General features: G+C 61.0%; 235 protein-coding genes, 2 tRNA genes, 1 pseudogene and 1 riboswitch (1 of these 239 running past the window's edge). Of the genes and pseudogenes, 102 read left to right on the top strand and 136 right to left on the bottom strand.

Features of this window, described 5'->3' with window-relative positions:
• Window positions 1–19: 19 nt before the first annotated feature.
• The 8 genes from FGF54_RS03215 to FGF54_RS03180 all read right to left on the bottom strand — a co-directional run bounded on the left by FGF54_RS03215 (window position 20) and on the right by FGF54_RS03180 (window position 6,281).
• Entirely contained in the window at window positions 20–379 is a 360-nt protein-coding gene (locus FGF54_RS03215; protein WP_125144642.1) for a type II toxin-antitoxin system PemK/MazF family toxin, read from the bottom strand.
• Window positions 379–645, bottom strand: coding sequence for an AbrB/MazE/SpoVT family DNA-binding domain-containing protein (locus tag FGF54_RS03210; RefSeq protein ID WP_059753836.1), 267 nt, complete (start codon window positions 643–645; stop codon window positions 379–381). Before FGF54_RS03210 ends, FGF54_RS03215 begins: the two co-directional genes overlap by 1 nt.
• A 68-nt stretch (window positions 646–713) precedes the next feature.
• Window positions 714–914, bottom strand: a complete 201-nt coding sequence (locus FGF54_RS03205) for a heavy-metal-associated domain-containing protein (RefSeq protein ID WP_080817386.1) — start codon at window positions 912–914, stop codon at window positions 714–716.
• A 53-nt stretch (window positions 915–967) separates the two neighbouring features.
• Window positions 968–1,390, bottom strand: a complete 423-nt coding sequence (gene cueR, locus FGF54_RS03200; RefSeq protein WP_142778905.1) for a Cu(I)-responsive transcriptional regulator — start codon at window positions 1,388–1,390, stop codon at window positions 968–970.
• Window positions 1,387–3,969 (bottom strand): heavy metal translocating P-type ATPase, encoded by a 2,583-nt coding sequence (locus FGF54_RS03195; RefSeq protein WP_168207991.1) that lies wholly within the window; start codon window positions 3,967–3,969, stop codon window positions 1,387–1,389. The genes cueR and FGF54_RS03195 overlap by 4 nt, the downstream gene beginning before the upstream one ends.
• Before the next feature lie 175 nt (window positions 3,970–4,144).
• Entirely contained in the window at window positions 4,145–4,753 is a 609-nt protein-coding gene (locus FGF54_RS03190; protein ID WP_142778904.1) for a class I SAM-dependent methyltransferase, read from the bottom strand.
• Window positions 4,754–4,794: 41 nt separating this feature from the next.
• A complete protein-coding gene (gene blaOXA / locus FGF54_RS03185; protein ID WP_020811374.1) occupies window positions 4,795–5,619 on the bottom strand; it encodes a class D beta-lactamase in 825 nt (274 codons plus the stop codon).
• Between the two features lie 170 nt (window positions 5,620–5,789).
• Complete coding sequence (locus FGF54_RS03180) at window positions 5,790–6,281, bottom strand: YcgN family cysteine cluster protein (protein WP_142778903.1); 492 nt, start codon at window positions 6,279–6,281, stop codon at window positions 5,790–5,792.
• 267 nt (window positions 6,282–6,548) lie between these two features.
• On the opposite strand from FGF54_RS03180, the gene FGF54_RS03175 reads away from it, so the two are divergent.
• Window positions 6,549–8,741 (top strand): transglycosylase domain-containing protein, encoded by a 2,193-nt coding sequence (locus FGF54_RS03175; protein ID WP_065654209.1) that lies wholly within the window; start codon window positions 6,549–6,551, stop codon window positions 8,739–8,741.
• A gap of 228 nt (window positions 8,742–8,969) precedes the next feature.
• On the opposite strand, the gene FGF54_RS03165 is transcribed toward FGF54_RS03175, so the two are convergent.
• On the bottom strand, window positions 8,970–9,869 hold the full coding sequence (locus FGF54_RS03165) for a LysR family transcriptional regulator ArgP (protein WP_142778901.1): 900 nt from the start codon (window positions 9,867–9,869) through the stop codon (window positions 8,970–8,972).
• 375 nt (window positions 9,870–10,244) lie between these two features.
• Between FGF54_RS03165 and FGF54_RS03160 the strand changes: the two genes are divergently transcribed.
• Window positions 10,245–10,853 carry a LysE/ArgO family amino acid transporter gene (locus tag FGF54_RS03160; RefSeq protein ID WP_127758196.1) on the top strand — a complete coding sequence of 203 codons (609 nt, stop codon included), beginning with the start codon at window positions 10,245–10,247 and terminating at the stop codon, window positions 10,851–10,853.
• Here the strand turns inward: FGF54_RS03160 and FGF54_RS03155 are convergent.
• Window positions 10,850–12,238 carry a M20 family metallopeptidase gene (locus tag FGF54_RS03155; RefSeq protein WP_142778900.1) on the bottom strand — a complete coding sequence of 463 codons (1,389 nt, stop codon included), beginning with the start codon at window positions 12,236–12,238 and terminating at the stop codon, window positions 10,850–10,852. The genes FGF54_RS03160 and FGF54_RS03155 overlap by 4 nt on opposite strands.
• 111 nt (window positions 12,239–12,349) lie before the next feature.
• Between FGF54_RS03155 and FGF54_RS03150 the strand changes: the two genes are divergently transcribed.
• Both FGF54_RS03150 and FGF54_RS03145 read left to right on the top strand, forming a co-directional pair.
• Window positions 12,350–12,937 carry a DUF1214 domain-containing protein gene (locus FGF54_RS03150; RefSeq protein ID WP_142778899.1) on the top strand — a complete coding sequence of 196 codons (588 nt, stop codon included), beginning with the start codon at window positions 12,350–12,352 and terminating at the stop codon, window positions 12,935–12,937.
• A complete protein-coding gene (locus FGF54_RS03145) occupies window positions 12,930–13,478 on the top strand; it encodes a DUF1254 domain-containing protein (protein WP_142778898.1) in 549 nt (182 codons plus the stop codon). Before FGF54_RS03150 ends, FGF54_RS03145 begins: the two co-directional genes overlap by 8 nt.
• Window positions 13,479–13,497: 19 nt before the next feature.
• Here the strand turns inward: FGF54_RS03145 and FGF54_RS03140 are convergent, their stop codons facing one another.
• Window positions 13,498–13,686, bottom strand: coding sequence for a hypothetical protein (locus tag FGF54_RS03140; protein WP_035261156.1), 189 nt, complete (start codon window positions 13,684–13,686; stop codon window positions 13,498–13,500).
• A 561-nt stretch (window positions 13,687–14,247) separates the two neighbouring features.
• Between FGF54_RS03140 and FGF54_RS03135 the strand changes: the two genes are divergently transcribed.
• A complete protein-coding gene (locus FGF54_RS03135) occupies window positions 14,248–15,183 on the top strand; it encodes a DUF2336 domain-containing protein (RefSeq protein ID WP_246666972.1) in 936 nt (311 codons plus the stop codon).
• Window positions 15,184–15,239: 56 nt separating this feature from the next.
• Here the strand turns inward: FGF54_RS03135 and FGF54_RS03130 are convergent, their stop codons facing one another.
• The 3 genes from FGF54_RS03130 to FGF54_RS03120 form a co-directional block, all read right to left on the bottom strand.
• Window positions 15,240–15,593, bottom strand: a complete 354-nt coding sequence (locus FGF54_RS03130) for a DUF1491 family protein (protein ID WP_080817396.1) — start codon at window positions 15,591–15,593, stop codon at window positions 15,240–15,242.
• A 264-nt stretch (window positions 15,594–15,857) separates the two neighbouring features.
• The gene (locus FGF54_RS03125) at window positions 15,858–16,757 is read right to left on the bottom strand and encodes a peptidoglycan-binding protein (protein ID WP_168207990.1); all 900 of its coding nucleotides are present in this window, start codon (window positions 16,755–16,757) and stop codon (window positions 15,858–15,860) included.
• On the bottom strand, window positions 16,729–18,261 hold the full coding sequence (locus FGF54_RS03120; RefSeq protein WP_142780113.1) for a HAMP domain-containing sensor histidine kinase: 1,533 nt from the start codon (window positions 18,259–18,261) through the stop codon (window positions 16,729–16,731). Before FGF54_RS03120 ends, FGF54_RS03125 begins: the two co-directional genes overlap by 29 nt.
• 488 nt (window positions 18,262–18,749) lie before the next feature.
• On the opposite strand from FGF54_RS03120, the gene FGF54_RS03115 reads away from it, so the two are divergent.
• On the top strand, window positions 18,750–19,175 hold the full coding sequence (locus FGF54_RS03115; protein WP_142778896.1) for a DUF5330 domain-containing protein: 426 nt from the start codon (window positions 18,750–18,752) through the stop codon (window positions 19,173–19,175).
• Between the two features lie 196 nt (window positions 19,176–19,371).
• Complete coding sequence (locus FGF54_RS03110) at window positions 19,372–19,788, top strand: SufE family protein (RefSeq protein ID WP_080817400.1); 417 nt, start codon at window positions 19,372–19,374, stop codon at window positions 19,786–19,788.
• Between the two features lie 3 nt (window positions 19,789–19,791).
• On the opposite strand, the gene FGF54_RS03105 is transcribed toward FGF54_RS03110, so the two are convergent.
• From FGF54_RS03105 to FGF54_RS03060, 10 genes are all read right to left on the bottom strand, one after another.
• On the bottom strand, window positions 19,792–20,619 hold the full coding sequence (locus tag FGF54_RS03105) for a DUF6456 domain-containing protein (RefSeq protein WP_080856103.1): 828 nt from the start codon (window positions 20,617–20,619) through the stop codon (window positions 19,792–19,794).
• Window positions 20,612–21,034 (bottom strand): helix-turn-helix domain-containing protein, encoded by a 423-nt coding sequence (locus FGF54_RS03100; RefSeq protein WP_142778895.1) that lies wholly within the window; start codon window positions 21,032–21,034, stop codon window positions 20,612–20,614. Before FGF54_RS03100 ends, FGF54_RS03105 begins: the two co-directional genes overlap by 8 nt.
• A 391-nt stretch (window positions 21,035–21,425) precedes the next feature.
• The gene (gene ros / locus FGF54_RS03095) at window positions 21,426–21,854 is read right to left on the bottom strand and encodes a MucR family transcriptional regulator Ros (RefSeq protein ID WP_003509257.1); all 429 of its coding nucleotides are present in this window, start codon (window positions 21,852–21,854) and stop codon (window positions 21,426–21,428) included.
• 433 nt (window positions 21,855–22,287) lie between these two features.
• A complete protein-coding gene (mnhG, locus tag FGF54_RS03090) occupies window positions 22,288–22,620 on the bottom strand; it encodes a monovalent cation/H(+) antiporter subunit G (RefSeq protein WP_003522295.1) in 333 nt (110 codons plus the stop codon).
• The gene (locus tag FGF54_RS03085) at window positions 22,617–23,003 is read right to left on the bottom strand and encodes a cation:proton antiporter (RefSeq protein ID WP_003522294.1); all 387 of its coding nucleotides are present in this window, start codon (window positions 23,001–23,003) and stop codon (window positions 22,617–22,619) included. The genes mnhG and FGF54_RS03085 overlap by 4 nt, the downstream gene beginning before the upstream one ends.
• Window positions 23,000–23,479, bottom strand: coding sequence for a Na+/H+ antiporter subunit E (locus tag FGF54_RS03080; RefSeq protein WP_142778894.1), 480 nt, complete (start codon window positions 23,477–23,479; stop codon window positions 23,000–23,002). Before FGF54_RS03080 ends, FGF54_RS03085 begins: the two co-directional genes overlap by 4 nt.
• Window positions 23,476–25,053: a Na+/H+ antiporter subunit D gene (locus FGF54_RS03075; RefSeq protein ID WP_065654221.1), complete on the bottom strand. Its 1,578-nt coding sequence runs from the start codon at window positions 25,051–25,053 to the stop codon at window positions 23,476–23,478. Before FGF54_RS03075 ends, FGF54_RS03080 begins: the two co-directional genes overlap by 4 nt.
• A gap of 18 nt (window positions 25,054–25,071) precedes the next feature.
• A complete protein-coding gene (locus tag FGF54_RS03070) occupies window positions 25,072–25,449 on the bottom strand; it encodes a Na+/H+ antiporter subunit C (RefSeq protein ID WP_003509263.1) in 378 nt (125 codons plus the stop codon).
• Window positions 25,449–25,868: a Na+/H+ antiporter subunit B gene (locus FGF54_RS03065; protein ID WP_137452206.1), complete on the bottom strand. Its 420-nt coding sequence runs from the start codon at window positions 25,866–25,868 to the stop codon at window positions 25,449–25,451. Before FGF54_RS03065 ends, FGF54_RS03070 begins: the two co-directional genes overlap by 1 nt.
• Window positions 25,865–28,249 (bottom strand): putative monovalent cation/H+ antiporter subunit A, encoded by a 2,385-nt coding sequence (locus tag FGF54_RS03060; RefSeq protein ID WP_142778893.1) that lies wholly within the window; start codon window positions 28,247–28,249, stop codon window positions 25,865–25,867. Before FGF54_RS03060 ends, FGF54_RS03065 begins: the two co-directional genes overlap by 4 nt.
• Window positions 28,250–28,503: 254 nt before the next feature.
• On the opposite strand from FGF54_RS03060, the gene msrB reads away from it, so the two are divergent.
• Window positions 28,504–28,911: a peptide-methionine (R)-S-oxide reductase MsrB gene (gene msrB, locus FGF54_RS03055; protein ID WP_003522288.1), complete on the top strand. Its 408-nt coding sequence runs from the start codon at window positions 28,504–28,506 to the stop codon at window positions 28,909–28,911.
• A gap of 212 nt (window positions 28,912–29,123) precedes the next feature.
• On the opposite strand, the gene FGF54_RS03050 is transcribed toward msrB, so the two are convergent.
• The 5 genes from FGF54_RS03050 to FGF54_RS03030 all read right to left on the bottom strand — a co-directional run bounded on the left by FGF54_RS03050 (window position 29,124) and on the right by FGF54_RS03030 (window position 31,865).
• Complete coding sequence (locus tag FGF54_RS03050) at window positions 29,124–29,621, bottom strand: GNAT family N-acetyltransferase (protein WP_137003085.1); 498 nt, start codon at window positions 29,619–29,621, stop codon at window positions 29,124–29,126.
• A gap of 116 nt (window positions 29,622–29,737) precedes the next feature.
• On the bottom strand, window positions 29,738–30,406 hold the full coding sequence (locus FGF54_RS03045) for a hemolysin III family protein (RefSeq protein WP_142778892.1): 669 nt from the start codon (window positions 30,404–30,406) through the stop codon (window positions 29,738–29,740).
• Between the two features lie 311 nt (window positions 30,407–30,717).
• Window positions 30,718–31,038: a TraR/DksA C4-type zinc finger protein gene (locus FGF54_RS03040; RefSeq protein WP_035260908.1), complete on the bottom strand. Its 321-nt coding sequence runs from the start codon at window positions 31,036–31,038 to the stop codon at window positions 30,718–30,720.
• 120 nt (window positions 31,039–31,158) lie between these two features.
• Window positions 31,159–31,569: a universal stress protein gene (locus FGF54_RS03035; RefSeq protein WP_003522284.1), complete on the bottom strand. Its 411-nt coding sequence runs from the start codon at window positions 31,567–31,569 to the stop codon at window positions 31,159–31,161.
• Window positions 31,570–31,616: 47 nt separating this feature from the next.
• Window positions 31,617–31,865, bottom strand: coding sequence for a hypothetical protein (locus FGF54_RS03030; RefSeq protein ID WP_003522283.1), 249 nt, complete (start codon window positions 31,863–31,865; stop codon window positions 31,617–31,619).
• On the opposite strand from FGF54_RS03030, the gene FGF54_RS03025 reads away from it, so the two are divergent.
• Window positions 31,848–32,708 (top strand): VOC family protein, encoded by an 861-nt coding sequence (locus FGF54_RS03025; RefSeq protein WP_142780112.1) that lies wholly within the window; start codon window positions 31,848–31,850, stop codon window positions 32,706–32,708. The genes FGF54_RS03030 and FGF54_RS03025 overlap by 18 nt on opposite strands.
• Window positions 32,709–32,851: 143 nt before the next feature.
• Entirely contained in the window at window positions 32,852–34,036 is a 1,185-nt protein-coding gene (locus tag FGF54_RS03020; RefSeq protein ID WP_142778891.1) for an AI-2E family transporter, read from the top strand.
• Between the two features lie 268 nt (window positions 34,037–34,304).
• On the opposite strand, the gene FGF54_RS03015 is transcribed toward FGF54_RS03020, so the two are convergent.
• The 4 genes from FGF54_RS03015 to FGF54_RS03000 form a co-directional block, all read right to left on the bottom strand.
• Window positions 34,305–35,384: a bifunctional transcriptional activator/DNA repair enzyme AdaA gene (locus FGF54_RS03015; protein ID WP_168207989.1), complete on the bottom strand. Its 1,080-nt coding sequence runs from the start codon at window positions 35,382–35,384 to the stop codon at window positions 34,305–34,307.
• A 196-nt stretch (window positions 35,385–35,580) separates the two neighbouring features.
• On the bottom strand, window positions 35,581–36,306 hold the full coding sequence (locus FGF54_RS03010; RefSeq protein ID WP_142778889.1) for a polysaccharide deacetylase family protein: 726 nt from the start codon (window positions 36,304–36,306) through the stop codon (window positions 35,581–35,583).
• A 61-nt stretch (window positions 36,307–36,367) separates the two neighbouring features.
• On the bottom strand, window positions 36,368–37,276 hold the full coding sequence (locus tag FGF54_RS03005) for a dihydrodipicolinate synthase family protein (RefSeq protein WP_142778888.1): 909 nt from the start codon (window positions 37,274–37,276) through the stop codon (window positions 36,368–36,370).
• A 105-nt stretch (window positions 37,277–37,381) separates the two neighbouring features.
• Window positions 37,382–37,783, bottom strand: coding sequence for a DUF930 domain-containing protein (locus tag FGF54_RS03000; RefSeq protein WP_142778887.1), 402 nt, complete (start codon window positions 37,781–37,783; stop codon window positions 37,382–37,384).
• Between the two features lie 224 nt (window positions 37,784–38,007).
• Here FGF54_RS03000 and FGF54_RS02995 point away from each other — a divergent pair, with 224 nt between their 5' ends.
• Window positions 38,008–40,107 (top strand): S9 family peptidase, encoded by a 2,100-nt coding sequence (locus FGF54_RS02995; protein WP_142778886.1) that lies wholly within the window; start codon window positions 38,008–38,010, stop codon window positions 40,105–40,107.
• A gap of 182 nt (window positions 40,108–40,289) precedes the next feature.
• Here FGF54_RS02995 and FGF54_RS27140 read toward each other — a convergent pair whose 3' ends face one another.
• Window positions 40,290–40,568 carry a hypothetical protein gene (locus FGF54_RS27140; RefSeq protein WP_168207988.1) on the bottom strand — a complete coding sequence of 93 codons (279 nt, stop codon included), beginning with the start codon at window positions 40,566–40,568 and terminating at the stop codon, window positions 40,290–40,292.
• 36 nt (window positions 40,569–40,604) lie between these two features.
• Here FGF54_RS27140 and FGF54_RS02985 point away from each other — a divergent pair, with 36 nt between their 5' ends.
• The 4 genes from FGF54_RS02985 to FGF54_RS02960 all read left to right on the top strand — a co-directional run bounded on the left by FGF54_RS02985 (window position 40,605) and on the right by FGF54_RS02960 (window position 44,530).
• Window positions 40,605–41,615, top strand: a complete 1,011-nt coding sequence (locus FGF54_RS02985; RefSeq protein ID WP_142778885.1) for an ABC transporter substrate-binding protein — start codon at window positions 40,605–40,607, stop codon at window positions 41,613–41,615.
• 244 nt (window positions 41,616–41,859) lie between these two features.
• Window positions 41,860–42,768 carry a proline/glycine betaine ABC transporter permease gene (locus FGF54_RS02975; protein WP_142778884.1) on the top strand — a complete coding sequence of 303 codons (909 nt, stop codon included), beginning with the start codon at window positions 41,860–41,862 and terminating at the stop codon, window positions 42,766–42,768.
• Entirely contained in the window at window positions 42,761–43,867 is a 1,107-nt protein-coding gene (locus FGF54_RS02970; protein WP_142778883.1) for a glycine betaine/L-proline ABC transporter ATP-binding protein, read from the top strand. Before FGF54_RS02975 ends, FGF54_RS02970 begins: the two co-directional genes overlap by 8 nt.
• Window positions 43,868–44,242: 375 nt before the next feature.
• On the top strand, window positions 44,243–44,530 hold the full coding sequence (locus tag FGF54_RS02960; RefSeq protein WP_003522271.1) for a hypothetical protein: 288 nt from the start codon (window positions 44,243–44,245) through the stop codon (window positions 44,528–44,530).
• Between the two features lie 10 nt (window positions 44,531–44,540).
• Here the strand turns inward: FGF54_RS02960 and dmeF are convergent, their stop codons facing one another.
• Window positions 44,541–45,560 (bottom strand): CDF family Co(II)/Ni(II) efflux transporter DmeF, encoded by a 1,020-nt coding sequence (dmeF, locus tag FGF54_RS02955; protein WP_142778882.1) that lies wholly within the window; start codon window positions 45,558–45,560, stop codon window positions 44,541–44,543.
• Between the two features lie 20 nt (window positions 45,561–45,580).
• The gene (dmeR, locus tag FGF54_RS02950) at window positions 45,581–45,853 is read right to left on the bottom strand and encodes a Ni(II)/Co(II)-sensing transcriptional repressor DmeR (RefSeq protein WP_003509296.1); all 273 of its coding nucleotides are present in this window, start codon (window positions 45,851–45,853) and stop codon (window positions 45,581–45,583) included.
• A 129-nt stretch (window positions 45,854–45,982) separates the two neighbouring features.
• Between dmeR and FGF54_RS27135 the strand changes: the two genes are divergently transcribed.
• The 4 genes from FGF54_RS27135 to FGF54_RS02930 all read left to right on the top strand — a co-directional run bounded on the left by FGF54_RS27135 (window position 45,983) and on the right by FGF54_RS02930 (window position 48,085).
• Window positions 45,983–46,330 carry a hypothetical protein gene (locus tag FGF54_RS27135; RefSeq protein ID WP_168207987.1) on the top strand — a complete coding sequence of 116 codons (348 nt, stop codon included), beginning with the start codon at window positions 45,983–45,985 and terminating at the stop codon, window positions 46,328–46,330.
• A 60-nt stretch (window positions 46,331–46,390) separates the two neighbouring features.
• Window positions 46,391–46,804, top strand: coding sequence for a helix-turn-helix domain-containing protein (locus FGF54_RS02940; protein WP_142778881.1), 414 nt, complete (start codon window positions 46,391–46,393; stop codon window positions 46,802–46,804).
• Between the two features lie 204 nt (window positions 46,805–47,008).
• Window positions 47,009–47,497 (top strand): GNAT family N-acetyltransferase, encoded by a 489-nt coding sequence (locus FGF54_RS02935; protein WP_003509304.1) that lies wholly within the window; start codon window positions 47,009–47,011, stop codon window positions 47,495–47,497.
• A 21-nt stretch (window positions 47,498–47,518) separates the two neighbouring features.
• Window positions 47,519–48,085: a type 1 glutamine amidotransferase family protein gene (locus tag FGF54_RS02930; protein ID WP_142778880.1), complete on the top strand. Its 567-nt coding sequence runs from the start codon at window positions 47,519–47,521 to the stop codon at window positions 48,083–48,085.
• 170 nt (window positions 48,086–48,255) lie between these two features.
• On the opposite strand, the gene FGF54_RS02925 is transcribed toward FGF54_RS02930, so the two are convergent.
• The 6 genes from FGF54_RS02925 to FGF54_RS02900 all read right to left on the bottom strand — a co-directional run bounded on the left by FGF54_RS02925 (window position 48,256) and on the right by FGF54_RS02900 (window position 52,254).
• A complete protein-coding gene (locus FGF54_RS02925; RefSeq protein WP_142778879.1) occupies window positions 48,256–48,570 on the bottom strand; it encodes a hypothetical protein in 315 nt (104 codons plus the stop codon).
• Between the two features lie 4 nt (window positions 48,571–48,574).
• A complete protein-coding gene (locus tag FGF54_RS02920) occupies window positions 48,575–49,285 on the bottom strand; it encodes a CbtA family protein (RefSeq protein WP_020810769.1) in 711 nt (236 codons plus the stop codon).
• Window positions 49,286–49,295: 10 nt separating this feature from the next.
• Window positions 49,296–49,478 carry a CbtB domain-containing protein gene (locus FGF54_RS02915; RefSeq protein WP_003522264.1) on the bottom strand — a complete coding sequence of 61 codons (183 nt, stop codon included), beginning with the start codon at window positions 49,476–49,478 and terminating at the stop codon, window positions 49,296–49,298.
• Window positions 49,479–49,638: 160 nt separating this feature from the next.
• A riboswitch (cobalamin riboswitch) is annotated at window positions 49,639–49,875 on the bottom strand.
• A 185-nt stretch (window positions 49,876–50,060) separates the two neighbouring features.
• Complete coding sequence (locus FGF54_RS02910; RefSeq protein WP_142778878.1) at window positions 50,061–50,981, bottom strand: cytochrome c; 921 nt, start codon at window positions 50,979–50,981, stop codon at window positions 50,061–50,063.
• A 90-nt stretch (window positions 50,982–51,071) separates the two neighbouring features.
• On the bottom strand, window positions 51,072–51,506 hold the full coding sequence (locus FGF54_RS02905; RefSeq protein WP_003522262.1) for a cytochrome c: 435 nt from the start codon (window positions 51,504–51,506) through the stop codon (window positions 51,072–51,074).
• A 118-nt stretch (window positions 51,507–51,624) separates the two neighbouring features.
• Window positions 51,625–52,254, bottom strand: coding sequence for a LysE family translocator (locus FGF54_RS02900; protein ID WP_142778877.1), 630 nt, complete (start codon window positions 52,252–52,254; stop codon window positions 51,625–51,627).
• A gap of 133 nt (window positions 52,255–52,387) precedes the next feature.
• Here FGF54_RS02900 and FGF54_RS02895 point away from each other — a divergent pair, with 133 nt between their 5' ends.
• Window positions 52,388–53,089, top strand: coding sequence for a YafY family protein (locus FGF54_RS02895; protein WP_020810772.1), 702 nt, complete (start codon window positions 52,388–52,390; stop codon window positions 53,087–53,089).
• Between the two features lie 201 nt (window positions 53,090–53,290).
• On the opposite strand, the gene FGF54_RS02890 is transcribed toward FGF54_RS02895, so the two are convergent.
• Entirely contained in the window at window positions 53,291–54,142 is an 852-nt protein-coding gene (locus FGF54_RS02890) for a metallophosphoesterase (protein ID WP_142778876.1), read from the bottom strand.
• A gap of 112 nt (window positions 54,143–54,254) precedes the next feature.
• A complete protein-coding gene (locus FGF54_RS02885) occupies window positions 54,255–54,857 on the bottom strand; it encodes a superoxide dismutase (RefSeq protein WP_080817427.1) in 603 nt (200 codons plus the stop codon).
• A gap of 220 nt (window positions 54,858–55,077) precedes the next feature.
• Between FGF54_RS02885 and FGF54_RS02880 the strand changes: the two genes are divergently transcribed.
• Window positions 55,078–55,440, top strand: coding sequence for a hypothetical protein (locus FGF54_RS02880; RefSeq protein WP_168207986.1), 363 nt, complete (start codon window positions 55,078–55,080; stop codon window positions 55,438–55,440).
• Between the two features lie 4 nt (window positions 55,441–55,444).
• Here the strand turns inward: FGF54_RS02880 and FGF54_RS02875 are convergent, their stop codons facing one another.
• Window positions 55,445–55,987, bottom strand: coding sequence for a GNAT family N-acetyltransferase (locus FGF54_RS02875; RefSeq protein WP_065654824.1), 543 nt, complete (start codon window positions 55,985–55,987; stop codon window positions 55,445–55,447).
• Between the two features lie 96 nt (window positions 55,988–56,083).
• Here FGF54_RS02875 and FGF54_RS02870 point away from each other — a divergent pair, with 96 nt between their 5' ends.
• Window positions 56,084–56,968 carry a LysR family transcriptional regulator gene (locus FGF54_RS02870; protein ID WP_142778874.1) on the top strand — a complete coding sequence of 295 codons (885 nt, stop codon included), beginning with the start codon at window positions 56,084–56,086 and terminating at the stop codon, window positions 56,966–56,968.
• A 244-nt stretch (window positions 56,969–57,212) separates the two neighbouring features.
• On the opposite strand, the gene FGF54_RS02865 is transcribed toward FGF54_RS02870, so the two are convergent.
• Window positions 57,213–59,570, bottom strand: coding sequence for a methyl-accepting chemotaxis protein (locus tag FGF54_RS02865; RefSeq protein WP_142778873.1), 2,358 nt, complete (start codon window positions 59,568–59,570; stop codon window positions 57,213–57,215).
• A gap of 171 nt (window positions 59,571–59,741) precedes the next feature.
• Window positions 59,742–60,623 carry a branched-chain amino acid aminotransferase gene (locus FGF54_RS02860; RefSeq protein ID WP_080856081.1) on the bottom strand — a complete coding sequence of 294 codons (882 nt, stop codon included), beginning with the start codon at window positions 60,621–60,623 and terminating at the stop codon, window positions 59,742–59,744.
• A 338-nt stretch (window positions 60,624–60,961) separates the two neighbouring features.
• Between FGF54_RS02860 and tam the strand changes: the two genes are divergently transcribed.
• On the top strand, window positions 60,962–61,732 hold the full coding sequence (gene tam, locus FGF54_RS02855; protein WP_142778872.1) for a trans-aconitate 2-methyltransferase: 771 nt from the start codon (window positions 60,962–60,964) through the stop codon (window positions 61,730–61,732).
• A gap of 238 nt (window positions 61,733–61,970) precedes the next feature.
• On the opposite strand, the gene FGF54_RS02845 is transcribed toward tam, so the two are convergent.
• Both FGF54_RS02845 and FGF54_RS02840 read right to left on the bottom strand, forming a co-directional pair.
• Entirely contained in the window at window positions 61,971–62,339 is a 369-nt protein-coding gene (locus tag FGF54_RS02845) for a VOC family protein (protein ID WP_142778870.1), read from the bottom strand.
• 48 nt (window positions 62,340–62,387) lie between these two features.
• Window positions 62,388–63,095: a YafY family protein gene (locus tag FGF54_RS02840; protein ID WP_080817433.1), complete on the bottom strand. Its 708-nt coding sequence runs from the start codon at window positions 63,093–63,095 to the stop codon at window positions 62,388–62,390.
• A gap of 187 nt (window positions 63,096–63,282) precedes the next feature.
• Here FGF54_RS02840 and FGF54_RS02835 point away from each other — a divergent pair, with 187 nt between their 5' ends.
• Window positions 63,283–64,209 carry a bestrophin family protein gene (locus FGF54_RS02835; RefSeq protein WP_003522250.1) on the top strand — a complete coding sequence of 309 codons (927 nt, stop codon included), beginning with the start codon at window positions 63,283–63,285 and terminating at the stop codon, window positions 64,207–64,209.
• A 111-nt stretch (window positions 64,210–64,320) separates the two neighbouring features.
• The gene (locus tag FGF54_RS02830; RefSeq protein ID WP_020813102.1) at window positions 64,321–65,148 is read left to right on the top strand and encodes an aldo/keto reductase; all 828 of its coding nucleotides are present in this window, start codon (window positions 64,321–64,323) and stop codon (window positions 65,146–65,148) included.
• A gap of 24 nt (window positions 65,149–65,172) precedes the next feature.
• Here FGF54_RS02830 and FGF54_RS02825 read toward each other — a convergent pair whose 3' ends face one another.
• The 3 genes from FGF54_RS02825 to FGF54_RS02815 form a co-directional block, all read right to left on the bottom strand.
• Window positions 65,173–65,784 carry a LysE family translocator gene (locus tag FGF54_RS02825; protein WP_142778869.1) on the bottom strand — a complete coding sequence of 204 codons (612 nt, stop codon included), beginning with the start codon at window positions 65,782–65,784 and terminating at the stop codon, window positions 65,173–65,175.
• 190 nt (window positions 65,785–65,974) lie between these two features.
• Window positions 65,975–66,814 carry an AraC family transcriptional regulator gene (locus tag FGF54_RS02820; protein WP_142778868.1) on the bottom strand — a complete coding sequence of 280 codons (840 nt, stop codon included), beginning with the start codon at window positions 66,812–66,814 and terminating at the stop codon, window positions 65,975–65,977.
• Window positions 66,815–66,883: 69 nt separating this feature from the next.
• Complete coding sequence (locus tag FGF54_RS02815; RefSeq protein ID WP_142778867.1) at window positions 66,884–67,642, bottom strand: SDR family oxidoreductase; 759 nt, start codon at window positions 67,640–67,642, stop codon at window positions 66,884–66,886.
• 103 nt (window positions 67,643–67,745) lie between these two features.
• Between FGF54_RS02815 and FGF54_RS02810 the strand changes: the two genes are divergently transcribed.
• Window positions 67,746–68,177 carry a helix-turn-helix domain-containing protein gene (locus FGF54_RS02810; protein ID WP_137003042.1) on the top strand — a complete coding sequence of 144 codons (432 nt, stop codon included), beginning with the start codon at window positions 67,746–67,748 and terminating at the stop codon, window positions 68,175–68,177.
• Window positions 68,178–68,184: 7 nt separating this feature from the next.
• Here FGF54_RS02810 and FGF54_RS02805 read toward each other — a convergent pair whose 3' ends face one another.
• Window positions 68,185–68,577 (bottom strand): hypothetical protein, encoded by a 393-nt coding sequence (locus tag FGF54_RS02805; RefSeq protein ID WP_065654256.1) that lies wholly within the window; start codon window positions 68,575–68,577, stop codon window positions 68,185–68,187.
• A gap of 314 nt (window positions 68,578–68,891) precedes the next feature.
• On the opposite strand from FGF54_RS02805, the gene FGF54_RS02795 reads away from it, so the two are divergent.
• The gene (locus FGF54_RS02795) at window positions 68,892–70,463 is read left to right on the top strand and encodes a helicase HerA-like C-terminal domain-containing protein (RefSeq protein WP_003522243.1); all 1,572 of its coding nucleotides are present in this window, start codon (window positions 68,892–68,894) and stop codon (window positions 70,461–70,463) included.
• Between the two features lie 53 nt (window positions 70,464–70,516).
• Here FGF54_RS02795 and FGF54_RS02790 read toward each other — a convergent pair whose 3' ends face one another.
• A complete protein-coding gene (locus tag FGF54_RS02790) occupies window positions 70,517–70,867 on the bottom strand; it encodes an Atu4866 domain-containing protein (RefSeq protein ID WP_078051105.1) in 351 nt (116 codons plus the stop codon).
• Window positions 70,868–70,879: 12 nt separating this feature from the next.
• The gene (locus FGF54_RS02785; protein WP_142778866.1) at window positions 70,880–71,602 is read right to left on the bottom strand and encodes an SDR family oxidoreductase; all 723 of its coding nucleotides are present in this window, start codon (window positions 71,600–71,602) and stop codon (window positions 70,880–70,882) included.
• Window positions 71,603–71,723: 121 nt separating this feature from the next.
• On the opposite strand from FGF54_RS02785, the gene FGF54_RS02780 reads away from it, so the two are divergent.
• The gene (locus tag FGF54_RS02780; protein WP_142778865.1) at window positions 71,724–72,620 is read left to right on the top strand and encodes a LysR family transcriptional regulator; all 897 of its coding nucleotides are present in this window, start codon (window positions 71,724–71,726) and stop codon (window positions 72,618–72,620) included.
• A gap of 40 nt (window positions 72,621–72,660) precedes the next feature.
• Here the strand turns inward: FGF54_RS02780 and FGF54_RS02775 are convergent, their stop codons facing one another.
• From FGF54_RS02775 to FGF54_RS02765, 3 genes are all read right to left on the bottom strand, one after another.
• Window positions 72,661–73,440 (bottom strand): VOC family protein, encoded by a 780-nt coding sequence (locus FGF54_RS02775; protein ID WP_142778864.1) that lies wholly within the window; start codon window positions 73,438–73,440, stop codon window positions 72,661–72,663.
• Between the two features lie 99 nt (window positions 73,441–73,539).
• The gene (locus FGF54_RS02770; protein WP_142778863.1) at window positions 73,540–74,034 is read right to left on the bottom strand and encodes a DUF1579 domain-containing protein; all 495 of its coding nucleotides are present in this window, start codon (window positions 74,032–74,034) and stop codon (window positions 73,540–73,542) included.
• 27 nt (window positions 74,035–74,061) lie between these two features.
• Window positions 74,062–74,790, bottom strand: a complete 729-nt coding sequence (locus FGF54_RS02765) for a thioredoxin family protein (protein WP_142778862.1) — start codon at window positions 74,788–74,790, stop codon at window positions 74,062–74,064.
• Window positions 74,791–74,940: 150 nt separating this feature from the next.
• On the opposite strand from FGF54_RS02765, the gene FGF54_RS02760 reads away from it, so the two are divergent.
• The 3 genes from FGF54_RS02760 (at window position 74,941) to FGF54_RS02750 (ending at window position 77,808) form a co-directional block, all read left to right on the top strand.
• Window positions 74,941–75,387 carry a MarR family winged helix-turn-helix transcriptional regulator gene (locus FGF54_RS02760; RefSeq protein ID WP_142778861.1) on the top strand — a complete coding sequence of 149 codons (447 nt, stop codon included), beginning with the start codon at window positions 74,941–74,943 and terminating at the stop codon, window positions 75,385–75,387.
• A 102-nt stretch (window positions 75,388–75,489) separates the two neighbouring features.
• A complete protein-coding gene (locus tag FGF54_RS02755) occupies window positions 75,490–75,912 on the top strand; it encodes a YciI family protein (protein WP_003522234.1) in 423 nt (140 codons plus the stop codon).
• Between the two features lie 384 nt (window positions 75,913–76,296).
• The gene (locus FGF54_RS02750) at window positions 76,297–77,808 is read left to right on the top strand and encodes an ABC-F family ATP-binding cassette domain-containing protein (RefSeq protein ID WP_142778860.1); all 1,512 of its coding nucleotides are present in this window, start codon (window positions 76,297–76,299) and stop codon (window positions 77,806–77,808) included.
• A gap of 23 nt (window positions 77,809–77,831) precedes the next feature.
• On the opposite strand, the gene FGF54_RS02745 is transcribed toward FGF54_RS02750, so the two are convergent.
• The 3 genes from FGF54_RS02745 to FGF54_RS02735 all read right to left on the bottom strand — a co-directional run bounded on the left by FGF54_RS02745 (window position 77,832) and on the right by FGF54_RS02735 (window position 79,467).
• The gene (locus FGF54_RS02745) at window positions 77,832–78,593 is read right to left on the bottom strand and encodes an RES family NAD+ phosphorylase (RefSeq protein WP_168207985.1); all 762 of its coding nucleotides are present in this window, start codon (window positions 78,591–78,593) and stop codon (window positions 77,832–77,834) included.
• Window positions 78,553–78,936 (bottom strand): MbcA/ParS/Xre antitoxin family protein, encoded by a 384-nt coding sequence (locus FGF54_RS02740; protein ID WP_142778859.1) that lies wholly within the window; start codon window positions 78,934–78,936, stop codon window positions 78,553–78,555. The genes FGF54_RS02745 and FGF54_RS02740 overlap by 41 nt, the downstream gene beginning before the upstream one ends.
• A 108-nt stretch (window positions 78,937–79,044) precedes the next feature.
• Complete coding sequence (locus tag FGF54_RS02735; RefSeq protein ID WP_003509379.1) at window positions 79,045–79,467, bottom strand: organic hydroperoxide resistance protein; 423 nt, start codon at window positions 79,465–79,467, stop codon at window positions 79,045–79,047.
• 192 nt (window positions 79,468–79,659) lie between these two features.
• Between FGF54_RS02735 and FGF54_RS02730 the strand changes: the two genes are divergently transcribed.
• Complete coding sequence (locus FGF54_RS02730; RefSeq protein WP_142778858.1) at window positions 79,660–80,118, top strand: MarR family winged helix-turn-helix transcriptional regulator; 459 nt, start codon at window positions 79,660–79,662, stop codon at window positions 80,116–80,118.
• Window positions 80,119–80,354: 236 nt separating this feature from the next.
• On the opposite strand, the gene FGF54_RS02725 is transcribed toward FGF54_RS02730, so the two are convergent.
• A complete protein-coding gene (locus tag FGF54_RS02725; protein WP_065654265.1) occupies window positions 80,355–81,080 on the bottom strand; it encodes a L,D-transpeptidase in 726 nt (241 codons plus the stop codon).
• A 155-nt stretch (window positions 81,081–81,235) separates the two neighbouring features.
• A complete protein-coding gene (locus FGF54_RS02720; protein WP_078051114.1) occupies window positions 81,236–82,144 on the bottom strand; it encodes a L,D-transpeptidase in 909 nt (302 codons plus the stop codon).
• 167 nt (window positions 82,145–82,311) lie between these two features.
• Here FGF54_RS02720 and FGF54_RS02715 point away from each other — a divergent pair, with 167 nt between their 5' ends.
• Together FGF54_RS02715 and FGF54_RS02710 are read left to right on the top strand one after the other, a co-directional pair.
• Entirely contained in the window at window positions 82,312–85,053 is a 2,742-nt protein-coding gene (locus FGF54_RS02715; protein ID WP_142778857.1) for a heavy metal translocating P-type ATPase, read from the top strand.
• A gap of 153 nt (window positions 85,054–85,206) precedes the next feature.
• On the top strand, window positions 85,207–85,989 hold the full coding sequence (locus tag FGF54_RS02710; protein ID WP_168207984.1) for a glycosyltransferase family 32 protein: 783 nt from the start codon (window positions 85,207–85,209) through the stop codon (window positions 85,987–85,989).
• Window positions 85,990–86,072: 83 nt separating this feature from the next.
• Here FGF54_RS02710 and FGF54_RS02705 read toward each other — a convergent pair whose 3' ends face one another.
• The 3 genes from FGF54_RS02705 to FGF54_RS02695 form a co-directional block, all read right to left on the bottom strand.
• On the bottom strand, window positions 86,073–87,038 hold the full coding sequence (locus tag FGF54_RS02705) for a S9 family peptidase (RefSeq protein ID WP_125144687.1): 966 nt from the start codon (window positions 87,036–87,038) through the stop codon (window positions 86,073–86,075).
• Between the two features lie 172 nt (window positions 87,039–87,210).
• On the bottom strand, window positions 87,211–88,836 hold the full coding sequence (locus tag FGF54_RS02700) for a cisplatin damage response ATP-dependent DNA ligase (protein WP_142778855.1): 1,626 nt from the start codon (window positions 88,834–88,836) through the stop codon (window positions 87,211–87,213).
• A 1-nt stretch (window position 88,837) separates the two neighbouring features.
• Window positions 88,838–89,848: a ligase-associated DNA damage response exonuclease gene (locus tag FGF54_RS02695; RefSeq protein WP_142780109.1), complete on the bottom strand. Its 1,011-nt coding sequence runs from the start codon at window positions 89,846–89,848 to the stop codon at window positions 88,838–88,840.
• Window positions 89,849–90,085: 237 nt separating this feature from the next.
• Here FGF54_RS02695 and FGF54_RS02690 point away from each other — a divergent pair, with 237 nt between their 5' ends.
• Entirely contained in the window at window positions 90,086–90,400 is a 315-nt protein-coding gene (locus tag FGF54_RS02690) for a type II toxin-antitoxin system RelE/ParE family toxin (protein WP_137003032.1), read from the top strand.
• Window positions 90,381–90,680, top strand: a complete 300-nt coding sequence (locus FGF54_RS02685) for an addiction module antidote protein (protein WP_080833761.1) — start codon at window positions 90,381–90,383, stop codon at window positions 90,678–90,680. Before FGF54_RS02690 ends, FGF54_RS02685 begins: the two co-directional genes overlap by 20 nt.
• Before the next feature lie 36 nt (window positions 90,681–90,716).
• On the opposite strand, the gene FGF54_RS02680 is transcribed toward FGF54_RS02685, so the two are convergent.
• Window positions 90,717–92,246: an MDR family MFS transporter gene (locus FGF54_RS02680; protein WP_168207983.1), complete on the bottom strand. Its 1,530-nt coding sequence runs from the start codon at window positions 92,244–92,246 to the stop codon at window positions 90,717–90,719.
• A gap of 141 nt (window positions 92,247–92,387) precedes the next feature.
• Between FGF54_RS02680 and FGF54_RS02675 the strand changes: the two genes are divergently transcribed.
• Both FGF54_RS02675 and FGF54_RS02670 read left to right on the top strand, forming a co-directional pair.
• On the top strand, window positions 92,388–92,903 hold the full coding sequence (locus FGF54_RS02675; RefSeq protein WP_142778854.1) for a MarR family winged helix-turn-helix transcriptional regulator: 516 nt from the start codon (window positions 92,388–92,390) through the stop codon (window positions 92,901–92,903).
• 82 nt (window positions 92,904–92,985) lie between these two features.
• Window positions 92,986–93,645, top strand: coding sequence for a glutathione S-transferase family protein (locus FGF54_RS02670; RefSeq protein WP_142778853.1), 660 nt, complete (start codon window positions 92,986–92,988; stop codon window positions 93,643–93,645).
• 151 nt (window positions 93,646–93,796) lie between these two features.
• Here the strand turns inward: FGF54_RS02670 and FGF54_RS02665 are convergent, their stop codons facing one another.
• Together FGF54_RS02665 and FGF54_RS02660 are read right to left on the bottom strand one after the other, a co-directional pair.
• Window positions 93,797–94,417 (bottom strand): glutathione S-transferase family protein, encoded by a 621-nt coding sequence (locus FGF54_RS02665; protein WP_078051121.1) that lies wholly within the window; start codon window positions 94,415–94,417, stop codon window positions 93,797–93,799.
• 134 nt (window positions 94,418–94,551) lie between these two features.
• Window positions 94,552–95,550, bottom strand: a complete 999-nt coding sequence (locus FGF54_RS02660) for an asparaginase (protein WP_142778852.1) — start codon at window positions 95,548–95,550, stop codon at window positions 94,552–94,554.
• Between the two features lie 73 nt (window positions 95,551–95,623).
• Between FGF54_RS02660 and FGF54_RS02655 the strand changes: the two genes are divergently transcribed.
• Entirely contained in the window at window positions 95,624–96,376 is a 753-nt protein-coding gene (locus tag FGF54_RS02655) for a DUF3750 domain-containing protein (RefSeq protein ID WP_168207982.1), read from the top strand.
• A gap of 4 nt (window positions 96,377–96,380) precedes the next feature.
• Here the strand turns inward: FGF54_RS02655 and FGF54_RS02650 are convergent, their stop codons facing one another.
• On the bottom strand, window positions 96,381–97,724 hold the full coding sequence (locus FGF54_RS02650; protein ID WP_168207981.1) for a chloride channel protein: 1,344 nt from the start codon (window positions 97,722–97,724) through the stop codon (window positions 96,381–96,383).
• 150 nt (window positions 97,725–97,874) lie between these two features.
• Here FGF54_RS02650 and FGF54_RS02645 point away from each other — a divergent pair, with 150 nt between their 5' ends.
• Window positions 97,875–98,147 carry a YlcI/YnfO family protein gene (locus tag FGF54_RS02645; RefSeq protein ID WP_142778850.1) on the top strand — a complete coding sequence of 91 codons (273 nt, stop codon included), beginning with the start codon at window positions 97,875–97,877 and terminating at the stop codon, window positions 98,145–98,147.
• Window positions 98,144–98,443 carry a type II toxin-antitoxin system RelE/ParE family toxin gene (locus FGF54_RS02640; RefSeq protein ID WP_035218462.1) on the top strand — a complete coding sequence of 100 codons (300 nt, stop codon included), beginning with the start codon at window positions 98,144–98,146 and terminating at the stop codon, window positions 98,441–98,443. Before FGF54_RS02645 ends, FGF54_RS02640 begins: the two co-directional genes overlap by 4 nt.
• Window positions 98,444–98,446: 3 nt before the next feature.
• Here FGF54_RS02640 and betA read toward each other — a convergent pair whose 3' ends face one another.
• The 3 genes from betA to betI all read right to left on the bottom strand — a co-directional run bounded on the left by betA (window position 98,447) and on the right by betI (window position 102,432).
• Window positions 98,447–100,096 (bottom strand): choline dehydrogenase, encoded by a 1,650-nt coding sequence (gene betA, locus FGF54_RS02635; RefSeq protein ID WP_142778849.1) that lies wholly within the window; start codon window positions 100,094–100,096, stop codon window positions 98,447–98,449.
• A 230-nt stretch (window positions 100,097–100,326) separates the two neighbouring features.
• Window positions 100,327–101,799: a betaine-aldehyde dehydrogenase gene (gene betB / locus FGF54_RS02625; protein WP_142778848.1), complete on the bottom strand. Its 1,473-nt coding sequence runs from the start codon at window positions 101,797–101,799 to the stop codon at window positions 100,327–100,329.
• Between the two features lie 12 nt (window positions 101,800–101,811).
• A complete protein-coding gene (gene betI / locus FGF54_RS02620; RefSeq protein WP_020812509.1) occupies window positions 101,812–102,432 on the bottom strand; it encodes a transcriptional regulator BetI in 621 nt (206 codons plus the stop codon).
• A gap of 220 nt (window positions 102,433–102,652) precedes the next feature.
• Here betI and FGF54_RS02615 point away from each other — a divergent pair, with 220 nt between their 5' ends.
• From FGF54_RS02615 to FGF54_RS02590, 6 genes are all read left to right on the top strand, one after another.
• Window positions 102,653–103,201: an HdeD family acid-resistance protein gene (locus FGF54_RS02615; RefSeq protein WP_168207980.1), complete on the top strand. Its 549-nt coding sequence runs from the start codon at window positions 102,653–102,655 to the stop codon at window positions 103,199–103,201.
• A gap of 242 nt (window positions 103,202–103,443) precedes the next feature.
• Window positions 103,444–103,680 (top strand): type II toxin-antitoxin system ParD family antitoxin, encoded by a 237-nt coding sequence (locus tag FGF54_RS02610; protein ID WP_080852536.1) that lies wholly within the window; start codon window positions 103,444–103,446, stop codon window positions 103,678–103,680.
• A gap of 182 nt (window positions 103,681–103,862) precedes the next feature.
• Window positions 103,863–105,665 (top strand): GGDEF domain-containing protein, encoded by a 1,803-nt coding sequence (locus FGF54_RS02605; RefSeq protein ID WP_020812512.1) that lies wholly within the window; start codon window positions 103,863–103,865, stop codon window positions 105,663–105,665.
• Between the two features lie 88 nt (window positions 105,666–105,753).
• On the top strand, window positions 105,754–106,767 hold the full coding sequence (locus FGF54_RS02600; RefSeq protein WP_168207979.1) for an NAD(P)H-quinone oxidoreductase: 1,014 nt from the start codon (window positions 105,754–105,756) through the stop codon (window positions 106,765–106,767).
• Window positions 106,768–106,829: 62 nt separating this feature from the next.
• Window positions 106,830–107,111, top strand: a complete 282-nt coding sequence (locus tag FGF54_RS02595) for a DUF6516 family protein (RefSeq protein ID WP_142778846.1) — start codon at window positions 106,830–106,832, stop codon at window positions 107,109–107,111.
• Window positions 107,108–107,473: a helix-turn-helix domain-containing protein gene (locus FGF54_RS02590; RefSeq protein WP_020812514.1), complete on the top strand. Its 366-nt coding sequence runs from the start codon at window positions 107,108–107,110 to the stop codon at window positions 107,471–107,473. Before FGF54_RS02595 ends, FGF54_RS02590 begins: the two co-directional genes overlap by 4 nt.
• Window positions 107,474–107,996: 523 nt before the next feature.
• Here FGF54_RS02590 and FGF54_RS02580 read toward each other — a convergent pair.
• From FGF54_RS02580 to FGF54_RS02550, 6 genes are all read right to left on the bottom strand, one after another.
• Entirely contained in the window at window positions 107,997–109,037 is a 1,041-nt protein-coding gene (locus tag FGF54_RS02580) for a sulfate/molybdate ABC transporter ATP-binding protein (protein ID WP_142778845.1), read from the bottom strand.
• An 11-nt stretch (window positions 109,038–109,048) separates the two neighbouring features.
• Entirely contained in the window at window positions 109,049–109,921 is an 873-nt protein-coding gene (gene cysW, locus FGF54_RS02575; RefSeq protein WP_142778844.1) for a sulfate ABC transporter permease subunit CysW, read from the bottom strand.
• Window positions 109,914–110,771 (bottom strand): sulfate ABC transporter permease subunit CysT, encoded by an 858-nt coding sequence (cysT, locus tag FGF54_RS02570; protein ID WP_003494311.1) that lies wholly within the window; start codon window positions 110,769–110,771, stop codon window positions 109,914–109,916. The genes cysW and cysT overlap by 8 nt, the downstream gene beginning before the upstream one ends.
• 198 nt (window positions 110,772–110,969) lie before the next feature.
• Complete coding sequence (locus FGF54_RS02565; protein WP_020009570.1) at window positions 110,970–111,995, bottom strand: sulfate ABC transporter substrate-binding protein; 1,026 nt, start codon at window positions 111,993–111,995, stop codon at window positions 110,970–110,972.
• A 459-nt stretch (window positions 111,996–112,454) separates the two neighbouring features.
• Complete coding sequence (locus FGF54_RS02555; protein ID WP_111781800.1) at window positions 112,455–112,895, bottom strand: Rrf2 family transcriptional regulator; 441 nt, start codon at window positions 112,893–112,895, stop codon at window positions 112,455–112,457.
• Between the two features lie 248 nt (window positions 112,896–113,143).
• The gene (locus tag FGF54_RS02550; RefSeq protein ID WP_142778842.1) at window positions 113,144–113,461 is read right to left on the bottom strand and encodes a hypothetical protein; all 318 of its coding nucleotides are present in this window, start codon (window positions 113,459–113,461) and stop codon (window positions 113,144–113,146) included.
• 417 nt (window positions 113,462–113,878) lie between these two features.
• Between FGF54_RS02550 and FGF54_RS02545 the strand changes: the two genes are divergently transcribed.
• Genes FGF54_RS02545 through cysN form a run of 3 tightly spaced genes read left to right on the top strand, consistent with a single transcriptional unit; the run spans window position 113,879 to window position 117,123 of the window.
• On the top strand, window positions 113,879–114,661 hold the full coding sequence (locus FGF54_RS02545) for a phosphoadenylyl-sulfate reductase (protein ID WP_168207978.1): 783 nt from the start codon (window positions 113,879–113,881) through the stop codon (window positions 114,659–114,661).
• A gap of 27 nt (window positions 114,662–114,688) precedes the next feature.
• Window positions 114,689–115,642: a sulfate adenylyltransferase subunit CysD gene (cysD, locus tag FGF54_RS02540; protein WP_003520470.1), complete on the top strand. Its 954-nt coding sequence runs from the start codon at window positions 114,689–114,691 to the stop codon at window positions 115,640–115,642.
• On the top strand, window positions 115,642–117,123 hold the full coding sequence (gene cysN, locus FGF54_RS02535) for a sulfate adenylyltransferase subunit CysN (RefSeq protein ID WP_104679335.1): 1,482 nt from the start codon (window positions 115,642–115,644) through the stop codon (window positions 117,121–117,123). Before cysD ends, cysN begins: the two co-directional genes overlap by 1 nt.
• An 849-nt stretch (window positions 117,124–117,972) precedes the next feature.
• Here cysN and FGF54_RS02525 read toward each other — a convergent pair.
• A tRNA-Pro gene (locus FGF54_RS02525) sits at window positions 117,973–118,049 on the bottom strand.
• Window positions 118,050–118,313: 264 nt separating this feature from the next.
• Here FGF54_RS02525 and FGF54_RS02520 point away from each other — a divergent pair.
• The 4 genes from FGF54_RS02520 (at window position 118,314) to FGF54_RS02505 (ending at window position 121,639) form a co-directional block, all read left to right on the top strand.
• A complete protein-coding gene (locus FGF54_RS02520; protein ID WP_080856053.1) occupies window positions 118,314–118,736 on the top strand; it encodes a hypothetical protein in 423 nt (140 codons plus the stop codon).
• Window positions 118,737–119,124: 388 nt separating this feature from the next.
• Window positions 119,125–120,873 (top strand): malate dehydrogenase (quinone), encoded by a 1,749-nt coding sequence (gene mqo / locus FGF54_RS02515; protein ID WP_168207977.1) that lies wholly within the window; start codon window positions 119,125–119,127, stop codon window positions 120,871–120,873.
• Window positions 120,874–121,056: 183 nt separating this feature from the next.
• A complete protein-coding gene (locus FGF54_RS02510) occupies window positions 121,057–121,338 on the top strand; it encodes a type II toxin-antitoxin system ParD family antitoxin (protein WP_035259884.1) in 282 nt (93 codons plus the stop codon).
• The gene (locus FGF54_RS02505) at window positions 121,328–121,639 is read left to right on the top strand and encodes a type II toxin-antitoxin system RelE/ParE family toxin (protein WP_142778839.1); all 312 of its coding nucleotides are present in this window, start codon (window positions 121,328–121,330) and stop codon (window positions 121,637–121,639) included. Before FGF54_RS02510 ends, FGF54_RS02505 begins: the two co-directional genes overlap by 11 nt.
• 12 nt (window positions 121,640–121,651) lie before the next feature.
• Here the strand turns inward: FGF54_RS02505 and FGF54_RS02500 are convergent.
• Window positions 121,652–121,726: transfer RNA gene (locus FGF54_RS02500), tRNA-Gln, on the bottom strand.
• Window positions 121,727–121,928: 202 nt separating this feature from the next.
• Between FGF54_RS02500 and FGF54_RS02495 the strand changes: the two genes are divergently transcribed.
• The gene (locus FGF54_RS02495; RefSeq protein WP_142778838.1) at window positions 121,929–122,837 is read left to right on the top strand and encodes an MBL fold metallo-hydrolase; all 909 of its coding nucleotides are present in this window, start codon (window positions 121,929–121,931) and stop codon (window positions 122,835–122,837) included.
• A gap of 259 nt (window positions 122,838–123,096) precedes the next feature.
• On the opposite strand, the gene FGF54_RS02490 is transcribed toward FGF54_RS02495, so the two are convergent.
• Window positions 123,097–124,017 (bottom strand): DUF1499 domain-containing protein, encoded by a 921-nt coding sequence (locus FGF54_RS02490; protein ID WP_142778837.1) that lies wholly within the window; start codon window positions 124,015–124,017, stop codon window positions 123,097–123,099.
• 517 nt (window positions 124,018–124,534) lie between these two features.
• Between FGF54_RS02490 and FGF54_RS02485 the strand changes: the two genes are divergently transcribed.
• From FGF54_RS02485 to FGF54_RS02475, 3 genes are all read left to right on the top strand, one after another.
• On the top strand, window positions 124,535–125,899 hold the full coding sequence (locus FGF54_RS02485) for a dicarboxylate/amino acid:cation symporter (protein ID WP_142778836.1): 1,365 nt from the start codon (window positions 124,535–124,537) through the stop codon (window positions 125,897–125,899).
• Between the two features lie 151 nt (window positions 125,900–126,050).
• Entirely contained in the window at window positions 126,051–126,449 is a 399-nt protein-coding gene (locus tag FGF54_RS02480; RefSeq protein WP_142778835.1) for a hypothetical protein, read from the top strand.
• A gap of 191 nt (window positions 126,450–126,640) precedes the next feature.
• Window positions 126,641–126,913, top strand: a complete 273-nt coding sequence (locus FGF54_RS02475; protein ID WP_142778834.1) for a hypothetical protein — start codon at window positions 126,641–126,643, stop codon at window positions 126,911–126,913.
• Here the strand turns inward: FGF54_RS02475 and ppdK are convergent.
• A complete protein-coding gene (gene ppdK, locus FGF54_RS02470; RefSeq protein WP_142778833.1) occupies window positions 126,891–129,617 on the bottom strand; it encodes a pyruvate, phosphate dikinase in 2,727 nt (908 codons plus the stop codon). The two genes, FGF54_RS02475 and ppdK, sit on opposite strands and share 23 nt — an antisense overlap.
• A gap of 228 nt (window positions 129,618–129,845) precedes the next feature.
• Between ppdK and FGF54_RS02465 the strand changes: the two genes are divergently transcribed.
• Entirely contained in the window at window positions 129,846–130,823 is a 978-nt protein-coding gene (locus FGF54_RS02465) for a VOC family protein (RefSeq protein ID WP_142778832.1), read from the top strand.
• Window positions 130,824–131,277: 454 nt separating this feature from the next.
• On the opposite strand, the gene FGF54_RS02460 is transcribed toward FGF54_RS02465, so the two are convergent.
• From FGF54_RS02460 to FGF54_RS02445, 4 genes are all read right to left on the bottom strand, one after another.
• A complete protein-coding gene (locus FGF54_RS02460) occupies window positions 131,278–134,745 on the bottom strand; it encodes a chromosome segregation SMC family protein (RefSeq protein WP_142778831.1) in 3,468 nt (1,155 codons plus the stop codon).
• Between the two features lie 84 nt (window positions 134,746–134,829).
• Window positions 134,830–135,510 (bottom strand): DsbA family protein, encoded by a 681-nt coding sequence (locus tag FGF54_RS02455; RefSeq protein WP_142778830.1) that lies wholly within the window; start codon window positions 135,508–135,510, stop codon window positions 134,830–134,832.
• Between the two features lie 129 nt (window positions 135,511–135,639).
• Window positions 135,640–136,161, bottom strand: a complete 522-nt coding sequence (locus tag FGF54_RS02450; protein WP_080817472.1) for a DUF721 domain-containing protein — start codon at window positions 136,159–136,161, stop codon at window positions 135,640–135,642.
• Between the two features lie 27 nt (window positions 136,162–136,188).
• Entirely contained in the window at window positions 136,189–136,653 is a 465-nt protein-coding gene (locus tag FGF54_RS02445; RefSeq protein ID WP_142778829.1) for a hypothetical protein, read from the bottom strand.
• Between the two features lie 126 nt (window positions 136,654–136,779).
• Between FGF54_RS02445 and mutY the strand changes: the two genes are divergently transcribed.
• Both mutY and FGF54_RS02435 read left to right on the top strand, forming a co-directional pair.
• The gene (gene mutY / locus FGF54_RS02440) at window positions 136,780–137,892 is read left to right on the top strand and encodes an A/G-specific adenine glycosylase (protein WP_142778828.1); all 1,113 of its coding nucleotides are present in this window, start codon (window positions 136,780–136,782) and stop codon (window positions 137,890–137,892) included.
• Window positions 137,889–138,500 carry an HAD family phosphatase gene (locus FGF54_RS02435; RefSeq protein ID WP_035262998.1) on the top strand — a complete coding sequence of 204 codons (612 nt, stop codon included), beginning with the start codon at window positions 137,889–137,891 and terminating at the stop codon, window positions 138,498–138,500. Before mutY ends, FGF54_RS02435 begins: the two co-directional genes overlap by 4 nt.
• Window positions 138,501–138,537: 37 nt before the next feature.
• On the opposite strand, the gene FGF54_RS02430 is transcribed toward FGF54_RS02435, so the two are convergent.
• The 3 genes from FGF54_RS02430 to FGF54_RS02415 form a co-directional block, all read right to left on the bottom strand.
• Entirely contained in the window at window positions 138,538–138,828 is a 291-nt protein-coding gene (locus tag FGF54_RS02430) for a type II toxin-antitoxin system RelE/ParE family toxin (protein ID WP_168207976.1), read from the bottom strand.
• Window positions 138,829–138,830: 2 nt separating this feature from the next.
• On the bottom strand, window positions 138,831–139,082 hold the full coding sequence (locus tag FGF54_RS02425; protein WP_142778826.1) for a type II toxin-antitoxin system ParD family antitoxin: 252 nt from the start codon (window positions 139,080–139,082) through the stop codon (window positions 138,831–138,833).
• Between the two features lie 375 nt (window positions 139,083–139,457).
• A complete protein-coding gene (locus FGF54_RS02415) occupies window positions 139,458–140,603 on the bottom strand; it encodes a site-specific DNA-methyltransferase (RefSeq protein ID WP_003520492.1) in 1,146 nt (381 codons plus the stop codon).
• A gap of 237 nt (window positions 140,604–140,840) precedes the next feature.
• Between FGF54_RS02415 and FGF54_RS02405 the strand changes: the two genes are divergently transcribed.
• Window positions 140,841–141,941: a hypothetical protein gene (locus FGF54_RS02405; RefSeq protein ID WP_142778825.1), complete on the top strand. Its 1,101-nt coding sequence runs from the start codon at window positions 140,841–140,843 to the stop codon at window positions 141,939–141,941.
• On the opposite strand, the gene FGF54_RS02400 is transcribed toward FGF54_RS02405, so the two are convergent.
• Window positions 141,901–142,362, bottom strand: a complete 462-nt coding sequence (locus FGF54_RS02400) for a DUF1284 domain-containing protein (protein ID WP_142780104.1) — start codon at window positions 142,360–142,362, stop codon at window positions 141,901–141,903. The two genes, FGF54_RS02405 and FGF54_RS02400, sit on opposite strands and share 41 nt — an antisense overlap.
• 45 nt (window positions 142,363–142,407) lie before the next feature.
• The gene (locus FGF54_RS02395) at window positions 142,408–143,088 is read right to left on the bottom strand and encodes a GntR family transcriptional regulator (protein WP_065654301.1); all 681 of its coding nucleotides are present in this window, start codon (window positions 143,086–143,088) and stop codon (window positions 142,408–142,410) included.
• Between the two features lie 222 nt (window positions 143,089–143,310).
• On the opposite strand from FGF54_RS02395, the gene FGF54_RS02390 reads away from it, so the two are divergent.
• Window positions 143,311–144,000, top strand: a complete 690-nt coding sequence (locus FGF54_RS02390; protein ID WP_003520496.1) for an HAD family hydrolase — start codon at window positions 143,311–143,313, stop codon at window positions 143,998–144,000.
• 13 nt (window positions 144,001–144,013) lie between these two features.
• A pseudogene (locus FGF54_RS27470) lies at window positions 144,014–144,205 on the top strand (hypothetical protein); the annotation flags it as partial.
• A 253-nt stretch (window positions 144,206–144,458) separates the two neighbouring features.
• Here FGF54_RS27470 and FGF54_RS02380 read toward each other — a convergent pair.
• A complete protein-coding gene (locus tag FGF54_RS02380) occupies window positions 144,459–144,998 on the bottom strand; it encodes a hypothetical protein (RefSeq protein ID WP_035236805.1) in 540 nt (179 codons plus the stop codon).
• Between the two features lie 265 nt (window positions 144,999–145,263).
• On the opposite strand from FGF54_RS02380, the gene thrC reads away from it, so the two are divergent.
• The 4 genes from thrC (at window position 145,264) to FGF54_RS02360 (ending at window position 151,586) form a co-directional block, all read left to right on the top strand.
• A complete protein-coding gene (gene thrC, locus FGF54_RS02375; RefSeq protein ID WP_142778824.1) occupies window positions 145,264–146,661 on the top strand; it encodes a threonine synthase in 1,398 nt (465 codons plus the stop codon).
• A 21-nt stretch (window positions 146,662–146,682) separates the two neighbouring features.
• The gene (locus FGF54_RS02370) at window positions 146,683–147,981 is read left to right on the top strand and encodes a pitrilysin family protein (RefSeq protein ID WP_065654303.1); all 1,299 of its coding nucleotides are present in this window, start codon (window positions 146,683–146,685) and stop codon (window positions 147,979–147,981) included.
• 93 nt (window positions 147,982–148,074) lie between these two features.
• A complete protein-coding gene (locus FGF54_RS02365) occupies window positions 148,075–148,674 on the top strand; it encodes a GNAT family N-acetyltransferase (protein ID WP_003509108.1) in 600 nt (199 codons plus the stop codon).
• The gene (locus FGF54_RS02360) at window positions 148,671–151,586 is read left to right on the top strand and encodes an EAL domain-containing protein (RefSeq protein ID WP_035262976.1); all 2,916 of its coding nucleotides are present in this window, start codon (window positions 148,671–148,673) and stop codon (window positions 151,584–151,586) included. The genes FGF54_RS02365 and FGF54_RS02360 overlap by 4 nt, the downstream gene beginning before the upstream one ends.
• 196 nt (window positions 151,587–151,782) lie before the next feature.
• Here the strand turns inward: FGF54_RS02360 and FGF54_RS02355 are convergent, their stop codons facing one another.
• The 3 genes from FGF54_RS02355 to FGF54_RS02340 form a co-directional block, all read right to left on the bottom strand.
• On the bottom strand, window positions 151,783–152,886 hold the full coding sequence (locus tag FGF54_RS02355) for a putative zinc-binding metallopeptidase (RefSeq protein WP_142778823.1): 1,104 nt from the start codon (window positions 152,884–152,886) through the stop codon (window positions 151,783–151,785).
• A gap of 393 nt (window positions 152,887–153,279) precedes the next feature.
• Window positions 153,280–153,471: a CsbD family protein gene (locus tag FGF54_RS02345; protein WP_003521119.1), complete on the bottom strand. Its 192-nt coding sequence runs from the start codon at window positions 153,469–153,471 to the stop codon at window positions 153,280–153,282.
• Window positions 153,472–153,576: 105 nt separating this feature from the next.
• The gene (locus FGF54_RS02340; protein ID WP_003521117.1) at window positions 153,577–154,182 is read right to left on the bottom strand and encodes a YqgE/AlgH family protein; all 606 of its coding nucleotides are present in this window, start codon (window positions 154,180–154,182) and stop codon (window positions 153,577–153,579) included.
• A 161-nt stretch (window positions 154,183–154,343) separates the two neighbouring features.
• Here FGF54_RS02340 and FGF54_RS02335 point away from each other — a divergent pair, with 161 nt between their 5' ends.
• Window positions 154,344–155,192 (top strand): protein-disulfide reductase DsbD domain-containing protein, encoded by an 849-nt coding sequence (locus FGF54_RS02335; protein WP_142778822.1) that lies wholly within the window; start codon window positions 154,344–154,346, stop codon window positions 155,190–155,192.
• A 122-nt stretch (window positions 155,193–155,314) separates the two neighbouring features.
• Window positions 155,315–155,800, top strand: coding sequence for a peroxiredoxin (locus FGF54_RS02330; protein WP_003521115.1), 486 nt, complete (start codon window positions 155,315–155,317; stop codon window positions 155,798–155,800).
• 229 nt (window positions 155,801–156,029) lie between these two features.
• On the opposite strand, the gene FGF54_RS02325 is transcribed toward FGF54_RS02330, so the two are convergent.
• The 12 genes from FGF54_RS02325 to coxB all read right to left on the bottom strand — a co-directional run bounded on the left by FGF54_RS02325 (window position 156,030) and on the right by coxB (window position 166,186).
• A complete protein-coding gene (locus FGF54_RS02325; RefSeq protein WP_003521114.1) occupies window positions 156,030–156,338 on the bottom strand; it encodes a Dabb family protein in 309 nt (102 codons plus the stop codon).
• Window positions 156,339–156,473: 135 nt separating this feature from the next.
• On the bottom strand, window positions 156,474–156,914 hold the full coding sequence (gene rnhA, locus FGF54_RS02320) for a ribonuclease HI (RefSeq protein WP_065115053.1): 441 nt from the start codon (window positions 156,912–156,914) through the stop codon (window positions 156,474–156,476).
• Window positions 156,911–157,879 (bottom strand): homoserine kinase, encoded by a 969-nt coding sequence (locus FGF54_RS02315; protein ID WP_142778821.1) that lies wholly within the window; start codon window positions 157,877–157,879, stop codon window positions 156,911–156,913. The genes rnhA and FGF54_RS02315 overlap by 4 nt, the downstream gene beginning before the upstream one ends.
• 92 nt (window positions 157,880–157,971) lie before the next feature.
• Window positions 157,972–159,018 carry a 4-hydroxy-3-methylbut-2-enyl diphosphate reductase gene (ispH, locus tag FGF54_RS02310; RefSeq protein WP_003521111.1) on the bottom strand — a complete coding sequence of 349 codons (1,047 nt, stop codon included), beginning with the start codon at window positions 159,016–159,018 and terminating at the stop codon, window positions 157,972–157,974.
• 77 nt (window positions 159,019–159,095) lie between these two features.
• Window positions 159,096–159,830, bottom strand: a complete 735-nt coding sequence (locus tag FGF54_RS02305) for an SURF1 family protein (RefSeq protein WP_142780102.1) — start codon at window positions 159,828–159,830, stop codon at window positions 159,096–159,098.
• A 10-nt stretch (window positions 159,831–159,840) separates the two neighbouring features.
• On the bottom strand, window positions 159,841–160,227 hold the full coding sequence (locus tag FGF54_RS02300) for a DUF983 domain-containing protein (RefSeq protein WP_142778820.1): 387 nt from the start codon (window positions 160,225–160,227) through the stop codon (window positions 159,841–159,843).
• A 317-nt stretch (window positions 160,228–160,544) separates the two neighbouring features.
• Window positions 160,545–161,420, bottom strand: coding sequence for a cytochrome c oxidase subunit 3 (locus FGF54_RS02295; protein WP_003521107.1), 876 nt, complete (start codon window positions 161,418–161,420; stop codon window positions 160,545–160,547).
• 61 nt (window positions 161,421–161,481) lie between these two features.
• Window positions 161,482–162,099 (bottom strand): cytochrome c oxidase assembly protein, encoded by a 618-nt coding sequence (locus FGF54_RS02290; protein WP_003521106.1) that lies wholly within the window; start codon window positions 162,097–162,099, stop codon window positions 161,482–161,484.
• Between the two features lie 29 nt (window positions 162,100–162,128).
• A complete protein-coding gene (locus FGF54_RS27700; RefSeq protein ID WP_003521105.1) occupies window positions 162,129–162,260 on the bottom strand; it encodes a hypothetical protein in 132 nt (43 codons plus the stop codon).
• A complete protein-coding gene (gene cyoE, locus FGF54_RS02280) occupies window positions 162,260–163,213 on the bottom strand; it encodes a heme o synthase (RefSeq protein WP_003521104.1) in 954 nt (317 codons plus the stop codon). The genes FGF54_RS27700 and cyoE overlap by 1 nt, the downstream gene beginning before the upstream one ends.
• A 386-nt stretch (window positions 163,214–163,599) precedes the next feature.
• Complete coding sequence (gene ctaD, locus FGF54_RS02275) at window positions 163,600–165,306, bottom strand: cytochrome c oxidase subunit I (protein WP_020809078.1); 1,707 nt, start codon at window positions 165,304–165,306, stop codon at window positions 163,600–163,602.
• Between the two features lie 16 nt (window positions 165,307–165,322).
• Window positions 165,323–166,186, bottom strand: a complete 864-nt coding sequence (gene coxB, locus FGF54_RS02270; protein WP_003521102.1) for a cytochrome c oxidase subunit II — start codon at window positions 166,184–166,186, stop codon at window positions 165,323–165,325.
• Window positions 166,187–166,629: 443 nt separating this feature from the next.
• Here coxB and FGF54_RS02265 point away from each other — a divergent pair, with 443 nt between their 5' ends.
• The 4 genes from FGF54_RS02265 (at window position 166,630) to FGF54_RS02250 (ending at window position 170,046) form a co-directional block, all read left to right on the top strand.
• Window positions 166,630–167,154, top strand: coding sequence for an invasion associated locus B family protein (locus FGF54_RS02265; protein WP_003521101.1), 525 nt, complete (start codon window positions 166,630–166,632; stop codon window positions 167,152–167,154).
• A gap of 82 nt (window positions 167,155–167,236) precedes the next feature.
• Window positions 167,237–168,652 (top strand): metalloprotease TldD, encoded by a 1,416-nt coding sequence (gene tldD, locus FGF54_RS02260; RefSeq protein WP_127756251.1) that lies wholly within the window; start codon window positions 167,237–167,239, stop codon window positions 168,650–168,652.
• A gap of 272 nt (window positions 168,653–168,924) precedes the next feature.
• Entirely contained in the window at window positions 168,925–169,362 is a 438-nt protein-coding gene (locus FGF54_RS02255; protein ID WP_142778819.1) for a VOC family protein, read from the top strand.
• Between the two features lie 3 nt (window positions 169,363–169,365).
• Window positions 169,366–170,046, top strand: coding sequence for an HAD family phosphatase (locus FGF54_RS02250; RefSeq protein ID WP_142778818.1), 681 nt, complete (start codon window positions 169,366–169,368; stop codon window positions 170,044–170,046).
• 96 nt (window positions 170,047–170,142) lie between these two features.
• Here FGF54_RS02250 and FGF54_RS02245 read toward each other — a convergent pair whose 3' ends face one another.
• Entirely contained in the window at window positions 170,143–170,424 is a 282-nt protein-coding gene (locus FGF54_RS02245) for a hypothetical protein (RefSeq protein WP_142778817.1), read from the bottom strand.
• Window positions 170,425–170,543: 119 nt separating this feature from the next.
• On the opposite strand from FGF54_RS02245, the gene FGF54_RS02240 reads away from it, so the two are divergent.
• Window positions 170,544–170,921 carry a hypothetical protein gene (locus FGF54_RS02240; protein WP_080852560.1) on the top strand — a complete coding sequence of 126 codons (378 nt, stop codon included), beginning with the start codon at window positions 170,544–170,546 and terminating at the stop codon, window positions 170,919–170,921.
• A 4-nt stretch (window positions 170,922–170,925) separates the two neighbouring features.
• On the opposite strand, the gene FGF54_RS02235 is transcribed toward FGF54_RS02240, so the two are convergent.
• The gene (locus FGF54_RS02235) at window positions 170,926–171,231 is read right to left on the bottom strand and encodes a MazG nucleotide pyrophosphohydrolase domain-containing protein (protein WP_142778816.1); all 306 of its coding nucleotides are present in this window, start codon (window positions 171,229–171,231) and stop codon (window positions 170,926–170,928) included.
• A gap of 154 nt (window positions 171,232–171,385) precedes the next feature.
• On the opposite strand from FGF54_RS02235, the gene FGF54_RS02230 reads away from it, so the two are divergent.
• Entirely contained in the window at window positions 171,386–172,165 is a 780-nt protein-coding gene (locus tag FGF54_RS02230; RefSeq protein WP_168207975.1) for a sulfite exporter TauE/SafE family protein, read from the top strand.
• A gap of 31 nt (window positions 172,166–172,196) precedes the next feature.
• Here the strand turns inward: FGF54_RS02230 and pdxH are convergent, their stop codons facing one another.
• Window positions 172,197–172,817: a pyridoxamine 5'-phosphate oxidase gene (pdxH, locus tag FGF54_RS02225; protein ID WP_078051160.1), complete on the bottom strand. Its 621-nt coding sequence runs from the start codon at window positions 172,815–172,817 to the stop codon at window positions 172,197–172,199.
• 56 nt (window positions 172,818–172,873) lie between these two features.
• Here pdxH and FGF54_RS02220 point away from each other — a divergent pair, with 56 nt between their 5' ends.
• The 4 genes from FGF54_RS02220 to FGF54_RS02205 all read left to right on the top strand — a co-directional run bounded on the left by FGF54_RS02220 (window position 172,874) and on the right by FGF54_RS02205 (window position 176,225).
• On the top strand, window positions 172,874–173,323 hold the full coding sequence (locus tag FGF54_RS02220; protein WP_059760835.1) for an RT0821/Lpp0805 family surface protein: 450 nt from the start codon (window positions 172,874–172,876) through the stop codon (window positions 173,321–173,323).
• 211 nt (window positions 173,324–173,534) lie between these two features.
• Window positions 173,535–174,650: a DnaJ C-terminal domain-containing protein gene (locus FGF54_RS02215; RefSeq protein ID WP_142778815.1), complete on the top strand. Its 1,116-nt coding sequence runs from the start codon at window positions 173,535–173,537 to the stop codon at window positions 174,648–174,650.
• A 131-nt stretch (window positions 174,651–174,781) separates the two neighbouring features.
• Window positions 174,782–175,600 (top strand): enoyl-ACP reductase FabI, encoded by an 819-nt coding sequence (gene fabI / locus FGF54_RS02210; RefSeq protein WP_003521090.1) that lies wholly within the window; start codon window positions 174,782–174,784, stop codon window positions 175,598–175,600.
• Between the two features lie 31 nt (window positions 175,601–175,631).
• Entirely contained in the window at window positions 175,632–176,225 is a 594-nt protein-coding gene (locus tag FGF54_RS02205; RefSeq protein ID WP_065654316.1) for a histidine phosphatase family protein, read from the top strand.
• 246 nt (window positions 176,226–176,471) lie between these two features.
• Here the strand turns inward: FGF54_RS02205 and FGF54_RS02200 are convergent, their stop codons facing one another.
• Window positions 176,472–176,732 carry a DUF1344 domain-containing protein gene (locus tag FGF54_RS02200; protein WP_003521088.1) on the bottom strand — a complete coding sequence of 87 codons (261 nt, stop codon included), beginning with the start codon at window positions 176,730–176,732 and terminating at the stop codon, window positions 176,472–176,474.
• A gap of 40 nt (window positions 176,733–176,772) precedes the next feature.
• Between FGF54_RS02200 and FGF54_RS27130 the strand changes: the two genes are divergently transcribed.
• From FGF54_RS27130 to ribB, 3 genes are all read left to right on the top strand, one after another.
• The gene (locus FGF54_RS27130) at window positions 176,773–177,021 is read left to right on the top strand and encodes a hypothetical protein (RefSeq protein WP_168207947.1); all 249 of its coding nucleotides are present in this window, start codon (window positions 176,773–176,775) and stop codon (window positions 177,019–177,021) included.
• Window positions 177,022–177,181: 160 nt separating this feature from the next.
• Window positions 177,182–178,279, top strand: a complete 1,098-nt coding sequence (gene aroC, locus FGF54_RS02190; RefSeq protein WP_142778813.1) for a chorismate synthase — start codon at window positions 177,182–177,184, stop codon at window positions 178,277–178,279.
• 12 nt (window positions 178,280–178,291) lie between these two features.
• Window positions 178,292–179,392: a 3,4-dihydroxy-2-butanone-4-phosphate synthase gene (gene ribB, locus FGF54_RS02185; RefSeq protein ID WP_003521085.1), complete on the top strand. Its 1,101-nt coding sequence runs from the start codon at window positions 178,292–178,294 to the stop codon at window positions 179,390–179,392.
• Window positions 179,393–179,554: 162 nt separating this feature from the next.
• Here ribB and FGF54_RS02180 read toward each other — a convergent pair whose 3' ends face one another.
• Entirely contained in the window at window positions 179,555–180,748 is a 1,194-nt protein-coding gene (locus tag FGF54_RS02180; protein ID WP_142778812.1) for a winged helix-turn-helix domain-containing protein, read from the bottom strand.
• A gap of 113 nt (window positions 180,749–180,861) precedes the next feature.
• Here FGF54_RS02180 and FGF54_RS02175 point away from each other — a divergent pair, with 113 nt between their 5' ends.
• From FGF54_RS02175 to dxs, 7 genes are all read left to right on the top strand, one after another.
• On the top strand, window positions 180,862–181,542 hold the full coding sequence (locus FGF54_RS02175) for an energy-coupling factor ABC transporter ATP-binding protein (protein ID WP_142778811.1): 681 nt from the start codon (window positions 180,862–180,864) through the stop codon (window positions 181,540–181,542).
• Window positions 181,539–182,144, top strand: coding sequence for an energy-coupling factor transporter transmembrane protein EcfT (locus FGF54_RS02170; RefSeq protein ID WP_142778810.1), 606 nt, complete (start codon window positions 181,539–181,541; stop codon window positions 182,142–182,144). The genes FGF54_RS02175 and FGF54_RS02170 overlap by 4 nt, the downstream gene beginning before the upstream one ends.
• Before the next feature lie 31 nt (window positions 182,145–182,175).
• A complete protein-coding gene (locus FGF54_RS02165) occupies window positions 182,176–182,739 on the top strand; it encodes a biotin transporter BioY (protein WP_020010590.1) in 564 nt (187 codons plus the stop codon).
• Window positions 182,740–182,764: 25 nt separating this feature from the next.
• Complete coding sequence (locus tag FGF54_RS02160; protein WP_142778809.1) at window positions 182,765–183,700, top strand: histone deacetylase family protein; 936 nt, start codon at window positions 182,765–182,767, stop codon at window positions 183,698–183,700.
• 2 nt (window positions 183,701–183,702) lie between these two features.
• A complete protein-coding gene (locus FGF54_RS02155; protein ID WP_003503059.1) occupies window positions 183,703–183,957 on the top strand; it encodes an exodeoxyribonuclease VII small subunit in 255 nt (84 codons plus the stop codon).
• Window positions 183,958–184,221: 264 nt separating this feature from the next.
• Entirely contained in the window at window positions 184,222–185,145 is a 924-nt protein-coding gene (locus FGF54_RS02145) for a pirin family protein (protein ID WP_142778808.1), read from the top strand.
• Between the two features lie 99 nt (window positions 185,146–185,244).
• Window positions 185,245–187,164 (top strand): 1-deoxy-D-xylulose-5-phosphate synthase, encoded by a 1,920-nt coding sequence (gene dxs, locus FGF54_RS02140; protein WP_142778807.1) that lies wholly within the window; start codon window positions 185,245–185,247, stop codon window positions 187,162–187,164.
• Between the two features lie 42 nt (window positions 187,165–187,206).
• Here dxs and FGF54_RS02135 read toward each other — a convergent pair whose 3' ends face one another.
• Window positions 187,207–187,569 (bottom strand): nuclear transport factor 2 family protein, encoded by a 363-nt coding sequence (locus FGF54_RS02135; protein WP_142778806.1) that lies wholly within the window; start codon window positions 187,567–187,569, stop codon window positions 187,207–187,209.
• A 107-nt stretch (window positions 187,570–187,676) separates the two neighbouring features.
• Here FGF54_RS02135 and FGF54_RS02130 point away from each other — a divergent pair, with 107 nt between their 5' ends.
• The gene (locus tag FGF54_RS02130) at window positions 187,677–188,471 is read left to right on the top strand and encodes a helix-turn-helix domain-containing protein (protein WP_142778805.1); all 795 of its coding nucleotides are present in this window, start codon (window positions 187,677–187,679) and stop codon (window positions 188,469–188,471) included.
• Window positions 188,472–188,477: 6 nt separating this feature from the next.
• Window positions 188,478–188,786, top strand: coding sequence for a putative quinol monooxygenase (locus FGF54_RS02125; protein ID WP_142778804.1), 309 nt, complete (start codon window positions 188,478–188,480; stop codon window positions 188,784–188,786).
• A gap of 44 nt (window positions 188,787–188,830) precedes the next feature.
• Here FGF54_RS02125 and FGF54_RS02120 read toward each other — a convergent pair whose 3' ends face one another.
• Window positions 188,831–189,202, bottom strand: coding sequence for a nuclear transport factor 2 family protein (locus tag FGF54_RS02120; RefSeq protein WP_142778803.1), 372 nt, complete (start codon window positions 189,200–189,202; stop codon window positions 188,831–188,833).
• Between the two features lie 75 nt (window positions 189,203–189,277).
• Entirely contained in the window at window positions 189,278–189,730 is a 453-nt protein-coding gene (locus FGF54_RS02115; RefSeq protein WP_142780100.1) for an Lrp/AsnC family transcriptional regulator, read from the bottom strand.
• Between the two features lie 119 nt (window positions 189,731–189,849).
• Here FGF54_RS02115 and FGF54_RS02110 point away from each other — a divergent pair, with 119 nt between their 5' ends.
• Window positions 189,850–190,812, top strand: coding sequence for a nucleoside recognition domain-containing protein (locus FGF54_RS02110; RefSeq protein WP_142778802.1), 963 nt, complete (start codon window positions 189,850–189,852; stop codon window positions 190,810–190,812).
• A 183-nt stretch (window positions 190,813–190,995) separates the two neighbouring features.
• Here FGF54_RS02110 and FGF54_RS02105 read toward each other — a convergent pair whose 3' ends face one another.
• Window positions 190,996–193,017: a methyl-accepting chemotaxis protein gene (locus FGF54_RS02105; RefSeq protein ID WP_142778801.1), complete on the bottom strand. Its 2,022-nt coding sequence runs from the start codon at window positions 193,015–193,017 to the stop codon at window positions 190,996–190,998.
• A gap of 268 nt (window positions 193,018–193,285) precedes the next feature.
• Here FGF54_RS02105 and FGF54_RS02100 point away from each other — a divergent pair, with 268 nt between their 5' ends.
• Window positions 193,286–194,038: a TlyA family RNA methyltransferase gene (locus FGF54_RS02100; RefSeq protein ID WP_142778800.1), complete on the top strand. Its 753-nt coding sequence runs from the start codon at window positions 193,286–193,288 to the stop codon at window positions 194,036–194,038.
• Window positions 194,035–195,285 carry a class I SAM-dependent RNA methyltransferase gene (locus FGF54_RS02095; RefSeq protein WP_142778799.1) on the top strand — a complete coding sequence of 417 codons (1,251 nt, stop codon included), beginning with the start codon at window positions 194,035–194,037 and terminating at the stop codon, window positions 195,283–195,285. The genes FGF54_RS02100 and FGF54_RS02095 overlap by 4 nt, the downstream gene beginning before the upstream one ends.
• Here the strand turns inward: FGF54_RS02095 and FGF54_RS02090 are convergent, their stop codons facing one another.
• From FGF54_RS02090 to FGF54_RS02080, 3 genes are all read right to left on the bottom strand, one after another.
• Window positions 195,286–195,609 carry a hypothetical protein gene (locus FGF54_RS02090; RefSeq protein WP_003521066.1) on the bottom strand — a complete coding sequence of 108 codons (324 nt, stop codon included), beginning with the start codon at window positions 195,607–195,609 and terminating at the stop codon, window positions 195,286–195,288. It abuts the gene before it with no gap.
• An 89-nt stretch (window positions 195,610–195,698) separates the two neighbouring features.
• Window positions 195,699–196,457, bottom strand: a complete 759-nt coding sequence (locus FGF54_RS02085) for a crotonase/enoyl-CoA hydratase family protein (protein ID WP_142778798.1) — start codon at window positions 196,455–196,457, stop codon at window positions 195,699–195,701.
• 10 nt (window positions 196,458–196,467) lie between these two features.
• The gene (locus FGF54_RS02080; RefSeq protein WP_142778797.1) at window positions 196,468–198,252 is read right to left on the bottom strand and encodes an acyl-CoA dehydrogenase; all 1,785 of its coding nucleotides are present in this window, start codon (window positions 198,250–198,252) and stop codon (window positions 196,468–196,470) included.
• Between the two features lie 220 nt (window positions 198,253–198,472).
• On the opposite strand from FGF54_RS02080, the gene FGF54_RS02075 reads away from it, so the two are divergent.
• Complete coding sequence (locus FGF54_RS02075) at window positions 198,473–199,468, top strand: transporter (RefSeq protein ID WP_142778796.1); 996 nt, start codon at window positions 198,473–198,475, stop codon at window positions 199,466–199,468.
• Window positions 199,469–199,525: 57 nt separating this feature from the next.
• Here the strand turns inward: FGF54_RS02075 and FGF54_RS02070 are convergent, their stop codons facing one another.
• From FGF54_RS02070 to FGF54_RS02055, 4 genes are all read right to left on the bottom strand, one after another.
• A complete protein-coding gene (locus FGF54_RS02070; RefSeq protein ID WP_065654338.1) occupies window positions 199,526–200,041 on the bottom strand; it encodes a BA14K family protein in 516 nt (171 codons plus the stop codon).
• Window positions 200,042–200,258: 217 nt separating this feature from the next.
• Entirely contained in the window at window positions 200,259–200,720 is a 462-nt protein-coding gene (locus FGF54_RS02065; protein WP_065654339.1) for a BA14K family protein, read from the bottom strand.
• Window positions 200,721–200,895: 175 nt separating this feature from the next.
• Complete coding sequence (locus FGF54_RS02060; protein WP_371733910.1) at window positions 200,896–201,972, bottom strand: 2Fe-2S iron-sulfur cluster-binding protein; 1,077 nt, start codon at window positions 201,970–201,972, stop codon at window positions 200,896–200,898.
• A 13-nt stretch (window positions 201,973–201,985) separates the two neighbouring features.
• On the bottom strand, window positions 201,986–203,230 hold the full coding sequence (locus FGF54_RS02055) for an aromatic ring-hydroxylating dioxygenase subunit alpha (protein WP_031233390.1): 1,245 nt from the start codon (window positions 203,228–203,230) through the stop codon (window positions 201,986–201,988).
• 332 nt (window positions 203,231–203,562) lie between these two features.
• Here FGF54_RS02055 and FGF54_RS02050 point away from each other — a divergent pair, with 332 nt between their 5' ends.
• From FGF54_RS02050 to FGF54_RS02040, 3 genes are read left to right on the top strand one after another with little or no spacing between them, the layout of a single operon-like run.
• Entirely contained in the window at window positions 203,563–204,171 is a 609-nt protein-coding gene (locus FGF54_RS02050; protein WP_035262032.1) for a DUF6656 family protein, read from the top strand.
• 53 nt (window positions 204,172–204,224) lie between these two features.
• On the top strand, window positions 204,225–205,202 hold the full coding sequence (locus FGF54_RS02045) for an L-threonylcarbamoyladenylate synthase (RefSeq protein WP_142778794.1): 978 nt from the start codon (window positions 204,225–204,227) through the stop codon (window positions 205,200–205,202).
• 50 nt (window positions 205,203–205,252) lie between these two features.
• A complete protein-coding gene (locus FGF54_RS02040) occupies window positions 205,253–206,686 on the top strand; it encodes an FAD-binding oxidoreductase (RefSeq protein ID WP_142778793.1) in 1,434 nt (477 codons plus the stop codon).
• Window positions 206,687–206,699: 13 nt separating this feature from the next.
• On the opposite strand, the gene FGF54_RS02035 is transcribed toward FGF54_RS02040, so the two are convergent.
• Window positions 206,700–207,218 carry a hypothetical protein gene (locus FGF54_RS02035; RefSeq protein WP_003521054.1) on the bottom strand — a complete coding sequence of 173 codons (519 nt, stop codon included), beginning with the start codon at window positions 207,216–207,218 and terminating at the stop codon, window positions 206,700–206,702.
• A gap of 288 nt (window positions 207,219–207,506) precedes the next feature.
• On the opposite strand from FGF54_RS02035, the gene FGF54_RS02030 reads away from it, so the two are divergent.
• From FGF54_RS02030 to FGF54_RS02020, 3 genes are all read left to right on the top strand, one after another.
• A complete protein-coding gene (locus FGF54_RS02030) occupies window positions 207,507–208,664 on the top strand; it encodes a PA0069 family radical SAM protein (protein WP_168207974.1) in 1,158 nt (385 codons plus the stop codon).
• A gap of 318 nt (window positions 208,665–208,982) precedes the next feature.
• Window positions 208,983–209,654 (top strand): ribonuclease HII, encoded by a 672-nt coding sequence (locus FGF54_RS02025; RefSeq protein ID WP_168207973.1) that lies wholly within the window; start codon window positions 208,983–208,985, stop codon window positions 209,652–209,654.
• Window positions 209,655–209,736: 82 nt separating this feature from the next.
• Complete coding sequence (locus FGF54_RS02020) at window positions 209,737–210,912, top strand: peptidase S41 (RefSeq protein WP_142778792.1); 1,176 nt, start codon at window positions 209,737–209,739, stop codon at window positions 210,910–210,912.
• 331 nt (window positions 210,913–211,243) lie between these two features.
• Here FGF54_RS02020 and FGF54_RS02015 read toward each other — a convergent pair whose 3' ends face one another.
• The 11 genes from FGF54_RS02015 to FGF54_RS01965 form a co-directional block, all read right to left on the bottom strand.
• Entirely contained in the window at window positions 211,244–211,729 is a 486-nt protein-coding gene (locus FGF54_RS02015; protein WP_020810758.1) for a F0F1 ATP synthase subunit B, read from the bottom strand.
• Between the two features lies 1 nt (window position 211,730).
• A complete protein-coding gene (locus FGF54_RS02010; protein ID WP_059760786.1) occupies window positions 211,731–212,372 on the bottom strand; it encodes a F0F1 ATP synthase subunit B in 642 nt (213 codons plus the stop codon).
• 79 nt (window positions 212,373–212,451) lie between these two features.
• The gene (locus FGF54_RS02005; protein ID WP_003494147.1) at window positions 212,452–212,679 is read right to left on the bottom strand and encodes a F0F1 ATP synthase subunit C; all 228 of its coding nucleotides are present in this window, start codon (window positions 212,677–212,679) and stop codon (window positions 212,452–212,454) included.
• Between the two features lie 72 nt (window positions 212,680–212,751).
• The gene (locus tag FGF54_RS02000; RefSeq protein ID WP_003521045.1) at window positions 212,752–213,501 is read right to left on the bottom strand and encodes a F0F1 ATP synthase subunit A; all 750 of its coding nucleotides are present in this window, start codon (window positions 213,499–213,501) and stop codon (window positions 212,752–212,754) included.
• A gap of 60 nt (window positions 213,502–213,561) precedes the next feature.
• Entirely contained in the window at window positions 213,562–213,927 is a 366-nt protein-coding gene (locus tag FGF54_RS01995; protein WP_142778791.1) for an AtpZ/AtpI family protein, read from the bottom strand.
• A gap of 270 nt (window positions 213,928–214,197) precedes the next feature.
• A complete protein-coding gene (locus tag FGF54_RS01990) occupies window positions 214,198–215,361 on the bottom strand; it encodes a cell wall hydrolase (protein ID WP_168207972.1) in 1,164 nt (387 codons plus the stop codon).
• 146 nt (window positions 215,362–215,507) lie between these two features.
• Window positions 215,508–217,427 (bottom strand): potassium transporter Kup, encoded by a 1,920-nt coding sequence (locus tag FGF54_RS01985; protein WP_003521042.1) that lies wholly within the window; start codon window positions 217,425–217,427, stop codon window positions 215,508–215,510.
• Between the two features lie 15 nt (window positions 217,428–217,442).
• Window positions 217,443–218,420 carry a magnesium transporter CorA family protein gene (locus FGF54_RS01980; protein WP_059760778.1) on the bottom strand — a complete coding sequence of 326 codons (978 nt, stop codon included), beginning with the start codon at window positions 218,418–218,420 and terminating at the stop codon, window positions 217,443–217,445.
• 340 nt (window positions 218,421–218,760) lie between these two features.
• A complete protein-coding gene (locus FGF54_RS01975; protein WP_142778788.1) occupies window positions 218,761–219,894 on the bottom strand; it encodes an Mrp/NBP35 family ATP-binding protein in 1,134 nt (377 codons plus the stop codon).
• A gap of 119 nt (window positions 219,895–220,013) precedes the next feature.
• Window positions 220,014–221,237 carry a CmpA/NrtA family ABC transporter substrate-binding protein gene (locus FGF54_RS01970; RefSeq protein ID WP_142778786.1) on the bottom strand — a complete coding sequence of 408 codons (1,224 nt, stop codon included), beginning with the start codon at window positions 221,235–221,237 and terminating at the stop codon, window positions 220,014–220,016.
• A 78-nt stretch (window positions 221,238–221,315) separates the two neighbouring features.
• Window positions 221,316–221,935 carry the 3' portion of an autoinducer binding domain-containing protein gene (locus FGF54_RS01965; RefSeq protein WP_020809269.1) on the bottom strand. 121 nt of this gene lie beyond the right edge of the window, so 620 of the gene's 741 nt are visible here — the last part of the coding sequence; the start codon falls outside the window, past its right edge — the gene reads right to left on this strand; it ends in the stop codon at window positions 221,316–221,318.

Genomic DNA, 221,935 nt, shown 5'->3' with positions numbered 1-221,935 from the left:
GATTTCGTCCTGAACCGACTCAGACGGGATCGATCATGCTGATGACACGACCGGCGATTTCGTCGATCGTCGCATCGTCAAGGGTTTCGATATATTTCGCTTTTTTCTGGGCGACACGGGCAACAATGTCCATGCTTCTCACCTGATTGCATAGCGCGACACCCGTTGTCCTGTGGCCCGATATGTTCACGGCAAGCCCTGCCCTGCGTGTGAATACTCCACCCGTCGTCACGGGAACGACAAGGCACAGTCCAACCGCGTTGATTTCTCTGGGCGTGATGACGATACAACGATGCTCGTCCCTGATTTCGCTGCCGATGACAGGATTGAGGTCGACCAGATAAACGTCGCCACGTTTTGGAACCTGGCTGCGGACCATCAAAGGGCTTCTTTACCAACTGGCGGCGCTTCGTCCCATTCCCGCGCGCTGGCATTGAGGGCGGCGACTTCATCCGCACCCTCCAGCAGTTCTGCAAGCGTGAAGCGCTTCTTTTCCTGCCGAACCGGGCTGGCGACCAGCGCGCCGTTGTCGACCTCAAGTGTCAGTTGTTCACCGATTTCCAGCCCCAGCATCTTCAAAAGAGCGGGCGGGATGGTCATCACCGCCGCACCGCCCTGACGTCTTATTCTCGTCGTTACGGTCATCCGTCTACGCTCCATTTTGTGCAACATATGTAGCACATTTTGGGACCTGTGCAAACGGAAGCCGTCTCTCAACCCGCCCGTTCCGGCGAATAACCGGCTTCGCGGATCGCCGCTTCCGCAGTTGCGGCGTCGCCCGTAACCGTCAGCCTGTGGGCATCGAGGTCAATGCTGACGGATGCGCCGGGAAGAGCCTCCGTGAGAGCGCCGCGCAGCGTCTTTTCGCAATGGCCGCAGGTCATGTCCGGAATGAGGAAGGTGGTTGCACTCATGGTTTTCTCCTTATCGCCGGTCGCGATGTTCTCGCACCGGCTGTCATTAAAGGTCAGTGGGTTCGCGCGGGTCTGGCGTCGGTCTTATCCGCGCCCGCGAGATCGTCGAGAATGGGACAATCGGGCCGGTGGTCGCCGCCGCAGCAATGGGCGAGATGGGAGAGCGTTTTCACCATGCTCTTCATCTCGGCGATCTTCTGTTCGAGATCGGCGATGTGGACGAGCGCGATTTCCTTGACCGCCGAACTCTCGCGGCTCTTGTCCTGCCAGAGTTTCAGCAGCGTCTCGGTTTCTTCCAGCGAGAAACCGAGCGTACGCGCCCGCTTGATGAAGCGCAGATTATGCACGTCCTGCTCGCCATAAACCCGGTAATTATTGCCGGTGCGGGCGGCCGGCGTGATGAGGCCGATCTGCTCGTAATAACGGATCATCTTGGCGGAAACGCCCGATGCTTCCGATGCCTGGCCGATATTCATGACGTCACCTCCCGATGGGCCACCTTCGCCCGTTTCAACCGCAGCGCATTGGCAAGAACGAAGACGCTGGACAGCGCCATGGCGCCCGCGCCGATCATCGGCGACAGCGTGATGCCGAAGGCGGGATAAAGCACGCCTGCCGCGACCGGTATCAGCGCCGCATTATAACCAAAGGCCCAGAACAGGTTTTCCTTAATGTTGCGAATGGTCGCCCGGCTCATCTCGATGGCGTTGACTGCGCCCAGAAGATCGCCGCCGACCAGCACCACATCGGCGCTTTCGATGGCGACATCCGTTCCCGTGCCGACGGCGATACCGATATCGGCCTCGGCCAGCGCCGGCGCATCGTTGATGCCGTCGCCCACGAAGGCCAGCACCTTGCCGCCTGCGCGCATCTCGTGGATCGCCTTCACCTTGCCTTCGGGCAGCACTTCGGCCACCACGCGGGAAATGCCGACCTGCCGGGCGATTGCATTGGCCGTGCGTTCATTGTCGCCCGTCACCATCGCCACTTCGATGCCCATCGCCTGCAGCGCCCTGATGGCGGTGACACTCGAGGGCTTCAGCGGATCGGCAACCGCAATCGCGGCCGCCAGCCTGCCGTCGATGGCGGCATAAAGCGGCGTCTTGCCCTCATCACCCAGCCTTGCGGCGGCCTCAGCGAAGATATCCACGGAATGGCCGAGTTTGGCCATGTAACGATCCGCGCCGACTTCGACCTTACGGCCATTGACGGTGGCGGCGATGCCGTAGCCCGTCACACTTTCGAAGTTTTCGACAGTCGCAGGTTCGAGTCCTGCAGGGGTCGCCACATTCTTTTCTTCCGCAGCCCGGACGATGGCTTCGGCAATCGGATGTTCCGAACGGCCCTCGACGGCGGCGACCAGCGCCAGCACCTCGTTGTCGGCAAACCCTTCCGCAACCACCAGATCGGTCAGTTCCGGACGACCCTTGGTCACGGTGCCCGTCTTGTCGACCACGACGATCTCAGCCGAGCGCAGCTCCTGCAGCGCCTGTCCCTTGCGGAACAGCACGCCCAGCTCCGCCGCCCGGCCTGTGCCGACCATGATGGATGTCGGCGTGGCGAGACCCATGGCGCAGGGGCACGCAATGATGAGCACCGCCACGGCATTGACCAGTGCGAAAGTATAGGCAGGCTCGGGACCGAAGATCGCCCAGACGATGAAGGTCAGCACCGCGATGGCGATGACAACGGGCACGAACAGCGCGGTGACGCGGTCCACCAGCAGCTGGATCGGCAGTTTGGAGCCTTGCGCCTCCTCCACCATGCGGATGATCTGCGACAGCATGGTATCCGCGCCCACCTTGGTCGCCTTGAACTTGAAGGCGCCTGTCTTGTTGATGGTGCCGCCGACGACCGTTGCGCCGACCGTCTTTTCCACCGGCACCGGTTCGCCCGATATCATCGATTCATCGACATAGGAGGAGCCTTCGACGACTTCGCCATCCACCGCCAGCCTTTCGCCGGGACGGATGACGACGATATCGCCAGCCACGAGGTCTTCGGGGGCAATATCGATTGTGGAACCGTCGCGCTCCACCCGGGCGGTCTTCGCCTGCAGGCTCATCAGCTTGCGGATGGCGTCTCCCGTGCGACCGCTGGCGCGGGCCTCGAGAAGCCGGCCGGTCAGGATCAGCGTGACGATGACGGTTGCCGCTTCATAATAGACGAACTGCGCCTCTTCCGGCAGCAGGTCGGGCGCGAAGGTCGCCACCACCGAATAGAGATAGGCCGCCGTGACGCCCAGCGCCACCAGCGAGTTCATTTCCGGCGCGCCGCGCAGCAGGGCCGGGAAACCGGCCTTGAGGAAACGCAGGCCCGGCCCGAAAATCACCGCCGTCGCCAGCGCGAAATAGATGTAATAGAGGTTCTGCGTGTCGATGATGCCCATCAGCCAGTGATGCATCGGCTCATAAAGATGGCCGCCCATTTCCAGCACGAAAAGCGGCGCGGTCAGGATCGCGGCGATCGTCAGGTCGCGTTTCAGCGCGCCCTCTTCGCCGGCGTGCTGCATATGGTCGTGGCCGCCAGCCTCGCCCGCCGCCATCTGGCCGTGGCCCTGATGATGTCCGTGGTGCTGGCCGTGACCTTGATGGGCGGAATGGTCGTGCGGTGTCGGCGTCTTCAGCGCAAAACCGGCGAGCTTTGCCGTTTCCACAAGCGCATCCCGTTCACGCCGGCCGCCAATCGTTTCCACGGAGGCCTTGCCGGAGGCCGCATCGACCTTGACCGCGATTGTGGTGGCGACCGCTTCCAGAACGGCCTTCAGCCGCTCGGCCTCAGCCTCGCCCCGCAAGCCTTCCACCGCAAATTCGTGACGCTCAGGCGCGATATCGTAACCGACCTTCTTGATGGCGGCGCCAAGCGTTTTGGCCGAAAAACCTTCGGCCGGCTCGACGGTGAGCTTCTTCGTGGCAAAGTTCACGGAACTCGACATGACACCCGGCACCTTGGCCGCGGCCGTTTCCACCCGCCGCACGCAGGAAGCGCAGGTCATGCCTTCCACGGGAATGGAAACCGGTTCATGTCGATGGGCGTGTTTGACTGTCTCGTTCATGGGAAATCCCCTTTCGAGACCCTATGTAGAGATTCCCATGATGGGAAGGTCAAGGGAAGCGGAAACTTTTTGTTGAACACACAATCGTGAGTGCAGCCCCCCGCTGCAAAATATGATGTTTGCCGCGATCATACGATCTGTGGACCCGATACCGGGCGGGGCCTGCCAGGCGCGTTCAGAGGGCTACGCGTCTCGCCAGATAAACCGTGGCGCCGCCGCATTCGGGATCGTTGACGACATGATCGAGAAGCCGGAAACCGTGCGCGGCGAGCAGGCTTTCATATTCATCGCGTGCGAGGCTCGCATGATAAAGCGGCCGGCCCTGAAAGGTGCCGATCGCTTCCCCGTGATCCGGTCCGGCCGTGAACATCAACGCCGCGCCGTCATTGGCATGCTGGTGGAAAATGCCGAACATGCGGCGCTGGTCCTCCACCGTCAGATGGAAAAAACTGTGCCACGCGATCAACCCGTCGAAGCGGCGGCCGAGGGCCAGCTTTCGCATATCCGCAACCGCCCAGAGGTTCCCGGGAAATCTCTTCCGGCAAAGCTCGATCAACGGCATGGACGCATCGATGCCCGTGACGTCATAACCGCTGGCGATGAAGTAGCCGGCGATCGGCTCACCGGAACCGCAGCCAATATCGAGAATGGACGCGCCCTTCGGCAAAAGCGAGATGAACCTGTCGAGCCAGGGTTTTTCGGCAAGGGAGCGTCCACGCTGCCTGTCGAAATCGGCCCCGTGTTCATTGTAGATCGTGATGACGTCACGAGAGGCGTCCGGCATATGCTTTTCCTTTTCGGGCAAAGGTCATGCCGGCTGCGCACTTACCGGTGCACGGCCAGCCGCGGAATATCGCGCAGGAAGGCATCGCGCACGGCGGGGCCGAGCGGCTCGTCGGACGGTTTGTCGGAAACGCGCAGTCTTGCGAAGACGATGTGCTGGCCTTCGCGCTCCGCCCAGCCGACGAACCAGCCGAAGGGGCGGTTGCGGTCGGGATTGCCCTTTTCATCGCGCATGTAGCCGGTGCCGGTCTTGCCATGCACGCTCCAGCTTTCCGGCGCATCGAAGACCGGCACGATTGCCCTGGTCTTGGCCTGCGCATCGCGCGAGACCGGCAGATTGCCGGCCAGAAGGCGGCGGAGAAAGCCGACCTGTTCCACCGGCGAAACCGTCAGCGACGATCCGAGCCAGGAATGGGTCAGGCCATTGTTCTTGCCCGGCTCGCCGGAGACATCGGCATTGCCGTAACCGAGGCGCTTCACATAGGCGGCGAATTTTTCCGGGCCGAGGCGGCGGGTGATTTCACGCGAATACCACAGCACCGAATCCTGCTCCCATATCGAGGGATCGACCGTCTTGCGGTCGGAAGCGCGCGCCTCCGTGCCGGGTTTCCAGTCCCAGGCGGGCGTCTTTTCATCCTGAAGAATACCGGCGTCGTAACCGATCAGCGCCAGCGGCACCTTGAAGGTGGAGGCCGGAGCCACGCGCTGGTCGCAGGCGCCCTGCTGGTTGATGATGGCGCCGGTCTCGATGGAGGTGACCAACGTGCATTCGAAGGCCTGGGGCTGTTGCTGGGCGTCAGCGGAAAACGGCAGGAGCCCCGGAAGGGCGAGGCATGAAAGAACGATGGCGGGCAGCCGGTAGCGCATGCGTTTTGATGTCCCTCGTCCGCTTTTGCGGATCATTTGCCGGAATGGCCGGAAGCTGTCTTTGATTTCAGACAAGTCGTACCCCGAAACCGTGACACGCTTTCGGGCGACACTGCCTTAAGGGAACGATGGGGCAGGAATAGGACCAAAACGAAAATCGACGTTTTCCGTCACATCCGTTCCTTTTCGCCCGCCTTCTCGCCGACCGTCTCACCCACTGTCAGCGGCCAGTCGACCACATAATCCTCGAAGTCGTCAACATCCACATCGGCCTCGCTGACGGTGCGGCCGCGGGCGGAAATGCCGGCCTGATGCACCGTTTCCGTATCGCCGGAAACGAGATAGTGCCACCAGTAGAGATCCTTGCCGTCACGCACCAGCGCATAGGCGCAGGTGGGCGGCAGCCAGCCGATCTCATGCACCTTCTTCAGGTCCAGCTGGATACAGTCCGGCACGGTGGCGCGGCGGTTTTCGTAGTCGGAGCATCGACAGCTCTCGCCGTCGAGCAGCACACAGCGAACCGAGGTGAACACCACTTCGCCGGTGTCCCAGTCCTCCAGCTTGTTCAGACAGCACAGGCCGCAGCCGTCGCACAGGCTTTCCCATTCCTCGCCGGTCATCTCGGTCAGCGATTTGGTTTTCCAGAACGGCGCGTCATTCATCGTTAACATTTCCGTTTCATTTTGATCTCTTGGACGGGAGTGTTTAACCGGTCCCTAATCCTTTATATCGTATCGCCAAGGGCTGGTTTGTACGATATTTTAGCATATTGGCAGGCGGCAGAGGGGTCATTGGCCCGCGAAAGGCCGCCGCGTCAAGCACTTCCGACATAACCATGCCACGGTTTTGCGTCGGGAATGGGTTGAAGCGTAGAATATCAGGCAGACATATCGATGGCAGCGTTGCGTTGAACAGGAAAACATCGCCAGGTGCAGGAAGAAAAAGACGATAAAAAAGGCCGTAAAAAACGGCACATCCTGCTCCGGATCGATAGCTTCATCGACTCCGGCCTGTGGACGGCTGCGGCAAGGCTGGTGGATTTCTGGGAAGACGTCACCATCGCCTCGCGCAAGCTGCATGTGCGTGGCTGGAAGAAGCTCCTCGTCAACCTGACCTGCGACGCGCTGACCTTCGGAACGGCGGGGTCCGTCGTGCTTCTGGCGCTCGCCATGCCCGCCTTCGAGGAAACCAAGAAGGACTGGCGCTATCGCGGCGATTTCGCCGTCACCTTCCTCGATCGTTACGGCAACACCATCGGCCATCGCGGCATCATTCATGAGGATTCCGTTCCGATCGACCAGATGCCGGATCATTTCATCAAGGCGGTTCTGGCGACCGAGGACCGGCGCTTCTTCGACCATTTCGGCATCGATTTCATCGGCCTTGCCCGCGCCATGAGCGAAAACGCCCGCGCCGGCGGCGTGGTGCAGGGCGGCTCGACGCTGACGCAGCAGCTCGCCAAGAACCTGTTCCTTACCAATGAGCGCTCGCTGGAGCGCAAGATCAAGGAAGCCTTCCTCGCGCTGTGGCTCGAGACCAACATGTCGAAGAAGGAAATCCTCAGCCTTTATCTCGACCGCGCCTATATGGGCGGCGGCACCTTCGGGGCGGCGGCGGCGGCGCAGTTTTATTTCGGCAAGAACCTGACCGATGTGACATTGGCGGAATCCGCCATTCTGGCCGGCCTGTTCAAGGCGCCGGCCAAATATGCGCCGCATGTCAACCTGCCGGCCGCCCGCGCCCGCGCCAACACCGTGCTCTCCAACCTGGTGCAGAGCGGGTTGATGACCGAGGGTCAGGTCATCGGCGCGCGGCGCAACCCGGCCACCGTCATCGACCGCGCCGATGTGAAGGCGCCGGATTATTTCCTCGACTGGGCTTTCGACGAAGTGCAGCGGCTGGCCGCCGAGGGCAAGTTCAAGGACCACACCGTGGTCGTGCGCACCACCATCGATACCGGCCTGCAGCAGGCGGCCGAACAGGCGATGGAAATGGGCCTGCGCGAATTTGGCGAAGGTTACCGCGTCAAGCAGGGCGCGATGGTGATGATCGAGAACGGCGGCGGCGTGCGCGCCATGGTCGGCGGACGCGACTATGGCGAAAGCCAGTTCAACCGCGCCACGGCGGCGCTGCGCCAGCCGGGCTCCTCCTTCAAGGTCTATACCTACTCGGCCGCCATGGAAAAGGGCATGAAGCCGGAGACGCTGATCTCCGACGCGCCGGTGACCTGGCGCGGCTGGTCGCCGCAGAATTACGGACGCTCCTATGCCGGCAAGGTGACGCTGCAGATGGCGCTCGCCAAATCCTACAACACCGTGCCCGTGCGTCTTGCCAAGGACGTGCTCGGCACGCAGGTCATCGTCGATACCGCCAAGGCCATGGGTGTCGCCACGCCGTTGCGCAGCGACAAGACCATTCCGCTCGGCACATCGGAAGTGACGGTGCTCGATCAGGCCACCGCCTATGCCGTTTTCCCGGCCGACGGCATGCAGTCGCGCCGCCACGGCATCGAGCAGGTGCTGGATTACGAGGGCAATGTTCTCTACGATTTCAGCCACAACGAAGCGCCCGCCAAACGGGTGCTTTCCGAAGACGCCAATTCGAAGATGAACCAGATGCTGGTGACCATCCCGGTCATGGGCACGGCCCGGCGTGGCGCGCTGGATAACGGCATCGTTTCAGGCGGCAAGACCGGCACCTCGCAGGCCTATCGCGATGCCTGGTATGTGGGTTTCACCGGCAATTACACCACGGCCGTCTGGTTCGGGAACGACGATTTCACGCCGATGAACAACATGACCGGCGGCGCGCTTCCGGCCATGGCCTTCAAGCGGCTGATGGACTACGCCCATCAGGGCATGGAACTGCGCCCCATTCCCGGCATACAGAACCCGCTGCCGACAGGCGCGCGTCCGCAACCTTCTGCGGAAGTGGCGGCCGCAGCCACCAGCACCCCCGCTTTGCCGGCGCTCACCCGCCCGCGTTCGCTCTCGGCCGAGGCAACGCGTGTGATCCGCTCCATCGCCAAGAAGATGAAGGACGCTTCGGCGCTCAGCGTGACGACGCAGAAGGTGGCGGATGCATCGTTGCGGGAAGGCGCGGAGGATGCGGCGCGGCGGTGAGGTTGCGGCGCGTAAAGGGTGCTTTCGGAGTTCGGGGCTTACCCCCCTCTGCCCTGCCGGGCATCTCCCCCTCAAGGGGGGAGATCGGCTGGTGGCCCTCCCGCCACTTCATTCTCTAACCTTGAGATGGGCTAAACTTCGCCGCAGATCGATCTCCCCCCTTGAGGGGGAGATGCCCGGCAGGGCAGAGGGGGGTAAGCCAAGCACTCCGTCGCCACCGTTTGCAACTTAGCGCAACAACACCCCCCTCGCCGTCTCCACCACATGCGACGTCAACACCCCAAGCCGCTCCGCCGCGAGCCGGTTGACCTGCCAGTAAAGCGGAATATCGAGCGGCGTGCCGGGAACGACCTCCACCAGCCTGCCCGTCTTGAGGTGATCCCCCACAAGCTGCACCGGATTGAGCCCCCAGCCCATGCCGGAAAGGCTCGCCTTCACGAAACCGTCGGTCGAGGGCAGCCAGTGGGTGGGATAGACGATATCCTCGCCCAGCACCTTCCTGACCCAGCTCGCCTGCAGCCTGTCCTTCTGGTTGAAGGTGAGCCCCGGCGCGCGGGCAAGGGCGGCGGGCGTGACGCCCCCGGCGAAATGGCGGGCCATGAAATCCGGGCTGGCGGTGGCATGATAGCGCAGCACACCGAGGGCCAGGACCCGGCAGCCCTGTACGGGCTTGGCATGGGCGGTGACGGCGGCAAGCACCCTGCCGCCGCGCAACCATTCAACCGTGTGGTCCTGATCGTCCACCGCGATATTGACGAGATAATCGCTGCCGCCGGTGAATTTCGAAACCGCATCCAGAAACCATGTGCCGAGGCTGTCGGCATTGGTGGCGATGTTGAGCGTCACGCGCTCCTGTGCTGCGCCCGCTTCCGCCAGCGCCGGAAGCTGGCGAAACAATTCGCTTTCCAGCATGCCGACATGATCCATGTGACGGCAGAGCCACTCGCCTTTTTCCGTCGCCACGCAGGGGTTGCCGCGCACGATCAGCACCACGCCCAGCCGCTCCTCCAGTTGCTTGATGCGCTGGGAGACGGCCGACGGCGTGACGCACAGCACCTGCGCCGCCTTTTCGAAACTGCCGGTCTGGGCCACGAGCGCCACGGCGCGCATGGAGGGATAGTCGAGCATTATGATACCCGCTTTGAAGGCTGGTTTTGACATAGCACATGCAAGGGCTCGGACCATTGGCGGCGGTCCTCCCTGCCCTCATTCCTGTGCTTGTCACAGGAATCCAGCAAGCCCAAGTCCTTGGGCTGAAAAGACTCTCCCGTCGCGCAGACGCGCGTCGGCTGGATTCCTGTGACAAGCACAGGAATGAGGGTGGAGGTGAGGAAAGCGCTCTTGATATCCATCCGTGGAATCGCGTCAGGGTGCATTAGCTCAGCTTATCCGGATTGAGTTTATTTAACTGGATTAAACTATCTGGCGGAAATATCCAAGCACTCGGTCCGGAAGCAACGCCTTCGGCCATTCCACAATGGACAGAGGCAGGGGCCGCAACGCATGGACATCCAGATCTTCTTCACCGGCCTGACGATGGGCCTCAGCCTCATCGTCGCCATCGGCGCGCAGAATGCCTTCGTTCTGAAGCAGGGGCTGGCGCGTTCGCATGTGTTTGCCGTCTGCGCCACCTGCGCCATTGCCGATGCGCTGTTGATTACCGTTGGGGTTTTCGGTTTTCAGCGGATCAGCGCCATCATGCCGGCGCTCGATCCCATCATGCGTTATGCGGGGGCCGCCTTCCTCATCTGGTATGGCGCCAAAAGCCTGCATTCGGCGCTGCGCTCCTCCGAGGCGCTTTCGGTGGCGGAGCGGCAGGAGGCGAGCCTGTGGCAGACGCTGGCCATCTGCCTTGCGCTGACCTTTCTCAATCCGCATGTCTATCTGGATACCGTCGTGCTGCTCGGCACCATTTCCACGCAGTTTCCCGGCTTCGAAAAAACCTTCGCGGCGGGCGCGGCCACCGGCTCGCTGGTGTTCTTCTTTTCGCTGGGTTACGGCGCGCGCTGGCTGCGGCCGATCTTCGAAAAACCCTCCGCCTGGCGCATCCTCGAAGGCGTCATCGCCGTCACCATGTGGGCCATCGCCTTCAAGCTCATCATGGGCGCCTAAAGCGGCGGCGTATCCCCCTCTCCGATATCCCAATAGAGCCCGGCCATAAGGGTAAGCGCCTCGCGGGCGATCTCCTTCGGCAAATGTTCGTTCGGCGCATGCTGCGAGCAGCCGGGATAGGAATGCGGCACCCAGATGGTGCGCAGTTTGAGGATATCGGCAAAGATATCGTTGGGCAGCGAACCGCCGAGATTGGGCAGAAGCGCCGGTTTTCTGCCCGTTGTGCGGGCAATGGAACGCAGCGTGAAATCCACCCATGGATCCTGCGGATCGAGCCGGGTGGCGCGGAAAATCTCGTCGCCGGCAGGCGCGATTTCCACCATGGCGAAACCCTGCCGGTCGAGGTGACGCCGCACCGCGGGCAGAACCGCTTGCGGATCGATACCGACGACGAAGCGCAGTTGCAGCCGCGCCCATGCCCGTGGCGGAATGGCGTTGACCGGCGCACGCGGATTGCCGGTCTCGAAAGCCAGCACTTCCAGCGCGCACCAGCCGAAAACCCGCTCGGCGGTGGAAAGGCCGGGCTCGCCCCAGTCCGGATCGATCTTCGGGCCGTCCGGCCCGCCATCGATTTCACAATCGGCAAGGGCCTCACGCACCGCTTTCGGCAATTCCTCCGGCACCAGTTCCGGCACGCGGATCTGGCCGGTCGGGCCGACGAGACTTGCGACGGCATGGGCCAGTTGCACGCCGGGATTGGAAAGCGCCCCGCCCCAATTGCCGGAATGATGGCCGCCCTCACGCGCCTCGATCACCAGATCGAAGGTAATGCCGCCGCGCGCGCCAAGAAAAACCGTCGGCCGTTCCGCATTCAGGCGCGGGCCGTCGGAGGCGATCAGAAGATCGGCTTTCAGCCGCTCGCCATGGTTCCGGCAAATCTCCCTCAGGCCGGGGGAGCCCCTCTCCTCACCCATCTCGATCAGATATTTGGCGTTGAAACCAAGCCTGCCGCGTGTCTCGAGCACGGCTTTCAGCGCCGCCATATTGACCGAATGCTGCCCCTTGTTGTCGGCGGTGCCGCGCCCATACCACCTGCCATTGCGCTCAGACATCACAAAGGGCGAAAGCCCCTCGGCCCAGCCCTCGTCCTGACCGCGCACCACATCCCCGTGGCCGTATCCCAGCACGGTCGGCAGCGTGTCGCCTTCGAAACGCTCGGCGATCAGAAACGGCAAATCCGCCGTCGGGTCACGCAGGATGGTGCAGGCAAAACCCATGGCGGCGAAAGCGGGCAACATTTCCTGTTCCAGATAAAGCGTCAGCTCCTCGCCCTGCTCCTCATTCTGGCTTTCGGTCCGTCGCAAAACGCGTCGCGTCAAATCCCGCTCGAAGCTGCCATCGTCGAAACAGGCGGCGGCACGGTCGATTGCGGATTGTCGCGACATGATGGAATATCCCCGGTTGTGATCATTTTCACGGAGAGTAAACAAGCCGCGCCATTTTCCAAACAGGGAATCAGTGATAGTCCTCGACCTGTTCATAAACGGGAAAACAGCGTGTTCCGAGTTCCATTCCTTGTCGGCATCGCCCTTCTGATCGCCTTTGGCGGCGGTATTGCCGCGACGCTGGCAGCCCTTGAGGCGACATCCGGCTTTGGATCGATCCGCATCGGCTCCTGGGATGCGTTTCCCGAAGCGCAGACGATCGAGGCCGATCCTTACGCCAAATCGCACCGCGCCGACGCCGGCAAGCTGCTTTACGGAACCGCGGAAGGGCTGGCTTTTACCGCCTCCGTCGACAGCGATGGGCAACGCCTGAGCGGCGAGTGCCGATACCGGCTGGCCGGCGCCGTGCCGCCTGCGCGTTTCTGGACGATTTATACCGCCGACCAGCAGGGCAATGTGCTGGCGGAGGATGCTGGGCGGCCCTTCGCGCTGAATTCCCGCACGCTCTTGCGCAGCGCCGATGGCGGCATCGACATCACCATCGCCGCTGACGCCCAGACCTATAATTGGCTCTCGGTGCCGCAGGGCCAGACTTTCAGGCTGGTCATGACCCTGTTCGACACGCCCGTCGCGGGCAGTTCCGGCCTGATCGATATTTCCATGCCGCAAATCCGCAAGCTGGGGTGTGGCAATGCTTAGGGTCCTGCTCGCCATCCTCACCGGTCTCGTCGGCGCAGCCGTGCTGCATGTCATCATTCTTCTGGCGATACCGCATTTCAGCAATCGCGACGCCTATACGCGCGCGGTGGCGGAAGGAAAGCCGCATCTGTTTCATCTCCTCGAAGAGACGACGGAGAAAAAGACGCTTGGCAGCGGCGATCCCTTCATGCGGGTCGCGGTCTGCACCTTCGATATCGAGGACAAGCCGGTCAGGCTCACCGCCATCGGGGCCGTGCCCTTCTGGTCGGTCGCGGTTTACGACAAGGCGTCGAATGAGGTGTTCAGCATGAATGACCGCACATCCGCCGGCGGGGTGATGGATATTCTGGTGGCGGATGCGGTGCAGATCGCCGCCATCCGCAAGGCGCAGCCACCCGCGCTTTCGCAGGCCATTCTGGCGGAATCGGATCAGACGGAAGGGTATGTGGTGTTGCGGACCATGGTGCCGCAGCCGAGTTTCGGCGAAGAGGCGGAACGGTTCCTGAACGAGGCGAAATGCCAGCCGACGGCGTGGAAATAACGTCGGTTATTCTCTGTAATCAGGATTTGAGGGCGGTTTCCGCTGCGGATTTGCCCTTGCGCGCGACTTTGCCGGTCGGCTCGGTATCGCGTTTTTCATAGCGCACGCCGGTAAACAGCACGACTTTCGCCGGGCCGATCACCGTTGCCACCGCGCCGGCGGGGCGCAGGCTTCGTCGGGCGTCGCCGATTGGAATAATCTCTGCCATGCTCATCTCCTCTTCGGGACATGATTGTCAATGTTGCCCATGGGAACCGCGCAAGCCTCGTCTTGCGTCGGGAATTTCATCACCATCACATTGCGCATAGGCCAGTCCACAGACTGGTTTTCGCACGATCCAAAAATCCAAAGCGATTCTTATAAGGGGATCGTGCGCAGATTCAGGCTTCGCATGCCATTTTTGCATTTATTCCGTCGATAAGAATAACATGGAATCCTAATACTGCCCATGAAATTACAAACAGACAGAGGTTAATGATCCGTTAACCTTAATTGCCGGACCGCAACTTATTCCGGCCGGAGCCGCACCCCTTGAAAACAAAGGCGATGCGGTAAAGTTCCACGGCTTTTCGTCCGTCATCAAGGTTTTAAAATTTCCTTGTTGATAGAGGCGGATTCTCTCTTGCCACCCCCCATAGTTAACAGGACGTCAACGCATTTGCTCTAATTTGAGCCGATATTGTGTTTGCGTTTGTTGGGTAGTGCGTTGACCGACCGGTTTCGAGAACTTGAGAGGCCAAGAGCCGTGAGGAAGAAAGATGTGGTGCTGATGGCCACCGTGACGAATTTCGAGAATGTCTCCCATCCGTCAAAAACGGACCTTCGGCAGTTCGCCGAACTTTTCATGCCGCTTTTCAACGCCTCCACCGACGAAGCCAAGCGGGAGGCCATTGCCGCGCTCTCCCAGCATCCGAGCGTGCCTTCGGCTGTCGCCTTCTTCATCGCCTGCCAGCCGATTTCGCTTGCAGCGCCCTTCCTCATCTCCTCCAAATGCCTCGATGACGACACGCTGATCACCATTGCCCGCACGCAAGGGGCGGCTCATGCGCGCGCCATCGTGCGCCGCGAGGACCTCTCCCCCACCGTCATCGATGCGCTTGTCGGGTTGCGTCACGCCGAAGATCTGAAGCGGCCGGATGGGGAGACGCCGGCTGCCGAACCGCAGGCGGCGGAAAGCCCTGAAGAGCCGAAAGCGGAAGAAAAGACGGACAAAATCGCCGCGGCTTCCGCACTCGAAGAGGAAATGCGCCAGCGGATCAAGCAGATGGCGCATCACCTCAACCGCCCGGAAAGCGACGTTCTCGGCCTTCGCCGGTTGAGCGAGGTGCAGGAAGCGCTGCTGGTGCGTTTCGCCCGCGAGCGCAATGCCCGGCAATTCGCCGTGGCGCTGGCGGATTCGCTGTCGTCGAGCTACTGGCTGTCGGAGCGTATCATGCTCGATATATCAGGCGCGCAGCTGGCAACGACGCTGACCGGCCTTGGCATGGAATTCTCCGAGGCGGCTTTCGTGCTGCAATGCTTTTATCCGCATCTTTCCGCCGCCGAAGGCGATATGAGCCGTGCCGAAGCCCTGCTCGACCGTCTCGACATCGTGGAATGCGAAGAGCGGCTGGAAAGCTGGCGGCGGGCCGACAGCTATACGCATGGCCGCGAACGGCCGGACCGCAGCGCACCGCCTGCACAGAGAACCGGGACGCAAGGGTAAGCGCGGCTAGCCTTGCACCTTCACGGGTTGAAGAAGCGGGCCATTGCCGGACAATTCTAGGCCTTGGGCTGATCCACCAGCGTCAGCAGAGTCCCGATCTCATCGGTTTCGATCTCCACCACCCACAGGTCGCTGTCGAAGCGTCGTTCCCTCTCAAGAAGAGCGGCGCTTTCCTCGCCATCCGCACCGGCAAGGCGCGTTTCGAAACGGCGCTCGGCGCGGACTTCCTCGTCATCGGCAAAGCTCTGCGGCGCGGGTCCATAGAGATTTTCTCGGCCATCGCGCAGGCGCTGACGGATGAAAATCGCCCCCGCCTCCTCCGCCCCCTTCTTTTCGACAGCGGCAAATCCGCCGGCGGCGAAAACGCGGCGGATGAGGGCTGAGACGAACATTTCGGATTTGAGGCGCATGGGGGTGCTTTCGAATGGAAACGGTGGGGTGGGCTTCTCAATGTTGATTTTAGGCGGACGAAGGTGCGCGGGGCTTTACCCCCCTCTGCCCTGCCGGGCATCTCCCCCTCAAGGGGGGAGATCGGCAAGAGGCTCTTCCACTGCTCCATTCTCAAACGTTGAGATGGGCGAGCGCTTGCCGCAGATCGATCTCCCCCCTTGAGGGGGAGATGCCCGGCAGGGCAGAGGGGGGTAAGCCCCACGCACCTCTGCCGCTGTCAAAATCTAAAGCGCCCCGATCGACTTCAGCTTCTTCAACACGGCCTCGCTCGGCTCACCGGTTTCCGGCAGGCGATAGTGTTTCTCAAAGGCGCGGATGGCGTTGCGGGTCTGTTGGCCGGCCACGCCGTCCACCTTCACGTCGGCATAGGCGATATTGATCAGCCCCTGCTGGATCTTGGCGATCAAATCGCGGCTTGCCGGTTTGGCAGCGCTGTTGAGGGAGGCCGGTTCGGCCTTAGGGCGCGGCGCTTCCGCCTTGCGGATGGCGGCAGCCACGGGGTCGATCTCGACGCCGCCGCTGGTGTTGGCAGGCCGGTCCCTGGGGATTGCGGCAACCGTCGCGCCGTCTATCCTGAGCGCCGCCAGCACGCGGGTCGTCGGCTCGCCGGTCTGTTCCATGCCGAGCGTTTCTTCGAAGAACATGATGGCGGCTGCGGTGCGCGGGCCCATGCGGCCATCCGCCTCGCCTTCATAAAGCCCGCGCTTCTTCAGTTCGGCCTGAATATCGGCGACGATCTGCTGCGGCTTCTGGCTTTCGGCAACGGGTTGCGCCGGCGTTTCGGCCGCCGGCTGCTGCGCGTTTTGCGTCTCCGCCGGTCGTTCTATGCGGAAGGTAGTGACGTTGCCCTGCGTGCCGAGCGGCTCGGCCGGGCGATAACCGGCGATGCCGTTCGGGTTTTCCGCATCGCGCGTGCGCAGGAAAGGCGACGGGTGCACGCCCGGCTGATACCAGAGCGCATTGGCGGCGACAAAACCGAAGACGACCGCGAAGGCGCCGCAGCTGCCGACCAGTTTCGGATGGCGCAGGATTTCGCGCCCGATGGCCGAAACCACCAAGGAAACAATCCCGGCGCCAATCTGGGCCGTTGTTTTCTTAGGCGATTTTCGCTTTCGCGGGGCCATCGTCACCATCCTTTTTCATCATTGCGGCCATATCGCCGAGCTGCCGGATGCGCGGCGGAAATTCCACCATGCTTTCGGCTTCGGCGCTTTCGCCGCCACCCGCCATGCCCGAACCGTCGGCAGGCAGGGTGATCGTTACGACCGTTCCCTCGCCGGGCTTGCTGGCGATGGCGAAAGTGCCGCCATGCAGTGCCACAAGCCCCTTGACCAGGGACAATCCCAGACCCGTGCCCTCATAGCGACGGGTATATTCATTCTGAACCTGCATGAAAGGCTGGCCCAGGAGCTCGATCTTGTCGGAAGCGATGCCGATGCCGGTATCGCTCACCGTCAGCTTCAACATCGCGCCCTCACGCGCGGCGTCGATCGACACCACACCACCGGCATCGGTGAATTTTATGGCGTTGCCGGCAAGATTTATCAGAACCTGCCGGATAGCGCGCTGATCGGCCGAGATTTCGCCGATACCGCGCTGGATGCGGCTGGTCAAAGTCAGGCCTTTTTCCTTCGCCTGCAGGCCGAGCATGGCCTCGCAGGACGAGATGGTTTCGGCAATCGGGAAGCTTTCCATCATCAGCTCGTAACGGCCGGCTTCCAGCTTGCTCATATCGAGCATGGTGTTGACGACAGAGAGAAGATGGGCGCCGGACTGGCGGATCAGGCCGACATATTCCCGCTGGCGGTCGTTCTCCAGCCGGCCGAAATATTCGCCGGCCAGAATATCGGAAAAACCGAGAACGGCATTGAGCGGCGTGCGCAATTCGTGGCTGACAGCAGCGAGAAAGCGCGATTTCGCATCATTGGCCGATTCCGCCTCGGCCGCCTTGCGGGCGACATCGCGGCGCAGGCGTTCCATCTCGGTGACATCGGAAAGCTGCGCGACGATGCGGCGCAGCCGGCCGCTGGCGCTGCGGATTGCCGTCATCTCGATACGCGCATGCATGAACTGCGCCTGACGCGACTTTGCACCGGTCTCGAAGCGGAGTTCAGCGGTTGCCCTGTCCTCGCCCTGCCGCAGCAGGTCGAAGGCCTGCATCAGCTCGATACGGTCGGAGACATAGACATATTCAACGAGGGCATGGTCCTTGCTGGCCTGCAGATCGGCCGGGAAGGTCGTAAGATCGCGGCCGGAGACGTATTCGACGAAGCCGGTATCACCGATCATGAGCACGAGGCCCGGCACCTGCGTAGCGGCTATCAGGTCGTTATCGCCAAACGCGGCGGAAAAGGAGGACGCACCGCGCGCGGGACGCGAAAAGGCAATCAGCAATGCTGCGGCGGCCAGAAACAGCGCCAGCACCAGGGCAGCGCCGATGGGCAGCGCGATGGCGGGGCTGAAAACGAGGCTGAAGAGGGCTGGTACCACCAGAAGTCCGACGACGCTGAAGGCGATAAGCCGGCGCAGGCGCGCAACGGTTCCGGCGCGCCTTTCGGCGTCCTCTTCCATGCGCGCAAGCCATCTGCCTGCGGCACGGTCGACCCATGCGACCGCTTTTTCTCTCATATTACGCAATACCAACACCGAATCCCTGAGGCGGTTCTAACGGCTCCGACAATAGAAGGCGGCGGCTTAAGGAATGGATAAAAAGAATGGCCTCAAAGGCCCGTCAAATGCCCCGCAGTCCCATTACGGGGCATTTCTTCGAAGCTTTGCCAATCATGGTTAATGACGGGTAAGCGACGGATTTCGCTTCATTTTTGCCATCGCGTTAACTTTTTTGGCAAAGCTTTCCATCGCGTTGCCCCGGAACGCGCGGCCTCTGTCGCAATTATGCTTAACATGGACTGTTAAAATGCGAATGAATTGATGGCAGGCGTCCCGATGCGAGGAGAATAGATACAATTTGAATTAAATTGCGTCGCTTTTTGCAATCGGCTGTTCGCCGGTCGCGTGTAGCTTCTTCACAAGCCCGAAAAACGGGACAAAGGCCGATGACCCGAAACCGGGCGGGGCTTTAGAAAACAAAGATCGTCTGGCAGGGTAGTCTGACAATGTGGTTTCTGATCAAGGGAACATTCTGGTTTTCGCTGGTGCTGGTGGCGCTGTCCTATTTCGGCAGCAGCAACGATCCGGCCAAGGAACCTTCGGCCTTCGATATTCCCAGCGCCGTTTCGGCCGCCGGTGAAGCCTATCGTTATGTCAGCGCCATCTGCATCGAAAAGCCCGATGTCTGCGTCAAGGGCGCCGAAACCTTCCACGCGCTCGGTGAGCGGGCAAAGGAAGGCGCAAAGGTGGCCTATGAGCTGCTGGACAAGCAGCTTGCTTCCGGTGACAAGCCCGCCCCCGCCGCTGAACTCGCGGCCGAGACCGAAAAAGTGGCCGAAGCCCCGGTCGTCAGCGTCGAATTTCCGAAGGATGCCGACATGCTGAAGACCGGCACCGTCATTCCCCTGCCGCAGAAGCGCCCTGCTCCCTGATACTGTTGCCCTGATCCATGCCGGCCACCGCGCCGCACTTTTTTGCGAGCGGAGATTTCCGCCCGCCGACTGCCTGCCAAACTTGCCCACGGAAACCTGTTTTCCGTGGGCTTTTTCATGGCCCGTGGTTCAAAACCGGCCGCACTTCGCCTATATCCTAACAAAGACCTGCAATAATGGATGATACGGCGCGCAAATGGCCTCTCTCGAAACGATCCTTGACGACTTTGCCTTCCTCGACGACTGGGAGGATCGTTATCGTTATGTCATCGAACTCGGCAAGGCGCTTCCCGATCTGCCGGAAGACAAGCGCACGGCCGAGAACAAGGTGCATGGCTGCGCAAGCCAGGTCTGGCTCGTCAGCCATAGCGATGGTGCGGAAGACCCTCTCCTGACCTTCGAAGGCGATTCGGATGCGCATATCGTGCGCGGCCTCGTCGCCATCGTGCTCGCCGTTTATTCCGGCAAGAGAGCCTCCGAAATCGCCGGTCTCGACGCCATCGAGGTGTTCGACAGGATCGGGCTGGTGGAGCATCTGTCTTCGCAGCGCGCCAACGGCCTGCGCTCCATGATCAAGCGCATCCGCGAGGAAGCCCGGCTGCTGGCCGCCTGACCTTCACCTCGTCATCGGCGGGCGATAATCTGCATCGCCCCAATGGTGTTCCTTCCTGCCGGCGTGGGCCGCAGGCGGCGCATAATGGCGGGCAAGCGCCAGCAGTGCGGCGCGCAACAGCAGTTTTGCTGACCGCGCCGGCCATTGCCTTTCGCGCTCCACCGTCTCCAGCCCCTTTTCGAAGCAGCAGATATCGATGGCGACGCCCGACAGTTCAGGCCCCATCGCATCGGCCGCGCGGGAAAACCGCGTTCTTGCGGCCATTGCCGCCTCGGTGAGATCGAGCGCGCCTCCCGCCTCCCCTTTTGTCCGGTTCGCTATTCTCGGCTCCCATGTCGCCGTTACCTTCGGGTTGAGATGGCCGCGATGAAAATCGGCGGCGAGGCGCTCGCCCGCCTCCAGAGCATCCGCCGGGAAAAACGCCGCACCGTCCCGTTCCTTCAGCCTTGCAAGGCTGGTCAGGGGAGAGGTGTTGAGATTGCGCCGGGCCTGCTGCTTCGCATCGCCAACATCCACAATAACCGTCTGCATATGCCGGTGCTGTTCCTGAAAGACCTCGTCCCGGTCTTTTGCCATTGCGCGTTTCAGGCAGGAGGCGAGCGGCGGTGCGGCGGAAAGGGTGTTTTCCCGCTGCTCGACCAGCCCGGAGGAAATGGCAAACCGCACCGTCGCGGCCGGAAACCGCAGCGCCGTGTGGCCTGCCCGCGCCCGGCGCAGGACGATATCGCCGCCCTCCTGCGACATCTCCGCCGCGCCCGCGGCGATGCAACGCAGCAGGCGCAGGAGATGAGGGTTAGGGGAGGCAACGGGGGTGCTTTTTTCCTCACTCATCCCGGGCGCCTTTCATCGCGTTGAAGATACTGCCGGTGAGCCGCTCCAGCGCGGCGACGAACTCATCGAATGCCGGTTCGTCACGCCGGTCCTCCACCACCTGGCAGGCATGGCCAACCGTCGTCCTGTCCCGGCCGAAACACGGCCCGATATCCGACATGGGAATGCCGAGCTGCACATGGCAAACATACATGGCGATCTGGCGGATGTGGCATTCCGTGCGCCGGCTGTCGCGGCGAACCAGCGTTCGGTCGCCCGTCAATTGCACCATCTCGCCGGTGAGCTGCCGTACCAGACGGCAAAGACGGGAAATCTCATCCCGCCCGGCCGCAGACGGCCAATGACGAAAGGGACGATCACCGACCCGCGCACAAGGCCGCGCGGCGGCAGGCAGAAACACAGTATCCGACGGCATATGCAACTCCTCTACGAATAGGAATTAATTCATACACCCGAGAGCAAGCATGGGGAAGCGCAAATTTGGCATGGGGGATTATGCGATTGATACGGCTTTATTTTTGCAGAATTGATGTGCGCAATAAAGGATTTTTTTCCTCAATCGAAATTTTGAGCGACATAAAAAGTCGGTCGAGAACCGGTTCCCGGGTCTGGTGCGATGCAGTTCTCGATCGCGAAAGACCCCTCTCACGGCGCAGGCGCGCCAAAGCTGGATGCGGGATATGGGCCGGCAGGACGGCGGTGAGGTCTTCGAACCCCAGAAACGAAATCGGCCGGTCAAAAGACCGGCCGTATTGCCTTGCGACTTCCGGCTATCTGTCAGGACAGCAGCCGGACCGTCTTTAAAATCAACGGCTGGCCTTGCGGCGCTGACCGAGACCCATTTCCTTGGCGAGCCGCGAGCGGGCTTCGGCATAGGCGGGCGCAACCATCGGATAGTCGACCGGCAGGTCCCATTTTTCGCGATATTCTTCCGGCGTCATGCTGTGATGCGTCGTGAGATGCCGCTTGAGCGACTTGAAAGAGCCCCCACATTCCAAACAGACGATGTGGTCATCCTGAACCGACTTGCGGACGGAGACGGCAGGCTTCTGCTTTTCGACATTGACCGCCACCGATGCCGGTGCCGATGTTCCGCTGAGTGCCGTGTGAACATCCGAAATAAGGCCGGGAAGCTCAGTTACCGGAACGACGTGGTTGCTAACATAGGCAGCCACAATATCCGCAGTCAGTTCGACCAGCAGATCCTGGGCGTTACCGTATGCAGTTTCCGTCATTTAAGTATCTCCTGTTTATTAATCCCCTGACGCGGGCGAACGCCGCATCGAGCGATGTGAAGTTACCCGGTGCCCCACCTTCGCCTTGTTGAAACCAACATGAAACCTACCCCTAGATTTCGAGCGAAAACCGGAAACGAATTGGTCCGAGATTCAACTTATGGCCCGCGACATGGGCAGCAATGGTCCGATGGGCCATAGATTAGACATTAATAAAATGCCTATGCCGACTATGAAGAGGCTAGATGCAAATCGCGATTAGCAACTTTACACTTAATTTGGATAACAGCAAAACAGCAAAAGTCAAATTCCTATTGTGAATTTTTCAGTTCAAAACAGTCTAATCGGAATACAAAAAATTACGGGTAATAAAATACTATGCCAAGTAGCAATTGAAAATGAATACCCCCAATTATTGGGGGGATTTTCAACTTCAAATTTTCTTGATGTCATCAACTACCGATTTAACGGCAAGCGGATAACCTGCCTTGTGAGCGGCCATGGCAAGAAGATGTGCCGAGACCGGCGCGGTAAGGACAAAGAAGAAAAAACCGGCGAGCGCCCGCGCCAGCGTCGATATTTCCATGGAATGAATGCCGACAGCCAGAAGCAGAAGGCCGGACCCCACCGTTCCCGCCTTGGAAGCCGCATGCATGCGGGTATAGACATCCGGCAGCCGATTGAGGCCGATTGCCGCGATCAGCGAGAAAATGGCGCCTGAGACCAACAGCGCCGCAACGAGAATAGCCACGATCCAAGCCATCATCGCCTACCCTTTCCTTTTCTGTTGGCGACACCTTTTTCCATATTTTTTTCAATGGCTTCGGATGCCCTTTCGCCATCGAGAACCGCCGCTGGCCGGCGCCGGCCGTCTGGGCCGCGCGACAGCACGAAGCGAGCGAAGGCAACCGTTGCCAGAAAACCGACAAGCCCGAGCGCAATCGCAATATCGACGTAAAGATTGAAGCCGGTGCGGATGGCGATGACCGCGATGAAGCCGATGGCGATGCCCACCAGCATGTCGAGCGCAACGATACGGTCCGGCAAGGTGGGGCCGACGACGACGCGATATACTGTCAGCAAAAAGGCGGCCGACAGAACAACCGATGCAAGTATAGTTGCAAATGAAACTATTTGTTCCGGCGTCATATCTGAAACGCCTCCATGATCTTTCTTTCAAAGCCGTTGCGGATGTCGGTTTTCGTGGCTTCGATATCGCTGCAATCGATCGCGTGCACGTAAAGCGTTTTCCTGTCCGCCGAAACATCGACCGACAGCGTGCCTGGCGTGAGCGTGATGAGATTGGCGAGCAGCGTGATCTCGAAATCGGTCGTCACCGTCAGCGGATAGGCAAAAATGCCGGGCTGCACGTCGAGCTTCGGCCGCGTCACCAGCACGGCGACCTTCCATGCGGAAAGCGCCAGCTCCTTGAAGAACAGCAGCACCAGCGACAGCACGCGGACAAGCCTGAGCCAGTGGTTACGCCCGCCCGGAAGCTGGTGGCGGATGATGCCGAGCGCCAGCGTCGAAACGACAAGGGCGAAAATGATGTTCGCGAGCGTGAAGCTGCCCGTCACGGCGAGCCATACGGCAACGAAAAGCAATTGTACGAGATAGAGGCTCATGGTTTGCCCCCTTCGGTAAAGACCGACTGGATATAGGTCTGCGGATTAGCGAGGCCTGCGGCCGCCTGCTGGCTGAGATTGAGCAGGCTTTCCGGAAACAGACCGAAAAATACCACCAGCAACGTCAGCCCCACCAGCGGCGCGAAAGACGGCGCTGCCGAGGGCGATGCCTGCGGCACGGAAGGCTGACCGGTGGATGCCGCAACGGGACGCCAGAAACACAAAAGGAATATCCGCCCGAAAGCGATGGTGGCGATGAAGCCGGAGGCGAGGATGGCGCCGGCCAGCCACCAGGCGCCGATATCGATCGCCGACTTGACCAGCACCGCCTTCGGCCAGAAGCCGGAAAAGGGCGGCAGACCGGAACCGGCGAAAAACAGCGCCAGCGCCAGTGCCGAAAACCACGGAGCCTGCTGGTAAAGGCCTCTAAGCGAGGTGAGGCTGAAACCGCCGCCCAGGCGGGCCGCATGGCCGGCGGCAAGATAAAGCGCCGTCATCAGCACCATCGAATGCAGCGCGTAAAAAATGGCGCCGGTGACACCCGACGGCGTGCCGATGGCGATGCCGGCCATCATGTAGCCGATACCCGATATGACGATATAGCCGAGCATGCGGCGGATATCGTTCTGGGCGAGCGCGCCCATGGCCCCGAGCACCATGGTCAACGCCGCCGAAATGGCGATGACGATGCTGAGTTCTTCCCGCTCGACCGGAAACAGCATGACCATGACGCGCAGCAGCGAATAGATGCCGACCTTGGTGAGCAAGCCGCCGAACAGGGCGGAAACGACAATGCGCGGCGTGTGATAGGAAGCGGGCAGCCAGAAATTTACCGGGAAGGCGGCGGCCTTCATGGCGAAGGCGAGCGCGAACAGGCTCGCAAGCGTCATCAGCGGTGCCGAGCCGCGCAGCCCGGTCGCCTTCTGGGCGATATCCGCCATGTTGAGCGTGCCGAAGATGGCGTAGAGATAACCGACCGTTATCAGGAACAGCGTCGTGCCGATGAGGTTCAGAATGGCGTATTTCAGCGCGCCGTCGATCTGCTCGCGCGTCGAGCCGAGCACGATCAGGCCGAAGGACGAGATCAGCAGCACCTCGAACCAGACATAGAGGTTGAAGATGTCGCCGGTCAGGAACGCGCCGGTGACACCGGCCATCAAGAGCATCAGGAAGGGATAAAAACCGTAGCGCCTGCCGCTGGCGTCGATATCCGCGCCGGCATGGATGGCGCCCGCAAGTGCGACGATGGCGGCGGCAAGCGACAGCAGCGCGCCCGTCAGGTCGGCGGTAAAGGCAATGCCGAAGGGCGGCAGCCAGCGGCCCATGACCATGGTGAAGGGGCCATGAGTGGCAACCTTCCACAAAAGCGCGGCATTGAGCAGCACCAGCAGGAACAGCGCCGCGATGGCGACGGTCGCGTGGTGGCGGATAGCGTGGCGCATCATCATCAGCACCGCGCCTGCGCCAATACAGAGCGCGATGGGAAGAATGATCAGCCAGTCGGTGAGCGGCACGGGCGTCGTGACGAGCGCTGCGGAAAGGTCGGTGACTGCGGATGTGGTGGAGGATGCCATGTGTCTCAGCCTCGCCCCTCAATAACCGAGCGGCGGCAAGGGCTCGCCTGCGGGTTCTGCGGTGCGCATTTCGTCCGTATCGTCGGTCTGTAGTTCCTGAAACGCACGCCAGGTCAGCACCAGAAGGAAACAGAAGAAGGAAAAGGAAATGACGATTGCCGTGAGGATGAGCGCCTGCGGCAGCGGATTGGCCGCACCCGCGGGCAGCGTATCCATGCCGGGCGGAATGATCGGCGGCACTTCGCGCGTCAGCCTGCCTGCCGTGAACAGCAAGAGGTTCACCGCATTGCCGAGAATGGCGATGCCGAGCAGCATGCGGATGCTGTGGCGCGACAGCATGAGATAAATCGCCACCGAAAAGAAGATGCCGACGAGAATGGAGAAGACCGCTTCCATCAGTCGCTTTCCCTTTCTTCCAGCGCCAGCGCAATGGAGGTGATGGCGCCGACCACGACCAGATAGACACCGATATCGAAGGACATGACGGTGGAGAGCGGTATTTCGACGCCGAACAGGTTCGGATAGACCCACAGCCCGGTCATGAAGGGCACGCCGGCGGCGATGGAAACGAGGCCGGAAAGCATGGACAGCAGCAGCCCCGCCCCCGCAATCGACAGCGGATGAAACATGATGGCGCGCCTGACTGCGGCAACGCCATAAGCGATACCATAGATCGCCAGCGCCGAGACCGCGATCAGACCGCCGATGAAACCGCCGCCCGGCTCATTATGGCCGCGCAGCAGCACGAAGATGGAAAACAGCACCATGAGGCTGGTGACGACAGGGGCGACGGTGCGCAGAATGAGCGTGTTCATGCGCGCGCTCCTTTCTTCTTCGCGGTTTTGGCCGATCCCTTGACAGCGACTCCCTTGATGGCAGCAGCCGGGCGGATGCGGATCAGCGCGAGAATGGCAAGACCCGTTATCATCACCACCGCGATTTCACCGAGCGTATCCGTGCCGCGGAAGTCGACAATGATGACGTTGACGACATTGGCGCCGTGGGCGATGACCTTGGAATAGGTGTTGTAGAAGTCCGTCAGGCGGTTGTCGAAGCTCGCCTCGGTCGCGCGCATCAGGAACAAAGCAAAGCCGGTTCCGCAGGCAATGGCGATGGTGCTGTCCAGCAGCTTCTGGCCAAGGCCGCGATGGTCTGACGGCGACAGGCGAAGCCGCGTCATCACCAGCGTCAGAATGACCACCGACAGCGTCTCGACCATGAATTGCGTGAAGGACAGATCGGGCGCGCCGAAGAGCAGGAAGATGACCGCCACGGCAAAGCCCTGAATGCCGAGCGCGATGATGGCGGTGAGCCGGCTCGACGCCGTCAGCACCGCGATGAGCCCCGCCACGGCAATGACGATGAAAGTCAGCTCATGGATGGGCATATCGCGCGGCCAGGACGGCATGGACGGCAATTCGCCATAAAGGAACAGCGGCACAAGCAGCACGGCGGCGATGACGGCGAAGGTGGCGGTGACGTAAAATTCCAGCCTGCCCGGCTGAATGAGCCGGGTGATGTGGAACGAGACTTTCACCAGCATGTCGATAAAGACGTCAAAGCCCCTGTCCGGCCCTGCCCCCAGCGCCTTGAAGGTGCGGTCGATCAGTCCACGGACGGCGGAAAGCTGCGTATAAAGGACGATGCCGAGCGCGACGGTGAACAGCGACAGACCGAGCGGCACGCCGATATGGGGAATGAGCGAGATTTCCACCGGTCGCGCCTCACCGGCAATGGCGCTCGCCATCGGGGTGGAGATGTAGAAATGCGCGATGCCGGAAAAGAGCGCAATCGTCAGCCCTTTCAGCGCCAGAAGCGCCGGGCCGAGCCAGAGCAGCAGCGGGCCTTCATGCGCGTGTTTCGGGGTCTTCACCGGCTTGCCGAGGAAGGGTTTCAGCGCCACCGCAAAGGCGACGGCAAACATCAGCCCGTTGCCGAGGATGGCGATTCCGGTGAACAGCACGGCACGCGGATTGCCATGCGCCAGCGCGTAATAAATCTCTTCCTTGGCGAGAAAACCGAAGAAGGGCGGCAGGCCGGCCATGGAAATCGCAGCCGCCAGCGCCGCCGCAAAAGTGATCGGCATGGCTTTTCGCAGGCCGCCGAGCTTCGTCACGTCGCGGGTGCCGGTCTCGTGGTCGATAATGCCGGCGACCATGAACAGCGCACCCTTGAACAGCGAATGCGCCACCAGATAAAGCACCGCCGCCTCGATGGCATGGTCGGAGCCGAAACCCGTCAGCATGACCAGCAGGCCGAGCGACGACACCGTCGTATAGGCGAGCATCAGCTTGAGATCGGTCTGGCGCACGGCCAGCAGCGCGCCGGTGAGCATGGTCAGCCCGCCGAAGAAGGGCAGCAGGATCTGCCAGGCGGCGGTATCGCCGAGAACCGGGTTGAGGCGCATCAGCAGATAGACGCCGGCCTTCACCATGGTTGCCGAATGCAGATAGGCGGATACCGGCGTTGGCGCTTCCATCGCGTTGGGCAGCCAGAAATGGAACGGAAACTGCGCCGATTTGGTGAAGGCGCCGCCGAGAACCAGAAGCAGCGCGGCCAGATAAAACGGGCTGTCGCGCAAGACATCGCCGCCGCGCACCAGCATCGACAATTGCGTCACGCCGCTGATATCCCAGATGAAAATCAGCCCGGCGAGCAGCAGCAGACCGCCGCCGCCCGTCACCACCAGCGCCTGCAACGCGGCGCGGCGCGAGGCGGCGCGCTCATGATCGAAGCCGATCAGCAGGAAGGAGGTGATGGAGGTGAGTTCCCAGAAGACGAACAGCATCAGCAGGCTGTCGGAAACCACGACGCCCAGCATCGCCCCCATGAAGAGCAGCAGGAAGGACAGGAACCGGCCCTGTTGCGGATGGCCCTTCATATAACCGCCCGCATAAAGCACGATCAGCAGGCCGATGCCGGTGATCAGCAGCGCAAAGGTCAGCGACAGGCCGTCGATGAACCAGGAGAAGCTGAGATTGAAGCTCGGCACCCAGGCATAACCGCCGGTCACCACCCCGCCTGCCGCGATTTCGGGCAGCATCAGCGCAAAATGCGCAAAAGCGAGAGCAGGCGCAATCGCCAGGACCCACGCCGCATTGTGACCGAACCTTTTAACCAGGACGGGTGCGGCAAGCGCTGCCAGAAACGGCAGAAACAGCGACAGGAATGTCAACGGCGTGACATCTGATGTCATTCACATCTCCCGGGATGTCCCCCATCCCTGCGCGCCAATAATGGCGTTCTTCTTCAAATCGTTTTTTTCAGTTAGAGCGCATTTCCGGGCGGAAAACCGGGCTCCACTTTTCCTGGAAATGCTCTAAGGCATAGACAAAGCCATCTCAACCCAAATCGGTACTCCCGGCCCATAACGAACGCGTTATGACGCCCATCCCCTTTCAATCCGCCTCCGCGATGACTATTTGAGGCGGGAACAGAAAGGATCATTCCATGAGCGATCTGACATCCCCAAAAATCAAAAAGAGCGATGCCGAATGGCGTGAGCAGCTGACGCCGGAGCAATATCGCATCCTGCGCGAACACGGCACCGAGCGCGCCTTCACCGGGCCCTATTGGGATACATTCCAGAAAGGCCTCTATCGCTGTGCGGCCTGCGATGAGCCGCTGTTCCTCTCCGATACGAAATTCGATGCCGGCTGCGGATGGCCGAGCTATTTCGAACCGGTAAAGCCGGGCGCCGTGACGGAACATCGCGACGCCAGCTACGGCATGGTGCGTACGGAAATCCGCTGCGCCAATTGCGGCGGCCATCTCGGCCACGTCTTCCCGGACGGCCCGAAGCCCACCGGCCTGCGTTATTGCATCAACGGCCATTCGATGGTGTTCGAGCCCGTTTGATTAGGCAATGAGTAACGCCTATACGGCATGCGACGTCGGTTTTCGGACGTCCACCCCAAGCACTCAGCGTCATCCTAGGGCTTGTCCCGAGGATCTGCAACCGATTGATTTAATTCGACGTGGTTAGATCCTTGGGACAAGCCCAAGGATGACGGAGGAGAGGTTGGACGTCCCGCGCCGGGGCCACTTTCTCTAGGCAACCCGCCCGGGAACTAGTTCAGCTTCAGCTCCATACACGTCAAATCCAGCCAGCGGCCGAACTTGGTGCCGACTTCCGAAAACCGGCCGACGACCCTGAAGCCGAGGCTTTCATGCAGGCGGATGGAGGCGGTGTTTTCCGCTTCGATGGCGGCGATCAGCACATGCACGTCGTTGCCGGAGGCATGATCGATCAACGCCTGCATCAGCTTCTTGCCGATGCCGTGGCCGCGCGCATCCTTATGCACATAGACCGAATGTTCGCGGGTGTGGCGATAACCGTCGAAAGCGCGCCAGTCGCCATAGGAAGCATAGCCTGCGACCTTGCCTTCAAGGATTGCGACGATGACCGGAAAGCCGCGTGACTTGCGGGCGGCGAACCATTCCTTGCGGTTTTCAAGATCGACCAGCACGTCGTTCCAGATCGCGGTCGTATTCAGCACCGCATCATTGTAAATCTCCATGATGCCGGAGAGATCGTCCACGGTCGCGTCGCGCAGTTGCACGCTCATTGTCGTTCACCCTTTTTCCTGCTTGCAGCGGCGGTATTTTCGGCCGCCATCTGCACGAGGATTAGGCGATGATGCGAATGGCTGTCCAGTACCCATGCGCCATCGGGGCGCATTCTTCAGGATGCCAGCGGCACGAGGCTGAAGGAGGTGACCACGGCGAAATAATGAACGGCGGCGGCGGCGACCACGAAAGCGTGCCAGATGGCATTCTGGAAGCGCAGTTTTTCCCAGACATGGAAGATGACGCCGAGCGAATAGATGACGCCGCCGGCGACGATCAGCCAGAGCGTGACGGGTGCCAGATGCGACGACAGCGGCCCGACCACCATGACGCCGCTCCAGCCCATGGCGAGATAAAGGCCGATGGCGACCCGGTCGTAACGGCCGGGAAACAGGCATTTGAGAAGGATGCCGCACAGCGCCGCAAGCCAGATCAGCCCCAGCATGACGGCGATCAGCGGATCGTGGATGCCGCGCATCAGAAAGGGGGTATAGGTGGCGGCGATGAGGATGAAGATCGCCGAATGATCCAGCCGGCGCAGAAACCATTTCACCCTGGAGTGCGGCCAGATATTGTAGGTGAAAGACACGGAGAGACAGGCGACGAGGCCGAGACCGTAAATCCACGCGGCGGCGATCGCGCTGAGCGTCCCCCAGACCATCGCGTAAAAGATCAGCGCCGTGGCGCCGATAAGGGCAAACACGATGCCGACACCGTGGACGATGCCATCGGCGACAATCTCGTGAAAATCATACTGGCGCCCGAACCGCCATAAATCGCTCATAGTCCAATCCCGTCTGCGTGCTGTCCTCAAAGCATGGAGACAATATTAGACAGGAACAAGACAGCGCCCGGTTAACGGCAATCAAATTGCGTTCGAGGCTGTTGCGAAAGGAGAGGTTGGGGGCAGGCGACGTTCCCTGGCGATAAGGATGAGTTTTTCAGGTTGTCGTACCTATACACCGTCATACCGGCCCTGAGCCGGTATCCAGCCAGCCCAAGTCCTTGGGCTGAAAGAACTCTCTCGCCGCGCAGACGCGCGTCGGCTGGATGCCGGATCAGGTCCGGCATGACGGAGGAAAGGTCGTTCACCCCTCACAACGCCGCAGCGCATTCCTGGCAAAACGGCGTATAGGGCACCGCCTTCAGCCGATCCTCCGAAATCCGCTTGCCGCATTTGACACAGGTGCCGAAGGTGCCGCTGGCGATACGGTCGAGGGCTGCGTCGATGGCGCGCAGCTCGTCCTGACCCACCTGCCCCAGCTCGTCCAGCACCTCGTCATTGCTGCGTTCGGTGGCGCGATCCTCATCATCGGGATTGCGAGGCTCTTCGAAATCGGCCTCGATTTTGTGCAGGCGGCGATAAAGCTCGCGCTGGCGGTCACGCAGGATTTTCTCGTAACTTTCGACATTCATGTTTTTTCCTCCAGCCCATCTTCTTGTATCGCCGCATTCCCAGACGGAAAACCGGATTCCACTTTTCCTGGGAATGCTTGGGGGCGGAAAACCCGCCCGCAACCCTAAAACGTCAGGCTTTTATCGGTCGACCAGCACCGAGCATTTGGCGTGGCGCACCACGCGGTCGGCGGTGGCGCCGATGAAATAATTGCTGAAATCCGGCGTGTGCGACGCGATGATGATGAGGTCGGCCTTGTGTTCCTCGGCGGCGGCGATGATTTCACGCGCGGGCGCGCCGCTTCTGATTTCCTGGCTGCCCTTGAAACCGGCTCTGGTCTTAATGTCCGAAAGCTTGGTCTTGGCGTCCTTGATGGCGTTTTCGATCAGGTCGACAGGCAGGTCGATCGCCATATAGCCCGGCAGTTCCTCGACAACATTGATGAGAACGATCTCGCCGTCCGGGTCCAGAAGCGCCTTGGCCTTTTCGAGAATCTTTTCCCCCTTGTCGGTGGCGCTGAGGTCTACCGGTACGATGATCTTCTTGTACATGGCTGTCTCCTTTGGCTTGATCCGCCGTTTAGCGTGTCGGGCTAGGCTTATATTTCCCCTTCGGCAGGGCCTTCACCTTGATCGAAGTCAAAGCCGGAGCCGGGCCGGAACGGGGCATTGTCAACGAATAGTGGACGGTCAATCGCCAGACGACGATCTTTGCTGAACGACGAAACCAGCCCATATTCGCCTTCGACAAACGCCGCAAAGCGGCGTCGGCCGATGGTTTCGGCGACCGATCCGCCCCAGGGCGCTTCGGATTCAATATGGAGATCATGATGAGTGAAATCAAACAATTCGCCCTGACGCGGCCGGCCTATGTCGGCCAGGCGCACCTCGTCGTTCACGATCTGCCGCGCGTTTCGGATTTCTACCAGAAGATCATCGGTCTTTCCGTTTTAGAAAAGAACCCGAGCGGTGAAGTGCTGGGTGTCGGCGGCCAGCCGCTGCTCACGCTTTCCACCTCCGGCACGGCGGAACGCGCGCCGCGCAACGCCGCAGGCCTGTTCCACACCGCCTTCCTGATGCCGAGCCGGAACGATCTGGCCCATTGGCTGGCGCATGCCGCCCATAACAATGTCCAGTTTCAGGGCGCGTCCGACCATCTGGTCAGCGAGGCGATCTATCTTGCCGACCCGGAAGGCAACGGCATCGAAGTCTATCGCGACCGTTCGCCGGACGAATGGACCTACCAGCAGGACGGCACGGTGGAGATGGCCACCCTCGGCCTCAACCTTCAGGCGCTTTACGACAGCGCGCCGAAGACGGCCTTTACCGGGGCGGCGGAAGGAACAGCCATCGGCCATATCCATCTGCAGGTGGGCAATATTCCGCAGGCGGATGAATTTTATCAGGATGTGCTGGGGCTGAAGATCATGGCGCGTTATCCCGGCGCGAGCTTCTTCGGTTCCGGGGCCTATCACCACCACGTCGCCGCCAATATCTGGAACAGCCGGGGTGCTGAGGCCCGCAAGGACAATATGACCGGCCTTTCCGGCTATTCGCTGACATTCAACGAGCCGGCCGCGCTTGAGACGGCGATTGCCGCGCTCGACCGGCTGGAAATCGCCACCGAAAGGGAAAATGACGGCATTGTCCTGAAGGATCCGTGGGGCATCGGGCTAAAGCTTTCCGCCTAAAGCTTCGTCGCATTTGCGGACGGGAAACCGGGCTCCATTTTTGCTCGACATGCTCCAATTGCAAAAAGGGTCGGCGGAAATTTGCACCGCCCCGGAACCGCCACATTTTTCGAACGTTTGTCACCTGATTGGGGGACCGTTCGATGAATGAAAATGCCAGACCGGACAAGACCGGCAATTCGGTCGCAGCCGGCGCTACAACCGGAACCGTTCCGATCACGAGGGCGGACCCGCTGGAGGCCCCGCCATCCACGTCGCGCCGCGACGATGCGCGCAGCCAGCAGCCGCTTGGCCGCGAAGCGCTGGATGTGGTCGTCGCCTGGTCGGTGATCGGCATCTTCCTCATCATGCTGATGGCGGTCATCCACGAATTGTCGCTCATCCTCATTCCGGTGGTGATGGCCATCGTGGTGGGCATGATCCTCGGCATCGCCGCCGAAAAACTCGGTTCCTACGGCATTCCCGGCTTCGGCGTCGCGCTCATTCTATCGAGCCTCGTGGCGGCGGTGATGTTCTTCGTGGTCAATTCGCTGACCGAGCCGCTCTCGCTTCTCGCTTCGGAAGGGCCGGCGCTGGTGGAGCGCAGCATCGACCGTTTCCTGCCCTATCTGCAAAGCCTCAGATGGCTGAATATTTCGGCGGCGAGCTTCAGTCTGGGCTCGATGTCGATGGAATCTTTGATTTCGCGCAGCGGCGAGATCATTTCCGTGCTCGGCTCCAACGTCACCCCGGCCGTCATTCAGGGCCTGATCTTCCTCGCCGCGCTGCTGATGTTTCTCTATAGCCGGCTGCGGCTGCGCAAGGCGATCATCATGGCCTTTCCGGCCCGCCACCAGCGGCTTCGCACCATCCGCATCATCGGTTCGGTGGAAGAGGTGCTCGGCACCTATTTCGCCACGGCGGCGTTGATCTATGCCGGGCTTGGCGTGACGATGGTGATCATCGCCTATTTCGGCGGACTGGCCATGCCGCTTCTGTGGGGGCTGTTCGCCTTCCTCTCCAGCTTCGTGCCGTTTCTCGGCATTACCGCCATGACGATTTCGCTGACGGTGGCGGGCATCATCACCCATGACAACATCATTCTGGCGCTTCTGCCGGCGGCTATCTTCTTCACCATTCACCTGTTGATGGAAAACCTCGCCTTTCCGGCGGTGGTGGGCCGCAACATGGAGATAAACCCCTTCCTCGTCTTCGTGATGATCATCTTCTGGACGTGGATGTGGGGGGCGGCGGGGGCCATGCTGGCGCTGCCGCTGTCGCTGATCGCCATGACGGTGACGCGGGAGTTGTTTCCCTCGCGCCGGGTGGTGCCGAAACTGCCGGATTGACCGGCGGCTTTCCCGCTGGAAATGCGAACCACTCCGGGTTTGAGCTGTCAGGAGGTTGTCGATTGACGGCCGGCGCGTGGGGTTTACCCCCCTCTGCCCTGCCGGGCATCTCCCCCTCAAGGGGGGAGATCGATCTGCGGCGAGGTTTCGCCCATCTCAACGTTGAGAATGAAATGGCGGTAGCGCCTCCTGCCGATCTCCCCCCTTGAGGGGGAGATGCCCGGCAGGGCAGAGGGGGGTAAACCCCACGCGCCAGCAGTCAGGCCGTTCAGGAAGCGAGCGGCATGCCCTGGCGGTTCGCCATGCGGCGCTCGTGCTCGATCAGCCATTTCTTGCGCCACAGCCCGCCGCCATAGCCGGTCAGGCTGCCATCCGCGCCCAGTACACGGTGGCACGGCACGACGATGGCGATCTGGTTCGCGCCATTGGCGCGGGCCACCGCACGCACGGCGGACGACCTGTCCATGGCGGTTGCGAGCGAGGAATAGCTGACGATCTCCCCCGCCGGTATTTCCCGCAGGTTGCGCCAGACATCGCGCTCGAAGGGTGTCCCATGGCCGGCAAGCCGGGTTTCGAAGGCGGCCGAATGCCCGGCGAAATAGGCCTTGAGTTCCGCTTCGATCTGGCCGGTCACGGCCGTCCGACCAAGCACCATATCCGCGCCGGTGCGCGTCTTCAGCCGCTTCAGCTCGGCCGGAAGCGCCGGCCGGTCGGCGAATTCGAGGAGATGCAGGGCATGATCGTCGGCCACGGCGAGCATCGGGCCGATCGGCGTATCGATCCAGTCGCCCTTCAAAAACCCCTTGCCCTTCATGGCGGCGGGCGAAGAGCCGAAGAACTGATTGATGGCGGAGCGGAAACCGCTGCCGGATTCGTAACCGGCATCGATCTGCGCGCCGATAACCGCTTCGCCGGAAGCGATGCTTTCCGCAGCGCCGCCCACCCGCCGCAACCGGGCGATTTCCAGAAAGCTCATGCCGAAACGACGCTTGAAGGTGCGGCGCACGGTGGAAGGATCATGGCCGAGCGCCACCACATCCTCCTCGCGCCAGCGCCGCGCCGGTTCGTTTTCAAGCGCTGTCAGAAGCGACGTTACGGTCTCATCGGCGGAGCCATAGGACAGCATCGGCTTGCAGCGCTTGCACGGGCGGAAACCGGCTTCCAGGCATTCGGCGATGGTCTCGCGGAACCGGCAGTTTTCGATCTTCGGCTTTCGCGCCGTGCAGGTGAAGCGGCAGAAAATCTTCGTCGACGTCACACATACATAGGCCACGCCCTCATAGGCGGGGTCCTTGTTCACAAGGGCGGAATAGAGCGTTTCGGTGTCGGGGCGTTTGAACAGCATCATGGGGAGGATGCTAGCGCAATTTTTTTGCCCGCGCCGCCGAAAAACGGGCATGGATGTGGCTCATCCCTCATTCCTGTGCTTGTCACAGGAATCCAGTCGGCGCGCGTCTGCGCGGCGGGGAGAGTCCTTTCAGCCCAGGGACTTGGGCTGGCTGGATTCCTGTGACAAGCACAGGAATGAGGAAAGAGCTTCCCCTTCAATTCCCCGGCGGTGTGAAGGACGGGTCATCCAGCCGCGTGAAAATCACGCCGCGCGCCTTCAGCGCCAGAAGGCCTTTCACCACGCCTTCGCCCGCTTCATGGGTGGGCTGGTTGATGTGGGAGATGATGACATCGCCATCCCGGGCGGAAGCGATGTGTTTCGCCGTCGCGGCCGCACCCAGCAGCGAGCCACCATCGCCATTGACGGAATAACCGGCGACCCGCATGCCGAGCCGGTTGATGGTGGCCATGGAGGAGCCTGTGTATTTGGCCGTCGCACCCCGGAACCATTGCGGCTGGAGACCCGTGGCGGCGACGATGGCCTGACGGCCGCCCTCTACCTCCTGCTCGACCGCCGCTTCCGAACCGGCCGCGGCGATGCCGTAGATGGAAACCGGCTTATCCACCGCCGGCACATGGTTTTCGCCATGGTTTTCGATCTCGAACAGGTCCGGATGCGCCATGAGCGTGGCCAGCGCCTCGCTATTGTGTTTCAGCCAGCGGGCAGTGACGAAGATCGTTGCGGGAATGCGCTCCTTCACCAGCGTATCGAGAATGCGGTGGTCGGTCTTGCCCATGCAGGCGTCAAGCGTCATCGCCACCCGCACCTTGCTGTCATGCTGCGGCGACATTTTCAGCGTCGGTTCGACAAGGCCGGTCCCCGCTAAGGCGGCGGACGCGGCTGAAGCGAACAGGGCAGCAAGGAGGAAGCGACGTATCATTTTCATTTTCCGCAGTGAATGCAGTATCATTCCGTGGCAATCCGCCCGCAAAGCGCCCGAATTAAGGCGCGGTTTCCAACCCGGACAGGGCGTCCAGCGCCTCTTCCACCCGCTGGCGTTCGGCGCTGGTGAGCGGCAGGATCGGCCGGGGCGGTTCGCTGACCGTCAGCGACAAGATGTTGGCGGCGGCATAAACCACGCGGATGCTGCCGAATTCCTTGAACAGCGCCCAGAACGGCTGGAAGGCAGCATCGATCGTCTTCGCTTCTTCCGCATTGCCGGCCTGAGCCGCCCGCATCAGCCGCAGGGCCGGAACCGGTAGCAGGCCGGCGACCACGCTGTACCAGGTGTCGCCGCCGGCAAGCGTGGCGTCGGCGCAGCCCCAGTCGCCGCTGTAACCGATGGCGAAATCTTGCCCCAGCTTCGGTCTCAGCCGCGCAAGCTCACCGGCGTAATCGGAATCGGCCGGCAGCGGCATCTTGATGGCGCGAATATTGGGGATATAGGCAAGCCGCACCAGAAGCTCGTCGCTGAAGGTAAAGCGGGTCGTGGTGGGATTGTTGTAGATGGCGAGCGGCAGGCCCGTTGCGCCGGCCACGGCGGCGAAATGGTGATAGGCCTCTTCCTGCGTCAGCGGCGTGTAGGACACGGGGGCGAGCAGCAACGCATCCGCACCTGCAGCTTCGGCGTCCTTTGCCAAGGCCACCGCGTCATCGGTGCGCAGGGCGCCGACGCCGGCCATGAGTGTGCGCTTGCCCTTGAGGACCGCGGCGGCCGCTTCGATGGCCCGGCGTCTCTCCGCGCGCGACAGATACATATAGATGCCGGTGCTGCCGAGAATGCCGACGGAATCCACCTCGGCCGCATCAAGCCGCTCGATGAGGGCGGAAAAGGCCTGTGTGTCGACCTGCCCGGCCTCGTCGGCCGGCGTGATCGGAAAAGCCGAAAGTCCCTTGAATCGTGTCGCCATGCCCGTCGCCCTCGCTTTGATCGGCAAGCAGGGTTACAGAGCCGGTGGCGGAGCGGCAAGAAAAGCGGAGGCTAAACGCCTGCCCGCAACCGAAAAAATCCTTGGTTAGTCATAAAGATACAACTTCTTCCACTGCTCCTCGGGAATTTTATCGCCGACGCGGTAGTCGAAGGACTGGATGCTGAGACTGTCGCTCTTGAGCTGGCACTTGTATTTGAGCTTGTACCATTCGCCAGCGCTCCTGAAGACTGCGCCCGGCGCCTTGATGGAGTTCTTGCCGACTTCCGGATCACCGAAGGTATAGGCGATGACCTTGTCCGGCCGCATGCCCTTCTGCTCGGTCGCTATCCTTTCCATCGCCTCGATATCGCAGCGCTGTTCCAGCCGCTCCTCGGGGGCAAGCGCGTTCAACTGCCGCATGACGCTGGCATCGATCGCGAAAGCAGGCGTGAAGGTCTGCAAGCCAAGGAAAAAGGCAGAAAGGGCAGCGGGAAAAAGCTTTCGCATGGGATCCTGTCAGTTTTTTCGTTTGTTCTTGTGGTGGGCGGCAGGCCGGGCGGCCTGCATCCATCATCGCTGATTTGCCGGATATTGCCAAAATGTGATCGAAAGCTGACGAAATTGTGCCCAAGCCGCATTCCGCCTGTGGAGATTTGAAACTTGATCGGCCGCAAGGCCCGCTCTACATCTTGGTGCCGCCCAAGAATTCTTCATACGAAAGCGAGTTTCCCTTGCCGATTTTCAAGAACCTGCCCGCCGCCCCGACCGCCGAAAAACGGCCCGTTCAGGATACGCACCACGGCATTACCCGCACCGACGATTACGCATGGTTCCGGGCCGATAACTGGCAGGCCATGTTCAAGGACCCTACCCTGCTCGACCCGTCGATCCGCGCCCATCTGGAAGCGGAGAACGCCTATATGGAAGCGGCCATGGGTGACACCAAGGCGCTTCAGGAAAAGCTGTTCGAGGAAATGAAGGGCCGCATCAAGCAGGATGATTCCTCCGTGCCGGTCAATGACGGTCCTTATGCTTACGGGACATTGTTCGTGACCGGCGGCGAGCAGCCGCATTATTTCCGCACCCCGCGCGGCGGCGGCGAAAAACACGTGCTGCTGAACGGCGACAAAGAGGCCGAGGGCAAGGATTATTTCCGTCTTGCCGGTCTCGACCAGTCCTCCGATCACAGTCACGGCATCTGGGGTTATGACGACAAGGGCTCGGAATATTTCACGCTGCGCATCCGCAACCTCGAGACCGGCGAAGACCTTGCCGATGTCGTGGAAAACACCGGCGGCGGCGGCGCATGGGCGCCCGATGGCAAGAGCTTCTTTTATACGCTGCAGGACGAGAACCACCGCCCCTCCAAGGTCTTCCACCATATCATCGGCGAGCCGCAGTCGGCCGACCGGCTGGTTTATGAGGAAAAGGATCCCGGTTTCTTCATGGGCGTCGGCGCATCCGTGCTCGACGATTTCATCTTCATCGACATTCATGACCATGAGACCAGCGAATATCGCATTCTCTCCACCAAAGACCTGACGGCCGAGCCTGCTATCGTGGCGGAGCGCGAAGAGGGCATCGAATATTCGATGTGCGAAGGCGGCGATGTCTTCTTCATCCTCACCAATGACGGCGACGCCAAGGATTTCCGCATCGTGGAAGCGCCGGTCACCGCACCCGGCAAGGAAAACTGGAAAGAAGTCGTCCCGCATGAGCCGGGCCGCCTCATTCTCTCCGTCGATGCCTATGCCCGCCACCTGATCTGGCTGGAACGCCGCGACGGCCTGCCGCGCATCGTCATCCGCGACCGCCGCACCGGCGAGGAACATTCCATCGCCTTTGCCGAAGAGGCCTATTCGCTTGGCCTGCATGGCGCGGCGGAATATGACACCGACGTCATCCGCTTTTCCTATTCATCGATGACGACGCCGAGCCAGCTGTTCGATTACGACATGGTGACGCGCGAGCGCACGCTGCTGAAGACGCAGGAAGTGCCCTCCGGCCACAATCCGGACGATTACATCACCCGTCGCATCATGGCCCCTGCCCATGATGGCGAGCTGGTGCCGGTCTCCCTGCTCTATCGCAAGGATGTGGCGCTTGACGGTTCCGCCCCCTGCCTGCTTTATGGTTATGGCGCTTACGGCATCACCATTCCCGCCTCCTTCTCCACCACAACGCTGTCGCTCGCCGACCGCGGTTTCATCTATGCCATCGCCCATATTCGCGGCGGCAAGGACAAGGGTTTCGAATGGTACGAAACCGGCAAGATGGAAGCCAAGCAGAACACCTTCAAGGATTTCATCGCCGCTGCCGATCATCTGGTTCAGGAAGGTTTCACCTCCTATAAGGGCATTATCGCCGAAGGCGGCTCGGCCGGCGGCATGTTGATGGGGGCTGTCGCCAATATGGCGCCGGAAAAATTCGCCGGCATTATCGCCGCCGTTCCCTTCGTGGATGTGCTGACCACCATGCTGGATGACACTTTGCCGCTCACCCCGCCGGAATGGCCGGAATGGGGCAATCCGCTGGAATCGGCAGAGGAATATGGCTGGATCGCTGCCTACAGCCCCTATGACAATGTGGGTGCGAAGCCTTACCCGCCTATCCTTGCGCTTTCCGGCCTCACCGATCCGCGCGTGACCTATTGGGAGCCGACCAAATGGGTGGCGAAGCTGCGTGAGAAGACCACCGGAGAAGCCCCCATCCTGCTGAAAACCAACATGGCGGCCGGCCATGGCGGCAAATCGGGCCGTTTCCAGCGGCTGGAGGAAATTGCCTTCGAATATGCGTTTGCGCTGAAGGTGGCCGGCAAGGACGCGGCGTGACCCGCTGATGGCGGAACGGGCGGCGGAGAGCCGTCGCCCGTTCCGAAAACAGTATAAAAATACCCTTCGAAAACCCGTTTCTGAATATTTTTTCCACAAAATCGCGCCGGTATTTTTTCTTTAAATACCACTTTACAGCATAACGGATTTTTATTTCAAACTACTGAAATTCAAAATACACCTCAGTAAATTACAAATATATTTTCAGTATTACGCCAGACGGAAAAATGTTCCGGGAATCGAACGCATGGCTGCGATGCGCCATTTCGCGTTGCAATATCACTTTTTGGCCGTATTATGCCGGTCGTTGACATATTCATGCGCCTTTTCGCCGCATCTCCTGCGGCAATGCCGCAGCGTGTTCTGCGGATATTCTTCTTGCCGTCATTTTTCGGCTTTTCCACGCGCCATGTCAGTTCGCCCTTGGCAATCCGGGCTTTGCAGTGCTCCCGCTTTGCCAATTGAAAACACTGCATCAGACTTGGGGGTCTTACACCATGAAGAAACTCCTGGCCTCGACCATTCTCGTAACGGGCTTTACCATCGCTGCCGGTGCAGCAAATTCCGCCAATGCCGCCGAAGAGTGCGGCAGCATTTCCATCGCCGAAATGAACTGGGCATCCGCCGGTGTCGCGGCTTACGTCGACAAGTTCATCATGGAAAACGGCTATGACTGCACGGTCAATGTCGTCAGCGGCGATACCATGCCGACCTTCGCCTCCATGAACGAAAAAGGCCAGCCGGACATGGCGCCCGAATTGTGGGTGAACGCCGTGCGCGAGCCGCTCGACGCCGCCGTCAAGGACGGCCGCATGATCGAGGCATCGAAAATTCTTTCCGAAGGCGGTATCGAAGGCTGGTGGATCCCGAAATTCATCGCCGACGCCCACCCCGACATCAAGACCGTCGAGGATGCGCTGAAACATCCCGAACTTTTCCCCGCCCCGGAGGACGCCAGCAAGGGCGCCGTGCACAATTGCCCCTCCGGCTGGAACTGCCAGGTGACCACCGCCAATCTCTACAAGGCGCGCGAGGGCGACAAGAAGGGCTTTACGCTGGTCGACACCGGCTCTGCGGCCGGCCTCGACGGCTCCATCGCCAATGCCTTTGAAAAGAAGCAGGGCTGGCTCGGCTATTACTGGTCGCCCACCGCCATTCTCGGCAAATACGAGATGGTGAAGCTGGATGACGGCGTTGAGCTCGACCGCGCCCATTTCGACGACTGCACGGCGAAGGTCGATTGCGCAGCGCCGAAGGTCAACGCCTATCCGGTGGCCGATGTCTATACCGTCATCACCAAGGACTTCGAAAGCAAGGCCGGCGTGACGCTGGACTACATCAAGGCCCGCCACTGGGACAACAAGACGGTCGCCGAAATCCTCGCCTGGATGGATGAGAACCAGGGCACCAACGAGGATGGCGCGGAGTATTTCCTCGAGAACCACGAGGAAATCTGGACGAAGTGGGTTCCGGCCGAGGTGGCGGAGAAGATCAAGGCTTCGATGTGATTGGTTAGTGGGGAGTCGGCGTAAGCCGCTTACCCCCCTCTGCCCTGCCAGGCATCTCCCCCACAAGGGGGGAGATCGGCTGGGCGCGCTTTCACAGCTTCATCCTCAACCACCGAGATGGGCGAGACCTTGCCGCAGATCGATCTCCCCCCTTGAGGGGGAGATGTCCGGCAGGACAGAGGGGGGTGCCCGCGCACTCCAACCTCTCGCCCATCCCCCCAAACCCAAAGGGAAAACAACAATAATGGCCCTCTGCACTTACCTGCCGGACATGCTCTGCAAGTTCCCGGCGATCGACAATTCCACGATGCGTGTGGCACGCAAGACCATCGATGATGGTTTTCGCGACATCGTGCGCAATTACGGCGATGCGATCGATGTGATCGTGCATCCGCTGCAGCTCTTCCTCAATTCCTCGGAGCGGCTGTTCATCCAGACGCCGTGGATCATCACGCTCCTCATCATTCTCGCCATCGTGCATCTGGCCGGTCGCAGCTTCAGGATTACCGGCGGCACGGCGCTCGCCCTGCTGATGATCGGCGCCGTCGGCCTCTGGCGCGATGCCATGACGACACTGTCCATCGTCGCCATCGCCACCCTGATCGCCATCGTCATCGGCCTGCCACTCGGCATACTGATGGGTCGTTCGGAACGCCTGCAACGCCTCATCAATCCCGTGCTCGACGTGATGCAGACCCTGCCGAGCTTCGTTTATCTCATCCCCGTGGTGGTGATTTTCGGCATCGGCAAGGTTCCGGGCCTGATCGCAGTGGTGATCTATGCCATTCCGCCCGTCATCCGCCTGACCAGCCTTGGCATTCGTCTGGTGGACCGGGAGGTGCTGGAAGCGGCAGACGCTTTCGGTTCTTCCAATCGCCAGAAGCTGTTCAACGTGCAGCTGCCGCTGGCGCTGCCCACCATCATGACCGGCATCAACCAGACCATCATGATGGCGCTCGCCATGGTCGTCGTCGCGTCCATGGTCGGTGTCGGCGGGCTCGGCAAGAACGTGCTGCAGGCCATCAACAACCAGTTCTTCACGGTGGGCTTCCTGAACGGTTTCGCTCTGGTCGCCATCGCCATCATGTTCGACCGGGCGAGCCAGGCTTTCGGCAAGCGCCTGCAGAAGTACCGCGAGGTCTCCCATGGCTAAAAGCATCGAAATCCGCAACCTTTACAAGATCTTCGGCAAGCATCCCGAGAAGTACCTCGAAGCGGTGCGATCCGGCATGGACAAGGTGGAGCTGAACGACAAACACAACCACGTTCTCGGTCTCAACAACATCAACATCACCATGCCGGGCGGTAAGATCACCGTCGTCATGGGTCTTTCCGGCTCCGGCAAGTCGACGCTGATCCGCCATATCAACCGGCTGATCGATCCGACCGCCGGCGAGGTTCTTTACGACGGCGAGGACATCTGCGGCATGAGCGCTTCGGCGCTCAGGCAATTCCGCCGCCACAAGACGGCGATGGTGTTCCAGAAATTCGGCCTTCTGCCGCATCGCACGGTGCTGGAAAACAGCGTCTACGGCCTCGACATCCAGGGCGTGCCACGTAGCAAGAGCGAGGAAAAGGGCCGCTACTGGCTGGAGCGTGTCGGCCTTGCCGGTTACGAGGATTATTATCCGAACCAGCTTTCCGGCGGCATGCAGCAGCGTGTCGGCCTTGCCCGGGCGCTTGCCAACGATGCCGATATTCTGCTGATGGACGAGGCCTATTCGGCGCTCGACCCGCTGATCCGCGTCGACATGCAGACCATGCTGCTCGATCTGCAGCAGGAGCTGAAGAAGACCGTGGTGTTCATCACCCACGATCTCGACGAGGCTTTGCGGCTGGGTGACCATATCGCCATTCTCAAAGACGGCGAAGTGGTGCAGCAGGGCGACGGCCAGAGCATCATCCTCTCCCCGGCCGATGGTTACGTCACCGAGTTCGTGCGCGACGTCAATCGCGGCCGCGTGCTGCAGGCGACCACGGTGATGGAGCCGCTGGAAAGCCGCCCCGAGGGCATGCCAGTGCCGGAAAACGCGACGCTGGAAACAATCGCCCGCGACATGTCGGAAGCCAACGAGACGACCGCGCATGTGGTGGACGAGGACGGCAAGCCGGTCGGCAGCATCGGCCTCGATACGCTGGTGGCTGCGATGGTGACGCCCGCGCCGCAGGAGGTTGAGGCGGAGGCGGAAGCGGCGGAGGAGCCGGAGAAGCTCCAGGAAACGGTTATGCCGGTGGAGAAGGAAACGGCGTAATCCGGCACCGGACGGATTGGCCGCATCCGCGAGATTTCCTCCTTCCGTCATACCGGCCTTGAGCCGGTATCCAGCCAGCCCAAGTCCTTGGGCTGAAAGGACTCTCTCGCCGCGCAGACGTGCGGCGGCTGGATGCCGGATCAAGTCCGGAATGACGGGAGTGAGGTGTTCACGGCGCCAGAAATTTAAACCGGACTACAATGCCGCGAGGGACAAAGCTGGCAATCGCCTCCTGCCCCGCCCCCTTTATGCAAAAACGAAGCACTACTTCGCCGGCTGTCAACCCTCGGCAGTCGCTGCAGCGCAGCAAGCGCAAGTTTCGGACAAGTCGCCACCGTTAACCATTCGTTAACTTTTGAACGCGGAATCACCGACATGCAGATCGAAAGCAATATTGGCGGATATAACTATCAGGGTCGCATCCGCGACATCGAAAAAGCTGGCAGCGCTCAAAGCGCGCCGGAGGAGCAGGCGGTAAAACGCGGCCCCGGCAATCCCACCGTTTCCAGCACCATTCTTTCCCAGTCGCTGGCCAATGTTCTGTGGGCCGTCGGCAATGGCAGCGCGCCCGCTTATCAGGATACGGCTGCGGCTTCCCCCGAGGATAAGGCGGAAGCCGAGGTGGAATGGGTGCGCAGCGCCTATTCGGAATATACCGAATAGGCGATTCCAATCAGGCCCTTGCCGGGCTCACTTCCACCGTCACATGCGAGAGTTCATGTATGGCGGCAAGTTTCTGCTTGTAGAAAGCCGGCGCTTTCGGCGCCTGCGAATGGATCGCCACGATGGCGGCGTGATGCCCCGGCCCTACCTGCCAGACATGCAGGTCGGTGATGCGATCCTCTTCCGTCTCCACGCTTTCACGGATCTCCTGCGGCAAATCCTCCGCCGGCGGCAGCGCATCGAGGAGCGTGGTCGCCGTGGAGCGGATCAGGCCCCATGACCAGCGGGCGATGACCAGACCGCCAACGATACCCATCAACGGATCGAGGAACGACCAGCCGTTCCACTTGCCGAGCAGCAGCGCGACGATGGCGAGAACCGAAGTCAGCGCATCCGCCAGCACATGCAGATAGGCCGCGCGCAGATTATTGTCCCGGCCGCCCTTTGCGCCGTGGTCCGCACGGTGACCGGCATGGGAGCCGTGATCGTGATGGGCGTGGCTGCCATGGCCATGATGGGCATGCGAGCCGTGGCCGTGACCATGCCCACGTCCATGATCGTGGTGATGGTCATCCTTCAAAAGCACGGCACTGAGAAGATTGACGGCGAGGCCGATGATGGCGACGAGGATCGCCTGGTTGAAATCGATTTCGACGGGATTGATAAGGCGCATCGCGCTTTCGACGGCAATCAGCAACGCCACCACCGCCAGCACGATGGCGCTGGCAAAACCCGCCAGATCGCCGAACTTGCCGGTGCCGAAAGTAAAGCGCGGATTGCGCGCCTCGCGGCGCGCATAAAGATAGGCGAGCGCCGAAATCAGCATCGCACCCGCATGGGTGGACATGTGCCAGCCATCCGCTGTCAGCGCCATGGAGCCATACCAGTGGCCGGCAACGATTTCCGCCACCATCATGGCCGCGGTCAGCGCAATGACCATCCAGACACGCCTTTCGTTGCGCTCATGGTTCTGGCCAAGGAAAACATGGTCGTGACCGGCTGCTGCACGGTGTTCGGATGTCGTCGTCATGTCGCTAATCCTGTTCGATTTTACCGGATGTAGGTCTTCAGCACCTGGGCCAGCTCTTCCGCCGCCCGCGCCCGCTCGTCTTCGTTTTCGGCATGCACCACATGCTCGTGCAGATGCTCCTGCATCACCTCCCCGGTCAGGCCGGAAAGCGCGCCGCGCACCGAAGCGAGCAATTGCAGCACCTCGCCGCAGGGCTTGGCATCATCCAGTGCGCGCTCCACCGCCTCCATCTGCCCTTTCAGGCGGCGGATGCGGGCGAGAAGCTTTTCCTTGTTGCGGATCGTATGGGACATGGGCACCTCATATACTATAGGGGGGTATAGTATATTGCCGCTATTTTTTGCGCAAGGCGTGCATGACGCAATCTTCGGGAATGTTTCGGACCTTAAAAATGCCCCATCAGAACTAGGGGACTCACAGTCATGACGACTATCGCAGCAACCAGCAGCATCAATTTCGCCTCTCCCGTCCGCGGCATCGCGCCTGCGCATAACCGGGAGAGCCAGTCTACCACCGAGGCTTTGCAGGAGCTGACGCGGGCGGCCCATCGCGCCATTTCGGTGGCAGGCAATGTCGCCACCACCGTCGCCCCGCTGGCCGGCGCCTCCGCGAGCCTGGCTGCTGCTCTCTGGAACATGGACAGCGGCGTTTCCGCCTCCACTGGCGCCAATGCTGAGGTGGCCGCTTCCGCCCAGCCGGATATGGCAAGCCTCGAATCGCAGGTTCTGAAGGCACTGGCCCAGGCGCTTGGCGTCAACGACGCCGCTTAAGGCCATTGAACCGGGGACGGAAAAGCCATATCTCTAGAGACTGGAGATATGGAGAAAAAGATGCTGTCCATCGGTGAACTGTCCAAACGCACCGGCGTCAAGGTGCCGACTATCCGTTATTACGAGCAGATGGGCCTCATCCGCGAGGCCGACCGTTCGGACGGCAACCAGCGCCGTTACGAAAAGACCGACCTCGAAAGGCTGGCCTTCATCCGCCATGCGCGCGATCTCGGGCTGAACATCGACGCCATCCGCGAACTGATCGCGCTTAGCCAGCACCGGCAGATGCCCTGCGAAGGCGCGGACCGCATCGCCGCCGAACACCTCGCCCATGTGCGCGAAAAGATCGCCAGCCTGAAGAAGCTGGAACACGAGCTGGAGCGCATCGTCTCCCATTGCCACGGCCATTCGATCGAGGATTGCTACGTCATTCGCGCGCTTTCCAATCACAGCATGTGCGAGGGTGAACATTGATCGGAAAACCGGGCTTGACAGATTACGGATTCGGGCGCATTGCATGTCCCATGATCAACGAACGCGCACCCATCTCCTGCTCGTACTTTTGGGCCTACCTCTAAGGGCGGCTCGACAGATCATATTGTCAACAAGCCGCCGTCAGGCGGCTTTGTTGTTTCTCAAGCGTCCTGACGGCACCGATAAGACCAAAGGACCGAAAAAATGACCGAAGATAGCTCCCTTACACTGGAAAGACCGCCCGTCGTCATTATTCGCGGCGCACGCAAGACGGATTTGCCCGAGCTCAACGAGATGATCACGCTGCTTGCCTCCTACCACGGCGATGCGGCGGCGATCACGCCGGCGAAACTGGAACGCGACCTCTTCGGCCCGCTGCCCTGGGTGCATGGCCTCGTGGCCGAGGCCGATGGCGCGCTGATCGGTTACGCCCTGCTTCTGCCGCTCTACAGGGCGCAGGAAGGCCGGCGCGGGCTTGAACTGCATCATCTCTTCGTGCGTGACGGGCATCGCGGCCATGGCACCGGCCAGCATCTGGTTTCGCGCGCCCGCGATATCGCCAAGCGTCTCGGCTGCGACTATCTTTCCGTCAGCGCCACGACCGGCAATGTCGCTGCGCATCGCTTCTACGAAAACATGGATTTCGCGCCCCGCCCGGTTACCGGCATGCGCTACATGCAGTCCATCGCCTGATTAAAAACCACGGAGACGGCCATGACACGGATCGCCATTGCGCTGGCGCAGGATTTTGCGGACTGGGAACCGGCGCTGCTTGCTGCCGCAGCCCGCAGCTATCTCGGCGTCGAGATCGTCTATGCCACGCCCGATGGCCGGCCGGTGACATCCATGGGCGGGCTGAATGTGACGCCTGACACATCCTATGACGCGCTTGATCCGGCTGGCATCGATGCGCTTGTCATTCCCGGCGGCTTGAGCTGGGAAAAGGGAACGGCCGTCGATCTTGGCGGGCTGGTGCACCGGTTTCGCGACAGCGACCGGCTGGTTGCCGGCATCTGCGCGGCGGCAAGCGCGCTCGGCGGCACGGGCGTTCTGAACGACGTCGCCCATACCGGCAATTCGCTGGCGTCCCACAAGGCCTATGCTGTCTATAGGGGCGAGTCGTTCTACCGCGACCAGCCGAAAGCGGTCAGCGATGGCGGCATCGTCACCGCCGCCGGCAGCGCGCCGGTCAGTTTCGCTGTGGAAATCCTGAAACACCTCGGCCTCTTTGGTCCGGAAGCCGAGGCGGAACTTCAGGTTTTTGCGGCGGAGCATCGGTGAGGCATAGCCGCCTCGGTTGTTTGCGCTCCCTCTACTCCCGTCATTCCGGCCTTGAGCCGGAATCCAGCCGACGCGCGTCCGCCCGGCGAAAAAAGTCCTTTCAGCCCAAGGACTTGGGCTGGCTGGATCCCGGCTCCAGGCCGGGATGACGGACGTGAAAACGGCAATGATTATCGCCGATCAAGTACGCGACAAACACGCGCCGCATGATCGCCGTTCTCCCCGGCAATCGCACGGCGAATATCGCGGCTGTTCAGATGCAGGCTGCGGCCGGCGGGTGAATTCGAGCGTTTTATCTTGCTGAGCGCCGCAGCGATAAAAGCGGCCTCGTGCTCATGAAAACAGGCGATAGCCGCCTCGCGATCCGGGGTCGCCCCAAGAACCGCCTTGAAAGCAAGGCGGTGCACGGCGCAGAAAGCGCCGTGACCGGGAACGGCAAAACGCAGCGCATCGAGTTCCTCACTCCATTCCGCTGCGTCCTGCATGGATTTACGCCGACTGGAAGCGCTTCAGGAAAAACGCGCTCAATGTTCCGAGCAGCGCCCAGAAAACGAAGCTGGTCACGGTGGCGGCGACGATGAACTGACGCTCCAGCGGCAGCGGCGCCAGCGCATGTTCGCCTTCCGGCGGCAAGGGTGCGCCGACCACATGCGGTGCGACGATCAGCACCAGCGCCAATACGATGGCCCAGGGTTCGCGGCGGAATGCGATCAGCGCAATGCCGCCCGCGGTTGCGGCAACCGTCGCAAGCCACCAGATCTGCCGTGCCTCGAGCGCGGCAGCCGGGCTGCCCGGCAGTTCCGGCGGCAGGCCGATCATCGGCGCCAGCATGACGGCGGCAAAACCGGCAACGCCCCAGAGAAGGCCTTCGCGCCAGCCGCCATTGGTACCACGCAGCGAAATGAGGCCGGTCAGCACCAGCGCATAACCGATAGCGGTCAGCACATTGGCAGCGACGGTATAGGCGGTGCGCTCGAAGCCATCGGCCGGAGCCCAGGCCTCGTCATTGTGCTCATGGGCGGGAACGGCAGCACCGGGCGCCGTCGCATCATGGCTGTGGGGTGCTTCGCCGGCGCTTTCATAGGTTTCCGCCTGAAGGATGAGCGGCGTCGTGCCAAAAGCCTGCATGGCCGAAACGGCGAAACCGCCGAGAATGCCGACGAGAACGGCGGTAAAGACGATATTGCGAAAAGACGACATGCCGTTCCCCTCAATGGCAGGGGAAGGCGTTGGCATGACGCGTGTCATGCGCGGCGTTATGAACGGCTTCCACATGGGAAAAGCCGACAAAACCGACCACGAACAGGCCAAGCACGATCGCCGTCAGCGATTGCGCGAAGCTGGTTGTTTTTGCGGAAACGGCGGCGTTGGCCGTATTCTGGTTGATGGACATGGTGACCCCTCTCCGGCGCGACCCCGCGCCTTTGGACGCGGCCGGACAGCAAAAGGCCGTCGAGCCGCTACGATACACTTCACCACGGGGATACGAGACTGACACAGGGAGGCGTCGATCCCGCCACCCTGAAATTCCGCTCTTCCGGACACCCCGCCGGCATGGATATTTCCGCGATGGCAGGTCTCCTGGCTTACGGGTCAAAACCTGAAACACCTTCCCGGCGTCACCCTCTCTGGAAACCCTGGGTTCCCGGCGAGATGGCTTGCCAGTGGCATTTCGTTTCAGGCTCTCCGCTCACAGTTGCGGGGGCAGCCACGAATGAGGATTTCTCCCTATCGTGTTCCCTTTTCACCTTCCGGAACGCCCGGAAGGAACCATCACAGGATTGTTATCCGATGGGAGGGGTCGGGAGTCAATGGTGGGCCTGATTTCGAACTGCACGCCGTCGCCCGCACCTCCGTCACCCCGGAGTAGATCCGGGGTCCAGCGCGATCAAGTCCTTGATCGCAAGAGACTCTTCTCACGGCGCAGACGCACCGTGGCTGGATGCCGGATCTAGTCCGGCATGACGGCTGAGGGTTACCGCGACGGTATGGCCTTCAGATAGGCGGCAATCGCATCGCGGTCTTCAGGCGTCAGATGCGCCATGTTCTGCTGCACCTTGACCATGGAGCCGCCGACGCTGTCGAATTCCGGGGTGAAGCCGTTTTCCAGATAGCTGGCAATATCCGCCTCGGCCCAGCTGCCGATGCTTTGCGAGCCGGGGGTAATGTCGGGAATGCGGCCCTCGCCTTCCGGGTTGGGCCCGCCGGCCAGCCACTTGTCTTTCACGAAACCGCCAAGCGAATTGCGCGGCGTGTGGCATTCGCCGCAATGGCCCGGCCCTTCCACCAGATATTGGCCGCGCAGCAATTCGGCATTGGCATTGGCAAGCTCGACTCGGGGCCGCGCCGAGGGGTCGAAATAAAGGAATTTCCAGCCGCCCAGCGCCATGCGCAGGTTGAAGGGGAACGGCAATTCGTGATCCGGCGCATCGTTCTGGCTGGCCGGCAGTGCTTTCAGATAACCGAAGAGATCGTTGATGTCCTTCTGCGTCATGCGGGCATAGGAGGCATAGGGAAAGGACGGGTAGAGATGTTCGCCGTTCCTGCCCACACCGCGCGTCATCGCATCGCCGAATTCCGCCAGCGTCCAGCCGCCGATGCCATGCTGCGGATCGGAGGAAATATTGGGGACATGGAAGGTGCCGAAGGGGCTTTTCAGCGCCTGCCCGCCCGAAAGCGTTAACAGCGCCTCGCCTTTCGCATCGGGTGCGGCATGGCAGCTTGCGCAGCCGCCCGCCCAGAACAGCGTTTCGCCATTGGCCAGATCCGGTTCGCCCAGGCTGACCCAGTGGCTGGGCGCCTGCCGCTCAGGCGCCGTAACCCAGGCGAATATGCCGTAGCCCGCAATGGCCGCGACGACGGCCCCGCCCGCGAGTTTCGTCCAGATGGAGGACATGCCCCTCTCCCCATTCTCACCTGACCCGGTCAGATGTCTTTCGTGCCTGAGAAAACGCCGCCGGGAAGCGGCGTTTCCAAAGTGCTGCGATTATTTCTTCAGACGATAGGTCTGGTGGCAGGTGCCGCAATCGGCGCCGAGCGTCTTCATGGCGGTGGCGACGCCCGCCTGATCGGTGGGGAGATTGGCGAGAACCATGTCCGCATCCGTGCCGAGCTTGGCGGCCTTGGCCTTGAAGTCGTCGAAATTTTCCCAGATGGCCGGGGCAGCGGCGCTGCCGGTCTCGGTGCCGGCGGGGAACTGGTCCGGGAAAGCTTTAGCGTTGGTGCCGATGGTCGTTACGGCAGTCTTGACGGTATCGGCGTCGAAGGGCTTTTCGCCCTTGGAGATGGCGGCGAGCGAACCCATGGCCCCACCGATCTGCTTCATCATGCCTTCACGTTTTTCGACTTCGCCGGCAGCGTAGACCGCTCCGGCGCAAAGACAGCCGAACAGCATGGCCGCGGTGATGGTTTTCAGTTTCATGCAACTCTCCTTGATTCCGGCCGGGACACCGGGCGCTAGATGGAACGGCGCGAGGATGCCCTTTCCGGATGGCGAAAAGAAGTCACATTGCGGTGAATTCCATCGTGAAAACAGAAGCCTAAGACAGGGCCTCCCACAGTGTGAGAAGCGCTGCGGCAATCAGCATGAAACCGGCGGCGCGGCCGATGAAGATCGTGGCGGCGGGAGAGGAAACCAGCCATGCCCGGCTTTTATCCGCCGTCAGGGCCAGCGCGCCATAGACCGTGAATTGCGTGACCGCCACCATCGTGCCCATCACCAGCCCCTGCATCCAGATCGGGCCATAGGCCGGTTTGAGGAATTGCGGATAGATTGCCATCATGAACAGATAGGCCTTCGGATTGGAAAGGCAGGTCAGCACCGCCCGCCAGAAGGCTTTTCTGACCGAAGCGCTCGCCTGCGCCTCATCGCCATTCACGACAATCGCGCTGCGCATCAGGCCGATGCCGATCCAGATCATATAGGCGGCGCCGAAAACCAGAAGCGGCAGGAACAGCGACGGCATCCAGGCGGCCAGCATGCCGACGCCCAGGGCGCCGTAAAGCGAATGCACGATGCCGCCGGCGCTCATGCCGCTTGCAGCGGAAAGGCCGGTTCTCTTGCCGCCCGTCAGTGCGCTTGCCAGTACGAACAGCATATCCATGCCCGGCAGGATGATGATGCCGAACAGGACCAGAAAGAATAGCCAGAGATTTTCGGCGTAACTCATGTCAGTATCTCCCAAAACGGTTCACGACACATTCGGGAAATCCCATGTTTCTCAATGTGTTTCTCCGTTTATAGGAAAAGCCAACTGACAGCGTTGTGTCAGTTGCGTGGGGAAATCCACCGGGAAAGCGGTAATGCGCAAGGCGTCGAGACTGTTCGAGATCATCCAGATCCTGCGGGTGGCGCGCAGGCCTGTCACCGCGCAGACGATTGCCGAGGCGCTGGAAGTGACGGTGCGCTCGGTCTATCGCGACATAGCAGCGCTTCAGACCATGCGCGTGCCCATCGAAGGGGAACGCGGCGTCGGTTATATACTGCGTCCCGGCTTCAACCTGCCGCCGCTGATGTTTTCCATCGAAGAGACGGAGGCGATCGTGCTGGCGCTCGCCATGGTCGCCCGCACCGGCGATAGCGAGTTGCGGCAGGCGGCAAGGCAGGTCAGCGACAAGATCGCCGCATCCCTGCCCGAACCCCTGTCGAAAACCCTCTCCGCCAATGCCCTGCACGCCTGGGGCAGCATCGCGCCCTCCCCCGCCGGCGTCGATCTTGCGACAGTCAGGCGGGCGGTGCGCGACGAGGAGAAGCTGGAGATCACCTATCGCGATGAAGCCGGCGCGCAAACGCAGCGGCGGGTTCGGCCGATTGCGGTGATCTATTATTCGGAGACGGTGAATATCGTCGCCTGGTGCGAATTGCGGCAGGCGATTCGCAATTTCCGCTCGGACCGGGTGCTAAGCTGCGAAACGACCGGCAGCTTCTTCAAGCTGGAAGGCGAAAAGCTGCGGCAATTGTGGATGAGCGGCTGGCAGAGCAACCAGTTGGGAAACAGAATTTAGTGCAGTTCGCAGCCCTTGTTATGTGTCGGAGCACCCCTCTCCGCCCTCATTCCTGTGCTTGTCACAGGAATCCAGTCGACGCGCGTCTGCGCGGCGAGAGGACTCTTTTCAGCCCAAGGACTTGGGCTGGCTGGATTCCTGTGACAAGCACAGGAATGAGGGCCTCGAGAGAGGTCCGGCATCGCAGCAAGGCATTATTTCCTACAGGAAATACTCCAGCAGGCGATCCTCCTCGCGCCCGAAACCGCGAATGACGATTCGGTCGGAAAAGACATCGGCGATGGCAAAGGTGTTCTGGTCAGGCGTATCGACCATGCCCTTGAAATTCACGAAGTGGGTATTGCCCAATAGGCCGTAATTGCCCTCGTGATTATGGCCATTGAACCACGCGACGACCGAGGGATGGGAGCCGAGAAGCTCAAGGATACGCGGCGCGTCCCACATATTGTGGGCGTTTTCCGGGTAAACAGGATAGTGGCAGAGAACGATCACTTTTTCGCCTGCCGCATCCGCCTTTTGCAGAACGGCCCGCAGCCATTCGAACTGCTCGTCGCTGAGCGAGGCGTTCCACTCCTGCGCATTGATTGCGCCGGCATCCGCCAGGCGCTTCAGCCGGTCTGCGGCAAGCGCCCGACGCGGATCGCCGGGCGGCGGGGCGAAAAGGCTGACCTCGTTACCGTCAAGCACGACGAAGCGGATGTCGCCGATGGAAAAATCATGCCAGGGGGCGGACATGCCGAGGCGGGCGTGGATAGCCGGCAAATGCTCGGCGGCGACGGCGAAATCGTGATTGCCCGGCAGCAGCACCGAGCGGTGGCGAAGCCCATCGTAAACGGCAAGGATCGCATCGAAGTTTTCGAAGCCGCGGTCGATGATATCGCCGAGCGTCACGACGAAGGCCAATTCCTCGCGGTTGAAGGCATCGATCGCGTCTGCGAGCTTTTTCGGGCTCTCGGCGTAATAACGGCCCATTTCCGGACGGGGAGCGGTATCGGCATATTGAGGATCGGCGACAATGCCGAAGGAGAAGAGAGGCGTGTTTTGTTCAGTCATGATGCGCCGCGATAAACCCGGCGGATGACAGGCTTGTGACAGCGCACGCCCATCCAAAAAGCAGAACACCCGGCGCGATGGCCGGGTGCTCAGGAATTCCGTTGTAAAAGCCTTACTTGGCAGCGGCTTCGTAACGCTCCAGGACGTAGTCCCAGTTGATGAGGTTATCAACGAAGGCTTCGAGATACTTCGGACGCAGGTTGCGATAGTCGATATAGTAGGAGTGTTCCCAGACGTCGACGCCGAGGATCGGCTCTGCGCCGTGAACCAGCGGGTTTTCGCCGTTCGGGGTCTTGGAGATTTCAAGCTTGCCGTTCTTGACGGAGAGCCATGCCCAGCCGGAGCCGAACTGCGTGGTGCCGGCAGCGATGAAATCGGCCTTGAACTTGTCGTAACCGCCGAGATCGGAGGCGAATGCCTGCTCCAGCTTGCCCGGCAGCTTGTTGCCGCCGCCGCCCTTCTTCATCCACTTCCAAAAATGGACGTGGTTGTAATGCTGCGCCGCATTGTTGAAGAGACCGGCATTGGTGCCAAAGGACTTCTTCACGACTTCTTCGAGCGACAGGTCGGAAAGACCTGCTTCGGCCGCCAGCTTGTTGCCGTTGTCGACATATGCCTTGTGGTGCTTGTCGTGATGGAACTCGAGCGTCTCGCGCGACATGTAGGGTGCAAGCGCGTCGTAGTCGTAGGGGAGTTCGGGAAGTTCGAAGGCCATGGTTTTTACTCCTTTTTGCAGCGGGTTACCGCTCCTAGAAACCGTGTGAGCGGACCATAGGAGCGAACCTCTGTTTGGGCAACCTGCGAAATATCAAAATGTTCCGACAAAAGAGAAAATTCCTCTCCGCGCGGCCGCCACCACATTTGTTTCACACCTTTGGCGTACCGTTTTCCACCCTATCGGTTCGCTTTTACCGAGATTGCAGGAAGGAAATTCCATGACCCGTCCGATCCCCCGCACCATCCTCCTCCTTGCGGCGCTTTCGTCGCTCACCTTCCCCGCCGCCGCATCGTCGGATGACGCCTGGAAGGAGTTCGTGGCGGATGTGCAGACGGCCTGCCTTGCCGGCGCCAAGGACATGATCGAGGACGCGAAGGCCGTGGTCGATCCCGTCGGCAGCGAGAATTACGGCCTCGCCATCCTCACGGGCAAGGCCAAACTCACCGGGAAGAGTGGGGGCGCGGATGCGACCGTCAGCCATATCTGCGTCTACGACAAGAAAACCAAGGCCGTGGAGCTGGGCAGCGAGCTTGCCGGCGATACGCTGAAGGTGGAAATCCCCGGCTCCACCAAGCCCTGATCGTTCAAAAGCGCGGTGTGGTGTCGCCTTCGCCCAGCGCGCGCTGCATCAGCACCGTATCCAGCCATTGGCCATGTTTCCAGCCGATGGATTTGAAGGTGCCGACATGTTCGAAACCGGCGGCGCGGTGCACGCCGATCGAGGCGGCATTGGCCGAATCGCCGATGACGGCGATCATCTGCCGGAAGCCGCCTGCCGTCGCCGCCTCGATCAACGCCTCGAGCAGCTTGCGGCCGATGCCCATGCCCTTCATGGCCGGATCGATATAAACGGAATTCTCCACCGCCGCGCCATAGGCCGGGCGGGGGCGATAGGCGCCGGCATAGGCATATCCGGCTATCTTTCCATCGCATTCGGCGACGAGATAGGGGTAATTGCCCTCCACCAGAAGGCGGCGGCGCTCGAGCATCGTCTCCGCGCTCGGCGGATCGATCTCGAAGCTCGCGCGGCCGTGCAGCACGGCGTCCCGGTAGATTTCGGCGATGGCTGGAATATCCGCCTCTTCGCAGGGGCGGATGGTAAGGCTGGAAACGGTGGAAAGGGTCATTCTCTTGTCCTGCGGATCATTCACACCGTCATTGTGCATTGCGGCGCAGCCAAAATAAAGATTATCTATCTTATACAAACGATAAGGTTTTCTTTGATGATGGACCTCGATCTGCGGCAGCTGCGCAGCTTCATGGATGTGGCCGATCTCGGCAGTTTTTCCGCCGCCGCCGACAAGGCGGGGCTGACGCAGCCAGCCATCAGCCTGCATATAAGGCTGCTCGAAAAACAGCTCGGTGTGCGGCTGATCGAAAGGGTCGGCAGGCGCGCGCAGCCGACGGCGGCGGGGCGCGACTTTCTCATCCATGCAAGGCGGATTGCCGAAGAAGTGGCGCATGCCATCGATACCGTTGCGCCGCATCGCAGCGGGGTGACGGGACGCCTGCGCATCGGCACCGGCGCCACCGCCTGCATCTATCTGCTGCCGCCGGTGCTGGGCAAAATCCGGCAGGCCATGCCCGGCATCGAGATCGTCGTGCAGACCGGCAATACCCACGATATCCTCCGACTTCTGGAGGCCAATACCATCGATGCGGCGGTGGTGGCCCTGCCCGCCAGCGGCCGCAGCCTCGATATCAGCGATATCCATCTCGACGAGCTGGTCGCGGTTTTCCCGCAAGGCTCCGTCTCTGACGCAACGGTGCTCAACGCCGAGACGCTTTCGGCGCGGCCGCTGCTGCTTTACGAGGGCGGCAATACGCGCCGGCTGGTAGATCAATGGTTTTCGGCAAGCGGCCGCACCGTGCAGCCCGCCATGGAACTGGGCAGCGTCGAAGCGATCAAGAAGCTCGCAGGTGCAGGCCTTGGCCTTGCCATCGTGCCGCGCATGGCGATGGAGCATGAAGGCGCGGCATCCGGGCTCGAATGGCGCTCGCTCGAGCCGCCGCTCGAACGGCGGATCGCGCTGGCGATGCGGCGCGACAAACATATGACCGCGCCGCTGCGGGCACTTGCCGCTGCGCTGCCGGATGTGCGGAAATGATAAGGCCCGCCCCGGTTGCGAGGGCAGGCCTCGACTTGTTGACGAAAAGGCCCCGTACTCTCTCCTCCGTCATGCCGGTCCCCGGAACAAGCCCGAGGATGATCCGGCATCCAGCCACGGCGCGTCTGCGCCGTGAGTAGAGTCTCTCGCGATCAAAGACTTGATCGCGCTGGACCCCGGATCTAGTCCGGGGTGACGAAGTGCGGATGCCAGTTCCTCGCCATATCCAACGCTGGATTTGTCTTCAAAACTCCGTCCAGTCGTCACCCTTCACGGCCAGCGCCGCATTGCCGCGTGCGGCGACGGGGCGGGTCTTCGGCGCCGGTGCGACCGGTGCGGCGGGCGCGTGGACCGGGCTTGCGGCGCGCTGCATATGCCGTGCCGTCTCCCGCAATGCGGAGCTTTGCTGGCCGAGCTGGAATTGCGCAAGCAGGGCGTGGAGGTTGGTGCATTCCTGTGCAAGACCCGCACCGGCCGCATTCATTTCCTCGACCATGGCGGCATTCTGCTGCGTGGCCTGATCCATGTGGTTGACGGCCGTATTGACCTCGGAAAGACCGGCCGACTGCTCCTGCGCCGCCGTGGCGATGGCATCCATATGGGTGTTGACGGAAAGCACCAGCTGCTCGATCTCGGAAAGCCCGACGCCGGTATCGGCCACCAGCTTCACGCCCTCACCCACCGCAACGGCTGACGCGGTGATGAGCTGCTTGATTTCCTTGGCGGCGTTGGCGGAGCGCTGCGCCAGTTCGCGCACTTCCTGTGCGACGACGGCGAAGCCCTTGCCCGCATCGCCCGCCCTTGCCGCCTCGACGCCGGCATTTAGCGCCAGAAGGTTGGTCTGGAAGGCGATTTCGTCGATGACGCCGATGATCTGACCGATCTGGCGCGAGGAATGTTCGATGCGTTCCATGGCGGCGACGGCATCGCGCACCACCTTGCCGGAAAGATCGGCCTTTGTCCTTGCCTCACGCACCGTGTCGCGCGCGTCGCTCGCCCGTTTGGAGGTGGCGGAAACATTGGCGGTGATCTCTTCCAGCGCTGCGGCGGTTTCCTCCAGGGAAGCGGCCTGCTGTTCGGTGCGGCGGGAAAGATCGTCGGATGCGGAGGATACCTCGTGGGCGCCGCCATTCACGGTCTGCACGGACTGGCCGACGCTGGTGAGCGCTTCGCGCAGCTGATGCACGGAGCTGTTGAAATCGTGCCGCAGCGTCTCGAATTGCGGCGAAAACGGCGTGGCGATCTCGCAGACCATATCACCGGAGGCAAGCCGGCGAAGACCGCCAGCCAGCGACCCCGTGGCCTGATTGAGACGCTCTTCGGCCTCGGCCTCGGCGCGCTGCTGCAGCTCGATACGGTCGCGCTCGGCCCGCTCGCGGTTGCCGACGGCTTCGTCCTCAAGCTGCCGGTTGCGGATGGCCGCTTCGCGGAAGATTTCCACGGCGCGGGCCATCTCGCCGATCTCGTCGCCGCGTTTTGCGCCGGGCACATCGATGGTCAGGTTGCCGGTGGACAATTCCATCATCGCCTTTGTCAGGCGGCTGATGGGACGGGTGACGCGGCCGACGATGACGGCAAGGCAGAGAATACAGACGCCAAGTGTGAGGATGAACGCGGCGAGATAGATCATCGCGCCGATAAAGGCGTCCTGTCTGGCCTTTTCGGCATTGGCGTTGAGAACATCCATCGCTTCGGAGGCGATTTTCGCGACCGTATCGAGGCTTTCGGTGACGGTATTGCGCCATGTATCGATGGTGAAGGCAGGCGTGCGGCCGTTGTTCAGATCGTCGATCAGCTTTGCGCGCTGCGCGACGAAATCACCCTTGAAATAGGTCCTGTCGGCAACGGCATAGATATCCTTCAGCGCCTGCGGCGTCGATTCATGCGCGACGAGGTCGCCGGTGGCTTTCCAGGCAAAGGCCGCGCCGGCATCGAAATTACCGAGCTGCTGGGTTTCCTGCGGGGTCAGCGGCCGCTGCTGGGCCACGACCGCATTGATGACAACGGTGGCGCTGCCGCCCAGCGCTCGCGCCGACCAGCCATAGGACCGCAACTGGATGAGGCCGGTCAGGCTCTGGTCCAGCGAACGAACCTCGCCTTCCACCGCCGTCGAGCCCGCTTCGAGCGCCGTCAGGAAATCCTGACCGAGCGCCAGCACGGTCTTCTCCAGCCCGCTTTCACGACGGTCGAGCGGCAGGGTGACGTTGGCGTCAACCTTTTTGCGCAGCTCCAGGAATTGCGTATAGATATCCTTCACGCGGGCAAGCGGGGCCTTGAGGCCAGCCTGATCGAGCGCGGCGGACTGTTCGAGAAAGGCGCCCATGGCGGCGTCCACCTTCTGGCGCGACGCCTGCACGCTGGCGATGGTGTTGGCCGTCTTCGCCGGATCGACCGTCAGCGCCGAGGCGCTGTTGCCGCGTTCACTGCGAAAGTTCAGCAAGGCGTTGAAGAGCAGCCTGTCCAGCGAAACGAGCTGCGCCACCTCCGAAAAGCTGCGGGCACGCTGCACGGACTGCAACATGCCGTTGCCGACGAAGCCTGCCAGCGCGATGCCGACGAGCAGAAAAAATCCCACAAGTATATTGCGTATGCTGAAAGACATTTGGCGGCCCCCACTAGCCCGGATCGGTAATGTCGCAAGCTAGCGTGTGGTCCTCTAAAATTGGATTAAATTCCCCCTGAATTTTTATGGGAAATAATACGGCTCAAAACAAAAGGCCGCGGCAGGGATGAGCCTGCCGCGGCCTTTTGAAACTATGGGTTTTACCCGGCCTTAAACATCCGCGCCGAGACGCGCCCAGTCCATATAGAGATCGAGCGCCTTGCGGGCGACGGGGCCTGCCTGCAATTCGCGATCGTCGAGCTTCACGACGGGCGAAACCTTGGAATAATTGCCGGAGCAGAAGATTTCATCGGCCTCGCGGAAATCCTCGACCGAAAGCGTCGCTTCGCGCACGTCGAAACCGGCCTGACGCAGAAGGCCGATCACGCGCGAACGGGTGATGCCGGCAAGGAAGGTGCGGTTCGGAACCGGGGTAAGGACAACGCCGTCCTTGACCATGAAGATGTTGGCGGAGGCGGATTCGGCGACATTGCCGTTCATGTCGCGCATCAGGGCATTGTCGAAACCGCGCGAGCGCGCTTCCAGAATGGCGCGGCCGCTATTGGGATAGAGGCTGCCGGCCTTGGCGTCGGTCATCGCGGTTTCCGGCGAAGGGCGGCGCAGCGGCGAGACGGTGAGCGTCAGCGGCTTGCCGGCATCCATCGGCGCTTCGAACAGGCAAAGCGCAAACCGGGTGGAGCCGGCATCGGGCGCCACGACGCTGCCGGGCATTCCGTGTTCGGCCCAATACATCGGCTTGATGTAGATCGCCATCTTGCCGTCGAATTTCTTGACGCCTTCGAGCGCCAGGGACTCGATCTCCTCGGCCGTCATGGTCGGCTTCATGCCCATATTGACGGCGGAGCGATTGATACGCTGGCAGTGCAGATCGAGATCGGGCGCCACGCCATCGAACCAGCGCGCACCGTCGAACACCGTGGAAGCCAGCCACATGGCATGCGAGGTCGGGCCGATGAGCGGCGGATTGCCGGGCAGCCATTGACCGTCAACATAGGTCCAGGTGGTTGATCGGGGTGCGGTATCGACGCTCATGGTGGTCTCCTGTCTCAAGCGTTTTCGTTCGGTAAAAACGCTCCGTCTTTTTTGTTCTGATGCATTGCCGGATGAAGAGCGCTGCGCGCGCTCAACGGGGCATGTTCTGGAAATCGGCCGGAGTGAATGCCTCTCCCCTGACGAGGTCAAGTTTTAATTGCAGCGATTTCTGATTTTGATGGAAAATAACAAAGCGACGGCCCCGCACGCACGTTTTATGAGGCGAAACAAAAGGTTGATGAATAGATTCATCACAATAATTCATGCATCGGACGATAGCGGCGCGATTTGCCGCATGCGATGCTGGCGATCTGACGGCATTTTGCAGGAGGAAAATCATGGCATGGTCCGCCCACCAATATCTGAAATTCGAAGACGAGCGGACGCGTCCCGCACGGGATCTTCTGGCGCAGGTGCCGCTGGAACGGGTGCTGAATGGCTATGACCTCGGCTGCGGCCCCGGCAATTCCACCGAGCTTCTGACCGACCGTTACGGCGTCAATGTCATTACCGGAATCGACAGCGATGACGACATGCTGGAAAAGGCGGCGGACCGGCTGCCGACCACGCGCTTCGGCAAGGCCGATCTTTCCCAGTGGAAGCCGGCGCAGAAGGCAGACCTGCTTTACGCCAATGCCGTGTTCCAATGGGTGCCGGATCATCTCACCGTTCTTTCGCAACTGATGGACCAGCTGGAAAGCGGCGGCGTTCTGGCCGTGCAGATGCCCGACAATCTGCAGGAGCCGACGCATCGCGCCATGGAGGAAACCGGAGCGAACGGTTCCTGGAAGGACACGTTCACAGATGGCAGGCTGCGCCGCAAACCCCTGCCCGCGCCTTCGGATTATTTCGATGCGCTGACGCCGAAATCCGCGCGGGTGGATGTGTGGCACACCATCTATAATCATCCGATGAAGGATGCGGAAAGCATCGTCGAATGGGTCAAGGGCACGGGGCTGCGCCCCTATCTCACCGCCGCCGGCGAGGAAAACCGCGAAGCCTTCCTCGCCGACTATACGCGGCGCATCAAGGCGGCCTATCCGCCGATGGCGGACGGCCGCCTGCTTCTGCGCTTTCCCCGGCTTTTTGTGGTGGCGGTGAAGAAGTAGCGCACGCTACACGATGCCGCGTTTTTCGCATGCTGGCGCATCCTCTCAACCCTCATTCCTGTGCTTGTCACAGGAATCCAGCCGGCGCGCGTCTGCGCGACGGGGAGAGTCCTTTCAGTCCAAGGACTTGGGCTGGCTGGATCCCTGTGACAAGCACAGGGATGAGGAGCGTAAGGGATGCAGAGTACGATGAAAGAGGTCAAGCTTCCTTAGCCAAACAGTCCTCAACGCATTCTCTCTAACCTGCAAAGGCATAGACCCGGAGACGGTGATTATCAGGGTCGGCGGCGGTGAAGGTGTAGCCGAATTCCATGCCCGCCGGCTGCTGCAGCATGTTGATGCCCTTCGCCTTCCAATCCGCAAAAATCTCGTCCACCCGCGCATCGTTTTCAACGCGGAAGGCAAGCTCGCCGCCGCCGCCCGTGACCGATGCTTTCGGCTCCACGGTATGCCGCGACCAGAGGCCGAGCTTCATCCCGTTCTGAAGCACGAAGAGCGAGAATGTCGGCGAGGCTTCGACCGGTTCCGCGCCCAGCAGGGCCTTGTAAAATTCGGTGCTGGCCGGCGGGTTGTCGACGTAAAGGATGGTGAAATCGGGGTGGGTCATGGCTGTTCTCCTGTGTTGCGGATGAACGGTTTCTAGACCCTGCTGCTGTCAGTTTTTGTCAGCATGATGCCGCCGCCGCTGTTTTTCCCTTTCGCGCCATTCTTTCAGCAGCGCCTGGCGTCGGCGCGGATAACGGCTGTCGAGGGGACGGAAATCTTCGATGCGGTCGGCCCGGAAACTGCGGTAGTCCTGCCGTGTCTCGCACCAGCCCAGCACCACCCGCACCAGATCGAAAAAAGCGAGCGCGAAGGGCCAGATCACCCGTTCCGTCACGTCTCCCTTTTCATCGCGATAGGTGATGACGACCCGGCTTTCCTTACGGATCGTATCGCGAATGGCGGCCAGATCGACATGGATGGCGGCAAGGCCCTGCCCCGGCCCGACAAGCAAGGTGGAATGATCGAGTTCCTCACGCAGGGCATCGGGAAGCACGGCGCCGATCTTGACGAGGGCGGCGCGGGCGGCCTCGGCCAGCCCGGCATCGGCACGGCCCGCCACCCAGCGCGAGCCGAGCACCAGCGCCTCGATTTCCTGCTGCGAAAACATCAGCGGCGGCAACAGGAAACCGGGGCGCAGCACATAACCCACGCCCGCTTCGCCCTCGATATCCGCGCCCTGCGCCTGAAGCGTCGCTATATCGCGGTAGAGCGTGCGCAGGCTGACGCCGGTTTGCGCGGCAAGGGCCGCGCCGCTGACCGGCATGCGGTGGGAGCGCAGTATCTGCAACAGATCGAGAAGCCGTTGTGAGCGTGACACGCGATATTTCCTTCCACCGCATAGCCAGACCGTGGCGTTGACGATCCCGGCGATAGACGCGTAGCGCCGCCAGCCGCCGGGTGCAACCATGCAAAAAAGGGTGGACAAGGCCGCGTCGCCCGCATGTAGATAGGGTCAGGCTCTTTCACACCCCTCCCATCCGCCACAGGCATTTCGAGTTTCCGCCATGATCGTTCGTCCAAAACCGAACCTGCTGCAGCTTTTCCTCATCGTGCGCGGCTCCATCATCGTTCGCATCTTTCCGCAGGTGCTTGCGGTTTTCCTGCTGTCGACGCTGGTTGTCTGGGCGCACAAGGACAGGCCGGATCTGGTGCAGGCGTTAAACGGCGCGCCCTTTTCGCTGCTCGGCATCGCGCTTTCGGTGTTTCTCGGTTTTCGCGCCAATGCCTGTTACGACCGCTGGTGGGAAGCCCGCAAGCAATGGGGTGCGCTGATTACCGTTGCCCGCGCGCTTTCACGCCAGAGCCTCATGCTCGATAGTCGGCAGGATGTCGCCGATCCCGTCACCCGCCGGCGGATCACCGATCTTGCCATTGCCTTCTGCCACGCGCTGGTTTCGCATCTGCGCCCCGGGGATGCGACCGCCACTGCGGCCAGCCTCGTTCCCGATGATCTCAGGGATATTTACGACCGCAGCCGCAACCGGCCGGACATGCTGCTGCGCGAAATATCCGGCGCCGTCGTCTCCGCCCATGGCAAGGGGCAGATCAGCGATATCCAGCTACAGATGCTGGATGCCACCGTGCAGCAGATGGGGGCGGCGCAGGCTTCGTGCGAGCGCATCCGCCAGACGCCGGTTCCCTTCGGTTATTCGCTGCTGCTTCACCGTACCGCGCATCTGTTCTGCCTGCTGCTGCCGTTCGGTTTCACCGATCTGCTCGGCTGGGCCACGCCGTTTACCGCCACGCTCATCGCCTATACGTTCTTCGGTCTCGATGCGCTGTCCGACGAGCTGGAGGACCCATTCGGCACCGGCCTCAATGCGCTGCCGATCAATTCACTCGCCACCACCATCGAGATCAATCTGCGCGAGGCGATGGGCGAGACCGATCTGCCGGCCGATCCGCGCCCGGTGGACTACGTGCTGATGTGATATCGTCCCGCCGGGTTGAAACCGATCGCGCGGACACCAGTTAATGAAAGACGGCTTCCCCGCCCGGCATCCCGTGCCGGCCATGTTTTCAGCAAACAGGAGAGACATCCCATGTATGACGTCAGCGCGAATGGCGCGAATATTCCCGCCCTCGGTTTCGGCACCTTCCGCATTCCGGAAGACGATGTCAGGCGCATTCTGCCGGAAGCACTGAAACTCGGCTTCCGCCATGTCGATACCGCGCAGATCTACAAGAACGAGGGGGCCGTCGGCGAGGTCATCGCGCAATCGGGCATTTCCCGGCACGATATATTTCTCACGACCAAGGTCTGGGTGGACCGCTTCCGCCACGACGATTTTCTCGCTTCCGTCGATGAAAGCCTTGCGAAGCTGAAGACCGATTATGTCGATCTGCTGCTGCTGCACTGGCCGAAGAGCGATGTGCCGCTTGCTGAGCGCATGGGCGCGCTGAACGCGGTGCGCAAGGCCGGCAAGGCGCGCAATATCGGCATTTCCAACTTCAATGTGGCGCTGACCGAAGAGGCGGTGAAACTGTCCGACACGCCGCTTGCCACCAACCAGATCGAATATCACCCCTATCTCGACCAGACGAAGGTGATTTCGGCCGCGCGCAAGCACGGGATGTCGGTGACAGCCTATTATCTGATGGCCGATGGCAAGGTGCCGAACGATCCCGTGCTGAAGGATATCGGCGCAAAACACGGCAAGACCGCCGCGCAGGTGGCCCTGCGCTGGGCGGTGCAGCAGCCGGATATCGTGGCGCTTTCCAAGACGGCGACCGAAAGCCGCCTCAAGGAGAATTTCGATGTTTTCGATTTTGCGCTGACCGAAGAGGAAATGCGGGCGATCCACGCGCTTGCAAAGCCGAATGGCCGCATCGTCAATCCCGGTCACCTCGCGCCCGATTGGGACGACTGAGGCGGCCTTCCCTCCGCTCTGGTCTCATCGCTCGGTCAGGGCCAGCTTCGCACCCAGCGCCACGAAAGCGGCCGCGAAGCTGCGCCGCAGCCAGGCGAGGACCGCCGGGCGCGACACCACCTGCCGCCGGACCGAGGCGGCGAAACAGCCATAAAGCGCAAACACCAGAAACGTCATGGCCATGAAGATCAGCCCGAGATCGATCATGCGCCATGTCGGCAAAGCCTCATCCGGCGCGATGAACTGCGGCAGGAAGGCGAAAAAGAAGATCGACAGTTTCGGGTTCAGCAAATTGATGAGGATCGCCTCGCCGATGATGCGGGCGGCCTTCCGGGGCTCCCTCGTATCGTCGATCTTCAGCCCACCGTCCTCCCGCAGCGTGTTCCACGCCATGTAGAGGAGGTAGGCGACTCCCAGATATTTGACGATGCCGAAGGCGAGCGCGCTGGTGTGCAGTATGGCGGCAAGGCCGGTGATGGCGGCGAGCAGATGCGGCACGATGCCAAGCGTGCAGCCGAAGGCCGCAACGACGCTCGCCCTCGCCCCCTGCGAAAGACCGGCGGCGAGCGTGTAGACCACGCCGGTTCCGGGAGAGGCTGCGACGATGAAGGATGTGATGAGGAATTCGGGTGTCATGGTGAGGGCGTGTCCTATGGGGTGGAGGACAGGAGCATGAGGGTGTGTTGGGTGGGTGTCTTGGATGAAATTGCAGCGCCACATCCGCACACCGTCACCCCGGCCCTCGAGCCGGGGTCCAGCGTGGTCAAGTCCTTGACCACGAAAGACTCCTTTCACGGCGCAGACGCGCCGTGGCTGGATGCCGGATCTAGTCCGGCATGACGGAAGAGGGCGACGATCCGCCGCCCGTCGCCGCCCGGTAAACTGCCGGCGTCACCCCGAATTGCCGCACGAAGAACCGGTTCAGATGGCTCTGGTCGGCAAAACCGGCGGCAAAGGCCGCCTCGGCAGGCGGCGTGCCTCTGGCCAGTGCATGGCGTGCCACATGGACACGCCGCTGGAGAAGATAGCTATGCGGCGTCAGCCCGGTGGCCCTGGCAAAAGCGCGCAGGAAGCGGAACTGGCTCATGCCGGCCTCTGCGGCGAGATCGGCAAGGCGGAACGACCGGGAGGGCTCGTCATCGATGCGGCTTTTCGCCCGCCTTATATTCTCGGGTGCGGCGATTTCGCCCGGCTTCGCCGCCGTCTCCATCGCCCCCGCCAGAAGCGTCAGCAGGTTCTCGTCGCCACGAAGGGTTTCGCCCGGCCGTTCTCTTGCCGTCATGGCTGCAAAGACAGCGTTGAACCGCTTCGCCAGCGGCCTGATATCGACGGGATAGGCAAATTCGAACGCGCCGCGATCCGTCTCGCCGATATCGGCAATGGCGTCGCGGACGATATCGATGTCGAGATAGAGCATCCGCCAGGCGCGGCCGCCCTCCCCGAGCGGAATACCGTCATGCACCTCGCCCGGATTGACGGTGATGAGATGGCCGGCGCCGGCTTCCACCATGCCGCGGCCGGAGAGCGATTTCTGTGCCCCGCGTTCGATGAGACCGATGCCGAACTGGTCGTGCATGTGGCGCGGAAAGGAACGGTCGCTATCCGCCGCCACGGCGACGACACCGGGCAGAATGGTTTTCGGCATCAGGAACCGGCCTTGGGCCATGACAGCGCGCGCTCCGCAGATTAGAGCGCGACGCTATCACAGGATGCCCAGTCGAGACAGATGCGGCGTTTACGGATGCATATGATTGATCATGGCGAAGACCTGATCGAAATTGCCGTTCTGCGCGGCGAAACGCAGCGGCTTGCAGCGTTCCACCACCACTTCCTTCTCATCCGGGCGATTTTCAAGAATATCCATCACCTCGGAAATGAAGGCGTCGAGCGGCATGGCTCTTTCGTCGCTCGCCTGCCCCTCGCCCATCAACGTCGTCTGCACATAGGGCGGCACGATTTCGATGACCTCCACCGGCGTTTTCTTCAGCTGCTCTCGCAGCGCGACCGAATAGGCATGGATGGCCGATTTGGTGGCGCTGTAGGTGGGGGTCAGCACCATCGGCACGAAGGCTAGGCCGGAGGAAACCGTCAGCACAGTGGCTGCGGGTTGCTTGAGGAAATGCGGCAAAAGCGCCGCCGTCAGGCGAATGGGTGCTAGAAGATTGGTGGCGATGGTTTCTTCGGCCGTGTCGAGATAATCCGGTGCTGCGGCGATGTCTTCCGGCCGCATGATGCCGGCATTGTTGATGACGGCGTTGAGGGTCGGATGGGCCTTTACCAGAGCTTCGGCAAACGCGCGGATGCCTGCGGCGTCCGTCGCGTCCATCACCATCGAGGCCATGCCGGGATTGGCGGCCGTCACCTCGTCGAGCACGGCCTTGCGGCGGCCGGAAATGATGACCCGGTTGCCGGCCTTGTGAAACGCCTCCGCCAGCGCCCGGCCGATGCCGGAACCGCCGCCGGTGATGAGAATGGTGTTATCAGCGATTTTCATTGCAACATCCTTTGCTTGTTGGCTGAAAGGAAGTTAGCTATGATACTCTCCAATCGAAAGTAGGCACCCAAAAGATTTATACTTACCCAAAGGAGAGTGCACGATGAAACGGCACGCCGCCGACCCGGCCATCGAAAGCCGGCGCAAGGTTCCGCCACCCACGGATACCGATCCGGCAATAGAGGCGCTGGTTCAGGACATCATCGCGAAAGTGGCCGACAAATGGACGATGCTCATTCTGGAAGTGCTGGAAGAGCATGGCACGCTGCGCTTCACGCAGATCGGCAGGCTGGTCGGCAATATAAGCCAGAAGATGCTGACGAAAACGCTGCGGCAGATGGAAAGCGACGGGCTGGTGCGCCGCACCGTGCATCCCGTTATTCCGCCGCATGTGGATTACGGCCTGACGAACCTCGGCCGCACGCTGGGCAGCGCCTTTTGCGGCGTTTGGATATGGGCGGAAACGCACCATGCCGAAATAGAAGAGGCGCGGCGCCTGTTCAACGAACAGCCGCCGCGCCCCGCTATGGAGTAGTTTCGCCTCAGGCGAACTGGCTGAGGCCCGGAACCGAGGCGATCACCTGATCGACAACCTCATCACCCGCATGCTGGCGGGCAACGGAGATGGTTTCCTTGGCGAGCGTGGAAATCTCGCTCATGCCGAGGCCCTGGCTCATCAGCTGCTGGCCCAGCCCCATGATGCCGCCGCCGCCGATCGCGCTCATCAGGCCGCCGAGCAGACCGCCGCCGCCGGCACCTTCGCCATTATACTGCGCCACCAGTTCGCTGGCGCCGGGTATGGCTTCGATCATGCGGGCGATCGGGCCGTCTGCAGCCTCGCGCTGGAGAAAACCGAGAATCATGCCAATGGCCTTTTCGGCCAGTTCGGGGCTTATTCCCGCCTTCTCGGCGATCTGGCTTACGACTTCGTTCATTCTTGCCTCCTGTTGAAAAACGACGCCAACATCGAATAACTGACGTTAACGTCAACGTAAAACAATATCATGCCGCATTCAAGCGGCCAGGGTCAGGTGCGGCAACTTTCATCAAGCGGTTTTTCTTCATCGCCATCAAGCAGTTGTTGCGCCTTGAAACTGTCCTTATAAGATCATCACAACCAAGCTATGAAAAGGCCGCTATCGTCAGAAGTGGCCGCAACATGGTAGTGACGCTTTAAATTCGGAGATGACTTTTGCAAAATCCAACGCGATTTTAAGGGTCATGCACCAGCCGCAGGAGAAAATGGTCGATGTTGCAGGACGGACAGCTCTATATCGGGACCAGCCGCAATCCGGACGACAGCCTGAACAAGGGCGAATATCTGGAGCTGAAATTCGGCAACCGCCACGGCCTCATCACCGGCGCGACAGGAACCGGCAAGACCGTGACGTTGCAGGTTCTGGCCGAAGGTTTTTCCAAGGCCGGCGTGCCGGTTTTCTGCGCCGACATCAAGGGCGACCTTTCCGGCATCGCCGCGCAGGGCGAAGCCAAGGACTGGGTGCAGAAACGCGCCGAGCAGATTGGCTTCACCGATTTTGCCTATGGCAAATCGCCGGTGATCTTCTGGGATCTCTACGGTGAAAAAGGCCATCGCGTGCGCGCCACCATCGCCGAGATGGGGCCGCTGCTGCTTGCCCGGTTGATGGATGCTTCGGAAGCGCAGGAAGGCGTGCTCAACATCGCCTTCAAGATCGCCGATCAGGGCGGGCTGCCGCTGCTCGATCTCAAGGACCTGCAATCGCTCCTGAACTATATGGGTGAAAACGCAACCGAGCTTTCCAACCAGTTCGGCCTGATTTCCAAGGCCTCGGTGGGTTCTTTGCAGCGCGGGCTGCTGGTTCTGGAACAGCAGGGAGCGGCGAATTTCTTCGGCGAACCGGCATTGAAGATCGCCGACATCATGCGTGTGGGCACGGATGGGGTTGGCACGATTTCGGTTCTCGCCGCCGACCGGCTGATGATGAACCCGCGCCTTTACGCCACCTTCCTGCTCTGGATGCTTTCGGAGCTGTTCGAAGAGCTGCCGGAAGTGGGCGACCCGGAAAAGCCGCGTCTGGTGTTCTTCTTCGACGAGGCGCATCTGCTCTTCAACGACGCGCCGCGGGTGCTGGTGGAACGCGTGGAACAGGTGGTGCGGCTCATCCGCTCCAAGGGCGTGGGCGTCTATTTCGTGACGCAGAACCCGCTCGACGTGCCGGAAACCGTTCTCGCCCAGCTCGGCAACCGCGTGCAGCACGCGCTTCGCGCCTATACGCCGCGCGAGCAGAAGGCGGTGCGCACCGCGGCCGACACTTTCCGCCAGAACCCGGCCTTCAACACCGCCGACACCATCACCACGCTCGGCACCGGTGAAGCGCTGATTTCCACCCTGCACGACAAGGGCGCACCTTCCATCGTCGAGCGCACGCTGGTACGTCCGCCATCCGGCCGTGTCGGGCCGCTCACCGATGCGGAGCGCAAGTCCCTGATCGATGTGAGCCCCGTCGCCGGGCAATATGACAAGGATATCGACCGGGAATCGGCCTTCGAAATCCTCGCCGCCCGCGCCCAGAAGGCTGCCGATGCAGAAGCTGCCAGACGCGCGGAAGAAGAAAACGCCGCCAGCCAGTCCGAGAGCGCGTCTGGCCGCTGGCGCCTACCCGGCTTCGGCGATGAAGAACCCGCACCGGCCTCCACCGGCTCGCGCAATGGCGGCGCACGCAAGACCGGATACCAGCGCGAAACGGTGATCGAGGCGGCGATGAAAAGCGCGGCCCGCTCGGTTGCAACCTCGGTCGGCCGCGCCATCGTGCGCGGGATTCTCGGTAGTTTGAAGCGATAAAACAGATACGCCGCCCGCCCTCGATGGGGCGGGCGGCGCTTGATTGGCGGGACTTACTTCTGGCGATAGAAGATCATGCCGCCGTGATAAAGCACATCGTCGACGAATTCGCCGTCGGCGGTGAAGCCGGTATCGTCCCAATAGTCGATATGGTTTCCCTTCACCTCATACCGTCCCTGATAGGCGCTTTTGCGGTTGCCCCGCGCCTCGTCATACCGGCCATTGGGCAGAAGTTCCTGGCGAATGTGGCCATCGCCGGTGACCCACATGCCGATATAGGGGTGGTTCCGGGTTTGAGACGTTTCGGTCATATTCACGTCCATGGCGTTGCTCGTTTTGCTGGAGCCCGTATCGGTGGAAGCCGTTGCGAGCAGAAGCGCAACGGATGTCGAAACAATGTTCATTGCCAATCCTCCTTAAGCGGCGGTGGGTCGCACGACGATTTCATTGACGTCCACATCGTCGGGTTGCTCGATGGCGTAGCGCACCGCGCGGCCGATGGCGTCGGGCTTCAGGGCGATGGCCCGATAGGTCTGCATCAGTTCCGCAGCAGCTGGATCGGTGATGGTGTGGGCAAGTTCGCTTTCCACCACGCCGGGGTGAATGCAGGTCACACGCAGGTCGCGGTTTTCCTGCCGCAACCCGTCCGAAATCGCCCGCACGGCAAATTTCGTGGCGCAATAGACGGCCGCCGTTGGCGAAACGGCGAGCGCACCGATGGAGGCGATGTTGATGATGTGGCCGGAAGCGCGGGTGGTCATCTCGGGCAGAACGGCGGCGACGCCATAAAGCACGCCCTTGATGTTGACGTCGATCATGCGGTCCCATTCGTCGACCTTGAGGGACGACATTAACGACAACGGCATGATGCCGGCATTGTTGACGATGACGTCGACCTGCCCGAAGGCCTTGCGCCCCGTCTCCGCAAAGGCCTCGACGCTCTGTCTGTCCGTCACGTTCAGCGGCTGGATGATGACCTCGGCGCCCTTGCCGCGCAATTCTTCGGCAAGCGCCTGCAAGCGGTCCATGCGGCGCGCGCCCAGCACCAGCTTCGCCCCGGCCGCGGCCAGTTCCCTTGCGATACCCTCACCGATCCCGCTCGATGCACCTGTGATGAGAACGACTTTGTTCAATGTCATGGCTTTCTCCTTGGTGTTATGGCCGGCTTTTCTGGCAGCGGCCATTGCGGAGAAGATAAAGCTTGGGCATTGTCGTGATAACCGCCTCAATCATAACCTCAATGGGTAGAATTTCTAACCAATGAATATCGATCTCAACGCGCTTTCGACATTCTGCATGGTTGCCGAGGAGCGCAACTTTCGCGCCGTTGCAGACAGGCTCGGCGTAACCCGCTCCGCCGTCAGCCAGACCATCCGCAAGCTTGAAGAAACGATGGGAATAGCGCTGGTGCAGCGCACGACGCGCAGCGTCAGCCTGACGGAAGCGGGACAGCAGCTTTATGCGGATGTCTCGCCATCCATCGGCAATCTCGTTGAGGCTGCCAATGCCGCGTCGTCCCTGAGCGGCGCCGTGCGCGGGCAGTTGCGGCTTGCGGTGTCCTCGATAGCCGAGCGCTTTTTATCCGGACCATTGCTTGCGCGCTTTGCGGAAATACATCCCGAAGTGCAGCTCGATATCGTCGTGACGGACGAGGAATTCGATATCGTCGCCGAGCACTACGATGCCGGCGTGCGTCTTGGAGAACTGATCGCGCAGGACATGATTGCGGTTCCCGTTTCCGCTCCACAGCGGCAGCTCGCCGTCTGCTCGCCGCGCTATCGGGACCGCTTCGGCCTGCCGGCGCAGCCCCGCGAATTGATAGGGCACAGGTGTATCGGCTGGCGACCGCGTCCGGGTGTGGCGCCATACAGGTGGGAATTTGCGGAAAACGGCCGCGAATTTGCGGTGGCGGTGGAGCCGGCCTTCACCACCAACGACATGCAGCTGATGATCAAGCTGGCCTGCGCCGGTGCGGGCATCACCTTCGGTATGGAAGAGACGTTCCGCCCCTATCTGGAAAGCGGGCAGCTCGTTTCCATGCTGGAAGACCACTCCCCGAGCTTTGCGGGATTTTATCTCTATTATCCCAGCCGCCATAATCTTGCGCCGAAGCTGCGCGCCTTCATCGATCACGTCCGCCTGTCGAGAGAGCGGTAATCTGCCGGAGCGAGCCCCGGCAGATTGTTAGAAAACAGGGCTATTTCCTCTGTGAAACCAGCGAGAAATAAGCGCCCTGCGGATCGACGCAATTGACGATCCAGCTTTCGCCGGGAACCTCCATCGGACCGTTGACGACCTTGCCGCCGCCGGTGCTGACACGAGTAATGGCGTCATCGATACCGTCCACATTGAAGTAATAACCCCAGTGACAGACGGGGACCTGCGGCATGCGTTTCATCATGCCGCCGACGGCCTTGCCCCTGTAGGCGAAGATGCGGTACGGGCCCATGTCGCCCATGTCGAAATCATGGTCCTTGGTCCAGCCGAACACATCGCCGTAAAAGGCCATGGCCTCATCGACATTATCGGTGAAGAGCTCGTGCCAGCCGACATGGCCCTGCTTTTCCTGCATATCCTCGGGGAAACCGCCGGTTTCCATCGGCAGCGGCGTCATGATGCAGAGCACCGCACCGAAGGGATCGGCGACCACGGCGAAGCGGCCGATTTCGGGAATGTCCTGCGGCGGACGTCTGACCGCGCCGCCCTTTTCAGCGAATTGTTTCGCCGTGGCGTCCACATCGTCGACATCGACATAGGCGGTCCAGTTCGGGGGAATGCCCTGGCCCTTGTGCTCGTCGGTCAGCTCCATGACGCCGCCCATGCCCTTGCCATCGGCCTCCAGCACCAGATAGGGCATTTCAGGCGAGCCGAAATCCTTGGTCTGCCAGCCGACGACATGACCATAAAAGCGGGCTGCCGCTTCCATATCGGGCGTCATCAGCTCGACCCAGATGAATTTTCCATGTGTATCGGACATTGTCGTCTCCTATGGAGAGTTTGGCGGGTGTGTTTCGGCAAGCGCCCGCCGCAGGATGCGGCGGCGCCGGTGGTTTTCGGATGAAATTTTCGCAGAGCCTCAGGCCTTGCGGCGGAATTCCGATGTCATGAAGGTCTTGAATGTGCCGTCCGGCTGCCTGACGCTGCCGGAAAAGCTGCGGTGATTGTCGTCATGCAGCACCAGCACGTCGTGATAGGTAGCGGTGCCGCCGGAACCGTCGAAGGCGGGGCCTTCCGCTTCCAGCGTCAGGGTCTTGCCGTCCTCTTCCAGCCAGCCCTTGTAGACCCAGAGATTGGTCATCATCGACCCCACCCAGGTGCCGACGAAATTGCCCTTGGCCGGGTCGAAGCCGACCGTGATCACGGCCGTCATATCCGTGCCGTCAGGCATCTTGCCGGTGCCGTTGCCGATGATCCACAAGCCACCGACGGAGCGGACGGTCTCGGTGAATTGCTGCGACGGGTCGTCGGCATCGTAGCCCTCATGGCCGGAACTGGAGGTCATGACCCAGTCTCCGACGATCCTCTTGAGGAACTCATGTTCCTTCTGCGGCTTGGCGATTTCCATTTCCATTTTTGTTTCCTCCTCATCCGTCCGTTTTCAGTGGCAGCAGGCTGCCGCCTTCGGCGCGTCCTCATACTGGTCGTGGCGGCGCACCCAATCCATTACCTCCTCTTCGTTACGGCCTTTTGGCACCAGATCGAGCAGCATCAGCGTGCCGAGCGTCTGTTCCGCGCCGCGGGCGTAAGTGGAATAGGTGTGGTAGATCTTGCCGTCGTCGCCCTTGGCGAAAACGCTGATACCGTGCAGGTCCTTCAGGTCGCCATAGGGCGCCATGTCACGGTAATTATAGGTGATTTCACCTTTGGCCATGTCCTCGTCGCGGAACGAGGCCTGATAATCGTAGTTGAAATCGCTGCTTTCGGCCGAAACCCACGGGAATTTCCAGCCCATGCGGTTCCTGTAGCTTTCGATCTTCTCAAGCGGCGCGCGCGACACGGCAACGAAACCCGCATCGCCATGCTTGAGGTGGATCAAAGCGCCATCGACATGATCGGCAAAGAAGGAGCAACCGACGCAGCCCTCCTCCCAGTCGGGCGCCAGCATGAAGTGATAGACAATGAGCTGGCTGCAGGTGCCGAACAGTTCCTTCAGCGATTTGGGGCCGGAAGGGGCATCGAAGATATAATCCTTCGTCACCTCTTCCCAGGGCAGCGCACGCCGGGCCTCGTTCAGCCTGTCACGGGCGCGGGTCAGTTCCTTTTCCTTCACCAGCAGATCGCGGCGGGCCGCAAGCCACTCCTCTTTCGAAACGACGGGATGAGACATGATCTTTCCTCCTTGGATCCGTCTTTCACCACGGCACCGCCCCGCTTTGACGGTGGGCGCCGGCTATTTCTGTGCTGAAAGTCAATAAACAGTCTGCGGGGACATCAAGTTCCGCTTGACTAATTAGGTTGATATCAACATATTTATCCCATGTCAAACGCCAGCGTGATTCCTTTTTCGACAACTCTTTTCGTGCGGGATGCGTGTCTGTGCCTGCATGCGCAGCGCGCCGCACGGGCATTGGCGCGGTTGTTCGACAATGCGCTGAAGCCGGTTGGGATCACCAATGGACAATTTTCGCTGCTGATGTCGCTCAACCGGCCGGAGCCGCCGCCAATGGGACCGGTCGCCAATCTTCTGGCCATGGACCGCACGACGCTGACGGCGGCGCTGAAGCCGCTGGAGCGGCGCGGGCTGGTCAGCATCGAGCAGGACCCGAAGGACAAGCGCGGCAAACGGCTGCGGCTGACAGCGGACGGCATGGCCGTGCTCGCCGCCGCCTTCCCCATCTGGGAACAGACCCATGCCGAAATCGAAGCCCGCATCGGCAGCGGCGACCCCGACCGGCTGCGCCGCGACCTTGTCGACCTCGGCTGACAGGATTGACGGCATGGCGCCACTTTTGTCGGCGACAATGTCATCCGGCCGTTGTGCCGGGGAGCGACACTACGAAGAAAGCGCAATCAAGGAGGAATGATCATGCGTGCAATCGTTTTTGTAAAAGCCACCAAAAGCAGCGAAGATGGCGTCATGCCCACGACCGAACTGATCGAGGCGATGGGAAAATTCAACGAGGAACTGGTCAATGCCGGCATCATGCAATCCGGCGACGGTCTGCATCCCTCCTCCAAAGGCAAGAGGGTTGTGTTCGACGGTGACAGCCGCACGGTGATCGACGGCCCCTTCCCGCACACCAACGAGCTGGTCGCCGGCTTCTGGATCTGGACTGTGAAGGACATGGACGAGGCCGTGGCCTGGGTGAAACGCTGCCCGAACCCGATGCTGGAGCGCAGCGAAATCGAAATTCGCCCGATGTTCGAAATGGAAGACTTCGGCGACGCTGTAACGCCGGAAATCGCCGCGCATGTCGAAGAACTGCGCGCGCGTGTCGCGAAGCAATAAAGGCCGCTCAGGCGAGCGCCGGATTAAAACGGGAGAGTGCGGGCTTGCCGCGTTCTCCCCACCGCCTGCCTTTGCAAAAGCCGTTGCCTCGAACAACCGCCGCTGTTAATGGTGAAGCGGTTCAACCCGTTTCAAGAAAGGAGGCTTCGCATGGATATTTCCTGCTTCTGGCGCAATCGTCAGCTCTGCCACCTTTTTGCCCTGCAGACACGTTTGCAGGGCTGACCGGAACAACCAACACTCTGGTTTGCCCAAAAGGCCGCGCAGAATGCAGCTTGTCTGCCGTTGCGCATGTTTTCACGACGGATCACCCCGAACCGAAACCCCGTACTGCCTGTGGCAGACCACGGTTCGTCGCGGGTCCGTCTTGCCAGAGACGACTTCATGACCATCATCACGCTTCGAAACCTCGGAATCATTCTGGGCAAGCCGCTTTTTTCCAATCTCAGCCTCACGGTGAATGCGGGAGACCGCATCGGCATCGTCGCCGCCAATGGCTGCGGTAAATCCACCCTGCTCCATTGCCTTTCCGGTGACATGGAGCCCACCAGCGGCGATATCACCCGGCTGCGCGGACTGACGCAGTCCATCGTCCACCAGCATCTGCCCTCACCGCTGATGGAACAGACGATGCGGGACGCTGTGCTTTCCGCCCTGCCGGCGGACACGATCGACAGCGAGAGCTGGCGTGCCGACATTATTTTCGACGCCATGCTGGTGCCGGAACCGTTCCGCGAGCGCCGCCTGAAAGAGCTGAGCGGCGGCTGGCAGAGGCTTGCCATGCTGGCCCGGGCATGGATCACCGAGCCGGATGTGCTGCTGCTCGACGAGCCGACCAACCATCTCGACCTCGAAAAAATCAATGTGCTGGAAAACTGGCTCGGTGAATTGCCGCGCGATACGGCTGTCATCATCGTCAGCCATGACCGCGCCTTCCTCGACAATGTCACCAGGAGCACGCTGTTCCTGCGGCCGGAAAATTCGGCGCTGTTCCGGTTGCCCTATGGCCACGCACGGGCGGTGCTGGAAGAGGAGGATGCCGCCGATGAGCGGCGTTTCCAGCGCGACATGAAAACCGCCCAGCAATTGCGCCGTCAGGCCGCCAAGCTCAACAATATCGGCATCAATTCCGGCAGCGATCTTCTGACCGTCAAGACCAAGCAATTGCGTGAGCGTGCGGAAAAGATCGAGGAAAAGGCGCGGCCCGCCCATATCGAGCGATCCGCCGGCAAGATCCAGCTCGCCAATCGCGGCACCCGTGCCAGGGTTCTGGTCACTCTGGAAGATGCGCCGGTCTCGACGCCGGACGGAACAGTGCTGTTTCGCACCGGCCGGCAATTTGTCCGTCAGGGGGACCGCATCGTCATTCTCGGCCGCAACGGCGTCGGCAAGACACGGCTGATGTCGCTTCTGCAGGCGGCCGTATCGGGCGCAGGCCAGATAGACGGCATCAAGGCCACGCCCTCGCTGGTGGCCGGATATGTCGATCAATCGCTCGCCGAGATCGATGACGACAGCACGCCCGTTTCGCTGCTATCCCGCCGCTTCGATATTGGCGACCAGCGCATCCATGGCCTGCTCGCGGGCGCCGGGATCGACATGGAAATGCAGAAACGTCGCATCGCCGCCCTTTCCGGCGGGCAGAAGGCCCGGCTTGCCATGCTGGCGCTGCGGCTGGCGGAGCCGAATTTCTACCTGCTGGACGAGCCCACCAACCATCTGGATATTGAGGGGCAGGAAGCGCTGGAGGCGGAAATCATCAGCCGCGAGGCCAGCTGCGTGTTCGTCTCGCATGACAGGAGTTTCGTGCGGGCTGTCGGAACCCGCTTCTGGCTGATCGACAAGCGCAGGCTGGTGGAAGTCGACGATCCGGAAGGATTTTTCGCTTCGGCCTGACGGTCTTGAAAAGCAAACGCCCGTCAGCCCAAAAGGCTGGCGAGGCGTGGATCGCCGGCGAAATCCAAAACAGCAAAACCCGTTCTGCGCATTGGAAATTCGCAGAGCGCCTGCACCCCCGTTTTCGAAAGGTGGATACGCCAGCTCATCCGTTCCACCGGCGTCTTCGCGGCAAAAGCCTTCGGCGACAGAACCGCGATGTTGAGGCCGCCGGCGGGGTCGCGTACCGAGCGATAGAGGATAGCCTCGATCTTCGCCAGACGTGCCTGATCGGCCAGCGTCTGGCATGGCTCGTAATTCTGCAGATCGGTCCACAGGCGAGCATCCCGGCTCAGTTCCGGTTTCGTCAGGTTGAGCGCCGCATCGGTAGCGATACGGGCGGCGAAGGCGGAATAGTCGGCGGGATTGGCAGGCAGCGGCGTGCCCGGCGATTCGGCATAGAACAGCAGCCGGTAAAAGGCCATTTCGGCGAGCGCCGTCTCCACCTTCTGGGCGGCGTAATAAACGCCCTCGGTATAGCCCGCGCGGCGGAAGCGCGAACCGTGCGGATAGGCGGCTCCATACCGGAAGGGCGTGGCGAGAAGATAATCGAAACCGGCGCATTCCGGCGGAAACGGCCGCTTGCTCGTCTCCAGAATATCTTCCAGCAGCGATTGCTCCTCCACCGTATCCACCAGTTTCATGGTGGAGACCTGATGCTGCGCTTCCACCAGCCGCCAGTATTTTCCCGATACGGCGCGTTTTTCAGACAGGAGCGCGGCGGGCGTCCAGATAGGAGAGGACATCGATCAATCCGGTAATGGTGGTCAGTTTGTCGGCAGGCACGGCGTTCAGCGCAACATTGTGATTGCGCAGCCAGTTTTTCGCCACGGCCTCATCGCCGCCGGCAATCGCATCCAGCGAGCGGAAAACCCGGATCAGCAGTACCGCAAGCTCGAAGGATTTGGCGCCCGGCTCCAGCAGGAAATCGAGCCGTTTCATGCGCGACACGGTGGGGGCGGAAACGCCGAGAATATCAGCCGTGCGCGCGGCATTCAGACCCAGCCGCTCGGCGGCGGCGATAACGGCCTTGGTGACCACCCTGCCCTGCGAGTCCGGATCCATGGCGCTCTTGGCGTGAATATTCATGACGCATATCCTTTCCTTGGAAAGAATATAGCATTTTTCTTTCTGAAAACAAGAAGGCCGGGATGAACCCGGCCCCGTTGTTCAGATAACTTGCTCACGCGAATTGGATCAGGCCACCGAGACCGGCACTTCCGTGGAGGTGCGCATGGCGTGGCTGTACGGGCAGACGATATGAGCGGCGGCAACCAGCTTTTCGGCGACTTCGCGCTCGACGCCCGGAATATTGGCCTTCAGCGACACTTCGATGCCGAAGCCGCCGCCGTCTTCGCGCGGGCCGATGCCGACGGTTGCCGTCACAGTCGTGTCTTCAGGAATCTTTACCTTTTCCTTGCCGGCGACAAATTTCAGCGCGCCCAGGAAGCAGGCGGAATAACCGGCTGCGAAAAGCTGCTCCGGATTGGTGCCACGGGCGCCATCGCCGCCCAGCTCCTTCGGAACGGTCAGCGTCACGTCGAGAACGCCGTCTTCCGACTTGGCGTTGCCGGCGCGGCCACCGGTGGCGGATGCTTTGGTCGTGTAGAGAATGGGCATGACATTTACTCCTTCGGGTTGGTGTTGGGCATCTTATAACGCACAATTAAATTGTGCGCAATATAGTTTTGCGCATTGAATGAAATTTTGTTTTTTGCGATAATTTTCACGAAATTTCGCCGCGCATCCATGCGGCAGGAACCGAAAGCGGGGGCTGATTGTTCCCTTCCCGGTTGATTTTGGAGCAGGAAAATGGACGCAGAGGGCGACGAGAAGAAAATGGAAAGCCTGTTGAGGCTGGACCAGCAGATATGTTTTGCCCTTTATGGCGCGGCACACGCCTTCACGCGCGCCTATAAGCCGCTGCTCGACCCGATCGGGCTGACCTATCCGCAATATCTGGTGATGATGGCGCTATGGGAAAAAGAGACATCTACCGTCAAGGCGCTCGGCGAAATGCTGGGCCTCGATTCGGGCACGCTGTCGCCGCTGCTGAAGAGGCTCGAACATGCGGGGCTGATTACCCGCAAGCGCGGCACGGTGGATGAGCGGCAGGTGCTGGTGGCCCTGACGCCGAAGGGCGCGAACCTCAAAAAAGAGGGCGTGAAGATCATGGCGGCAATCGGCAGCGCCACCGGCTGCGGGCTGGAAGAGTTGGTGCAGATTCGCGACCGGGTGAATGCGCTGAAGGACAGTCTCAGCCGTCAGTGATCTCGAAAAAAACAGGGCGCAACATTTCCACGTCATGCCGGACTGGATCCGGCATCCAGCCACGGCGCGTCTGCGCCGTGAAAGAGTCTTTTGCGATCAAGGACTTGATCGCGCTGGACCCCGGATCAGGTCCGGGGTGACGGTGTGCGGATGAGACATTTTCGCCCATCGTTTCGCCACCCGGAGCAACACCAGGCGGCCCCAGAGGCCGCCTTCTTATGCAAGGGAAGTCCGGCTTACTGCCAGACCACCACACGCGCCTTCTGCGGCACGCGGTCGTAAAGATCGATGACATCCTGGTTCATCAGGCGCACGCAGCCGGAGGAGACGGCCTTGCCGATGGAGTTCCATTCCGGCGAACCGTGCAGACGGTAGAGCGTGTCCTTGCCGTTCTGGAAGATATAAAGGGCGCGTGCGCCGAGCGGGTTCTTCAGGCCCGGCGGCATGCCGCCGTTCTTGGAGGAATATTTGACCAGTTCCGGCTGGCGGGCGACCATTTCGTCCGGGGGGGTCCATTTCGGCCATTTCTGACGCCACTGGATGACGCCCTCGCCCGACCAGGCGAAACCTTCGCGGCCGATGCCGACGCCATAACGCATGGCGCTGCCGCCCTGCTCCACCACATAAAGGAAGCGCGAGCGCGTATCGACAACCACGGTGCCGGGACGTTCGCCGGTCGGGTCGACAACCCGCTGGCGGTAATAACGGCGGTCGATTTTCTGATAGGGGACGGCGGGAATGACGTAACCGCCATCCTCAACCGAGCCGTACATGACGGCCAGTTCCGCATCGCTGACGCCCGGCGAGAACATCTGCCGGAAATCGCTGCCGATGGCGCTCGCCTGCTGGCGAATGGCGTCTCCCGTGCCCGACGAGGCGCAGCCTGCGAGAAGCGAAGCGGAGGAGATGCCGAGAAGGGAAAGGAAGGTGCGTCTGGAAAGATCTGTGTCGGTGCTTGTCATAAGGCCGGTTTGTCCCACATTTCGAACGGCTATATCGCCGTTGTACGTCATTTGTTCCGTTTCATGCGTATTGCGAAAATAGTTAACCGACCGCTAAAAGCCAGTCACAAGGCGCTGGCGGAATGGGTCCAATATCTCTTTCTTTTAGAACGTGTTCAGATAACCACAATCTGCGCCCCTTGCGGCACACGCTCGTAGAGATCGATCACATCCTGATTGAGCATGCGCACGCAGCCGGAGGACGTCGCCTTGCCGACGGATTGCCAGTCCGGCGTGCCATGCACGCGGTAAAGCGTGTCCTTGCCATCCTTGAAGATATAAAGCGCACGCGCGCCGAGCGGGTTGTTGAGACCGGGCGTCATGCCGCCATTGGCGGCGGAGATGGAGGCGAGCTCCGGCTGGCGCTTGACCATTTCATCGGGCGGCGTCCAGCGCGGCCATTTCGCCTTCCACTGGATCTTGCCACGGCCCGACCAGGCATAACCGTCGCGCCCCAGCCCAACGCCGTAACGGATCGCCTTGCCGCCGGACTGCACGAGATAGAGAAAATGCTGTCTGGTATCGACGATAATCGTGCCGGGGGCTTCCGCCGTCTGGTAGCTCACTTCCTGCCTCAGATAACGCGGATCGATGCGGCCATAGGGAATGGCCGGCAGCGAGCGGTCCTCATCGCGGATCGGGCCATACATGACCCGGTGCAGCGGATTGGAGACAGGCAGGCCATAGGCCATCGTCTGGCCCTGCGGCTGCTGCGCGTTAGAACCCTGCACCTGCGGGGCTTGCAGCCCCTGCCCGCGCACCGGCGGACCGTATTCCTGATGGAAGCGGGTTCTGAACAGATCCGGCGGGCGCGTCGAAAGCTGGCCCGGCTGCGGCGGCAGTTCCGGCTGGCGATTGGAGCTGACGGAGTTGAAATTGAATACCGGCGCCGTTTCCCTGACGAAAACATCCGGGTCCATCCGGGTCGTATCCGTCACGAAAAGGCAGCCGCTCATGAGAGGCAGCAGGGCAAGCCCCGCCAGAGAGGCCGCCCGGCGACCGTTTTTCAAAAGGAGTGCTATCATCTGAACCGCTTCATGGAATCCAATCTGCCGGCATGATGAACCGTGCGGCTGGCGCGAGGCTGGCGTCGGTTTTTCAAAAAAAATCGAAAAACCGCATTTTTGCTCTTGAAGCTCTAGTTGCTAGAGGTGCCAGATTGGCTGTCGACTGGAATTCAGGAGCGGAAACCATGAATATTTCGACAGGCATAAACATCAAGGGCAAAGACGGGGAGCCACTGACCTTCTCCGTTGGCGGCATGGATTGCGGCAGCTGCGCGGCGAAAATCGAAACCGCGCTTTCCCGCCTGCCGGGCGTTGCCGACGTCAAGGTTTCCGTTGCACGCGAAAGGCTGAACCTTTCGCTGGCCGAAAGCAAAACCTCGGTCGAAAAAATCGAAGACACGCTGCGCAAACTCGGTTTCAAACCCGCTTTGCTGCCACAGGAAAAAGTCTCCCGCGCAAAAGTCGAAGCGGATCATCACGGCCACGGTCATGATGACCACGATCATTCGTCCTGCGGCGGCCACCATGCCGATACCGGAGCGAGCGCCGACAGCAGCAATGCGCTGACCTTTTCGGTCGGCGGCATGGATTGCGGCAGCTGCGCCGCCAAGATCGAGACCGCGCTTTCCCGCCTGCCCGGCGTTGCCGACGTCAAGGTTTCCGTTGCGCGCGAAAGGCTGAACCTTTCGCTGGCCGAAAGCAAAACCCCGGTCGAAAAAATCGAAGACACGCTGCGCAAGCTCGGATTCAAACCCGCCCTGCTGCCGCAGGAAAAGACCGCGCGAGAAAAGGCCGCAGATCACAATCACGATCATGACCACGGGTCATGCGGCGGCCATCACCACGATCACGATCATTCAGATCATGACCATTCGGGGCATGACCATTCCGCACACGATCACGCGTCCTGCGGCGGGCATGATCATGACCACTCCAAGCATGACCATTCTGGTCACGATCATTCCGGCCACGACCATGCGGGCCATTCGCATGGCTCCGCTCCAGTGGCTGCAGCCCAGAGCGCGGAAGTGGGACATGCCCATGGCGCGGATGAAAAAGGCGCGTGGTGGCGCACCGCAAAGGCGCGCAACACCTTCACCGGCACCGTTCTGGTCGCCATCGCCTATGCGGCGGAACTGAGCTTCCCGGCATGGGGCGGTTACGCCTTCATCATCGCCACGCTGGTCACGCTTTTCCCCATCGCGAAGAACGCTTTCAACGCCGCCCGTTTCGGCGCGGTCTTCACCATTGAAATGCTGATGACGATTGCCGCCATCGGCGCGATCATCATCGGCGAGGCGGAAGAGGCGGCCATCGTCGTGCTGCTCTTCTCCGTCGGCGAATTGCTGGAAGGCTTTGCGGCCGCACGCGCACGCTCGGGCATCAAGGCTCTTGGTTCCCTGCTGCCGAAAACGGCTCTGGTGGAAGAAAACGGCGCGCTTCGGCAGATCGCCGCCGATCAGGTGCGTATCGGCCAGGTGGTCGTGGCGCGGCCCGGCGACCGTATCGCCGCCGATGGCGTTGTCATGGAAGGCCAGTCCAGCGTCGATGAATCGCCGATGACCGGCGAAAGCATTCCCGTCGCCAAGGAAAAGGGCGCGCGCGTCTTTGCCGGCTCGATCAACCATGACGGCTCGCTGCGCATCCGTGTCGACCGCGCGCCGGAAGACAACACCATTGCCCGCATCATCACGCTTGTCGAGGAAGCGCAGGATGCGCGCGCGCCGACCGAGCGCTTCATCCAGAGCTTCTCGCGTTATTACATGCCGCTGATCGTTGCGATTTCCGTGCTCACCATCATCGTGCCGCCGCTGGCCGGCCTCGGTGACTGGGATACGTGGATTTATCGCGGTCTCGCCCTGCTGCTGATCGGTTGCCCCTGCGCGCTGGTCATTTCGGTTCCCGCGGCAATAGCCTCCAGCCTTTCGGCTGCGGCACGCCACGGCATGCTGGTGAAGGGCGGCGCGGTCATCGAAATGCTGGCGCGCACCGAGACCGTCGCCTTCGACAAAACAGGCACGCTGACGCTCGGCGAACCTGTCGTGACGGATGTGGTGGCGCTTGACGGCAACGAGGCCGAGCTGATTGCGCAAGCCGCAACCATAGAGCACGAATCGAGCCATCCGCTCGCCCGCGCCATCGTCAATCATGCCGAAAAGCTGGGCGTGAAGCCCCTGCCCGGCTCCAATATCAAGGCGATTTCCGGCCGCGGCATGCAGGGCAATGTCGGCGGGAAAGACCTGTTCATCGGCGCACCGCGCTTTGCAACGGAGGTCGGCACCCTCGCGAAGGAACTGGCCGATCGCATTTCCGCACTGGAAAGCGAAGGCAAGACGGTGGCTGTCGTCATGGCTGGCGGGGCGGCAAGTGGCCTCTTCGCCATGCGCGATGAGCCGCGCAAGGATGCGGCCGAAGGCGTGAAAGCGCTGAAGGAAATGGGCATTTCCTCGCTGATGCTGTCGGGTGACAATGCCCGCACGGCGCGTGCCATCGGCAACAAGCTGGGCCTTGAGGCGCGTGGCGAACTGCTGCCGCAGAACAAGGTCGAGGAAATCCGCAAGCTTGCCGAAAAGAAGACCGTGGTGATGGTGGGCGACGGCATCAACGATGCGCCGGCCCTTGCGGCGGCAAGCGTCGGCGTCGCCATCGGTTCCGGAACCGATGTTGCGATGGAAGCGGCGGATGCGGCGCTGATGCGCAACAATGTCGGCGACGCCGCCCGCCTGATCGGCCTGTCGCGCGCCACCATGCTGAATATCCGCCAGAACGTGACCATCGCGCTCGGCCTGAAAGCGGTATTCCTTGTCACCACTGTAACCGGCGTTTCGGGCCTGTGGCTCGCCGTTTTCGCCGATACCGGCGCGACGGTTCTGGTCACCGCCAATGCCATGCGGCTGCTCGGCTATTTCAACCGCAACAAGGGCTGACATTCCATTTGCGTGCAAGACGGCCGGGTCTCGTCAATCGAGGCCCGGCCGTCTCATTTACGGCATATTGACAAACTAATTGCGTCCAATAAATACCGCGTACCGCCGTTTCCACGCGCGTGACAATCGATTCCACGCGCAGGAGCGCTGAACTTGGCAAAGCATGGCTATAACCGCATCGCGTACCGCGCGATCAAGATCGGTGGAAACATCGCCAAGGTCATCTTTTCCATCGATTTGTTCATCCGGCCCGGCAGAAGAAAGACGCTTCCGCAGTATCAGCCTGCCAGACGCAGCCCGAAATCGGAAAAGGCCATTCCCCGCATCATCTGGCAGACGAATTACTCCAACCGGGTAACGACGCCGATCTATGCGAATTTCCTGTTCAACCGTTGGCTGACGCCGGAATTCGAATATCGCTACCATGATGACGAGGCGTGCCAGACCTATATCGACCGGCATTTTCCCGGACGTTACGCCGACGCCTTCCGTCGCCTGCAGGTGGGCGCCGCCAAGGCGGATTTCTGGCGTATTCTGGTGCTGCTGCAGGAAGGCGGCATTTATCTCGATATCGATTCCAATTTTGCGGCCCGCCCCGAGGATGTGATCGATCCGCAGGAAGAGGCCGTTTTCATCGCCATGAAAAGCGGCGAGATCACGAATTACTTCATGGCCTCCAGGCCCGGCCACCCGGCGCTCAGGCTGATGGCCGACCGTATCTCCCAGAATATCGAAGACGGAACGCTCGCCAGCGTCTACGACATGACCGGCCCGACAGTGGTGCATGCCGTCGTCAAGGAACTGGGGCTTCCGGTCCGCAATTACCGCGAGATGTGCACCCAGGGTCAGTTCACCAACAAGCGCGCCCAATATGCCGACAAAAAAGACGGCGCATGGTGGGCGGAGCAGGCCAAGACGTCCATCGTCAAGAACTAGGGCATCTCCGGTACGTGCGAAGCGGTTTGGCCGGACCTGCTCCTGAACCTCAAACGTTCCTAAACAGCGGCACAGTTTGCATTTCAGACGAAGGCGTTGAAAAGGCGGATGCTTTCCTCCACCGCATGCGGCACCACGCCGTTATGGGTGCCGGGCAACAGCTTCTTGTCGACCTTGAAGCCGGATGTCAGGGCGCGATCCACGAAAAGCTGGTGATCGGCGTCGAAAGGCCGTTCCTCCGTGCCGCGCAGAAGCAGTGCCGGACATTTGAGGCTGGGTCCGAAGCAGACGGAGGAGCGCATGATGAATTCGCGCTCGTCGGTCTCGTCGAAGCAGATCTCGTCGCTATAGCGGTTGAAATAACGCCAGGAATTGACGCCGGCGGAGATGGGTGCCGCGGCGCGGAACCTGCGGCTCATGGCGGCCAGAAGCGTCAGCGTGCCGCCATTGGAATGGCCGGCGATGAAGAAGCGGTTTCTGTCGATGCCGGGAAGGTTTTCCAGATAAGTGGCCGCCGCCAGCGCATCCGCCGTTTCGTCGTAGAAACCGGAATAATTGCCGCTCTGGCCGTTTTCACCGCGGAAGGACGGCAGAAGCACGACATAGCCCGCTTCCCAATAGGGCTTCATCAGCGCCCAATGGCCGTCTCCGGTGGCGTTGCCGCCGTGGAGGAAAAGTACGGCGGGCTTCAGCGTTTTTGACGGCTGGTAGTGGGAGAGCCAGGCGACAAGTTCGATGGAGCCATCCGGTCCGCCGGGATAGGTGACACGTTCCGCCCCGGGCGGCGTGCCGAGCGCCGAGGATTTTTCCGGCGCAGCCATTTTTCGCAAAAGATGAGTGTGGAACCGTTTGCGCGCCTCCGCATAATCCTGCCGTTCCAGCGGCAACACCTCGGGCGCGGCAACGCCCGCTTTCGCACGGAGCGGTAAAAATGCGGCCGCCGACAGCCCCATGGCGCCGGCCAGCAGGCTTCGCCGCGTCAGGCTCGGCAAGATGGTGCCGCTCTCTTCCTGTCCGAAGGCTGAGGAAAGAAAGCGTTTGTCTGCCATATGGTCACCTGAAGGGATGGTTGTAACAGCAGTTCAACACTGCGGCGGGAGGCTGTCCAATCACGGATTCGCGAATGACAACAATGTATTCGCAGCCATCATGGCAATTTCTGGACAGCGTCTTCCCCGTTCCCGTGCCTGCCACGGAGGATGACGGGGCGGCCAAGGCGCCCTACCCCTCCACACCATCGATCATCGCCACCAGTGTCGAGAGCCTGTCCGCCTCCGCCGGCAGCTTGTCGGCGCGCAGCCGCGCAATGCGTGGGAAGCGCATGGCGACGCCGGATTTGTGGCGGGTGGAGCGGTTGATGCCCTCGAAGGCCACCTCCAGCACGAAACCGAAATCCGGCGTGGCGCGCACCGCCCGCACCGGGCCGAAACGCTCGACCGTATTGTCGCGCACGAACTTGTCCAGCACCTCCAGCTCCGCATCGGTGAAGCCGAAATAGGCCTTTCCGACAGGCACCAGCTGTTCGCCATCCTCGCCTTCCGCCCAGACGCCGAAGGTGAAATCGGAATAATAGCTCGACCTTTTGCCGTGGCCGCGCTGCGCATACATCATCACGGCGTCGATGTTATAGGGATCGCGTTTCCACTTGAACCACGGCCCCTTGGCGCGGCCGGCCTGATAGGCGCTGTCGCGGCGCTTGATCATCACACCCTCGATCACCGGATCGGGCGGGGCGGCGCGCAGCGTGTCGAGTTCCTGCCAGCTGGAAAACCCGATCAGCGGCGAGAGGTCGAAACGATCATGCGGGGCGTGCTCGATAATGTCCGACAGGCGGCCGCGGCGCTCCAGATAAGTCTGCGCGCGAATATCGCTCTCGCCCTCGAACAGCAGGTCATAGGCGCGGATGAAGGCGGGATAATCATCCAGCATCTTCGCTGTGACCGACTTGCGGTTCAGCCGCTGCTGCAGGTCGGAAAAGGTGCGGGTGAGATTGTTGGAGCGCGCTGTGCCGCCGATCAGCAACTCGCCATCCATCACGCCTTCGAAATCAATCGCGTCAAGAACATCGGGAAAGGCGCCGGAAATATCGTCGCCGGAGCGCGAATAGAGTTTTCGCGTGCTCCCGGCGCGGGACAATTGCACGCGAACGCCGTCCCATTTCCATTCGGCGGCGTAATCAGCCGGGTCCAGCGCATCGAGGTCGCCATCGGAAACCGGCGTCGCCAGCATCACCGAATGGAAGATGGCGGGCGTCGCCAGCACCGGCCGCCCGGATTTCCCCTCAAGCCATGCGAAAAGCGGCGTATAGGGCGGTGCCAGCCCGTGCCAGAGGGTCTCGATTTCGGTGATGTCTTTCCCGGCGAAATCCGCCAGCGCCTGCCGTGCCAGCCGCGCCGAAACGCCGATGCGCAGGCTGCCGGTGGCGAGTTTGAGGAAAGCGAAACGCGAGGATGTATCGAGCCGGTCGAGCAGATCGCGCACCGCGCTGCGCACCTCCGTACGGCCGAGCGAATTCATCAATGTGACGACGTCGCCAAGGCGCGGGTCCTGCGCCTCGGCGTCATCCGCGCCGCCGATATTGCCCCAGACCAGCGATATGGTTTCGGCAAGATCGCCGACATAGTCATAGGAATAGCGAAACAGCACCTCGTCCATCCGCTCCAGCACCAGCTCGCGCAGCAGGGCGGGTTTGACGCTTTTCAAGTCCAGCGTGCCGGCAATCGCCGCCAGCCCGTAACCCCGGTCGGGATCGGGCGTATCGCGGAAATAATCGGTCAGCAGCTTCAGCTTGCCGTTGCGCGAGGGAGTGAGAACGAGGCGGTCGAGCAGCGTGGCGAAGGCTTTCATCTCAATCCCCCTCATCCTCGTAGCCGACAAGATGCAGCGGCTTGGCGGCAATGCCCTGCAATTGACACCAGCGCACCAGCGCCTCCTCACGGCCATGGGTGACCCAGACGGCCTGCGGGGAAATTTCCCTGATCGTCTCCAGGAGTTCCGGCCAGTCGCAATGATCCGATATGACCAGCGGCAGCTCCACGCCGCCCTGTTTGGCGCGTTGCCGCACCATCATCCAGCCGGAAGCGAAGGCAATAAGCGGCTCGTTGAAGCGCCGCGCCCAGCGTTCCTGAAAAGCCGAGGGTGGACCGACGACAATCGCGCCCTTGAAGGCGGAAGGATCGCTTTTTTCAAGCGTTGCCGGGCGCAGATCGCCGAGATCGATACCCTGCGAAACGTAATAATCGCAAAGCCGCGCCAGCGCGCCGTGAATATAGATGGGATCGGAATAACCGTTGTCCCGCAAAAGCCTGATGACGCGCTGCGCCTTGCCGAGCGAATAGGCTCCGACAAGATGGGTCCGTTCGGGAAACTGTTTGATGGAGGTGAGCAGCTTGCCGATTTCCACGCGCGGCAGCGGATGGTGAAACACCGGCAGGCCGAAGGTGGCCTCGGTGATGAAGACATCGCAGGGAACGGTCTCGAAGGGTGCGCAGGTGGGATCGACGCCGCGCTTGTAATCGCCAGACGCGACGATGCGCAGGCCGTTCATTTCCACCGAGATTTGCGCCGAACCCAGCACATGGCCGGCGGGATGGAAACCGACGGTGACGCCGTTCACCTCCACCTTCTCGCCGAAAGCGACCGCCTGCTCGCTGCCGCAGAAATCCTCACCGTAACGGATACGCATGATATCCAGCGTCTGGCGCGTGGCCAGCACCGCGCCATGGCCGGCGCGGGCGTGATCGGAATGGCCATGGGTGATGAGCGCCCGCGCCACCGGGCGCACGGGATCGATATAAAAATCGCCCGCCGGGCAATAGAGGCCCTTGGGCGTGGAATTCAGGAGCTGTTCCGGCTTCATATTCATTGAGATAGGGCCGCCCGCGCGAATGTAAAGTGCTGCGAGAATAACGCGGAACGGGCGTTAAATTTCCAGCGGCGGTGTTTTTGTTTTGCCGCCCGTCATTTCGGCGTTGAGCCGGGGCTATATGGAGTTTTGGTACGAAGTTCGCGGGCGCAACGCCAACGCACGACCGGCTTACGGGGTCGCCATGGGATTTAAACTTGCAGAAATGTATCCAATCGGATACATGTGATCATGAACAGCTTCGAGAAATCGGCGGAGTTCGACGAATGGCTGAAGGCTTTGAAAGATCGTGCCGGCAAGGTGCGGATTCTTCATCGTCTCACGGCGGCGGAGCATGGGAATTTCGGCGATTGTGAGCCGGTGGGTGGAGGCGTTTCAGAAATGCGTATCCACTTCGGTCCCGGTTATCGGGTCTATTTCACTCGCGTTGGCAAGAGGATTTATTTCCTTCTGATCGGCGGGGACAAGTCTTCGCAAAAGCGGGACATAAAACGCGCAATCGGGATGGCACAGACAATAGGAAGGGATGGCCGTGACGGAATTTAGCCAATTCGATGTGTCAGACTATCTGGATAGCGATGAAGCCATGATCGAATATCTGGCGGTCGCAATGGAAGACGAAAACCCCGATGTCTTCATTGCCGCCCTTGGCGCGGTCGCCAGGGCGCGCGGAATGTCACATGTTGCGGATGCTTCGGGTCTGGGTCGCGAAAGCCTCTACAAAGCACTTAAGCCCGGTTCGAAGCTTCGCTATGAAACCGTGCAGAAAGTCCTGCATGCGCTGGGCTTCCGACTGGCCGTCGAAAAATCATTGAGTGCTGCGTAAGGCTGGGATTTACGCCAGCCTTACGACTATATGTCACTACTCCCCTGCTCCTTCGGTCGGCTTCGCCTGCACCGCCGCCGGCAACCGCACCGGTTTCAGCATCAGCGCCGCCGCAAGGCCGATGGCGGCGGTTGCGGCTGCGGCGAAGAAGAGCGGCGTAAACGCATCCGAATAGAGCGAGGCGACTGCCGCCTGCGAGGCGGCGGGCAGTTCGGAGAGCATTTTCGGCGTCAGTTCCTCGATCTTGCCGACGCCGGGAATATCGACCGCCACGCCCTTGAGGCTCGATGAGACGATGGCGCCATAGACCGATATGGCAATGGCAGCACCACCCATGCGGGTCAGCGTCACCGCGCCGCTCGCCGCACCGATATCCGCCTTGGGTGCGGAATTCTGCACGCCGATGATCGGCGCCTGCTGGCCGAGCCCGACGGCAAAGCCTTGCGCCAACATGAGGACCGCAATCACCCAAAGCGGCGTTCCGGCATGCATCTGCGTGAACAGCAGCATGGCGATGAGGTTGATGGAAAGACCCGCCACCGAGAAGGGCTTGTAAACGCCGGTAATCGAAATCAGCCGTCCCGCCGAAAGCGAGCCCATGACGATGCCGCCGGTGACGGCGATGAAGAACAGGCCGGCATGGGAGGGCGAAAGCCCGGTCGTGGTCTGCAGGAACAGGGCGTAATAATTGACCATGCCGATACCGATGCCGCCGCTGGTCAGCGAGACGATCATCAACAGCGGAAAGGTGCTGTCCTTGAAGAGACGCAGCGGCACGACCGGTTCCGGCGCGCGGCGTTCCACCTGCACCCACAGGAAAGCGGCGATGACGGCGAAAGCGATGATGCCGAGGCTGGGGCCAGCGATGAGCGAGCCGAACAATTCGCTGCTGTCTGCCCAGAAAACCACGCTGGCGATGGTGGCCGCCAAGAGGACCGCACCGAGATAATCGATCTTCGGCTGGCGCGCCGGACGGCGATAGGGCAGCATCAGTGCGAGTCCTGCAATGACGATAATGCCAAGAGGCAGGTTGATGAGGAAGATCGACCGCCAGCCGAACAGGTCGCTCATCGTGCCGCCGAGGATCGGGCCGACGCTGCCCGACGCCATGATGGTGAGGCTGGAATAGCTCTGGTAGCGGGCGCGCTCGCGCGGTTCGAACAGATCCGCATTGACGGAAAAGATCGACACCATGATGCCGCCGCCGCCAAGGCCCTGCAGAACGCGGGCGGCAATCAGCGAATCCATCGACCATGCCAGCCCGCAGGCGAGCGAGCCGAGCGTGAAGATGACGACCGCCGCGATCATCACATATTTACGGCCGAACAGATCGCCGAGCTTGCCATAAACCGGCATGACCGCGCTGGTCGCCAGAAGATAGGCCGAGCCGATCCAGCCGAAACGCTCCAGCGCGCCGAACTCGCCGACGATGGTGGGCAGTGCTGTCGATACGATCTGGTTATCGAGGGTCGCCATGAACATGGCCAGCATCAGGAACAGAAAGACGATGAGCCTGCGCCGATGATCCGACACAAGCGGCGCCACGGGGGCGGTGGACATATCCATGAAAAATCTCGTTGGCTTCCGGCAGTTTTGCTGCGACAATTTGTGTGCTATCAGCACATATATGTCAATGGCAAGTTTTTGACATCTGTGCTAATGCCGCTAAATGTGATGGGAAAACAGCATCGAAAGGGACGATGAAGCGTGGCGACTGAGGAAAACTGGAACGAGGATCTGCCCGAGGACATCAAGCGGATCGGCAATACGATGACGCGCATGCGCATCATGATCGGCCGCCGCATCATCGGCCGCATGGCGCTTGCCAAGCTCGCTCCGGGTCTAGAACTCTCCCATATCGACGTTCTCGATATTCTGCGCCGCGCGGAAGGCGATGTTACCGTGGGTGCGATCGCCGAGGGCATGCGCATCGACCCTTCGCGCGGCAGCCGGGTGGTGGCGGATATGGTGGGGCGCGGCCTGCTGAAACGCAGCGTTTCCCAGGAGGACGGCCGCCGCAGCATCGTCGAGATCACACCGCTCGGCACCAGTCTTTTGCAGGAAATGCGCCGGACCAAGATGAGTGTCATAGAGGACGTGATGGATGGATGGCCGGCGGAGGATGTGGAGACATTCGCGCGCCTGTTCGAACGCTTTATCGACCGTTTCGAATATCGTCTGTCGCCGGATACGGACTTCTTCACGGATCAGAAAAAATCATAGCTGCCCCGGCGATCTGCAACTTCACTTTAAAACGACGAAACCGTAACGTGCCGCGCATCGAACTGGTCAAGGGGTAACTTCGATGTTGACGATTTACGGTGTCTACCGTTCCCGTGCCACGCGCACGCTGTGGCTTGCGGGTGAACTGGGCATAGAATTCAAACATGTGCCCGTGATACAGGCCCGCCGCCTTGCCGATCCGCTGGCTGCGGATGCGCCGCTCAACACGCTGTCTCCCGCATTTCTCGCCGTCAACCCGATGGGCACCATTCCCTGCATCGAGGATGACGGCATGGTGCTCTACGAATCCATGGCCATCAATCTCTACCTTGCCCGCAAATATGGCGGACCGCTGGCTCCGATCGATCTGAAGGAAGATGCGGCGATGCTGCAATGGTCCTTCTTCGCCGCCACTGAAATCGAGACCAATTCGCTGAAGATTTCCTCCGCCATCGCCGAAGGCCTGTCGGAAAGCGATAGCGGCAAGGCCGTGATCGATGTCGCCGCCCGGCTGCTGAAGCGCCCCTTCCGGGTGCTGGAGCAGCATCTCTCCAGCCATGATTATCTGGTGGGCGACCGTTTCACCGTCGCCGATCTCAACGCGGCGGAAATCGTTCGTTACGCGCAGGGCCACAAGCCGCTGTTCGATGCCCATCCGGCGCTGAAAGACTGGCTGGATCGTTGCCAGGCACGCACGGCGTTCAAGACGATGTGGGATACCCGCGCGGCCGAGGCGGCCTGAGCGGTTAAGCCGCTTTTCCCTTCGTCATGCCGGACCTGATCCGGCATCCAGCCAGCCCAAGCCCTTGGGCTGAAAGGGGTCCTTCTCGCCGCGCAGACGCGCGTCGGCTGGATTCCGGCTCAGGGCCGGAATGACGGAAATACTGAGCCACTCAGCCCCTCTCGCCCGCCAGCGCCCGCTGCACCGCCGGCCGGTCGTTCATCCGGCGGAAGTGGTCGTGCACCTTCGGAAAGCGGGCAATATCCACGCCATCGCTTTCCAGCCAGCCGGACATGACGAAAAGATAGGGATCGGCGACCGAATAGGCCGTACCAAGAACCCAGGGACCGTGCAGCATGCCGTGCTCGATCAGTTCGAAGCACTCGCCCATGGTCTGCGGCACCTTGGCTTTCATATCGGCCAGCGAACTATCCTCATTCGCCCAGCGGCTGCCGCGCCGGCCATGCGCGTGGGCGACATGCACGGTGGAGGAAATGAAGGCGTTGAAGGACTGCATCAGCGCGAATTCGAAGGGATCGTCGAGCGGTGCGAGCTTCTTTTCCGGCGCCATCTGGGCGATGAAGGCGAGGATGGCGGGCGTCTCCGTCAGCACGCCGCTTGCCGTGGCCAGCGCCGGCACGCGACCCTTGGGATTGATCTTTAAAAATGCCTCGGAGCGTTGCTCGCCCTCCGCGAAATTGACGCGGTGGGCCTTGTAAGGCAGGCCGGATTCCTCAAGCACGATATGGCTGGCGCGGGAGCAGGAACCGGGGGAAAAGAACAGTGTGAACATGGATATGCGACCTCCAAAGCAATGACGCGCCCGTTTCTTCCTCATGCGGACGCCGCCCCTTGGCGGCCATGGGATGGCCGTCACACGCAGGGCAGGTCATCATCGTGCCCGCAACCGGCCGCGTCAAAGGTTATTTAAAGCCCGACAACTCTGACATCGCCGACATGGATGCCGTTCCAGTTGCGCATCTGCCGGTTCGCCATGCCGCTCAAAGCCTGCTGCTCGGCGCTGCCTTCATCGAAATAGCGGGCCAGCAGTGCCGAAACCATGGCTTCCGCCGCACGCGTCGTGCCGTCTTCGCATTTAACCGCCATGGCAATGCCCTTTTCCGGCAGGGCGGCGACAAAAACGCCCTCCGCACCGGTCTTTGCGAAGATTTTTCCCGGCGCGATCTGCATCAGTTTCGTGCAGGCGCGGCCGGTGCCCGCCACGTAAAAGGGCTCCGCCATGCAGGCCTCGACGAGACGGCGCGAGGCTTTCGCACGGCCCGCTTCCAGCCCCCTGCCCGTCGCCATTTTCGCGAAACCATGCGCCAGCCCTTTGAGCGGTACGGCATAGGTCGGGATGGAGCAGCCATCCACGCCGCAATTGTCCTGGCCGAGAGAAGCACCCGTCAGGCTTGCCATCGTGGCGCGGATTTCCCGCTGCAGCGGGTGATCGTAACCGACATAGCCCTTGGGGTCGGTGCCGGTGTGGCAGCAGGCGCAGATGAAACCGGAATGTTTGCCGGAGCAATTATTGTGAAGCGCCGTCGGCTTTTCCAGCGTGCGGGCCTGATGGATGATGGTTTTCTGGTCGGAAGACCAGTGCGCGCCGCATTCCAGCGTATCGGCATCCCTGCCCGCCTTCGCCAGCATCGAAGCGGCGAGCTCCACATGCGCGTCCTCGCCGGAATGGGAGGAACAGGCAAGCGCCAGTTCGCGGTTGCCGAAGCCGTACGCATCCGCAGCGCCGCTTTCCACCAGCGGCAGCGCCTGCATGGCCTTGCAGGCGGAACGCGGGAAGATGCCGCGCTCGATATCGCCAGCCGAAAACAGCACGCCGCCATCGCCATCCACCACCACGGCAAGGCCCTGATGGCGGCTTTCCACGAGGTTGCCGCGGGTGACTTCGACGGTAACGGAATTGTTCATTTTCGCAGCCTCAAAAAATTCTGATTTCATGTGGTTGATACCGCAATTGATTTTTCGATGCACGGGGCTGTTCGTGAAATTTGCAAAACGTCTGCTGCTGGCGATTGCCGTTATCTATCTGCTTCCCGCGCTGGCATCGGCCGGGCTGTGGGCTATGAAGGACCATCCGCGCGGCTGGCGCGATGCCCGCTGGTCTTCGTCCGGCGTCCTTCCCCAGGCGGACGCCGATGAGCAGGCTGCGGTCTACGTGTTTTCCGCCATGACGGGCGGCTTCAAGGGCTCTGTCGCCAGTCATGCCTGGATCGTGCTGAAAAAGCCGGGCGCGAAAGCCTATGACCGCTATGACAAGGTGGGTTGGGGCACGCCGATCCGCCGCAATGGTTATGCGGCGGATGCCTTCTGGTATTCCAACACACCGCGCCAGGTGGTGGCCATTCATGGCGCAGAGGCGGAAAAGCTGATCCCGAAGATCGAAAAGGCGATTGCCGATTACCCCTATGGCAGGCCCGGTGGATACCGCATCTATCCCGGCCCCAACTCCAACACCTTCGTTGCCCATGTGCTGCGCAGCGTGCCGGAACTAGGCGTCGTGCTGCCGCCGGATGCCGTCGGCCGCGATTATCTGCCGGACGGCGCGTTTTACCACATCGCCGATGACTGGAAGGATGCAAGCGTTTCGCTCGGCGGCCTGTTCGGCATTTCGGCAGGTGCGCGCAGCGGTTTCGAGATCAATTTTCTCGGTCTTGTCGCCGGCATCGATTTCAGCCGACCCGGCGTGAAGATACCGGGGCTCGGTTATTTCGGCGTGGCGGGCATCCGCGCGTAAGCGGTTACGTTTCGCTGGCCTGAGCGGCGCGTCTGGCGCGGATGCTCTGGGCGATGAAGACCCGCGACAGGCCATGATAAAGCGGCTCGCGGGAGAAAAGCCGCGACGTCAGATATCCGAGCATTGATGCGGCCATGATGGGCATGACGCCTTCATGATTGCCGGTCATTTCAAGGATGATGACAAAGGCTGTCATCGGCGCCTGCACCACGCCGGCAAAATAACCCGCCATGCCGACGATGGCGCCAAGGCCGATGCTGGTGCCGAGCAGGGTGGCCATGGTGCTGCCGAACCCCGCGCCTACCGACAAAGACGGTGCGAAGATGCCGCCCGGAATACCCGACATCATGGCAAGGAACGTCGCCGCCAGTTTTTCGATGAAGAAGAATGCCGGCGCGGCCTCGCCCTCGATTGCCGCGCGCGCCTGTTCGTAACCGGTTCCGAAGGTCGCGCCGCCCGTTGCGATGCCGAGGACGGCGGAAGCAAGGCCGCAGGCGGCGGCGACCGCCAGCATCCGCTTCAGCGGCATGGCCTGCGCAAAGCGCCGGATGCGGGCGGAAAGACGCAAGGCGCCGGCGCTGAACAGCGCGCCGAACGCGCCGCCGCCAATGCCGCAGACCAGAACCAGCAGCCAGTCCATGGTCGTTTTCGCCATCACCGAACTGGTGCCGAAATAGGTATAGCTGCCGACCAGCGCCAGCGAAGCGAGGCCCGACAGGATGACGGCGGTGAGGACGAGGCCATTGGCGCGGGATTCATAGGTCTTGCTCATTTCCTCGATGGCGAAGACGATGCCCGCCAGCGGCGTATTGAAAGCCGCCGCGATGCCCGCCGCCGAGCCAGCGAGAATGAGACCCTTCGCCTGCGCCATGCCGCCCCAGCGCGCGGCCTGCAGCATGATCGAGGCGCCAACCTGAACGGTCGGGCCTTCACGGCCGATGGAGGCGCCGGACAAAAGCCCGGCCACCGTCAACACCACCTTGCCGAAGGCGAGTTTCAGCGACAGAAGCCGCGAACGGTCCGCATCGTCCCGCAGGTGCCGCGCGGCGATCGCCTGCGGAATGCCGCTGCCGCCCGCATTGGGGAAAACCGTGATCGCGAGCCAAGCGCAGAGCGTAAACCCGAGCGGCGTGATGATGAGCGGCAGCAGAAACGCCCATTCTCCCGATGAGGTTGCCGCAAAGAAAAGGTGCTGGGCCTTATCCGCAAGCCATGCAAAGCCGACGCTGATAAGGCCGACCGCAATCGCGCCAATCCAGAAAACCGCCCTTGGCCTCCACACCCGCCACGAACCCCACACGACGCGGGAACGGCGGAGCATCTTCAGCTTTTTGTAGTCGACGGGCATGGCGGTCCAGATCGGTGATTTTGATGGTCGTCATCAGGCGGGAAGCCCGTTTATCCGCCTCTCGGGCGGGGATTGCAAGGTTTTGCATTTGACAGGCTGATCCCATGGGTGCATTCTCTGCATCGCAATTGCAACGCACGGAGACCCAATATGAAAACGGCAACGATCCCTTCACTGCGAGTGACGGCGGATTTTCGCGAGGCTGCTGAAAGCGTGCTGAAGGAAGGCGAGACGCTTTCTTCCTTCGTTGAAGAGTCCGTGCGCAGGCAGGTGCAAATCCGTAAATCGCAGGCGGAATTCATTGCGCGCGGGCTGGCGTCACTCGAACAAGCGGAGCGCACCGGCATTTATTATAGCACCGACGATGTTCTTTCGATGATGCAAAGAAAACTTGATGCTGCGAAAGCCGCGAAGCGGAAATGACGTATGAGCTTCGTTATACCGAAGAAGCGCTGGCCGATTTTGATCGCATCTATGATTTTCTGATCGCCTACGACATCGATGTGGCTGAGAAAGCGATCAGCGCCATAAAAGCAGGACTGGAGATTCTCGGCGATTTCCCCTTCAGTTGCCGCAAGGCATCTGCCGAAAACAGCCTCATACGCGAGCTCCTCGTGCCCTTCGGTTCCTCCGGCTATATCGTGCTGTTCCGCATTGATGGCCCGGAAACCGTCACCATTGCCGCCGTCCGCCACCAGCGCGAGGACGATTACCATTGACCCTCACCGGTCGCTGACGGCCGCGCGCGGGTTTACCCAAGGTTCCTGATTGGAGCGTGGCAGCGGGGTCTTGCCGAGAATGTGGTCCGCCGCTTTTTCGCCGGTCATGATCGACGGGCCGTTGAGGTTGCCATAGGTCACATGCGGGAAGATCGAGCTGTCCGCCACCCGCAAACCCTCCACCCCGATCACGCGGCATTCGGGATCGACGACGGCCATCGGGTCGTCCCTGTCGCCCATGCGGCAGGTGCCGCAGGGGTGATAGGCGCTTTCCAGATGCTCGCGCAAAAAGGCGTCGATCTCCTCATCCGTCTCCACGTTTTCGCCGGGCTGGATTTCCGGCCCGCGAAAATCGTCAAAGGCTTTCTGGCTGAAGATGTCGCGCGTCAGGCGCACGCAATGGCGGAATTTCTCCCAGTCTTCCGGATGGCTCATATAGTTGAAGCGGATCACCGGGTCGTCATGCGGATCTGCGGAACGCAAGGTAACATTCCCGCGCGATTTCGACAGGTTGTAACCCACATGCACCTGAAAACCATGGCTTTTTGCCGCCGCCTTGCCATCATAGGAGATGGCGACCGGCAGGAAATGATACTGGATGTCAGGCTGCTTCAGACCGGGTGCTGAGCGCAGGAAGGCGCAGGCCTCAAACTGGTTGGAAGCGCCGAGCCCGCCTTTCGACAGCAGCCATTGCGCACCCGCCACGCCCTGCCAGAACCATGGCAGCCAGGAATAAAGCGAGACCGGCTTGGTGGAGACCTGCTGGAAATAAAACTCCATATGGTCCTGAAGATTTGCGCCCACGCCCGGACGATCCGCCTTCACCTCGATGCCCATGTCTTTCAGGTGCGCGGCGGGGCCAATGCCTGAGAGCATCAGCAGTTTCGGCGAATTGAAGGAGGATGCCGAGACGATGACCTCGCGATTGGCCGTGACGGTTTCCACCACGCCCTTGCGCTCGATCTCGACGCCAATGGCACGGCCGTTCTCGATGACGACCTTGCGGGCGAAGCCGTTGACCAGCGTGACATTGCCGCGCTTCAGCGCCGGTTTCAGATAGGCATTGGCGGCGGACCAGCGGCGGCCATTATGGATGGTCTGCTCCATCAGGCCGAAACCCTCCTGCTTGGAGCCGTTGTAATCGTCGGTCAGTTCGAAACCGGCCTGTGCGCCGGCCTGAATGAAGGCGTGGAACAGCGGATTGTTGACCGGACCGCGCTGCACATGCAGCGGTCCGTCCGTGCCACGCCAGCCCTCCTCGCCGCCATGGCTGTGTTCCATGCGCTTGAAGTATGGCAGCACATCCGCATAGGCCCAGCCATGCGCGCCAAGCTCTTCCCAACGGTTGAAATCCTCGGCATGGCCACGCACGTAAACGAGGCCGTTGATGGAGGAAGAACCGCCGATGACTTTTCCGCGCGGGGCCGTGATGCGGCGATTGTCGAGGTTCGGCTCGGGCTCGGAGAGATAGCCCCAATTATAGCGCTTCATGCTCATCGGCCATGCGAGTGCGGCCGGCATCTGGATGAAGGGGCCGAAATCCGACCCGCCTGCCTCGATGACGATCACCGAATAACGACCGTCTTCCGACAGGCGATAGGCGATGGCGGAGCCTGCGGAACCCGAACCGACGATGACGTAATCTGCTTGCATGATCTGCTCTCTCCGATGAGCGTTGGTTCCGATTAATTGCTGGCGGGTGGGGCTTACCCCCCTCTGCCCTGCCGGGCATCTCCCCCTCAAGGGGGGAGATCGGCAAGCGGCGCTACCACCGCTTCATTCGCAAACGTTGAGATGGGCGCGACCTCGCCGCATATCGATCTCCCCCCTTGAGGGGGAGATGTCCGGCAGGACAGAGGGGGGTAAGCCCCACCCGCCACGCTTCAATAAGGCGCGTCCACCTTCCCCGTGCTCACATAAACCGTCTTCAGCTCGCTATAATGCTCCAGCGCCGCCGCCGAATTCTCCCGCCCGAAGCCGGATTGTTTCGAGCCGCCGAAGGGGATTTCGACCGGGCAGAGATTATAGGTGTTGATCCACAGCGTGCCCGCCTCCAGCCGGTCGACCACGCGATGGGCGCGGGCGAGATTGGCGGTGAAGACGCCGCCGGCGAGACCGAATTCGGTGGCGTTGGCGCGGGTAAGAACCTCGTCCTCATCGTCGAAATCCAGCACGCACATGACGGGCCCGAAGATTTCCTCGCGGGCGATGGTCATCCCGTCGGTCACATCGGCGAAGACGGTCGGCTGCACATAGGCGCCCTCGCCCGAAACATTGTTGGGAATGCCGCCGCCGGTGATGAGCGTCGCGCCTTCCGCCCTGCCCTTTTCGATATAGGAAAGGACCTTCTCCTGCTGGGCCTTGGAAACCAGCGGGCCGAGATGGGTGGCGTAGTCGAGCGGATCGCCGAGGATCATCGCCTCCGTGCGGCGCTTCAGATTGTCGAGGAAACGCTCCTTCGCCTTTTTCTGCACGAAAACGCGGGTGCCGTTGGAGCAGACCTGGCCGGAGGAATAGAAATTGCCGAGCATGGCCCCGCCGACAGCGCTTTCGATATCGGCATCGTCGAAGACGATTAGCGGCGACTTGCCGCCGAGTTCCATGGTCACATGCTTCAGATGCCCGGCAGCGGCAGCGGCCACCTTGCGGCCGGTCGGGACTGAGCCGGTAAGCGAGACCTTCGCCACATCCGGGTGATTGACCAGCAGCGGGCCGGTATCGCGATCGCCCTGAATGACGTTGAACAGGCCTTTGGGTAGGCCAGCTTCAATGAGGATTTCGGCGACCTTCAAGGCGCCGAGCGGAGTGTTTTCCGAGGGCTTGAAGACCATGGCGTTGCCGGCGACCAGCGCAGGCGCCGCCTTCCAGCAGGCGATCTGCTGCGGATAATTCCACGCGCCGATACCGACGCAGACGCCGAGCGGCACGCGTTTGGTATAGGCGAAATCACCGCCGAGCGGGATGTAATCGCCGTTCAGCGCGGAAGGCGCGATGCCGCCGAAAAATTCGAAGGCATCCGCGCCGGAGGTCGGGTCGGCGACGATGGTTTCCTGAATGGGCTTGCCGGTATCCAGCGTCTCCAGCGTCGAAAGCGCATCGTTGCGCTCGCGCATGATATCGGCGGCGCGTTTGAGGATGCGGCCGCGCGCCATCGGGCTCATCGCCGCCCATTCCTTCTGCGCACGTTTGGCCGATGCGATGGCGCGCTCGACGATGGCAGGCGTTGCCGCATGCAGCCTCGCGATCACCTCGCCGGTGGCCGGGAAGATGCTCTCGAACGGCGTGCCGGCCGTGTCTTCGACATACACCCCGTCGATGAAATGCGAGGCTTTCGGCTGCGCCTTGAGCGTGGTCATGTCGAAGTCTCCTTAAAGAACGCGGATGGACGGCTTTTGGCGCTGTCCATCGGGAAATGATTTGAGCTGCATGTCGAAATAATCCTCGACAAGCGCCGGTGCGGAGGCAAGGCCGAGCGGCGCCGAGCGCAAGCTGTGGCGAATATAAAGCCCGTCGATCAGGGCGGCCGCCCCTTCCGCGATGCGCGCGGCATCATCGGGCGGGCAGAGCCGGTTGAGGCTCGCCATGAGGTTGGAGCGCAGACGGCGGGAATAGAGCACGAGCAGGCGGCGGGTTTCTTCCGAGCGCTGCGCCTCCACATAGAAGGCAAGCCATGCCGCCACGGTTTCGGGCGTGAACTGGTCGCTCTGGAAGGAGACATGCACGATGGCGCTCAGCCTTTCGCGCGGGCCGGAAGCGCGGGTCAAAGCCGCCACCGCATCCCGCCTGAGATCGCGCAGCAGGCTGCGAATGGTTTCCAGCAGAAGCTGCTGCTTGCTACCGAAATAGTGATGCGCGAGCGCCGCCGACACACCCGCTTCCCGGGCGATATCCGACATCGTCACATTCAGCGAACCGTGATGGCCTATGGTGCGAAGCGCCGCATCCACCAGCGCCTTGCGGCGCAGAGGCTCCATTCCGATCTTGGGCATAAGCGTCTCCTTGATGGCGGCAAAATATTCTTGATTGATCGATCAATCAATAAAAAACGCGCCATTTCATGTCGCGGATTGGCGTCTGCGCGGCAGGGGAGAAAACCGAAGCGGTTTTCCCGCCTTCCGGCTCATGATCTGGATCAAATCTTCGACAGGCGCATTGCGCTACGGTGCAATCGTGATAGCGTTACCCCCGACCATTCAGGGAGACAGCGACATGACGCAGAGTCTCAATGCATCTGGATTTTCACCGCTGAAAGCAAAGTGGGGCTGGCTGCTGGCGCTTGGCCTCGTTCTCCTGGCCTTCGGCATCATTGCGCTCGGCAATCTTCTGGTCGCCACCGTCGCCTCCGTCTTTTATGTCGGGGTCATGATGCTGATGGGCGGCGTGCTGCAGCTTTTTCATGCCTTTCAGGTGAAGGGATGGGAAAGCGCGCTGTTCTGGACGCTGAGCGGCCTGCTTTACGCCATTGCCGGCGTCATCGCTTTCCAGAACCCCGATCTGACGGCGGCCGTGCTGACCTTGCTAATGGCGATTTCGCTCATTGTCGCCGGCATTTTCCGCCTCGTCGTCGGCTTCCGGCTGAAACCGGCGACGGGCTGGGGCTGGGTTGCGACGGCGGGCGCGGTGACGGCGCTGGCGGGTCTGGTGATTGCCGCCGGCTGGCCGGTCAACAGCCTCTGGGTATTGGGCCTTTTTCTGGCGATAGACCTTATCATGCAGGGTTTTGCAACCATCGCTCTGGCCATGGCCATGCGATCATGAGGGTAGTATACGGCCCGTATCGGATCCATGCCGATCAGGGAAAAACTAAACCCCAATATACTGCAAATTGGGTATGGAACGCGTTTCGTGGTAAGATAAGCGATGATACCAATTTCGCTGGAAGCGGCGCCCAGACGAAAGCTCTTAAAAACGACCGCCCATAAAAGACCGCCCCCGCCCCGTCCGTAAAACGGGCATTTATCGGGTTCGCGTGGCGGCCATGGAAAGAAGGGAGTGATATCATGCCAATGGTGACAGTATCGATTTCCCCGGAACAGGCAGCAAGAATGCGCGAGGCCGTGAATTGCGGCGCTTACGCATCCGGCAGCGAGGTCGTCAGGGCAGCGCTGAGACTATGGGCGGCCTCCGCCGAACATGGCGTGGGCGCAAAGTCTACGGAGCCTGTCGAAGCGGACCGGGAACGCATGAACGTTGCGGAACTTTATGCCGCACACAGCGGGCATATCCGCCGGGCCTAAGGCCCGGCGCAACAACCCTCCATATTGAAAGGGTTGTAACAAAACGTTCATCAAAGCTTCACAGTCGTGAAAGCTTTTGTTGACCTGTAATCTGCGATTGTTCGCCGCAAAAGAGGCGGGTTCCCGATGGCGCATTCCACACGGCGCGCCACCAAAGGGACCGGCAATAGCGGAGAATAGAAATGCAGGCCGTCACGCTGGAGAACGATGTCATAAGGCGTTTTGCCTCCGGGCACATGTTTCCCATGGCGAAACTGGTGCTCGAAACGGCATTTCAGCCGATTGTCGAGGCGACGACAGGCACGATCTTCGGTTATGAATCGCTGATGCGCGGCCATGACCGGCTCGGTTTTTCCAATCCGCTGGCGCTTCTCGACCAGGCTGCCGCGGATGGCGAGCTGAAGGCCTTCGAGCAGATGCTGGCGAGCCGGGCGCTGGCGAAATTTTCCACCCTGCCCGATTTTTCCTCCGCCACCCTGTTCCTCAATCTCGATGTGCGGCTGATCCCGCATGGCGACGCCATTCTCGACAAGCTCGTCGGCCATCTGGCGCGGGCGGGCATTCCCGCCTCCTCCATCTGCTTCGAGCTTTCCGAGCGTTTCGACAATACCAGCGTGCCGGAATTCACGGCGCTGATTGCCCGCATGCGCAAGGAAGGCTTCAAGCTGGCGATCGACGATTTCGGCGCCGGTCACGGCGAGATGAAACTGCTCTGCGACTTCCCGCTGGATTACCTGAAGATCGACCGGCATTTCATTACCGGCGTCGACCAATTGCCGCGCAAGCAGCACCTTGTGCGCAACATCGTCAACATCGCCCATGTTCTTGGCGTCAGGGTCATTGCGGAAGGCATCGAAACCGAAGCGGAGTTTCTGACCTGCCGCGAATTCGGCGTCGATCTGGTGCAGGGTTGGCTGATCGCGAGGCCCACGGTCTTCACCAGCGAACTGCCGGAGAGCTTTCCCCACATCAACCGCATCGGCGTGGCGCGGCGCAGCAGCCAGACGCTGGATGAGATTCTCATCCGCCGTGAAATCGAGCGTCTTCCCACCGTCTTCGAGCATGACAGCGTCGACAGCGTCTTCGAACTGTTCCGCAGAAATCCGCAGCAGGCGTTTTTCCCGGTTCTCAACGCCAATGGCGAGCCGCGCGGCGTCATCAACGAGTATCACCTCAAGGAATATATCTACCGGCCCTTCGGCCGCGACCTGCTCAAGAACAAGATTTACGAGCGCACCATTTCCCATTTCGTCGATCCCGCGCCGATTGTCGGCCTCGATGCCGATGCCGACCAATTGATGAACATGTTCGCCAGCATGGGCGGCAGCGCCTGCATCATCCTCACCGAAAACATGCGTTACGCCGGCATCGTTTCCGCCGCTTCGCTCATCAAGGTCATCAACGAAAAACAGCTGAAGATGGCGCAGGACCAGAACCCGCTGACGGCGCTGCCCGGCAACCGCGCGATTGGCGGCTTCATTGCCGACCGTTGCAGCGACGGCGACGAGGCGCGCTTCTTCTGCTATTGCGACTTCGATAATTTCAAACCCTTCAACGACAAATACGGCTTCAACGCCGGCGACCACGCCATCACCCTGTTTTCGGCGCTGATGCGTCGTTACTTTTTTGCCGGCGATTGTTTCCTCGGCCATATTGGCGGCGACGATTTCTTCATCGGCGTGCGCGACTGGACGGTGGAGGAGCTGACGGAAATCCTCGAGCGGCTGCTCAGCGATTTTCACGACGACGTCGCCGAACTCTATTCGGACGAGGACCGCGCCGCCGGCTGCATGAAAGGCCAGGACCGCCACGGCAATGAGCGGGACTTCGCGCTGCTGCGCTGCTCCATTGGCGTGCTGACTTTGCCGAAGGGGTTGATCATCGCCAATCCCGAGCGGATCGGCAGCGAGATCGCTGGCGTGAAGGCGGCTGCGAAGGAAAACGAAGGCGGTCTCGTCGTCCGGGTGTTCGGCGAGACAAATTGACACTCGTGACAAACGGCCTCCTTCCCTAAGCGGTGCATCTGACCTACATCTTCAGGCGACGCCGACACGTGAGGAGTTGCCCCTGGCCATGCCCGACACCAAGACCCTGCCCGAAACGATGCGTTTCATCGACCTCCCTTCCCATGGCGGCCCGGAGGTGATGCGGCTTTCGCAAGCGCCTTTGCCGAAGCCCGCAAAAGGCGAGGTTCTCGTGAAGGTCGAGGCGGCGGGCGTCAACCGGCCGGATGTGGCGCAGCGGCAGGGCATCTATCCGCCGCCGAAGGATGCAAGCCCGATCCTCGGCCTTGAAATCGCCGGCGAGGTGGTTGCGCTGGGTGAAGGCGTTACCGAATTCAAGGTGGGCGACAAGGTCTGCGCGCTCGCCAATGGCGGCGGTTATGCGCAATATTGCACCGTGCCGGCCGGGCAGGCCCTTCCCTTCCCCAAGGGTTACGACGCCGTCAAAGCCGCGGCTTTGCCGGAAACCTTCTTCACCGTCTGGGCCAATCTCTTCCAGATGGCGGGCCTCACCGAAGGGGAAAGCGTCCTCATCCATGGCGGCACCAGCGGCATCGGCACGACGGCCATCCAGCTTGCCAAAGCCTTCGGCGCCGAGGTCTATGCCACGGCGGGTTCTGCGGAAAAATGCGAAGCCTGCGTGAAGCTCGGCGCCAAACGGGCGATCAACTATCGTGAGGAAGATTTCGCCGCCGTCATCAAGGCCGAAACCGATGGCAAGGGCGTCGATGTCGTTCTCGACATGATTGGTGCTGCCTATTTCGAAAAGAACCTTTCGGCACTCGCCAAGGACGGCTGCCTGTCCATCATCGCCTTTCTGGGCGGCGCCGTGGCCGAAAAGGTCAACCTCACCCCCATCATGGTGAAACGCCTCACCGTCACCGGCTCCACCATGCGCCCCCGCACGGCCGACGAAAAACGCGCCATCCGCGACGACCTCGTCGCAGAGGTCTGGCCGCTCATCGAAAGCGGTCAGCTCTCGCCTGTCATCAACCGGGTCTTCACGCTGGATGACGTTGTGGAAGCGCACCGGCTGATGGAAAGCAGCAATCATATCGGCAAGATCGTGATGCGGGTGTCGTGACGCTTTGAGCGGGATCGTTGTTTTCATTGACAACGCACTGAAGTGTTGTCAAAAATAACAACATGAAGGCCATTCTGCTCGAAAAGACGCGCAAAGTGATCGACGAGACGGCCTTCTTCGAGGTTGTCCTGTGGCATCTGCCTGAGCCTGTTCCCGGAAGTCTCCATCCGTTCAAATATCGGCTGGCGCTGGTGATCAAAGGGGAATGTGTTCTGCGTTATGACAATGAGCGCGGTAAAGGCGATCATCGTCATATGCACGGGCGTGAAGACACCATCGCCTTCACGACGCTCGAAGCCCTGTTCGATGCTTTTCAGGCCGATATGGAAAGGATTTTATCATGACCGCACTCACCGTCCGTCTCAGCACGATCAAGGATATCAAGAGCCGCTTTGTCGCCGCCGGTAATCTGGCCATGTCTGGAAAGCCGGTGGAGGCGAAACCGTCCGTCGAATTTTCCAGCTATGAGGACCTGCACCGCATTCTCGCGCCGCTTCGCCTTGCCATCGTCAAGGCTCTGGCGGGACAGGGACCGCTTTCTATCCGGGAGGTTGCCCGTCGGGTCGGACGGGACGTACAGGCCGTTCATCGCGACGTGACGTCGCTCCTCCATGCGGGCGTTATCGACCGGAACGAGGCTGGCATCGAGTTTCCCTATGACAGCATCCACTTCGAATTCGACGTGAAGGCCGCAGACGCGGCATAGGTGCCGGGCGTCCCCCCTGGAAGTAATCCCTCTTGCATTACTGACGAATCGTACTACCTTCTAGTTATGTTCAACGTATCGGAAGGAGGTGATCCAATGTCTAGTGAGATTTCGGTCTCTGGTGCAGGCAATGGAAAGGGTGTGTTTTCGACGGGGCAGCCCTCGTTGTAAACCCTCTGCCTTCGGAACGTTGAGAAACAGTCCCGGGTCTGTAAACAGGACCAAACTCATGGAAGGGTCGCTTCGGCGGCCCTTTTCCGTTTTTGCTTATTGCTTCGACTATTGGGGGAAATCTGCGCCTCGAGTGCCGGTGCAGCAAGCTCTATGCCCGATGCTACTCCTGACACGTCTCTTCCGTCATGCCGGGCTTGACCCGGCATCCAGCCGGCGCGCGTCTGCGCGACGAGAGGACTCCTTTCAGCCCAAAGACTTGGGCTGGCTGGATACCGGCTCAAGGCCGGTATGACGGAGAACTGGGGAGCGCGCGCCGGATCTGCGACCGTCAACTGCGGTCACGTCTCCCTTATTTTTTCCCGAAAACCTTCCACCGCGTCGGCCGGAAGCGTAGTTCCGCCCCCACCGCCACGGCGGCGTTGAGCGGCACCTCGATTTCGAGGTGATAGGGTTCATGGCCGTTATTGGCGATGTCGATTTCGGCGATGCGGGTGCCTGCGAGGCGGCGACAGGTGGTGACCTTGCCGTAAAGCGCGTCCTTCTCTTGCGTCAGCACTACATCTTCCGGGCGGAAGAAAAGCTCGCCCTCGCCCGTGCCGTTCTCGTCGATGCCGATGCTTTCGCCCTGGAACAGCACGTGGCCGTCGCGGATCGTCACCGGCAGGCTGGAGGATTCGCCAATAAAGGAGAAGACGAAGGGGGAGTTGGGCGTGTCGTAGACATCGTCAGCCGTGCCGACCTGTTCGATCTTGCCCTGACTCATGACGACGACGCGGTCGGCCAGTTCCAGCGCCTCTTCCTGATCGTGGGTGACGAAGACGGTGGTGTGGCCGGTGCGGTCGTGGAATTCGCGCAGCCAGCGGCGCAGCTCCTTGCGCACCTTGGCGTCGAGCGCGCCGAAAGGTTCATCGAGTAGCAACACCTTCGGCTCGATGGCGACGGCGCGGGCAAGCGCCACGCGCTGACGCTGGCCGCCGGAAAGCTGCGAGGGATAACGCTTCTCAAGGCCGGAGAGGTGCACCATGTCGAGAAGTTCGGAGACCCGCCTGCGGATTTCGGCCTTCGGCGGACGCTTTCCGGAAGGACGTACCTTGAGGCCGAAGGCGATATTGTCGGCCACCGTCATGTGGCGAAACAGGGCGTAGTGCTGGAACACGAAACCGACATTGCGCTCCTGCACCGTGCGGTGCGAGGCATCTTCGTTGCCGAAGAAAATCTGGCCGGTTGTCGGCTGCTCGAGACCGGCGATGAGACGCAGCAGCGTCGTCTTGCCGGAACCGGAAGGACCGAGCAGCGCGATCAGCTCGCCGGAACGAATGTCGAGCGACACATCGTTCAGCGCCGGAAAGCGGTCGAACTGCTTGGTGATGCCGGAAACTTTCACTTCCATGAAGATGCCTTTCAATGCTTGCCGGCTGCGTTGCCCGCGCCAAAGCGTATTTCGAGAATGGTTTTGAGAACGAGCGTCACCAGCGCCAGACCGGCGAGCAGCGTCGCCACGGCAAAGGCCGCGCCGATATTGTACTCATTATAGAGTATCTCGACATGCAGCGGCATGGTGTTGGTCTCGCCGCGAATATGGCCCGAGACCACCGAGACGGCGCCGAACTCACCCATGGCGCGGGCGTTGCAGAGCAGCACCCCGTAGAGCAGGCCCCATTTGATATTCGGCAGCGTGACATACCAGAAGGTCTGCCAGCCGGAAGCACCGAGCGAAATCGCCGCCTCCTCGTCGCCATTGCCCTGATCCTGCATCAGTGGAATCAGTTCGCGCGCGACGAAAGGAAAGGTGACGAAGATGGTGGCGAGCACGATGCCCGGCACGGCGAAGAGGATTTCGATGCCGTAGCTCTTCAGCCATGGCCCGAGCACGCTGTGGGATGAGAACAGGATGACATAGACCAGACCTGATATGACCGGCGAGATCGAGAACGGCAGGTCGATGAGCGTGATCAGGAAGGCCTTGCCCTTGAACTCGAATTTCGCAATCGCCCAGGCGGCCATTACCCCGAAGACCAGGTTGAGCGGCACCGAAATGGCGGCGACGAGCAGCGTCAGGCGGATGGCGGAGAGCGCATCCGGCTCAACGATCGCCTCCCAGAAGGCGTCTGCGCCCTTGCGGAAAGCTTCGAAGAACACCGAGACCAGCGGCAGCACCAGGAAGGCGGCGAGGAACACGAAGGCGATGGCGATCAACGCCAGCCGGGCGGGAAAGCTCTCGCTGGCGGGGTCGCGGAACGGCCGGGGGGACGTGCGGGAAGCGGTCTCAGACATAACCGTACCTCTTGCGGCTCCAAGCCTGAATGAGATTGATGAGGAACAGCATGGCGAACGAGATGATCAGCATGATGGTGGCGATGCCGGTCGCGGCCGCATAATTGAACTCCTCCAGCCGGATGACGATGAGGAGCGGCGCGATTTCCGAGACGTAAGGAATATTGCCGGCGATGAAGATGACCGAGCCATATTCCCCGACACCGCGTGCGAAGGCGAGCGCGAAACCCGTGAGGATCGCAGGTGTGAGGCTCGGCAGCAGTACGCGGGTGATGGTCTGGAAACGGTTGGCGCCAAGCGTGGCGGCCACCTCCTCCACCTGCCGGTCGATTTCTTCCATGACCGGCTGCACGGTGCGGACCACGAAGGGCAGGCCGATGAAGATCAGTGCGATGACGATGCCGGTCGGCGTGAAGGCGATCTTGATGCCGAAGGGTTCGAACAGCGAACCGACCCAGCCGCGATTGGCATAAAGCGTGGTCAGCGCGATACCGGCGACCGCCGTGGGCAAAGCAAAGGGAAGGTCGACGATGGCATCGACGAAGCGGCGGCCGGGAAAACGGTAACGCGTCAGCACCCAGGCGACGATGACACCGAAGACCGCGTTGACCAGCGCGGCAAGAAATGCCGTTCCGAAACTGACACGCAGCGCATTCAGCGTGCGGCTATCCGTGGCAATCGCAATGAAATCTGAAAAACCCAGTTTCGCCGTGGACCAGACGAGGCCGCCAAGCGGAATAAGAATGATGAGAAACAGATAGGTCACTGTGTAACCAAGCGTCAGGCCGAAGCCCGGTATGACGCTCGACTGCCGCCATTTCCACCTGTTTCCGGAAGTATTATTGCTCATCAAGGCTCCGGATAATCTTTAGTTTGGCGCATTTCCGGACAGGAAACCGGGGTCCGCTTTTCCTGGAAATGCTCTCTGGGAGCCGGTGTTCCCCGGCGTTTATTATAAAGTATCGACCGGCACGGTGTCCGGTCGATCAGGTTTTGTTTTCTGTTGTCCGTGCGGACGCGGGCGATCTCTTTTCAGCCCATCATCCGCTTACTTTGCGGGCTTGTAAATCTGGTCGAAGATGCCGCCGTCACCAAAATGTTCAGGCTGCGCCTTTGCCCAACCGCCAAACTGCGGGTCGTCGATGGTGACGAGCTTGATGTCGGGCAGCTGCTTGAGCAGATCTTTGGAGACCACGGCGGGGTTCGACGGGCGGTAGAAGTGCTTCGCCGCAATATTCTGGCCCTCGTCGGAATAGAGATATTGCAGATAGGCTTCCGCCGCCTTGCGGGTACCCTTGGCATCGACATTGGCGTCCACCACGGCGACCGGCGGTTCGGCAAGGATCGAGATCGGCGGCACGACGATATCGAAGGCGTCAGCGCCGAATTCCTGACCGGCGAGATAGGCTTCGTTTTCCCAGGCGAGCAGCACATCGCCGATCTGGCGCTGTGCGAAGGTTACCGTGGAGCCACGCGCGCCGGTATCGAGAACCGGGGCGCGCTTGTAGAGCTCGCCGACATAGGCCTTGATCTTGTCCTTGTCGCCCTTGAATTCTTCATTGGCCCAGGCCCAGGCCGCCAGATAGTTCCAGCGCGCGCCGCCAGAAGTCTTCGGGTTCGGCGTCACGATCTGCACGTCGCCCTTCACCAGATCGCCCCAATTATGGATGCCCTTGGGGTTACCCTTGCGCACCAGGAAGACGATGGTGGAGGTGTAAGGCGAGGAATTATGCGGCAGGCGGGTGCGCCAGTCCTTGTTGATCTTGCCGGAATTCTGGACGATGGCGTCGATATCGCTCTGCAGCGCCAGCGTCACAACATCCGCCTCCAGACCGTCGATGACCGAACGCGCTTGCTTGCCGGAGCCGCCATGCGACTGCTGGATGGTGACGTCCTCGCCGGTATCGGCCTTCCACTTCTTGGCGAAAGCTTCGTTGAAGTCCTTGTAGAGTTCACGGGTCGGATCGTAGGACACGTTGAGCAGCTTGGTCTGCGCGGCGGCCGAGCCAGCGCCGCCAAGTGCCAGTGAGAGGCTAAGCGCAACAACGCTCAAACCGGACAGAAGCTTGGACATCGGTATTCCCTCCTGATTGCGATGGCTTAACTCTACCGGTTGAGTAGAGTTGGTCAATGAGGCCGAATACGATCGAAAAAGTGTTTCCCGAGAGCGTTTTCCCGGGCAACAAATACAGCGCAGCATAAGCGAAAGGCGCAACAAGCGTCGTGTAAAACTTTGCTGAATGCAAAACCGTTTCACATTTTTGACGATTTTTTGCGCTGACGGCGAAAAATATTATGGGGTTTTAGACGATTTTTTCGTTTGGAAGGAACGAGGCAAGGGGACCATTACAATCTCCTCATCCGTCATTCCGGCCCTGAGCCGGAATCCAGCCAGCCCAAGTCCTTGGGCTGAAGGAGTCGTTTCGCCGCGCAGACGCGCGTCGGCTGGATTCCGGCTCAAGGCCGGAATGACGGACAGGTTGAGGACCCTCGTTGCAAACTCTCAACAGCGAAACGTGAAAAAAAACGAGTGTCAAGCCGTCAAAAGCTCGGGCACTTCGACACCGGCCACGGCATCGGCGATAGTGGTGTTGAAAAGGATATTACGCGTGGCATCGGCCACTCGGGCAAAGACGTGGCGGATTTCGCACTGCTTCTCGCCGTCACAATCCTCGCAGCGGCGATAGGCGGTCTGCGACAGGCACGGCAAGGGGGCGAGCGGTCCGTCGATGAGGCGCAGCACCTCGCCGAAGGTGATATCCGAGGCCGGGCGCGCCAGGAGATACCCGCCCTGCTTGCCGCGCCTGCTCTCGACGATGCGTTCCTTCTTCATTTCGAGAAGTATCTGTTCCAGAAACTTTTTCGGAATGGCCTGTTCGCGGGCAATATCGGAAATCTGCACAGGACAGCCGCCGTCGGCCTTGGCCAGCGAAAGGAGCGCCCTCAGCGCATATTTTGCCTTCTGCGAAATCATCGTAAAACCAGTAGACCACAAGCCCGGGAACCCGGCAATTCCGGCTAAAGAAGTTTTCATATTTACCGTTAAAGCGAAAACGACTTGCCTATTTGTTCAAATCTTTTTCGCCACGAACCTTTAGCTGGCGTGCTCGAACACGCAAGCCAAGTTTTTCGATAAAATCGCCGGCATTGAATTGCTGTGGCATCAATCAGCCGCAAAATCGGATTTGCGACCGACTTTTATGACAGCCCGGTACGCCGGCCTTACGCTTCTGCGTAGCGTCGTAGACCCATACCGACGAATACCATGAGCATTAACAGTCCGAACGCGATGAGCAAAATAAAACGGAAAATATTTGTGATGAGAGAAATCTTCACCTGCGAAAGCTGATTTGTTGGAACGCCTTGGGGTTTCGTTGCGAGAACCCCAAGATAGCTGACCAAAGACACACCCAAAAGCACCGATATGTAATAATCCATCCAATCTGGCACCCTCACAAAACCGAAGTTAAAAGCAAAGGCGTGACTAGCTGGAATAAATAGTGCGGCGATTGCCCATAATGATATTTTAAAATTTTGCAAGACTTACATCCCCGTAACTAATATACCCATATTATAGTAACATCAAAAGTATAAATAAATATTAAATTGCCTTACCCAGATATATATTACATACCTTTATTATAAAAATAGGATTTCCTCCCCACCAATACGAAACATAACGGCTGATCCGGTCGCCCAGCGCTACATCGCCTCGATCTCGCTGATCATTAGCCTGCAGGGTCTCAGCTCGGGTAATACGAGCTCAAAATTTTCTTGAGCCGCGAATATACGTCGTTGTCACTTCCGATCGCACCACGGTGCATATCCAAGCTGCAAAGAAGGTGAACGGGCATCTTTTGCTCATACCAAGCGCGCGTGAGGCATTTTTGCTCTCAAGTGCAGCGCACAAAGACTGTCATTTCTGTTCCAAAGGTCGGATTTCAACAATAATCGGCCATGGAAATCCCGGACGTGACAATGACGATCAATTCAGCAAATGCCTCTGCCGATGCCGCTTCCCTCGACGCCACGCTTGCCGGGCTCGATCTGGCGGGTCGGCTTTCGTTTATCGCCGGCCTCGGCGGGCGGGCGGTCTTCACCACCAGCCTCGGCATCGAGGATCAGGTCATTACGGCCGCCATCGGCACACACCGCCTGCCGATCGACGTCGTGACGCTCGAAACCGGCCGGCTGTTCAAGGAAACCGTCGATCTCATCGATGAAACCGAAGAGCGTTTCGGCATTGAAATCCGCCGCTTCCGCCCGGAGCAGGACGATATCGACGCCTATGCCGAAAAATACGGCCTGAACGGTTTTTACGAAAGCGTCGAAGCACGCCACGCCTGCTGTCATGTCAGAAAGCTGATCCCGCTCGGCAAGGCGCTGGAAGGCGCCGCCTTCTGGATCACCGGCCTCAGACGCGGCCAGTCGGGCAATCGCGCCACGACGCCTTTCGCCGAGTTCGATGCGGAGCGCAATCTCATCAAGATCAATCCCCTGGCTGACTGGGATATCGACCTCATCCGGGCGCATGTCGCCCAGGAGAACATTCCCGTCAATCCGTTGCACCAGCGCGGTTACCCCTCCATCGGCTGCGAGCCGTGTACGCGCGCCATCAAGCCCGGCGAGCCTGAGCGCGCCGGACGATGGTGGTGGGAAAACGACGAGAAGCGCGAATGCGGTCTTCACGTCGCCGGTGCGGAGCAGACACCCGCCGTTTCCGCCATCCCGCAACGATAATCATTCAGTACATTCCCGGAGTTCACAATGTCCAACGCAGTCCACGAGACGGACAGCAAGAATACTGTCGCATCCAAGCCGCCGCTCGACCCCCATCTGAAGGCGCTTGAAAACGAAGCCATTCACATCTTCCGCGAAGTCGCCGCCGAATTCGACAAGCCCGTGATGCTCTATTCCATCGGCAAGGATTCGTCCGTGCTGCTGCATCTGGCGCGCAAGGCGTTTTTCCCCGGCCGCATTCCCTTCCCGCTGCTGCACGTCAATACCGGCTGGAAGTTCAAGGAAATGATCGAATTCCGCGACAATATCGTCAAGGAATACGATCTCGATCTGATTTCCTATACCAACCCGCGCGGTGCGAGCGAAAACGTAACGCCCTTCACCCACGGTTCGGCGCTTTACACCGACATCATGAAGACCGAAGCGCTGCGCCAGGCGCTCGACGCCGGCCAGTTCGATGCGGCCTTCGGCGGCGCGCGCCGTGACGAGGAGGCGAGCCGCGCCAAGGAACGCATCTATTCCTTCCGCACGCCCGACCATAAATGGGACCCGCGCAACCAGCGCCCGGAACTGTGGAACATCTATAACGGCATGGTCCGCAAGGGCGAAAGCGTGCGCGCCTTCCCGCTCTCCAACTGGACCGAAGTGGATATCTGGCGTTACATCGAGGCGGAAAACATTCCGCTGGTGCCGCTCTATTACGCCGCCGAGCGCCCCTATGTCGAACGCGACGGCATGATGATCCTTGCCGAAGACGAGCGGCTGGAACTGCTGCCCGGCGAAGAGATCAAGCATGGCTCGATCCGCTTCCGCACGCTCGGCTGCTTCCCGCTGACCGGCGCGATCCGTTCCGAGGCGGCGACGCTTCAGGAAGTCATCGCGGAACTCGAAATCGCTACCGTTTCCGAACGGCAGGGCCGCGCGATTGACCGCGACCAGTCCGGCTCGATGGAGAAGAAGAAGCGCGAGGGGTATTTCTGATGAGCACTGCCGCCGCCAACACCCCCTCTTCCGCAACCATTCTGCCGTTTGCCGAGCATTCGAAGGCGGCGCGCGATACGCGTCCGCTGCGTCTCATCACCTGCGGCAGCGTCGATGACGGCAAATCGACCCTGATCGGCCGTCTTCTCTGGGACACCAAAGCCGTCAAGGAAGATCAGGCCGCCACCCTGCACCGCGACAGCGGCAAGCAGAACGATCTCGGCCTGCCCGATTTCGCGCTGCTGCTCGACGGTCTTCAGGCGGAGCGCGAACAGGGCATCACCATCGATGTCGCCTATCGTTATTTCGCCACCGACCGGCGCGCCTTCATCGTGGCCGACACGCCCGGCCATGAGCAATATACCCGCAACATGGCGACCGGCGCTTCCACCGCCGATCTCGCGGTGCTGCTCGTCGATGCACGCACCGGCATTCTGGAACAGACGCGCCGCCACGCCACCATTGCGGCGCTGATGGGCATCCGGCAATTCGTGCTGGCCGTCAACAAGATCGACCTGACGCATTACGACAAGGCCGGTTTCGAACTGATCGCCCATGAATTCCGCGATTTCGCGTCCAATCTCGGCATCAAGCAGATCACCGCCATTCCGATGTCGGCGCTGAAGGGTGAAAACGTTGTTCTCTCCGGCAAGGCCTCCATGCCCTGGTATGAAGGCCCGACGCTGGTGGAAACGCTGGAGCTTGCCACAGTGCGCTCCGCGCAGTCCGGCGGCTTCCGCCTGCCGGTGCAGCGCGTCTCGCGGCCGGGTGAAAGCTTCCGTGGCTATCAGGGCACGGTTGCCGGCGGTTCGGTAAAGCCGGGCGACAGCGTCGTTGTCCTGCCTTCCGGCATGGTCGCGAATGTCAAGCAGATCGTCACCTTCGATCTGGTGCGCAACGCCGCTGTGGCGGGCGATGCGGTCACGCTCGTCCTTGATCGCCAGGTGGACGTGTCGCGCGGCGACATGATTGTCTCCATCGAGGCGCAGCCGCAGACGGGCCTTGCCTTCGACGCCCAGATCGTGGCGCTGCAGCCGGGCGGCATCGAGGCAGGCAAGCGCTACTGGCTGAAAAGCGGCAGCCGCCGCCAGCGCGTCAGCGTGCAGCCTGTCAGCCAGCTGAACCTGAAGGAAGGCGAATGGCAGGCGCATGAAACCTCCCTGCCGATGAACGCCATCGGCAAGGTGCGGCTTTCCTTCGACGAGACGGCGATCTTCGATCCCTATGAACAGAACCGCTCGACCGGTTCCTTCATCCTGATCGATCCCGACACCAACAATACGGTTGCAGGCGGCATGATCGCCGGCAAGCGCAGCGTCGGTGCGACGGAAGAAAAGGGCGACCGGGTCATTCTCTCGCTGCCCGCCGATCTTGCGGAAAAGCTGCTGGCCAGCGAGCTCCTCGCCAAGCACCGCGACGAGATCGACATCCGCCGCACGGACGGCGCAACGGCCGCGCGGCTGATCGGCGATCTGGGCTGACACGCCCCCCTCAAACAAACAAAAGGCGACCGTCAAAGCGGTCGCCTTTTTTGTTTCAGAGCCTCTTCCGTGTCAGAGACTGCGGATGGCTTAAAACACGAACATATAAAGCAGAATGATCACGAAGATCGGAACGCCCATAGCCCACAATGCGATACCCTTCAGCATGCTATCCTCCATTGTTGTATGGTTGAATAACGGCTGAGGCGGCTTTCCGATCCATGCCGCTCTCCTGATTTTTACGGGTTGTTTCTCGGCGGCATAAAAAGCTGTTTGTTCATTCGACGTTCATGCGCGAAAGACGAATTTGCATGCGGTCGCTCCGCCAAGCGGCCCAACAGAGGCTCGTTGTTTGAAAAAGCAGCGGGCCTCTTTTTGATCGCGATAAGTTGATCGCGTGGATGCCCCTGAAATTCAGGGCCCATGACGGTGATGGATAACTTCTTGGATTGTGAAGAAGAATTGAGGCTTCTAAGACGATTCCTGTCGCGCGTCCCCTGAAACAGGCCGCGACATTGAGGCCTGGCGCTTGGCGGAGCGACGGGCCTCTTTTGTTGGGGTGCCGGGTGGCGACAACAAACGCCCGCCGAAGCGATCCATCTGCTGTTTGACGGCGACGATTCGCATCCGTGAGCGGATTTGGAAAGAAACACTTTCTCCCAAAACGCATACCAGTTGAAGAACGGCGATTTGAACGCAGTTATTCGCATCTGCGCCCTGATTTTCAGACGCGGTCGGCGAATGCAGTCCAGCCGGCACAGGTTTTCACAGGTCCGGTTTCGGTGCGAGATTTCGATCTTGGAATTCTCGGGATGAGTTGCAAGCCGCTGTAACTATTGGGCTTCAAGCTGGTCGGAGTGAGAGGATTCGAACCTCCGACCCCCACGTCCCGAACGTGGTGCGCTACCAGACTGCGCTACACTCCGTGACCAGCGGCGCTTCTATAGACCAGCCTCCGGCATTCGACAAGCGGCTTATTGCATTTTTTGTGACAAGTTTTTTCCATCTGTTGAAACAACCCTGCCAGGAGCCTGTGGCACCGGCTGGAAGGCCTCAAAACGTTACAAAAAAGCAATTGTGGCAGGAAATTTTCATCGAGCCGCACACCTCCCCTGCCCGCCGTCTCCAAATCTGCTAGGGGAACGGAATGACCGGCGGGAAGCCGGACTCGGCACAAAGGACATTTCACCATGCTATCTCGCAGCGTAACGCTTGCAGCGTTTGCCATTGCGCTCTCGGCCTGCACCACTTCCACGGGCGGCTCCACTCCCTCTTTCACCCAGAAGAGCCCCGTTGAGACCCGCTGGGTCGGCCAGTCCGCAGGTATTTTCTTCGCAAAATTCGGCCCGCCGCTCAGCGATACGGAAACCGGCAGCTCCACCGTCTATAACTGGCGCGGCGGCTACAGAAAGGCCACCATTCCGGCCAGGTTCGAAGAAGGCAAGGATGGCAAGAAGGGTCGCCAGATCTCGCCCGCCCGCACCGCCTCGCTCTCCTGCACGGTGCAGCTCGTCGTTTCCAGCGATTACAAGATTACCGCCGTGCGCACGGTTTCCGACCGCCCCGGCGTCAACGGCCCGAGCTATTGCGCGGAATTCCTCGCCGCAGACTGATCTTCGGCCACAGGCCAGATGCAGCAAGGCCCGCCCGAACCGGCGGGCCTTTTCACTTTTTCGGGATTATTGTCATTTTTCTGAAAAAATTTTTGCCTATAGCCGCCCCCTGCGACCCGTGACGCGCCGGAAACAGTGTCATATGAGCCTTTCCGCGATATCCCGCTCACAGAACCCTTTCAACCGTTTGAAAGCGTCGGCTAATCTTCGCCGTCATAAAAATGACGATCGGCAAAACCGCAAAAATGGCCGTTGCGACCATATGTCCCTGCAAAATCCCTGCAAAAGCGCTTGAACTGGAGTGAAAGAGTCCGGGTTGTGCCGGTTTGCGCTTTGCTGTAACGGGGCGAACGGGAGGAATGTTTTTAACACAAAACAAGAATCAGGTATGGCCGTGACTCCCATCGATCAAGACAAATCCCAGCTCACTGATCTCTCCCAGGAAACCACCCTTTCCCATGCATTTGCCCCCGGCGCGCTTCCGATGAACCGCCGACAGGTTCTGGGCGGTGCGCTCGCCGGCATTGCCGCAGCGGCGCTGCCCTCCTCCCCGCTTCTCGCCAACACGGCTGCCAAGAAGGTCGATGTGCTTTTGATCGGCGGCGGCATCATGAGCGCGACGCTCGGTGTGTGGCTGCGCGAACTCGAGCCCACCTGGTCGATGCAGATGCTGGAGCGGCTGGATGGCGTGGCGCTTGAAAGCTCGAACGGCTGGAACAATGCCGGCACCGGCCATTCCGCTCTCGCCGAACTCAACTACACGCCGGAAGACGACAACGGCAACATCAAGATCAGCCAGGCCGTCAACATCAACGAATCCTTCCAGATTTCCCGACAGTTCTGGGCATGGCAGGTGCGCAACGGCGTTTTGAAGAACCCGCGCTCCTTCATCAACCACACGCCGCATATGAGCTTCGTCTGGGGTGACGAGAACGTCGCCTATCTGGAAAAGCGCTATCAGGCGCTCAAAGCCAGCCCGCTGTTCGCCGGCATGGAATATTCCACCGATCCCGAGCAGATCAAGAAGTGGGTGCCGCTGATGATGGAAGGCCGCGATCCTTCCCAGAAGATCGGCGCGACATGGTCGCCGCTCGGCACCGACATGGAATTCGGCGAAATCACCCGCCAGTTCGTATCGCACCTGCAAAGCGACCAGAATTTCGACCTGCAGGTCAATAGCGAGGTTTCCGATATCCAGCGTAATGCCGACGGCAGCTGGCGCGTGACCTATACGAACACCAAGACCGACGCCGAACAGGTGGTGGATGCGAAATTCGTGTTCATCGGTGCTGGCGGCGGCGCGTTGCATCTGTTGCAGATGTCCGGCATTCCGGAAGCGGATGATTATGCCGGCTTCCCGGTGGGCGGCTCGTTCCTCATCAACGAAAACCCCGACGTAACGATGCAGCATCTGGCCAAGGCCTATGGCAAGGCCTCGGTCGGCTCGCCGCCCATGTCGGTGCCGCATCTCGATACCCGCGTGCTGGGCGGCAAGCGCGTCATCCTGTTCGGACCTTTCGCCACCTTCTCCACCAAGTTCCTGAAGGAAGGCTCCTATTTCGATCTCGTCTCCTCCGTCACGACCAGCAATGCCTGGCCGATGGTGCGGGTGGGCATCGATGAATATCCGCTGGTGGAATATCTCGCCGGTCAGCTGATGATGTCGGATGACGACCGTTTTGCCGCGCTGAAGGAATATTTCCCGAATGCCAAGCAGGGCGAATGGCGCCTGTGGCAGGCCGGCCAGCGCGTGCAGATCATCAAGCGCGACGAAGAAAAGGGCGGCGTGCTGCGGCTCGGCACCGAAGTCGTCGCCGCCAAGGACGGCAGCATCGCCGGCCTGCTCGGCGCTTCGCCGGGCGCCTCCACCGCAGCACCGATCATGCTCAGCGTTCTGGAAAAGGTCTTCAAGGACAAGGTGGCAACACCTGAATGGCAGGCCAAGATCCGCCAGATCGTGCCGAGCTACGGTACGAAGCTCAATGACGACCCGGAAAAGGTGCAGCAGGAATGGGCCTACACCGCCGAACACCTGCAGCTGCCAACCCCGCCGCAGATCGACCTTGAGGCGCTGAAGGGCGCCGGTGCGGCCCCTGCGGGTGCGCCGGTGAAGAAGGTGCCGGATATCGCGCTTTAAGGCTTGAGTGCGATTTAGGATTGGACGCCGCGTGTCTCTGGATGCGCGGCGTTTTTGTTGGAGACGGCTTCTCCACCCGCGCCGGCATCCTCCGGCGTATTGCCACTAGGGCGTTGAAAAAATATCTCGCGCCAAAAACCAGTTGGTGGTAATAATTCCTACCAATATCCATGGAGAAATGACATGGCCAACGTTGAAAAGATCAGCGTTTCGATGACGCCCCAGCACGCCGAAATCTTGCGCGACGCCGTGGAAAGCGGTGCTTATGCCAGCAGCAGCGAAGTCATCCGTGAAGCGATGCGAGACTGGTCGGCAAAATGGGTTCAGCGACGCGACGACATCGCCAAGCTGCGCGCATTGTGGGCTGAGGGCAAAGCCAGTGGCGGTTCAACCGAAGTGGATTTCGACGAAGCGCTCAATGAAGCGCGTGCAGAACTGGCCTCGTTGAAAAATCGTGACCACTAAGCTTGTCTGGACGCCCCGCGCACGTAGCGATGTGAAGAAAATCTATATCGATATCGGCAAATCACAGCCTCTTGCCGCAGAGCGATATTTCGCTCGGTTCCGTGCCAAAGCGGAGCGCTTGGTCGACCATCCTCACCTTGGCGAGCGTCACCCGGAAATTTTTCCGTCCGCCCGTATGCTCGTCGAAGCACCTTATGTCATTCTCTACGAAACCGTGCCGGACACCGATGGCGACGAAATATATTCCGTGGAAATCGTTCGCGTGATCGATGGTCGCCGGGACCTGCGAACGTTGTTCTGAATTCGGAAGAGATGGCTGGGGCGCCAGGATTCGAACCTGGGAATGCCGGTACCAAAAACCGGTGCCTTACCGCTTGGCGACGCCCCAACAGGGCAGCGAAGGCGAAACGCCGCTGCCTGAACCGCGCCTGATTAGCAAAGCCTGCCCGGCCCGGCAATGACCCGGCGACTTATTTTTTCACAAAATTCAAGCTTTTTGGGTGCCGTGGCGAAGTTCGCATGTTAGGGCTTGGCGATGGCGCGGTTGAGGCTGCGGCTCAAGCTGGCATGGCATTTTTCAGGAGGTCTCGATGGCGGACCCGGCATTCGATCTCGATTTCAAGCCGGCCTATGGCGAGGCGGTTCCCGTCGCTCCGCTGATCCAGCGCATCACCGTCAACAATCCCTCCGCCTTCACCTTCCATGGCACCAACTCCTATATTGTCGGCGACCGTTCCGTCGCCGTCATAGATCCCGGTCCGGAGGATGAGGCGCATTTTCAGGCGCTGATGGCGGCGCTGACGGGCCGCGAGGTCACCCATATATTCGTCAGCCATACCCATCGCGATCACTCGCCGCTTGCCCGGCGGCTGAAGGAGGCGACCGGGGCGATAACGGTGGCCGAGGGTCCGCACCGTGCCGCGCGGCCGCTGCACGCGGGCGAGACAAACCCCTTTGCCGAAAGTTCCGATACGGCTTTTGTGCCCGATATCGCGCTTGGCGACGGCCAAAGCCTTTCCGGCGACGGGTGGCGGCTTACCGCGCTGCATACGCCGGGACACACCGCCAACCACGCCGCCTTCGCGCTCGATGGCAGCGGTATCGTCTTTTCCGCCGATCACGTCATGGCCTGGGCCACCACCATCGTCGCGCCGCCGGATGGGGCGATGAGCGATTACATGGCCTCGCTGGAACGGCTGCTCACCCGCGACGACCGGCTGTTCCTGCCCGGCCATGGCGGCCCGGTCACCGATCCCACCGCCTTCATGCGGGGCTTGCGCGCCCACCGCCGTATGCGGGAAAAGGCGGTTCTGAAGCGTATCCGCGAAGGCGACCGGCTGATCGCCGATATGGTGAAGGTGATCTACGCCAGCACCGACAAGCGCCTGCATGGCGCGGCCGCACTTTCCGTGCTGGCGCATATCGAAGACCTGATCGAAAAGGGCGAGGTGCAGACGGATGGTGCGCCTTCGCTGCTGGGTGAGTATTTTCCGGCGTAGCGGATATTTTAGGCACGCGAGATTTCAGGGCGCGTTGTGAGCTCACCTCTCACTCCAAGCCTCGATTGGATCGAGCGGATGCCGCCTGTTTCTTCTCCCCGAGGGGGAGAAGTCCGCGGCAGCGGGATGAGGGGGCAAGGGTAGAGATATGCGGAGAGCGTGCCCCCCTCATCCGACCCTTCGGGACACCTTCTCCCCGTCGGGGAGAAGAAACAGGCGGCACCCGCTCGTCCCCATCAAGACAACACGCAGCGACACCCTAGTTGTCGTTCAACCCCTGCATCTCCGCATCCAGCGCATCGAGATAGGCTTCGGCAATCGCAGCGCCCATGCCGAGATCGTGCGGGCCGTAGCGGGAGGCGACGCGGACATCGACGATGGTGGTTTCGGCCTCTTCCTTGAGGCGGATGAGGATATCGAAACGCAGGCCCCAGATGCGCGTGCGGGTTTCGCCCTGCATCAGCACCACGCCGCTACCGTTAAAGAAGGTGGGCAAAGGCGCGTCCGTCGGGCGGGCCATGGGCACCGGCACGATGGAGGGCAGATCCTCGACCGGCCCTTCTTCCGCAGGCTGCGTCCTGTCCTGCTCCGGAACGCCGACGGAGGGCGCATCTTCCGCCCCGATCACCCCCTTCGTGTGGGCAATGCGGATATTCTGGGCGGCGGCCATTTTTTTGGCGGCGGCATAGATGCGGTCGATTGCGCCTTCATAACGGCGGCCGGCGAGGCTGGCATAGGCTTCGGTTTGCGCGTCGCGGTCTTCCTTGGTGATAGTCGCGGGCCGCACCAGCCATTGCTGGTTGGCGGCGGGCGTCACCAGCCATTCCGGCACGTCGGTGAGATCGGTGGAGATGTCGTAAATCTTCGGCTGCTGCCAATAAAGAAAAGCGCCGTAACCGACCACGCCGAGCGGCAGGGCCGAGAGAAGCAGCGCCGCCAGCGCCGAAAGGCCGCCACGCGCGCCCCTGGTCCACAGCCGCTCAAGCCCGATCAACGCCAGAAGCACGGCCGCGAGAGCGATGCTGGCGGCGATGATGATGAGACCGACAAGATCGGGCGTCGTCAGCGGCCCGAAACGATGAATGCCGGCGGCGATGAGAAACAGCACAAGCGCCGCAAGACTCAGATAGCGGGAAAGATAGGCTGCAACCGAAAAAGGCCGGACGAAACGCACAGTCATGAAAGCGGATATCCGTTAGATCGCATTGGCTAAAAAGCGTTGCACCCAAATTCTGGCAGGGAATCACCTGCATATGATGTCATAGACCGGATTTGCGGCGAGGAAAACAAAGGAGGAGGCGATCCCTACGCTAAAGCGCGCGAACGTCTCCGTCATGCCGGTCCCCGGAACAAGCCCGAGGATGATCCGGCATCCAGCCATGCTGCGCCGTGAGGATGAGTCTTTTGCGATCAAGGACTTGATCGCGCTGGCCCCGGATCAGGTCCGGGGTGACGGAATATCAGGCAATGACACTGCCAAACTATAGGTTTTAGGACTCTGACGTCGAAGGCAACAAGACGCTGGAATATTTTTCCGCATTGCCTCCCCTAAAGAGAATTATTCCCCGACAACGCAATAAATACGCATGTTCATCCCTTAATTGCTGAGGAAATCGGCGTATTCTCGGCGACCTCCCTCGAGAATGCGTGTAAAAAGTGCAACATTCTCGTTTTCTTGCACAATAAAGAGACATGTCATGTCACAGGCAACGACGTCCGCCGGCCCCTCCGGGCCTAAACCTTTTTATCGCAATTTCGGCTTTCAGGTTCTGATCGCCATGGTCATCGGCCTGCTGCTCGGCCTCGTTGCGCGCAACATCGGTCCCGATGCCGCCGGCAGCCCCAACTGGCTTTCGGTAACACTGCAAACCATCGGCAGCATTTTCGTGCAGCTTTTGCGCGCGCTGGTTCCGCCGCTGATCTTCACGGCCATCGTCGCCTCCATCGCCAATCTCAAGAACCTCTCCAATGCGGCGAAGCTTGTGTGGCAGACACTTCTCTGGTTCGCCATCACCGCACTGATCGCCGTCGTCATCGGCATCGTGCTCGGCCTTGTCATTCAGCCCGGCGTCAACACGGCGATTGCCAATACGGCAGCGGCGGCCCCCTCTTCCACCGGGTCCTGGCTGGATTTCCTGAAGGGGCTGATCCCGGCCAACGTCTTCGGCCTCGAAGCGTCTACCAAGCTCAATAATGGCGCGGCCAGCACCTCGTTGAACTTCAACGTGCTGCAGCTGCTCGTGGTGTCGATCGCCTTTGGCGTCGCGGCGCTGAAAGCGGGCAAGGCGGCGGAACCGTTCCTCGCCTTCAACCAGTCGCTGCTCGCCATCGTGCGCAAAATCCTGTGGTGGGTCATCCGCCTCACCCCCATCGGCACCATCGGCCTGCTCGGCCGCGCGGTCGATCAATATGGTTGGACGACGCTGTCGCAGCTCGGCTGGTACGCGGCGGCCGTTTATATCGGTCTGGCACTGGTGCTTTTCGTGGTCTATCCGGCGCTGCTTCTCGCCCATGGCCTGAAGCCGTCGCGCTTCTTTGCGGGCGCATGGCCGGCCATCCAGCTCGCCTTCGTGTCGCGTTCCTCCATCGGCACGCTTCCCGTCACCGAAACCGTGACGGAAAAGAGCCTCGGCGTGCCGCGCGAATATGCCGCCTTCTCCGTGCCGCTCGGCGCCACCACCAAAATGGATGGCTGCGCTGCGATCTATCCGGCTATTTCGGCGATCTTCATCGCGCAGTTCTTCCAGGTGCCGCTCGGCATCCAGGAATATGTGCTGATCGTCTTCGTCTCGGTGCTCGGTTCCGCCGCAACGGCAGGCCTCACGGGCGCGGTGGTGATGCTGACACTGACGCTTTCGACGCTCGGCCTGCCGCTGGAAGGTGTGGGCCTGCTGCTCGCCATCGACCCGATCCTCGACATGGGCCGCACGGCGGTCAACGTCGCCGGCCAGGCGCTGGTGCCCACCCTCGTCGCCAAGCGCGAGGGCATTCTCGATGAGGCCGTCTATAACAACGCCAAGGATATCGACGCACTCGACGACCGGGAAGCAGCGCCGGCGTGACAGCGACAATCATGGGGCGTTTCCGGTGAAAAGGGAAACGCCCCATGCGGACCATTCCCGTTGTTCCCTGATAGTTTGGGGTTGACGGCGATAATTTCATCGATAGCGATAGCGGCACGGGCAATAGCGCAACTTTGAGCGGAAACTGTGCATGGCGAAACGTAACTGGATCTATGTCGGCCTGCTCGCTTTCATCTCCCTCGGGCTTCTGATCGATGCGGCCGTCTGGCCTGCCGGGCCTCCAGCATCCTTTACCGCAAACGATCTGGTGCAGATGATCGGCATCATCACGCTATTTGCCTGGTGGCAGATAGAGGATGCCGAAAAGCGGGACCTCCGGCGCAGCTCCGCCGCCAAAATCACCACCGTTCTGCTCGCACCCATCGGGCTTGCGATTTACCTCTATCAAACCCGCCGGTGGACCCGTGCCACGCTCGGCCTCTTCGCCTTTATCGGCGGCATCGTCCTCATCGCCATCCTCGCGGTTCTGCTCGGCGACTGGCTCATTCAACAGGGTTTGTTCCCGCCGTCTTTCCTGCGTGATTCCTGAGCAACGGGAGCATGTCGGATTTTACGACGCCACGCCGCCTGACACCGCTATCGCCGCCGCCTGCCAAGCCATTCTCCATGATGGATTGATGCAACTTTCCGCCCCAACGCGGCTTTTCCCGGTATCAAAACAGGCGTATCAATCGCGGCAATAAAAGTGCCGTACGGCCGTCATGTTAAGGGAGAAACAAAATGCGTGTTTCCATCGTCTTCGGTGCGCTTGCCGCCATACTGGCGCTCACCGCCTGCCAGACGCTGACGCCGGAAGAGCGTCGGGCGCGGGATGAGGCGACTTGCCGGGGTTATGGTTTCCGCCCCGGCACGGACCCGATGGCCGGTTGCCTTCTCGATCTGGAAATGGACCGCCGCGCCGACAACCGCGCCTGGCAGGCGCAGATGAACCGCGACATGTTCTACCGCCCCGTGGTGGTTGAGCGGCGCATCATCGTCCAACAGAACCCCTGACGGGAATGAAGGCGACATTGCTCGCCACCTTGCCCTCATCCCTCTTCGCCGCCAACGTTGCCTGCGCCGCGGCCAGGCGGGCGATGGGCACGCGGAAGGGCGAGCAGGACACGTAGTCGAGATCGGCGTCCTCGCAGAAATGGATCGAGGCCGGGTCGCCGCCATGTTCGCCGCAGATGCCGAGCTTCAGTTCCGGCCGCGTCTGGCGGCCGCGTTCGGCGGCGATGCGGATCAACTCGCCCACACCGTCGAAATCGAGCGAGATGAACGGGTCGCGCTCGATGATGCCCTTGCGCTGATAGGTATTGATGAAACGCGCCGCATCGTCGCGGGAAATACCGAAGGTGGTCTGCGTCAAATCGTTGGTGCCGAAGGAGAAAAATTCCGCCGCTTCCGCAATGACATGCGCGCGCAGGGCGGCGCGCGGCAGTTCGATCATGGTGCCGGTCAGATATTCGATCTCCATGCCGGTTTCCTGCGCCACCGCAGCGGCGACGCCGTCGATGACTTCGGTGACGTAATCCAGTTCCGAGCGCAGTCCGACCAGCGGCACCATGATCTCGGGCACGACCGGCGCGCCGGTGATGCGCGCCGCCGCAACGGCCGCTTCGAAAATGGCGCGGGCCTGCATTTCGGCGATTTCCGGATAGGAAATGGCGAGACGGCAGCCACGATGGCCGAGCATGGGGTTGAATTCGTGCAGGGCATCCAGCCGCTGGCGGAACACCGTCTGGGGCATGCCCATGGCGGCCGCCACCTCGACGATCTCACCGTCGGTCTTCGGCAGGAATTCGTGCAGCGGCGGGTCGAGCAGGCGGATCGTCACCGGCAGGCCGTGCATGATCTGGAAAAGCTCGGTGAAATCCGAGCGCTGCATCGGCAGAAGCTCATCGAGCGCCGCCCGCCTGCCCTTTTCGCTTTCGGCGAGGATCATCTCACGCATGACGTGGATGCGGTCGCCCTCGAAGAACATATGTTCGGTACGGCAGAGGCCGATGCCTTCCGCGCCGAAAGCGCGGGCGGCGCGGGCATCTGCCGGGGTATCGGCATTGGTGCGCACGGTCATGCGGCGCAGGCTGTCGGCCCACTCCATCAGCTTGCCGAAATCGCCCGAGAGTTCCGGCTGCGTCATCGGCACCTCGCCCTTCAGCACCCGGCCGGAAGAACCGTCGATGGTGATGACATCGCCGCGTTTGAGCATGCAGCCGACGCCGATCAGCACCTTGTTGCGCATGTCGACGCGCATGGAGCCGGCGCCGGTGACGCAGGGAATGCCCATGCCGCGCGCCACCACGGCGGCGTGGCTGGTCATGCCGCCGCGCGTCGTCAGAATGCCTTCGGCGGCGTGCATGCCATGAATATCTTCCGGGCTGGTTTCGATGCGCACCAGAATGACGCGGCGGCCTTCGGCTTCCGCCGCAACCGCCTCTTCGGCGGTAAAGACGATTTCGCCCGTCGCCGCCCCCGGCGAAGCCGGCAGGCCGGAGCCGATGATGGGGCGGGATGTGCCGGGATCGATGGTGGGGTGAAGCAGCTGGTCGAGCGATGACGGCTCGATGCGGCAGACGGCCTCCTCCTGCGAGATCAGCTCTTCCTCGACCATATCGACGGCGATCTTCATGGCGGCGCGGGTGGTGCGCTTGCCGGAGCGGGTCTGTAGCATCCAGAGCTTGCCGCGCTCGATGGTGAATTCCAGATCCTGCATGTCGCGATAGTGATTTTCCAGCCGCTTGCAGATGGCCAGGAATTCACTGAACGCCTCTGGCATCAGCTTTTCCATGGAAGGCTTGTCGGAGCCGGAGGCAAGACGCGCGGCCTCGGTGATGGATTGCGGCGTGCGGATACCCGCCACCACATCTTCGCCTTGAGCGTTGACGAGAAATTCGCCGTAAAGCTCCGCCTCGCCCGTCGAAGGATTGCGGGTAAAGGCGACGCCGGTTGCCGAGGACGAGCCGAGATTGCCGAAAACCATGGCCTGCACGTTGACGGCCGTGCCCCAGTCGCCCGGAATATTGTGCAGGTGCCGGTAGGTCACGGCGCGGTGGTTGGTCCAGCTGGCGAAGACGGCGCCGATGGCACCCCAGAGCTGCACGTGACAGTCCTGCGGGAAGGCTTCGTCCAGCTCATCCTCGATCAGCTTTTTATAAAGCGAAACGACATGCTGCCATTCGACCGCCGACATGTCGGTATCGTATTCGTGGCCGAGGCGGCCTTTCTCGTCCTCGAGAATTTCCTCGAACAATTCGTGGTCGAGGCCCATGACGACATCGGCATACATCTGGATGAAGCGGCGGTAGCTGTCCCAGGCAAAACGCGCGTCGCCCGCATCGTGGCCCAGCGCCTCGACGGTGCGGTCGTTGAGACCCAAGTTCAGCACGGTATCCATCATGCCGGGCATGGAGGCGCGCGCGCCGGAGCGGACGGAGATGAGCAGCGGCGAGTGGCTGCCGCCGAAGGTCTTGCCGGTCACGGTTTCCATGCCGTGCAGGCCGACCATGACCTGCAGCTTCAGCTCTTCGGGAAGATCGCGGCCGTTCTTGTGATAAAGGGCGCAGGCATCGGTTATGATGGTGAGGCCGGGGGGAACGGGAAGGCCGAGACTTGCCATTTCGGCAAGGTTCGCGCCCTTGCCGCCCAATATCGCAACGTCACCTGCCCTGCCTTCGGCAGCACCGTTGCCGAAGGTATAAACCCACTTTTTCATTCCACGCTCTCCACCCAGAAGCGTTGTCATTTTTCTATCATCTACAGCATTGGCGGCACGTTGGAAACGCCGCAACGTGCAGTTTACATCGCAGTGCAGCATAATTGCGGCAAATTGCGCGCAAGAATTGCCGCAAAGGCCGAATAACGGCATGATTGACGCATTCGTGTAGTGCGCTGAACTGGAGTGTTGCCTAAGCCATTCAAATCGCCGACAAAGAGATTATTCATGCAATTTACCCGCCGCCATACGCTTAAATTTGCCGGAATTTCCTGTGCCGCCAGCGCGCTTGCCGGGGCGCTCAGAGCCGAAGGCGCAGTGCCCGTCGCGGGCTCCGCTTCCGCCCTTCCCTTCGCGCTGACGACGCCGATGCATATCGGCCAGGCCGCGCTGCGCGTGCGCGATCTCGACCAGATGATCGAGTATTACCGTTCAGTGCTGGGCATGAACGAGGTGGAGCGCACGGCCAGAGGCGTGACGCTCGGCGTCGGCACCGTGCCGCTGCTCGATCTGGTGCACAAGCCGGCGGCGGATTTCGAAAGCCCCACCTCCGCCGGCCTGTTCCACATCGCCTATCTGATGCCCTCGCGCAAGGATCTGGCGCGCTGGCTGGTGCATGCGGCGCTGAAACAGGTGCCGCTTACCGGTTTTGCCGACCATAATGTCAGCGAGGCGATCTATCTCAACGATCCCGAGGGCAACGGCATCGAGGTTTACAGCGACCGGCCGAAGGACACATGGGTCTGGAGCGGCCGCGTGGTGAAAATGGGCACCGAACCGCTCGATGTCGACGATCTGGTGAAGCTGACCGATACCAAAAGAAGCGACTACGAGGCTGCCCCGCCGGGAATGCGCATCGGGCATGTACACCTGCGGGTCGGCGAAATCGCCGCCGCCCGCGCCTTTTACGAAACGGCCGTCGGCCTGCAACCGACGCAGGACGCGCGCTCCGATGCCTCGTTTCTCTCTTCCGGCGGGTATCATCATCATCTGGCGGTGAATACATGGAACAGCCGTGGTGCGAAGGGACGCAACGCCATGGAAACCGGCCTCGACTGGTTTTCAATCACCGTTCGCAACCCCGCCGATCTGGAGGCGCAGAAAACGCGGCTGCGGGCCGCCGGTTATGTGCTGGTGGAGATGGAAAATAACGTCGTGGAAGCGATAGACCCCTGGGGCACGCGGCTGCGGCTGGTGCCGGCGTGAGCAGGCGGTAGCGCTCCGCACTGCACGATTGACAGTTATGGCAGGCTCGGCGTTTACCGGGGTTCGTAGTGTCCTCTCCTTCCGTCATTCCGGCCTTGAGCCGGAATCCAGCCGACGCGGCTCTCGCGCGACGGGAAGAGTCCTTTCAGCCCAAGGACTTGGGCTGGCTGGATACCGGCTCAAGGCCGGTATGACGGAGGAGTTTTGTGCCCCGGAAACGATTACCAGCCATACACCCACATCACCCTATGAACCCGGAAAAAGAAAGCCTTGCGAGGCCACGGCAGCGGCCTCGCAAGGCATTCCATCCGGTACAGGAAACCGGATGGTGGGGTCTGTGATGAGCCCTTTGGCCCTTGCGGAAAACATAGCAAAACACCGCGCATTGTCGCTCACCCGAATGGGTGATACGGCCAGATAAATTCGCGATGGTGGGCGAAGGGGAAAAGAAGCCTCAGACGGCTTCGCGCAATTGTTCGGCTGTCTGCAAATCCACGGAGACGAGTTGCGAGACGCCCTGTTCGGCCATGGTGACGCCGAAGAGGCGGTTCATGCGCGCCATGGTGATGGGATTGTGGGTGATGATGACGAAGCGGGTTTCGGTGGAGGCCACCATCTCGTCCATCAGGTTGCAATAACGCTCGACATTGTGGTCGTCGAGCGGCGCGTCCACTTCGTCCAGCACGCAGATGGGCGCGGGATTGGTGAGGAAGACCGCGAAGATCAGCGCCATGGCCGTCAGCGCCTGTTCGCCGCCGGAAAGCAGCGTCATGGTCTGCGGTTTCTTGCCCGGCGGGCGGGCGAGGATTTCCAGCCCCGCTTCCAGCGGATCGTCGGATTCGATCAGCTGCAATTCCGCCGTGCCGCCGCCGAAGAGATGGGTGAACAGCCGCTGGAACTGCGAATTGACCACATCGAAAGCGGCGATCAGCCGCTCGCGGCCCTCGCGGTTGAGGTTCTGGATGCCGGCACGCAGCTTGCGCACGGCGTCGATGATGTCGTCGCGCTCCTTGATCAGCGCCTCGAGCTTGGCGGAAAGCTCGGCCTGCTCTTCCTCGGCGCGCAGATTGACGGCGCCCAGCCTTTCGCGTTCGATCTTCAACCGATCGAGATCGCGCTCGACGTCGCGAATGTCCGGCTTCGGCTGGTCCGGGCCAAGGCCGGTCAGGCGGAAGGCCATATGCGGCTCGGTATTCAGCGTTTCGCGGATGCGGTGTTCGGTTTCCTGCCGCTTTTCGCGGGCGGAAACCAGCCGTTCTTCGGCACGGCCGCGCTTTTCGCGGGCTTCGGCCAGTTCCGAAAGCGCGGTTGCGGCCACACGGTCGGCAGCGCGCTGCAGGTTTTCCGCCTCGGCCAGCCGGTCGGCGGCCTGTCGGCGGGCGTCTTCGGTCTTCTGCAATTCGTTGAGGAGGTTGCGGCGTTTCTCGTCGAACTCCTCCGGCGCTATGTCCAGCTCGGCGATTTCCTCGCGCGCCTCTTCCTCGCGTTCGCGCAATGTCGCGATGTGATCGGCCGCACTGGCCGCCCGCGATTGCCAGGTGGAGCGCTCCTGCCCTATCGCCTGAATTCTGCGCTGACGGCTTTCCGCCTCGCGGCTCACACCCTCATGGCGGGCGCGGGCCTCCGCCAGAAGGCCGCGGTCGGTCGCGACTTCAAGCTGGCTTTCGCGTAGCCGCAGATCCAGCACGGAAAGATCGGGCGCGTCTTCCATTTCGATGCGGGCGTTTTCCTCCTGAACGGCGATCTCGTCGATCTGCGCGCCGATCTGGTTCAGTGCTTCGGACACGATATCGCGACGGCGCAGCAGATCGCCCGAGGCCCTTTCTGCGATGGTCAGCGCCTCGCGCGCCTCGGCAAGATGGCGGGTCGCAAGACGGCTTCTGTCGCGCACGTCCGAGAGCCGCAATTCGCTGCTTCTGATGTCCTCGGTGCGGGCGGCAAGCTGGTCCTCGGCCTCGTCCAGAATGGAGCGGGCCTCATCCAGTTCTGTCTCGATTTCAGCAAGGCGGTTCTTCTGCGACAGGCGAAGCGCTGCGGCACCCGGCGCATCGGCGCTGGCGATGTGACCGTCCCAGCGCAACAGCGCGCCTTCGCGCGTCACCAGCCGCTGGCCGGCCTTCAAATGCGGCAGCAGGCGCCGGGCTTCCGCCGTGTTGGCGACGACACCGATCTGCGCCAAAGCGCGGCGCAGGGCTTCCGGCGCCTGCGCATAATCCAGAAGCGGTTTCGCGCCCTGAGGCAAGGCGGGATCATCAGCGCCATCGCCATTTCCGGCCCAATAGGCGGGTGCTGCGGGATCGAGCGGGCTTTCGAGATCGTCGCCGAGGGCGGCACCCAATGCCGCCTCAAAACCGCGCTCCACCGTCATTTCTTCCGCCACCGGCGTAAAGCTGCCATTGGCGGCGGCGCTGGAGGCAAGGATTTTGGTGATGGTGCGTGCTTCCGTGTCCAGCGCGTTCAGCCGGTTCCGCGCCGTTTCCAGCGGCGCGCGCGCCAGCGCTTCGGCGGAACGCGCCTCGGCAACGGCGGCCTCGGCTTCCTCCACCACGATCAGGGCATCCTCGACCGCGATCTCCGCCGCCTCGACCGCTTCGCGCCGTTCGGAAGGATCGGGAAGGCCGGAGAGTTTTTCGTCGATGGCATCGATCTCGGCGGATGCCTCCTGCGACTGCCGCTCCAGCCTAAGCTTGCGATCGGTAAGATCGCGGATCGCCCGCTCCAATTGCTGGCGGGCGGCGGATGCCTCGGCCCGTTCGGCAGTAATCGCGGTGAAGATGGCTTCGCTTTCCGCCAGCTTGACAGCGGCGGCTTCGAAGGCTTCACGCATCTCTTCCGCATGACGGCCGGAATCGGAGAGGATTTCCAGAAGTTCGGCCTCTTCTTCATCGAGCCGTGCGAGTATCTGGGCATTATCGGAGACCAGCCGTTCCTCGCGGACGATATCCTCGCCAAGCTGCGACAGGCGGCGGGCAAGCTCGTCGCGGCGGCGCAGCAGGCGGTTCGCTTCGTCATCCAGCTGGGTGCGGGCAATTTGCAGGCGTTGCAGGGCGGCGGCGACTTTCGCCTCGTCCTCGCGCAGCTCCGGCAGCTTCAGGCTGGCGATACCCTGCTGCTTGGCCGCTTCCATCTGCGCCTGCGCCTTTTCAGCGACGATGTTGGTCGCCTGATTGAGCGCGCTTTCCGCCTCGCCTTCGGCTTCCTTCGCCTCAACCCAGCGGATGTGCAGCAGGGTCGCTTCGCGGGCGCGGATATCGGCGGACAGCATCTTGAAACGGTTGGCCTGCCGGGCCTGGCGTTTCAGGCTTTCGATCTGGCTTTCCAGCTGGGCGGTGACGTCTTCCAGCCGCTCCAGATTGGTCTCGGCGGCGCGCAGGCGAAGCTCGGCTTCGTGGCGGCGGGAATGCAGGCCGGAAATGCCGGCCGCCTCTTCCAGCAGCTGGCGGCGGGCCTGCGGCTTGGCATTGATGAGCTCGCCGATACGGCCCTGCCCGACCATGGAGGGCGAGCGGGCGCCGGTGGAGGCGTCGGCGAACAGAAGCTGCACATCCTTGGCGCGGGCTTCCTTGCCGTTGATGCGGTAGACGGAGCCGTTTTCGCGCTCGATGCGGCGTGTGACCTGAATTTCATCGGCATCGTTGAAGGCTGCAGGCGCGGTGCGGTCGGAATTGTCGAGATAAAGGCCGACTTCGGCGGTGTTGCGGGCCGGGCGATTGCCGGAACCGGAGAAGATGACGTCATCCATGCCGGAGGCGCGCATGTTCTTGTAGGAATTCTCGCCCATCACCCAGCGCAGCGCTTCGACCAGATTGGACTTGCCGCAGCCGTTCGGCCCGACGACACCGGTAAGCCCCGGCTCGATGATGAATTCGGAAGGTTCGACGAAAGACTTGAAACCGACGAGGCGGAGCTTGTTGAACTTCATGCCGTCACGCCCCGGCAAGAAGACGGGCAATAAAAAACGGGCGTGTGGAAATATCCGCCGCCCGTTTCTTTCAGGGTCCGGCGATCAGAGCAGCTTGTCGATGACAGCCGACATGGTTTCAACCGACATGTCTCCTGCGTATTTCTTGCCGTTGATGATGAAAGTCGGCGTGGAGTTGACGCCGAATTCCGTCGCACCGCGTTGCATCGTTGCGTTCACATCATCCAGAAGTTTCTGGTTCGTCAAGCAGGCCTCGAAAGACTCCTGTGAGAAACCGGCCATTTTCGACATTTGCAGCAGGGCGGCGCGCGCATCCTGCGCAACGGCCCAGCTCTGCTGCTGCTTGAACAGCATGGAAACGAAGGGGAAATACTGACCTTCCGGTGCGCAGCGCGCCAGCATGAAGGCGGCAGCGGCGCGCGGATCGAACGGGAATTCGCGCAGCACGAAATAGACCTTGCCGGTATCGATGTATTTCTTCTTGATCTCTTCGAAGGTCTTGTTGTGGAAGTTGGCGCAGTGCGGGCAGGTCATCGACATGTATTCGACGATCTTGACGGGTGCGTTGGCATCGCCGAGCGCGGCTTCCGGCAGCGGGCCGGGCTTCATCACCGCAGCCATATCCACATCGCCGGTGGATTCAGGCAATTCCTGCGCCTCGGCGATACCGGGCGTGAAGGCAAACGGCAGGGCCGTGGCAACGGCGACAAGAGCAACGCCGCCGAGGAGGCTGCGACGGGAAATGGTCAGTTCGGGAAAATGCATGAAAGCACCTGTTGGTAATAGACTCTATTGTCCGTTGATTCCGATATAGCGACGGCCTGTTCATCACAAGCGGGGTTTTGAACTCTTCTTGTCAAAGAATTGTGACCAGTCAAGGACAGCCTGTGCACATCAAATCGTCCTGCCGCGCGGCTTTTTCTGCAATACCGCCGTGCCCAGCCTCTCCACCGCCTTGCGCAGCGCCTCGCTCTCGATGCCGTCCATCATGTCATCGAGACGTTTTGCCGCATCGCCGCGCAGGGGTTGCGGTTTGCGCCTTCGGTTGACGGTTTGGGACACCGGTTTCTGCACGATCCTGATCTGGCGCACCGCCGGAAAGCCGAAAAAGCCGTTGATGCGGGCAATCAGTTCGCCCTGCGCATGGGTGAGAAACAGGGCGCGCGCGCCTTCGCAGGCAATCGTCAACACGCCCGGCTGGTAGCCGCCGCGATCCGGCCCCTCGTCGCGGCGCGGCCAGGTGATCTTTTCCGGGCGGGTGCAATCGGCGAAGTCCTCGCCGGCGATCTCGTCCCAGGAGCCGAGCAGCGCCGTGTTGATGCCCGCCCGTTTCGACAGCACGGGGTCCATGATGCCATTGGCGACTTCGGCGATCTGCACGACGCCTTTGCGGAATGAATCTGCGGGTTTCTTCATGCTCTCCTCGACAGAGGCCAAGCGGCCTCAAGCGGTCGCGCCATCGTCATCTTCTTCGCCGCGCAACAATGCGCGAAATCGTCGCCAGTCCCGGCAGGCGCCCAAGCGTATCATTCCCGCCACCAAACATCCAAAGAGGAAATAGGCCCCAGCCAAAAACTTCAGATGCGATATTCCCGGCTTATCCGACATAACGGCAATCACCAACATGCATGTCAGGACGATGGAGAGGTATATCCACAGGCCATGGCAGAAAATCGCCCAGAAACCGGATTCGATAATTCGAAAGCGGCGCGAGGGCTTGCCTCTCATCTTCTCCAGTTCACGGACTTCGCCGATCAGGCGGGAGACCACAAAGGCCACGCTGTTCTGACGCCCGAAACACAGACGGCCAATATGGTTCAACAGGCTCCCAATCAGGCACAGGGCCAACAGAACCCCGATAACATAAAGCAGCGGTTGGGGTATATTATCCAGCAGCGCATTCCGCATGGGGCTCTTCCTCCAAAATCGGATCATAGGTTTCGATGTCGGGCATTCGTTACCGGATGCGGTTTTCCACGCCGCCGCCGCAGGCTGCTGTTGCAGATTGCCGTGCCGTGTCTATGTTCAGCGGCGATGAACACACATACGCGGCAACACATATCACGTCCGACGGCGGAACAACTTCTCGCATGGTACGACCGGCACCATCGCGAACTGCCATGGCGCACGTCTCCCGCCATGGCGGCACGGGGAAAACGCGCCGATCCCTATCACGTCTGGCTGTCGGAGGTCATGTTGCAGCAGACGACGGTGCAGGCGGTGAAACCCTATTTCCTGAAGTTTCTCGCGGCATGGCCAAGCGTCAGCGATCTGGCCGCAGCGCCGGTCGAGGATGTCATGGCGGCCTGGGCAGGGCTCGGTTATTACGCCCGTGCCCGCAACCTCAAAAAATGCGCCGAAGCCGTGGCGCGCGACCATGGCGGCATCTTTCCGGACAGCGAAGAGGGCCTGAAGCAATTGCCCGGCATCGGCGATTATACCGCCGCCGCCGTAGCGGCCATCGCGTTCAACCGGCAGGCGGCGGTGATGGACGGCAATGTGGAGCGCGTCATCTCCCGCCTCTTTTCCATAGATGCCCCCCTGCCCGGCTCAAAGCCCGCCATGAAAGCGAAGGTGGCCGAGCTTACCCCTTCCGACCGGCCCGGCGATTTTGCCCAGGCGATGATGGATCTCGGCGCAACGATCTGTACGCCGAAACGGCCGGCCTGCGCGCTCTGTCCGTTCAACGGCCACTGTCTTGCGCTTGCCCATGACGAGCCGGAGCGTTTTCCGGTCAAGGCGGCGAAGAAGGCAAAGCCGGTGCGGCTGGGGGCCGCCTTCGTGGCGGTGAATGCGAGCGGCGAAATCCTGCTGCGGCGGCGCATCGAAAGCGGGCTTCTCGGCGGCATGACCGAGGTGCCGACAACGGCATGGACCGCCCGCATGGACGGCGGCACGGAGGCGAGCCATGCGCCCTTTGCCGCCGGCTGGCAGGCGGCGGGCGTCATCGTGCATGTCTTCACCCATTTCGAACTGCGGCTCACCGTCTACCGCGCGCAGGTGCCGGACGGCCTTAAAACCGGCCCGGATGACGGATGGTGGGAGCCGGTTACAAATCTTGACGCGCAGGCGCTGCCAACGGTGATGAAAAAAGTCATCGCCCAAGCTATTCCATCCGCATTCGATGAAAGCAGGAAATTTCGATGACCAAGATTGAGCATATCGTATTCGACATCGGCAAGGTGCTGATCCATTACGATCCGCATATTCCCTATAGCCGCCTCATTCCCGATGCCGATGAGCGCAAATGGTTCTTCGAAAACGTCTGCACCCATGACTGGAACCTCGAACAGGATCGCGGACGCCGCTGGGAAGATGCCGAAGCGCTGCTGGTGGAGCAGTTTCCGGAGCGGGAAGAGCACATCCGTTCCTTCCGCAAGTTCTGGCACGAGATGGTCTCGCATTCCTATGACGACAGCGTCGCCATCATGGTTGCCCTGATCGATAGCGGCCATGACGTGACGATGCTGACCAACTTCGCCTCCGACACCTTTCGCGAGGCGCAGAAAATGTTCCCCTTCCTCACTTTGCCGCGCGGCGTCACCGTTTCCGGCGATGTGAAGCTGTTGAAGCCCGATGTGGCGATCTACGATCTGCACGCCAGGGAATTCGGCCTCAATCCAGCCGCCAGCCTCTTCATCGACGATACGCTCGTGAATGTCGAAGGCGCGAAGAAAGCAGGCTGGCAGGCCGTGCACTTCACCGGCGCGGAAAAGCTGCGGCAGGATTTGCGGGCTTATGGGGTGGAAGCGTAAGCTGGCTGCCGGGCAAAACGGTGACGTGGACGCCCGGCTACGACTCGTTGGCCCAGTCTTCATGTGCGTGGCGGACGCGGACGATCAGGACGTCATCGTCCGCTCCCACGGCATAAACAACCAGATGTGCCCTGAACCGATGGATACGCAGCGGCGGTAACAACTCATGCCGCTCTCGTGCCATTCGTGGGTTGAGAGATATCAGCTCAAATATCTCATAGAGTTCCCGGTGATATTTTTGCGCCTGCGCCAGCCCGAATAACACGATGCCTTCTTCGACTATGCGAATGACGTCCTCTTCCGCGAGCAGAGACAGGCGAAAGCCCATGGTCAGCCGATTTTGCGTTTCATGGAGCGGGCTTCAGCCTCGGCGAACAGGGCCTCCTGCGAGCGATGCCCGACGCCACTCCGCAGTCCCTCATCCACAAAACGCTGCATCGCCGCGATTTTTTCGCCTCGTTCCTGATCCTTGCGGATCAGGTCTCGCACGTAGTCACTCGCATTGGAGTAACGACCTGTCCTGGATTGGGCCTCGACCCATTCTTTCATGGGCGCAGGCAGCGATATGTTCATGGTCGCCATATTCATCTCCTTTGATGGAAGAGTGCAGAATTTGGCAAAGTTTGTCAAAACAGATCGGGAAAAGAAATTGGCGCAGGCGGAAATGGCGGTCTCCGGCCTGCGCCAGTCCTGCCGCAAGCGGCATCGGACGCAATGTTTTTGTGATTTTTCCGAACCGGATTTTCACAACCACTGCTCTGATTTGAGACAGTATTGCCGATCTCTTGCGCGAAACTTGTCTTGCTAAAAAAGGATACTCGAAAATACCAACGCCCGACACCGAAGTGCCGGGCGTTGGTCGTTCTCCCTCCGGGACTGAAGGTACTAAACCGGACGGAGACATAGGCTGACAAGGGCGGGCGGTGGATCGTTGCATCTAAGCCTTTTGGGCTTTGACTATTCGGCCTTTGCCAGTTCACTGCGGATGATCGCTCTCAGATCGTCGATCGGCTTCAGCGTGTCGCCATCTTCGAAATGCCAGAACGTCCATCCGTTGCATGCGTCGAGACCCTGCACCTTCGCGCCGAGGCGGTGAATGGAGCCGGCGGTCCCGCCGGATGCAATCGTACCATCGGCACGAATAATGGCGCTATAACGGCGTCGTGCGTCCGTCAGCACCTGGCCCGGGCGGACGAGGCCGCTTTCCACCAGCGTGTTGAAGGCAACGCGCGGTTCGGCCTTCTTGCCGGTCATCACGGTCAGTTCCGCTTTGCCGAGCGGCTCGACGGCGGCGATGCGGGCGGATGCCGCGTCGATATAATCCTGTTCGCGCTCGATGCCGACGAAGTGGCGGCCGAGACGTTTTGCAACGGCGCCCGTGGTGCCGGAGCCGAAGAATGGGTCGAGCACGATATCGCCCGGCTTGGTGGAGGCCATGATGATGCGCGCCAGCAGCGCTTCCGGCTTCTGGGTCGGATGCACCTTCTTGCCGTCGTCGCCCTTCAGTCGCTCGTTGCCGCTGCAGATCGGGAACAGCCAGTCGGAGCGCATCTGCACATCGTCATTGGAGGCCTTCAGCGCATCGTAGTTGAAGGTGTAGTTCTTGGCTTTCGGATCGCGGCTGGCCCAGATCATCGTCTCATGCGCGTTCTGGAACCGGCGGCCCTTGAAGTTCGGCATGGGGTTGGTCTTGCGCCAGACGATGTCGTTCAGGATCCAGAAATCGAGGTTCTGGAGCATGGAGCCGACGCGGAAGATATTGTGGTAGGAGCCGATGACCCAGATGGTGCCGTTCGGTTTCAGCACACGGCGGCAGGCGAGCAGCCAGGCGCGGGTGAAGGCGTCATAGGCCTCGAAGGAGGCGAACTGGTCCCATTCGTCATCGACGGCATCGACCAGCGACTGATCGGGACGGTGCAGGGTTCCGCCAAGCTGGAGATTATAGGGTGGATCGGCGAAAATCGCATCGACCGACTGGCTCGGGAGGGCATCCAAGGCAGCGACACAATCACCTTTGATGATGCTGTCTTTCCAGGCGTCGCTCTCGCCCGCACGATCAAAACCGGCACGCCGAAAATCGGCCAGCGGAAAAACTGCTGCCATTGGTACTCGCTCCATACGCTTACTCTCTACTGATGCTTATGGTTACCGAAGATGGTTATCAAAGCCTGAACAAGTCACGGAAAATGCGAAATAAATGGCTGTCGCGGCACGCAGGCGCGATTTGCGGCGGCCGGCGGGGGAACCCGAAGTCGGGCAAAAACGTTGTGCACAACGGGTTCTCCTGTCCCCGCATATCGGCGCGGCGGGAAGAGCCATTATGGCAGGGGGTAATCCGCAATGGGGTCCGTGATGAAAATGGCTTCTTTTTCCATGAATGTCGTCTGCGCCGCACTTTTCGCAACGGCGCTACCGGCGCCATCGCAGGCGCAGCAACCGGCCCCGCAATATAACGTCGTCACCGATGCGGTCCTGTTCGATGGCGGCCCCTCGCTCGGCAACAGCGACAGGGTGCGGTGGGATTTCTACAAGGCAGACCGTTCCGGCGGGCGGACCGACGACAATGCCGGCGGTTCCTATGACGCCACCTTCGAGGCGAAACTGCCGGCGGGCAAATATGTCGGGGTGGCGGCGCTGGGCAATGTGACCCGCGAAGTGTCGTTCGAGGTGAAGGACGGAAGCATCGCGAGGCCGAAGGTGAATTTCGACGCTGCGGAATTGACCGTCGTGCCGAAACGCAGCGCCGGCGGCGATGTGGAAACGCAGGCAAAGACGGAAATCACCAAGGGCGATTTCAAGGACAGCGTCTATGGCCAGAACACCGTCTTCGTGCCGGCGGGAGACGTCGTCCTCACCGGCAGCATCGGCCCGGCGCGGGCTGAGGAGAAGCTTGCCATCAAGGCAGGCGAGAAGATCAGCCACGAGCTGGTCATTCCAAGCGGCGTGGTGATCGCCAAGGCCGTTTATGCGGAAGGCGGCAGGGCGGTGGAGACGGACGATATCCGCTTCGAAGCGATGTCGGCCAAGGAAACGCTGGATGGCACGCGTGAGACCATCAACGGCATTTACGGCACCGGCAAGATCATGGAAATGCCCGCCGGCGATTTCGTCATGCGCGCGCGTCTGGGCAAGGTGACGGTGGAACAACCATTCACCGTGACTGCCGGAAAACGAACCGAAATCACCCTCGATCTCGATGCGGGCGTTCTCGCCATCAAGGCGCCCGGTGCGGAACGGATCGATATCGTTGAAACCACCAGGGATCTTCAGGGCACGCAGAAGGAGATTTCCGGCCGTTACGGCACGCAGCATCAGGAAACCCTGCATCCCGGCGAATATTCGGTTAAGGTGAGCTACGACAAGAAATCCGGCCGCGAGCCGAAGGAGATCAAGGCGACGGTCAAGGCCGCCGAGAGAACCGAGACGGATGTGCCGGAGTAGGCCTCGGCCGCCGCCCGGCCGGAGGCTCCGGACCTTCGCCGATTTTCACACCTGCGAAGCCTGACGCCGCGATACGGTCGCACAGTCTTATCCACTGACAGCCTCGACAGGCCGGCCTGATCTCGCCTGCGGCGAAAGCCAGACGCATCTTCGCGAGAAAGTCGGGCGTCGCCTGCAGCTTCTTGCCGGCGGTCAATGTCTCGCCCAAAAGCGCTGACACCGAAAGGCGGGCCGTCTCATCCCGCTGCACCACGCCTTCGTTAAAACAGTGGGCATGGTTTTCACACAACAGGCCCTCGCAAATATCGTCCGGACCATCCACCAGCTCGATATCTTCCTCGCCGGCATTCAGGCGGGCAGCGACACGGTCGTAATTTTCAACGAAACCGGACGTATATCCCTTGCCCACATAGGTGAGCATACAGAGAAGATGGTGGGGCCGGAGGCGGACGGTCACGGGCCCGCCCTATCCAACGATGGCGAAGGCGTCGCGCACCGAACCGGACGAGGTGCGGATGGCCTTGCGGCCGATCCATTGCACATGTCCGTCGAGGATACGCACCGCCTCTTCGGCGCGGCCGCCGCGCAGCGCATCGATGATCGCGCGGTGATCGGTATCGGTGCGGCGCTCCCAGCCGGCGCGCCAGGCGGAAAAGAGGAAGCGGGCGCTCGCCGCATGCAACCCGTCGATCGCCTCCATCAAGCGCGGCATGTTGCAGGGCGCGGTGATGAGACGATGGAAGCGGCGGTTGGCCTCCTCCCAATGCTGCACGTCGACGGCGCTGTCGCCCTCGAGTGTGGCTGCCTCCGCCTGGTCGAGAATGGCGGGCGTCATGTTGGGAATGGCGTGGCGCAGCGCCAGAACCTCAAGGGCGGCGCGCATTTCCGCCACCTCGCGCACATCGTCAAGGCCGAAATCCGCCACCCGGACACCCCGGCGCGGAATGCTGGCGGCAAGCCCCTGCGCTTCCAGCCGGCGGAATGCCTCGCGCACCGGCACATGCGACGCGCCGAATTCGGCGGCGATGTGATCCTGCCGCAACCTTTCGCCCGGCGACAGCTCACCGCGAACGATGCGGTCGGCGAGCGTGCGGCTGATGCGCGCGGCAATGGTGTCTTCGGGCGTGTTTTTCACTGTCTTGGGCATAACATCCCATAACGCATATGGCGCGGCCGTGTGTAGCGGTTTTTGCGCGAAAGAGGGACGCCAAACCAAATATTCGAGGCGGCACAGTCGCTTACACGGGCCGACCGAGCTATGAGCCTGATGGGACCGACCTTTGCGGGTGAGCCGGTTGAGCTTGGCGCGGACATGGTCTAAAAGCCCGGCATCGTTTTCTTCCAGCCAAATCCGATACAGGGAGCGCCCATGAGCGGCTTCGACCTCATTATTTTCGACTGTGACGGCGTTCTGGTCGATTCCGAAATCATCGCGGCGCAGGTGGAATCCCGCCTCTTGACCGAAGCCGGATATCCGATCTCCGTAGAGGAAATGGGCGAGCGTTTCGCCGGCATGACCTGGAAGAACATTCTTCTGCAGGTGGAAAGCGAAGCCAGCATTCCGCTCTCCGCCTCGCTGCTCGACAAATCGGAAAAGCTGCTCGACATGCGGCTGGAACGCGACGTGAAAATCATCGAGGGCGTGAAATTCGCCCTGTCGCGCCTGACCACGCCGCGTTGCATCTGCTCGAACTCATCGAGCCACCGCCTCGACATGATGCTGACGAAGGTGGGCCTGAAGCCCTATTTCGCGCCGCATATCTATTCCGCCAAGGACCTTGGAGCCGACCGCGTGAAGCCGAAGCCCGACATCTTCCTGCATGGCGCGGCGCAATTCGGCGTTTCCCCCGACCGCGTGGTCGTGGTCGAGGATTCCGTGCACGGCATCCATGGCGCAAGAGCCGCCGGCATGCGCGTCATCGGCTTCACCGGCGCATCCCACACCTATCCGAGCCACGCCGACCGGCTGACGGATGCGGGCGCCGAAACGGTGATCTCGCGCATGCAGGACCTGCCGGCCGTGATTGCGGCGATGGCGGAGTGGGAAGGCGCTTTTTGAGGAGGTAGCTGTGGTGGCATCCCAGACGCAAAAGGAATTCGTACCCGGCCAAGGCTATACCGAAGCGGATTGGGATGCTGTCGACTTTCCCGAAATGACAGATGAAGAGCTGGCAAATGCGCGTCCCGCGAGGGCCGTTTTGCCGCCAGCTTTTTTTGAGGCTGTGGAGGAGTATCGAAACTCCCGTAGCCGCCCGTCAGCGGAGAAGGCGACGGCTGTGGGAAAACCCTCCGGTTAAAACGCATGGAAAGTCGTAGACCTCTCCTCCGTCATGCCGGACTTGATCCGGCATCCAGTCACGGCGCGTCTGCGCCGTGAGAAGAGTCTTTTGCGATCAATGACTTGATCGCGCTGGACCCCGGATCAAGTCCGGGGTGACGGAATTCGGACCTTTGCGCGCAATCAGAACCGAAGCCTGCCGAGCAGCCTCCGGTTTTTTTGACATTTCGCCCGTCAAATCACCGGCGCTTGGTCTTGGCCTTTGCCCCCTGCTCGGCGAAGCCGATGAAGACGCTGACCGACTTCGGTGCGCCGCCCGGTCCGTTGGGGATGGCGACGTGGTCGTTGTTGAAGATGAACTGCGTGCCGGCCCCGCCTGCCGGAACATCGACGGCAAAGGCGGTGGTTTCGCCGTATATCTCGCCGTCGCCGTCCTTCACCGTCACGCGGATCGGCACGGTCACGCGGCCGGGCTTGGCCATCGGGCCGGGAACGAGGCGGCCCTGGGCCAGCACGTTTACGGTGAGCGTCGATTCATTGGCCGTGCACGAACGCGTCGTATCGGACAGCGAGACCTGATAGGCGAGTTTCTGCGGATCGTCCTTGGCGCCACCGGCGTAGACGCGATGAACGGCGTTGGCATCGAGAACCGTCACGGCCGGGCAATTGGCCTGAACCACGGCAGCCGTTGGTGCGGCCTGCGCCGCCGGCGGGTTGACGGCAAGCGAGTCCGACGGGTTGGAGGAATTGCATCCTGCAACAACGACGAGAAGCGACATCGCGGCGGACAAACGCAAGAAATTCCCTGACACTCTTCTAATTCCCTCTCCATTGTCCCGGAACAGAACCGGAGACGCTGTTTATTGACCTTTCACCCAGGTTGGCGATGGTCTATAGCAGCGACGCCGGAAAAAATCGATTGGCATGTTCGGTTTTGCTTGAATTTTCAGAAAAGCCCTTCATTAGCTCGCCAATCGCCTCATTCCGGTGAGACGCTGCGGACAAAGACGCCGATCGCATCGGTAACGGATAAGGGACTATCTCGTGGAATATGTATCGACCAGGGGTGCGGCCCCTTCGCTTGGTTTTTGCGACGCGCTTCTGGCGGGCCTTGGCCGTGACGGCGGGCTTTACGTTCCGCGCAAATGGCCTTCCATGTCGAAGAAGGAAATCCGCAACCTGCGCGGCAAGTCCTATCAGGATGTCGCCTTCGAGGTTCTCTACCGTTTCACCAGCGGCGAGATTCCGGCAGACAAGTTCAAGGCGATGATTGACGACGCCTATGCGACCTTCCGCCATCCTGCCGTCGTGCCGCTGACGCAGACCGGCCCGAACACCTTCGTTCTCGAGCTTTTCCACGGCACCACGCTCGCCTTCAAGGACGTGGCGATGCAGCTTCTCGCCCGCCTGATGGACTATACGCTTTCCGAACGCGGCGAGCGCGCCACCATTGTCGGCGCAACCTCGGGCGATACCGGCGGCGCGGCCATCGACGCCTTTGCCGGGCGCGAGCGCACCGATATCTTCATCCTTTTCCCGAACGGCAAGGTCTCTCCGGTGCAGCAGCGCCAGATGACGACGTCGACCGCTTCCAACGTGCATGCGCTGGCGATCAACGGTAATTTCGACGATTGCCAGACGCTGGTGAAGGAGATGTTCAACGACGTGAAGTTCCGCGACGGCGTGAAGCTTTCCGGCGTCAACTCCATCAACTGGGCGCGCATCATGGCGCAGGTGGTCTATTATTTCACCGCGTCGCTTTCGCTCGGCGGCCCCGACCGGAAGATTTCCTTCACCGTTCCGACCGGCAATTTCGGCGATATCTTCGCCGGTTACGTCGCCAAGAAGATGGGCCTGCCGATCGACAAGCTCGTCATCGCCACCAATGACAACGACATTCTGGCGCGCACGCTGAAAACCGGCCGCTACGAGATGCGCGGCGTCAAGCCGACCACCTCGCCCTCCATGGACATCCAGATCTCGTCCAACTTCGAACGCCTGTTGTTTGAAGCCTATGGCCGTGATTCCGCTGCGGTAAAGGCATCGATGGACGGCCTCAAGCAATCCGGATCCTTTGAAATTCCGCCGCATGCGCTGAAATTCATCAGACGCGATTTCCGCGCCGGCCGCGCCACCGAAAAGCAGGTGGCGGCAACGATCCGCGACACGCTTGAGAAAACCGGCTACCTGATCGACCCGCATACGGCGACCGGCGTTTTCGTGGCTGAAAAGCACGAAAAGGCGTCAAGCCCGATGGTCGTTCTGTCGACCGCTCACCCGGCTAAATTCCCGGCCGCTGTAAAATCCGCTTGCGCAATCGAGCCTGCGCTTCCAGTATGGTTAGCTGACATTATGAACCGGGAGGAGCGTTTCGACATTCTGGATGCGGAGCTCAAAGCCGTGGAAACCTTCATCGGCAAACACGCACGCGCCGGCAAATAGAGACGCGGAAAGACGTTGAGTATGAGAGTAAATGTGACCCGGCTTTCGTCCGGGTTGACCGTTGTGACGGAAAAAATGCCGCATCTCGAAAGCGTCGCTCTTGGGGTGTGGATCAAATCCGGTTCCCGCAACGAGACGACTGCCGAACACGGCATCGCCCATCTTCTCGAACATATGGCTTTCAAGGGCACGGCGCGCCGCACTGCCCGGCAGATCGCCGAAGAAATCGAAAATGTCGGCGGCGAAGTCAACGCCGCGACATCGACGGAAACGACCTCCTACTACGCCCGCGTCCTGAAAGACCACGTCCCCCTCGCCGTCGATATCCTTGCCGACATCCTGACGGAATCGCTGTTCGACGAAGACGAGCTGGAGCGGGAGAAAAACGTCATCCTGCAGGAAATCGGCGCGGCGACCGATACGCCCGACGACGTGATCTTCGACAATTTCTCCGGTGTCGCCTATCGCGACCAGACCATCGGCCGCCCGATCCTCGGCACGCCGGAAACCGTTCAATCCTTCACCACCGGCCAGATCAGGCATTATCTCGCCCGCAACTACACGACGGACCGCATCTTCGTCGTCGCGGCCGGTGCTGTCGATCACGAAAGCTTCGTGAAGCAGGTGGAAGAGCGTTTCGCCTCGCTGCCGCAGCTGCCCATTGCCACACCGGTTATGGAAAAAGCAATCTATACCGGCGGGGAAATTCGCGAGACCCGCGACCTGATGGATGCGCAAGTGCTCCTCGGCTTCGAGGGCAAGGCCTATCACGCCCGCGATTTCTATTGTTCGCAGATTCTCGCCAATATACTGGGCGGCGGCATGTCCTCCCGCCTGTTCCAGGAAGTGCGCGAATATCGCGGCCTCTGCTATTCCGTCTATGCATTCCACTGGGGCTTTTCCGATACCGGCATCTTCGGCGTGCATGCGGCCACCGGCGGCAACGACCTGCCGGAACTGGTGCCCGTCATTCTGGAGGAACTTCGCAAGTCCTCGCAGACCATCCATCAGGAAGAAATCGACCGCGCCCGGGCGCAGATCCGCGCGCAGCTGCTGATGGGCCAGGAAAGCCCGGCCGCCCGCGCCGGCCAGATGGCCCGCCAGATGATGCTTTACGGCCGGCCCATCCCCAATGAGGAGATGATGGAGCGGCTTGGCGACATCACCCGCGCGCGCCTGACCGATCTTGCGGGACGGCTGTTTTTCGATACAGTTCCGACATTGTCCGCAATTGGCCCGCTCGAACATCTGCCGCCTCTTTCCGACATCACTGCGGCGCTTTCCGCGCAGCAGCCCGCAAGGATAAAGGCGAACGGATAAACCGATATGAGAGCGGGATTTAAAGGCGAAGACCGCTCATCTTTTTCGCCATCCCGCTCGCGGATGGCGATGTCTGCCGCACAGGGATCGTGAATGCTGCGTTTTCTTTCCCGACATAGCGACACGCCCGAACTGCGCAGCGCCAATCACCTTCTCAGACTGCCGCGCTACGGCGATTTCAAGCAATGGCATGTGCTGCGCTCCGAAAGCCGGCAGTTTCTCCAGCCCTGGGAACCGACCTGGCGGCCGGACGAGCTGACGGAAGGCGCCTTCCGCATGCGCGTGGTGCGCAACGGCCAGGAATTTTCCTCCGGCACCGCCGTTTCCTTCCTGCTATTCGAGAAAGAGACGCTGCTGGTCGGCGGCATCACCATCGGGTACATCCGCCGGGGTGCGGCGCAAAGCTGCATGATCGGATACTGGATCGGCGAGCGGCACGCCGCGCAAGGCCATATGTCTGCCGCATTAAAATTGGTAATACCATACATCTTTAACGGACTTCAGTTGCACCGTATCGAGGCAGCCTGTATTCCGGAAAACTTCAAAAGCATCCGGCTTCTCGAAAATGCCGGGTTCCAGCGGGAAGGCCTCCTGCGGGAATATCTGAAAATCAATGGCCAATGGCGGGATCATATGATGTTTTCCCTTCTTGCCGACAAGCAAAGCTCCGGCGGAACGAAGTACGATACATGACCTACAATCACACTGCGCCTTGCCTTGCGAAACGTCTGGCGGCAATCGCGCTGGCTGCGCCGTTTTTCCTGCTTTTCCTGCTTTTCTCTTCCTATTCCTACGCCTTTGAACCGGTGAAGATTTCCCGTGACGACACGGCGCTCGATCTCACCGCCACCACCGATATCTATGCCAATCAGGGCGAGGCTTTTCAGGTCTCGACCGCGCCCGGACCGGACGGTATCCGCCGCCGTATCGAGGTGCGCGCCAGTTCCACCGACCACCAGGGCGACTGGGCGGTTTTCGCACTCGCCAACGTCTCCGAAGAGCAGCTGGAGCGCGTGATCGTCGCGCCGCATTTCCGCCTCGTCAATTCCAAGCTGTTCTGGCCCGATCTCGGCTCGCAGCGCATCATGGCGATCACGCCGAGTGAGGGCTTTGCGCTCGACCGGCAGCCGAGCCCGGATGCCGACGTGTTCCGCATCACCCTCAATCCCGGCTCCGTCATCACCTTCGTCGCCGAGCTTTCCACGCCGCAGCTGCCGCAGCTTTATCTGTGGGAGCCGGAGGCCTACAAGGACACGATCAACGCGTTTACGCTCTATCGCGGCATCGTGCTCGGCATTGCCGGCCTGCTCGCCGTGCTTCTGACCATCCTTTTCGTGGTCAAGGGAACCTCCGTTCTGCCGGCCTCGGCCGCGCTCGCATGGGCAGTTCTAGCCTATATCTGCGTCGATTTCGGCTTCCTCGAAAAGCTCATCACCGTCACCTCAAGCGATCAGCGAATATGGAGGGCGGGCGCGGAAGTGGCGCTCGCCTCCAGCTTCGTGGTCTTCCTGTTCACCTATCTCAATCTCAACCGATGGCATGCGCATCTCGGTTATGCGACCTTTGCCTGGGTGGTGGGTCTGGCGCTGCTGTTCGGCGTGGCGATCTACGATCCCTCGGTCGCCTCCGGCATTGCGCGCGTGTCCTTTGCGCTCACCGCAACGGCCGGCATCGCGCTTATCGTCTATCTCGGCTTCAACCGTTACGATCGGGCGATTTTGCTCGTGCCTTCCTGGGCGCTTATCCTCGTCTGGCTGTTCGGCAGCTGGCTGACAGTGACCGGGCAATTGGACAATGACATCGTACAGCCCGCACTCGGCGGCGGGCTGGTGCTGATCGTGCTGCTGATCGGCTTCACCGTCATTCAGCACGCCTTCGCCGGCAGCGCCTATCAGCAGGGTCTCTTCTCCGATCTCGAGCGGCAATCGCTGGCGCTGACGGGCAGCGGCGATACGGTCTGGGACTGGGATGTGACGCGCGACCGCATCGTCACCACGCCCGATATTTCCAACCGGTTGGGGCTGGAACCCGGCGCCATGCATGGCGCTGCGCGCAACTGGCTGCCGCGCCTGCACCCTGACGATCGCGACCGGTTCAAAGCGACGCTCGACGTGCTACTCGACCACCGCAAGGGCCGCCTCAACCACGAATTCCGCATTCGCGCCGAAGACGGTCATTTCCACTGGCTGCAAATCCGCGCCCGTCCGGTTCTCGGCTCCAACGGCGAAATCATCCGCTGCGTCGGCACCATCACCGATATTACCGAGCAGAAGAACTCCGTCGAGCGGCTACTTCAGGATGCGATGAACGACAATCTGACCGGGCTTCCGAACCGGCAGGTTTTCCTCGACCGCCTGCAATCGATCCTCAACCTGTCTTCCGACAGCGACGGCGTGCGCCCGACCGTGATGGCCATCGATATCGACCGCTACAAGCTGGTCAACGATACGCTCGGCATTGCTGCCGGTGACAATATCCTCATTGCGCTGACCCGCCGTCTGCGTCGTCTTTTGAAACCGCAGGATACGCTGGCGCGTCTTGGCGGCGATGAGTTCGGCCTGATCTTGACCTCGGAGCGCGATCCGCAGCGTGTGGCCGATTTCGCCGATGCGGTGAACAAGGCGATCATGGTGCCGATCAATTTCGCCAATCGCGAAATCATTCTCACCGCTTCCATCGGCCTCGTTTCGTGGATCGACCAGCAGGAAAGTGCGGCCGGACTCTTGAGCGATGCGGAACTCGCCATGTATCGCGCCAAGCGCGCTGGCGGCAATCGCGTCGAGCCCTTCCGCCCCGCCTTCCGCACGTCAGGCACCGACCGGCTGCAGATGGAGAGCGACCTTCGCCGCGCCATCGAGCGCAAGGAGCTGTCGCTGGCCTACCAGCCAATCGTCAAGCTCGACGATGGCGAGTTGGCCGGTTTCGAAGCGCTGATGCGGTGGGAGCACCCCAAGCGCGGCAATATTCCGCCGAGCGAGTTCATTCCGATTGCGGAGGCCTCCGGCCTGATCGAGCCGCTCGGCATGTTCGCGCTGGAACGCGCGGCGACCGATCTGATGGACTGGCAGCACGCCATCGAGAAGATGCCCATCTTCATTTCCGTCAATATTTCCAGTGCGCAACTGCTGAACAATGAATTGTACAACGACGTGCGCGGCATGCTGACCCGCACCCGTTGCAATCCGCAGCAGCTGAAGCTGGAACTGACGGAGTCCGTCGTCATGGAAAACCCGGAGCAGGCGCGGCTGGTGCTTTCAAAGCTCAAGGAAACGGGCTTGAGCCTCGCCATGGACGATTTCGGCACCGGCTATTCGTCGCTCGCCTATCTCACCCGCTTCCCCTTCGACACCATCAAGCTCGACAAGGCGCTGGTGGCCAATACCAGCGACAAGCGCAACGTGCTCCTGCGCTCCGTCATCGCCATGGCGCGGGCGCTCGACATGCAGGTGGTGGCGGAGGGCATTGAAACGCCCGAGGATGCGGCCGAACTGGCGCGCATGAACTGCCATTTCGGCCAAAGCTTCCTGTTCGGCACCCCGGTTTCGGGCGATGCGGCGCTGAAGCTTTTGCGGGAACGGTTCCAGCCGACGAAGCGTGCTTCGTAAGCGGAGTATTGGAACGCGAGGTAGGCTACCTCCGTCATTCCGGCCTTGAGCCGGAATCCAGCCGCCGCGCGTCGGCGCGGCGATAAAAGCCCTTTCAGCCCAAGGACTTGGGCTGGCTGGATGCCGGATCAAGTCCGGCATGACGGGAGGAGGAAACGGCGCGTTTGCCGACTGTTACGCCTCGCTTGTCGAACATTCACTGAACCACGGCAACCTGCACCAGTGTTGACGCATCCGCCGCCACCCTCCCATGCAGGAGGTCGTGAATGAATTCCATCTTCACCACCACCGGCGGTGTCAGCACGAAGGGATAGAGGTCCGCCTCCCCCATGCTGCGCTGGATCGAGTTGATCGCGACGCTGAGCGGAATCCAGGCCTTGACCAGTTGTTCGGCGCTGCGGGCGTTGTAGGGATCGAAAGTCACCTCCGCCGCCATTTCTTCGTGCCCATCGGGATCGATGGCCACGCCGAAGGCGCGCGCCGTCTCCAGCGTATCGACGATATGCAGATAATGGGCGAAACATTCGGCGAAATCCTCCCAGGGGTGGACGGACGCATAAGAACTGATGAAGCTTTCCTGCCAGTCGGGACGTGGCCCCTCTTCGTAATTGCGTTGCAGAGCGGCGCCATAATCCTCGCTGTCGTCGCCGAAGACGGCGCGGCAGGCCTCCAGGCGGTTCTCATCCCGCACCAGCTTGTTCCAAATGAAATGCCCCACCTCGTGGCGGAAATGGCCGAGCATGGTGCGGTACGGCTCGTTCATATTGGCGCGGACCTGCTCGCGGGTGACATCGTCGGCTTCCGCGGCGCGGATGGCGATCAGGCCCTCATCGTGACCGGTCATGGCGGGAATGACGGAACCATCGGGCGCCACCTCATCCACCAGAAAATCGAAGACCAGCCCACCGGCCGGATCGGCATCGCGATTGGGATGCGGCAGGCCGAGCCGCAGGATCGAATAGAACAGATGCCGCTGCGCCTGGCTGATGCGACGCCATTGTGCGATGCCCTGCTCGGTTGCGATATCCGGCACCAGACGGTTGTGGCTGCAGGCCGGGCAAAAGGCGCTGTCGCTTTGCGCCGGCACTGACCAGTTGCAGATATCGTTCACTTCATTGGCACAAAACCGCACCTGTTTTTGCGGGTCCGCGACGATCTGCCAGTTCGGCTCGCCCGCGGGCGAAAGCGCCTCCATTGAAAGCCGCTCCGGCACGAAGGCCAGACGATGACCGCAGGAAACGCAGAAACGATTGTCGAAATGGACCGGCTGGCCGCAGGATGCGCAGGAAAAAAGCTTCATCGATGAAACCCTTGCGATGGATCGGGTGGGTGGAGGTAACATACGATGCCAACATGCACCGTAGACGACAGCTGAAAATCATTGACGCTCCTGCGCTCCGGGCTTACCCCCCTCTGTCCTGCCGGACATCTCCCCCTCAAGGGGGGAGATCGGCAAGACGCTCTTCCACCACTCCATTCTCAAGCATTGAGATGGGCGAGACCTCGCCTCAGCTCGATCTGCCCCCTTGAGGGGGAGATCTCCGGCAGGACAGAGGGGGTAAGCCCGGAGCGCATATGAAAGGCGTAACGGGCGACTGCCTTCGGAACATCCCAGACGACAAGAGCGCATGTGCGGTCAACACATGCGCTCCGAAGCGCCGCATCGAAAGAGGCGCGACACCGTCAGACGGCATTACATGCGGTCGACGGCGCCCTTGACGGCGTCTTTCGCCTTGCCAACGCTGGTCTGTACCTTGCCCTTGGCTTCCTGGGCGGCACCCTTGGCGCGCAATTCATTATTGCCCGTCGCTTCGCCGACGTTCTTCTTCACTTTGCCAGCAACTTCATTGGCTTTACCGGCGATCTTGTCAGATGTGCTACCCATAATACTACTCCCTCGTTGAGCCGTACTGTCTGTCCGGCTTTCCGGGTGAGTAACGTCAGGGGTCGGGATTTGGTTCCAGCCAAAACGGGCGGAACATTCAGGGGCTCAGGCGTGACCGGCATCCGTGGAAAGCATGCGCGCATCAACGCCCATGAGCGCCAGCGCCCGCTCGTATTTATTGTCCAGCCCGCGGTCGAAGATCAGCTCTTCCGCAGCGGGGCAATTCAGCCAGCCATTATTGGCGATCTCGTTTTCGAGCTGGCCCGGACCCCAGCCCGCATAACCGAGCATCATGGTGGCCCTTTGCGGACCGCGGCCGTTGGAGATGGCGCGAACGATATCGAGCGTTGCCGTCAGCGAAATGTCATCGCTGACCGGAATGCTGGATTCGCTTAAATAGTCATCCGAATGCAGCACGAAACCCCGGCCGGATTCCACCGGGCCGCCGCACTGGATCGGAAATTCGCGGGTGCGGTTGGGCAGCATGATGGCGTCGTTGCTATCCACCAGTTTCAGGTGCAGCAGAATATCCGTAAAGGTGATCTGTTGCGGCCGGTTGATGATGAAGCCCATGGCGCCTGCATCCGAATGGGCACAGATATAGATCACCGAACGGGCAAAATTGCCGTCGTCCAGCCCCGGCATCGCGATGAGGAACTGACCATCGAGAAAGCCACGTTCGCGTTTGTCCATCAGGGTTGAAAAGCTCACCGGCGCCTCCAGCAGACCGCATTCCGTCGTTTAACGGAAAACGGCGTTCGCACTTCGACAAAGGACAGGATGCGGCATCGCGCCCGATCAATCAACCGAAAATGATGAACCGCACGAATTCGTAACTGGTCCGCCGGGCGATGTTGGGTTAGACGGAAAGCATGAGCGCCAGAATATTCTTTCGATTTTCACATTTCCGTTTTGCAGCGGCATTTGCTGCCCTACTTGGCGGTGCTGAAGCCGCCCAGGCCGAGATTACCGACTGGGCGAGGAGCGAAGGCGGCCAGATGCGCGTGGCAAGCCTTGCCATGGATGCCGACGGCGTGGTGCGCGGCGTGCTGCAGATCGAGCCGAAAGACGGCTGGATCACCTATTGGCGCGAACCGGGCGAAGCGGGCATACCGCCGCAGATCACGCCCGATCCTGCAAGCGGCGCAACGCTCACCACCATGGCCTATCCGGTTCCGAAGCTGATCGAAAACGGGGACATCACCGATATCGGTTACGACCACGCCGTCAGCCTTCCGTTTCAGCTGAAAGCCACGGACCCGGCGGCAGGCGGAAAGATCGATCTCACCGCCTTCATCGGCGTATGCCAGAACATCTGCATTCCCTTCGAGGCGAAGTTTTCAATCGAGCGCGGCAATGCGGGCGATGACGACCGCGAGGAACGGCGATTGCTGGAGGAGGCGCGCGAAACGCTGCCCGAGGCGGCATCCGACGATTTCAAGGTGATCGATTTCCACATCACTCCCGACAAGACCATGCTCGGCGTGCAATTGCAGCTTCCGGAAAACGCGCCGAAAGAGACCGAAATCTTCATTGCCGGTCCATCGGGCTTTGCCTATTACGAGCCGCAGAACCTGGTGCGCGACAAGCGCAAGCTCTCCTTCTACATGAACATCAAGGGCCTGCCGAAAACCTATCAGGTGCAGGGCAATAGCTGGCCTATCCTGGTCAAATCCGGCGACCGGGCCATGGAAACGATGCTCCATTTTCCAAAGCCCTGATCGGTTCGGCGGTCACGTTTGATCGGCCGCGTCTGCAATGGAATTTCCTGCGAAAACCGCATGACACGTTTCATTTGGTTGCTCTATAGTCGCGCGAACCGAACGGCTACAGGAGCACGGACATGACCATCAAGATCGGCGAAAAACTGCCTTCCGCAACTTTCAAGGAAAAGACGGCCGACGGCCCGGTGGAAACCACCACGGACGCGCTTTTCGGCGGCAAGAAGGTGGTTCTCTTCGCCGTTCCCGGCGCTTTCACCCCCACCTGCTCACTGAACCATCTGCCGGGTTATCTCGAAAACCGCGACACCATTCTTTCCAAGGGCGTTGACGATATCGCCGTCGTCGCCGTCAACGACTGGCACGTGATGGGCGCATGGGCGCAATCCTCCGGCGGTCAGGGCAAAATCCACTTCCTCGCCGACTGGGACGCCGCTTTCACCAAGGCGCTCGGCCTCGATGCCGATCTTTCCGCCGGCGGCCTCGGCGTGCGCTCCAAGCGCTATTCGATGCTGGTGGAAGACGGTGTGGTGAAGTCGCTCAACGTGGAAGAAAACCCCGGCCAGGCGACGGTCTCTGCCGCTGCGGCGATGATTGAGCAGCTTTGAGGGCGAGCCTGGTCCCTCGTTGCATGTAAAGGCTCCAACTTCTCGTCATGCCGGACTTGATCCGGCATCCAGCCACGGCGCGTCTGCGCCGTGGGAAGAGTCTTTCGCGATCAAAGACTTGATCGCACTGGACCCCGGATCAAGTCCGGGGTGACGGCGACCTTTCGTGATACGATTCTGCTATAGGCATTCGCATTGCAGAATAAAGGGCGGCCCCGCCGCCCTCCACTCAAACATTCATATCGAACACCAGAAGCCCGGCGAGACCGCCATCGGTGAGCGACACGAGACGTTCCCCCACTTCCATGTGCTTGGGATGGGCGAGATAGTCGTCGCGGGCCTCCGGGCTTTCCAGCGTTACGATGAAACCGTCGACAAAACCGCCATTCAGCCCTTCGGGTGAGACATTCTGGCCGTATTTCACATCGATGATGCCGGGTATCACATCCTTCAGGGCGGCAATCGCCTCGAATATTGCGTGTTTTTCAGAAGAGGCCGTTGCAGCCTTGAAGCGTAGAAATACACAATGCAGGATCATCCGGATTTCTCTCCTCCGTTGGGCGCTACCGGAGCGCCCCTTGACGACAAGATAGGTCGGGTTTCGGTTTTCACAACCCCCGATAACGGGGCCGCCGGCTCGGATTTGCCCGGCCCGAAATAGAGCAGGCTTCCATTACCGCCGTTTGAAGGGCTCCATGCCCTTTCGCGCCAACTCGTCGGCGCGTTCGTTTTCCGGGTGGCCGGCATGGCCCTTGACCCAGTGCAGGGTAACCTTATGACGTTGCTGCGCCGCTTCCAGCGCCTGCCATAGTTCAACATTCTTGACCGGCTTGTTATCGGCGGTTTTCCAGCCCTTCTTTTTCCAGCCGAAAATCCACTTGGTGATGCCGTCCTTCACATAGGCGCTGTCGGTATAAAGATCGACCTCGCAGGGGCTTTTCAGCGCATTGAGCGCCGAGATCGCCGCCAGCAGTTCCATGCGGTTATTGGTGGTCTCGGCCTCGCCGCCGGAGAGTTCCTTCTCCACCTCGCCGTAACGCAGCACGGCGCCCCAGCCGCCGGGACCGGGATTGCCGGAGCAGGCGCCATCGGTGAAAATATCGACATGTTTCATTCGCCCGCCAGCCCATATTCGGCGACAGTGGCGATGGAACGGTGGAACCGCAGCTTGCGCAGATATTCCAGCGGGTCCTTCTTCACCACCAGCGCGCCTTCCGGCGTCGTCAGCCAGTCATAAAGGCGGGTAAGGAAGAAACGCAGCGCCGAACCGCGCGCCAGAAGCGGCAGCGCCTCCAGCTCCGCTGCGCTCAGCGGGCGCACCGACTGGTAACCTTCCAGCAGCGCCTTGCCCTTGGTGACGTTGTAAGCGCCATCCTTTTCGAAGCACCAGGCATTGAGGCAGATCGACACGTCATAAGCGAGCAGGTCGTTGCAGGCGAAATAAAAGTCGATCAGGCCGGACAGTTCATCACCGAGGAAGAACACATTGTCCTGGAACAGATCGGCATGGATGACGCCGGCGGGCAGATCCTTCGGCCAATGGGCGGCGAGATAATCGATCTCGGGGCGAATCTCGTCTTTCAGGCCCTTCTCCACCTCGTCGGCGCGGTCTTCGGACTTGTCCCAAAGCACCTTCCAGCCTTCGACGGAGAGCGCATTCGGCCGCTTGATCTCGAACCCCTCGCCGGCCAGATGCATGGCGGCCAGCGCCTTGCCGACTTCGCGGCAATGTTTCGCTTCCGGCTTTCTCAGCCACATGCCCTCGAGGAAGGAGATGAGCGCCGCCGGCCGGCCCGACAGCTCTCCCAGCAACTCGCCATCCTTGCGCGGCAGCGGCAGGGGGCAGGACAGGCCCTTGGCGGCCAGATGCTGCATGAGGCCGAGGAAGAAGGGCAGATCGGATTTCTCCACGCGCTTTTCATAAAGCGTGAGAATCAGCGGGTCTTTGGTCGTATGCAGCAGGAAATTGGAGTTTTCGACGCCTTCGGCAATGCCCTTATAGGAGGTGAGGCTGCCGACGTCATATTGCGTGAGGAAATTCCTCAGATCATCTTCGGTGATGTCCGTATAAACTGCCAATTTCAAATCTCTTGATAAAGGATGGAGTGGAAATCTTAGGTGGAGATGACGCATGTGGGACGGAAACCGCCCGCATTCAGCGCCATACCGCTTCAGATACCGGCGGCGGTTTTCGGCGGCAGCGCGTCATTGGCATTGCCGTTCACGAAAGCCATGTCGTCCGTCGTCAGCTCGATGCTGCGCAGCTCGCGATTGACGAGGAAATGTTCCGTTTCCTCGACCGTCACGGCGAGATCGAGCGTCGTATCGAAACGCGCCTTGAAGGCCTCAATGATCTCATCGACGATGACCTCCGGTGCGGATGCACCGGCCGAAAGGCCGACGGTGCGGATATCGCCGATTTCATTCCAGTCGATTTCCGAGGCCCGCTGCACCAGCACGGAGCGCTGTGCACCGGCCCGCAGGGCCACTTCCACAAGCCGCTTGGAATTGGAGGAATTGGGCGCGCCAACGACGATGAAGAGGTCGCAGCCGGGGGCCGCCTGCTTCACCGCATCCTGACGGTTGGTGGTTGCGTAACAGATGCTGTCGGCGGCGGGCGCCTGAATGGCCGGGAAACGTTCCTGCAGCCTGGCGATGACGCCGGCCGTGTCATCGACCGAAAGTGTCGTCTGGGTGACGAAGCCGAGATTTTCGCGGTCCGCCGGTTCATAACGGCCGGCATCTTCCACCGTCTCGATGAGCGAGACCGTTCCTTCCGGAAGCTGGCCCATGGTGCCGATGACCTCGGGGTGGCCGGCATGGCCGATCAGCACCACATGGCGGCCAAGGCGCTGGTGGCGCATGGCCTGCTTGTGGACCTTGGAGACCAGCGGGCAAGTGGCATCGAGATAAAAGAGATTACGCGCCTGCGCATCCTCCGGCACGGATTTCGGCACGCCGTGGGCCGAGAAAACCACCGGCTGCTCGCGATGCTCGGCCGGAATTTCATGCAGTTCCTCGACGAAAACCGCGCCCTTGGCTTCCAGCCCTTCCACCACATAACGGTTATGCACGATTTCGTGGCGGACATAGACCGGCGCGCCATAGGCCTTCAGCGCCAGCACGACGATCTGGATCGCCCGGTCCACGCCCGCGCAAAAGCCGCGCGGTCCGCACAGCCTTATCGTCAAAGGGGGTTTGGAAACGGCGATGTTCATTCCAGCTCCTTGGCCTGCTCCTTGGGCCGTGCTTCATGGCCTTGCCCGACAAGCTGCCTTACCGGACGGGCTGCGCTTTATTCACCCTGCGCCTTACCGTTCCGGAAATAGGCAAAACCGGCGACGATGACAAGGGCCGCCGCCAACCCATACCACGTTATCGCATATTGCAGGTGATTGTTGGGCAAATCTATCAGCGTCACGCCACCCTGCGGCCAGCCGCCCGGATTAGGCGCGTTGTTAGCATCCACGAAGAGGTGGACCAGCCGATCGGGCGGGATATCGGCACTGGAGGCCATGGCCGCCAGATCCTTCCAGTAGAAGATGTTCTTGGCGATATCGTTATCTGGCAGTAGCGAGGACGGTTTTGCAACCAGCGGCGCGCGCGAAAGGCCGGTGATCGTCACCGCACCGGCAACCTGCCCGTCGGGCCGTTTGGCCGGTTCCTTCATCTCGAAGGGTACGAAGCCGCGATTGACGAAGAGAATGCGGCCATCGGCGAGCGTCAGCGGCGTATAGATATAATAGCCGGTTTGCCCCTGATGGGTGGCGAAGAAATGCCGCTCGCGGGCATGATCGAAGGTGCCGGAAAGACTGACCGTGCGGTATTCGATATCGCCGCCGCTTTTCGCGATCGCCTCTATATCGGAGAGGGGCACCGGGCTCGCGCTCCGCCGCTCCTCGATATCGGCAATCAGCGCCTCTTTCCAGTAGAGACGCTTCACCTGCCAGGTGCCGAGCCCGAGAAGAATGGCAAGCGCCAGCAGCACCAGCGGCGCGGCGAACCAGACCCGCCTTTCCGCCGCCTTCATGTGGGAAACGTCATTCACGATCAAGCCTGCCTTCGCTTGCATTGTTGCGGTATTGCAGCGCAATCATGATCCCTTTCAGCTTGCGCAGCAGCACGAGGGAGACAATCACCGTAAACGGCAACCACAGCATGACATGCACCCAGACCGGCGGCGCAAAACGCTGATCGAACCAGAGCGCCAGCCCGACGACCAGAAAACCGACGATCAGCATGACGAAAACCGCCGGGCCATCGCCCGCATCGGCAAAACCGTAATCCAGTCCGCAGGCGCTGCAGGCGGGTTTTATGGTCAGAAAGCCGTCGAACAGCCGTCCGTTGCCGCAGCGCGGGCAGCAGCCTTTGAGCCCGGCCTTGATGGGATCGACCGGCGCGAAATTGCCGTTTGATGGTTCAGACATGACGACCTCCCGCGAAATTATCCAGACCCCTCCTGAACAGTCCTCGGGTCAAGCACGCTGATGACGTCGAGCCTGCAGGAAGCTCGCCTCCAAACCGGGGCAACCGTTCGTTGCCCGGCGTTGCCGCGTGTTTCTTCTCCCCGAGGGGGAGAAGGTGGCCCGAAGGGGCGGATGAGAGGGCACCGTCGCCGCCAATTATCGGCTTCGTCCCCTCATCCCGCTGCCGCGGACTTCTCCCCGGCGGGGAGAAGAAACAAGTTGCAGCCGCTCGCTCCACAGGATGCCTTGCTTTGGCTCCAGGTCCCTAGCCGGTACAATCAGCCGTGCAGCGGCGCGCCCCAGCCACCCCAGATATAGATGGCGAAGAACAGGAACAGCCAGACGACGTCAACGAAGTGCCAGTACCAGGCAGCCGCTTCGAAACCGAAATGCTGCTTGGGCGTGAAACCGCCGCCAACGGCGCGGAACAGGCAGACCAGCAGGAAGACCGTGCCGACGAAGACGTGGAAACCGTGGAAACCGGTGGCCATGAAGAAGGTCGCGCCGTAGATCGAATTCTTGAAGTCGAACGGCGCGTGCATGTATTCGTAAACCTGCACGGTGGAGAACAGGACGCCGAGCGCGACGGTGAGCAACAGACCGGTGATCAGGCCCTTGCGGTCATTGTGCAGCAGGGCATGGTGCGCCCAGGTGACGCAGGTGCCCGACAGAAGCAGGATGACGGTGTTGTAGAGCGGCAGGTGCCAGGGATCGATCACCTCGATGCCCTTGGGCGGCCATTGCCCGCCGGTATATTCGAGGCGCGACGCCTGAATGGCCTCGTGCGGGAAGAGGCTGGCATCGAAATAGGCCCAGAACCACGCCACGAAGAACATCACCTCCGAGGCGATGAACATGATCATGCCGTAACGCAGGTGAAGCGAGACGACGCGGGTGTGGTTGCCCTCATGGGCTTCCTTGATCGTATCGGACCACCATGCGTACATGGTGTAAAGCACGATGACGAGGCCGATATAGAACAGCCAGGGATTGGCCAGTTCCGCGCCGAACAGCTTGAAGGAGCCGCCCGACAGGTAACGCATGTAACAGACGCCACCGAAGGTCAGGATGAAGGCGCCGATCGAGGCCAGAAGCGGCCAGGGGCTTGGATCGATAATGTGGTAGTCGTGGTTCTTCTGATGCGTATCTGCCATTGCGACAATCCCCGAATGTCTCTTCCCTGATCCGGCCTCGGATAAAAGGCCAGATCTCCTCTCACAATTTGCTTTCGCCAGATGAAGTCTTTACCGGCAAGGACGCAACCGGTTTTTCGGTTTTGGCCGGATAAAACGTATAGGACAGCGTTAAAGTATGAATGCTCTTGGTCTCGCGCGCCGTGGCGATGTCAGGATCGACGAAGAACACCACCGGCATCTCCAGCGTTTCACCCGGCTGCAACGTCGTTTCGGTGAAGCAGAAGCACTCCACCTTGTTGAAATAGGCGCCGGCTTCCATCGGCGTGACGTTGAAGACCGCCGTGCCCGTGGTCGCCACGGGTGAGCGGTTCGTCGCCTTGAACGTCACCTGCACCGTTTCGCCGATCTTCGGCGTGACCTTTTTGTCGACCGGCTGGAAATCCCAGTTGAGGCCGTTCGACGTATTGGCATCGAAGGTGACGTTGATGGTCTTGTCGAGGATGACATCGGAATATTGCTCGACGCGCTGGGTGGTGCCGTTATAGCCGGTGACACGGCAGAACAGCGTATAAAGCGGCACGGCGGCATAGGCCATGCCGATCATGGCGCAGAAAAACACGAGACAAAGCACGAGGATGGAGCGATTGCTCACCCGCTGCCTGCCGGTCCCTGCCGTCTGCGCTTCCATATTCGCCATCTCCTCCTCCTCTCCCCTCAATCAGCGCGTCAGTGCGAGCCGATCTTGATGATGGTGATGATGTAGAACAGCACCACCAGGCCGGCGAGCAGGACGCCGAGCGCGATGTTTCGCCCACGTCTCGATTTTTTCTGCGCCGCGCTCAGTTCCACCGTTTCCATCACAGGACTCCTGACATGACGGCCTTCAGGGCCGGCGCGAAATGATCGGCCAGAAGGCCGGAGAAAATCGCAAAAAGGTAAAGCACCGAATAGGCGAACATCTTCTTGGCCGGCAGCATCTTCTCGTCGCCCTCAGGCATGCGCCGGACATCGAGCGAACAGTAGACGAAGATCGCGCTCAGAACGGCTGCGAAAATGCCGTAGCCGGCGCTCGCAAGGCCGGTGAAATAAGGTGCGACGGCCGCCGCCGCGGTCAGCACCGCATAAACGATCATCTGGTTCTTGGTCGAGCGTTCGCCGACCACGTTCGGCATCATCGGAATGCCGACGGCGCCGTAATCGCGCATCTTGAACAGCGCCAGCGCCCAGAAATGCGCCGGTGTCCACAGGAAGATGATGAGGAACAGGATGATGCTGTCCAGCGAAACGCCGCCGGTGACGCAGGCCCAGCCGAGCATGGGCGGGAAAGCGCCGGCCGCACCGCCGATGACGATGTTCTGCGGCGTCGAGCGTTTCAGCCACATCGTATAAATGACGGCGTAAAAGAAGATGGTGAAGGCGAGCAGGCCGGCCGAGAACCAGTTGACCGCAAGGCCGAGAATGACCACCGAAAAGGCCGAAAGCGTCAGCCCGAAGGCCAGCGCCTCGCGCGGCGCGATACGGCCGGACGGGATCGGCCGCCGGGCGGTGCGGCTCATCACGGCGTCGATATCGGCATCGTACCACATGTTGAGCGCACCGGATGCGCCGGCGCCGACGGCGATGCAGAGAATGGCGATGATGCCGAGCACCGGGTTGATTTCACCCGGCGCCAGCACGAGGCCCGCAAAGGCCGTGAAGACGACGAGCGACATGACGCGCGGCTTCAGCAATTCGAAATAATCGCGCGCGCCGGCTTCCGAAAGTTCGGAGCCCTTCACGCCCAGCATGTCGCGATTGTCGATAATGCTCATTTCCTGTCCTGCTTCCTTCGAACGCCGCGTGAAGCGACGTCCCCTGCACCGGCCCGAAAACGAATGTGATTTCCGGCATACGCGATGCGTCAATTCATGGGTCCCGAACGTCCTGGCATGAGCGGCGCCGGGCAAAACCGACGCCATTTTCCGGCTTTTCGCCGCACCCTGCCGCCATTCGTCTGCGCTTGCATTTCATAAAGGCCAGATTTGGCATTTATCACGTCCGGGGCATGTATCACGTCGGACGGCAGGCATCGCTTGGACAAAATGTCACGCGGCAGGAGAGACTGCCCGTTCGGGAAACGGCACGGACCGAACCGCGCCGTCCCTCATTTTCAGCGCCGGGAATTCGCAGGCCCTGCCCACGCCTTCCGGCCCGCGCATCAGCGAATGCGCGGCAGCTGCTCCCACTGGTGGTAGGGCGGCGGCGAAGACAGCTGCCATTCGAGCGTCGTCGCACCTTCACCCCAGGGATTGTTGCCGGCGATCCGCTTCTTTGCGAAGGCTTCCCAGACGCAGAAGAGGAAGATCAGCACGCCGACGGCCGAAATGTAGGAACCGTAGGACGATACCATGTTCCAGCCGGCATAGGCATCGGGATAATCGATGTAGCGGCGCGGCATGCCGGCAAGACCGAGGAAGTGCTGCGGGAAGAACACCAGGTTCACGCCCACGAACATGACCCAGAAATGCAGCTTGCCGAGGAATTCGCTGTACATGTAGCCGGTGATCTTCGGGAACCAGTAATACCAGCCGGCAAAGATCGCGAAGACCGCGCCGAGCGACAGAACGTAGTGGAAGTGCGCCACCACGTAATAGGTGTCGTGCAGCGAACGGTCGAGACCGGCATTGGCGAGCTGGACGCCGGTGACGCCGCCGACCGTGAACAGGAAGATGAAGCCGATCGCCCAGACCATCGGGGTCGAGAAGGTCAGCGAACCGCCCCACATGGTTGCGATCCACGAGAAAATCTTGATACCCGTCGGCACCGCGATGACCATGGTGGCAAAGACGAAGTAACGCTGCGCTTCGAGCGACAGGCCGACCGTGTACATGTGGTGGGCCCAGACGATGAAGCCGACGGCGCCGATGGCGACCATGGCATAGGCCATGCCGAGGTAACCGAAGACCGGCTTCTTGGAGAAGGTGGAGACGATGTGGCTGATGATGCCGAAGCCCGGCAGGATCAGGATGTAGACTTCCGGGTGGCCGAAGAACCAGAACAGGTGCTGGTAAAGGATCGGGTCACCGCCGCCTTCCGGCGAGAAGAATGCCGTGCCGAAGTTGCGGTCGGTCAGAAGCATGGTGATGCCGCCCGCCAGAACCGGCAGCGAAAGCAGCAGCAGGAACGCGGTGACGAGGACCGACCAGGCGAAGAGCGGCATCTTGTGCAACGTCATGCCCGGGGCGCGCATGTTGAGGATGGTGGTAATGAAGTTGATCGCACCGAGGATCGACGACGCGCCCGAAACGTGCAGCGCGAAGATCGCCAGATCCACCGCCGGTCCCGGCATGCCGCTGGTCGATAGAGGCGGATACATGGTCCAGCCGCCACCGACACCGTAGGCGCCCGCAGGGCCCTCGACGAAGAGCGAGAGAATGAGAAGGATGAAAGCCGGAACGATCAGCCAGAAGGAGATGTTGTTCAGGCGCGGGAAAGCCATGTCCGGAGCGCCGATCATGATCGGGATCATCCAGTTGGCGAAGCCGCCGATCAGCGCCGGCATGACCATGAAGAAGATCATGATCAGCGCGTGCGCGGTGGTGAACACGTTGAACATGTGCTTGCCGCCATCGATGGCGGCGTCACCCTCGAAGCCGTAAACCATGGACGCCAGACCGTGGAAGATCTGGATGCCCGGCTCCTGAAGCTCCATGCGCATGACGACGGAAAGCCCGCCGCCGACGATACCGGCGATGATCGCGAAGATCAGGTAGAGCGTGCCGATGTCCTTGTGGTTGGTCGACAGGAACCAGCGGGCAAAGAAGCCCGGCGTATGGGAATGATGCGCATCATGCGAATGATCGTGCCCATCATGTGCGGAATGACCATGCGAGTGATGATCGTCGTGTGCGGAAGGTCCAGCCATTGTCCTCACTCCAGAGTCAGTTGGTTTCGTTGGCGGCAACGTCGACGGTGCGCGGAGCGCCATCGACAGAGGCCATCAGCGCCCGGTTCGCACCGCTCAGGTCAGAAGCGGCGGCGGTGAGCCAGGTGTTGTACTGCTGTTCGGAAACCACCCGAATGGCGATCGGCATGAAGGCATGGTCCTTGCCGCAAAGCTCGGAACACTGGCCGTAATAAAGGCCCTCTTTTTCCGCCTTGAACCAGGTTTCGTTCAGGCGGCCGGGAACGGCGTCGATCTTGACGCCGAAAGCCGGCATGGCGAAGGAATGGATCACATCCGTCGGTGCAGCGGTGACGAGCAGGCGAACGGTCTTGCCGACCGGAACGACCATTTCATTGTCTACCGCCAGAAGACGCGGATAGCGGGCCCTGTCTTCCTTGCCCGCGGCGGCGCGATCCTGGTCCTTCAGCATGTAGCTGTCGAAGGAAACCGGCTCGGCGCCTTCGGCGGCCGTATATTCATAGCTCCACAGCCATTGCGTGGCGGTCGCCTTCAGCGTCACGTCGGGGTTTTCCGGCTGCGTGAGCTGCGCGTTCAGGAGATTGAACGACGGGAAGGCAAGGAACAGGAGAATGAGAACCGGCGCCAGCGTCCAGACCACCTCGATCGCCGTGTTATGGCTGGTCTTGGAAGCCACCGGATTTTTCGCGGCGCGGAATTTCAGGGCGACGACGATGAGCAGCGCAAGAACGAAAAGCGTAACCGGAACAATGAACCAGAGCGTATATTGTTCAAACCAGCGTATTTCGTGCATGATCGGCGTGGCGGCCTCCTGCATGCCCATTTGCCAATGCACCGGCTGATCGGCGTGGGCGCCGACAGCCGTGAGCAGACAGGTCATCCCCGCCAGTGCTGCGTAAATCCTATTCGTCACGGTACCCTCTCCCTCACGCGTCTGATCTAGATCAATCACAGACGCAGAATCCATGCTTATGGTACTAACTTCAAACCACAGTTTGTCCTCTGCCGCAATATGCGTCGGGACACGGATGCGCCCCAATTTTGCCATTGGTCAATCCACGGCGACTTTCTCTCACCCCACGCCTCACCGGACCGGCCGAACGCGGTTTCAAACAGCCCAAATGCGACAAAGCCCCTTCCCACAGCCGGTTTTGCCGCCAGTTTCATCGCCGGATAATGAATGTCGCGCCGGGCAAATCAGACGCCCATACCGCAAGACAGGTCCTATTTCCGCCCAACTCCGCTGGAATTGAAGGCCTGAGGCTTTTTTTTCCGGATTATGGCGTCAAAATAGCCGCACTGATTCGAATCCCAGAGGTATCCATGCGTCTTTCCCCGCTCGCGCGCACTTTTCTTGCCGCCGCCGGTCTTGCCATCATCGCTCCCGCCGCTGCGGCGCTGGCGCAACAGCAGCCGCCCGGCACGCCGAAGTCGACGCACGGAGCATGGTCTGTCATCTGCGACAAGCCGGCGGGTGCGTCCGAAGAACAATGCGCGCTGATGCAGAACGTGATCGCCGATGACCGCCCGGAAGTTGGGCTTTCGGTGGTGGTGCTGAAGACGGCCGACCGCAAGTCGCGCATCCTGCGTATCCTCGCACCGCTCGGCGTGCTTTTGAAGGATGGCATGGAGCTTTATATCGACAATAATAATATCGGCCGCGCCTATTTCACCCGCTGCTTCTCCGAAGGCTGCTATGTGGAAGTGGATATCGACGACGAGCTGCTGAAGGTTCTGCGCGCCGGCAAGAATGCGGTTTTCGCGCTGCGCGAAGCCGTGGATCAGGATCGCGTCGGTATTCCGATCGAGCTTTCCGGCTTCGCCGAAGGCTACGACGCGCTTCCTTAAAGCCTGCCATTGCCGGACAGCCTTGCGTCCGACCGCTCCAGTGCCTAAATCGGTCATTGAACGATAATGACTGGAGCCTCCCATGACCGACGATCTTGTAAAACTCTTCGATTGCGACGAAACGCAATTGCGCAAGCTCGTCGGCGAGGCGCTCGCCGGCGCTGACGATGGCGAGCTTTTCATCGAACATGCCCAGGCCGAATCGCTGACTTTCGATAATGGCCGGCTGAAAGGCGGTTCCTTCAATACCGACCAGGGTTTTGGCCTGCGCGCCGTCGCCGGCGAAACGGTGGGCTACGCCCATGCGGGCGAGCTGTCGCAAGGCGCGCTGAAACGCGCTTCCGATGCGGTAGGCGCGGTGACCAAAGGTTATTCCGGCTCCTATGCCGCCGCACCGCAGCGCACCAACAAGAAGCTTTATGGCGACGAGAACCCTATCGGCAGCCCGAGCTTCGAGGAAAAGGTGAAGCTCCTCACCGATATCGACGCCTATCTGCGCGACAAGGACGACAAGGTCCGGCAGGTGACGGCGACCATTTCCGCAAGCTGGCAGGTGGTGGACATCCTGCGGGCCGACGGCCATCGCGTCAGCGATATCCGGCCGATGACCCGCATCAATGTTTCCGTCGTGGCGGGCGAAGGCGACCGGCAGGAAAGCGGTTCCTACGGTATTGGCGGCCGGGTCGGCTTCAGCGATTTCATCACCACGGAAAACTGGCAGCGCGGTGCGGATGAAGCGTTGCGCCAAGCGCTCGTCAACCTCACCGCGATCGATGCGCCGGCCGGCACCATGGATGTGGTGCTCGGCTCCGGCTGGCCGGGTGTGATGCTGCACGAGGCGGTGGGCCACGGTCTGGAAGGCGATTTCAACCGCAAGAAAACCTCGGCCTTCGCCGGCCTGATGGGCGAAATGGTCGCCGCCCCCGGCGTGACCGTGGTGGATGACGGCACCATCGACAGCCGCCGCGGCTCTCTGACGATCGACGATGAAGGTACGCCTTCCGGCTATAATGTGCTGATCGAGAACGGCAGGCTGGTCGGTTACATGCAGGACCGGCAGAACGCCCGGCTGATGGGCGCCAAGCCCACCGGCAACGGCCGCCGGCAGGGCTACGCCTATGTGCCGATGCCGCGCATGACCAATACCTATATGCTATCAGGCGACAAGACGCCGGAAGAAATCATCGCTTCCGTGAAGAAGGGCATCTATGCCGTCTCCTTCGGCGGCGGCCAGGTGGATATCACCTCCGGCAAATTCGTGTTCGGCTGCACCGAGGCCTACCTCATCGAAAACGGCAGGATAGGCGCGCCGGTAAAGGGCGCGATGCTGATCGGCAACGGGCCGGATGCGATGAAGCGCGTGTCGATGATCGGCAACGATTCCAAGCTCGATACCGGCATCGGCAATTGCGGCAAGGCCGGACAATGGGTGCCGGTCGGCGTCGGCCAGCCGCATCTGCGCATGGACCAGATCACCGTCGGCGGTACGAAGGCGTAGGCGGTGGTTTTCGGGTGATTGCACTCAGTTGAGTCGATAACGCGGACAAAACGACGTGGCACCCTATACCCGGTCCGTCATTCCGGCCTTGAGCCGGAATGACGGCAGAAAGAGTCGCAACCGCACTGAGCCTCTCGCCATCCTGTCAGCCCATAATCCCGCACATGGCAGCCATGATGAGGTTTCCTCTGGCATGCGGCCGGGAAGACGGTAAGATCATCCCTCATGGCAGGCCCCTCCTCCCACCCCGGGCCTGCGCGGCAAAGGAGACCATGACCATCATACGAAATGCCCTCGTTCCTGAACTTGCCGTCAGCGACTGGCAGAAAAGCCGCGCCTTTTATTGCGACCTGATCGGTTTTCATGTGGTCTATGAGCGCCCCGAGGAGGGTTTCACCTATCTGGCGCTGGGGGATGCCCAGCTGATGATCGACCAGATTGGTGCTACCCGGACATTCGTGACGGACAATGCCGCGCTCCAATTTCCGCTCGGCCGCGGCATGAACCTGCAACTCGCCGTCCCTTCCCTGCAACCCATTCTCTCCCGGCTGGAGCGATCCTCCATCGACCTCGTCATGCCGCTGGAGGAAAAATGGTACAGGCGCGGCACGGTCGAAGTGGGCAACCGGCAATTCATCGTCGCCGATCCGGACGGTTATCTCATCCGTCCGTTCGAGAGCCTCGGCGAACGCCCCTTCCGGTTCGGTTAAGTCATGCTGCCTTTTCTTCCGCAGGCCGTGGTTTTCGACATGGACGGATTGCTGATCGAGAGCGAGAGGCTCTATCGCGATTCATTTCTGGCTGCCTCGGATGAAGGCGGCCACGGAATGAAGGTCGAGACCTATCAGAAGGTCTGCGGCAGCCCGTGGGACGTCATCACCGGCACCATCTTTGCTGATTACGGCGCGGATTTTCCGATCGACAGCTTCCGCGACGCCTGGCTCCGGCATCTCGGCGTGATGATGGCGGAAGGCGTGGCGCTGAAGCCGGGCGTCGTCGACATTCTCGATCTTCTCGACCGGCTCGATATCCGCCGCGCCATCGCCACCTCGTCACGGCACGATTCGGTGACGCGCCATCTCGGCCCCCACGATCTTCTCAGACGTTTCGACACCATCGTCGCACGCGGCGACTATACCGAACCGAAACCCGCACCCATGCCCTATCTCACCGCAGCCCGACGGCTTTCCCTCGATCCGGGCCGCTGCCTTGCGCTGGAGGATTCGTACTCAGGCGTGCGCTCCGCAACATCGGCGGGCATGATGACGATCATGGTGCCGGATGTAGCGCCGCCGACCGAGGAAATGCGGGAGAAGTGCATTGCCGTTGCAAGCGACCTTCATGCGGTGGCAGGCCTTCTGCTGAGCGGCATCAAGAAAGGAAAAACTCAGTGAACTGATCCATGTTCCGAATCTAGGAGATGGATCATCCGCCTGAATTTGCCGTTAGTTAGATGAGACGTATCATATGAGAGGTCTTTCACGTTTCCTTTACACCAAATCATTTATACCGACGTGTTGAAGCGTTCTTAGACCTTCCAAAGCCGATATCCTTATCTCTGGATTTTCCTCTACGGCTCGTCCATACCAATATCTGGCTGCGTGCAAATCTCCGCTCTGCTCGTAGCACTCCCCAAGCTTTTCGCCTAAATATCCGCCATCGAGAGACGGATCTCCATCAGCCATAAATAAGTATATTTTTATCGCGTCCACAACGTTGCCAGTGTCAGTCAATTCTTTCGCACGCTGCTCCAGCCAGTTAAAATCAAACATTTGCTTTTCCGTGCATCACTTCATAGGCCATATAAAATTCATCTTTGTTTTAAAGCAAAGCAACTGGTTTCATATAAACGATCTGTAAGACAGCCGCCGCTGGAGATAAAGAAACCCCTATGGTCGACCTCCCTGCTCTCATCGCAACGCTGATACTGCTCGTCCTTTCTGCATTTCAGATTGCGCTTGCCGCAGGCGCGCCGCTCGGCCACTTTGCCTGGGGAGGGCATCATCGTGTCTTGCCTGTCAGACAAAGGACTGCAAGCGTCTCAGCCCTTGCGATATACGCCCTTGTCGTATCCTTTGTGGCGCAAAGCGCTGGTTGGACAACAATCTGGCCGGAAGGCTGGATCGAGCCCACTCTCTGGATCATCACATGCTACCTCGCCGTGAGCGTCGGATTGAATGCGATGTCGAAAAGCCGCGCAGAACGACTGGTGATGACACCGGTGGCTGCCGTGCTCACAGCTCTGTTCCTTACTCTGGTGCTTTCATAACGTGTCACGCCCCCGGCTTGAAACGCCACTTACGCTCGATCGCTCCTTCAATATCGAGACCGTTATAATGGGCCAGCAACAGCACATGGCCGAGCAGATCGGCGGTTTCGTCGGCCAGATCCCGCTTCATATCCTCTTTGCTCCGGCCCTTGATGCGCCCCCGTCCTGTCAGCCGATTCCAGGCCTGTGTGACCTCGCCAACCTCTTCCTGAAGCTTCAGCATGTACCAGTCCGGGTCGCGGAATATTCCGTTTTCAGCGGCATATTTTTGCGAGGCCTCTTCAAACCGAGGCATCATGTCAGCAAACATTTGTTCATCCTTTGTTCATGCGCTACAACTCTAACCATGATTCTCTGACGGCGTCGACCCGTCAGGGCGTCACGCAGCCATGAACGGAAATTTCCGCGACATGTGCATGCAAGCGGGATAGAGAAAAGATATTCGAACAACCGTGCCATCGCCCATGTCCCACCTCGACTTTTTCTCGTCCCTCATCACCGCGCATAGTCCGACGCTGCTCGCCATGTTTGCGGGCGCCGCCTTTCTCGCCGGCCTTGCCCGCGGCTTTTCCGGTTTCGGTGCGGCGCTCATCTTCATCCCGCTCGCAAGCGTCATCGTTGGGCCGCGTGTCGCCTCGGCAGTGCTGCTGGTGGTGGACGCCGTGCTGACGCTCGGCATGATACCGCCCGCATGGCGCATGGCGGACCGGCGCGAAGTCTTCATCATGGCGGCCGGCGCCTTTGTCGGCGTGCCGCTTGGAACCATGCTGCTTTCCAACGGCGATCCGCTGACGCTGCGCTGGATCATCTCCGCCGTGGTCGTGATGCTGCTGTTGTTTCTGCTTTCCGGCTGGCGTTACAGCGGCCGGCCGAAGACGCCGCTGACCCTCTTCACCGGGTTTCTGGCCGGGCTGTTTTCGGGGGCTGCGCAACTGGGCGGTCCGCCGGTCGTCGCCTATTGGCTCGGCGGCGCCCTCAAAGGCGCCTTTGTGCGCGCCAATGTCATCTTATATTTCGCGATCTCGACCGTGATCTCCACCGGCAGCTATTTTGTCAGTGGCCTGTTCACCGCCGATGTCTTCGTCTTTTTCCTGCTCGCCCTGCCCTTTTACGGGGCCGGGCTTTATGCCGGCGCGCGTCTGCACGGGCTTGCCGACGAGGCGGCGTTCCGGCGCATCTGCTATGGGCTGATCGCCATCTCCGCCGTCATCGGACTGCCGCTGTTCGATTCGCTGCTGAAATAGGCAGGCCGTAAATGGCCTGCCCTGACCGCCCTTACGGATACATGCGGACCTTGGACCATGCACCGTCAGGCGTCTCGCGGCGGAATTCGATGCGGTCATGCAGGCGGAACTTGCGGTCGTGCCAGAATTCGATGCTGACGGGGCGGATGCGGAAACCCGACCAGTAGGACGGACGCGGAATATCGCCGATGGCATATCTGGCGGTATATTCCGCCACCGCCTTTTCCAGCGCGAAACGGCCTTCCAGCGGCCGAGACTGCTTGGAAGCCCAGGCGCCGATGCGGCTGCCGCGCGGGCGCGAGGCGTAATAGGCATCCGCCTCCTCGTCGCTGACGATCTCCACCTCACCGCGCAGGCGCACCTGTCGCCGCAGGCTTTTCCAGTGGAAACACATGGCCGCTTTTTTCTGGCCGAGGATCTCCTGGCCCTTCTGGCTTTCGAAATTCGTGTAGAAAACAAAGCCGCGGTCGTCGACGCCTTTCAGCAGCACCATTCGCACATTCGGCAGGCCATTTTCGTCCACGGTGGCAAGGGCTACCGCGTTCGGATCGTTGATTTCGGAAGCCGTCGCATCCTTCAGCCATTCGGCAAAAAGCGTGAACGGTTCATTTTCTTCCGTGAAGTCACTGGATGTTAACCCCGTTTCCGACATATTGACTAAAATGCTCCCGAGCTGATTTGGACCCCAGAGATGATCTCTGGTGAAAGATGGTGACCGTCATAGCAAAGTCGAACAGTCGAACAAAGAGCCTCCTTTCGTCGGTAGCGGAAGTTTCCGCCGTCGTGTCAATGCTTGTGGTGCTGAGCGGCTGCGTCAGCCTCGACCTGTTCGGCGGCGACAAGGTCGACCGCTCGCTTTCCACGGCCTCCATTCCCAACCAGCCGAACAATGCGCCGCAGACGGACGATGCGACGATCCGCAATGCGGTGACGTCGGCCGATCTCGCCAAGCTCGCCGACCAGCCGCTGCCCTGGGCCAATGCCGCCACCGGCAGCGCCGGCGTCGTCACCGCCATTCACGAAGACAAATCCAGCGGCTTCGTCTGCCGCGATTTCAGGACGACGCGCCACTCCTTCGAGGGCGTTGCGAGCTATTCGGGACAGGCCTGCCTGTCGGAAACCGGCGAATGGCTGCTGACCCGCTTCGAGCAGAAATAATCTGTTTACCCTTAAATATGGAATAGAGCCGGCCCGGGTGCGGCGCGCTTCCTCCGTAAAGGAGTGATTAGCAACTTATTGCAACAGTCGACGTTGATTAAACCGAGGGCGTGCAGGCGAATGATCGCGGGCATCCCTTTTCGGAGGGGTTAGTTTCAGGATTGCGCCATGAAGGGCGGCAGCGCCTGAGCCAACGTAACTGGTGTTTCGCATGCGCGATCCATATTCGATCCTCGGCGTAAAACGTGACGCCCGCCACGAGGAAATCAAGGCCGCCTGGCGCACGAAGGCGAAAACCGTCCATCCGGACGCCAATCGCGACGATCCCGACGCCTCGGCGCGATTCGCCGAGATCGGGCAGGCATACGATCTTCTCAAAGACCCGAAAAAGCGCGATCTCTACGATCAGGCCCGCAGGGCGGCCGAAAAGAAGCAGCGCGGCGAAACCATCATGCAGCAGCGGGAGGCCGCGCGAGAGGCTGCCGAGCGCGCCAAGGCCGCCGAAAAGCTGATGGAGGAGCTTGCCCGCGCCGACGCCCGCAACCGGGCGCAGACCGACCAGAAAACCGACGCCAAGGCGGAAACCGCCGAAGATATCGTCGAACGGATTTTTGGCGCGGAAGCACAGAACGATCCCAAGGTGCAGCAGGCGGCCGAAGCGGCAAAGGCTGCCGCGGGCGCTGCAAAAAGCGATATTCCGGGTGCCGGCGAGACCGCGCAGCCCAGCGCCGGCGATGACAGGACAGCGCCCGCATCGCTCGCCGCCAATCTTTTCAGCGCTCTCGTGCGCCGTTTCCGCACGCAGCAGCCGGCTCCCGAAAAAGCGCCGGACATCACTGCGGAGGCCACCGTCACGGTCGCCGATCTGCTGGAACACAAGTGGGTGACCGTGTCGCTTGCCGACGAACGCGAGGTTCGCTTCCAGCTCGAAGCCGGCATGACCGACGGACACGTGGTGCGGCTGAAGGGACAGGGTCTGAAGCTTCCCAACATGGCGCGCGGCGACCTTGCCGTGACATTGCTGACCGCCCGTGACGACGCCTTTTCCCTTCGTGGCTTCGATATTCACACGACGCTGCCGATATCGCTCAGCGACGCGGTTCTGGGGTGTGAAACGAAAGTCAGGACACCGCTCGGTGAGGAAAACATCACCATTCCGGCCTGGTCCGGCTCCGACCGTGTGCTGAGGCTTACCGGCAAGGGCCTCGCCGACGGCAAGGGCGGACAGGGCGATCTCGTCATCGAATTGCGCATCGTTCTCTTGGAAAAGCCGGATGAAAAGGTGACCGACCTGATGCGGCACATGCGCGAAGGCCTTTATTTGTGAAAGTTTTGCGAATAGCCGGGACAACGCACCCTTTGTTACGCTCCCTAACAGTTGATGATCTTTGGCAATCTTGAACAGGATTGCAGCCTATGCCATAGGCAGGACCGATCAAAAGTACTAGGGAGCATAAAATGGCTCAGGCATCCGGCCTCATGGCTGGCAAACGCGGCCTCATCATGGGTGTCGCCAATAATCGTTCCATCGCTTGGGGCATCGCCAAGGCCTGTGCCGACGCGGGCGCGGAAGTTGCGCTGACCTGGCAGGGCGACGCGCTGAAGAAGCGTGTCGAGCCGCTGGCGCAGGAACTGGGCGCCTTCATGGCCGGTCACTGCGATGTGACCGATCTCGAGACGATCGATGCGGTTTTTGCCGGGCTGGAAAAGCACTGGGGCAAGATCGACTTCGTCGTGCACGCCATCGCCTTTTCCGACAAGGATGAGCTGACCGGCCGTTACCTCGATACCAGCCGCGACAATTTCAACCGCACCATGGACATTTCCGTCTTCTCGCTGGCCGCCGTTGCCAAGCGCGCCGAGCCGGTCATGAACGACGGCGGCTCGATCATCACGCTGACCTACTACGGCGCCGAAAAGGTCATGCCGAACTATAACGTCATGGGCGTGGCCAAGGCTGCTCTCGAGGCCAGCGTGCGTTATCTCGCCGTCGACCTCGGCAATCGCGGCATCCGCGTCAACGCCGTTTCCGCTGGCCCGATCAAGACGCTTGCAGCTTCCGGCATCGGCGACTTCCGCTATATTCTGAAGTGGAACGAATATAATGCGCCGCTGAAGCGCACCGTTTCCATCGAGGAAGTCGGCAAGTCGGCGCTTTACCTGCTGTCCGACCTTTCGACCGGCGTGACCGGCGAAATCCACCATGTCGATTCCGGTTACCACACCATCGGCATGAAGGCGGTGGATGCGCCTGACATTTCGGTGGTGAAGGACTAAGCCTGAAAAGTGTGAAGAACGGGGTATCGCCTTGCTCGTCTATGTGATCCGGCACGGACAAACGGACTGGAATGCGATACGCCGGCTTCAGGGCCAGAAAGACATTCCGCTCAACGATTTCGGCCGCCAGCAGGCGGTCGGTAACGGCAAACTGCTTGCGCAGCTGCTGGGGGAACAGGCCACGGATTTCGACTACGTGGCAAGCCCGCTCGGGCGCACGCGCGAGACCATGGAACTGATGCGCGGCGCGATGGGCCTCGATCCCAAGGCCTATCGAACCGACGATCGCCTGATCGAAGTTTCGTTCGGCGACTGGGAAGGGCAAACCCTGCCGGAGCTGAAAAAAGAGTTCCCGGACCGGGTGAAGGCGCGCAAGGCCAACAAGTGGGATTTCATTCCCCCCGGCCAGGATGCCGAAAGCTATGAAATCCTCTCCTGGCGCATCGGCGCATGGCTTTCCTCCGTCGAGGTTCCGACGATATGCGTCTGCCACGGCGGCGTCATCCGCTCGATCTTCCGGCTGGTCTCCGGCATGGACAAGGACGAGGCGTCAAGGACGCAAATTCCGCAGGACCGGATTTTGAAGGTCGAGATCGACAGGAACAGCGCGGAGTGGATTTGGTGAGGCGCAGGGCATAACCCTCTGCATCGTCCTACTCGAGCAGCCCGTATATTTGGCGCAAAGGCCGCCGCGTATTTCTTCTCCCCGCCGGGGAGAAGGTGGCCCGAAGGGTCGGATGAGGGGGCAACTATAACTATAGACCGCACCCTGGCCCCCTCATCCCGCTGCCGCGGACTTCTCCCCGACGGGGAAGAAACAAGAGGCATCCGCTCGTTTCACAACGGAGGTTTTGGCCTGAGGGGCTGGTGCTTACTGCACGACCTGAAGATCGTCGACCACGCGTTTCCCGTCCACTTCCGTGTAGAAAACAACGACCTTCACGCCCGCTTTCAGACCTTCGAAATTGAACTCTTCCGGCACGCGATAGGTCTTGCCGTCGTTGAGCGTAATGCTCAGCCCATTCGCATCGATCTTGCTGATCGTGCCTTCCACGTCGACGCTCTGGGCGTAGCCGTTGATGGGCATCAGGAGGTTGGCGGTGGCCAGAAGGGCGGCAATCATCATACGCATCGATCTAGCTTTCGTGGATTTGCGTGAAAACCTTACATGCATGAAGAATTGCCTTTCGAATGTGGCGGAAATTGCCCGCAACCATGACATTTTCGGCCCAATTGATGAACGGATTTGGGATCGTGTTCAAGCCGTTAGTGATTTTTACACCGCATTTCCCGGCAATATTGGAAAACTCCGGATTAACGTGGAAAACCACGGCGCTTTTACATTTTCGTCATTTCGAAAAACGTCTCTGGCGGGCGCGAATCGCCCCATTGCCCTCATCCCCATGCTGTCCCAGAAATGAGGGCACGGACATGCGGGTCTCCAGCCAGGACGCCGTGTCCTGCACTTATACCGCCGCAGCGAAAGAAAGGCTTTTGCCTTGCCCGGATTTTCCACTAAGACAAATCCGCTTGTTTTAAACGGCGCTCACCGCAGGCGCCCTGTTTTCCGGTTTTGAAAATATGTCGCATAACAGTTTCGGTCATCTTTTCCGCGTTACCACCTGGGGAGAAAGCCACGGGCCTGCACTTGGCTGCGTGGTGGATGGCTGCCCGCCCGGCATTCGCTTCACCCTTGCCGAGGTGCAGCACTGGATGGACAAACGCAAACCGGGCCAAAGCCGTTTCGTGACCCAGCGCCGCGAGGATGACATCGTCAAGGTTCTCTCCGGCGTGATGCTGGATGAGGACGGCGAGACGATGATAACCACCGGCACGCCGATTTCCATGCTGATCGAAAATACCGACCAGCGCTCCAAGGACTACGGCGAGATCGCCAAGCGTTTCCGACCCGGCCATGCGGATTTCACCTATGACCTGAAATACGGCATTCGCGACTATCGCGGCGGCGGACGTTCTTCCGCGCGTGAGACGGCGGCGCGTGTCGCCGCCGGTGCGATTGCCCGCAAGGTGGTGCCGAGCCTCAATGTGCGCGGCGCGCTGGTGCAGATCGGCAAGCACAAAATCAACCGCGACAACTGGGACTGGGATCAGGTCGACCGGAACCCGTTCTTCTGCCCCGATGCCGCCATGGTGCCGGTGTGGGAAGAGTATCTCGACGGCATCCGCAAGGCCGGCTCCTCCATCGGGGCCGTCGTCGAAGTGGTGGCGGAAGGGGTTCCGGCCGGCATCGGCGCGCCGATCTATGCCAAGCTCGATCAGGATATCGCCTCCAGCCTGATGTCGATCAACGCCGTCAAGGGCGTGGAGATCGGCGAAGGTTTCGCCTCCGCCGAGCTTTCCGGCGAGGAAAATGCCGATGAGATGCGCATGGGCAATGACGGCAAGCCGATCTTCCTCTCCAACCATGCCGGCGGCATTCTGGGCGGCATCGCGACCGGCGAGCCTGTCATCGCCCGCTTCGCCATCAAGCCCACCTCCTCCATTCTGACGGAGCGGCTTTCCATCGATACCGACGGCAACAACGTGGATGTGCGCACCAAGGGCCGCCACGACCCCTGCGTCGGCATCCGCGCCGTGCCTATCGGCGAAGCGATGATCGCCTGCACCGTTGCCGACCATTATCTGAGGGATCGCGGCCAGACCGGCCGTTTGAAGTGAGGGGATATCGCCATGGCCTATGACCAGAAACGCGTCGTGGACGCCATCCGCGCTTTCGAAGCCGGTGAAATCGTTGTCGTGACCGATGATGACGACCGTGAGAACGAAGGCGATCTGATCATTTCGGCGGTTCACTGCACGCCGGAGAAAATGGCGCTGATCGTGCGCCACACCTCCGGCATCGTCTGTGCGCCCATGCCGCGCGAGGAAGCCAAGCGGCTGAACCTCAACGCCATGGTGGCGGAAAATGACAGCGCGCATACCACGGCCTTCACCGTCAGCGTCGACTTCAAGCACGGCACCACGACAGGCATTTCCGCCGATGACCGCACGCTCACGGTGCGCAACCTTGCCAATCCCAATGTTGGTGCCTCCGATTTCACCCGGCCGGGCCACATCTTCCCGCTGATTTCCCGCGAGGGCGGCGTATTGATGCGCTCCGGCCATACCGAAGCGGCGGTCGATCTCTGCCGGCTCGCCGGCCTGCCGCCCATCGGCGTCATCAGCGAGCTGGTGAATGACGACGGCACGGTGATGCGCGGACCGCAGGTGCTGGATTTCGCCGAAAAACACGGCATGAAGCACGTTTCGGTCGCCGATCTCATCGCTTATCGCCAGCGCAAGGAAACGCTGGTGGAGATGGAATCCTCCTTCACCATCGAGACTCCCTTCGGACCGGCCAAGGCGCAGACCTATTCCCTGCCCTGGGATCCGATGCAGCATATGGCGGTGATTTTCGGCGATATCCGCGACGGCATCGACATTCCCGTGCGCCTGCACCCGGAAAATGTCGCCGACGATGTGTTCGGCGACCGCCAGCCGGTGCGGCATTATATGCAGAAGATCGCCGAAGAAGGCCGCGGCGTCATCGTCTATCTGCGTGAAGGCTCGGTCGGCGTCGGCCAGGTGGCCGGACGTCGCAAGGCGCGTGATCCCGACGAGGCGCATGCGCAGGCCCGTTCGCGCGAAAACGAATGGCTGGAAATCGGCCTCGGCGCGCAAATCCTGAAAGACCTCGGTATCAGCTCCATCAAGCTGATGACGACACGCGAGCGGCATTACGTCGGTCTCGAGGGGTTCGGCATCAAGATTTCGGCGACTGATATCGGTTGATTTGGGGTCGTCGCGGGAGCGCTTCGGTTTGGTGCGCTCTCCGCCCGCTCTACGTCATCCTCGGCCTTGTGCCGAGGATCTGCGAACGCATTCAACACGTTGTCCGTTGCAGATGCTCGGGACAGGCCCGAGCATGACGGAAGACCGTGGCCGAGGAAGCAATTATACCTCCCGCCAGCCCTCCAGATAATTCACGCTCTCCACCCCGGTAAACTTCGCCAGCCTCACCAGTTCCGCGTCGAGCTTCTCCAGCCGACCGGCCGAAGCACGCACGCCGGGCTCCAGCCACAGGCGGCGCACATCCAGCGTGCCGCGCTTGCGATCCGCCTTCATGTCGATGCGGCCGATCAGCCTGTCACCCTCCAGAAGCGGGAAGACATAATAGCCATATTGCCGTTTCGGCTCGGGCACGAAGACCTCGATGCGGTAATAGAAGCCGAACAGCCGCTCCGTGCGGTTTCGGTCACGCAGCAGCGGGTCGAAGGGGCTGAGGACACGGACGCGGGCGGAAGGTTGCGGCACGTCTGTCAGGTCGGCGGTGAAATCGGCAAAGGCAAAAGACGGGCGGGCATTGTCCCCGTCGCTGGAGAGAAGCGAGACCTCACAGAGTTCATCGCGATGGCTTTTGACCCAGTCCCTCGCCTCCTGCGGGGTGACGAGATCGAAAAAGGCGGCGATTTCGCCATGGGTGGCGAAACCCAGCCGCTTCAGCGCTTCGCGGCAGGCCCAGTCGACAAATTCGGCGTGCTCCACCTCGGTTTCGTGATGCTCGCCGGGAATGACCCGTTCGGCGAGGTCATAGACCTTCTGGAAATTCACCCGGCCGGCAATCGCGAGCTTGCCGGTGTGCCAGAGATATTCGAGCGCGGTCTTGGAGGGATGCCAGTTCCACCATCCGCCGGACTGGTGCCCCTCCTCCTTCAGCTCCCGCGCCAGAACCGGACCGGTGGCGGCGATGCGCTCCAGCGTTTCGCCGAAAGCCGCATCGAAACCCTCGCCGTGCCATTTGCGCCAGCGCTCCTGAATAATCGGCTCGCGGCGGCGGAAACGATGTTTCCAATAGGGATAAAATTCCGTCGGCAGGATGGAGGCGTCATGCGTCCAGTGCTCGAAAAGCGCCCGGTCCTTTTCCAAAAGCGTGGTCAGGTGGCCGCGCCTGTAGGTCTGATTGCGGGAGAAGATAATCTGGTGGTGGGCGCGCTCCACCGTGCCGATGCTGTCCACCTGCACGAAACCGATATCGGTGATGAGCTGCAGCAGATCGCTCTTGGAAAGAGCCTTGCCGGGCGGAGAGGAAAGCCCCTGCCGCGCCAGAAAAATCCGCCTTGCCGCTTCGTTCGAAACCTTGATCACCATGGCGCAAAAGGTAGAACGGCTTTTTCGCGATTGCAATGTTCTTTTTTTGTTCCTTGTTTCACTTCTGTTGATGACGGGGTATAGAACCGGAAAAAGAGCGCGAGGATGTAAGCTTGGAAATCCGTTTTACCGCCGCCGGCGTCGCTTTCGAGAGCCGCCAGGCCCTGCAGCCGCTGTCTGTGACATTGACAGAACGGCGTATCGGCGTGATCGGTCTCAATGGTTCCGGCAAGACCACCTTTGCCCGGCTGATCAACGGACTGAACAAGCCGAGCGAGGGCAGGGTTTCGGTGAACGGCCTCGACACCGTGAGCGACGCCAAGGCGGTGCTGCAGACGGTCGGCTTCATCTTCCAGAATCCGCAGAACCAGATCATCCTGCCGATCGTGCGCGACGATGTCGCCTTCGGTCTCAAGCGGCTCGGCCTCGGCAAAGCGGAAACCGCAAACCGCGTAAAGGCCGTTCTCGCCCGGCTCGGCATCGCACATCTGGAAGACCGGCGCGCGCATGAGCTTTCCGGCGGCGAATTGCAGCTTGCGGCGCTGGCGGCGCTTCTGGTCACCGAACCGCAAATCCTCATTCTCGATGAGCCGACCAACCAGCTCGATCTCAAAAACCGAGCCACCGTGGAAAAGACCATGGCGGCGCTGTCGCAGGCGCTTGTTGTGATCACCCACGATCTGCCGCTGGTTGCGGGTTTCGACCGGGTGCTGGTTTTCCATGAAGGCGCACTGGTGGCCGACGCCGCCCCCGAAGAAGCGGTAGCGCGCTATCTGGAGGTGGCATCGCGATGAAATCGCTGCATGTCGAAGGCACCGGCTGGCTCTACCGCGTCTCGCCGCGCCTCAAGCTCGTGACGCTGATGGGTTTCAGCATCGCATTGTTCCTCACCCGCGATCTGCTGGTTCTCGCATGCGCGACGGTTCTGGCCGCCCTTATTCTGGGCGCTACCCAGCTGCCCTTCAAGGATATCGGCCTGCGGCTGCGGCCGGTGATGCTGACCATCTTCCTCGTCGCCGCCTTCAGCTACCTGCTGCTTCCGGCCCATGATGCCAGTGTCAATCTTTTGCGGCTGACGGCGCTGGCGCTGCTTGCCACCGCCGTCACCGTCACCGTCAGCATCTCGCAATTCATGGATGAGATCGCGCTTGCCGCCGCCCCGCTGGAAAGGCTGGGGCTGGTGAAGGCCGCCGATATCGGGCTTTCGGTCGGGCTCGTCGTGCGCTTCGTGCCTGAAATCGTCAATCGTTACCATGCGGTGCGCGATGCGCACCGGGCGCGTGGCCTGCCCGTGCGGATGGCCACCATCATCGTGCCGCTCGTCATTATGACGTTGAAGGATGCCGATGCCATTGCCGACGCCATTGACGCGCGCGGTTTCAGAGGCCAAAGCTGACGGCCAGATAACCATCCGGAGTTTCTGAGCCATGACAACCCGCGACCTTGTGCTGATTTCGCTGTTTTCCGCCATCATCATCGCACTCGGGCTTCTGCCGCCGATCACGCTCGGTTTTATCCCCGTGCCGATCACCGCGCAGTCGCTCGGCGTCATGCTGGCCGGTGTCGTGCTGGGCGCGAAACGCGGTACGCTGGCGGTTCTCCTGACGATCCTGATTGCCGCCATCGGCCTGCCGGTACTTTCGGGCGGGCGCGGCGGCCTTTCCATCTTCACCACGCCGACCACGGGCTTCCTGATCGGCTGGATCGCGGCGGTCTTCGTCACCGGCACGCTCTCGGAAAAGCTCGTCAATCGCGGCCAGTCCGCTCTAACACAGGGCATCGGTTTCTTCGTCGCCAGCCTGATCGGCGGCGTGGTCGTGCTTTATGCTTTCGGTATCACCTATCTGGCGCTGGTCGTCGGGCTCGGTTTCGAAAAGGCCTTCATGGGTTCGCTCGCCTTCATTCCGGGCGATGCGCTGAAGGCCGTGCTCGCCGCACTTGCCGGCCGCGCCGTGATGGCCGGTTATCCGCTTCTGCCGCAGCGCGCCTGAACGGACTTTCTTCGGGAGGAAAAGAATGGCGACGCGTTTATACGAACATCCGATCTTCCTGGAGCATATCACGCCATCCGGCCACCCCGAGCGGCCGGACCGCCTGCGGTCGCTGAACATCGCGCTCGAACACCCGAATTTCGAGCGGCTGGAACGCAAAGAAGCCCCGCAGGCCAATGAGGATGCGGTGCTGCTGGCGCATCCGGAGGAGCATCTGCTTGCCATTATGCGGCAGATTCCCGAAGAGGATGGCGAGATCAACCGCGTCGAGGCCGACACTTACGTTTCGCAAAAAAGTCTGCAGGCGGCGCTGACCGGCATCGGTGCGGCCATGGCGGCGGTGGATGACGTGTTTACCGGTGCTGCCGACAATGTCTTCGTCGCCGCCCGCCCGCCCGGCCACCATGCGGAAACCGCAAAGGCCATGGGCTTCTGTCTTTTCAACAATGTGGCGATTGCCGCCCGCCATGCGCAGAAGGCGCACGGCGCGGAGCGCGTCGCCATCATCGACTGGGACGTGCATCACGGCAATGGCACGCAGGATATCTTCTGGAACGACACGTCGGTGCTGTTCTGTTCCACCCACCAGATGCCGCTTTACCCGTGGAGCGGCGACAAAAACGAAACCGGCGTGAAGAACAATATCGTCAACGCGCCGCTTTCGCCCAATACCGGCAGCGAATATTTCCGCGAGGCCTTCAAATCCCGCGTGTTGCCGGCGATAGCCGATTTTTCGCCCGATCTTATCCTCATCTCCGCCGGTTTCGACGCGCATTACCGCGATCCGCTGGCGCAGATCAACCTGGTGGGCGAGGATTTCGACTGGGCAACCGGCCGGCTTCTGGAAATGGCGGATAAATACACATCGAACCGGGTCGTCAGCCTGCTGGAAGGCGGTTATGATCTGGAAGGGCTGGCGGAATCGGCAGCCATGCATATTTTGAGAATGATGAAGGGTTGAACATGACGGAAAATGCCAACACAGCCGATGTCAGCGGTTATTCCTTCGAAAAAGCCGTCGCCGAGCTGGAAAGCATTGTCGCACGCCTGGAACGCGGAGACGTGGCGCTGGACGAATCCATCGCCATCTATGAGCGCGGCGAAGCCCTGAAGAAGCATTGCGAAACGCTGTTGAACGCTGCCGAAAAGCGAATCGAGAAGATTCGCCTCGACCGTGCGGGCAAGCCGCAGGGTGTGGAGCCGCTGGACGGGGAGTGATTTTCTCCCTCCTCATTCCTGTGCTTGTCACAGGAATCTAGCCAGACCAAGTCCTTGGGCTGAAAAGACTCTTATCGCCGCGCAGACGCGCGTCGGCTGGATTCCTGTGACAAGCACAGGAATGAGGGAGGCTGTAGGTCAAGCCGCGTTCAATTCTCTCCCGCGCATCCGGTGACAATGCACAAACACAGCGTTCGACATCCCGATACTCCCCCTCTCCGTCCGTTATGCTAAACTCCCGCCAGACGATACGAGGAGCTTGCGATGTCCTTTTTTCCCGGTAACGATCCCGTCGCGGGTGATGCTTTTGCCTGCGACGCCATCGAGAACCTCATCATTCCACGCACGAGCGACATTGGCGGCTTTGCCGTGCGCCGTGCGTTGCCGACCCGGCAGCGGCGTCTCGTCGGCCCCTTCATCTTTTTCGACCGCATGGGCCCGGCGATCCTGAAGGCCGGTGAGGCGCTCGACGTCAAACCGCATCCCCATATCGGGCTTTCCACCGTCACCTATCTGTTCGACGGCGAAATCAAGCATCGCGACAGCCTTGGCACCGAGCTTGTCATCCGCCCCGGCGACATCAACCTGATGACGGCCGGGCGTGGCATCGTGCATTCGGAACGCACGCCGGAAAACCTGCGTGGCCACCCGCTTTCCATGTCCGGCCTGCAGACCTGGCTTGCCCTGCCAGACCATATGGAAGAAATCGACCCCGCCTTTGCCCATACTGCGAAGGAAGACATGCCGCTGATCGATATCAAGGGCGCTTCCGGCCGCGTTGTGATCGGCGAATTCGAGGGTCTCACCTCCCCCGTTTCGGCCTTTACCGATACGCTTTATGTCGACCTGACGCTGGAGCCGGGGGTGAAATTTCCCTTCTCCGCCGATCATGAGGAGCGGGCGATCTATATTCTGTCCGGTTCGCTGGATGTGGCCGGCGATATCTTCGCCGCCGACCAGTTGCTCGTTTTCCGGCCGGGCGACGACATCACGCTTCAGGCCGGCAGCAATGGCTGCCACATCATGATCTTCGGCGGGGCGGCGCTCAATCAGCGCCGCTACATCTGGTGGAACTTCGTTTCGTCATCAAAAGAACGCATAGAGCAGGCCAAACAGGAGTGGAGAACCGGACGCTTCGATATCGTTCCCGGCGACGAAGAAGAGTTTGTCCCTTTGCCGGAAGGTTGAAATTCTATAGAAGTGTACGACATGCAGGAATGGACCGTCGGCTTTCGACATGAAAGCCGCTCAGGTGCCCCCTGCTGACCACGAGAAAAGGCCGAACGATTGACCGGAATGCCCCAGACCCCACTGCTCGACCGGGTGAATTTCCCCTCCGATCTCAAGGAGATCGACGATCGCGACCTGCCGGAACTGGCACGGGAACTGCGCGACGAGATGATCGACGCGGTGTCGAAGACCGGTGGCCATCTGGGTGCCGGCCTTGGCGTGGTGGAATTGACGATTGCCATTCACAAGGTCTTCAACACGCCCGAAGACCGGCTGATCTTCGATGTCGGCCATCAATGTTATCCGCACAAGATCCTGACCGGCCGGCGCGACCGCATTCGCACCCTGCGTCAGGAAGGCGGGCTTTCCGGTTTCACGCGTCGTGCCGAAAGCGACTATGACGATTTCGGCGCCGGCCATTCCTCCACCTCCATTTCCGCCGGTCTCGGCATGGCCGTGGCGGCGGGTCTGGATCAGAGCGACCGTAAGGTGATCGCCGTGATCGGCGACGGTTCGATGTCGGCGGGCATGGCGTTCGAAGCGCTGAACAATGCCGGTGCGCTCGATGCACGGCTGATCGTCATCCTCAACGATAACGACATGTCGATTGCGCCGCCGACCGGCGCGATGAGCGCCTATCTGGCGCGCCTCGCCTCCGGCCGCACCTATATGGGCTTCCGCGATTTCGGCAAGAAACTCACCGCCTATCTCGGCAAGACCATCGACCGCGCCATTACCCGTGCCGTGACCCATGCGCGCGGTTACGTGACCGGCGGCACGCTGTTCGAGGAGCTTGGCTTTTATCATATCGGCCCGATCGACGGTCATTCCTTCGATCATCTGCTGCCGGTGCTGCGCAATGTGCGCGACAACCAGAAAGGCCCTGTCCTCATCCATGTGGTGACGCAGAAGGGCAAAGGTTACGCACCGGCGGAAGCGGCGGCCGACAAATATCACGGCGTCAACAAGTTCGACGTTATCACCGGCGCGCAGGCGAAAGCCAAGCCGAATGCGCCGAGCTATACCAGCGTCTTCGCCGAAGCCCTTATCCAGGAAGCCACCCTCGACGACAAGATCATCGGCGTCACCGCCGCCATGCCGAACGGCACCGGCCTCGACAAGATGGCCGAGCTTTTCCCGACCCGCACCTTCGATGTCGGCATTGCCGAGCAGCATGCCGTCACCTTTGCGGCCGGGCTTGCGGCTGACGGTTACAAGCCGTTCTGCGCGCTTTATTCCACCTTCCTGCAACGCGGTTACGACCAGCTGGTGCATGATGTGGCCATCCAGAGCCTGCCGGTACGTTTCCCCATCGACCGCGCCGGTTTCGTCGGTGCGGATGGGCCGACCCATGCCGGTTCGTTCGACACGACGTTCCTCGCCACCCTGCCCGGCATGGTGGTGATGGCGGCGTCCGACGAGGCGGAGCTGAAACATATGGTGCGCACGGCGGCGGCCTATGACGAAGGCCCGATTTCCTTCCGTTACCCGCGCGGCGAGGGTGTGGGCGTCGAGATGCCCGCGCGCGGTGAGATTCTTCAGATAGGCAAGGGCCGCATCATAAAGGAGGGCACCAAGGTTGCGCTGCTCTCCTTCGGCACGCGCCTTGCGGAATGCCTTGCGGCCGCCGAAGATCTCGATGCGGCCGGCCTTTCTACGACGGTCGCCGATGCGCGCTTCGCCAAGCCGCTCGATCTCGATCTCATCCGCCAGCTGGCCAGCCATCACGAGGTTCTGGTGACCATCGAAGAAGGCTCCGTTGGCGGTTTCGGCGCGCATGTGCTGCATTTCATGGCCAGCGCCGGCCTGCTCGACCATGGCCCGAAGGTCCGGACACTGACCCTGCCAGACCAGTGGGTGGAGCAGGCAAAACCAGAGACCATGTATGCCAATGCCGGCCTCGACCGGGCCGGCATCGTTTCCACCGTGTTCAATGCGCTCGGCCAGCGCCAGGCCGGCGTCGGTTTCGCCGGCTGACACGATTGCCGGGACAGGAGGCGGGACTATCCCGCCTCTGCCTCAGGATGCCGCGCCATCGAGAAAACCGACGACATTTTCGATCCGCCCCTCGGCATTCAGGCTGACGACATCGGTTCCGCCAGCGACATCGTCTCCGTCAGGCGAAATGAGACGCCATGAGAAACGGGTGAAATTGCCGTGGCCATCCGGGGTGCCTGTGAGCACGAAACGATATCCAGGAAATTTCTGCCGCGCCGCCTCGATCATCGCGGCAATACCCTGCTGCCCTTCGCCCTGCATCAGCGGATCGACGTAGCGCGTATTTTCTGCCCACGCCTCACCGACGAGATGTCTGCGGCGTTCATTGTCCTCCTCGTTCCAGGCTGCGAGATAGGTTTCGGCGATTGCAAGATGCTGCGTCATGATTGTGCTCCTTCTGGTTGACGGCCCAAACATGCCGGGGGTCGGGAAGCGGAACAATTACCTCAGAGGTAATCGCATTGGCGCTCTCTTCTGCTAGGCTGCGGGGCATGACACATCATCGAGAACATGTCGGCCAGGTGCTGAAGGAATGGCGTGCGCGCCGCAGGTTAAGCCAGCTCGATCTGGCGATGGAGGCGAACATATCCGCGCGCCATCTGAGCTTCGTGGAAAGCGGGCGATCATCCCCCAGCCGCGAGATGCTCGCGAAACTGGCGGAGCAGCTTTCCATGCCCGCCCGCGCCGCCAACCGGCTGATGCTGGCGGCGGGTTATGCGCCCGTCCATTCCGAACGGCCGATGGATGCGCCCGATATGGCGGCGGCCCGGCAGGCCATCGAAACCGTGGTGCACGGGCATATGCCCTTCCCCGCCCTTGCCGTTGACCGGCACTGGAACGTCGTTCTCGCCAATGGGGCGATCACGTCGCTTCTGGCCGGCGTTTCCGAGGAGTTGCTTCGCCCGCCGCTCAACGCCTTGAGGCTGAGCCTGCATCCGCTGGGCCTGAGTTCGCGCATCGTCAACCTCGCCGAATGGCGGCATCACCTGCTGGAACGCCTGCGCCGTCAGGTCGAAGAGACGGGAGACGAGGTGCTTTCCCGGCTGCATGCGGAGCTAGTGGCCTATCCTGCACCAAAGGTCCCGCCGCATGCGGCCGGGGCCGATCCGCTGGCCATACCATTGCAGCTGCGCGATCCGTCATCGGGCTCAGTCCTGAGCTTCATTTCAACCACCACGGTTTTCGGAACGGCCACAGACGTCACGCTGTCTGAACTGGTGCTGGAATGTTTCTACCCCGCCGACACGGCAACCCGCGAAGCACTGATGCAAGGCACCAAGGAGTAAGACCCCGTGCACACCACCTATCTCATCGGCTTCCAGGTCCGTCCCGGCCAGCGCGAGCGCTTTCTCGAATTGCTGAATGCGCTGCTCGACGCCATGCGGCACGAAAAGACCTCCGTGAACGCAACCCTGCACCGGGATGGTGAAAACGAGAACCGCTTCCTGCTGCATGAGACCTGGAGCGACCATCAGGACGTCATCGACGTTCAGATTCACCGCCCCTATCGGCAGGCATGGCACGATGCCCTGCCCGAGCTTCTCGACGCCCCGCGCGATATTTCCGTCTGGCATCCCATGCGGGCGGATCACACCGCATAGCGACATGGACGATGGGAAAGCCGCGCACGCACCCTTTGCACGCGCTAGGATTTTCGCGACAATATCCGCGGTTCGCCGATTTTGAACCAGGCCCTGGCGATCCTACCGTTCTCAACTTCATAGATGCAGGCAACGTCGACCTCTCCCTTTCCTTCCAGAAAGTTCCGGGTGACCGTTTCATGGTCGATGACGACATTGCCAACGACAATGCGCGTCAGCAGTTTTCCATGCAAATCCGGCTCCTTGAAGCGCTCGATGTGACGCTCCCGAATCTCTGCCGCGCTTCCTGCCAGAAGCGTCGCCGGGAAAGCGTAATACTGGCAATCATCCGCCCACCAGAGCATGAAGGCATCGATGTCACGGGCATTATAGGCCTCAAGCTGCTTTTGTACCGGCAGTTCGATTTCACTATTCAAAACGCACCTCTTCAAAAAACGTCGTGGCGAAATGGTTTCCTAGACGAGGGAATGTCCCGCGTGGAAGGGCTCCGGTTAAAGCCTGATGGCCGTTTCCTCTTTCGCCGTCTTGATGACGACCATGGTGACAAAGCGCGCGACATTGTGCTGGTCGCGGAAGAGCCTGTCGCACAGGACGTCGAATTCTTCCATATCCCGCAGGCGCAGCATCAGCACGACATCGGTTGCGCCGGTGACGGCATAGGCCTGCGATACGGCCTCCTCGGCACTCGCAATATCCAGAAAGCGGCGCATATGCTGCTCCCCGTGCAATTTCAGCTCCACCGTCACCAGAGCCTTGATCACCCGTCCCGCCTTTGCGGGGTTGAGGATCGCCACGATGCGGTCGATCACGCCAGACTTGCGCAGCCGCTGCAGGCGGCGCAGGCAACTGGATGGAGACAACCCGACTTCGTCGGCCATGTCCACATTGGTGCGCGACGCATCGTTCTGCAAAAGGTTCAGAAGTTTCCGGTCGATCCGATCCATGCCGGCAGCATATCGCCCGCCACTGGATTTGCAATAAAATTGCATGAAACTGCAATCTTTGACCGCAAATGCGAAGGGGCCGGGATTAGTGAATGGGAACAACCTTCAGGGAGTCTCACATGTCACTTTTCCTGCCCGTCTGGCAAAAAACGCGGGAAACGCTTGCGATCTACTGGGTGCTTGTGCGGATCACGGTTCCCATCGCCATTTTGACCGAGCTGCTGTCGAGGATGGGCGCGATCGAGGCGGTGGCGCCTGTCTTCGCGCCGGTCATGAACCTCATCGGGCTGCCGCCGGAGCTTGGTCTTGCCTGGCTGACCGCGATGCTGGTCGGCATATGGGGTGCGGTGCCGCTCATCTTCACGCTTGTGCCCGCATCCTCTTTGACCGTTGCGGATATCACCGTTTTTTCGGCACTCATCCTGTTCGCCCATGGCCTGCCCATCGAACAGAAGATCATTGAAAAGGCGGGACCGGGCATGATCGTCACCACGGCGCTGCGCGTCGGCGGCGGATTGCTCTATGCCTTCATGTTGCATCACGTTCTGGAGGCGATGGGATGGCTGTCCGCGCCGGTAAACCCCGCCTGGATTGCAATGAGCGCCACGCCTGAATGGACCGCCTATTTCCTCGGTCTCGGGGAAACCATGGTCTGGATGCTCGTCATCCTTTTGGCACTTTCCCTTTGCCTTGAAATCCTCAGGCTGACGGGCCTTCTGGCGCTGATGATGAAAGCGCTCTCGCCCCTGCTGCGTCTTGCGGGCATTCGCGGCGAGGCCGAACATCTCACCGCCATCGGCTTGTTTCTCGGCATTTCCTACGGCGCCGGCTTCCTGATCCGCGAGGCGCAATCGGGCACGATATCACCGCGTCAGGTGTTTCTGTCCTGCGTGTTCATGGGTTTTGCCCATAGCGTGATCGAGGACACGCTCGTGGTGATGTCGCTTGGCGCGGATGTCTATGGCGTTCTGGCCGGGCGGCTTGTTTTCGCCATTGCCGCGACCGCCGGCATTGCCGCCCTGCTTCACCGCCTGTCGGACGAGTTGTTCTTTGCGCGGATGTTCCGGCTACAGGGCACATAGAGCATTTCCAGGAAAAGTGGACCCCGGTTTTCCGTCCGGAAATGCGCCGAAACAAAGAGTTAGAGTGTTTTCGCGATTCGAAGAAAAGCGAAAAAACTCTAAGCGGCGTTTCCCGTCTGAAATGACCGACGCAAAAAGGGGCCTTTCGGCCCCCAATTCATAGGTTCAATCTGAAAGCCCGGCTCAGAATTCCGTCCAGTCCTGATCCTTGGCAGCCGGCGCTTCGGCCGTACCGCCGAAGGCGCGGGCGAGGCTCTGGCCAAGGGCACGGGCCGGCGAGGCGACAGGCCTTGCGGTTGCGGAGGCCGATTTTACCGGAGCCTTGCGGGCCGGTGCGGCCGGCGCTGGCTGGAAGGCGGGCCTGGCGGAAGACTGGCGCGGTGCGGAATAGCCGCCGGCACTGGCAACGGCAGCGCGTGCACCATCCATTCTGAACTGGCCGAGCAGGCTGTTCAGCGCTCCCGCTTCGCGGGCCAGCGAATGGCTGGCGGCGGTCTGCTGTTCCACCATGGCGGCATTCTGCTGCGTGCCCTGATCCATGGTGTTCACGGCCGTGTTGATTTCCTGCAGGCCGGTCGCCTGTTCGCGAGCAGCGACAACGATGGCGCTGACATGGGCGTTGATCTCTTCGACTTCCGCCACGATGAGTTCCAGAGCCTTGCCGGTCTCGTCGACCAGATTGACGCCGTTTTCCACCTGCTGGCTGGAAGCGCCGATAAGCGTCTTGATTTCCTTGGCGGCATTGGCGGAACGCTGGGCGAGTTCGCGGACTTCCTGCGCAACCACCGCAAAGCCCTTGCCGGCATCACCGGCGCGGGCGGCTTCGACGCCGGCGTTCAGCGCCAGCAGGTTGGTCTGGAAGGCAATATCGTCGATGACACCGATGATATTGCCGATTTCGCCCGAGGACTTCTCGATTTCGCGCATGGCGGCAACCGCCTTGCGGACCACGACGCCGGACTTTTCCGCACCGGCGCGGGCGCGCTGGACCAGATTGCCGGCATCTTCCGCGCCGCGGGCGCTATCGCGCACCGTGGTGGTGACTTCTTCCAGCGCTGCGGCGGTTTCCTCGATGGAGGCCGCCTGCTGCTCGGTGCGGCGCGACAGGTCGTCGGCGGCGGAGAGCATTTCCGAAGCACCGGCATTGATCGCGGCTGCGTTCTCACCGACCGTGCGCAGCGCCTGCTGGAGTTTTTCGACGGCGCTGTTGAAATTCACGCGAACCGGATCGATGGCGGGCGCAAAGGGCGTCTCGATACGATAGGAAAGATCGCCATCCGCGAGAGCGGCAAGACCCTTGCCAAGCTCGGCGCTGGCAAAAGCGCTGGCGGCTTCGTCCTTGGCCTTTTCTTCCTCGTTGCGGCGGCGTTCAGCCTCCGTCGCGGAGCGCATGCGGTCGGTCTCGCCGGCAAGGCGGGATTTTTCCAGCCCGGCTTCCTTGAAGACCAGAACGGCCTTCGCCATCTTGCCGACTTCGTCGCCACGATCCGTGGCCGGAACTTCCGTCGTCAGATCGCCATCGGCGAGCCGGCTCATCGCCGCCGTCATGCCAACGATGGGCGTGACGATGGAGCGCGACAGCGCCCAGATGAGGGCAACGGCCAGAAGACCGGCGACAGCGCCGCCACCCAGAAGCGCATATTTGAGGTTCAGTGCGGCTGCCTGCTGTTCTGCCGCGTAAGCAGCGGACAGGCCGTTCAACTGTTCCTTGATCTTGGCGGCGGAGGCGCGGAAGCCGTCGAGCTGGCCCTTGGCCTGATTGCGGCCGATCTCGATGATTTCGGAAATCGGCGCTTCGGTCGTCTTGCGTGCGGCGATCTGCGGTTCCGCCAGTTCCTTGAAGAACACGGTGGCGGATTTCTGCATGTCGTCGATGGATGTCAGAATGTCCGGCCGGCCGACAGCCAGCGCGCGGGCCTCGTCGAGCTTCTTCAGCATCAGGTCGCGCTGGGCGAATACATCGTTGTAGGTGCTGTCACTGCGGAAGAGCAGGAAGCCGCGCTGGTTGACGGCCTGTTCCAGCATGGCTGCCGTCGCGCCATCCACGGCCTGGATGATATCCTTCGTGCGGTTGTTTTCGATCGTGACACGCTCGCTCCCCAGCGTCTGCCAGAATACGACCGCAGAAGCGAGCAGGCACACGCTCATCAAGGCACAGAAGGTGGCTATGAGCTTCAGATTGATGGGGAGGTTTTTAAGCGACATCGCAAACTCTCTCGGCGACCCGATGCCTCGAAGCAAGCGTCTGCGCTGCAACGGCCGCAATTTTGTGGATGGGAGGAGATGCCGTCATGGCAGGTTCCGGTGGCCGCACGGGCCTTGTGCACAAAGTGCAATACAAGCCTTTATATTGGATTAATCGAACATTCTGACTTTGCGGTGCAACATCAACGGGCGACAGCGGGCATCGCCGGTCCCTTTCAGCGATAAATCGCTTGCATCGGCGGGGTTTGGCGGTCATTGACACGGGACCATGTCCAAAACATCTGAAAATGAACGGCTTGACCAGCTTCTCGTGTCGCTCGGCCACTTCGCCAGCCGCTCGCGTGCGCGCGACGCGGTTGCGCGCGGCACTGTGAGCGTCAACGGTAAAATCGTCACCAAACCGAGCCAGACCGTCGCCGGCGATGCCGAAATCGCCATCAGCGATCCGGCGCAGGCCTATGTTTCCCGCGCAGCGCTGAAGCTCGTGGCCGCGCTCGATCATTTCCGGCTCGACCCGTCAGGCCATGACTGTCTCGATGTCGGCGCTTCGACCGGCGGTTTCACCGAGGTGCTGCTGGAGCGCGGTGCCAAACACGTCACCGCCATCGATGTCGGCCACGGGCAGATGCATGCCAGAATCGAGAACGATCCGCGGGTGACCAATCTGGAAGGGCTGAATGCGCGCTTCCTGACGGCGGATGACATCGATGATCGGCCCATCGGCTTCATCGTCTCCGACGTGTCCTTCATTTCGCTGAAGCTTGCACTTGCCCCGGCACTTGAGCTTGCGGAGCCGGGTGCTCTCGCGGTTCTGCTGGTGAAGCCGCAATTCGAGGCGGGGCGCGACGCCATCAGCAAGGCCGGGCTGTTGAAAGAACCGGAAACGGCGCCTGCCGTGGCCGCCGAGCTGGAACGCTGGTTGACCGAGGACATGGGCTGGAAAAGCCTCGGCCTCATTCCCTCGCCGATTTCCGGCGGCGACGGCAATATCGAATTTCTTCTCGGAGGCGAAAAGCCATGAGCACACAGACCGTCACCATCAAGAGCCTCGGCGCGCAGGGCGACGGCATCGCGCACTGTCCCGACGGCCCGGTCTATGTGCCCTTCGCGCTGCCCGGCGAAACGGTCGCGATTGCGAAGGTGAAGGATCACGGCACCGTCATGTCGATAACGGAAGCCTCGGCGGAGCGCCGTGAACCGGCCTGCCGCCATTTCGGCCCCGATGGCAAGAACGGCACCTGCGGCGGCTGTTCGCTGCAGCATCTCGCCGACCAGCCTTACCATGCCTACAAGCGGGAGCTGGTGGTTTCGGCGCTGAAATCGAAAGGCCTGACGCCGCCGGTCGACGACCTCGTCATCTGTCGCCCCGGCGAGCGCCGCCGCGCGGTGTTCGCCGCCCGCAAGACGGAAAAGGGCCTGCTGCTCGGTTTCAGTCAGGCGAACAGCCATCACATCGTCGCCATCGAGGAATGTCCCGTCACCTCGCCCGGCATCGTCTCGCGGCTGGATGCCATCCGCGCCATCGGCCTTTCCATGGTGGCGAATGCCGAACCGTTCCGCATCACCGTTCTCGAAACGCTCTCGGGTCTCGATATTTCGGTCGAAGGCATCAAGTCGGTCAGTGACAAGCAGCGGCGCACCCTCACGGAAACGGTGCTTGCCATGCGCGGCATTGCCCGTGTCTCGCTCTCAGGTGAAATCCTGATCGAACCGCAAAAGCCGATCATCGAATTCGGCGGCGTTGCGGTTTCCCCGCCAGCCGGCAGTTTCACGCAGGCGACGAAACAGGCGGAAGACGCCATGGCCGAGCTGGTGCTTGGCCATATCGGTAAATCCAAGCGTATTGCCGATCTCTTTTGCGGTTCCGGCACCTTCGCGCTGAGGCTCGCACGCATCGGCAAGGTGCATGCGGTGGAAGCGGAAGACAAGCCGCTGAAGGCCCTGGACTTCGCCGCCCGCAACACACAGGGCCTGAAGCCGGTGAGCGTCGAGAAACGCGATCTTTTCCGCCGGCCGCTGATGACAAGCGAACTGAAGAATTACGATGCTGTCGTGTTCGATCCGCCGCGCGCCGGTGCGGAATTCCAGTGCAAGGAACTGGCCCGCAGCACGGTGAAGAAGATCGTTGCGGTGAGCTGCAATCCGCTGACGCTTGCGCGCGATCTTACCATCCTCATGGAAGGCGGCTATCGCATCACCCGTGTCACACCGGTCGACCAGTTCCTGTGGTCGCCGCATGTGGAAGCGGTGGCGACGCTGGAGAAATAATCACCAGGCCGTATCGACCGTGCCGTTACCGACCACGCCCGAGCAGCGGCAGGCGCCGCCCACACGGCCCCGCTCGATGGGGCAGACATAGGGCCGGCGGCGATTGGCGCTCTCCGGCGGGGTGATGACGCAGACGAAACGGGCGCGGCGCTGGCGGTCGCGGTTGCGGCCGGAATAATAATCCGAGCCATCGTCTTCGGTAATGACGGATTGCGCCAGAATGACATTGCCGGCGGAAGCCGCCGGAGGGCGCGTTATCGCCGCCGCTTCGGTGACAGTGGCGGCGCAGAGGAAGACAGACAGGGCGAACACGACGTGACGCATGCGGGTGGCTTTCGGGCGATGACGTTGCATTATTTAACCCAACCCATATTGCCCGGTTGCTTAACCGCAAGGAATTCCTGCCGGAACGCTTAACGACGCATGAATGCCTCGAAGGCGGCGCGCGCTTCGGCGCTTTGCAGTTGCGCGATGAAATGACGGCCTTCCTCTTCGATGCGGGCGAGAAGATCGTTCGGATTGCCGCGAACCAGATCGCGGGCGATCTTCAGCGCCTGCTGCGGTTTGGCCGCGAGCCGGGTGGCAAGCGCCAGCGTTTCGCTCTCCACATGTTCAGGGGCGACGACTTTCCAGATCATTCCGGCCTGCAATGCCTGCTCGGCGGAAAAACCTTCGCCCATGGCAAGCAGCGCAAAGGCGCGCTGGTGTCCCATGAGCTTCGGCACGAGCAGGCTGGAGGCCGCTTCCGGCACCAGCGCCAAATCCACGAATGGGGTCTTGAACAGGCTGCGGCTGGAAGCGACCGTCAGGTCGCAATGCAGGTTCAGCGTCGTGCCGATGCCGATGGCGAGCCCGTCGACGCCGGATACCATGGGCTTTTCGAAAGCGACGAGCGCTTTCAAAAGCTCAAGCGCGGCAAGCTTGCCCTTGCCGCCCGACATGGCGAAGGCCAGAAAATCGGCCATGTCGTTACCGGCGGAGAAGCAGCCTTCCGTGCCGAGAAACGCGACGACGCGAATTTCCGGGTCCGCATTGGCGGCCTGCAGGGCGTCTGCCATGCGCAGATACATGGCATCGGTGATAGCGTTTTTCTTGTCCGGCCGGTTGAAGCGGATGGTCAAGACTTCCGGCGCATGGCCGACGCGCTCGACGAGAATGTGTTCGTCCGACATCTAAAGCTCCTCAAGCCAATACGGTACGGGCGGCGGCAAGACTTGCCGCACCGGCGATAACGCGGTCCTTCAGCGCTGCCGTTTCCGCCAGCAGATTTTCCGCTGCGAAACGGCAAAGGGCTGCGCGATGCCCGCTCCTGCCATCGTCGACGGCGGCCAATGCACCCTTGGCGAGATAGGCGCCGGTGAGCGCCAGGCCGAAGAGGCGCTGATAGGGCGTCGCGCCGGCGAGCGCCGTTTCGGTTTCGCCTGCCTTGATGCGGTCCAGCAGCCAGTCGGTCGCCGTCTCCAGATCGGCGAGGCTGGCTTCGAGATAACGGCCGGTCTCGCCGAGATCGTCGCGGTTCGACGCGGCTGTGCGGGCGGCGATCTCGCGCAGTTCGGCGATGAAACCGCGCACCTGCGCGCCTTCGGAGAGCGGCAGCTTGCGCAGCACCAGATCGATGGCCTGAATGCCATTGGTGCCTTCATAGATCGGCGCAATGCGGGCATCGCGCAGATAACGCGCCGCGCCGGTTTCCTCGATAAAGCCCATGCCGCCATGCACCTGAATGCCCATGGAGGCGACATCGACGCCGGCATCGGTGGAGAAGGATTTGGCGATGGGTGTCAAAAGGGCAGCGCGCTCCTGCCAGTGAGCGCGCTGCCGGGCGTCTTCAGTCGCATGCGCCATATCGATGGCATGCGCGCAGCTGAAGGAAATCGCCCGCGACCCTTGCGTGAGCGCCTTCATCGTCAGAAGCGTTCTGGCGATATCCGGGTGTTCGATGATCGGGCTCATGCCGGAGCCCTGCCAGCCGGGCGCCTTGCCCTGCGTGCGCTCCCTGGCATATTCGATAGCCTTCTGGGTCGCCGCTTCGCAGATCGCCACGCCCTGCATGCCGACGGCAAGGCGGGCGTTGTTCATCATGGTGAACATGCAGGCGAGACCCTTGTTCTCCTCGCCGACCAGCCAGCCGAGAGCACCCTTCTCGTCACCGAATTTGCCATCGCCGAAGATCATCGTGCAGGTGGGCGAGCCGTGAATGCCGAGCTTGTGTTCGAGCGAATGGCAGAACAGATCGTTGCGGCTGCCCGGCGCACCGTTGTCATCGGGCAGGAATTTTGGCACGAGGAAAAGCGAGATGCCGCGCGTGCCGGCCGGCGCATCCGGCAGGCGGGCGAGAACGAGGTGGATGATATTGTCCGCCGCATCGTGTTCGCCCCAGGTGATGAAAATCTTCTGCCCGAAGATGCGGTAAGTGCCGTCGCCATTGCGCTCCGCCCGGGTCTTCAGGACACCGAGGTCAGAACCCGCATGCGGCTCGGTGAGGTTCATAGTGCCGGTCCATTCGCCGGAGACGAGTTTCGGCAGATAGGTGCGCTTGAGGTCATCGCTGCCGTGGGCGACAAGGGCTTCCACCGCGCCCATGGTCAGCGTCGGGGCCAGCGCAAAGGCCATGGAACCGGAATTCCACATTTCGAGTGCGGCGACATTCAGCATATGCGGCAGGTTCTGGCCGCCGAATTCTTCCGGCGCCGTCAGGCTGTTCCAGCCCGCTTCCGCCCAGCGGCGGTAAAGATCGGCCCAGCCATCCGGTGTCGTCACCTTGCCGTCGGTAAGCTTTGCGCCCTGTCGGTCGCCGATCTCGGCAAGCGGCGCGACCTCTGCCGTGGCAAAACGGCCGGCTTCGTGCAGAATGGCATCGACCAGATCTTCCCCAAGGTCTCCCAGCGCACCCGCAGACAGCGCGTCTTCAAGACCCGCTACATGTTTGAGTGTAAAGGCGATATCGTCCACCGGCGCGCTATACATGCTGCCTCCTCCCGAAGCTCTGGCATCTTGCTACTGCCTTCGGGCTAAATGATTTTTACGTAAACGTCAATTTGAAAATTCCCGTCATTTCGGCGGGATTGTTATAAAACTGTCATATGAATTTGCTCAGCATTCGCTGAAAGGCGCCTCGCCGCCGCCGCTCCCACACCGGAACGACGGACGCCTCCCTCCTCCCATCCAGCCGGTCAGGACTGCCACGATGGATCTCGTAACACCCGTTATTCCCGGCCTTGTCTGGGCCTATCAATTTCATCCCGGTACAGCCCCCTGCCGGCGGCTCGCGCCCGATGCCGGCTTTCACGAAATGGCAGAGTGCGAAGGCTTCTTCTGGCTGCATCTCAACCTCGCCGATCAGCGTGTGGCGGGTTTTCTCGAGACCATAGAGGGTCTCGATCCGGCGGCGCGGGCAAGCCTCACGACCCATGAGACGCATCCCTCCATCGTGGTCGATGAAAAATCACTCTATGGCACGTTGGTCGATTTCCAGCGGGAATTCGACAAGGAGACACGTGACTTCGGCTGGCTGCATTTTGCGGTGAGCGACCGTTTCATCATCACCACCCGCCTGCAGCCGCTGCATTCGGTGGACCGGCTGAAAGCGGCGGTCGACAAGAATTCCAACCGTTACCTCACGCCATCGCATGTGTTCGAGGGGCTGGTGGCGGAATTCCAGCGCTCGCTCATCAATCTGGTGATGGAGACGACGGAAGAACTGAACGCCATCGAAGATATGGTCTATGACAGCGAGAACCGCGACGAACGGCGGCGTCTTGCCCCGCTGCGCCGCACGGTGGTTCGCCTGCACCGGCATCTGCGCACCGTCCTGACCCTGATGCGGCGGGCTTCGGCCGCCGATGATGACGAGATGCCGAATGGTTTCGAGGATGTCGCCTCACGCCTGATGGCTCGTCTGGAGGCTGTCGACCACGACGTCTACGCCCTGCAGGAGCGGGCAAGGCTGCTGCATGAAGAAATCGATTCCAAACTCTCGTCCGAAACCAACCGGCATCTTTATATCCTGTCGCTGATGACGGCATTCCTGCTGCCGCCCTCGCTGGTCACCGGTTTCTTCGGCATGAATACGGATGAGCTGCCGTTTACCGTCGGCACGGGCGGCACATTGTCGGCCAGCATCTTCATCGCGATTTCGGTTGCTCTCGCCTGGTTCGTGCTGAAACGCGCGCGAATCCTGTAACGCAAAGAGCCGCCCGGCAATGACCGGACGGCTCTTTCAATTTCAGCCTGTATTCTATCAGCTGTAAGGCGAATAGCAGGGCTGGCGCGGACCATGGTAAGGCTGGAACGTGTTGCTATAGGCATCGTAGGAACGATAGCGGCCATAGCACCAGTTCACATGCGCCTGGCTCAGCCCGCCGCGGCGGACCGGGCGATATTCGCGATAGACCGGGCGCGGACGATATTCCGGTACCGGGCGGTAGACTTCACGCGGCTGCGAGAGTGCGCCGCCGATGATAGCGCCCGTCGCAAAGGCTGCGAGCGGGAACCAGTAACCGTCATGGTGACGATAGCCCGGACGGTAATCGCGATAACCACGGTGGCCGCGATACCAGCCGCGGCGATCGCCCCAGCCATCGCGATCACGCCAGTATTGGACGTTGACGATGTTCTTGCTGGCGTCGTTGCCGGTGGATTCAACGCTCTTCGGCGCGACGGGCACCGGCATGGCGGCTTCGGCCGGAACGATCGCGCCTGCAACCACGATTGCAGAAAGACCGACAGCCAGGATATTCTTCACATAGCTTTTCATCTGACTTCCTCCATTCACGACGGTCGACAGGCCGTATAACGTGAATTTCTGTTGTTCTGATTTCCGCCTTTGTGTGGGCGGTGTCGTATACTTCTACAGCCTAGGGACGTGTGGCTGAACCCACGATTAACGGAGCGATCACGCTTCGTTTATCAAAACCCCGACAATTCCGGGCTCAGACAAAAGCCCGGTAAAGACCGGGCTTTTGCTTTTGCAATTAACGGCTGTATGGCGAGACGCAGATGCGACGCGGGCCGCTGTTGGGCTGATAGGTGTTGTCGTAGGCGCGATACGAACGCCAGCGGTTCTGACACCAGGAGACATGGCTGCCGCCATACGCCGGACGGGGCTGCTGCATTGCGCCGCCGATGATAGCGCCGGTGGCGAAAGCAGCGAGCGGGAACCAGTAACCGTTGTGATAACGGTAGCCCGGACGACGGTCACGGTAGCCGCGGTGACCATTGTAAAACCCGTCGCGATGCGGGGGCGGACGACGCATATGACGACCGTCCCAATGGCGGCGGCGATCCCACTCACGGTACTGTACGGGCACGACGTTTTCGGTGGCTACCGCCGGCTTGGAGATTGGCACCGGCACCTGAAACGCCTGCGATGGCGTGAAGCTGGTGAAGAACACGACAATCGCTGTAGCGACGCTCGTTGTCCGGAAATTCAGCATGATCTTCCTCCATTTGCTTTGACGCCTTTGTCAGCGCCTTTCACCGCTCTCTTGCCGGAGATCAGGGTCAGCCCCTTGCCCGAGAAGAATTCGATGACGTGCAAACGAGTTTCGGAAAATTTGGTTCCAGACAACTATCCGGCGAATAAAGATTGCGACAGGACGCCGTTGGACGTCACGCTTCCACCTTTACGTCGGTCAACGGGCGTGAGCAGCAGGCGAGAATATAGCCCTCCTCGATTTCCTCATCGAGAATGCCGCCATTGTGGTTCATCTCCACCTCACCGGAAAGCTTCAGCACCCGGCAGGTGCCGCAAATCCCCGATTCGCAGGCCGCCCCGATACGGACCCCGGCGGCGCGCGCCGTCATCAGAACCGTCTGGCCGGGCTGGCAGGCCAGCTCCTTTCCAGAAAGCGTGAAACCCACCATCGACAGCACTTCGCCATCCGCACCGGTGAGAACTGTTTCACCGACCGAGACCGGGGCCGCCGGCGCGAAGCTTTCCTGATGATAGCGGCTCATATCGAAGCCGGAGGCATCGAGCATCGAGCGGACGGCGGCCATGAACGGCTCCGGCCCGCAGCAGAAGACGGTGCGCTCCATGAAATCATGCGCGAGCAGCGCGATCTTGGCCTTGTCGACCATGCCCTTCAGCCCGGACCACAGATCGGTGCGGCCGCATTTCTCGACAATGAAGCCGAGAGACAGGTTCGGCATGAAGCGGGCGAGATATTCCAGCTCGTGACGGAAAACGATATCGCCGGGGGTACGCGAACAATTGATGAAGGCAATATCGCTCTGCGGCGCGCGGTCGCTCATGTCGCGCACCATCGACATCATCGGCGTAACGCCGGAGCCTGCCGAGATGAACAGATATTTGTCGCCGGGATGCTTGACGTAGGAAAAGTCGCCGAGCGGCCCGAGCGCCCGGATTTTCATACCGGGTTTCAGATTGTCGAACATCCAGCGCGTGCCGATGCTATTGGCCTGCGCCTTGACCGTGACCGACAGCGCATAGGGCCGCGACGGGCTGGAGGACAATGTGTAGGTGCGGTAAAGCGGCTCCTTGCCCACCGGCAATTCCAAGGTGACGAACTGCCCCGGCAGATAACGGAACCAGTTCTGATCCTCTGAGCGGAACAGGAACGTCATCACATCGGGCGTCTCGGGCGTCACCGAGATGCACTCCAGAAGCTGGAGCTTGTCGCTCCATGGCTTCATCTCGTCAATATGCTTATAGGTCACAACCATATTCATCTTCGCATCACGCTACAGCCGAAAGCCGGGCCTTATCGCCGGAGAGCCGGTCGACCATGAAATCGGAGTACCAGTTGACGAACTGCATCACGCCGCCCTCGTCCTCCATGGAATAGGGGCCGGGCTCGTAGGCCGGGGAACGAATGCCGAAGGCATTTTCCTCGACGATGCGGCGGTCCTGATCGTTGGTCTCGTTCCAGACGTGGGTGAGGTCCTCGAGATCGTAGTCCACGCCTTCGACGGCATCCTTGTGCACCAGCCATTTGGTGGTGACCATGGTTTCCGTGGCGCTGAGCGGCAGCACCCGGAAGGAAATGGTGTGGTCGCCAAGGAAGTGGTTCCAGGTCGTCGGGTAATGGAACAGGAGCAGCGCACCGATATGGCTGATGCTGACATCGTCTGACAGCGGCCGGCGCACGGCGCGCTTGCCGGACATGGTGTAGCTTTCCGCTTCGCCGATCAGCGGCATGCGGGCGACACGGAACTGGCCCTTGGGGTCGATCTTGAAACGGCTCGGCAGGCCGGCGGCCTCGCAGCGCGCCCAGTGGCCGCCGATCTCGGGATCGCTCGCACCGCCGTCCGTTCCCGTCACGCTCGGGTTTTCGGGATAGGTGCGGCAGAGTTCCGGATGGTTGGCGGCGCAATGGTAGCACTCGCGGTTATTTTCCCAGACGAGCTTCCAGTTACCCTTTTCGATGATGGTGCTTTCATGCGCGACCTTCGCTTCCCAGATGCGGTGCGGCGCCATGTAGCTTTCGACTTCCCTGCGCATGGGCTCGAAATCGGCCGGCTGATCGGCAAGGCAGATGAAGACGTAACCGGCGACGGTTTCGCAGGCGACCGGCTTCAGGCCGAAATCGCCCTTATCGAACTCCTCGCCCATATGGCGCGCGAACAGCAGCTTGCCGTCGAGATCGTAGGTCCACTGGTGATAGGGACAGACGAGGCGGGCCGACTGGCCCTTCTGCGTGGTGCAGACGCGCGAGCCGCGATGGCGGCAGGAATTGTGGAAGGCGCGGATCTGCCCGTCGCGACCGCGAACGATGACCACGGAATAGGCCCCGACCTGCACGGTGAAATAGCTGCCGGATTTCGACACTTCGCAATCATGGCCGACAAACAGCCAGTCGCGATACCAGATGGTTTCCATATCCAGCTTGAAATAATCCGGGTCCGTGTAGAAGGGCTGTTCCAGGCTGAAGCCTTCGCGGCGGTTTTTCAGCTGGCGCAATACGGTATCACGCAATTCCATGGCCAAATCCTCGATCAAACCGCCCTGCCCGACACCATTTGCGGGGTTGCGGAAGCATGTACTCATCTAAACACCGGCGCTCATTTGCGGCAGCACAAACAGCGACATTACCTTCCGCATTGGCGACAAATTGCGACATGCGCAATTCGCCCTCTCAGCCCATTCCGCTGGGAAATCCGACAGCTATTCAATGACGGAAATGACGTCGCAATATGACGCATGATGGCGCGCATCCTGCTCCCCACCCATTAAAAAACGGGGGATGCGGCGCAACGGAGTATTAACGCGCCCTAAATTATCTTGCCGGATCGACAGCAACGAGGGTGTTCCCGGTGGAGAAGGCGACACGCATACGCTATTTCGATGCGAGCAGGCATTCGGTCACACCGATACGCTCGAAGACCGCGCATTCCGATTTCCTGCGGACAGGGCGCATCAGCCGTTATGAAGAACGATGGCTGCCGAAAGAACGCGTCTATTACAGCCATGACGAAGTGGCTGCGCTGACCGGGCGAAAGCTGGAAGCTGCCGCCGATGCCACCCACAGCCGTCTGAACGGCTTTCACCAGTCCATCCGTTTTCCGAAGATGGTTTTTCACCATCTGCTCAATGACCGGCCGCATCTCGGCTATTGTCACGTCACGGCCGCGAAAACCAGCTTCGATGCCGAGCGCCATGTGCTCTGGTCCTTCTATTTCGCGAATTTCTTCGCCGAGCTGAGCGGGGCCGAAAACTTCTTCGAAAATATCGATGCGCGCTATTCGCGCATGTATTTCGCCGTCGCCATCAACGCGCTTCCCGATCAGGAGATCGCCGTCGATACCTCCGTCCATCGCGGCGGCCTGCTGTTCCAGACCCACGATCCGCGGGTGGCGCTGAAAAACGTGCTCATGCTCGGCGCGCGGTCCGAGGAGATGCGCAGGATCATCAAGGCGATATAAAACTTTCCATAAGCCTCTGAAATACGCTATTGACCGCCCTGAAAGGCAGCATCATGGCGCGTCATATCGATATAGACAAAGAGCGGGAAACGGCCCTGCAGGCATCCGTGGCGGAGCTTGCCGCCGGCCAGCCCATCGCCCTGCCGACGGAAACCGTCTATGGCCTTGCCGCCGACGCCACCAATCCGGCGGCGATTACCCGCATTTACGAGACAAAAGGCCGGCCGCAGTTCAACCCCCTGATCTGCCACATGGCCGATATCGCCATGGCCGAACGTTACGCCGTCTTCGACCCCATATCGCTGAAGCTGGCAGAAGCCTTCTGGCCCGGCCCGCTGACGCTGGTACTGCCGCTGAAACCGGCAAGCGACATTCATTCGCTGGCGACAGCCGGTCTCGATACGGTCGGCATTCGTGTGCCGCAGGGTTTTGCCGGCGATCTTATCCGCCGCTTCGACAGGCCGCTCGCCGCCCCCAGCGCCAATAGTTCCGGCAAGATCAGCCCGACAAGTGCCGCCCATGTGGAGGCGGATCTCGGCCAGAAGATCAATCTCATTCTCGATGGCGGGGCCGCCGCCGTCGGCGTCGAATCCACCATCGTCAAGGTGGAAGAGGATGGCCGGGTGCGGCTGCTTCGTCCCGGCGGCGTCGTCACCGCGGACATAGAGCGCATTGCCGGCAAACGGCTCGAACGGCCGAAAAAAGCCGCCGCCGCCATTGAAGCGCCGGGAATGCTGGCTTCGCATTACGCGCCGGGTGCTGCCGTGCGCCTTCACGCCACATCGGTTCTGCCGGGCGAAGCGCTGATCCGCTTCGGCGGCATCGCCATTGCCGGCGAAGAGACGGCGCGCACCGTGCTCGATCTCAGCCCCTCCGGCGATCTTTCCGAGGCCGCCGCCAATCTGTTCGATTATCTGAAAGCCGCCGATGCAAGCGGCGCAGACATGATCGCCATCACCGCCATTCCCACCCATGGTCTCGGAGAGGCGATCAACGACCGCCTTTCCCGCGCCGCCGCGCCGCGAGGCTGACGGCACCCAATCCTTTCGCCCATGTTTCAAAAGACAGCGAGACGCCGCCCATGACGACCACCGCCATCCCCTCCTCCGACATCCTCGACCGCTTTGCCGCCATTGTCGGCGAAAAGAACGCGGTCCGCGACCCGGCGGAAATGGCGCCGCGCCTCGTGGAAAATCGTGGGCTTTATCGCGGCGCCTCGCCGCTGCTCATCAAGCCCGGTTCGGTTGAAGAAGTTGCCGCCATCCTGAAGCTCGCCAGCGAGACCGGCACCCCCATCGTGCCGCAGACCGGCAATACCGGCCTCGTGGGCGGCCAGACACCGCGCGCTGATGGAACGGACATCATCCTGTCGCTGGAGCGCATGAACCGCATTCGCGATATCGATCCGGTCGCCAATATCATCGTCGCCGATGCCGGCTGCATTCTCGATGACATCCACAAGGCTGCCGATTCCGTGGAGCGGATGTTCCCGCTGTCGCTCGGCTCGCAGGGTTCCTGCCGCATCGGCGGCAATCTCGCCACCAATGCCGGCGGCACGGCCGTGCTCGCCTATGGCAACATGCGCCAGCTCTGCCTTGGGCTGGAAGTGGTGCTGCCGACCGGCGAAATCTGGAACGGGCTGCGACGGCTGAAAAAGGACAATACGGGTTACGATCTGCGCGATCTCTTCATCGGCTCCGAAGGCACGCTTGGCGTCATCACCGGCGCGGTGCTGAAGCTCTTCCCGAAACCGCTCGGCCATCAGGTGGCTTTTGCCGGTCTTGCCTCCACCGAAGACGCGCTGAAGCTGTTCGAGATGGCCTCCAACCTTTGCGGCACGGCGCTCACCGGTTTCGAACTCATGCCGCGAATCGGCGTCGAATTCACCGCCCGGCATATTCCCGGCGTGCGCGATCCCCTGGAACAGCCGCATGACTGGTACGCGCTCATCGATATTTCCACCTCCGACTCGGCCGAAACGGCGGATAGCATGATGCAATCGCTGCTGGAGCGCGGTTTTGAGGTCGGGCTGGTTCAGGATGCGGTGATCGCCGCGTCCGAAGCGCAGCGGCAGGCGCTCTGGCACATGCGCGAGAGCATGTCGGAGGCGCAGAAACCCGAAGGCGGCTCCATCAAGCACGATGTTTCTGTTCCCGTGTCGAAAATACCGGAATTCATGGCGACGGCGGAAAAGGCGGTTCTTGCCGCCATACCCGGCGCCCGCGTCTGCGCCTTCGGGCATCTGGGCGACGGCAATATTCACTACAATATTTCCCAGCCGGTGGGTGCCGACAAGGCCGAATTCATTGGCCGCTGGCGGGACATGAACGAGATCGTGCATGGCATCGTGCTGTCGCTCGGCGGGTCCATTTCGGCCGAACACGGCATCGGGCAGTTGAAGCGCGACGAACTGGCCGCCATCCGCCCCGGCATCGAAATGGAACTTATGCGGCGCATCAAGCACGCTTTCGACCCCGCCGGCATCATGAACCCCGGCAAGGTTCTGGCCGGGTAAAGCGGCCCCGAGGTTAGGCCGAGGCCCGCAGCGCCCAGGCGGGCACCATTTCCGCATTCAGCCGGCGCGGTTTCTGCGCGCCGACAAATTGCGTCAGGCTCATGCCCGATTTCGCAATCGACACGGCATGCTTCTTTGGCAGAAGATATCCGTGTTCCAATGGCGGAATACGCCGCAGCATACGGCTGAAGACATTGCGCCGGTGATAGCGCGAGGGCGAGAAACGCGCCGGCTGCGCGCAGATCGCCACATATTCGAGAATCTCGTCGATCCAGCCCGCCTGCGGGCGCGCGCCCGGTTCGATCAGAAGCAGCCAGCCGCCGCGTGCGGACTTCACCACGTCTTCGATGTCCCACTGCCCATAAAAACGGCAGCCGGCGGCATCGGCGACGCGCGACGATCCATCGCGCGAACCGTGATCGAGAATCACAACATCGCTTACAAGCCCTTCCACGGCCCCGGTTACAAGCGCAGACAATGTGTGCGCCAGTTCCGGCTCGTGATCCCGGCATTCCATTATGACTGTCAACATCTGCATAGCTCTAACGCATCGCACAATAAATTGCCACTATGCTCATCGCTGTAAAATCCAAGGCTGTCCATGCCCACCGGCCGCACGGTCTCCTGACGTGGCCGTGCCTGTCGCGGTCACATCCATCTCTGGAGAACGAGCCGAATGTGCAATTTTGTTCTTGTATTGTTCTCATTCCTGATGTAGGAATTTAATCATTCGGAAGGCGGTTGAAAGCCTGTCCGGACGGAAACGATTTAGGGCGTTGAGCGTGCCTTGAGAGGCGTGCGGCGTCCTGGGAGCATCCAGATGAGAAACCATACGCTTTCGGGGCAGGCTGCCTTCCAGCCGAGCCATATGCCGGATATTGCCAATGCGTTGGCCGATGCATCCGGCCTGCGCATCGAGATCGACCGTCGTCGCGGCCGTGGCGCCGGGCTGAACCCGGATGGACGCTTCGAGACCCTGCAGCACGAGGTTTTCGACGATGGCTGGCAGACTCTCGAGGACATGCCGGAATTCCGCACCGAGGTGCAGGTGGAAAAGCCGCGCAGCATCATCACCCGCAATGAATCGCCCGATATCCCCTTCGACCGTTCCATCAATCCCTATCGCGGCTGCGAACATGGCTGCATCTATTGTTTTGCGCGCCCTACGCACAGCTATATGGGGCTTTCCGCCGGGCTGGATTTCGAAGCCAAGCTCTTCGCCAAGCCGGATGCGGCAAAGCTGCTGGAACGGGAACTTGCGAAGCCGGGCTACAAGCCGCGGGTGATCGCCATCGGCACCAATACCGATCCCTATCAGCCGATCGAGCGCGAATGGCGCATCATGCGGCAGATACTGGAAGTGCTGGCCAAGGCCGATCATCCCGTCGCCATCGTCACCAAATCGGCGCTGATCAAGCGGGATATAGACATTCTGGCGCCCATGGCCAAAAAGGGGCTCGCCAAGGTCGGTATTTCCGTCACCACGCTGGACCGGAAGCTCGCGCGCAACATGGAGCCGCGCGCCGCCACGCCGGAGAAGCGACTGGAAGCCGTCAAGGCGCTGAGCGAGGCCGGCATTCCCGTGGCCGTTATGATGGCGCCTGTCATTCCGGCGCTCAACGATCATGAGATCGAGCGTATTCTCGAGGCCGGCAAGGCCGCCGGTGCCACCGAAGCGTCTTATGTGCTTTTGCGCCTGCCGCTGGAGGTGAGCCCGTTGTTCCGCGACTGGCTGCTGCGCAACTATCCGGACCGCTACCGTCATGTCATGTCGCTGGTGCGCTCCATGCGCGACGGCAAGGACTACGACGCGGAATTTGGAAAACGCATGAAGGGCGCCGGCCCCTATGCCTGGCAGATCGGCAGGCGCTTCGAGATGGCGACAAAAAGGCTCGGCCTCATCCGTCGCGGCATCCACCTGCGCGACGATCTCTTCGTGCCGCCGGGCGGTGCAGGCGTGCAATTGTCGCTGCTTTGAAAGACCGATGCTGAAAACAACTCCGCCTGATCGAAGCACCATACGGAACGTGCGGCGATATCAGGCAGAATATGACAGGGAGCGGCGGCCTCTTTTTTAGACCGGCCACACTCCCACGAAATGCCCGGCGGGTTTTCCCTGGCCCGCCGGACATCGCCCCCGGAACCGCCGCCTCGCGTGCGATCGTTTTTCCTCCGCCGCCCCGTTGGAGGATCAAAGGTCATGATGACCTTCGGGGCACGGTGTGCCACGCCCCTTGACCCCGGCTCACCGCGCCTGTCATCGCCCGCTTCCGGGGGCTTGCAGGAGATCGGGTGTGTGTGCCAGTTTCGCCGCATGAAACGCACGGCCACACCCGATTCTCCTGCTCTTTTTGATCTTGCCGATACCGGCCCCGATTTTTCCTTCGAACTGGAAGCGAAAAAGAAGGGCCTCTGGCCCGTGGCCGGCACGGATGAGGCAGGCCGGGGACCTCTGGCCGGACCGGTGGTTGCGGCAGCCGTCATTCTCGATCCGGACAATATTCCCAAGGGGATGGACGATTCCAAGAAGCTGACGAAGCAGAAACGGGAAAGCCTGTTCGTACAGATCATGGAAACCTCGATCGTATCCGTCGCCTCTTCCGGCCCCGGCCTGATCGACAGCATGAATATTCTGCGGGCCAGTCTCGACGCCATGCGCCGCGCCGTGCTCGGTCTCGAAATCTCCCCTGCCCTCGTGCTGGCCGATGGCCGCGACCGCCCGCCCGGCATCGCCTGCGAGGCCAAAGCCGTCATCAAGGGCGATTCCCGCTCCCTCTCCATCGCCGCCGCCTCGATCATCGCCAAGGTGACACGCGACCGAATGATGGAACGCGCGGGTGTGGTGCACACATCCTACGGTTTTGAAGGTCACGCCGGTTACGGCACGCCGGCCCACCTGCGCGCCATCGAAAACCACGGGCCCTGCCCGCTACACCGGATGAGCTTCAGGCCGCTGAAGCGGGATTGATGACAAGTAATGGAGTTCCAACGAGAACCTCCGCTATCGACCCGATCTGGACATCGACGAGCAACTATGCGCACCGTAAATCATGTCCCTGACGCAAGACCTCGAGAAAATTCTGGAAACTGTCCTGCCAACCGATCCCAGCTTTCGGCGGATCGAACAGGCGACGATAGACAGCTGCATCTGTGACACTCGACGATACGCTTTGGAGGGCTCCAAAGAGGCCTTTCTGTTCTCCGCGATGCGCCTGCTCGCACTTCCCGACAACGGACACACACGGCTGATCCCGAACGATTCCATCGCGGTACTCCCGCTGAGGTTTGTGAGCGTCGGGACGGTGGTGCAGTTAACTGACACGGCACTGGAAACAACTACCCCAAGAGGAGAGCTGATAGCAGTCAACGGCACACCTTTGGGCCAAATTGCAGCCGCCGCAGAGAAATTTCTGGCGGGAACGCGCCAGAGGAAACGGGTCATCGGACCGATTCTTCTGGCATGGCCGTATGCATTGGCCCACCTCGGTTTTTCTTCAAAAGAGAATACGACTGAATATCGCGTGAAAGACGAGAATGGGCGAATAACCGATTTGAAAGTGGAGAACGGGCATACGGTTCCTGCATCGATGCTCTACCCGAGAAACGAGCATGGCAAGGCTGATCCGGCCTGGAAGCCCGAGAGATTTGTGGAGATCAAGGACTGGCAGGGGCTTGGGCTTTCAATATCATTGCCAAGTTTCTTCGATCCAGGCGAAACTGCGTTGCCGGAAGCCATCGCTGGTGCAGCGGAGCATGTAAGCACCTGCTCGAACAAAAAACTCTTGATTGACGTTCGCGGAAACACCGGTGGCGACTTCCTTCAAACGATGCCCTTGATCGACGCCATCTCTGAAAACGCAGGCGGGCAGGTTGCTGTGCTTGTCGACAAATTCACGTTTTCCGCAGCGATAGTGTTTGTAGCCATCCTCAAACATCGTTTGGGACGTAGGCTCAAACTCATCGGCGAAGAAATGGGCGACGGGTTGAGTTTTTTTGCCGAGGGAGGGTTGCTGGATTTGCCGATCAGCGGAGCGGTCGTTCGATACTCATCGGCCTTTCACGACTGGGAGAACGGAACCAGCGACGAGACCACACCGGTTGAGATCGCGCAGCAACTGGTCCCGCTAGGAAAACTGAATTTGGATTGGGAATGGATCGTAAGGTCTACTGCTGAGAATGCACAAGGCGCGTTCTACCAACAAGTTCTAAAGAGTCTGAACGATTAGACGAACGGCGGCTTAGCCCACACTGCTGACGGTCGACCCTTGGAAAATGCTGCGCCAGGTATGGGAGGGCCGCCTTCGCTTTCGGCGCCGCGGCAATCAGGCGATGCACACTTCATCCGTCCGCTTCTGGCGCAAAGCGGAAGCGCAATCCGACATTCAGCGCCAAAAACAATAAAGCCAATCACCGCCACCTCCGAGGGACGCCTGCTGGAGCGCATGCCGCATTTCCATAGTACAGGCGGCACCATATCCCGAACCAGCCTTTTCCACCTCAAACAAAAAACCCCTCACGGCTTGCGCCGGAGGGGCTTTGAACAGTCCGAGATAAATCTCAGTTCAGCTTCGACTTCACTTCGCCGATCGTGGCGGTGAAAAGCTTGGCCTTTGCGGCGGCGGTGGTCTTTTCGGCAATGAGCTTCTCGGAAGCGGCAATGGCGATATCCACGGCGGCGGCGCGGACGGCGCCGATGGCGTCGTCTTCGGCCTGCTTGATCTTCTGTTCCGAAAGGGCCGTGCGGCGGGCGACGAATTCTTCCGTCTTCTGCTTGGCTTCTTCCGTCAGGGCTGCGGCCTCGCGCTCGGCGGCGGCAACGATACCTGCGGCTTCCGCCTCGGCTTCCTTGCGCTTGCGCTGATATTCGGCCAGCAGGTGCTGGGCCTCTTCGCGCAGGCGCTTGGCTTCGGCCAACTCGTCCTGAATGTTCTGGGCGCGCTCGTCCAGAGACTTGGCGAGCATGCCGGGAACCTTGAGATAGGCGACCAGAACGAAGAAGAGGACGAGACCGACGAGAGCGAAAAATGATGCATCAAATGCCATATCAGGCTCCCTTCACGTTCGAAGCGGCGGCAATCGCTGCCTTGACGTCCGTGTCCTTGACCTTGGCGCCGACCAGCTGGTCGACGATGGCGGTCGCGGTTTCTTCGGCGATTGCGCCGACATCGGCGAATGCCTGTTCCTTGATGCCGGCAATGCGCTTTTCGGCGGCGGCAAGCTTTTCGGCAAGACCGGCTTCGATAGCGGCGCGGTCGGCATCGGCCTTCGCCTTTGCGGCGTCACGGGCCGCAGCGCCGATGGAGCCTGCCTTGGCGCGAGCTGCCGCGAGTTCTTTTTCATAGGTTTCGACGGCAGCGTCGGCTTCGCTTTTCAGCCGTGCCGCTTCATCGAGATCCTGTGCGATGCGTCCGTGACGGTTTTCGAGAATGCCGCCGACGCGCGGAACGATGACCTTCTGCATGAGCAGGTAGAAAAGGCCGAACGTGATCGCCAGCCAGAGAACCTGCGATGCATAAGTAGACTGGTCGAACGGCGGGAATACGCCGGAAGCGCCGTGTTCGGCGCCGTGCGCCACACCGGTTTCCGTGTGCGTGGCTTCCGGTTGCGGCTGGCCGACAGCCGGAGTTTCCGTATGCGTTTCACCTACGGTCGGTGCTGACTGGGCATAAGCCTCGGTCACGAACATGCTCACCTCCAGGGGTACTGCAAATGCGAAGGATCACGGCACGCCATTTGCGGGCCGTGATCCAGACCTGATGCCGATATTAAACAGCGAACAGGAGAAGGAGAGCAACGAGCAGCGAGAAGATGCCCAGAGCTTCCGTAACGGCGAAGCCGAATACCAGACGGCCGAACTGGCTGTCGGCAGCAGAGGGGTTGCGCAGTGCGCCGGACAGGTAATCACCGAAGATACGGCCGAGTGCGAGGGACGTACCAGCCATGCCGAGGCATGCGAGACCTGCGCCGATGTACTTTGCTGCTTCCGCTTCCATGTGAGACTCCTTGAGATATTGGTTGTTGCGGCTGTTTTTGACGCCCGTTGCCGGGGCCAGCGACTTTACTTCTCAGTGACCACCATGCACGGCGTCGTTCAGGTACATGCAAGTCAGTACCGCGAAGACATAAGCCTGCAGGAAGGCAACGAGAAATTCGAGAGCGGTCATGGCGACCGTCATGATGAGAGGCAGGACTGCACCGCCGACACCGAGCGCGCCGAGCGCGCTCATGGAGGCGACGAAGCCTGCGAAAACCTTGAGCGTGATGTGGCCGGCCAGCATGTTCGCAAAGAGACGAACCGAAAGGCTGATCGGGCGCGACAGGAACGAGATCATTTCAATCGACGCCACAAGCGGCAAAAGCGCCTTGGGCACGCCCGAGGGGGCGAAGATGCCGAAGAAATGCAGGCCATGTTTCCAGAAACCGTAAACCAGGACCGTGCCGATGACGAGGCAGGCGAGCGCAAAGGTGACGATGATCTGGCTGGTGACCGTGAAGAAATACGGGAACATGCCGAGAAGATTGGCCGTCAGCACGAACATGAACAGCGAGAATACGAAGGGGAAGAATACCATGCCCTTCTTGCCGGCGCCTTCGCGCAGCATGGAGGCGATGAATTCATAGGACATTTCAGCGACGGACTGCATGCGGGTCGGGATCAGACCGCGGTTCGACGTTGCGAAATAAAGGAAACCGGAAGCCGCAGCCACGGTCGCGACCATGAAGAGCGACGCATTGGTGAAGGAAAAATCGACGCCGCCAATTTCGATCGGAATGATCGGCTGCACCAAGAACTGATGGGTCGGATCGTTTGCCACCGGCTGCCCTCTTTACCTGTCGCCGCCTGTCGCGGCATCTCAACTGCAAGAAAAAACAGCTTAAACGCCGCCTTTTCCACCCTCGTCTCGCCTGTCCGCCTTTTCCAGCAGCGGCGGCTTGGCCACCGCGCCGGTCGAGCGCAACACATTCAATACGCCTGCGCAGAAACCGAGAAGAAGAAGAACGATCATCCCCCACGGCGTCGTGCCGGCAAAATAGTCCAGAAGATAACCCAGCATAGCGCCGACCACGATGGCCGAAATGAACTCCGATGAGAGCTTAACCGCCATCGCAAAGCCCTTCCGGCTTTCCGCAGCGTTGGTCTCCGCCCTCACTTCCACCTCATCCTCCGCCTTCACCTTCGCCAACTCGTCAGCAAGGCGCTTGCGGCGCTCGTCCAGACTATCGTCACGGTTGCCCGTCATCTTAAAATCCCACCCATTTTCTCCGTTCCAGCCATGCCAGAACCCTTTGGAGTTGTAAACGGTGACGGATTAAGCCTGTTCCAGCCCGCTCTGAAGTCGCGCGCAACATAGTTTTAGGGGCTTCTCTAGTCAAGGCACTGGCGACGGTTGTTGCAGCACAAATTAATCACGCAAAAACAACAGCTTGACCTCAAATCGCCGTTTGACCGCGATGTTTCGCAAAGGAATCGGCATTTTTGACACGCAAAATGCGACAAATCGGCGGTGGTATCAGCTCCAGCCGCCACCATAGGTACGGTAAAAGACGTGCAATCCGATTCTGCCGACCTTCTTCATGGACTTGCCCCAGGCGGGACGCACGTAAACGGCGTGATAATGGGTGGCCGAACCCACTTCGTTCAACCAGATTTTGCCGGCGGTGGTGGCCATCGCCACCTCGCGCGCCATCTTCCAGTGGCGCTCGGAATTCACGCGGTCCTTGATATTGTCGCAGGCGAAGGAAAATTGGCAGCGGTTACGCCAGTCCTTGTTCTGGTAAACCACGCCGCAGATGGTTTTCGGATAGGAGGGGTTGCGCACGCGGTTAAGGATGACCTGTGCGACCGCCGCCTGTCCCTTCACCGATTCTCCGCGCGCTTCGAAGTAAATCCCGGATGCCAGGCATTGCTGCTCGGCCGCGGAAAACACCTCGGCCGGCAGCGGGGTTGCGGCCCATGCGTGGTCATCGGCGCTGATCTTCGGCACGAAACGGCCCGCGTCCGGCTTTTTGAGAATGGCGTCAAACGGCGACTCGCGGGCGAAATCCGGGGCGGCGGGTGCGTAAGCCGTCGCAAGAATGTCAGGTGTACGGTTGGTGACGAGCTCCGCCAGCATCGGCGAGACGCTCTTGTCGATCTTCTTTTCCTCACGACGGAAATAGAAGGAGGCAAGTTCCACGTCCTTGCCGCGCTTCGGCTTGACGAAAGCGGTGCGGTCCTTGCGCTTCAGCGGCTCGATATCCAGCATGCTGGTGCGTTGCAGGACGGAACCGGCGGTGAAGGCTTTGGGCGGCTGCATGATTTCGGTGGCGACGATACGGCCCTTCTTGGCGGCGCGATTGACGCGCTCGCTGTCGGGCGTCGTTGCCTCGCCCTTCTTGTTGGTGACGAAGGCGACCTTGCTGCCATTGGGCAGGGTCATGCCGCCGCCCTGCAGCGCCGCCTCCCCTGCGGCATCGTTGAAGGTGAGCGAGGCATTGTGCACCGAGCCCGCCGGAGAGGCCGTCAGCACCATGCGCCATTGCTCACCGCCATTATCCAGACCGGCCAGCAGCGAAGCGAGATCCGCGCGCGCGGCGAGGGAGGGAAAAACGAGCCAGGCGGCAAGGCCGAAGACGACGGGCGAGGTCCATTTTGACGCCCAACCCTGAAAGGACACGGGGGACCGACGACGCATTACTCTTTTCGAACGCAAAACCAGCACTCCGAACACCGACAACCATATTTGCTACAGGTGTTCGAGAATCTCTTATTAACCTTGATGCTTGGTTAACGCCGCGCACGGACGCGGCTTCACGTTAATGTGTAACCACTTTCTAATGCTCAGACCACGACGTGCGAGCCCAGTTCCACCACGCGGTTTGCCGGCAAGCGGAAGTAATCCGAGGGATCAGCGGCGGTTTCGGCGAGCGCGATGAACAGGCGGTTCTGCCAGCCCGGCATGCCCGATTTCGGATCCGGCACCAGCTTGCGGCGGCCGAGATAAAACGAGGTCGACATGATGTCGAACTTGTAGCCGGTGCGCCGGAGATAGCCCAGCGCCTGGGTGACGTTCTGGGTTTCCATGAAGCCGAAATGCAGTTCGACCACGACAAAACGTTCGCTCATCTTCGTCAGCGTATAACGATCTGCAGGATGAACGCGGGGCTGATCTTCGGTGCGGATCGTCAGAATGACGTTCTTGTCGTGAAGGACGTGGTTATGCTTGAGATTGTGCAGCAGTGCGGCCGGCGCCGCTTCCGGATCGCCGGTGAGGAAGATGGCCGTGCCGGGCACGCGCACCGGCGCATGGGCGCTTTCCTTTTCCACCGAGGCGATGAAAGCCTTCAGCGGCACATCGATGCGACGGGTCTTGGCGAAGAGGATTCTCGAACCGCGCTGCCAGGTGGTCATGATGACGGTGAAGGCGATTGCCAGCAGCACCGGCACATAACCGCCATCGTGAATCTTCAGGAGGTTCGCACCGAGGAAGATCAGCTCCAGCGCCAGAAGCGGGGCCAGAACGGCAATTGCCAGCCAGACCGACCACTGCCAGCGCTTGCGCACGAATTCGAAGAACATCAGGCTGGTGACGACCATCGCGCCGGTGACGGAAATACCGTAGGCGGTGGCCAGCGCATCCGAACTCTTGAAGGTGAGCACCAGCGCCACGACGCCGAACAGCAGGATGGTGTTGACGGCCGGCAGGTAAATCTGCCCCGTATTGGTTTCCGAGGTGAAGAGGATTTCCATGCGCGGCAGATAGCCGAGATGGATCGCCTGGCGCACAAGCGAAAACGCGCCGGTTATGACCGCCTGGCTGGCGATGATGGTGGCGGCGGTCGCCAGAATGACGGCCGGCAGGATCGCCCATTGCGGGAACATCAGGTAGAAGGGATTGGACATCGCCGCCGGGTCTTTCAGCACCAGCGCGCCCTGCCCGAGATAATTCAGCGTCAATGCCGGGAAAACCAGACAGAACCACGCCCACTGGATGGGACGGCGGCCGAAATGGCCGAGATCGGCGTAAAGCGCTTCCGCTCCGGTGATCGTCAGGAAAACCGCGCCAAGCACAACGATGCCGTAGAAGCCTTCATTGGCCAGAAACTCCACCGCGTGCCACGGGTTGAAGGCGAAGAGGATGCTGAAATCATCGGCGATGTGGAGGAGACCGGCCAGACCCATGACGATGAACCAGACGGCGGTGATCGGCCCGAAGAATTTCGCCACCGTGCCCGTGCCGTGGGACTGGATGGCGAAAAGGCCGATGAGAATGCCGACGGAAATCGGGATGATGAAGGCGTCCATTTCCGGCGTGACGAGCTTCAGACCCTCCACCGCCGAAAGCACCGAAAGCGCCGGGGTGATCATGGCATCGCCCAGAAACAGCGCCGCACCGATGAGGCCTAGCACGATGAGAACGCCGCGATGGGTGCCTGCCGTCTTCATCAGCAGCGCCAGCAGCGACAGCGTGCCACCCTCGCCGTCATTGTCGGCGCGCAGCAGCAGGGTAATGTATTTGAAGGTGACGATGATGGTCAAAGACCAGATCATCAGCGATGTGAGGCCGATGACTTCTTCCTGCGTCACGCCATCATAGGCGATGGGCCGCAGGGCCTCGCGGAAGGCGTAGAGCGGGCTGGTGCCGATATCGCCATAGACGACGCCGATGGAACCAAGGATCGCGGCGTAAAGCCCCTTGTTCTTGTGCTCGTCATCCGCATCCGGTTTCTCGGCAACATCCTTGTCAGCGATCTGGGACATGATGATCCTGGCTCCTCAGAGCCAGCCCTTCCAACGAAAAAAGAGAAACGGGATGATGGCGGACATCAGCATGATGACGAGCGCGAGCGGATAACCGAATGTCCAGTTCAACTCCGGCATGAGCTGAAAGTTCATTCCGTAGACAGAGGCCACCAGCGTCGGCGGCAGGAACACCACCGAAGCGATGGAAAAAATCTTGATGATGCCGTTCTGCTCGATGTTGATGATACCAAGCGAGGCGTCCAGCAGGAAGGTCAGATTGCCGGAAACGAAGGAGGCATGTTCGTTCAGCGACTGAATATCGCGGCCGATCGACTTGCCCTGCTCCCGCGCGCCCTTGTCTTCGCGCACCTGATCGCTGGTGGACAGAAAGGTCTGAAGGCGCGCCAGAGATGCAAGGCTCACGCGGACCTTCGATATCAGCCGGTGATAGGCGGCGATGTTGCCGAGGCGGTCTTCGAGATAGCGCGGCGCCTTGCGTTTGGAACGAGCCTGGCTGCCGAGAATGTCGGCGGCGAGATTGTCGATCCCCGTAACCGAGTTTTCGAGAATCTCCGCCGTGCGGTCGACGATGGTTTCCAGCAGCTTGAGGAGCAGCGCCGCGCCGCTGCGCATCTCGTGCGGAACGCGGGTGATGGCGGCAATGAAGAGATGGAAGGATTTCGGCTCGGCGTAACGGATCGTCACCAGACGCTTGCCGGCAAGGATGAAGGCGACGTCGGTGAGACGGGGATCGTCCGAATCCGCCTTCCACACCAGGGAGGCGGTCATGAAGACATTGCCGTCTTCCATATAAAGCCGGCTGGAGGGTTCGATATCCTTCAGATCTTCGCGGGTGGGCAGATCGAGCCCCAGCAGCTTTTCCACATGCTGCTCTTCCGCCCTGTCCGGATTGACGAGATCGATCCAGACGATGTCGTCGGGAATCTGTCCGGAGCCGTCGTCTGACGACAGGCTGATCGCCTCGCAATTGGCGCGATAGGCTTTTATCAATCCGTTTCTCCGCTCCACATTGCAGGCTTCAGCCGCAATGCTGCTTAACATATCCTGTTTGCGCTCGGCAAACCCTTGGACGACACTTCAGGGAACGCCGGAACGAGCGGGATTTTCACAATCTCGCCAGCCCGATGGACCAAGAGCCAAACGGCGCAGGCGTATGCGCCCAAAGCGAGATGCAATCAAGCAATATTTTTTCTCGACAGCATTGCAGGCGAAGCATTTCTGCAGTTCAAATCCGGAAAGCCTGCTCGATGTTGGCGATTAATCTTCTGTTTTCAAAGGATTATTAAAAGCGGGCAGACACCTGCCCGATTTTCCGTCCATGATTGCCGCGCTATTCGAAAACGATCTTCGGCGCCGCTTTTCTCTCGCCCGCACCGATGCGCGCCCAGACTTTTTCGGCAATATCGCGATAGATCGCGGCCTGCGGGCCATCGGGCTCGGCGGCGACGACCGGCGTTCCGGCGTCCGACATTTCGCGGATGGAGATGGTGAGCGGCACTTCGCCGAGGAAGGGTACGCCGATCCTTTCAGCTTCGGCCTTCGCGCCGCCATGGCCGAAAATATCGTAGCGCGCGCCGGTATCGGGCGCGATGAAATAGCTCATATTCTCGATGACGCCGAGGAGCGGAACCTCCACCTTGCGGAACATGGTGATGCCCTTGCGTGCGTCGATCAGCGCCAGATCCTGCGGCGTGGAAACGATGACGGCGCCGGCGAGCGGCACCTGCTGGGCGATGGTAAGCTGCGCATCGCCCGTGCCGGGCGGCATGTCCAGCACCAGCACATCCAGTTCGCCCCAGGCCACTTCGCGCAGCATCTGCATGAGGGCGGACTGCACCATCGGCCCGCGCCAGATCATCGCGGCTTCCTCATCCACCAGAAAGCCCATGGACATGACCTTCAGCCCGTAATTTTCCATGGGAAGGATGATGCGGTCTTCCTGCTGCTGCGGGCGGCCGGAAATTTTCAGCAGTCGCGGCAACGAGGGGCCATAAATATCGGCATCGAGCATGCCGACCTGGAGGCCGAGCGACTGGAGGCCGAGCGCCAGATTGACCGCGGTGGTCGATTTGCCCACCCCGCCCTTGCCCGAGGCGACGGCGATGATGGCCCGCACACCCGGTACGCCGACCTTCGACGAGCCGGGCTGTTGGGCCGGCCGGCCGGTTGCGGCGGCGGGGCGCGCGGCGGGTGCGGGTTGCTGCTGGCCGGGCTTGCGGTCGGCCGTTAGCGCCACGACCGCGCCGACGATACCTTCCACGCTTTTGGCCGCCTGTTCGGCGGCAAGCCGCAACGGCTCCATCTCCGCAGCCTTGTCGGCCGGGACAGTGATCGAGAAATAGGCCTTCGCATCGGCGATAAAGATTTCCGAGACCATGCCGAGTGCGACGATGCTCTTGCCGCTGCCGGGATAGATCACCGCTTCCAGCGCCTTTTCCACCTGGCTCCTGCTGACCTCTGCCATATTCCTGCTCCGCTTCATCATCCGACCGGGTATTGCGTGCCATCCATAGACAAGCCGGAGCGCTTCGCCAATGCCAAAGCGCGACAGTCAGGCATTCGCGACGATTTAACGCTGCGGTTTCAGATTTCGTCGTCCATCTCGAGCGTTTCCGGATCGAAAACATGGCCGTCGAAAAAACAGTCGGGGCCGAGCACCAGACCCGTGCGGGATGCGCCGACATGAACAGGCTCGCGCAGCGTGCCTTCGAGCTTCAGATTAGCACCCGGCACCGGCGCGAAAAGCGGCTTCATCGCCTTGCGGAAAATATCCGGCCGGTAGGCGTTGCGGGCCGCCTCCACCACGGCGGGATCGAACCGGTAATCGGCGGAAACCTCGCCCCAGCGCAACATCTGGCTGAAGAACCACAGGGCCTGGCTCTGCCAGGGAAAATTGGCGGCCTTGGCGCTGGTCACGAAAAACTCCTGAAAACGCTGCATGTCCTTCTGCGAGGTGGAAATATAGCCCGTCAGCGCCGGCAGCAGGAATTCGCCATTCTCATCCATATATTGAGGGGCGGCGAGGATGCCGGCCAGTTCCTCGATATTGGCGGCATTGGCGCACCATTCGCCGGCACGGTAAAGGGCACGCAACAGCCCTTCGAGAAGGGCGGGATTATCCTCCGCCCAGCGCTTCTTCGTAGCCAGTATCTTTTCCGGCGCATTGTGCCAGATCAACGCCCCGGTGGTGACGATCCGGCCGGCGCCGCCGAGCACCACGGCGCTGCCCGCCGGTTCGGCGGTACAGAGCGCATCGACCTTGCCGCTTTCCAGGAGCGCCGGCATCGCCTTCGGCAGGGCCTCGACGATTTCCATATCCCGGCCGAGCAGCACGCCGCAGCTTCCGAGCAGGTAACGCAGCACATAAAACGGCGTGGAGACGATATCCTCGACCGCAAAGACCGGCGGATTTCCGCCCGCCGCCCGGCGCGCGGCGCAGACACGGGCCATGGCGCGTCCAAAAGCCGCCGGGTCCGGCAGCTTCAGCCCTTCGCGGTAGAGTTCGTCATAAAATCCGTGAGAAACGGTCGTCGCCGATCCACCGAGGGAAAGCGTGAAAACGCCGACAATATCGGCCGGCAGATCGTCGAGGCCGACAGCGGAGCCGACGGGAACCGGAGCGGGCAGATGCGCGACGTGAACGCCATCCTCGCCAAGCGCCGCAAGCACGGCGCGGGCGGACTGTTTTCGGAAAAGTTCGAGTTCTATGCCTTCATCGGCAGCAAAGCCTTTTTCGGCAGCGGCTATCAGCACGGCGCAATCGATAGTCGGAGAAAATCCTGCTTTTACCTTATGCCGTTCCGGCAAACGATTTCTCCTTTCCGGTGATTCGAAAAGAGGATCGCCCAGGAAGCGGTTTATCACAATGATAAAATTAAGATTTCGCTATTTTATCAGGCCGACCCGCAGCGCTTTTGCGACGGCCTGGGTGCGGTTGACCGTGTCGAGTTTTTTCGTCGCGCGGTTCAGGTAATGATTGATGGTATGTTCCGACAGCATCATGATTTCAGCGATTTCGGCGCTGGTCTTGCCGGCGGCGGTCCAGTTCAGGCAGTCGATCTCCCGCTCGCTCAAAGTTTCGGGAACCCTGAGATCGAGGCGACGGATTTCAGACAGCCGGGCAAAGACATGGCTGGAAATGTAAAAAAGCTCCGCAAGCCGGCTGGCGGGCACAGCCGTCTTGTTGCCGGAAAAGGATACCGCGCCCCGTCGCATGGTGATGTCGTGAACGGGAAACCAGACCGAATTGATCATCTCGAACCGTTCGAAAAGGTTGATCACGGTTTTCTTGGCGATTTCTCCGTCGCCTCTGACCAGAAAATCCATGGAGACGGAAAAGGGGACGGTCGATTTTTTCAACTGCGCCATCACCCGGCTGGTCTGGAGCATGCCCTCTTCATCGTAACGCTGCAGAAGCTCGGCCGGCCAGCTGGTGATGATCGTATATTGCGACAGTTCGCTCGCCACTTCCGAAGACAGGTCGAGCACCATGAAAGCCTTGAATT

Source organism: Agrobacterium sp. T29 (assembly GCF_006970545.1).
GTDB classification, from domain to species: Bacteria; Pseudomonadota; Alphaproteobacteria; order Rhizobiales; family Rhizobiaceae; genus Agrobacterium; species Agrobacterium leguminum.
This window is presented reverse-complemented; position numbering and strand designations above follow the sequence as displayed.

Bases quoted from the DNA above. Each gene is read 5' to 3' on its own strand.
- FGF54_RS03215 (WP_125144642.1), bottom strand. From the start codon at position 379: ATGGTCCGCAGCCAGGTTCCAAAACGTGGCGACGTTTATCTGGTCGAC.
- FGF54_RS03210 (WP_059753836.1), bottom strand. From the start codon at position 645: ATGACCGTAACGACGAGAATAAGACGTCAGGGCGGTGCGGCGGTGATG.
- FGF54_RS03205 (WP_080817386.1), bottom strand. From the start codon at position 914: ATGAGTGCAACCACCTTCCTCATTCCGGACATGACCTGCGGCCATTGC.
- cueR (WP_142778905.1), bottom strand. From the start codon at position 1,390: ATGAATATCGGCCAGGCATCGGAAGCATCGGGCGTTTCCGCCAAGATG.
- FGF54_RS03195 (WP_168207991.1), bottom strand. From the start codon at position 3,969: ATGAACGAGACAGTCAAACACGCCCATCGACATGAACCGGTTTCCATT.
- FGF54_RS03190 (WP_142778904.1), bottom strand. From the start codon at position 4,753: ATGCCGGACGCCTCTCGTGACGTCATCACGATCTACAATGAACACGGG.
- blaOXA (WP_020811374.1), bottom strand. From the start codon at position 5,619: ATGCGCTACCGGCTGCCCGCCATCGTTCTTTCATGCCTCGCCCTTCCG.
- FGF54_RS03180 (WP_142778903.1), bottom strand. From the start codon at position 6,281: ATGAATGACGCGCCGTTCTGGAAAACCAAATCGCTGACCGAGATGACC.
- FGF54_RS03165 (WP_142778901.1), bottom strand. From the start codon at position 9,869: ATGCTCGACTATCCCTCCATGCGCGCCGTGGCGCTCGTGGCCCAGACC.
- FGF54_RS03160 (WP_127758196.1), top strand. From the start codon at position 10,245: ATGGACATCCAGATCTTCTTCACCGGCCTGACGATGGGCCTCAGCCTC.
- FGF54_RS03155 (WP_142778900.1), bottom strand. From the start codon at position 12,238: ATGTCGCGACAATCCGCAATCGACCGTGCCGCCGCCTGTTTCGACGAT.
- FGF54_RS03145 (WP_142778898.1), top strand. From the start codon at position 12,930: ATGCTTAGGGTCCTGCTCGCCATCCTCACCGGTCTCGTCGGCGCAGCC.
- FGF54_RS03140 (WP_035261156.1), bottom strand. From the start codon at position 13,686: ATGGCAGAGATTATTCCAATCGGCGACGCCCGACGAAGCCTGCGCCCC.
- FGF54_RS03135 (WP_246666972.1), top strand. From the start codon at position 14,248: ATGGCCACCGTGACGAATTTCGAGAATGTCTCCCATCCGTCAAAAACG.
- FGF54_RS03130 (WP_080817396.1), bottom strand. From the start codon at position 15,593: ATGCGCCTCAAATCCGAAATGTTCGTCTCAGCCCTCATCCGCCGCGTT.
- FGF54_RS03125 (WP_168207990.1), bottom strand. From the start codon at position 16,757: ATGGCCCCGCGAAAGCGAAAATCGCCTAAGAAAACAACGGCCCAGATT.
- FGF54_RS03120 (WP_142780113.1), bottom strand. From the start codon at position 18,261: ATGAGAGAAAAAGCGGTCGCATGGGTCGACCGTGCCGCAGGCAGATGG.
- FGF54_RS03115 (WP_142778896.1), top strand. From the start codon at position 18,750: ATGTGGTTTCTGATCAAGGGAACATTCTGGTTTTCGCTGGTGCTGGTG.
- FGF54_RS03110 (WP_080817400.1), top strand. From the start codon at position 19,372: ATGGCCTCTCTCGAAACGATCCTTGACGACTTTGCCTTCCTCGACGAC.
- FGF54_RS03105 (WP_080856103.1), bottom strand. From the start codon at position 20,619: ATGAGTGAGGAAAAAAGCACCCCCGTTGCCTCCCCTAACCCTCATCTC.
- FGF54_RS03100 (WP_142778895.1), bottom strand. From the start codon at position 21,034: ATGCCGTCGGATACTGTGTTTCTGCCTGCCGCCGCGCGGCCTTGTGCG.
- ros (WP_003509257.1), bottom strand. From the start codon at position 21,854: ATGACGGAAACTGCATACGGTAACGCCCAGGATCTGCTGGTCGAACTG.
- mnhG (WP_003522295.1), bottom strand. From the start codon at position 22,620: ATGATGGCTTGGATCGTGGCTATTCTCGTTGCGGCGCTGTTGGTCTCA.
- FGF54_RS03085 (WP_003522294.1), bottom strand. From the start codon at position 23,003: ATGACGCCGGAACAAATAGTTTCATTTGCAACTATACTTGCATCGGTT.
- FGF54_RS03080 (WP_142778894.1), bottom strand. From the start codon at position 23,479: ATGAGCCTCTATCTCGTACAATTGCTTTTCGTTGCCGTATGGCTCGCC.
- FGF54_RS03075 (WP_065654221.1), bottom strand. From the start codon at position 25,053: ATGGCATCCTCCACCACATCCGCAGTCACCGACCTTTCCGCAGCGCTC.
- FGF54_RS03070 (WP_003509263.1), bottom strand. From the start codon at position 25,449: ATGGAAGCGGTCTTCTCCATTCTCGTCGGCATCTTCTTTTCGGTGGCG.
- FGF54_RS03065 (WP_137452206.1), bottom strand. From the start codon at position 25,868: ATGAACACGCTCATTCTGCGCACCGTCGCCCCTGTCGTCACCAGCCTC.
- FGF54_RS03060 (WP_142778893.1), bottom strand. From the start codon at position 28,249: ATGACATCAGATGTCACGCCGTTGACATTCCTGTCGCTGTTTCTGCCG.
- msrB (WP_003522288.1), top strand. From the start codon at position 28,504: ATGAGCGATCTGACATCCCCAAAAATCAAAAAGAGCGATGCCGAATGG.
- FGF54_RS03050 (WP_137003085.1), bottom strand. From the start codon at position 29,621: ATGAGCGTGCAACTGCGCGACGCGACCGTGGACGATCTCTCCGGCATC.
- FGF54_RS03045 (WP_142778892.1), bottom strand. From the start codon at position 30,406: ATGAGCGATTTATGGCGGTTCGGGCGCCAGTATGATTTTCACGAGATT.
- FGF54_RS03040 (WP_035260908.1), bottom strand. From the start codon at position 31,038: ATGAATGTCGAAAGTTACGAGAAAATCCTGCGTGACCGCCAGCGCGAG.
- FGF54_RS03035 (WP_003522284.1), bottom strand. From the start codon at position 31,569: ATGTACAAGAAGATCATCGTACCGGTAGACCTCAGCGCCACCGACAAG.
- FGF54_RS03025 (WP_142780112.1), top strand. From the start codon at position 31,848: ATGAGTGAAATCAAACAATTCGCCCTGACGCGGCCGGCCTATGTCGGC.
- FGF54_RS03020 (WP_142778891.1), top strand. From the start codon at position 32,852: ATGAATGAAAATGCCAGACCGGACAAGACCGGCAATTCGGTCGCAGCC.
- FGF54_RS03015 (WP_168207989.1), bottom strand. From the start codon at position 35,384: ATGATGCTGTTCAAACGCCCCGACACCGAAACGCTCTATTCCGCCCTT.
- FGF54_RS03010 (WP_142778889.1), bottom strand. From the start codon at position 36,306: ATGATACGTCGCTTCCTCCTTGCTGCCCTGTTCGCTTCAGCCGCGTCC.
- FGF54_RS03005 (WP_142778888.1), bottom strand. From the start codon at position 37,276: ATGGCGACACGATTCAAGGGACTTTCGGCTTTTCCGATCACGCCGGCC.
- FGF54_RS03000 (WP_142778887.1), bottom strand. From the start codon at position 37,783: ATGCGAAAGCTTTTTCCCGCTGCCCTTTCTGCCTTTTTCCTTGGCTTG.
- FGF54_RS02985 (WP_142778885.1), top strand. From the start codon at position 40,605: ATGAAGAAACTCCTGGCCTCGACCATTCTCGTAACGGGCTTTACCATC.
- FGF54_RS02975 (WP_142778884.1), top strand. From the start codon at position 41,860: ATGGCCCTCTGCACTTACCTGCCGGACATGCTCTGCAAGTTCCCGGCG.
- FGF54_RS02970 (WP_142778883.1), top strand. From the start codon at position 42,761: ATGGCTAAAAGCATCGAAATCCGCAACCTTTACAAGATCTTCGGCAAG.
- FGF54_RS02960 (WP_003522271.1), top strand. From the start codon at position 44,243: ATGCAGATCGAAAGCAATATTGGCGGATATAACTATCAGGGTCGCATC.
- dmeF (WP_142778882.1), bottom strand. From the start codon at position 45,560: ATGACGACGACATCCGAACACCGTGCAGCAGCCGGTCACGACCATGTT.
- dmeR (WP_003509296.1), bottom strand. From the start codon at position 45,853: ATGTCCCATACGATCCGCAACAAGGAAAAGCTTCTCGCCCGCATCCGC.
- FGF54_RS27135 (WP_168207987.1), top strand. From the start codon at position 45,983: ATGACGACTATCGCAGCAACCAGCAGCATCAATTTCGCCTCTCCCGTC.
- FGF54_RS02940 (WP_142778881.1), top strand. From the start codon at position 46,391: ATGCTGTCCATCGGTGAACTGTCCAAACGCACCGGCGTCAAGGTGCCG.
- FGF54_RS02935 (WP_003509304.1), top strand. From the start codon at position 47,009: ATGACCGAAGATAGCTCCCTTACACTGGAAAGACCGCCCGTCGTCATT.
- FGF54_RS02930 (WP_142778880.1), top strand. From the start codon at position 47,519: ATGACACGGATCGCCATTGCGCTGGCGCAGGATTTTGCGGACTGGGAA.
- FGF54_RS02925 (WP_142778879.1), bottom strand. From the start codon at position 48,570: ATGCAGGACGCAGCGGAATGGAGTGAGGAACTCGATGCGCTGCGTTTT.
- FGF54_RS02920 (WP_020810769.1), bottom strand. From the start codon at position 49,285: ATGTCGTCTTTTCGCAATATCGTCTTTACCGCCGTTCTCGTCGGCATT.
- FGF54_RS02915 (WP_003522264.1), bottom strand. From the start codon at position 49,478: ATGTCCATCAACCAGAATACGGCCAACGCCGCCGTTTCCGCAAAAACA.
- FGF54_RS02910 (WP_142778878.1), bottom strand. From the start codon at position 50,981: ATGTCCTCCATCTGGACGAAACTCGCGGGCGGGGCCGTCGTCGCGGCC.
- FGF54_RS02905 (WP_003522262.1), bottom strand. From the start codon at position 51,506: ATGAAACTGAAAACCATCACCGCGGCCATGCTGTTCGGCTGTCTTTGC.
- FGF54_RS02900 (WP_142778877.1), bottom strand. From the start codon at position 52,254: ATGAGTTACGCCGAAAATCTCTGGCTATTCTTTCTGGTCCTGTTCGGC.
- FGF54_RS02895 (WP_020810772.1), top strand. From the start codon at position 52,388: ATGCGCAAGGCGTCGAGACTGTTCGAGATCATCCAGATCCTGCGGGTG.
- FGF54_RS02890 (WP_142778876.1), bottom strand. From the start codon at position 54,142: ATGACTGAACAAAACACGCCTCTCTTCTCCTTCGGCATTGTCGCCGAT.
- FGF54_RS02885 (WP_080817427.1), bottom strand. From the start codon at position 54,857: ATGGCCTTCGAACTTCCCGAACTCCCCTACGACTACGACGCGCTTGCA.
- FGF54_RS02880 (WP_168207986.1), top strand. From the start codon at position 55,078: ATGACCCGTCCGATCCCCCGCACCATCCTCCTCCTTGCGGCGCTTTCG.
- FGF54_RS02875 (WP_065654824.1), bottom strand. From the start codon at position 55,987: ATGACCCTTTCCACCGTTTCCAGCCTTACCATCCGCCCCTGCGAAGAG.
- FGF54_RS02870 (WP_142778874.1), top strand. From the start codon at position 56,084: ATGATGGACCTCGATCTGCGGCAGCTGCGCAGCTTCATGGATGTGGCC.
- FGF54_RS02865 (WP_142778873.1), bottom strand. From the start codon at position 59,570: ATGTCTTTCAGCATACGCAATATACTTGTGGGATTTTTTCTGCTCGTC.
- FGF54_RS02860 (WP_080856081.1), bottom strand. From the start codon at position 60,623: ATGAGCGTCGATACCGCACCCCGATCAACCACCTGGACCTATGTTGAC.
- tam (WP_142778872.1), top strand. From the start codon at position 60,962: ATGGCATGGTCCGCCCACCAATATCTGAAATTCGAAGACGAGCGGACG.
- FGF54_RS02845 (WP_142778870.1), bottom strand. From the start codon at position 62,339: ATGACCCACCCCGATTTCACCATCCTTTACGTCGACAACCCGCCGGCC.
- FGF54_RS02835 (WP_003522250.1), top strand. From the start codon at position 63,283: ATGATCGTTCGTCCAAAACCGAACCTGCTGCAGCTTTTCCTCATCGTG.
- FGF54_RS02830 (WP_020813102.1), top strand. From the start codon at position 64,321: ATGTATGACGTCAGCGCGAATGGCGCGAATATTCCCGCCCTCGGTTTC.
- FGF54_RS02825 (WP_142778869.1), bottom strand. From the start codon at position 65,784: ATGACACCCGAATTCCTCATCACATCCTTCATCGTCGCAGCCTCTCCC.
- FGF54_RS02820 (WP_142778868.1), bottom strand. From the start codon at position 66,814: ATGGCCCAAGGCCGGTTCCTGATGCCGAAAACCATTCTGCCCGGTGTC.
- FGF54_RS02815 (WP_142778867.1), bottom strand. From the start codon at position 67,642: ATGAAAATCGCTGATAACACCATTCTCATCACCGGCGGCGGTTCCGGC.
- FGF54_RS02810 (WP_137003042.1), top strand. From the start codon at position 67,746: ATGAAACGGCACGCCGCCGACCCGGCCATCGAAAGCCGGCGCAAGGTT.
- FGF54_RS02805 (WP_065654256.1), bottom strand. From the start codon at position 68,577: ATGAACGAAGTCGTAAGCCAGATCGCCGAGAAGGCGGGAATAAGCCCC.
- FGF54_RS02795 (WP_003522243.1), top strand. From the start codon at position 68,892: ATGTTGCAGGACGGACAGCTCTATATCGGGACCAGCCGCAATCCGGAC.
- FGF54_RS02790 (WP_078051105.1), bottom strand. From the start codon at position 70,867: ATGAACATTGTTTCGACATCCGTTGCGCTTCTGCTCGCAACGGCTTCC.
- FGF54_RS02785 (WP_142778866.1), bottom strand. From the start codon at position 71,602: ATGACATTGAACAAAGTCGTTCTCATCACAGGTGCATCGAGCGGGATC.
- FGF54_RS02780 (WP_142778865.1), top strand. From the start codon at position 71,724: ATGAATATCGATCTCAACGCGCTTTCGACATTCTGCATGGTTGCCGAG.
- FGF54_RS02775 (WP_142778864.1), bottom strand. From the start codon at position 73,440: ATGTCCGATACACATGGAAAATTCATCTGGGTCGAGCTGATGACGCCC.
- FGF54_RS02770 (WP_142778863.1), bottom strand. From the start codon at position 74,034: ATGGAAATGGAAATCGCCAAGCCGCAGAAGGAACATGAGTTCCTCAAG.
- FGF54_RS02765 (WP_142778862.1), bottom strand. From the start codon at position 74,790: ATGTCTCATCCCGTCGTTTCGAAAGAGGAGTGGCTTGCGGCCCGCCGC.
- FGF54_RS02760 (WP_142778861.1), top strand. From the start codon at position 74,941: ATGTCAAACGCCAGCGTGATTCCTTTTTCGACAACTCTTTTCGTGCGG.
- FGF54_RS02755 (WP_003522234.1), top strand. From the start codon at position 75,490: ATGCGTGCAATCGTTTTTGTAAAAGCCACCAAAAGCAGCGAAGATGGC.
- FGF54_RS02750 (WP_142778860.1), top strand. From the start codon at position 76,297: ATGACCATCATCACGCTTCGAAACCTCGGAATCATTCTGGGCAAGCCG.
- FGF54_RS02745 (WP_168207985.1), bottom strand. From the start codon at position 78,593: ATGTCCTCTCCTATCTGGACGCCCGCCGCGCTCCTGTCTGAAAAACGC.
- FGF54_RS02740 (WP_142778859.1), bottom strand. From the start codon at position 78,936: ATGAATATTCACGCCAAGAGCGCCATGGATCCGGACTCGCAGGGCAGG.
- FGF54_RS02735 (WP_003509379.1), bottom strand. From the start codon at position 79,467: ATGCCCATTCTCTACACGACCAAAGCATCCGCCACCGGTGGCCGCGCC.
- FGF54_RS02730 (WP_142778858.1), top strand. From the start codon at position 79,660: ATGGACGCAGAGGGCGACGAGAAGAAAATGGAAAGCCTGTTGAGGCTG.
- FGF54_RS02725 (WP_065654265.1), bottom strand. From the start codon at position 81,080: ATGACAAGCACCGACACAGATCTTTCCAGACGCACCTTCCTTTCCCTT.
- FGF54_RS02720 (WP_078051114.1), bottom strand. From the start codon at position 82,144: ATGATAGCACTCCTTTTGAAAAACGGTCGCCGGGCGGCCTCTCTGGCG.
- FGF54_RS02715 (WP_142778857.1), top strand. From the start codon at position 82,312: ATGAATATTTCGACAGGCATAAACATCAAGGGCAAAGACGGGGAGCCA.
- FGF54_RS02705 (WP_125144687.1), bottom strand. From the start codon at position 87,038: ATGGCAGACAAACGCTTTCTTTCCTCAGCCTTCGGACAGGAAGAGAGC.
- FGF54_RS02700 (WP_142778855.1), bottom strand. From the start codon at position 88,836: ATGAAAGCCTTCGCCACGCTGCTCGACCGCCTCGTTCTCACTCCCTCG.
- FGF54_RS02695 (WP_142780109.1), bottom strand. From the start codon at position 89,848: ATGAAGCCGGAACAGCTCCTGAATTCCACGCCCAAGGGCCTCTATTGC.
- FGF54_RS02690 (WP_137003032.1), top strand. From the start codon at position 90,086: ATGAACAGCTTCGAGAAATCGGCGGAGTTCGACGAATGGCTGAAGGCT.
- FGF54_RS02685 (WP_080833761.1), top strand. From the start codon at position 90,381: ATGGCCGTGACGGAATTTAGCCAATTCGATGTGTCAGACTATCTGGAT.
- FGF54_RS02680 (WP_168207983.1), bottom strand. From the start codon at position 92,246: ATGGATATGTCCACCGCCCCCGTGGCGCCGCTTGTGTCGGATCATCGG.
- FGF54_RS02670 (WP_142778853.1), top strand. From the start codon at position 92,986: ATGTTGACGATTTACGGTGTCTACCGTTCCCGTGCCACGCGCACGCTG.
- FGF54_RS02665 (WP_078051121.1), bottom strand. From the start codon at position 94,417: ATGTTCACACTGTTCTTTTCCCCCGGTTCCTGCTCCCGCGCCAGCCAT.
- FGF54_RS02660 (WP_142778852.1), bottom strand. From the start codon at position 95,550: ATGAACAATTCCGTTACCGTCGAAGTCACCCGCGGCAACCTCGTGGAA.
- FGF54_RS02650 (WP_168207981.1), bottom strand. From the start codon at position 97,724: ATGCCCGTCGACTACAAAAAGCTGAAGATGCTCCGCCGTTCCCGCGTC.
- FGF54_RS02645 (WP_142778850.1), top strand. From the start codon at position 97,875: ATGAAAACGGCAACGATCCCTTCACTGCGAGTGACGGCGGATTTTCGC.
- FGF54_RS02640 (WP_035218462.1), top strand. From the start codon at position 98,144: ATGACGTATGAGCTTCGTTATACCGAAGAAGCGCTGGCCGATTTTGAT.
- betA (WP_142778849.1), bottom strand. From the start codon at position 100,096: ATGCAAGCAGATTACGTCATCGTCGGTTCGGGTTCCGCAGGCTCCGCC.
- betB (WP_142778848.1), bottom strand. From the start codon at position 101,799: ATGACCACGCTCAAGGCGCAGCCGAAAGCCTCGCATTTCATCGACGGG.
- betI (WP_020812509.1), bottom strand. From the start codon at position 102,432: ATGCCCAAGATCGGAATGGAGCCTCTGCGCCGCAAGGCGCTGGTGGAT.
- FGF54_RS02615 (WP_168207980.1), top strand. From the start codon at position 102,653: ATGACGCAGAGTCTCAATGCATCTGGATTTTCACCGCTGAAAGCAAAG.
- FGF54_RS02610 (WP_080852536.1), top strand. From the start codon at position 103,444: ATGCCAATGGTGACAGTATCGATTTCCCCGGAACAGGCAGCAAGAATG.
- FGF54_RS02605 (WP_020812512.1), top strand. From the start codon at position 103,863: ATGCAGGCCGTCACGCTGGAGAACGATGTCATAAGGCGTTTTGCCTCC.
- FGF54_RS02600 (WP_168207979.1), top strand. From the start codon at position 105,754: ATGCCCGACACCAAGACCCTGCCCGAAACGATGCGTTTCATCGACCTC.
- FGF54_RS02595 (WP_142778846.1), top strand. From the start codon at position 106,830: ATGAAGGCCATTCTGCTCGAAAAGACGCGCAAAGTGATCGACGAGACG.
- FGF54_RS02590 (WP_020812514.1), top strand. From the start codon at position 107,108: ATGACCGCACTCACCGTCCGTCTCAGCACGATCAAGGATATCAAGAGC.
- FGF54_RS02580 (WP_142778845.1), bottom strand. From the start codon at position 109,037: ATGGAAGTGAAAGTTTCCGGCATCACCAAGCAGTTCGACCGCTTTCCG.
- cysW (WP_142778844.1), bottom strand. From the start codon at position 109,921: ATGTCTGAGACCGCTTCCCGCACGTCCCCCCGGCCGTTCCGCGACCCC.
- cysT (WP_003494311.1), bottom strand. From the start codon at position 110,771: ATGAGCAATAATACTTCCGGAAACAGGTGGAAATGGCGGCAGTCGAGC.
- FGF54_RS02565 (WP_020009570.1), bottom strand. From the start codon at position 111,995: ATGTCCAAGCTTCTGTCCGGTTTGAGCGTTGTTGCGCTTAGCCTCTCA.
- FGF54_RS02555 (WP_111781800.1), bottom strand. From the start codon at position 112,895: ATGATTTCGCAGAAGGCAAAATATGCGCTGAGGGCGCTCCTTTCGCTG.
- FGF54_RS02545 (WP_168207978.1), top strand. From the start codon at position 113,879: ATGGAAATCCCGGACGTGACAATGACGATCAATTCAGCAAATGCCTCT.
- cysD (WP_003520470.1), top strand. From the start codon at position 114,689: ATGTCCAACGCAGTCCACGAGACGGACAGCAAGAATACTGTCGCATCC.
- cysN (WP_104679335.1), top strand. From the start codon at position 115,642: ATGAGCACTGCCGCCGCCAACACCCCCTCTTCCGCAACCATTCTGCCG.
- FGF54_RS02520 (WP_080856053.1), top strand. From the start codon at position 118,314: ATGCTATCTCGCAGCGTAACGCTTGCAGCGTTTGCCATTGCGCTCTCG.
- mqo (WP_168207977.1), top strand. From the start codon at position 119,125: ATGGCCGTGACTCCCATCGATCAAGACAAATCCCAGCTCACTGATCTC.
- FGF54_RS02510 (WP_035259884.1), top strand. From the start codon at position 121,057: ATGGCCAACGTTGAAAAGATCAGCGTTTCGATGACGCCCCAGCACGCC.
- FGF54_RS02495 (WP_142778838.1), top strand. From the start codon at position 121,929: ATGGCGGACCCGGCATTCGATCTCGATTTCAAGCCGGCCTATGGCGAG.
- FGF54_RS02490 (WP_142778837.1), bottom strand. From the start codon at position 124,017: ATGACTGTGCGTTTCGTCCGGCCTTTTTCGGTTGCAGCCTATCTTTCC.
- FGF54_RS02485 (WP_142778836.1), top strand. From the start codon at position 124,535: ATGTCACAGGCAACGACGTCCGCCGGCCCCTCCGGGCCTAAACCTTTT.
- FGF54_RS02480 (WP_142778835.1), top strand. From the start codon at position 126,051: ATGGCGAAACGTAACTGGATCTATGTCGGCCTGCTCGCTTTCATCTCC.
- FGF54_RS02475 (WP_142778834.1), top strand. From the start codon at position 126,641: ATGCGTGTTTCCATCGTCTTCGGTGCGCTTGCCGCCATACTGGCGCTC.
- ppdK (WP_142778833.1), bottom strand. From the start codon at position 129,617: ATGAAAAAGTGGGTTTATACCTTCGGCAACGGTGCTGCCGAAGGCAGG.
- FGF54_RS02465 (WP_142778832.1), top strand. From the start codon at position 129,846: ATGCAATTTACCCGCCGCCATACGCTTAAATTTGCCGGAATTTCCTGT.
- FGF54_RS02460 (WP_142778831.1), bottom strand. From the start codon at position 134,745: ATGAAGTTCAACAAGCTCCGCCTCGTCGGTTTCAAGTCTTTCGTCGAA.
- FGF54_RS02455 (WP_142778830.1), bottom strand. From the start codon at position 135,510: ATGCATTTTCCCGAACTGACCATTTCCCGTCGCAGCCTCCTCGGCGGC.
- FGF54_RS02450 (WP_080817472.1), bottom strand. From the start codon at position 136,161: ATGAAGAAACCCGCAGATTCATTCCGCAAAGGCGTCGTGCAGATCGCC.
- FGF54_RS02445 (WP_142778829.1), bottom strand. From the start codon at position 136,653: ATGCGGAATGCGCTGCTGGATAATATACCCCAACCGCTGCTTTATGTT.
- mutY (WP_142778828.1), top strand. From the start codon at position 136,780: ATGAACACACATACGCGGCAACACATATCACGTCCGACGGCGGAACAA.
- FGF54_RS02435 (WP_035262998.1), top strand. From the start codon at position 137,889: ATGACCAAGATTGAGCATATCGTATTCGACATCGGCAAGGTGCTGATC.
- FGF54_RS02430 (WP_168207976.1), bottom strand. From the start codon at position 138,828: ATGGGCTTTCGCCTGTCTCTGCTCGCGGAAGAGGACGTCATTCGCATA.
- FGF54_RS02425 (WP_142778826.1), bottom strand. From the start codon at position 139,082: ATGGCGACCATGAACATATCGCTGCCTGCGCCCATGAAAGAATGGGTC.
- FGF54_RS02415 (WP_003520492.1), bottom strand. From the start codon at position 140,603: ATGGCAGCAGTTTTTCCGCTGGCCGATTTTCGGCGTGCCGGTTTTGAT.
- FGF54_RS02405 (WP_142778825.1), top strand. From the start codon at position 140,841: ATGGGGTCCGTGATGAAAATGGCTTCTTTTTCCATGAATGTCGTCTGC.
- FGF54_RS02400 (WP_142780104.1), bottom strand. From the start codon at position 142,362: ATGCTCACCTATGTGGGCAAGGGATATACGTCCGGTTTCGTTGAAAAT.
- FGF54_RS02395 (WP_065654301.1), bottom strand. From the start codon at position 143,088: ATGCCCAAGACAGTGAAAAACACGCCCGAAGACACCATTGCCGCGCGC.
- FGF54_RS02390 (WP_003520496.1), top strand. From the start codon at position 143,311: ATGAGCGGCTTCGACCTCATTATTTTCGACTGTGACGGCGTTCTGGTC.
- FGF54_RS02380 (WP_035236805.1), bottom strand. From the start codon at position 144,998: ATGTCGCTTCTCGTCGTTGTTGCAGGATGCAATTCCTCCAACCCGTCG.
- FGF54_RS02370 (WP_065654303.1), top strand. From the start codon at position 146,683: ATGAGAGTAAATGTGACCCGGCTTTCGTCCGGGTTGACCGTTGTGACG.
- FGF54_RS02365 (WP_003509108.1), top strand. From the start codon at position 148,075: ATGCTGCGTTTTCTTTCCCGACATAGCGACACGCCCGAACTGCGCAGC.
- FGF54_RS02360 (WP_035262976.1), top strand. From the start codon at position 148,671: ATGACCTACAATCACACTGCGCCTTGCCTTGCGAAACGTCTGGCGGCA.
- FGF54_RS02355 (WP_142778823.1), bottom strand. From the start codon at position 152,886: ATGAAGCTTTTTTCCTGCGCATCCTGCGGCCAGCCGGTCCATTTCGAC.
- FGF54_RS02345 (WP_003521119.1), bottom strand. From the start codon at position 153,471: ATGGGTAGCACATCTGACAAGATCGCCGGTAAAGCCAATGAAGTTGCT.
- FGF54_RS02335 (WP_142778822.1), top strand. From the start codon at position 154,344: ATGAGCGCCAGAATATTCTTTCGATTTTCACATTTCCGTTTTGCAGCG.
- FGF54_RS02330 (WP_003521115.1), top strand. From the start codon at position 155,315: ATGACCATCAAGATCGGCGAAAAACTGCCTTCCGCAACTTTCAAGGAA.
- FGF54_RS02325 (WP_003521114.1), bottom strand. From the start codon at position 156,338: ATGATCCTGCATTGTGTATTTCTACGCTTCAAGGCTGCAACGGCCTCT.
- rnhA (WP_065115053.1), bottom strand. From the start codon at position 156,914: ATGAAACATGTCGATATTTTCACCGATGGCGCCTGCTCCGGCAATCCC.
- ispH (WP_003521111.1), bottom strand. From the start codon at position 159,018: ATGAACATCGCCGTTTCCAAACCCCCTTTGACGATAAGGCTGTGCGGA.
- FGF54_RS02305 (WP_142780102.1), bottom strand. From the start codon at position 159,830: ATGAAGGCGGCGGAAAGGCGGGTCTGGTTCGCCGCGCCGCTGGTGCTG.
- FGF54_RS02300 (WP_142778820.1), bottom strand. From the start codon at position 160,227: ATGTCTGAACCATCAAACGGCAATTTCGCGCCGGTCGATCCCATCAAG.
- FGF54_RS02295 (WP_003521107.1), bottom strand. From the start codon at position 161,420: ATGGCAGATACGCATCAGAAGAACCACGACTACCACATTATCGATCCA.
- FGF54_RS02290 (WP_003521106.1), bottom strand. From the start codon at position 162,099: ATGGCGAATATGGAAGCGCAGACGGCAGGGACCGGCAGGCAGCGGGTG.
- FGF54_RS27700 (WP_003521105.1), bottom strand. From the start codon at position 162,260: ATGGAAACGGTGGAACTGAGCGCGGCGCAGAAAAAATCGAGACGTGGG.
- cyoE (WP_003521104.1), bottom strand. From the start codon at position 163,213: ATGAGCATTATCGACAATCGCGACATGCTGGGCGTGAAGGGCTCCGAA.
- ctaD (WP_020809078.1), bottom strand. From the start codon at position 165,306: ATGGCTGGACCTTCCGCACACGACGATCATCACTCGCATGGTCATTCC.
- coxB (WP_003521102.1), bottom strand. From the start codon at position 166,186: ATGACCTGTCTGCTCACGGCTGTCGGCGCCCACGCCGATCAGCCGGTG.
- FGF54_RS02265 (WP_003521101.1), top strand. From the start codon at position 166,630: ATGCGTCTTTCCCCGCTCGCGCGCACTTTTCTTGCCGCCGCCGGTCTT.
- tldD (WP_127756251.1), top strand. From the start codon at position 167,237: ATGACCGACGATCTTGTAAAACTCTTCGATTGCGACGAAACGCAATTG.
- FGF54_RS02255 (WP_142778819.1), top strand. From the start codon at position 168,925: ATGACCATCATACGAAATGCCCTCGTTCCTGAACTTGCCGTCAGCGAC.
- FGF54_RS02250 (WP_142778818.1), top strand. From the start codon at position 169,366: ATGCTGCCTTTTCTTCCGCAGGCCGTGGTTTTCGACATGGACGGATTG.
- FGF54_RS02245 (WP_142778817.1), bottom strand. From the start codon at position 170,424: ATGTTTGATTTTAACTGGCTGGAGCAGCGTGCGAAAGAATTGACTGAC.
- FGF54_RS02240 (WP_080852560.1), top strand. From the start codon at position 170,544: ATGGTCGACCTCCCTGCTCTCATCGCAACGCTGATACTGCTCGTCCTT.
- FGF54_RS02235 (WP_142778816.1), bottom strand. From the start codon at position 171,231: ATGTTTGCTGACATGATGCCTCGGTTTGAAGAGGCCTCGCAAAAATAT.
- FGF54_RS02230 (WP_168207975.1), top strand. From the start codon at position 171,386: ATGTCCCACCTCGACTTTTTCTCGTCCCTCATCACCGCGCATAGTCCG.
- pdxH (WP_078051160.1), bottom strand. From the start codon at position 172,817: ATGTCGGAAACGGGGTTAACATCCAGTGACTTCACGGAAGAAAATGAA.
- FGF54_RS02220 (WP_059760835.1), top strand. From the start codon at position 172,874: ATGGTGACCGTCATAGCAAAGTCGAACAGTCGAACAAAGAGCCTCCTT.
- FGF54_RS02215 (WP_142778815.1), top strand. From the start codon at position 173,535: ATGCGCGATCCATATTCGATCCTCGGCGTAAAACGTGACGCCCGCCAC.
- fabI (WP_003521090.1), top strand. From the start codon at position 174,782: ATGGCTCAGGCATCCGGCCTCATGGCTGGCAAACGCGGCCTCATCATG.
- FGF54_RS02200 (WP_003521088.1), bottom strand. From the start codon at position 176,732: ATGCGTATGATGATTGCCGCCCTTCTGGCCACCGCCAACCTCCTGATG.
- FGF54_RS27130 (WP_168207947.1), top strand. From the start codon at position 176,773: ATGAAGAATTGCCTTTCGAATGTGGCGGAAATTGCCCGCAACCATGAC.
- aroC (WP_142778813.1), top strand. From the start codon at position 177,182: ATGTCGCATAACAGTTTCGGTCATCTTTTCCGCGTTACCACCTGGGGA.
- ribB (WP_003521085.1), top strand. From the start codon at position 178,292: ATGGCCTATGACCAGAAACGCGTCGTGGACGCCATCCGCGCTTTCGAA.
- FGF54_RS02180 (WP_142778812.1), bottom strand. From the start codon at position 180,748: ATGGTGATCAAGGTTTCGAACGAAGCGGCAAGGCGGATTTTTCTGGCG.
- FGF54_RS02170 (WP_142778810.1), top strand. From the start codon at position 181,539: ATGAAATCGCTGCATGTCGAAGGCACCGGCTGGCTCTACCGCGTCTCG.
- FGF54_RS02165 (WP_020010590.1), top strand. From the start codon at position 182,176: ATGACAACCCGCGACCTTGTGCTGATTTCGCTGTTTTCCGCCATCATC.
- FGF54_RS02160 (WP_142778809.1), top strand. From the start codon at position 182,765: ATGGCGACGCGTTTATACGAACATCCGATCTTCCTGGAGCATATCACG.
- FGF54_RS02155 (WP_003503059.1), top strand. From the start codon at position 183,703: ATGACGGAAAATGCCAACACAGCCGATGTCAGCGGTTATTCCTTCGAA.
- FGF54_RS02145 (WP_142778808.1), top strand. From the start codon at position 184,222: ATGTCCTTTTTTCCCGGTAACGATCCCGTCGCGGGTGATGCTTTTGCC.
- FGF54_RS02135 (WP_142778806.1), bottom strand. From the start codon at position 187,569: ATGACGCAGCATCTTGCAATCGCCGAAACCTATCTCGCAGCCTGGAAC.
- FGF54_RS02130 (WP_142778805.1), top strand. From the start codon at position 187,677: ATGACACATCATCGAGAACATGTCGGCCAGGTGCTGAAGGAATGGCGT.
- FGF54_RS02115 (WP_142780100.1), bottom strand. From the start codon at position 189,730: ATGGATCGGATCGACCGGAAACTTCTGAACCTTTTGCAGAACGATGCG.
- FGF54_RS02110 (WP_142778802.1), top strand. From the start codon at position 189,850: ATGTCACTTTTCCTGCCCGTCTGGCAAAAAACGCGGGAAACGCTTGCG.
- FGF54_RS02105 (WP_142778801.1), bottom strand. From the start codon at position 193,017: ATGTCGCTTAAAAACCTCCCCATCAATCTGAAGCTCATAGCCACCTTC.
- FGF54_RS02100 (WP_142778800.1), top strand. From the start codon at position 193,286: ATGTCCAAAACATCTGAAAATGAACGGCTTGACCAGCTTCTCGTGTCG.
- FGF54_RS02095 (WP_142778799.1), top strand. From the start codon at position 194,035: ATGAGCACACAGACCGTCACCATCAAGAGCCTCGGCGCGCAGGGCGAC.
- FGF54_RS02090 (WP_003521066.1), bottom strand. From the start codon at position 195,609: ATGCGTCACGTCGTGTTCGCCCTGTCTGTCTTCCTCTGCGCCGCCACT.
- FGF54_RS02085 (WP_142778798.1), bottom strand. From the start codon at position 196,457: ATGTCGGACGAACACATTCTCGTCGAGCGCGTCGGCCATGCGCCGGAA.
- FGF54_RS02080 (WP_142778797.1), bottom strand. From the start codon at position 198,252: ATGTATAGCGCGCCGGTGGACGATATCGCCTTTACACTCAAACATGTA.
- FGF54_RS02075 (WP_142778796.1), top strand. From the start codon at position 198,473: ATGGATCTCGTAACACCCGTTATTCCCGGCCTTGTCTGGGCCTATCAA.
- FGF54_RS02070 (WP_065654338.1), bottom strand. From the start codon at position 200,041: ATGAAAAGCTATGTGAAGAATATCCTGGCTGTCGGTCTTTCTGCAATC.
- FGF54_RS02065 (WP_065654339.1), bottom strand. From the start codon at position 200,720: ATGCTGAATTTCCGGACAACGAGCGTCGCTACAGCGATTGTCGTGTTC.
- FGF54_RS02060 (WP_371733910.1), bottom strand. From the start codon at position 201,972: ATGGTTGTGACCTATAAGCATATTGACGAGATGAAGCCATGGAGCGAC.
- FGF54_RS02055 (WP_031233390.1), bottom strand. From the start codon at position 203,230: ATGGAATTGCGTGATACCGTATTGCGCCAGCTGAAAAACCGCCGCGAA.
- FGF54_RS02045 (WP_142778794.1), top strand. From the start codon at position 204,225: ATGGCGCGTCATATCGATATAGACAAAGAGCGGGAAACGGCCCTGCAG.
- FGF54_RS02040 (WP_142778793.1), top strand. From the start codon at position 205,253: ATGACGACCACCGCCATCCCCTCCTCCGACATCCTCGACCGCTTTGCC.
- FGF54_RS02035 (WP_003521054.1), bottom strand. From the start codon at position 207,218: ATGTTGACAGTCATAATGGAATGCCGGGATCACGAGCCGGAACTGGCG.
- FGF54_RS02030 (WP_168207974.1), top strand. From the start codon at position 207,507: ATGAGAAACCATACGCTTTCGGGGCAGGCTGCCTTCCAGCCGAGCCAT.
- FGF54_RS02020 (WP_142778792.1), top strand. From the start codon at position 209,737: ATGTCCCTGACGCAAGACCTCGAGAAAATTCTGGAAACTGTCCTGCCA.
- FGF54_RS02015 (WP_020810758.1), bottom strand. From the start codon at position 211,729: ATGGCATTTGATGCATCATTTTTCGCTCTCGTCGGTCTCGTCCTCTTC.
- FGF54_RS02010 (WP_059760786.1), bottom strand. From the start codon at position 212,372: ATGTTCGTGACCGAGGCTTATGCCCAGTCAGCACCGACCGTAGGTGAA.
- FGF54_RS02005 (WP_003494147.1), bottom strand. From the start codon at position 212,679: ATGGAAGCGGAAGCAGCAAAGTACATCGGCGCAGGTCTCGCATGCCTC.
- FGF54_RS01995 (WP_142778791.1), bottom strand. From the start codon at position 213,927: ATGACGGGCAACCGTGACGATAGTCTGGACGAGCGCCGCAAGCGCCTT.
- FGF54_RS01990 (WP_168207972.1), bottom strand. From the start codon at position 215,361: ATGCGTCGTCGGTCCCCCGTGTCCTTTCAGGGTTGGGCGTCAAAATGG.
- FGF54_RS01985 (WP_003521042.1), bottom strand. From the start codon at position 217,427: ATGTCCCAGATCGCTGACAAGGATGTTGCCGAGAAACCGGATGCGGAT.
- FGF54_RS01975 (WP_142778788.1), bottom strand. From the start codon at position 219,894: ATGGCAGAGGTCAGCAGGAGCCAGGTGGAAAAGGCGCTGGAAGCGGTG.